At 56.3% G+C, this 230,686-nt stretch carries 187 protein-coding genes, 1 other RNA gene and 1 pseudogene (1 of these 189 running past the window's edge); 94 read left to right on the top strand and 95 right to left on the bottom strand.

All coding sequences use genetic code 11. The annotated features are described in order from the left end of the window. From LDN12_RS14450 to LDN12_RS14440, 3 genes are all read right to left on the bottom strand, one after another. A protein-coding gene (locus LDN12_RS14450) for an ammonium transporter (protein ID WP_223923364.1) crosses the window boundary here: on the bottom strand, positions 1-452 show its start. The gene continues 1,252 nt to the left of window position 1, outside the view; only the first 452 of its 1,704 coding nucleotides appear in the window; it begins with the start codon at positions 450-452; the stop codon falls past the left edge of the window. Positions 453-488: 36 nt separating this feature from the next. Continuing rightward, a complete protein-coding gene (locus LDN12_RS14445; RefSeq protein ID WP_223923363.1) occupies positions 489-827 on the bottom strand; it encodes a P-II family nitrogen regulator in 339 nt (112 codons plus the stop codon). Positions 828-916: 89 nt separating this feature from the next. Next, complete coding sequence (locus LDN12_RS14440) at positions 917-1,687, bottom strand: hypothetical protein (RefSeq protein WP_223923362.1); 771 nt, start codon at positions 1,685-1,687, stop codon at positions 917-919. Positions 1,688-2,119: 432 nt separating this feature from the next. Here LDN12_RS14440 and LDN12_RS14435 point away from each other — a divergent pair, with 432 nt between their 5' ends. From LDN12_RS14435 to LDN12_RS14340, 20 genes are all read left to right on the top strand, one after another. Continuing rightward, positions 2,120-2,419 carry a Rieske (2Fe-2S) protein gene (locus tag LDN12_RS14435; protein ID WP_223923361.1) on the top strand — a complete coding sequence of 100 codons (300 nt, stop codon included), beginning with the start codon at positions 2,120-2,122 and terminating at the stop codon, positions 2,417-2,419. Positions 2,420-2,427: 8 nt separating this feature from the next. After that, positions 2,428-3,861: a cardiolipin synthase gene (gene cls / locus LDN12_RS14430; protein WP_223923360.1), complete on the top strand. Its 1,434-nt coding sequence runs from the start codon at positions 2,428-2,430 to the stop codon at positions 3,859-3,861. A 181-nt stretch (positions 3,862-4,042) separates the two neighbouring features. Then, positions 4,043-5,092 (top strand): GDP-mannose 4,6-dehydratase, encoded by a 1,050-nt coding sequence (gene gmd, locus LDN12_RS14425; protein ID WP_223923359.1) that lies wholly within the window; start codon positions 4,043-4,045, stop codon positions 5,090-5,092. Between the two features lie 64 nt (positions 5,093-5,156). Further along, positions 5,157-6,173, top strand: a complete 1,017-nt coding sequence (locus LDN12_RS14420; protein WP_223923358.1) for an NAD-dependent epimerase — start codon at positions 5,157-5,159, stop codon at positions 6,171-6,173. Positions 6,174-6,348: 175 nt separating this feature from the next. Then, the gene (locus LDN12_RS14415; RefSeq protein ID WP_223923357.1) at positions 6,349-7,410 is read left to right on the top strand and encodes an EpsG family protein; all 1,062 of its coding nucleotides are present in this window, start codon (positions 6,349-6,351) and stop codon (positions 7,408-7,410) included. Between the two features lie 5 nt (positions 7,411-7,415). Continuing rightward, entirely contained in the window at positions 7,416-8,594 is a 1,179-nt protein-coding gene (locus LDN12_RS14410) for a glycosyltransferase (RefSeq protein WP_223923356.1), read from the top strand. Positions 8,595-8,678: 84 nt separating this feature from the next. Continuing rightward, the gene (locus LDN12_RS14405; RefSeq protein WP_223923355.1) at positions 8,679-9,332 is read left to right on the top strand and encodes a class I SAM-dependent methyltransferase; all 654 of its coding nucleotides are present in this window, start codon (positions 8,679-8,681) and stop codon (positions 9,330-9,332) included. Continuing rightward, the gene (locus LDN12_RS14400; RefSeq protein WP_223923354.1) at positions 9,329-10,255 is read left to right on the top strand and encodes a hypothetical protein; all 927 of its coding nucleotides are present in this window, start codon (positions 9,329-9,331) and stop codon (positions 10,253-10,255) included. The genes LDN12_RS14405 and LDN12_RS14400 overlap by 4 nt, the downstream gene beginning before the upstream one ends. Before the next feature lie 468 nt (positions 10,256-10,723). Next, entirely contained in the window at positions 10,724-11,470 is a 747-nt protein-coding gene (locus LDN12_RS14395; protein WP_223923353.1) for a bifunctional 2-polyprenyl-6-hydroxyphenol methylase/3-demethylubiquinol 3-O-methyltransferase UbiG, read from the top strand. Positions 11,471-11,594: 124 nt separating this feature from the next. After that, positions 11,595-12,656, top strand: a complete 1,062-nt coding sequence (locus LDN12_RS14390; RefSeq protein WP_223923352.1) for a hypothetical protein — start codon at positions 11,595-11,597, stop codon at positions 12,654-12,656. Between the two features lie 17 nt (positions 12,657-12,673). Then, entirely contained in the window at positions 12,674-13,489 is an 816-nt protein-coding gene (locus LDN12_RS14385) for a glycosyltransferase family 2 protein (RefSeq protein WP_223923351.1), read from the top strand. A gap of 159 nt (positions 13,490-13,648) precedes the next feature. Then, positions 13,649-14,779 (top strand): glycosyltransferase, encoded by a 1,131-nt coding sequence (locus LDN12_RS14380; RefSeq protein WP_223923350.1) that lies wholly within the window; start codon positions 13,649-13,651, stop codon positions 14,777-14,779. A 292-nt stretch (positions 14,780-15,071) separates the two neighbouring features. Beyond that, positions 15,072-16,733 carry an MraY family glycosyltransferase gene (locus LDN12_RS14375; protein ID WP_223923349.1) on the top strand — a complete coding sequence of 554 codons (1,662 nt, stop codon included), beginning with the start codon at positions 15,072-15,074 and terminating at the stop codon, positions 16,731-16,733. Positions 16,734-16,902: 169 nt separating this feature from the next. Further along, positions 16,903-18,531 (top strand): capsule assembly Wzi family protein, encoded by a 1,629-nt coding sequence (locus LDN12_RS14370; RefSeq protein ID WP_308464320.1) that lies wholly within the window; start codon positions 16,903-16,905, stop codon positions 18,529-18,531. Between the two features lie 178 nt (positions 18,532-18,709). Continuing rightward, positions 18,710-21,265: a DNA gyrase subunit A gene (gyrA, locus tag LDN12_RS14365; protein ID WP_223923348.1), complete on the top strand. Its 2,556-nt coding sequence runs from the start codon at positions 18,710-18,712 to the stop codon at positions 21,263-21,265. 55 nt (positions 21,266-21,320) lie between these two features. Next, positions 21,321-22,904: a HEAT repeat domain-containing protein gene (locus LDN12_RS14360; protein ID WP_223923347.1), complete on the top strand. Its 1,584-nt coding sequence runs from the start codon at positions 21,321-21,323 to the stop codon at positions 22,902-22,904. Continuing rightward, a complete protein-coding gene (locus tag LDN12_RS14355) occupies positions 22,894-23,904 on the top strand; it encodes an NAD(P)H-dependent glycerol-3-phosphate dehydrogenase (RefSeq protein ID WP_223923346.1) in 1,011 nt (336 codons plus the stop codon). The genes LDN12_RS14360 and LDN12_RS14355 overlap by 11 nt, the downstream gene beginning before the upstream one ends. Before the next feature lie 158 nt (positions 23,905-24,062). Then, a complete protein-coding gene (gene ispF / locus LDN12_RS14350; protein ID WP_223923345.1) occupies positions 24,063-24,539 on the top strand; it encodes a 2-C-methyl-D-erythritol 2,4-cyclodiphosphate synthase in 477 nt (158 codons plus the stop codon). Between the two features lie 254 nt (positions 24,540-24,793). Then, positions 24,794-25,873, top strand: coding sequence for an aminofutalosine synthase MqnE (mqnE, locus tag LDN12_RS14345; protein ID WP_223924072.1), 1,080 nt, complete (start codon positions 24,794-24,796; stop codon positions 25,871-25,873). Between the two features lie 158 nt (positions 25,874-26,031). Continuing rightward, the gene (locus tag LDN12_RS14340; RefSeq protein WP_223923344.1) at positions 26,032-27,108 is read left to right on the top strand and encodes a bifunctional 2-polyprenyl-6-hydroxyphenol methylase/3-demethylubiquinol 3-O-methyltransferase UbiG; all 1,077 of its coding nucleotides are present in this window, start codon (positions 26,032-26,034) and stop codon (positions 27,106-27,108) included. 1 nt (position 27,109) lies between these two features. Here LDN12_RS14340 and LDN12_RS14335 read toward each other — a convergent pair whose 3' ends face one another. From LDN12_RS14335 to LDN12_RS14310, 6 genes are all read right to left on the bottom strand, one after another. Next, positions 27,110-27,505 carry a hypothetical protein gene (locus tag LDN12_RS14335; protein ID WP_223923343.1) on the bottom strand — a complete coding sequence of 132 codons (396 nt, stop codon included), beginning with the start codon at positions 27,503-27,505 and terminating at the stop codon, positions 27,110-27,112. 1 nt (position 27,506) lies between these two features. Beyond that, positions 27,507-27,812, bottom strand: coding sequence for a hypothetical protein (locus tag LDN12_RS14330; protein ID WP_223923342.1), 306 nt, complete (start codon positions 27,810-27,812; stop codon positions 27,507-27,509). Then, positions 27,802-28,365, bottom strand: coding sequence for an RNA polymerase sigma factor (locus tag LDN12_RS14325; RefSeq protein WP_223923341.1), 564 nt, complete (start codon positions 28,363-28,365; stop codon positions 27,802-27,804). Before LDN12_RS14325 ends, LDN12_RS14330 begins: the two co-directional genes overlap by 11 nt. 190 nt (positions 28,366-28,555) lie before the next feature. After that, positions 28,556-29,536, bottom strand: coding sequence for a beta-ketoacyl-ACP synthase III (locus LDN12_RS14320; protein WP_223923340.1), 981 nt, complete (start codon positions 29,534-29,536; stop codon positions 28,556-28,558). Positions 29,537-29,664: 128 nt separating this feature from the next. Further along, complete coding sequence (locus LDN12_RS14315) at positions 29,665-29,988, bottom strand: hypothetical protein (RefSeq protein ID WP_223923339.1); 324 nt, start codon at positions 29,986-29,988, stop codon at positions 29,665-29,667. Beyond that, positions 29,985-30,791, bottom strand: a complete 807-nt coding sequence (locus LDN12_RS14310; protein WP_223923338.1) for an inositol monophosphatase family protein — start codon at positions 30,789-30,791, stop codon at positions 29,985-29,987. Before LDN12_RS14310 ends, LDN12_RS14315 begins: the two co-directional genes overlap by 4 nt. 192 nt (positions 30,792-30,983) lie before the next feature. Here LDN12_RS14310 and LDN12_RS14305 point away from each other — a divergent pair, with 192 nt between their 5' ends. The 4 genes from LDN12_RS14305 (at position 30,984) to LDN12_RS14290 (ending at position 32,640) form a co-directional block, all read left to right on the top strand. Beyond that, positions 30,984-31,310: a YggT family protein gene (locus LDN12_RS14305; RefSeq protein WP_223923337.1), complete on the top strand. Its 327-nt coding sequence runs from the start codon at positions 30,984-30,986 to the stop codon at positions 31,308-31,310. A gap of 6 nt (positions 31,311-31,316) precedes the next feature. Continuing rightward, on the top strand, positions 31,317-31,769 hold the full coding sequence (locus LDN12_RS14300; RefSeq protein WP_223923336.1) for a DivIVA domain-containing protein: 453 nt from the start codon (positions 31,317-31,319) through the stop codon (positions 31,767-31,769). Beyond that, complete coding sequence (locus LDN12_RS14295; protein ID WP_223923335.1) at positions 31,756-32,076, top strand: DUF167 domain-containing protein; 321 nt, start codon at positions 31,756-31,758, stop codon at positions 32,074-32,076. Before LDN12_RS14300 ends, LDN12_RS14295 begins: the two co-directional genes overlap by 14 nt. Positions 32,077-32,163: 87 nt before the next feature. Further along, on the top strand, positions 32,164-32,640 hold the full coding sequence (locus LDN12_RS14290) for a peptidylprolyl isomerase (protein ID WP_223923334.1): 477 nt from the start codon (positions 32,164-32,166) through the stop codon (positions 32,638-32,640). A gap of 113 nt (positions 32,641-32,753) precedes the next feature. Here LDN12_RS14290 and LDN12_RS14285 read toward each other — a convergent pair whose 3' ends face one another. Further along, positions 32,754-34,124 (bottom strand): DUF3426 domain-containing protein, encoded by a 1,371-nt coding sequence (locus tag LDN12_RS14285; protein ID WP_223923333.1) that lies wholly within the window; start codon positions 34,122-34,124, stop codon positions 32,754-32,756. A 290-nt stretch (positions 34,125-34,414) separates the two neighbouring features. On the opposite strand from LDN12_RS14285, the gene LDN12_RS14280 reads away from it, so the two are divergent. The 8 genes from LDN12_RS14280 (at position 34,415) to LDN12_RS14245 (ending at position 47,233) form a co-directional block, all read left to right on the top strand. Further along, on the top strand, positions 34,415-36,310 hold the full coding sequence (locus tag LDN12_RS14280; RefSeq protein ID WP_223923332.1) for an OmpA family protein: 1,896 nt from the start codon (positions 34,415-34,417) through the stop codon (positions 36,308-36,310). A gap of 115 nt (positions 36,311-36,425) precedes the next feature. After that, the gene (cysS, locus tag LDN12_RS14275; protein ID WP_223923331.1) at positions 36,426-37,907 is read left to right on the top strand and encodes a cysteine--tRNA ligase; all 1,482 of its coding nucleotides are present in this window, start codon (positions 36,426-36,428) and stop codon (positions 37,905-37,907) included. A 98-nt stretch (positions 37,908-38,005) separates the two neighbouring features. Further along, a complete protein-coding gene (locus LDN12_RS14270; protein ID WP_223923330.1) occupies positions 38,006-39,631 on the top strand; it encodes a sensor histidine kinase in 1,626 nt (541 codons plus the stop codon). Then, the gene (locus LDN12_RS14265) at positions 39,628-40,008 is read left to right on the top strand and encodes a response regulator (RefSeq protein WP_223923329.1); all 381 of its coding nucleotides are present in this window, start codon (positions 39,628-39,630) and stop codon (positions 40,006-40,008) included. The genes LDN12_RS14270 and LDN12_RS14265 overlap by 4 nt, the downstream gene beginning before the upstream one ends. Before the next feature lie 107 nt (positions 40,009-40,115). Beyond that, positions 40,116-42,623, top strand: a complete 2,508-nt coding sequence (locus LDN12_RS14260) for a mannose-1-phosphate guanyltransferase (protein ID WP_223923328.1) — start codon at positions 40,116-40,118, stop codon at positions 42,621-42,623. Between the two features lie 174 nt (positions 42,624-42,797). Continuing rightward, positions 42,798-44,987, top strand: coding sequence for a glycoside hydrolase family 57 protein (locus tag LDN12_RS14255; RefSeq protein ID WP_223923327.1), 2,190 nt, complete (start codon positions 42,798-42,800; stop codon positions 44,985-44,987). 196 nt (positions 44,988-45,183) lie between these two features. Next, positions 45,184-46,209 carry a galactose-1-phosphate uridylyltransferase gene (gene galT / locus LDN12_RS14250; RefSeq protein WP_223923326.1) on the top strand — a complete coding sequence of 342 codons (1,026 nt, stop codon included), beginning with the start codon at positions 45,184-45,186 and terminating at the stop codon, positions 46,207-46,209. A 151-nt stretch (positions 46,210-46,360) separates the two neighbouring features. After that, positions 46,361-47,233: a TIGR02757 family protein gene (locus tag LDN12_RS14245; RefSeq protein WP_223923325.1), complete on the top strand. Its 873-nt coding sequence runs from the start codon at positions 46,361-46,363 to the stop codon at positions 47,231-47,233. A gap of 318 nt (positions 47,234-47,551) precedes the next feature. Here the strand turns inward: LDN12_RS14245 and LDN12_RS14240 are convergent, their stop codons facing one another. The 12 genes from LDN12_RS14240 to LDN12_RS14185 form a co-directional block, all read right to left on the bottom strand. Continuing rightward, a complete protein-coding gene (locus tag LDN12_RS14240; protein WP_223923324.1) occupies positions 47,552-48,250 on the bottom strand; it encodes an endonuclease III domain-containing protein in 699 nt (232 codons plus the stop codon). Further along, positions 48,247-49,125, bottom strand: coding sequence for an SDR family oxidoreductase (locus LDN12_RS14235; RefSeq protein WP_223923323.1), 879 nt, complete (start codon positions 49,123-49,125; stop codon positions 48,247-48,249). The genes LDN12_RS14240 and LDN12_RS14235 overlap by 4 nt, the downstream gene beginning before the upstream one ends. 131 nt (positions 49,126-49,256) lie before the next feature. After that, positions 49,257-52,829 carry a pyruvate:ferredoxin (flavodoxin) oxidoreductase gene (nifJ, locus tag LDN12_RS14230; RefSeq protein WP_223923322.1) on the bottom strand — a complete coding sequence of 1,191 codons (3,573 nt, stop codon included), beginning with the start codon at positions 52,827-52,829 and terminating at the stop codon, positions 49,257-49,259. 191 nt (positions 52,830-53,020) lie between these two features. Then, positions 53,021-53,614 (bottom strand): recombination mediator RecR, encoded by a 594-nt coding sequence (gene recR / locus LDN12_RS14225; RefSeq protein WP_223923321.1) that lies wholly within the window; start codon positions 53,612-53,614, stop codon positions 53,021-53,023. A gap of 256 nt (positions 53,615-53,870) precedes the next feature. Beyond that, the gene (locus tag LDN12_RS14220; RefSeq protein WP_223923320.1) at positions 53,871-54,185 is read right to left on the bottom strand and encodes a YbaB/EbfC family nucleoid-associated protein; all 315 of its coding nucleotides are present in this window, start codon (positions 54,183-54,185) and stop codon (positions 53,871-53,873) included. A 200-nt stretch (positions 54,186-54,385) separates the two neighbouring features. Then, positions 54,386-56,086: a DNA polymerase III subunit gamma/tau gene (dnaX, locus tag LDN12_RS14215; protein WP_223923319.1), complete on the bottom strand. Its 1,701-nt coding sequence runs from the start codon at positions 56,084-56,086 to the stop codon at positions 54,386-54,388. Between the two features lie 127 nt (positions 56,087-56,213). Further along, an RNA gene (ffs, locus tag LDN12_RS14210) (signal recognition particle sRNA small type) lies at positions 56,214-56,312 on the bottom strand. Between the two features lie 169 nt (positions 56,313-56,481). Beyond that, complete coding sequence (locus LDN12_RS14205; protein WP_223923318.1) at positions 56,482-56,946, bottom strand: septal ring lytic transglycosylase RlpA family protein; 465 nt, start codon at positions 56,944-56,946, stop codon at positions 56,482-56,484. 88 nt (positions 56,947-57,034) lie between these two features. Further along, positions 57,035-57,916, bottom strand: coding sequence for a complex I NDUFA9 subunit family protein (locus LDN12_RS14200; RefSeq protein WP_223923317.1), 882 nt, complete (start codon positions 57,914-57,916; stop codon positions 57,035-57,037). Between the two features lie 120 nt (positions 57,917-58,036). Then, positions 58,037-59,782 (bottom strand): exodeoxyribonuclease V subunit alpha, encoded by a 1,746-nt coding sequence (recD, locus tag LDN12_RS14195; protein ID WP_223923316.1) that lies wholly within the window; start codon positions 59,780-59,782, stop codon positions 58,037-58,039. Then, the gene (locus LDN12_RS14190) at positions 59,779-60,876 is read right to left on the bottom strand and encodes a GGDEF domain-containing protein (protein WP_223923315.1); all 1,098 of its coding nucleotides are present in this window, start codon (positions 60,874-60,876) and stop codon (positions 59,779-59,781) included. Before LDN12_RS14190 ends, recD begins: the two co-directional genes overlap by 4 nt. Before the next feature lie 26 nt (positions 60,877-60,902). Further along, the gene (locus LDN12_RS14185; RefSeq protein WP_275951790.1) at positions 60,903-61,349 is read right to left on the bottom strand and encodes a YqaA family protein; all 447 of its coding nucleotides are present in this window, start codon (positions 61,347-61,349) and stop codon (positions 60,903-60,905) included. A 123-nt stretch (positions 61,350-61,472) separates the two neighbouring features. Between LDN12_RS14185 and LDN12_RS14180 the strand changes: the two genes are divergently transcribed. From LDN12_RS14180 to LDN12_RS14165, 4 genes are all read left to right on the top strand, one after another. Next, the gene (locus LDN12_RS14180; protein ID WP_223923313.1) at positions 61,473-62,474 is read left to right on the top strand and encodes a YafY family protein; all 1,002 of its coding nucleotides are present in this window, start codon (positions 61,473-61,475) and stop codon (positions 62,472-62,474) included. Between the two features lie 94 nt (positions 62,475-62,568). Then, positions 62,569-63,714, top strand: coding sequence for a class I SAM-dependent methyltransferase (locus tag LDN12_RS14175; protein WP_223923312.1), 1,146 nt, complete (start codon positions 62,569-62,571; stop codon positions 63,712-63,714). Continuing rightward, positions 63,715-64,353: an HAD family hydrolase gene (locus LDN12_RS14170; RefSeq protein WP_223923311.1), complete on the top strand. Its 639-nt coding sequence runs from the start codon at positions 63,715-63,717 to the stop codon at positions 64,351-64,353. 200 nt (positions 64,354-64,553) lie between these two features. Beyond that, positions 64,554-65,009, top strand: a complete 456-nt coding sequence (locus LDN12_RS14165) for a ferritin family protein (RefSeq protein ID WP_223923310.1) — start codon at positions 64,554-64,556, stop codon at positions 65,007-65,009. A 71-nt stretch (positions 65,010-65,080) separates the two neighbouring features. On the opposite strand, the gene LDN12_RS14160 is transcribed toward LDN12_RS14165, so the two are convergent. From LDN12_RS14160 to LDN12_RS14145, 4 genes are all read right to left on the bottom strand, one after another. Further along, positions 65,081-66,673 (bottom strand): methyl-accepting chemotaxis protein, encoded by a 1,593-nt coding sequence (locus tag LDN12_RS14160; RefSeq protein ID WP_223923309.1) that lies wholly within the window; start codon positions 66,671-66,673, stop codon positions 65,081-65,083. 229 nt (positions 66,674-66,902) lie between these two features. After that, on the bottom strand, positions 66,903-67,859 hold the full coding sequence (locus LDN12_RS14155; protein WP_223923308.1) for an RluA family pseudouridine synthase: 957 nt from the start codon (positions 67,857-67,859) through the stop codon (positions 66,903-66,905). A 90-nt stretch (positions 67,860-67,949) separates the two neighbouring features. Next, positions 67,950-68,213, bottom strand: coding sequence for a hypothetical protein (locus LDN12_RS14150; protein WP_223923307.1), 264 nt, complete (start codon positions 68,211-68,213; stop codon positions 67,950-67,952). Between the two features lie 103 nt (positions 68,214-68,316). Next, positions 68,317-69,756: a DegQ family serine endoprotease gene (locus LDN12_RS14145; RefSeq protein ID WP_223923306.1), complete on the bottom strand. Its 1,440-nt coding sequence runs from the start codon at positions 69,754-69,756 to the stop codon at positions 68,317-68,319. Between the two features lie 208 nt (positions 69,757-69,964). Here LDN12_RS14145 and LDN12_RS14140 point away from each other — a divergent pair, with 208 nt between their 5' ends. Further along, positions 69,965-70,567 (top strand): helix-turn-helix domain-containing protein, encoded by a 603-nt coding sequence (locus LDN12_RS14140; protein WP_223923305.1) that lies wholly within the window; start codon positions 69,965-69,967, stop codon positions 70,565-70,567. Positions 70,568-70,672: 105 nt separating this feature from the next. Here LDN12_RS14140 and LDN12_RS14135 read toward each other — a convergent pair whose 3' ends face one another. The 9 genes from LDN12_RS14135 to LDN12_RS14095 form a co-directional block, all read right to left on the bottom strand. Then, complete coding sequence (locus LDN12_RS14135; protein ID WP_223923304.1) at positions 70,673-72,421, bottom strand: phospholipid carrier-dependent glycosyltransferase; 1,749 nt, start codon at positions 72,419-72,421, stop codon at positions 70,673-70,675. A gap of 178 nt (positions 72,422-72,599) precedes the next feature. After that, a complete protein-coding gene (gene adeC, locus LDN12_RS14130; protein ID WP_223923303.1) occupies positions 72,600-74,030 on the bottom strand; it encodes an AdeC/AdeK/OprM family multidrug efflux complex outer membrane factor in 1,431 nt (476 codons plus the stop codon). A gap of 1 nt (position 74,031) precedes the next feature. Further along, positions 74,032-77,202, bottom strand: a complete 3,171-nt coding sequence (locus LDN12_RS14125) for an efflux RND transporter permease subunit (protein WP_223923302.1) — start codon at positions 77,200-77,202, stop codon at positions 74,032-74,034. Between the two features lie 12 nt (positions 77,203-77,214). Then, positions 77,215-78,411, bottom strand: coding sequence for an efflux RND transporter periplasmic adaptor subunit (locus LDN12_RS14120; RefSeq protein ID WP_223923301.1), 1,197 nt, complete (start codon positions 78,409-78,411; stop codon positions 77,215-77,217). Positions 78,412-78,547: 136 nt separating this feature from the next. Then, positions 78,548-79,117, bottom strand: a complete 570-nt coding sequence (locus LDN12_RS14115) for a TetR/AcrR family transcriptional regulator (RefSeq protein ID WP_223923300.1) — start codon at positions 79,115-79,117, stop codon at positions 78,548-78,550. A 112-nt stretch (positions 79,118-79,229) separates the two neighbouring features. Beyond that, positions 79,230-80,498, bottom strand: a complete 1,269-nt coding sequence (locus tag LDN12_RS14110; protein WP_223923299.1) for a M48 family metallopeptidase — start codon at positions 80,496-80,498, stop codon at positions 79,230-79,232. A gap of 124 nt (positions 80,499-80,622) precedes the next feature. Continuing rightward, entirely contained in the window at positions 80,623-81,276 is a 654-nt protein-coding gene (elbB, locus tag LDN12_RS14105) for an isoprenoid biosynthesis glyoxalase ElbB (protein WP_223923298.1), read from the bottom strand. Positions 81,277-81,394: 118 nt separating this feature from the next. After that, a complete protein-coding gene (locus LDN12_RS14100; protein ID WP_223923297.1) occupies positions 81,395-82,300 on the bottom strand; it encodes an NAD(P)H-binding protein in 906 nt (301 codons plus the stop codon). A 7-nt stretch (positions 82,301-82,307) separates the two neighbouring features. Next, positions 82,308-83,870, bottom strand: coding sequence for an MFS transporter (locus tag LDN12_RS14095; protein ID WP_223923296.1), 1,563 nt, complete (start codon positions 83,868-83,870; stop codon positions 82,308-82,310). 190 nt (positions 83,871-84,060) lie between these two features. Between LDN12_RS14095 and LDN12_RS14090 the strand changes: the two genes are divergently transcribed. From LDN12_RS14090 to flgM, 11 genes are all read left to right on the top strand, one after another. Then, positions 84,061-84,576, top strand: coding sequence for a cupin domain-containing protein (locus LDN12_RS14090; protein ID WP_223923295.1), 516 nt, complete (start codon positions 84,061-84,063; stop codon positions 84,574-84,576). A 3-nt stretch (positions 84,577-84,579) separates the two neighbouring features. Next, entirely contained in the window at positions 84,580-85,158 is a 579-nt protein-coding gene (locus LDN12_RS14085) for a hypothetical protein (RefSeq protein ID WP_223923294.1), read from the top strand. A gap of 181 nt (positions 85,159-85,339) precedes the next feature. Beyond that, a complete protein-coding gene (lon, locus tag LDN12_RS14080) occupies positions 85,340-87,655 on the top strand; it encodes an endopeptidase La (protein ID WP_223923293.1) in 2,316 nt (771 codons plus the stop codon). Positions 87,656-87,818: 163 nt separating this feature from the next. Next, complete coding sequence (locus LDN12_RS14075; RefSeq protein ID WP_223923292.1) at positions 87,819-88,592, top strand: ABC transporter permease; 774 nt, start codon at positions 87,819-87,821, stop codon at positions 88,590-88,592. Between the two features lie 8 nt (positions 88,593-88,600). Then, entirely contained in the window at positions 88,601-89,071 is a 471-nt protein-coding gene (locus tag LDN12_RS14070; protein ID WP_223923291.1) for an EVE domain-containing protein, read from the top strand. Next, on the top strand, positions 89,068-89,820 hold the full coding sequence (locus LDN12_RS14065) for an ABC transporter ATP-binding protein (protein ID WP_223923290.1): 753 nt from the start codon (positions 89,068-89,070) through the stop codon (positions 89,818-89,820). The genes LDN12_RS14070 and LDN12_RS14065 overlap by 4 nt, the downstream gene beginning before the upstream one ends. 186 nt (positions 89,821-90,006) lie before the next feature. Next, positions 90,007-91,089, top strand: a complete 1,083-nt coding sequence (locus tag LDN12_RS14060) for an MlaD family protein (protein WP_223923289.1) — start codon at positions 90,007-90,009, stop codon at positions 91,087-91,089. Positions 91,090-91,187: 98 nt separating this feature from the next. Next, positions 91,188-92,675: a pitrilysin family protein gene (locus tag LDN12_RS14055; RefSeq protein ID WP_223923288.1), complete on the top strand. Its 1,488-nt coding sequence runs from the start codon at positions 91,188-91,190 to the stop codon at positions 92,673-92,675. Continuing rightward, positions 92,672-94,096, top strand: coding sequence for a pitrilysin family protein (locus LDN12_RS14050; RefSeq protein WP_223923287.1), 1,425 nt, complete (start codon positions 92,672-92,674; stop codon positions 94,094-94,096). Before LDN12_RS14055 ends, LDN12_RS14050 begins: the two co-directional genes overlap by 4 nt. A gap of 10 nt (positions 94,097-94,106) precedes the next feature. Beyond that, positions 94,107-94,523: a bacteriohemerythrin gene (locus tag LDN12_RS14045; RefSeq protein WP_223923286.1), complete on the top strand. Its 417-nt coding sequence runs from the start codon at positions 94,107-94,109 to the stop codon at positions 94,521-94,523. Positions 94,524-94,626: 103 nt separating this feature from the next. After that, complete coding sequence (gene flgM / locus LDN12_RS14040; RefSeq protein ID WP_223923285.1) at positions 94,627-94,911, top strand: flagellar biosynthesis anti-sigma factor FlgM; 285 nt, start codon at positions 94,627-94,629, stop codon at positions 94,909-94,911. 55 nt (positions 94,912-94,966) lie between these two features. Here the strand turns inward: flgM and pdxA are convergent, their stop codons facing one another. Genes pdxA through cobM form a run of 3 tightly spaced genes read right to left on the bottom strand, consistent with a single transcriptional unit; the run spans position 94,967 to position 97,833 of the window. Continuing rightward, positions 94,967-95,983, bottom strand: a complete 1,017-nt coding sequence (gene pdxA, locus LDN12_RS14035; RefSeq protein ID WP_223923284.1) for a 4-hydroxythreonine-4-phosphate dehydrogenase PdxA — start codon at positions 95,981-95,983, stop codon at positions 94,967-94,969. Then, entirely contained in the window at positions 95,976-97,052 is a 1,077-nt protein-coding gene (locus LDN12_RS14030) for a cobalt-precorrin 5A hydrolase (protein ID WP_223923283.1), read from the bottom strand. Before LDN12_RS14030 ends, pdxA begins: the two co-directional genes overlap by 8 nt. Position 97,053: 1 nt before the next feature. Beyond that, positions 97,054-97,833 carry a precorrin-4 C(11)-methyltransferase gene (gene cobM / locus LDN12_RS14025; protein ID WP_223923282.1) on the bottom strand — a complete coding sequence of 260 codons (780 nt, stop codon included), beginning with the start codon at positions 97,831-97,833 and terminating at the stop codon, positions 97,054-97,056. Between the two features lie 463 nt (positions 97,834-98,296). On the opposite strand from cobM, the gene LDN12_RS14020 reads away from it, so the two are divergent. From LDN12_RS14020 to LDN12_RS14005, 4 genes are all read left to right on the top strand, one after another. Beyond that, positions 98,297-99,052 carry an acyl-[acyl-carrier-protein] thioesterase gene (locus tag LDN12_RS14020; protein WP_223923281.1) on the top strand — a complete coding sequence of 252 codons (756 nt, stop codon included), beginning with the start codon at positions 98,297-98,299 and terminating at the stop codon, positions 99,050-99,052. Between the two features lie 9 nt (positions 99,053-99,061). Continuing rightward, the gene (locus LDN12_RS14015) at positions 99,062-99,481 is read left to right on the top strand and encodes an HIT family protein (RefSeq protein ID WP_223923280.1); all 420 of its coding nucleotides are present in this window, start codon (positions 99,062-99,064) and stop codon (positions 99,479-99,481) included. After that, on the top strand, positions 99,478-100,803 hold the full coding sequence (locus LDN12_RS14010) for a pitrilysin family protein (RefSeq protein ID WP_223923279.1): 1,326 nt from the start codon (positions 99,478-99,480) through the stop codon (positions 100,801-100,803). Before LDN12_RS14015 ends, LDN12_RS14010 begins: the two co-directional genes overlap by 4 nt. A gap of 578 nt (positions 100,804-101,381) precedes the next feature. Further along, positions 101,382-101,873 carry a hypothetical protein gene (locus LDN12_RS14005; RefSeq protein WP_223923278.1) on the top strand — a complete coding sequence of 164 codons (492 nt, stop codon included), beginning with the start codon at positions 101,382-101,384 and terminating at the stop codon, positions 101,871-101,873. Between the two features lie 94 nt (positions 101,874-101,967). Here LDN12_RS14005 and LDN12_RS14000 read toward each other — a convergent pair whose 3' ends face one another. The 3 genes from LDN12_RS14000 to rplU form a co-directional block, all read right to left on the bottom strand. Then, positions 101,968-104,094, bottom strand: coding sequence for a methyl-accepting chemotaxis protein (locus LDN12_RS14000; protein WP_223923277.1), 2,127 nt, complete (start codon positions 104,092-104,094; stop codon positions 101,968-101,970). A gap of 202 nt (positions 104,095-104,296) precedes the next feature. After that, the gene (rpmA, locus tag LDN12_RS13995; protein WP_223923276.1) at positions 104,297-104,551 is read right to left on the bottom strand and encodes a 50S ribosomal protein L27; all 255 of its coding nucleotides are present in this window, start codon (positions 104,549-104,551) and stop codon (positions 104,297-104,299) included. A gap of 31 nt (positions 104,552-104,582) precedes the next feature. Beyond that, complete coding sequence (rplU, locus tag LDN12_RS13990; protein WP_149307682.1) at positions 104,583-104,891, bottom strand: 50S ribosomal protein L21; 309 nt, start codon at positions 104,889-104,891, stop codon at positions 104,583-104,585. Between the two features lie 291 nt (positions 104,892-105,182). Between rplU and LDN12_RS13985 the strand changes: the two genes are divergently transcribed. Both LDN12_RS13985 and LDN12_RS13980 read left to right on the top strand, forming a co-directional pair. Continuing rightward, positions 105,183-105,932, top strand: a complete 750-nt coding sequence (locus tag LDN12_RS13985) for a hypothetical protein (protein WP_223923275.1) — start codon at positions 105,183-105,185, stop codon at positions 105,930-105,932. A gap of 169 nt (positions 105,933-106,101) precedes the next feature. Further along, positions 106,102-106,887 carry a glycosyltransferase family 2 protein gene (locus LDN12_RS13980; RefSeq protein WP_223923274.1) on the top strand — a complete coding sequence of 262 codons (786 nt, stop codon included), beginning with the start codon at positions 106,102-106,104 and terminating at the stop codon, positions 106,885-106,887. Between the two features lie 132 nt (positions 106,888-107,019). Here the strand turns inward: LDN12_RS13980 and LDN12_RS13975 are convergent, their stop codons facing one another. The 5 genes from LDN12_RS13975 to LDN12_RS13955 all read right to left on the bottom strand — a co-directional run bounded on the left by LDN12_RS13975 (position 107,020) and on the right by LDN12_RS13955 (position 114,232). Then, positions 107,020-108,915 (bottom strand): tetratricopeptide repeat protein, encoded by a 1,896-nt coding sequence (locus tag LDN12_RS13975; RefSeq protein ID WP_223923273.1) that lies wholly within the window; start codon positions 108,913-108,915, stop codon positions 107,020-107,022. Between the two features lie 257 nt (positions 108,916-109,172). Next, positions 109,173-110,639 carry a B12-binding domain-containing radical SAM protein gene (locus tag LDN12_RS13970; RefSeq protein WP_223923272.1) on the bottom strand — a complete coding sequence of 489 codons (1,467 nt, stop codon included), beginning with the start codon at positions 110,637-110,639 and terminating at the stop codon, positions 109,173-109,175. Positions 110,640-110,958: 319 nt separating this feature from the next. Next, on the bottom strand, positions 110,959-112,026 hold the full coding sequence (locus LDN12_RS13965) for a cell wall metabolism sensor histidine kinase WalK (RefSeq protein ID WP_223923271.1): 1,068 nt from the start codon (positions 112,024-112,026) through the stop codon (positions 110,959-110,961). A 9-nt stretch (positions 112,027-112,035) separates the two neighbouring features. Beyond that, positions 112,036-112,749: a response regulator transcription factor gene (locus LDN12_RS13960; RefSeq protein ID WP_223923270.1), complete on the bottom strand. Its 714-nt coding sequence runs from the start codon at positions 112,747-112,749 to the stop codon at positions 112,036-112,038. Between the two features lie 67 nt (positions 112,750-112,816). Next, positions 112,817-114,232 carry a B12-binding domain-containing radical SAM protein gene (locus LDN12_RS13955; protein WP_223923269.1) on the bottom strand — a complete coding sequence of 472 codons (1,416 nt, stop codon included), beginning with the start codon at positions 114,230-114,232 and terminating at the stop codon, positions 112,817-112,819. A gap of 565 nt (positions 114,233-114,797) precedes the next feature. Between LDN12_RS13955 and LDN12_RS13950 the strand changes: the two genes are divergently transcribed. From LDN12_RS13950 to LDN12_RS13885, 14 genes are all read left to right on the top strand, one after another. Further along, the gene (locus LDN12_RS13950; protein WP_223923268.1) at positions 114,798-116,447 is read left to right on the top strand and encodes a glycosyltransferase family 39 protein; all 1,650 of its coding nucleotides are present in this window, start codon (positions 114,798-114,800) and stop codon (positions 116,445-116,447) included. Positions 116,448-116,580: 133 nt separating this feature from the next. Beyond that, a complete protein-coding gene (locus LDN12_RS13945; protein ID WP_223923267.1) occupies positions 116,581-117,528 on the top strand; it encodes a glycosyltransferase family 2 protein in 948 nt (315 codons plus the stop codon). Positions 117,529-117,577: 49 nt separating this feature from the next. Continuing rightward, positions 117,578-118,018 carry a hypothetical protein gene (locus tag LDN12_RS13940; RefSeq protein WP_223923266.1) on the top strand — a complete coding sequence of 147 codons (441 nt, stop codon included), beginning with the start codon at positions 117,578-117,580 and terminating at the stop codon, positions 118,016-118,018. A gap of 162 nt (positions 118,019-118,180) precedes the next feature. Further along, positions 118,181-119,587 carry a glycosyltransferase family 39 protein gene (locus tag LDN12_RS13935; RefSeq protein ID WP_223923265.1) on the top strand — a complete coding sequence of 469 codons (1,407 nt, stop codon included), beginning with the start codon at positions 118,181-118,183 and terminating at the stop codon, positions 119,585-119,587. A gap of 58 nt (positions 119,588-119,645) precedes the next feature. Continuing rightward, positions 119,646-121,274, top strand: a complete 1,629-nt coding sequence (locus LDN12_RS13930) for a glycosyltransferase family 39 protein (RefSeq protein ID WP_223923264.1) — start codon at positions 119,646-119,648, stop codon at positions 121,272-121,274. Positions 121,275-121,346: 72 nt separating this feature from the next. After that, positions 121,347-122,078: a dolichyl-phosphate beta-glucosyltransferase gene (locus tag LDN12_RS13925; RefSeq protein ID WP_223923263.1), complete on the top strand. Its 732-nt coding sequence runs from the start codon at positions 121,347-121,349 to the stop codon at positions 122,076-122,078. A 162-nt stretch (positions 122,079-122,240) separates the two neighbouring features. Further along, positions 122,241-123,677 (top strand): glycosyltransferase family 39 protein, encoded by a 1,437-nt coding sequence (locus LDN12_RS13920; RefSeq protein ID WP_223923262.1) that lies wholly within the window; start codon positions 122,241-122,243, stop codon positions 123,675-123,677. Positions 123,678-123,751: 74 nt separating this feature from the next. After that, a complete protein-coding gene (locus tag LDN12_RS13915; RefSeq protein WP_223923261.1) occupies positions 123,752-124,570 on the top strand; it encodes a transketolase in 819 nt (272 codons plus the stop codon). Beyond that, positions 124,563-125,504, top strand: a complete 942-nt coding sequence (locus LDN12_RS13910) for a transketolase family protein (protein ID WP_223923260.1) — start codon at positions 124,563-124,565, stop codon at positions 125,502-125,504. The genes LDN12_RS13915 and LDN12_RS13910 overlap by 8 nt, the downstream gene beginning before the upstream one ends. A gap of 26 nt (positions 125,505-125,530) precedes the next feature. Then, a complete protein-coding gene (locus LDN12_RS13905; protein ID WP_223923259.1) occupies positions 125,531-127,456 on the top strand; it encodes a hypothetical protein in 1,926 nt (641 codons plus the stop codon). Beyond that, positions 127,453-129,096: a hypothetical protein gene (locus LDN12_RS13900; protein ID WP_223923258.1), complete on the top strand. Its 1,644-nt coding sequence runs from the start codon at positions 127,453-127,455 to the stop codon at positions 129,094-129,096. The genes LDN12_RS13905 and LDN12_RS13900 overlap by 4 nt, the downstream gene beginning before the upstream one ends. A 131-nt stretch (positions 129,097-129,227) precedes the next feature. Beyond that, on the top strand, positions 129,228-131,192 hold the full coding sequence (locus LDN12_RS13895; protein ID WP_223923257.1) for an NAD-dependent epimerase/dehydratase family protein: 1,965 nt from the start codon (positions 129,228-129,230) through the stop codon (positions 131,190-131,192). A gap of 16 nt (positions 131,193-131,208) precedes the next feature. Beyond that, positions 131,209-132,162 (top strand): class I SAM-dependent methyltransferase, encoded by a 954-nt coding sequence (locus tag LDN12_RS13890; RefSeq protein ID WP_223923256.1) that lies wholly within the window; start codon positions 131,209-131,211, stop codon positions 132,160-132,162. Further along, positions 132,159-133,643 carry a glycosyltransferase family 39 protein gene (locus LDN12_RS13885; RefSeq protein ID WP_223923255.1) on the top strand — a complete coding sequence of 495 codons (1,485 nt, stop codon included), beginning with the start codon at positions 132,159-132,161 and terminating at the stop codon, positions 133,641-133,643. Before LDN12_RS13890 ends, LDN12_RS13885 begins: the two co-directional genes overlap by 4 nt. A gap of 9 nt (positions 133,644-133,652) precedes the next feature. Here LDN12_RS13885 and LDN12_RS13880 read toward each other — a convergent pair whose 3' ends face one another. The 4 genes from LDN12_RS13880 to LDN12_RS13865 all read right to left on the bottom strand — a co-directional run bounded on the left by LDN12_RS13880 (position 133,653) and on the right by LDN12_RS13865 (position 141,678). Then, complete coding sequence (locus tag LDN12_RS13880) at positions 133,653-135,386, bottom strand: tetratricopeptide repeat protein (protein WP_223923254.1); 1,734 nt, start codon at positions 135,384-135,386, stop codon at positions 133,653-133,655. Between the two features lie 546 nt (positions 135,387-135,932). Then, a complete protein-coding gene (locus tag LDN12_RS13875) occupies positions 135,933-137,474 on the bottom strand; it encodes a hypothetical protein (protein WP_223923253.1) in 1,542 nt (513 codons plus the stop codon). A 546-nt stretch (positions 137,475-138,020) separates the two neighbouring features. After that, positions 138,021-139,337, bottom strand: coding sequence for a sigma-54 dependent transcriptional regulator (locus tag LDN12_RS13870; RefSeq protein ID WP_238482107.1), 1,317 nt, complete (start codon positions 139,335-139,337; stop codon positions 138,021-138,023). Between the two features lie 25 nt (positions 139,338-139,362). Continuing rightward, entirely contained in the window at positions 139,363-141,678 is a 2,316-nt protein-coding gene (locus LDN12_RS13865) for an ATP-binding protein (RefSeq protein ID WP_223923251.1), read from the bottom strand. 749 nt (positions 141,679-142,427) lie between these two features. Here LDN12_RS13865 and LDN12_RS13860 point away from each other — a divergent pair. The 10 genes from LDN12_RS13860 (at position 142,428) to LDN12_RS13815 (ending at position 153,941) form a co-directional block, all read left to right on the top strand. Continuing rightward, complete coding sequence (locus tag LDN12_RS13860) at positions 142,428-143,864, top strand: B12-binding domain-containing radical SAM protein (RefSeq protein ID WP_223923250.1); 1,437 nt, start codon at positions 142,428-142,430, stop codon at positions 143,862-143,864. Between the two features lie 21 nt (positions 143,865-143,885). Beyond that, complete coding sequence (locus LDN12_RS13855; protein ID WP_223923249.1) at positions 143,886-144,944, top strand: glycosyltransferase; 1,059 nt, start codon at positions 143,886-143,888, stop codon at positions 144,942-144,944. An 876-nt stretch (positions 144,945-145,820) separates the two neighbouring features. After that, positions 145,821-147,155, top strand: coding sequence for a flippase (locus LDN12_RS13850; RefSeq protein ID WP_223923248.1), 1,335 nt, complete (start codon positions 145,821-145,823; stop codon positions 147,153-147,155). Positions 147,156-147,172: 17 nt separating this feature from the next. Continuing rightward, entirely contained in the window at positions 147,173-148,393 is a 1,221-nt protein-coding gene (locus LDN12_RS13845) for a class I SAM-dependent methyltransferase (protein WP_223923247.1), read from the top strand. A 19-nt stretch (positions 148,394-148,412) separates the two neighbouring features. Further along, positions 148,413-148,871: a dTDP-4-dehydrorhamnose 3,5-epimerase family protein gene (locus LDN12_RS13840; protein ID WP_223923246.1), complete on the top strand. Its 459-nt coding sequence runs from the start codon at positions 148,413-148,415 to the stop codon at positions 148,869-148,871. Between the two features lie 9 nt (positions 148,872-148,880). Beyond that, positions 148,881-149,852, top strand: a complete 972-nt coding sequence (locus LDN12_RS13835) for an NAD(P)-dependent oxidoreductase (RefSeq protein WP_223923245.1) — start codon at positions 148,881-148,883, stop codon at positions 149,850-149,852. Beyond that, positions 149,849-150,796 (top strand): NAD(P)-dependent oxidoreductase, encoded by a 948-nt coding sequence (locus LDN12_RS13830; RefSeq protein ID WP_223923244.1) that lies wholly within the window; start codon positions 149,849-149,851, stop codon positions 150,794-150,796. The genes LDN12_RS13835 and LDN12_RS13830 overlap by 4 nt, the downstream gene beginning before the upstream one ends. Then, a complete protein-coding gene (locus tag LDN12_RS13825) occupies positions 150,793-151,887 on the top strand; it encodes a DegT/DnrJ/EryC1/StrS aminotransferase family protein (RefSeq protein WP_223923243.1) in 1,095 nt (364 codons plus the stop codon). The genes LDN12_RS13830 and LDN12_RS13825 overlap by 4 nt, the downstream gene beginning before the upstream one ends. A 27-nt stretch (positions 151,888-151,914) precedes the next feature. Next, positions 151,915-152,853, top strand: coding sequence for an NAD(P)-dependent oxidoreductase (locus LDN12_RS13820; protein WP_223923242.1), 939 nt, complete (start codon positions 151,915-151,917; stop codon positions 152,851-152,853). Then, positions 152,847-153,941: a glycosyltransferase family 2 protein gene (locus tag LDN12_RS13815; protein WP_223923241.1), complete on the top strand. Its 1,095-nt coding sequence runs from the start codon at positions 152,847-152,849 to the stop codon at positions 153,939-153,941. Before LDN12_RS13820 ends, LDN12_RS13815 begins: the two co-directional genes overlap by 7 nt. Positions 153,942-154,007: 66 nt before the next feature. On the opposite strand, the gene LDN12_RS13810 is transcribed toward LDN12_RS13815, so the two are convergent. After that, on the bottom strand, positions 154,008-155,084 hold the full coding sequence (locus LDN12_RS13810; protein WP_223923240.1) for a glycosyltransferase family 2 protein: 1,077 nt from the start codon (positions 155,082-155,084) through the stop codon (positions 154,008-154,010). A gap of 796 nt (positions 155,085-155,880) precedes the next feature. Here LDN12_RS13810 and LDN12_RS13805 point away from each other — a divergent pair. The 5 genes from LDN12_RS13805 to LDN12_RS13785 all read left to right on the top strand — a co-directional run bounded on the left by LDN12_RS13805 (position 155,881) and on the right by LDN12_RS13785 (position 162,828). Then, the gene (locus LDN12_RS13805; RefSeq protein WP_223923239.1) at positions 155,881-156,219 is read left to right on the top strand and encodes a hypothetical protein; all 339 of its coding nucleotides are present in this window, start codon (positions 155,881-155,883) and stop codon (positions 156,217-156,219) included. A gap of 46 nt (positions 156,220-156,265) precedes the next feature. Then, positions 156,266-157,825, top strand: a complete 1,560-nt coding sequence (locus tag LDN12_RS13800) for a hypothetical protein (RefSeq protein ID WP_223923238.1) — start codon at positions 156,266-156,268, stop codon at positions 157,823-157,825. Next, on the top strand, positions 157,822-159,162 hold the full coding sequence (locus LDN12_RS13795) for a hypothetical protein (RefSeq protein ID WP_223923237.1): 1,341 nt from the start codon (positions 157,822-157,824) through the stop codon (positions 159,160-159,162). The genes LDN12_RS13800 and LDN12_RS13795 overlap by 4 nt, the downstream gene beginning before the upstream one ends. 167 nt (positions 159,163-159,329) lie before the next feature. After that, a complete protein-coding gene (locus LDN12_RS13790; RefSeq protein ID WP_223923236.1) occupies positions 159,330-161,060 on the top strand; it encodes a tetratricopeptide repeat protein in 1,731 nt (576 codons plus the stop codon). Between the two features lies 1 nt (position 161,061). Beyond that, positions 161,062-162,828 carry a hypothetical protein gene (locus LDN12_RS13785; protein WP_223923235.1) on the top strand — a complete coding sequence of 589 codons (1,767 nt, stop codon included), beginning with the start codon at positions 161,062-161,064 and terminating at the stop codon, positions 162,826-162,828. 128 nt (positions 162,829-162,956) lie between these two features. Here LDN12_RS13785 and LDN12_RS13780 read toward each other — a convergent pair whose 3' ends face one another. Then, complete coding sequence (locus LDN12_RS13780; RefSeq protein WP_223923234.1) at positions 162,957-164,459, bottom strand: glycosyltransferase family 39 protein; 1,503 nt, start codon at positions 164,457-164,459, stop codon at positions 162,957-162,959. A 116-nt stretch (positions 164,460-164,575) separates the two neighbouring features. On the opposite strand from LDN12_RS13780, the gene LDN12_RS13775 reads away from it, so the two are divergent. Both LDN12_RS13775 and LDN12_RS13770 read left to right on the top strand, forming a co-directional pair. Further along, a complete protein-coding gene (locus LDN12_RS13775) occupies positions 164,576-166,378 on the top strand; it encodes a tetratricopeptide repeat protein (RefSeq protein WP_223923233.1) in 1,803 nt (600 codons plus the stop codon). A 259-nt stretch (positions 166,379-166,637) separates the two neighbouring features. Beyond that, positions 166,638-166,919, top strand: coding sequence for a hypothetical protein (locus LDN12_RS13770; protein ID WP_223923232.1), 282 nt, complete (start codon positions 166,638-166,640; stop codon positions 166,917-166,919). 100 nt (positions 166,920-167,019) lie between these two features. Here the strand turns inward: LDN12_RS13770 and LDN12_RS13765 are convergent, their stop codons facing one another. From LDN12_RS13765 to LDN12_RS13630, 28 genes are all read right to left on the bottom strand, one after another. Next, positions 167,020-169,452, bottom strand: a complete 2,433-nt coding sequence (locus LDN12_RS13765) for a YfhO family protein (RefSeq protein ID WP_223923231.1) — start codon at positions 169,450-169,452, stop codon at positions 167,020-167,022. A gap of 94 nt (positions 169,453-169,546) precedes the next feature. Further along, a complete protein-coding gene (locus tag LDN12_RS13760; protein ID WP_223923230.1) occupies positions 169,547-170,620 on the bottom strand; it encodes a WG repeat-containing protein in 1,074 nt (357 codons plus the stop codon). After that, on the bottom strand, positions 170,617-171,978 hold the full coding sequence (locus tag LDN12_RS13755) for a cytochrome c biogenesis protein ResB (protein WP_223924071.1): 1,362 nt from the start codon (positions 171,976-171,978) through the stop codon (positions 170,617-170,619). The genes LDN12_RS13760 and LDN12_RS13755 overlap by 4 nt, the downstream gene beginning before the upstream one ends. 17 nt (positions 171,979-171,995) lie before the next feature. Next, positions 171,996-172,832 (bottom strand): cytochrome c biogenesis protein CcsA, encoded by an 837-nt coding sequence (gene ccsA / locus LDN12_RS13750; RefSeq protein ID WP_223923229.1) that lies wholly within the window; start codon positions 172,830-172,832, stop codon positions 171,996-171,998. An 81-nt stretch (positions 172,833-172,913) separates the two neighbouring features. Next, positions 172,914-174,074: a hypothetical protein gene (locus LDN12_RS13745; RefSeq protein ID WP_223923228.1), complete on the bottom strand. Its 1,161-nt coding sequence runs from the start codon at positions 174,072-174,074 to the stop codon at positions 172,914-172,916. Between the two features lie 341 nt (positions 174,075-174,415). Further along, positions 174,416-176,311 carry a tetratricopeptide repeat protein gene (locus tag LDN12_RS13740; protein WP_223923227.1) on the bottom strand — a complete coding sequence of 632 codons (1,896 nt, stop codon included), beginning with the start codon at positions 176,309-176,311 and terminating at the stop codon, positions 174,416-174,418. Next, the gene (locus LDN12_RS13735) at positions 176,308-177,564 is read right to left on the bottom strand and encodes a hypothetical protein (RefSeq protein ID WP_223923226.1); all 1,257 of its coding nucleotides are present in this window, start codon (positions 177,562-177,564) and stop codon (positions 176,308-176,310) included. The genes LDN12_RS13740 and LDN12_RS13735 overlap by 4 nt, the downstream gene beginning before the upstream one ends. Beyond that, a complete protein-coding gene (locus LDN12_RS13730; RefSeq protein WP_223923225.1) occupies positions 177,561-178,898 on the bottom strand; it encodes a DUF2318 domain-containing protein in 1,338 nt (445 codons plus the stop codon). The genes LDN12_RS13735 and LDN12_RS13730 overlap by 4 nt, the downstream gene beginning before the upstream one ends. Further along, complete coding sequence (locus tag LDN12_RS13725) at positions 178,898-179,578, bottom strand: ABC transporter ATP-binding protein (protein ID WP_223923224.1); 681 nt, start codon at positions 179,576-179,578, stop codon at positions 178,898-178,900. The genes LDN12_RS13730 and LDN12_RS13725 overlap by 1 nt, the downstream gene beginning before the upstream one ends. A gap of 24 nt (positions 179,579-179,602) precedes the next feature. After that, complete coding sequence (locus LDN12_RS13720; RefSeq protein ID WP_223923223.1) at positions 179,603-180,763, bottom strand: ABC transporter permease; 1,161 nt, start codon at positions 180,761-180,763, stop codon at positions 179,603-179,605. 65 nt (positions 180,764-180,828) lie between these two features. Beyond that, on the bottom strand, positions 180,829-181,407 hold the full coding sequence (locus LDN12_RS13715) for an FKBP-type peptidyl-prolyl cis-trans isomerase (protein ID WP_223923222.1): 579 nt from the start codon (positions 181,405-181,407) through the stop codon (positions 180,829-180,831). A 197-nt stretch (positions 181,408-181,604) separates the two neighbouring features. Continuing rightward, positions 181,605-182,834: an FtsX-like permease family protein gene (locus LDN12_RS13710; RefSeq protein WP_223923221.1), complete on the bottom strand. Its 1,230-nt coding sequence runs from the start codon at positions 182,832-182,834 to the stop codon at positions 181,605-181,607. A 94-nt stretch (positions 182,835-182,928) separates the two neighbouring features. Beyond that, complete coding sequence (locus LDN12_RS13705) at positions 182,929-183,342, bottom strand: hypothetical protein (RefSeq protein ID WP_223923220.1); 414 nt, start codon at positions 183,340-183,342, stop codon at positions 182,929-182,931. Between the two features lie 234 nt (positions 183,343-183,576). Next, positions 183,577-186,771 (bottom strand): hypothetical protein, encoded by a 3,195-nt coding sequence (locus LDN12_RS13700; protein WP_223923219.1) that lies wholly within the window; start codon positions 186,769-186,771, stop codon positions 183,577-183,579. A 70-nt stretch (positions 186,772-186,841) separates the two neighbouring features. Continuing rightward, positions 186,842-187,621: a cytochrome C gene (locus tag LDN12_RS13695; RefSeq protein WP_223923218.1), complete on the bottom strand. Its 780-nt coding sequence runs from the start codon at positions 187,619-187,621 to the stop codon at positions 186,842-186,844. A 406-nt stretch (positions 187,622-188,027) separates the two neighbouring features. After that, the gene (locus LDN12_RS13690; RefSeq protein ID WP_223923217.1) at positions 188,028-189,794 is read right to left on the bottom strand and encodes a cytochrome c3 family protein; all 1,767 of its coding nucleotides are present in this window, start codon (positions 189,792-189,794) and stop codon (positions 188,028-188,030) included. Positions 189,795-189,915: 121 nt separating this feature from the next. Next, positions 189,916-190,971: an SBBP repeat-containing protein gene (locus LDN12_RS13685; RefSeq protein ID WP_223923216.1), complete on the bottom strand. Its 1,056-nt coding sequence runs from the start codon at positions 190,969-190,971 to the stop codon at positions 189,916-189,918. A gap of 61 nt (positions 190,972-191,032) precedes the next feature. After that, positions 191,033-193,015, bottom strand: coding sequence for a hypothetical protein (locus LDN12_RS13680; RefSeq protein WP_223923215.1), 1,983 nt, complete (start codon positions 193,013-193,015; stop codon positions 191,033-191,035). A 6-nt stretch (positions 193,016-193,021) separates the two neighbouring features. Further along, positions 193,022-193,402: a cytochrome c3 family protein gene (locus LDN12_RS13675; protein ID WP_223923214.1), complete on the bottom strand. Its 381-nt coding sequence runs from the start codon at positions 193,400-193,402 to the stop codon at positions 193,022-193,024. A gap of 229 nt (positions 193,403-193,631) precedes the next feature. Next, a complete protein-coding gene (locus tag LDN12_RS13670) occupies positions 193,632-194,780 on the bottom strand; it encodes a hypothetical protein (RefSeq protein WP_223923213.1) in 1,149 nt (382 codons plus the stop codon). 35 nt (positions 194,781-194,815) lie between these two features. After that, entirely contained in the window at positions 194,816-196,153 is a 1,338-nt protein-coding gene (locus LDN12_RS13665; protein ID WP_223923212.1) for a cytochrome c3 family protein, read from the bottom strand. A 135-nt stretch (positions 196,154-196,288) separates the two neighbouring features. Then, on the bottom strand, positions 196,289-197,995 hold the full coding sequence (locus LDN12_RS13660; protein WP_223923211.1) for an Ig-like domain-containing protein: 1,707 nt from the start codon (positions 197,993-197,995) through the stop codon (positions 196,289-196,291). 80 nt (positions 197,996-198,075) lie between these two features. Continuing rightward, positions 198,076-200,133: an Ig-like domain-containing protein gene (locus LDN12_RS13655; RefSeq protein WP_223923210.1), complete on the bottom strand. Its 2,058-nt coding sequence runs from the start codon at positions 200,131-200,133 to the stop codon at positions 198,076-198,078. Positions 200,134-200,177: 44 nt separating this feature from the next. Then, positions 200,178-201,641, bottom strand: a complete 1,464-nt coding sequence (locus LDN12_RS13650) for a dockerin type I domain-containing protein (protein WP_223923209.1) — start codon at positions 201,639-201,641, stop codon at positions 200,178-200,180. A 99-nt stretch (positions 201,642-201,740) separates the two neighbouring features. Next, entirely contained in the window at positions 201,741-203,270 is a 1,530-nt protein-coding gene (locus LDN12_RS13645) for a YifB family Mg chelatase-like AAA ATPase (RefSeq protein WP_223923208.1), read from the bottom strand. Positions 203,271-203,325: 55 nt separating this feature from the next. After that, the gene (locus LDN12_RS13640) at positions 203,326-204,015 is read right to left on the bottom strand and encodes a hypothetical protein (RefSeq protein ID WP_223923207.1); all 690 of its coding nucleotides are present in this window, start codon (positions 204,013-204,015) and stop codon (positions 203,326-203,328) included. An 88-nt stretch (positions 204,016-204,103) separates the two neighbouring features. After that, positions 204,104-204,901, bottom strand: a complete 798-nt coding sequence (gene pgeF, locus LDN12_RS13635) for a peptidoglycan editing factor PgeF (protein ID WP_223923206.1) — start codon at positions 204,899-204,901, stop codon at positions 204,104-204,106. Positions 204,902-204,928: 27 nt separating this feature from the next. Further along, complete coding sequence (locus tag LDN12_RS13630; RefSeq protein ID WP_223923205.1) at positions 204,929-205,564, bottom strand: DedA family protein; 636 nt, start codon at positions 205,562-205,564, stop codon at positions 204,929-204,931. Positions 205,565-205,690: 126 nt separating this feature from the next. Between LDN12_RS13630 and LDN12_RS13625 the strand changes: the two genes are divergently transcribed. From LDN12_RS13625 to LDN12_RS13585, 8 genes and pseudogenes are all read left to right on the top strand, one after another. After that, complete coding sequence (locus tag LDN12_RS13625) at positions 205,691-207,520, top strand: bifunctional homocysteine S-methyltransferase/methylenetetrahydrofolate reductase (protein WP_223923204.1); 1,830 nt, start codon at positions 205,691-205,693, stop codon at positions 207,518-207,520. Further along, entirely contained in the window at positions 207,517-207,939 is a 423-nt protein-coding gene (locus LDN12_RS13620; protein ID WP_223923203.1) for a hypothetical protein, read from the top strand. Before LDN12_RS13625 ends, LDN12_RS13620 begins: the two co-directional genes overlap by 4 nt. After that, the gene (gene xerC, locus LDN12_RS13615) at positions 207,936-208,844 is read left to right on the top strand and encodes a tyrosine recombinase XerC (RefSeq protein WP_223923202.1); all 909 of its coding nucleotides are present in this window, start codon (positions 207,936-207,938) and stop codon (positions 208,842-208,844) included. Before LDN12_RS13620 ends, xerC begins: the two co-directional genes overlap by 4 nt. A 166-nt stretch (positions 208,845-209,010) precedes the next feature. Continuing rightward, positions 209,011-209,712 carry a LytTR family DNA-binding domain-containing protein gene (locus LDN12_RS13610; protein ID WP_223923201.1) on the top strand — a complete coding sequence of 234 codons (702 nt, stop codon included), beginning with the start codon at positions 209,011-209,013 and terminating at the stop codon, positions 209,710-209,712. Positions 209,713-209,853: 141 nt separating this feature from the next. Then, positions 209,854-211,763, top strand: a pseudogene (gene cooS / locus LDN12_RS13600) (anaerobic carbon-monoxide dehydrogenase catalytic subunit). Between the two features lie 12 nt (positions 211,764-211,775). Next, on the top strand, positions 211,776-212,657 hold the full coding sequence (locus LDN12_RS13595) for an AAA family ATPase (RefSeq protein WP_223923198.1): 882 nt from the start codon (positions 211,776-211,778) through the stop codon (positions 212,655-212,657). 83 nt (positions 212,658-212,740) lie between these two features. Beyond that, positions 212,741-213,334 carry a 4Fe-4S dicluster domain-containing protein gene (locus LDN12_RS13590; protein ID WP_223923197.1) on the top strand — a complete coding sequence of 198 codons (594 nt, stop codon included), beginning with the start codon at positions 212,741-212,743 and terminating at the stop codon, positions 213,332-213,334. Then, a complete protein-coding gene (locus LDN12_RS13585; protein ID WP_223923196.1) occupies positions 213,334-214,566 on the top strand; it encodes an NAD(P)/FAD-dependent oxidoreductase in 1,233 nt (410 codons plus the stop codon). Before LDN12_RS13590 ends, LDN12_RS13585 begins: the two co-directional genes overlap by 1 nt. Before the next feature lie 113 nt (positions 214,567-214,679). Here LDN12_RS13585 and LDN12_RS13580 read toward each other — a convergent pair whose 3' ends face one another. The 4 genes from LDN12_RS13580 to LDN12_RS13565 all read right to left on the bottom strand — a co-directional run bounded on the left by LDN12_RS13580 (position 214,680) and on the right by LDN12_RS13565 (position 218,416). Continuing rightward, a complete protein-coding gene (locus tag LDN12_RS13580) occupies positions 214,680-215,375 on the bottom strand; it encodes a roadblock/LC7 domain-containing protein (protein WP_223923195.1) in 696 nt (231 codons plus the stop codon). Between the two features lie 35 nt (positions 215,376-215,410). Beyond that, positions 215,411-216,115: a DUF4388 domain-containing protein gene (locus LDN12_RS13575; RefSeq protein WP_223923194.1), complete on the bottom strand. Its 705-nt coding sequence runs from the start codon at positions 216,113-216,115 to the stop codon at positions 215,411-215,413. Between the two features lie 161 nt (positions 216,116-216,276). After that, positions 216,277-217,872 (bottom strand): acetyl-CoA hydrolase/transferase C-terminal domain-containing protein, encoded by a 1,596-nt coding sequence (locus LDN12_RS13570; RefSeq protein ID WP_223923193.1) that lies wholly within the window; start codon positions 217,870-217,872, stop codon positions 216,277-216,279. A gap of 253 nt (positions 217,873-218,125) precedes the next feature. Then, positions 218,126-218,416 carry a Dabb family protein gene (locus LDN12_RS13565; protein ID WP_223923192.1) on the bottom strand — a complete coding sequence of 97 codons (291 nt, stop codon included), beginning with the start codon at positions 218,414-218,416 and terminating at the stop codon, positions 218,126-218,128. 177 nt (positions 218,417-218,593) lie between these two features. Between LDN12_RS13565 and LDN12_RS13560 the strand changes: the two genes are divergently transcribed. Further along, entirely contained in the window at positions 218,594-219,295 is a 702-nt protein-coding gene (locus LDN12_RS13560; protein ID WP_223923191.1) for an AAA family ATPase, read from the top strand. Positions 219,296-219,408: 113 nt separating this feature from the next. Here the strand turns inward: LDN12_RS13560 and LDN12_RS13555 are convergent, their stop codons facing one another. From LDN12_RS13555 to LDN12_RS13505, 11 genes are all read right to left on the bottom strand, one after another. Then, positions 219,409-220,251, bottom strand: coding sequence for a Smr/MutS family protein (locus tag LDN12_RS13555; protein ID WP_223923190.1), 843 nt, complete (start codon positions 220,249-220,251; stop codon positions 219,409-219,411). Continuing rightward, complete coding sequence (locus tag LDN12_RS13550; RefSeq protein ID WP_223923189.1) at positions 220,251-221,102, bottom strand: OmpA family protein; 852 nt, start codon at positions 221,100-221,102, stop codon at positions 220,251-220,253. Before LDN12_RS13550 ends, LDN12_RS13555 begins: the two co-directional genes overlap by 1 nt. Before the next feature lie 151 nt (positions 221,103-221,253). Continuing rightward, positions 221,254-221,640 (bottom strand): response regulator, encoded by a 387-nt coding sequence (locus LDN12_RS13545; protein WP_223923188.1) that lies wholly within the window; start codon positions 221,638-221,640, stop codon positions 221,254-221,256. A 65-nt stretch (positions 221,641-221,705) separates the two neighbouring features. Beyond that, on the bottom strand, positions 221,706-222,650 hold the full coding sequence (locus LDN12_RS13540; protein WP_223923187.1) for an ABC transporter substrate-binding protein: 945 nt from the start codon (positions 222,648-222,650) through the stop codon (positions 221,706-221,708). Between the two features lie 8 nt (positions 222,651-222,658). Continuing rightward, on the bottom strand, positions 222,659-224,713 hold the full coding sequence (locus LDN12_RS13535) for a hypothetical protein (protein WP_223923186.1): 2,055 nt from the start codon (positions 224,711-224,713) through the stop codon (positions 222,659-222,661). A gap of 3 nt (positions 224,714-224,716) precedes the next feature. Next, complete coding sequence (locus LDN12_RS13530; protein WP_374045060.1) at positions 224,717-225,733, bottom strand: DmsE family decaheme c-type cytochrome; 1,017 nt, start codon at positions 225,731-225,733, stop codon at positions 224,717-224,719. A gap of 30 nt (positions 225,734-225,763) precedes the next feature. Beyond that, positions 225,764-226,519, bottom strand: coding sequence for an ABC transporter ATP-binding protein (locus tag LDN12_RS13525; RefSeq protein ID WP_223923185.1), 756 nt, complete (start codon positions 226,517-226,519; stop codon positions 225,764-225,766). A gap of 47 nt (positions 226,520-226,566) precedes the next feature. Continuing rightward, the gene (locus tag LDN12_RS13520; RefSeq protein WP_223923184.1) at positions 226,567-227,013 is read right to left on the bottom strand and encodes a hypothetical protein; all 447 of its coding nucleotides are present in this window, start codon (positions 227,011-227,013) and stop codon (positions 226,567-226,569) included. A gap of 139 nt (positions 227,014-227,152) precedes the next feature. Further along, complete coding sequence (locus LDN12_RS13515; protein WP_223923183.1) at positions 227,153-228,061, bottom strand: hypothetical protein; 909 nt, start codon at positions 228,059-228,061, stop codon at positions 227,153-227,155. Next, positions 228,058-228,900 (bottom strand): hypothetical protein, encoded by an 843-nt coding sequence (locus LDN12_RS13510; RefSeq protein WP_223923182.1) that lies wholly within the window; start codon positions 228,898-228,900, stop codon positions 228,058-228,060. Before LDN12_RS13510 ends, LDN12_RS13515 begins: the two co-directional genes overlap by 4 nt. Next, positions 228,878-230,038, bottom strand: a complete 1,161-nt coding sequence (locus tag LDN12_RS13505) for an acetoin utilization protein AcuC (protein ID WP_223923181.1) — start codon at positions 230,036-230,038, stop codon at positions 228,878-228,880. The genes LDN12_RS13510 and LDN12_RS13505 overlap by 23 nt, the downstream gene beginning before the upstream one ends. Between the last annotated feature and the right edge of the window lie 648 nt (positions 230,039-230,686).

The following is a 230,686-nucleotide window of genomic DNA, read 5'->3' as shown; positions in this document are numbered from 1 at the left end:
ATGGCCATGGTATGGCCGGCGTTCTTGGCCCGGGTGAAGCCGGTCTCCGCCATGGCAAAGCCGGCCTGCATGAACATGACCAGGAAGCCGCAGACCAGGGTCCACACAAAGTTGATGGATATCTTGTTATGACCGACCACATCGGCCACCTTGGCGGCCAGCGGCTCGCTCTTGCCGAGCTTGTCGATCTCTTCCTGGGTGGGGGCATTGGCCGACCCGCCCACGATGTCGCTGGCGACACCGGTGTTGGCGCCGGAGGGGTCATTTTTGACCTCCGGGGCAGGAGCAGCGGGAGCTGCCGCCGCCGGGGCAGGCGTCGCGGCCGCGGGAGCAGACGAGGCGGCAGGGGCTGCCGGGGCCTCATCCTTCTTCTCCTCGGCCATGGCCGAGATCGAGAGGAGCCCGGTCAGGATAAAAATCATAACAGCTAGCAGACATATCTTCAGTTTCATTACCAACCTCCGTAATTAATGTGCAGGCCCATCCGCCTAGACCGCGTCGGTACCCTTTTCGCCGGTTCTGATCCTGACCGCGTCATCCAGTGACAGGATAAAAATCTTGCCATCGCCAATTCTTCCTGTTTTCGCAGTATTCTCGATGGTTTCAACAACCTTGCCGACCAAATCGTCGCTGACCGCGATCTCAAGCTTGATCTTCGGTATAAAATCAACGACATACTCGGCGCCACGGTAAAGTTCGGTATGCCCTTTCTGGCGGCCGAAGCCCTTGACCTCGCTGACGGTGATACCCTCGATGCCGATTTCATTGAGGGCATCTTTCACTTCGTCAAGCTTGAAGGGTTTTATGATTGCCTCGATAAGTTTCATTGCGCCGATCTCCTTGTCTGCATATCTGGGGCACTCCTCAAAAAGGCGGGGGCGCGGGCGGCCACCCCCGAATAGTAGAGGAGGGACAGCTAGAAGTTGAAGTCCACCTGGGTGGTAAACGTCGGTTTGCCACCGGGCAAAGAACCTCCCTGCGGGTTGTAGAAGGGGTTGTAGAAATTAGCGCCGACGAGAAGGGATACGGTGGGGGTAAACGCCCATGATCCGCCGACGCTGAGGGCGCCGAGGGCGTTGTTGCCGCTCTGGTAATCGACGGCCAGCCAGAGCTTGTCGGAAATTTCACTCATGGTGCGGTCCCATGACGCCAGCAAACCGTTGTTGGTCTTGGAGCCCAGGTTCTTTTCCGCGCCATTGTATCCGCCGACGGAAAGACGGCCGATAACGGGGAACGTCTTGGCGATCAGCCCGTAGGCCACGTTACCCATGGTATTGCCATTCGTACCGCGATCAAAGGTACCAATGCCGTACATACCTGCTGCGACGGCAGGCATGCCCTTGAAAAAAGCATCCTCGGGGACGCCGCCCTTGAAGTTGAAATATATCGGGTGCTGGGCGCCGTTGTCGCCTGAACCCAAATTATCGGTCATGTAGTCAACACCGACCTCAACCTTAAATTTTTCGAGCGGAAGCACACCGGTGGTCACCCCGATATCATAGGTGTTGGCACCAGCGTCAACGGCATCCGAAAAACGAATATAGTTGTCTACACTTAAATTTACTTCCTTGAAGCCCTTTACGTCGGTTGAAGGAATCCATATCTGACCGGAAAACGTTGCCATTGCCGAACCAGACGCCAATGCCACTACTGCAGCTGCCATTACTAAAACTTTGCCAAGCTTCATCTTTCCTCTCCTTTTCATCGTTGATTTTGAACGGTGATAGGATGAAAACGACGCTGGTTTCATCGTGCACGTTCTGTAGAGTAGATATGTGTTCATGGAAAATTTTGTTGTCGCTTCACCTCGTTTGACGAATGGTTAGCACGGATTATGCCATAAATTTTTCTTCATTTATGTCATATAGTTGTAACTTGTTTACGGGAAAAAGAGGCCATTCGGCTGATGAACATCCTCACAATTTTGCCTATTTATTAATCGTTTTTTTTGTCCCTTGGGTACTTTTAATGTATTACATCAAACAGTTTCAGGATGTTATGCCGCTCATGTTATTTTATCGGCACAATGCTTTTATTTTGTGCACAAAGTGAAACCATTTGACTTTCCTTGCTTTTTTCAGGTAAGATGCATCTCAATCTTCAATACGGAGGTGTTCCCATGATACCGGTGGCAAAAATTAACGAGGTCCCCAACTTCGGCAAAAAGGTGGTCTCCGTCTCAGGCCGGGAAATACTTCTGGTCAATATCAAAGGGGTTTTCTTTGCCTGTGAAAACGAATGCCCCCATCAGGCTTCGCCCCTGACCGCGGCCGTGGTGAAGGATGGCTCCATCTCCTGCCCGCGCCACGGTTATCGCTTTAACCTGGCCGACGGCAGATGCGCGGACCATCCCGAGTTAACCCTGCAGACCTTTCCCGTCCAAATCAGTGGAGAAGACATCCTCATCGACCCGGCCTGAACCTCTTCATGAACCATATCTTCATTATCCTGTTCGCCTTCTGTGCCGGCCTGCTCTCGTTGGCCACGGCCGGCCACGCCCTGCTCCACAAACGCGATTCCCGCTCGGCCCTGGGCTGGATGAGCATAAGCCTGACCCTACCGCTGCTCGGACCGTTCCTTTACTGGTGTCTCGGAGTGAACCGCATATCCCGCCGGGCGCGGCAATGGCAGGAAAGCGGCCGTAGACTCAGCGGAAGCGAGATAAACCCGTTCGCAGAGCCTGACGACGAAACCGTGCATCTCCCTCAGCCCGCGACGCATTTGAACGATCTACGCGTACTGGGGGACCGGGTGGCACGAACCAGGCTGAGGGAGGGAAACCGCATCACCCCCCTGGTTAATGGGGAAGAGGCTTATCCGGCCATGCTGGCGGCTATCGGGCGGGCAGAGGACAGTATCAATCTGAGCAGCTACATATTCGACGCCGACGGCATCGGTGCCGAATTCATAAGCGCCCTCCAGAATGCGGCGCGACGCGGCGTCGAGGTTCGGGTCATCATCGATGCCCTGGGGGAAAAGTACAGCCGCCGCTCCCCCCGCACGGCGCTGGCAGGCACCGAAGTGCATCTGGTCCGTTACCTCCCCCTGCGGCATGGCGCCTACATCAACCTGCGCAACCACCGCAAACTGCTCATCATCGACGGGCGCGAGGCCTTCACCGGCGGCATGAATATCCGCAGCCGCCATCAGCCGTCCTCTGTCGACATGGCGACCGCCATCCACGACCTGCACTTTTCCGTCCAGGGTCCGGTTGTGGCCGACCTGCAAAGTACCTTTCTGGAGGACTGGTATTTCGTGACCGGCGAGCGATTGGACGCACCCTCATTTTTCCCCAGTCTGGAGTCCTGGGGAAACGCCCTCGCCCGCTCCATAAGCGACGGCCCGGACAAAGAATTCCGCAAACTTGAGCACATCATAATGGGGGCGCTCTCCTGTGCCAAAAAGTCAGTACGCATCATGACCCCCTACTTCGTCCCCGACCGACCAATGATCGCAGCACTGATCACCACCGCCCTTCGAGGGGTGGACGTGCGCATCGTCCTGCCCGGCCTCAACAACCTGCCGTTTGTCCACTGGGCCACCCGGGGGCTCTTATGGGAACTTCTGGCTAACGGCATCAGGGTTTTCTACCAGCCGCCGCCGTTCGTCCATACCAAGCTGTTTCTGGTGGATGACGTCTGGTCGCTGCTCGGTTCGGCTAACCTCGACCCCCGCAGTCTGCGTCTCAATTTCGAACTTAACCTGAGCGTCTTCGATGAAGATTTTGCCGCCGGACTCAACCGGCACTTTGAGCAGGCGTTCGCCACGTCTTGCGAGGTCACACAGGAGGAACTCGACGGTCGCCCCCTGCCCGTCAGGTTGCGGGATAATTGCGCGCGGCTCTTCTCCCCCTACCTGTAGGTCGACTTCACCACAGAAGCGGAGCGAAGGCCCCTTTGCAGACAACCTGCTAAATCCGCGGCTCTTTATTTTATTTTGTATTCGTTGCAGCTGATATGGTATGTATAAAAATTACTGTGTATTTGAAATAGTATTTTGTTACTTGTGTATACACATGCTAATCTTACCTCAGGAGTCAAGAATGAAACGGGCACTCATCACCGGCATCACGGGCCAGGACGGTTCCTATCTGGCAGAATTACTCTTGGCGAAAGGCTACGAAGTCCACGGCATGATCCGGCGCTCCTCATCCTTCAACACCGGCCGCATCAACCACATCTACCGCGACCCGCACGAAAAGGATGTGCGTCTGTTCCTCCATTACGGCGACCTAAACGACGCCAGCTCCATCAACACCCTGCTGCGCACCATCCAGCCGGACGAGATCTACAATCTGGGCGCCCAAAGCCACGTGCGCGTCTCCTTTGACGTCCCCGAGTACACCGGCGAAGTGGACGCCCTGGGTGCGGTGCGTATTCTGGAAGGTATCCGCGAAACCGGCCTCAACACGAAATTCTACCAGGCATCGTCCTCGGAACTGTACGGCAAGGTGGTGGAGACCCCCCAGAGGGAAACCACGCCGTTCTATCCCCGCTCACCCTATGCCTGCGCCAAGGCCTATGCCTTCTACATCACGGTGAACTACCGCGAAAGCTACAACATGTACGCCTGCAACGGCATCCTGTTCAACCACGAATCCCCCCGCCGGGGCGAGACCTTCGTCACCCGCAAGATCACCCGCGCCGCAGCCCGCATCAAGCTGGGCATACAGGATTGCCTCTACCTGGGCAACCTGGACGCCAAGCGCGACTGGGGATTTGCCGGCGACTACGTGGAGGCCATGTGGCTGATGATGCAGCAGGACCAGGCCGACGACTACGTCATCGCCACCGGCGAGACCTGGTCGGTGCGCACCTTTGCCGAAAAAGTCTTCGAGCGTCTCGGCATGCCGCTGGCATGGCAGGGAAGCGGTGTCGATGAAACGGGAATCGACACGTCGAGCGGCCGGGTAGCAATCCGGATCGACCCCAAATACTTCCGTCCCGCCGAGGTGGACCTGCTCCTGGGAGACCCGGGCAAGGCACGGCGGCAACTGGGCTGGGAGCTGAAGACAAGCTTCGGCCAGCTCGTAAACATGATGACCGATGCCGACCTGGAACAGGCGGAGCGGGAAAAGCGGGCCGATGGTTAAACGGCCATTGGCCTGTCGTGCAGGAGGAGATTTGTGTTTGCCAGGCTCTTGAGAGGTTCGAACCATGTCTAAGATTCTCGTAACCGGTGCTGCGGGCTTTATCGGCTTTCACCTCACAAAGCGCCTGTTGGCGAGGGGCGACGAGGTCATTGGCCTCGACAACCTGAACGACTACTACGATGTCAAACTCAAGCACGACCGGCTCAAGCAACTGGAAGGGCAACCGGGCTTCCGGTTCGTCAAAGGCTCTCTTGAGGACCGCGGAGCCATCGAGAAGCTTTTTTCCGACGAACGTTTCGACACGGTTGTGAACCTGGCCGCCCAGGCCGGGGTACGCTACTCCCTCCAGAATCCCCACGCCTACATCGACAGCAACATCACAGGCTTCATGAACATCCTGGAGGGGTGCCGCCACAACAACGTCAAACACCTCGTCTATGCCTCGTCAAGCTCGGTCTACGGCGCCAACACCCGGATGCCCTTTTCCGTGCACCATAACGTGGACCACCCGGTTTCCCTGTACGCCGCCACCAAGAAGGCCAACGAGTTGATGGCCCATACCTATTCCAGCCTCTACGGCATCCCCACCACCGGCCTGCGCTTCTTTACCGTCTATGGCCCCTGGGGCAGGCCCGATATGGCCCTGTTCCTCTTCACCAAGGCGATCCTGGCGGGCAAACCGATCGACGTCTTCAACCACGGCAAGATGCAACGGGATTTTACCTTTATCGACGATATCGTAGAAGGTGTGATGCGGGTCACAGACACCACCCCGGTTCCCAGCCTATCATGGTGCGGCGACGAGCCTGACCCCGGCACCAGCTACGCCCCCTACAGGATCTACAACATCGGCAACAACAACCCGATAGAACTGATGCACTTTATCGAGGTGCTTGAGGAGTGCCTGGGCAAACAGGCGCAAAAGAACCTGCTGCCCATACAGGCCGGAGATGTACCGGCGACCTATGCCGATGTGGATGATCTGATGAAGGATGTGGGATTCAGGCCGGCCACCTCGCTCAAGGAAGGGATTAGTAGGTTTGTGGAGTGGTACCGGGGGTATTACCCGATTGCGACTTAAATTGCGCATATTGTTTCTCCCGAAATACCAATCAGCTATAATTGATTTAATAGCGAATATGAGAATTGATGTGGTTATAAACACAGTGTGTTTTCATAAACTTGCTCGCTATCGAATGCTAATTTACTTCTTTTAAAAATACTCTATATAGACTTTTGTATAATTTAAATTCAAAATGAAGACCATTTATATAGTCTCGCTGGTTCTAATAGCACTTACGTCGTTTGAACTGATTTCAAAAAATCATCGCACGGCGGTGAGTCAACGCTATGCCTGGAACGTAATTTGGTTGGCCTTTTCATTGACAGTGTTTGCGTTGGCCTCATTTCGCGTAGGTGGCAGTGACTGGGAGAACTATGAAATTGTTTTCAATCTCGCTGCATCATCTGACTCTTTGCCCATGGCGTTCGCCAAAAACCCGTTGTTGGAGCCCGGCTACGTTGCTCTTAACTATCTGGTTGCAAAGCTTGGAGGCGATCGTAGAGACTTGATCTACATCGAGTCCGGTATCACATCTCTGGGCACTTTCCTTGTCCTAACCAGAGTTCCTGGCGGGGCAATAATAGTAACTTGGTTGATTACTCTAACATTTATTGGACTCATGCCAGTTCGGCAAACCGTTGCAATCTCGTTAGTGATGATTGCATTCGCGGCAACATCCAGAAAGCTTCGGCTTATCTCTACACTGATAGCGCCAAGCATTCACATTTCTTCGATTCCGTTGTTGGTAGCGAAGCAGTTCGGAAAAAAACACTTAAGCAGATCTGCACTCACTGGTCTTGCATTAATGAGCGCTGTAGCCACTTATTTTACGACGAAGCTTTTGAGCGATAAGTTGGCTCTGTATCGCGATGAGGCCAGCGGGTTGACCGATCTTGCCCCAGGGACTGTCATCGGCGGCAAGATTGTCACGCTCTCGTTTATCGTCCTAGTTGGGTACTTTGCATCTAAAAAAAAGCAAACGGCACCTTGTCCAAGTTTTTTTGATTACAAGATTCTGCATCTTATAACTATCGTCTCACTCGCAATGGCAACTATCAATCCAGGATTTATCAGATTGACTTCTGTATTTGAGATTCTCTACATGTGGATAGCGGCGGAAAACATTTATTATTTGCAGAACAAAAAAATTAGATTTTTTTTATACTCAATGATCGCTTTTGTAGTAATCTGCAAACTTACTAAAATATCGCTGCAGTTTGAAGATATCTACAGCGTTCGCTTTTTTAGCGTTTAATTATTATGAAATTAGCATGCATCTCATATTTTTTACCTGGCAAAGAAAACAATCATGGCCCCAATAGTTTGATCTATCAGATTATTGCGCATAGGCGCAGGGATATTTCGATAGACTTATATTTGCCGCAGGAAATACTTAATAAGGCGGACAGCGAGAGAATTGCTACTATCGAGCAAGATCTCGCTGTAAAGATTCACCCACTATGTGGCGAACAACCGAACTTATTCCAACGACTTTTGTCGTCGTGGTGGCCAAGCGGAGCGAGGTTACATTACAGGATTGATGATCTTCTGAGCCGCGACTACGACCTAGTCTGGGGTTACCCATTTTGGACAGCCCCTTATGTCAATCGGGTCCCGGCAAGAAAGGTCATTTCTGGAATGGACTGCGCGACGTTACTCTACCTTAGGAAGGTAAAGGCCTGCGTAACAGATCACCCTTTGCAGATTTTCAGATACTCTCTAGCACTAGTTATGGCTTTCCTGTTTGAGAGTATATTCTTAAGGCACATAAAAGTACATGTAGTTGGCCGTAGCGATCAGATCACCTTGAAAATGTTGGGCGTCGATTCATTCTATATACCCCATCCCACAAATCCGATCGCAATGAGTGACCATGAGACTGTACGAATTCGTTCAGCGCGAACAGTTCGCATACTGGTTGCAAATTCACTGGACGTGTTCTACGGCAGCGATACCGTTCTCAAATGGTTAAAGGCTCTGTTCGCCATAGCCCCCAGATTTCCAGGTACTGAATTCGAAATCGTCTTTCACAAAGGAAATGCTGAACTAATCAAAAAATACCTGGCGAGAGAGAAGATCCCGAATCAGTTCAAGATGACGTTCGTTGGCTGGATCGATAACTATGAAGAGTTCCTCTTGGCTATCGACATTCAAATCTTTCCGCTAGATATCGGTGTAGGCACGAAAACCTCAGTACTCACTGCGCTATACATGAATGTGATATGCATCGGAACGAGTATTGCGTGTGAGAATATTGAGACTCAGTCCGCTCCGCAACACTTGCTAAGAGCCGACTCTCCCGATGAATTCGTGCGTCAGTTCCTGGAAGCTATGACTTGCCTCCAGGACCACACCAGTTATCCCCTCGGCTATGCTCTGTCTCCAATGCACAGCCCAACATCTAGTGCCGCCGACTTTTGGGAAAGGTCACTCAGCTAATTTTTGTATCAATTCAGGTCGCCCTTGGCCTGTGGTAGTGTGCAAGAAATACGTCCAATCTCATCTTTCAATAACGGAGTTCTCATGTTTTTCCCAAAACGTATCAAGAAAATCAGACCGGGGGATAGAGTCTTGGAGATAGGGCCGGGGTCAATGCCATTTCCACGTGCAAACGAGTTTCTTGAATATGACTTCGATGCTGGCGACATCATCCGTCAGCGTGGCGATGTCCATGAGGGGCCCGATTACGGGGGGAGAAAGGTGACTCGATACAAGGGGAATCGACTGCCCTTTCGAGATGGCGAATTTGATTACGTGATTGCATCCCATGTGATTGAACATGTGGACGATCCGGCTCTTTTTCTGGATGAAATTTGCCGAGTGGGGGGGGGAGGATATCTGGAGTTCCCACTGCCAACATATGAATATCTTTATGATTTTGATGTACATAAACATTTCATATGGTTCGATTCTGATGCAGATGTTATCAAATTTCTTCCGAAAAGCGAAACAGGACTGGATTCTTTTAGCGTTGTTACAAACAGCTTGAAACAAGGACTTACAGCAGGCTGGGATGACTTGGTTGCTTCGAATCTGGATAACTTTTTCGCCGGGATTGAGTTTTCCGAAGGACTCAAAGCTGTCAAAGCGCAAGGATTGGGTGAGTTCGATCCACTCGCGTTCCAGTCGTTAGGGGTTTTGAGCAAGGGTATCAAGAAAGTCTTGAGATTTTTATGAATCTAGCGATCAAAGAAATGAAAGAATACTCGTTTGATCATCACGTATTTCTCAGAGGTGGAATTGGAAACCAGTTTTTCCAGTGGGCATACGCTAAAAAGCTACAAAGCGAGGGCCTCTCCGTCAAGTTAAACACGGCTTTTTTAAAAACAAAGAAGCAAAATCAAGCGTCTGGAACACTAGAGTTGCTTAATTTGTTTTCATCGATAGACATTCCCGTATGCGCTTGGAAGCACCTAAGGCCACTTGAGTTTGTTGTCAAACGACTTGGAAAGTTAGTCGGGGTGCTCGAAGACGACCATCTAACTGACAAACCGCAATCTTCCAGGTGTTTGCATTACGGGTATTACCAGATGGGCGAAGTTTTGAATACGTTAGTTCTTGCCAAGGCGAAAGAGCTTATACATCCCAACTTGATACAGAGTGAGATCCCTGGCAACTATTGTGTACTGCATGTTAGGGCTGGTGATTACATGTCTAATGCATACAATTTTGCGCATATGGGGTTGTTATCCATCGAATATCAAGTCCGTGCTGCGAACCTGTTGCTAGACAGGTATCCGCGCAATGATTTGATTATAGTTTCCGACAATGAGCAATTTTCTAGTTTAGTACTAAACGAGTTGAAAACAACAAATAGGAACCGTGTAAGTCTTCTGTCTAAGGTACTGCATAGAAACGAATCGCAAAGCGATGCCATAACGGCTATGCTCTCCGCCGAAGCTATTTCTTTGTCAAATAGCTCTTTCAGTGCAATGTGTGCGCTACTTGGAAAGTCCGGTGAAGTCCTCTATCCGAAGCCATGGTTCATATCACCTGACCTTCAATATATCTCACCCGTCTTAAACCATTGGACTGCGCTACCCTCTGACTTTGCGGGACAAGGTTGGGCAGCAAGTAAACATTTATATGCTGGTCTATAGCCGCAGTTTAATCGTTAAAGTTAAACCTAGATTAGCAGCAATCTTCTGCCGATTAGCAAAAAGACACTTTGGGTCTCGTGTATGTGTTAGATTTCATGGCTACTTTTTGGAGGTATTGTCATAAAAATGAATCAGATACAGTTTCGACTGGCTCGTGCCTGATCAATTACCTTAGCAATACGGTTCCAGAAACAATGCGAATCGGTCAGACCGCTGGCTCATGGCTTTACGATTGTAAAACAACAATATGGAATGCTTTAGTTGGATCAACATTACAATAAACACGCCTTTTGCTTTAGGAAACACGCTAGTAGATACCTTGACTAATTTCAATATCAATTTAGCCGTCGCCCTTACCTTAAAAGCTTGCTACGTTAGTTTTTAGTGGCAACAGTCAAAACAATCAAGCGACCATAAGCTAAATTACGATTAGCGGAAGATTAGCATTTCAGATTAGGAAGTAAAATTATGGCCGACACCTTTGAAGACTATCATTTGATTAAAGGTTGGAATAAGGATGAGTTTGCGTCATCCAGCAATTCATCACTACTCGAGGCGTATGCGAGCTTGCTCAAGGCGTACATCCCTGGTTCGATACCAGCCGCGCTTGACTTCGGATTCGGCAATGGAGAAATGCTTCAGACCTTTAAAAAATTGCACGTTGAGGAGATTTACGGCATCGAGGCGAACACAGTTTTGATTGAACTAGCAAGGCAATCAGGAATCAGGGCCTATAATTCTGTTTCAGAAATTGCTGTTAGTCTTGAGGGAAAACTCGATGTAATAACAGCCATGCATGTAATGGAACATATAGAATTCGGGGCATTGGAAAATCTATTTGATCAGTTTAGCAAGTTTATCAGGCCTGGCGGCTACTTAATTGCCGCATTCCCGAACGGTGAATCACCGTTCTCCAGCTATTCTTTTCACAGCGATCCCACGCATACAACCTTTCTAACTCGAGAAAAATGCCGAATTCTTGCGTTAAATAAACCACTCGCATTAGTGGCCTACAAAGCATTTCCCTCGATTGGTCGACATTCAAAAAAAATTCGTACACAACTTTTGTCTGCTTTCAGAGAGATTGGAGAAAATTTTATCTATTTTGTACTGTCTAAATTTATCTTTGGAAATGATAACATTCTAATGAATCCGATCGCCGTCGCGGTCTGGAAAAACACGACTACTACATGCACAAGCATAAATCATAATTAATACTGCCGTTAAAGGTGGGAGCAGACGCTCGGCAATGATCAATTTATTAAAAAACAATTCATATGTGCTTACGGGCCCTTTATCCGGATTCCTTATAATACTTATAATTGCACGGCTATCACATTTGGAAGCTGACAAGGCTTACTTCCTTGTTCTTGCTCTCTTGGCGTACTCGTCTCTGGCTGATGGTGGACTACCCTATAAGTTGAAATTTGAAAGTAGTAATAAGGAAGTAGTTGAAACTATAAAAAAAATCATCGGGAACTTACTCGTATTAAGCCCGTTGCTCTCTATTTGCCTTGCTTTAATGATTTTCAATTCCGCGGGGTCGCATGATTCGCTCGGTGAACTCATAGCTTTGCTGGCAGTCTCCGGTATGGCGGCGTTCTTTAAAACGATTGCGGACTCTCTGAGAGTTGTTGGGATGAAGAGTCAGCATAGGAACACCGTTGACAGGGCAAGTTCTCTGCTAGCGTTGATGAAGGTACTTTTTGCTTATCTCTTAGTAAACCGCCTACCATTCTTACACACCTATACGATCATGCTGATGCTAGAGTTTTTTGCATTGGCCTATTTGCTCCGAAACAAATTTTCGTTTATATTTCGAGATAACCTGGTGATCCAATTTAAACCGAAGCTGTATTTTAACCCTGCATATATACTGGCAAACATTGGATATATAACTGGATTCAACATCGACCGCATTGTATCGTTTCATATACTTAATAGCTCAAGCTACAAGCAGCTTATAATTACACTATCTCTTTTAAGCATGTCGATACTACCTAACAAGCTCGTGGAAAACACTCGCACATTTCCATCCAACACTTCAAGCGAGGCCGTATTGCATAAAAATCTTGCACTTATCTTCCCTGCGCTCGGTATCATCGCTTTTATCATCGGTCTCTGGCTCTTCAATGCACAGCTTGATGCTAACACAAAAATATATCTCTCCGCACTTTCAATTGCCTGGGTCCCCCTTACCATCTATTATAATAATATTTGGGCCACGTATCTTAAGGAGGGAGGAAGCATGGGGATTGCCAAAATGACACTCTGGTCCGGTCTAATCTCCGGTATTCTTTCAATTTCCCTTTCTCATTTTTATGTTTGGATTATACCGATCGGTCTGTTTTCCTATTCATTATTTAATGCGGCATTTGCTTATCAGTTGCACAAAAAATAGTACCACATCGTATTGCCATGTATAATATACCAAGATTTAGAGATGATGTTTCGGTGATTGTTCCTGTATACAATGCAGGAGTAGCTTTGATTGATGCTTTGGATTCAATCCGAAAACAGACGCTTCAGCCTGCTGTTGTACATATAGTCGACGATCAGTCACCATCAGATGATGCTGACCTTGCCCGCACTTATATCGCCGAGCACCAAATTAAAGGGTGGTATGTACATAAGCTACATAAAAACTTGGGTGCAGGCGGTGCGCGTGACTTTGGGATTCGTAACAGCACGACCGAGTACATTGCACTTTTAGATGCCGACGACTTATGGCTGCCTGATCATCTCGCTAGCGCGTTCGGCGTTATTGATAAGTTCGATCTAGCATTATTCGGTGGTCGGACGCACAAACTGAGTCGCGGCGAACATGTTCCTTCCAAAACAGAGGAAGAGCACATCACCCAAATCTGTCTCAATATCCTTCTTCTGAAGTGCTACTTCCTTACATCAACGGTAGTTCTGAAGCGAGCAAGCTATCTGGATTGTGGTGGCTTCTTGCCAGGCCTTAGGCTTTCGGAGGATTACTCGCTTTGGCTTCGATTTGCGGCAAACTTAAATAATCGCTGTGCTGTTAGTAATTTGGTGCATGCACTATACAGGGACAGCGACACTACCACCACCAGACGTTTGTCGAGGAATCACTGGGCACACGAATGTGCCGAACTTGCGAATTTCAGATATTTGCACAATAAGGAAATCATCAGTTCTGCTCAACTGATGCTGTCCTCGGGGTTTTCGTTTTTGAAGTACATTAGGAGACTGCTCACGCATCATTAGGATATGCGGCTTTATCTTTACGACGAGTCCAGGGATTGCAAAACCAAGGAACTCTAGGCCATGCTCGGGACGGTTCTCCTCTAGACTTGGACAGGAATTACAACGCAATGCTTACTCTGGTCTCAACTAACATACGGCCAGTATTGAGAAAATGCCCTAATGAAAATTCTTCACCTAACGCCTGACCTCAACTTTGCGATTAAATTCGTGCTTCCGATTGCGGAGATTCAATCCGTAGACGGCAACCAAGTGACTATTTGCACGCACAGTAACGAATATCAGACATCCGCGCAGGCTCTCGAATCTATTCAGTTAGAGTATCACCAGATTCGGTTCATTAAACTGAACCTTAAGTTCCAGTTAAACGCCTTCGCTTATTTTCGGTTAGTAATCAGCCTAGTTCGAGAACTGAAACTAATCGAGCCGGATGTAATTATTTCGCATACATCTTTGGACTCGTTCATTCCACTGATCGTTTCTCGCTTTGCCACAAACGCAAAGTTGGTGTATTTTAATCATGGGGTACCATTTCTCGGATACGACTTTCCATTGCGCATGGTTTTCAAGCTTATTGAGTTCATCAATTTGCGGATAGCCCATCTCACGCTTACGATTGGTGAATCAATGAGGGCATGCTTAGCGCCTCTGGCGTCAAATAACAAAAGAGTTGTTTTTGTCCCCCCCGGATCTGCATGCGGTATTCGATTAATTGCTTCTGACTACGAACAGATCGTCAAGATGCGCAGAGAAACTCGTCACGCACGTGGAATAACGAATGATGAGAGAGTTGTTGTTTACGTAGGGCGACCGGTTAAAAGAAAAGGTTACTTCGACCTACTCGAAGCATGGGATGCATTTAAGGATAAAAGTAATTATCGACTAATACTAGTAGGTCCAGCTGAAGCTGACATGATTAGATTGAATAAACGTCCATCTTCAAATGTTTATTTTCTAGGATACCAATCTGACCCAACGCCATTCTATTTGATAGCTGATGTGCTATGTATTCCGTCCCATCATGAGGGATTGGGATATTGTTACATTGAGGCTTCTGCCGCGGGTTGCGTTCCGATTTGTTCCAAAATACCAGGGCCCACTGACTTCGTTAAACATGGCGAAACCGGAATGACTTGTAGAACAGGTGACCTACAGTCAATTGCAGACTCGATATTTGTAGTGCTCGCTGACAAGCAACTTCGGGAGCGTCTGGCCCGAAATGCTTTTTTGCATGCCCTCAGCTACGAGAGAACCTCGCTTGCACCGAAAATTAGTTCCGCTATTCAACAATAGCCGAGAAATGCTGATAAAAATGAAGAGATGATCCTTCAGAACGAATGCTTTTGGAGAGATATAGACAACATTAAAATTGTATTGTTTCTCCCTAAATACCAGTTAGCTCGTTGCCCACGAAAAAGTCTGAATTCTATTTTCGACTGGTCGAAATTGGCTTTCCAATAACCAGGGGCAATGAGGCCATACATCAGTAGATGCAGTGTTGTGCAGAAGCGGACACCTTGGTGCGAGTCGCGATAACGTATTAAACCCGCTTATAGAATGTATGGGAATCGAAGGGATATTACTGATGGCCAACATCACCCTGTTTTATATATTCTTTTCCGCCCTTATGACCTCCGTCCTTCTGACCCCTTCCCTCTCTCATTTAGCGATTCATGTCGGCGGTATCGACACACCGGACGAACGAAAAATTCATTGTAACGAAACCCCTCGTTTGGGCGGCATTGCCATCTTCTGTGCATTTCTTTTCTCTGTTCTATTTTTTACTGATATCGACCGTCAAATCAAGGCGTTTCTGGTAGGGGCCGTGGTGATTTTTCTGACCGGGCTTGCTGATGACATTACCGGCTTAAGACCTCGCAACAAGCTGATTGGCGAGATACTTGCCGCCACCATGGCAATCGTTTCAGGTGGCATACACTTGTCGACACTTGGCAACCCTCTTGGCATTGGTGAAATTCTGTTGGGCCCTCTTGCTACCCCCTTCACGATTTTTGCCGTAGTTGGAGTTATGAACGCCATCAACCTCATAGATGGCCTAGATGGTCTGGCAGGGGGGACTTCCGCTGTCGCCTGCCTTGCGTTTGGTATGCTGGCCTGGAAGGTGGGGAACTACAACCTTTTGCTATTACTGGTTGCCTTGCTCGGAGCTATTATTGGCTTTCTGCGCTACAACACCTATCCTGCCAACATTTTCATGGGTGATGCAGGGAGTCTTTTTTTAGGCTATTGCATGGGTTTTTTCCCTGTTATGCTATTGAATGCGTCAGGAGGCGCCGTTTCTCCTGTCGCCCCTCTCATGATCCTGGGCGTACCCATTCTGGATACATTGGTTGTCATGTGTGGCCGCAAACTACACGGAAAGAGTATTTCCTGCCCAGACAAGACCCATATTCATCACCGTTTGCTGAAGCTTGGGTTTGGTCATCGTTTCTCCGTGCTGTTTATTTATGGATTATCCTACCTGCTGGCTGCCTGCGCCCTCTTGATGCATGGTGTTCGTGATTCTATCCAGTTTTCTGTTCTGGTTGTTTTTTGTATCGTTTTGTACCCTGCACTGAGGGGCTTAGCCAAACTGGAATCGACACAACTATTTTTAAACCTGAAGAAAGACAAATCACTACGGAATACGGAAACATGCCGTACCATAGTAAAATACAGCCATGCTCTTTTGGTGGTTGTGAAATACCTCTTACTTTTGATACTTTTACTGGTCATTTTTGTTAAACCAAACTATCCGGCAAAAATTGCGTGGGGGGCAGGCCTACTCGTACTATGTATGTCGCTAGTTTGGATGCCCAACAGCGGTTGGGGCAATTCTTTGCTGAAATCGGTCATTTATTGCAGTGGGCTGGTCAGTATATTTATTATCGAAAACTATGGCCGACAGAGTACTTTTGCCGGGCTTAACCTCCTCTGGGTTTCTCATGGTTTGTTCGCCATTCTGTTTGTTACTGTGGGAATAAAAATTGTTTTACGCAACCTGGCAGGAGAGCTGATAACGAGCCCTTTTGAATACCTTATTTTATTTATTGTGGTAGCCGTACCATTGTTGCCTTCTGATTTTACCGCCAGATTTCATTTGATGAGTGTTGCCGCCAAGTCGGTGATCATGTTTGTCGCCTATTTGCTGATTCTCATACGGCAGGCTCGACATAACCGCAAAATTCTGGTGGCAACCTTTATAAGCTTGCTAATTTTGGTGGTGCGGCAGGCTTTTGGGTTATAGCCTGCTGGTGCCCACCCGGTTGTATTATGCGTAGACAGTATTCTAACTTGATAATTTTGCTCATGCTCCTCCTTTGACGATGAGACACCTTTCCCGGATGTGCCGGAGGGGAAGTGGAAAGGGGGAAAATGTGCGGCGGTGCGGCATCCAACATTTCCATGAGGCTCTGATGCTCAAGTGCTATTCGGTCTTGTCCTTATGCATGCTTATACTCTTCTGCCCCCAGGTCTTCTGTCCCCAGGCATCCGCCGCTACACTCTCCTCCGCCAACATCCCTCTGGATAGCCCGGTCTACCTCTACCTGGAGAAACTTGCCGGATTCGGCCTGATTACCAGTGATGTGAAAGGACTGAAACCTTTCAGCAAGGTCGAGGCGGCCCGACTGGCATTGGAGGCGGAGACGAACCTGGAATCCGGCACGGCCGGGGCGCCGGCCTTTGCACGGGAACTGATTGACCGCACCCGTGATCTGCTCCCCCGCGAGGTTTCCCTGCAAAAGGATCCCACCCGCAGACCGCAAGTTATCGACTTCAACCCGATGGCATCGTTCAGGATCCGCTACCTGTACTTGGACGGGGCACCGCGAGACTACGTACGACTTGTGCACGATCCGGGTAACGATGGCGTGTTCGGCATTGGGTCGGGCCTGCGTCCGGCAACGCCCACCTCCGTTGTGACACAGGTGGGCTACGAAGGTACGCCGTTGTCCGAGAACAACGATGGGGTCGTTTACCATCGAGGACATAATGGCGAGCTGCGGTGGGCTGCCGAGGGATATGTCAGCGACAAGGCGACTGCGCTGATCGAACCGATGTTGCTTGCTTCGGGAACGGGTACCGGCATACGGCTCAACAGGGGCTATCTCAAGGTCGGAGGAGGTGCTCTCGAACTGGAACTCGGCAAGGACGAGAACTGGTTGGGACTGGGCTATCGCGGCAGCATAACCCTAACCAACAATGCGGAGAACCTGACCATGGCCAAACTCTCCAGCCCGGAACCGTTCCGTGTCGGCTGGCTTTCCTGGCTCGGCAACCTGAAATATGCCTTGATTCTCTCCCAATTGGACAAGACCGTCACCGATGGTCAGGAACGCCAGCCCTGGTTCTATGCCGTAAAACTGAGTTCCAAGCCGACCGAAAATCTCGAAATCGGCTTCAACCTTGGGCGGCAACAGGGGGGAACGGGGGTGAGCAACAGCTTTGGCGATAACCTTCGAGGTTTAATCGGCGGGACCGGCGCCGACAATTCCAACGGATTGGCCGGTTTCGAGATGCGCTACCGCATACCGTGGCTGCGCAACACAGAACTGTACGGCGAATTTTCCGGCGAAGATACCGCCAGCTTCTGGCCTATCGTGGAAAGCTATCTTGCGGGTTTTTTTGTACCTAATCTGACGGCTGATGGCAAAAACGATTTTCGTTTCGAATTTTTCCAAGGTAACCAGATACTCTACACGAACGGCACTTTCCCTGAAGGTTTTCTCTACAAGGGACTGCCGCTGGGCCATTCCCAGGGTGGCGCCACCCAGGATTTTTTTACCCGTTATAGCCACTGGTTCGGGGTACGCAACAATCTGGCCCTGGAGTATTTTTACACCAACCGCGGCATGGTCGGCCGCGTATCCGGCCAAGCTATCGAACGTAAGCATGCCGGTCGCATCTTCTGGACCGTGCCGGTCTACGGAGATGTGGATGCCCAGATGGAATATGGGGTTGAAAAGATCAACAACCTGAACCTGGTGGATGGTGCAGAACGGACGAACCAGTTGTTCAAGATGGAGCTGCGCTATCGCTATTGACGCAACCTGTGATCCCGCCGCACGAAAATCTCCCCGTTCCCGAATCCATCAGAACTAGAGACAAATCACGAATAATGTGATAGGATTCCGCTCCGGTCGAAAAAGCGCCCCCATGCCGGAAAGCACCGTTTGCTTGCGGGGCGTTACGTAAATAGAGATGCCACTGAAAGAGGAATCAATGCTCAACGCTCCCACCACGCCGCAAAACCAGATATCCGTCAACATCGAAGACGAAATGAAGCGCTCCTACATGGACTATGCCATGTCGGTCATTATCGGCCGCGCCCTCCCGGACGTGCGCGACGGGCTCAAGCCGGTGCACCGGCGCTGCCTGTACGCCATGTACGACATGGGCAACGAATACAATAAACCTTACAAAAAATCGGCCCGCGTGGTCGGCGACGTGATCGGCAAGTACCACCCCCACGGCGATACGGCTGCTTACGACACCATCGTGCGCATGGCCCAGGACTTCTCGCTGCGCTACATGCTGGTGGACGGCCAGGGGAACTTCGGTTCGGTGGACGGCGATTCGCCCGCCGCCATGCGGTATACCGAGATCCGCATGCGCCAGCTCACCCACGAGCTCTTGGCCGACCTGGACAAAGAAACCGTCAACATGGCGCCCAACTACAACGACGAGTTGCTGGAGCCGACGGTCCTCCCCTCCAAGTTTCCCAACCTGCTGGTCAACGGCTCCACCGGCATCGCCGTCGGCATGGCCACCAACATACCGCCCCACAACCTGACGGAGGTGATCGACGGCATCATCGCCGTGATCCACAACCCCGAGATAAGTTTCGAGGAGTTGCTGGCCCTGGTGCCCGGCCCGGACTTCCCCACCGGCGCCACCATCTACGGCCGCCAGGGGATCAGGGATGCCTACGCCACCGGCCGCGGCATCATCCAGATCCGCGCCAAGGCCCATGTGGAGGTTCAGAAGAAATCGGAGCGCCAGTCGATCGTCATCACCGAGATCCCCTATCAGGTCAACAAGTCCAAGCTGGTCACCAGCATCGCCGACCTGGCCAAGGAGAAGAAGATCGAAGGGATCACCGACCTCCGCGACGAATCGGACCGCGAGGGGATGCGGATCGTCATCGAGGTCAAGCGGGACGAAAACGCCGAGGTGCTGCTCAACCAACTCTACAAGCACACCCAGTTGCAGACCTCCTTCGGCATCATCATGATCGCCATCGTCCACAACCGCCCCCGCGTTCTGACCCTGCGGGAGATGATGGACTGCTTCGTCGATCACCGCCGCGAGGTGGTGACCCGCCGCACCAACTTCGAACTGAAGAAGGCCCTGGCCCGGGCCCATATCCTGGAAGGCCTCAAGATCGCCCTGGACTGGCTGGATGCGGTTATCGAGCTGATCCGCGAGTCCAAGACCCCGCCCGAAGCCAAGCAGGGGCTGATGGAGGGACGGTTCGCCGACCCGGAATACTTAAAGCGCCTCGACCTGCCCCGGCCTGCCGGTTACGAGGAGGCGGTGCAGTTGACCGATATCCAGGCCCAGGCCATCCTGGAGATGCGCCTGCAACGCCTGACCGGTCTGGAGCGGGACAAGATCGTGTCCGAATACGAAGAGGTGCTGGCCTTCATCGCCCGCCTGCGGGAGATCCTGGCTTCCGACGCCGAGATCCTCAAGATCATCGTGGCCGAGTTGACCGAGATCCGCGACAAGTTCGGCGACAAGCGCCGTTCCGAGATCGTGGACAAGACCGCCGACATCACCCTGGAGGACACCATCGAGGATGAGGATATGGTGGTGACCATCTCCCATACCGGGTATATCAAGCGCAGCGCCGTGGACCTGTACCGCTCCCAGCGGCGCGGCGGCAAGGGCAAGACCGGCATGAAGACCAAGGAAGAGGATTTCGTCGAACAGCTCTTCATCGCCTCCACCAAGGACTACCTGCTCTGCTTTACCGATGCCGGCCGCATGTACTGGCTCAAGGTCTACGAGATTCCCGAGGGGAGTCGCACCACCAAGGGCAAGGCGGTGGTCAACCTGGTCAACGTGGCCATGGACGAAAAGATCACCACCATCCTGCCGGTCAAGGAATTCAGCGAAGACACCTTCCTGTTCATGGCCACCCGAAACGGCGTGGTCAAGAAGACGCCGCTGGTGGAGTATTCCAACGTGCGCAGCGGCGGCATCATCGCCGTCAAACTGGACGAGGGCGACCGCCTGATCTCCGTAGCCCTGACCGACGGCAGCAAGGACGTGTTCCTGGCCTCCAAGAACGGCAAGGCCATCCGCTTCAACGAGGGAGACGCCCGTTCCATGGGACGCGTGACCCGCGGCGTGCGCGGCATGAACCTGTCCGACGACGACCAGGTCATCGGCATGGAGATCGTGGACAATACCGCCGTCGGTTCCACCATCTTCACGGTCTGCGAGAACGGCTACGGCAAGCGCACCGACCTGGACGAATACCGCGACCAGAGCCGCGGCGGCAAGGGAATCATCACCATCAAGACCACCGAGCGCAACGGCAGCGTGGTCAACGTCATGCAGGTGGCCGACGACAACGACCTCATGGTGATCACCGATAACGGCAAGATCCTGCGGGTGCCGGTCTCCGGTTTCTCGGTGATCGGCCGCAACACCCAGGGCGTGCGCCTGATCACCACCGAAGAGAAGGAAAAGGTGGTGGCCGTGGCCAAACTTGCCGAGAAGGAAGAGGACGAGTTCGAGGATGAGGGTGAAAACCATAGCGAGGGGTGAGGAGACCTTTTGAATTCCTGATTCAGAAGCTAAAATCCGAATTTCAGAAACCATTATGCCCAGAGCCTTGAAAATTGACAAATCCCTGAGGGAACGGCGGCGGATCATGCGCCTGCTGGATTTCCTCAAGCGGGACGACCTGACCGGCGACCAGATGGAGCGCATCGGCCGGCGCCTGCAGAAATCGGGCAAACGGGCGCTCAACCCGCTGGTCCGCAAGCTGTGGCAGGAGCATAACGGCACCGCCATCTACCGTTACACCTGCATGCTGGACTTCTTCGACACCTCCGCCTGGATGGACCAATTGATCCAGATCACCCTGCAACGCAAGGACCTGGAGGAGGACGGCAAGCTGGCGCTCCTGGACTTGTTGCATGACAGCGGCATTGACGTCACGGCCCCTCCCTTTGCGTCGTTGACCGGATATGGCGCCGCATCCCTGGACGGATTCATCGACGATTGCCTCAAGGACGGCGAGCGGGGCCTGGTACGCTTCATCGACAATTTCCTGGACGTTACCGATGATTTCCGCGAACGCATGATCCACCGGCTGGCCGAGCTCAATTCCCCCGACGCCGTAGCCCTGCTGGAGATCCTGCTTTCCTTCGAGCGCCCCGAGATCGTCAAAGAGGCCATCCTGGCACTGGGACGGATCAAGAACGGTTGCGCTCTGGATGTGCTGACCAGGGCCGAACGCCACCACGAGGGCGATGTGGCCGACCTGATCCGGCGCAGCATCCGGCGGCTCTCCTTCATGGGCATCAGGGAACCGGTGGAACTGCCCCAAACATTCCCCATGCCGCTCCCCTTTCACGAAGTCCAGGCCGGCCCCATCGACTTCTATGGCGCACGTTCCCTCTGGTTTTCCTGGAAGCTGGACGATTCGGCCTTCGCCGCCCTGTTGATCCTGACGGGGGAGTCGGACGGCCTCCTGAATGCGGTCAGTTACCGCATGCGGGACGAGAAGGAGTACAACCTCGTCTTCAAGGATCTGATCAACGGCGAGATGTTACTCCCGGTCAGTCCCGGCTATGCCATGTCCGCCCTGCGGGAAGCCCTCCACCGCAGCCGCGAGCAGGGATTCTACCTGCCGCCCGACTTCTATGTGGACATGCGCCTGTTCCGCCCCGATTCGCTCAAACCCGAGGCCTACATCCCCCGTTTCAGCCTGAACCACCTGGACGGCATCGTCGAAAAGATCCCCGGCTACGTCACCGCCAGCAACGAACTGCTGGACGACCCGAGCCTGGAAGGGTGGATCCTGTCCGAGCCTGCCGTCTATGATGCCGCCGAGCGTTTTATCGCTCTGGAAGAGAAGGACGGTGTTGAAGGTGTGACGGCAGAAGCGCTGGAGGCCGAGATCAACCGCTTCTGCGACGAGATGATCATCCCGCGCCGCGCCGAGATCATCAAGCGGCTGCTTCTGACGGCAGACTACATGCAGCAGACCGGTAGCGAGGATCAGGCGGTCCAACGCGCCCTGGCCACTGCCCTCAGCCTGGTGGGAGGCTTCCTGCCCGAGTGCCGCCATCCCTTCATCCGGCGCCTGGTGCTGGACAGCGTGGATACCGCCCGCCAGGCGCTGGCGGAAGGGTACGACCTGCGGCTGGAGGAGGGCTATTCCAACGATGAAGAGTAAAAACGAACGGATAGCCGTCATCGGCGCGGGAAGCTGGGGAACGGCACTGGCCAACCGCCTGGCGGCCAACGGCCATCAGGTACTCTTGTGGGCCTACGAACAGGAACTGGTTCGCGAGATCAACACCGCCCACACCAATTCCCTGTTTCTCCCCGGCCTCCCGTTGCAGCCGGGACTGGTCGCAACCGGCGACCTTGGCGAAGCCATCGACGGCTGCGGCATCGTCCTGCTGGTGACCCCGGTCCAGGTCATGCGGGGGGTTCTGAAACAGATCGCCCCCGCCATCGGCGGCGGCACGGTCATTGCCAACGCCTCCAAGGGGATCGAACTGGGGACCCTCCAGACCGTCTCCCAGATCTGCGGCCAATTGCTGCCGCCCGAGGTGACCAATGGGTATGTGACCCTGTCGGGGCCGACCTTTGCCCGCGAAGTGGCCCAGGAACTCCCCTCGCTGATCGTGGCCGCCTCCCGCGTTGAGGCAAACGCCCGGCGCGTGCAGGCGGCCTTCAGCAGCCCCTGCTTCCGGGTCTACACCAACAGCGACGTGATCGGCGTGGAGCTGGGAGGGGCGGTAAAAAACGTGATCGCCATTGCCGCAGGCATCTGCGACGGCCTCGGATTCGGCCATAACGCCCGTGCCGCCCTGATCACCCGCGGCCTGGCCGAAATGAACCGGCTGGGCAACGCCATGGGTGCGCAACCGGCAACCTTCGCCGGGCTGGCCGGCATGGGCGACCTGGTCCTGACCTGCACCGGCGACCTCTCCCGCAACCGCACCGTCGGCTTCAAACTCGGCCAGGGGATGCTGTTGGCCGACATCCTGGGGGAAATGCGCATGGTGGCGGAAGGGGTCAAGACGGCGGAATCGGTCCATCAACTTGCCCTCCGCCTGGGCGTGGAGATGCCGATCGTCGAGAAGACCTACCAGATTCTCCACGAGGATAAACCCGCCCGCCAGGCGGTTACTGAACTGATGGGGCGGGATCTGAAGGCTGAATGAACAGGTTGTTGAAAAACAGCCATCTCGCCGCCGTCCTCGAAAGCCCTCTCGTGCGGCGTAGCGCTGCTACGCCTCCTCAGGGCCTGTCTGGCGGGTGCGACGATCTGACTATTTTTGAACAACCTGAATTTTTAAATATCTGTTAAAGGCTGGGATTCATGCGTATAGGGCACGGTTACGACGTCCACCGGCTGGTGGAAGGAAGAAAACTGATCATGGGTGGGGTGGAGATCCCCTGGGAAAAGGGTCTTCTGGGGCATTCCGACGCCGACGTCCTCTTGCACGCCATCTCCGACGCCATCCTGGGCGCCATCGGCGAAGGCGACATCGGCAAGCACTTCCCCGATACCGACCCCACCTTCAAGGGAGCCGACAGCCTCAAACTCCTGGAACAGGTCATGGTCATCGCCGACAACCGCGGCTACCGGCTCGGCAATCTGGACGCCACCATCATCGCCCAGCGTCCCAAGATGGCGCCCCATATCTCTGCAATGCGGGAGAATATTGCCCGGGTGCTCCATGCCGCCCCGGAACAGGTCAACGTAAAGGCCACCACCGAGGAAGGCCTCGGATTCACCGGCACCGGCGAGGGGATCTCCGCCCACGCCGTGGTACTGTTGGAACAGAATAGGTAATGCACCGCATTCCACAAGCTGTTGAAAAATTCAGGTTGCTCAAAAATAGTCAGATCGTCGCACCCGCAGTATAATCGTCTCCGGCGATTATCGGTGACGAAGCGCAGCGAAGTTCATCCCGCAGGGACAGAACCGGAACGGTTCTGCTAAATGCCCTGCGGAGGCGTAGCAGCGCTACGCCGCACAAAAGGGACTTCGAGGACGGCGGCGAGATGGCTGTTTTTCAACAACCTGTCAACGAACAAGGTTTCCCCATGACCACCTTTGAGAACATAGCCGCCAAGGTCCGCGCCAACGAGCGCATCAGCGCCGACGAGGCGCTTTTCCTGTTCACCTCCAACGACCTCCTGGCCATCGGCGAACTGGCCGCCCTGGCCAACGGGCGCAAGAACGGCAAGAACGTCTTCTTTAACGTCAACCGCCACATCAACCCGACCAACATCTGCGTCAACCGCTGTGCCTTCTGCGCCTTCTCCCGCACGCCGGGGGACGACGGGGCCTACACCCTGGCGCTGGAAGAGGTGTGCCGCAAGGCGAAGCAGGCAGCAGAGGAAGGCGCCACCGAGGTGCACATCGTCGGCGGACTCCACCCCGACCTCCCCTTCGAATACTACGAGAAGGCGCTGGGTTCCATCCGCCAAGTTGCTCCGGGGCTGCACATCAAGGCCTTTACCGCTGTGGAGATCGACTATTTTGGACGCATCTCCGGCCTGAGCATCGAACAGGTTTTCGAGCGGCTCAAGGCCGCCGGACTCGGTTCCATGCCGGGCGGCGGGGCGGAGATACTGGTGGAGGAGGTCCGTCAAAAGATCTGCCCGGAGAAGATCTCCGGAGCCCGCTGGCTGGAGATCATCCGCCTGGCCCACCTGGCCGGCCTGAAGACCAACGCCACCATTCTCTACGGCCATGTGGAAGGACCGGCCGACCGGGTCAGGCACATGGAGATGCTTCGGGAGTTGCAGGACGAAACCGGCGGTTTCCAGGCCTTCATTCCCCTGGCCTTCCAGCCGGAGAACTCCGACCTGAAGCTGAACATCCGGGGGACCTCCGGCCTGGACGACCTCAAAACCCTGGCGATTGCCCGCATCTTCCTGGACAACTTCAACCACATCAAGGCCTATTGGGTCATGCTGGGGGAAAAGATCGCCCAGGTTTCCCTGGCCTTCGGGGTCAACGATCTGGACGGCACCGTGGTGGAGGAAAAGATCGGCCACGACGCCGGAGCCCGTAGTCCCCAGTCCCTGACCAAGGAGGGCATCATCCGCCTGATCGGCAAGGCCGGCCGGACCCCGGTGGAGCGTGATACCCTGTACCGGCCGATCAACAGCTATTGAAAATCCCAAAAACGGCGGTTTGGCCACAGAGACGCAGAGACACAGAGGGAATCACAGAGTTTTTTCAAATATTCTCAAATCCTTAAATGGTGAAGAGAAATTAGGCCGAAATGTTGTCTAACCCTTTTAAATGTTTATCTCCGTGTCTCTGTGGCTCTGTGGCAAATACTTTTTCCGGGATGATTCGCTTCACCCCGTCCCTCGACCCCGGAGATGCCCGTTGCCGTCTCGAAAGGCTCATCCCGTCACACCTCGACCCTTCCCCTTTTCAACCCGACCTCCGGCGACTCCGGCGCATGTCGGCCGCCTTTGCCGCCTTTTGTCCGCCCCCCTGGCCTGCCCCAGGCCTCTGCCTGACCCCCGAGATCCACTACCAGAGCGAACTCTGGCTCCCCTTGGCCGAACTGAAACCGGTCTTCAGCCGCTTCCACCGGGCAGCCCTCGGCTGCGCATCGCCCCTTGGCGGCGCACCTTGCGACGCCGCGGCCAGTTGGGCCGACGTGGCGTCCGCCTTGCCGCCGCCCTTGTCGTCATGTACCACTCCGTCCCGCCTGCTGCACCGGCTCGTGACCGACAATGAAGCGCGCAGGATATACCTCTTCCGGTCCAGCATGCCGAAACGTTTCTACGGCGGGGCCATGGACCGCTACCCGCACCAGACGGCTGCTGTCCGGCTCTGGCTGGAACGGCGGAACGTGGGAGAACAGCCGTTGCGCTGCCTTGACGCCGCCTGCGGGGACGGCGCCATTACCTATGGCTTGGTGCGGCTGCTGCTCGACCTCGGCCGGGCGCCCCAGGACTTTCTGGTGGAAGGGTGGACCATCGACCCGTTGGAGGTGTGGGCCGCCGCCCATTGCGCCTTTCCCCATGATCCTTCGCGGCAGGAGGCCTTCAGGCGCTGGGCGCTGCCGGTTTTTTCAACCGGCGCAGAGCGGTCCCTGTCATTCCGGCAGGCCGACCTCCTGACCGTGGCCCCGGACCGGCAGCGCTTCGATCTCATCCTCTGCAACGGACTGCTGGGGGGGCCGATCATCAACAAAGGCGAGGAGATCCGGCGGGTCGTGGAGAGCCTTGCGGCACTCCTGGCGCCAAGGGGATTGGTGCTGGCTGCGGACAGCTTCCACGGAGGGTGGAAACAGAAATGCCCGCACCATGAAGTGCAGGCATTGTTTGCTTCGGCCGGGCTCGCCGTATTCGAGGCCGGCGAGGGGGTCGGCGGTCTGAAACAGGGCTAAATCAATCGCGCCTGCCCCCGCCCTGCAGGGATTTGCGTTGCTTCCGCTCGGCGATGATCCTGTCGAATTTTTCGCGCTGGTCCGGCCGCAACACCGCTTTGATGCGTTCCTGGCTCGCGGTGAGCAGGGCCTCGATCTGGGGATGAATCTGGTTTTTCAGCCTGACGATGCCCTCGTGGGCTTCATGGGTAATGGCCTTGACCTGCCCCTTCTGGAGGCTGTCCAGATTAAGCTCCCTGGTGAGCCGCTCCACAATGACATCCTCCCGCATCTTGTGTCCGCCACTGATGAAATGCTCTAAACGGGCTTGATAGATCATGTAGGTGGCCAGAGCCCCGCCGGCGGCGCCCAGGAAAAATACCAGCAGGATGCCCGCTATCGCCTTGAAGTTCTTCATATCATTCCCCCGTCAGGACGTTCCCCGCCACATAATCTTCCTGGCCTGAACTGATGGCCGCAAACAGGTCGCCGGATGGTGCCGGCCGGTAGCTGGCGCTGTACACCGCGATGAGGACCACCAGGACGGCAAACACCGGCACCATGCGCCAGATCAGCGCATACCAGGGAAGTCCCTCTGCCCGGCGTTCCCGCAACCTGGCCATCACCCTGGTTTCGAAATGCTCTTCCAGCGCAGAGGTGTCCATCCTGGCATCGCGCGCCGCCGCGAAGAGCCGATCCAACCTTTCATCCGCGTTATTGTTCATCGTTTTCCTCCAGCACCCGTTTCAACGCCTGCCGCGCCCGATGGGCCCGCACTTTCACGTTTGCTTCGCTCCACCCCGTCAACCCTGAAATCTCCCGCACCGAGTACCCCTCCAGCTCCAGGAGGGTAATGACGACCCGCTCGTCCGCCTTCAAACGGGACAGCGCCCACTTCAAAAGTTCACGAGCCTGACCGGCCTCATGGCGCGCTTCGGCGGCATAGTCGCGCACTTCGAAGACGTAGTCGTCAAACCCGCTTTGCCCCTTTTCGCGCCGCCGGCGGCGGAGAGCGTCGTGGCTTGCCCGGACGGCGATCCGCGTCAGCCAGTGCTCAAAGGGGGCGTCGTGCCGGAACGCCGCCAGGTTTTCAAAAGCCTTGATGAAGACCTCCTGGCAGATGTCTTCCACCTCGTCGCTGTCCCGCGCAAAACGGGAGGCCAGCCCGAAGATGCGCCGCTTGTAGCGGGTCACCAGCAGGGAAAAGGCGCCTTCATCACCCGCAAGGACGGCGCTGATCAGGCTTTCGTCGGAAGTCTGCTCTGGCACACTGGTCACGGTCGTTGAATGGTCTCCGGTCATTGCACGCGGTCTTGGAAAGCTGCCGCACCCCGCTCTACCTGCTCAATATTCCTGCAAGAAAGACGATGGGCACGACTGAAAGGTTACACGATGGACACAAATAAGCAAAGCCACCGGAAGAGGTGGCTTTGCCTGAAACGAGAGTGGTGTCGCCACATGGCCGCACTCAGAACCTGATCAGCAGGCCGCCCCAGGAGAGTCCGCCGCCAAAACCCATGGTCAGGACGAGGTTGCCCGGCTTGATGGTGCCGTTGCGCAGGTTCTCGTCGAGCACCAGCGCCACCGAGGCGGCCGAGGTATTGCCGCAGCGGTCCAGATTCAACAGGAACCGTTCCTTGGGATAACCGAACTTCTTGGCGATGAAATCGATCATGCGCACATTGGCCTGGTGCGGGATGATGTAATCCAGGTCGGAGGTTTGGATACCGCCCTTCCGGCAGATTTCCATGATGATCTCGGGGATTACGTCGGTGGCAAAGACGTAGACCTGTTTGCCGGCCATCTTGAAGGTGTTCTCACGGGCGGCGATGGTCTCGGCGGTGACCGGCTTGCGCGACCCGGAGGAGGGTACCTGGATCAGCGGCCAACCGCTGCCGTCGCTGCGCATGTAGGTGCAGATCACCCCTTTGTCCTCCTCGGTCGCCCTGAGGATAGCGGCTCCGGCACCGTCGCCGAACAGCGGGCAGGTGGACTTGTCCTCGAAATCGAGGATCTTGGAGTAGGTGTCCGCGCCGATTGCCATCACCGTCTTGTACTTGCCGCACTTGATGAAGTTGTCAGCCACCTCCATGGCATACACGAAACTGCTGCACACCGAGTTGACATCGAAGGCAAAGGCGTTAGCGGCGCCGATGTTGTGCTGGACAATGCAGGCTGTTGCCGGCAGGATCATATCAGGCGTCGAGGTGCCGACCACAAGGCAATCGATCTCGGAAGCATCAATACCCGCAGCCTCCAGAGCCTGCTTTGCGGCGATGGTCGCCAGATCGGAGGTTGCCTGATCCTCGCGGGCAAACCTGCGCTCACGGATGCCGGTACGGGAAAACACCCACTCGTCGGCGTTTTCCACCAAACCTTCGAAAAATTCGTTTTTGACAATCCGTTCCGGTGAATATGCCCCGCTGCCGATGATCTGCGAATGAATCATGATATCCCCGATGTTGCACATGTCGTGCAATTGTTTTCCGCATTACTAAAGATTCTCGAATCTCTCATAAAATAACACTGTTTGTCAATCGCAATGTTGTATAAACGACACAGCTTGCGGCAATCCCTTTACCCCTCGTCCCGGTGCCGCAGAAGATCGGCAACGGAAAAGGCCCACACCAGGGCAAACGCGGCCAGAAGCCCCTTCCCGAAGCCGGAGACCCCTTTCAGGGCCGCCATGACCTCACCGGAAGAGACCGTAACCGTACCGCCGGCCACCTGGGCGGCGATCACCGGTCCGAGCCCCTTCAACACCACGAACAGCGCCAAAAGGAGGAGCAGGTTAAGCACCATGATGATGGCGATCCCCGCCACCTTGCGGCCGAGATAGAGCTGGCCCAGGCCGGGCAGGACGAGGGCCGAGAGCAACAGAGCGGTGCGCTTTCGCGTCATGGGGAGGCTCCGGCGGACGATGCGGATGCGGCGAGCAGGGCCGTCATGTCGTCGTGGATCAGGCCGTTTGAGGCCAGGATACGGTCATTGAACACGTCATAAGCGGAACCGTCGAAGGTCGTAACGATCCCGCCCGCTTCACGGACAAGCAAGACGCCGGCGGCCACATCCCACGGTTTGAGCTTCAACTCCCAGAAACCGTCCAGGCGGCCGGCGGCCACAAAGGCCAGGTCCAGGGCGGCGGCGCCGGCCCGGCGGATGCCGCGGGCCGCCTTCTGGAAGGCGATGAAGCTGGCGAAGTTGTTGGCCGGGTCGGTGGCGCAGTCATAAGGGAAACCGGTACCCAGCACGGTATTGCCGAGGGGAAAATGCGTGGAGACCCGCAAACGGCGCCCGTTCATGTATGCGCCGCCCCCTCTGGTGGCGGTGAAGAGCTCATCGGACAGGGGATTATAGATCACGCCCACTGCCAGTTCACCCTCCGCCTCCATGGCGATGGAGACGCAGAACCAGGGGAATCCGTGGGCGTAATTGGTCGTGCCGTCCAAGGGGTCGATGATCCAGCGGAACGGGGAGTCGCCCGACGGATACTCCCCTTCTTCCGCGATGACGGTGTGACCGGGGAAGCAGGCCAGGAGGTGTTCCACGATGAGCCGCTCGGATTCCCGGTCCACCTCGGTCACCAGGTTCTTGTCGCCCTTCAGGTCAATCTCCAAAAGCGAGGCAAAACGGTGGCGCTGATAGCTCCCCGCCGCCATGGCCGCCGTCACGGCGCTATCGAGGTATTTTTGGTAATCGTTCATCGCTACACCTCGCAAAAAAGAAGGCGGCCGGATACGCCGCCTTTGCAGAATTCTGTTTATACCAGACTCGTTGCCCCCTGACAAGCATCCGTCTTTCTGCTTTGACATTACACCTACTTTAAGGCATATTCTAGCGCGTTTATCGTATAATCTTACTATCCCTGACGGGACGGCATACGGAGCGATCAAACCGTGGTACTCTTTTCTAACATACTCCTGGCTCTGGCCAAGATCGTGGAACTGGGCGATGGTCTTTTAACCATCTACAAGTATATCCTGCTGGCCAGCGTGATCATCTCATGGGTGAATGCCGACCCGTATAACCCGATAGTCAACTTCATCTACCGCGTAACCGACCCTCTCTTGCGCAGGATCAGGCGCCACATGCCCGACACCGGCATGCTCGACCTCTCCCCCATTGTCGCCTTTGCCCTGATCTACGTGCTCCAGATCGTCGTATTCAACACCGCCTATCAGTACCTCATGACGGCCAGTATGTCACTCAAACTGAGAGGTTAACCAACGATGAAGATCACCCCGATTGATATCCAGCAGCAGCAGTTCAAAGGCAAGATGCTGGGGGGCCTGGACCCCGAGGATGTGGATGCCTTCCTGCAGTCCGTGGCCTCTGAAATGGAAGGCCTGATCCGGGAAAACAATGAGCTGAAAGAGCAGCAGGGCCGCCACAACCGCGAAATGACCGAGATGTCCGAGAAGGAGAAAGATCTTCGCGAAACCATGCTGGCTGCCCAGCGGATCTCCGAGGAAATGAAGGCCAATGCCCAGAAAGAGGCGTCACTGATCGTTTCCGAAGCCGAACTCAAGGCCGAGCGGATCGTGGCGGACGCCGAACGCCAACTGGGCGATCTCAAGGCCCGTATCGAAGAGGCCCGCCGCCTGAAGATCCAGTTCGAGATGAGCCTCAAAGCCCTTCTGGACAGCTACGCCCGCCAACTCTCCGGCGATGAGCAGGCCTGACCAGCCCCTCTGTTCCGATACGGATGGGGGCATTATCCTGACCCTTCACATCCAGCCCCGGGCATCGAAGAACCAGGTGTGCGGCATTCAGGACAACGCCCTGAAGATCCGCCTGACCTCGCCACCGGTGGATGGCGCCGCCAACAAGCTCTGCCGCGAATTCCTGGCGGAATTGTTCAACGTATCCAAATCAGAGGTTGAGATCCTATCGGGGGAGACCTCACGTCACAAGCGAGTCAGGATTTGCGGCAGGGATTCCGCGCACCTCCGGCGGATGCTGGAAGAACTGATCCCGCAGCAGCGGTAAACAAACAACACGCAGCAGCCCTTACGGATTATGCCTGTTCCCCACCTATCTGTCAGTCGGCTGAATTAACCACGAAAGGAAACACACATGGCACAGGCAAAAAACGGCGACAAGGTTCGCGTGCACTACACCGGCACGCTTGAGGACGGCTCCATATTCGACAGCTCGGAAGTGGGCGCAGACGAATGTAGCGACGATTCGTGCGGTTGTGGCGGCCAAACCGGCGGACCGCTGGAGTTCGTCATCGGCGAAGGCACCCTGATCCCCAAATTCGAAGCGGCGGTGGTCGGCCTTGAACCGGGCCAGAAGGTGCAGGTCAAGATCGCCTCCGATGAAGCCTACGGCCCCCGGGCCGAGGAGATGGTGGCTGTCATCGAACGCAGCGAAATCCCGGGCGATATCAATCCTGAGCCCGGCCAACATATGGAGGTGATTCTTCAGGATGGCACGGCAATGCCGGTCATGGTAACCGAGGTGTCCGAAACCACCGTCACCCTCGACGCCAACCACCCGCTGGCGGGGCAGGATCTGACCTTCGACATCACGCTGGTGGAGATACTCTAACGGCTTTCGGAAAAGGGGGCCTGCAAATCGCACTTCCCCCAACGTCTCTCCAAAACAGAAGGGCCGTGGAATTCATTCCACGGCCCTTTGTCGCTTTTATCCAGCTTTGAATATCAGTGTTGCGGCTGTTTCTCCGTAGCTACCGTTGAGCCGGCCGGCTCAACCCCATAATCCTTGGCATCTGCGGGCGGCCCGGCAATCACGATCACAAAGGGAATCGCTTTCCCCGGCGGCACCTCCAGATTGTCCAGCGAATCGCCGAACTGGTTGGCCATGGCAGCCTCTATCTTTTCCAGCGGCATGGCGGCAAGCTGTTCCTTGGTCAACGGGTTCCCGCAAAAAGCATTCTTGCTTGCCAGCACCTGACCGGCCGGACCGTAGATCATCCCCTTGACCTGGATGGCGGCCCGCGGACCGGAAAATTCGTTTACCGCCTCCCCGCTGATCGCAACAAGCTCGCCGGCAACACGGTTCTTGACGAAAACGGCATTTACGCCACGGACCGAAATCCGCCCGCTGTCCTTTGCCACCTTCTCTGCACCCAACATCGAGTAGCCCACATAGCCCACGACCGCCACGACGAGCACCACAAGAACGGTGACCAGCCCCATGAGAAGCGGGCTCTGCCTGCGGCGCGAGATTATGGAAAGCGGCGGCAATTCTTCTTGCGGTACGGAAAGGGGGGGTGTGGCGGCCTCCTCGGCGGCGCCTTCCCCCTTCTGCGGCTCTACCGGCGGGGCGAAAAACAATTCCTGGGCAGGCTTGAGTTCCTCGGGGTTGACCTGCTGTACGGCCACCGAGGTCAGCTCGTCGCCAAAATCGATTTCACCAAGACTGAAGGGTTCATCGGCCTTATCTGCTTCGATACCGCCGAGATCAGCTTTTCCACCCGATGTCTTTTCGGCAGCCCCCATGGAATCGGCAAACGCCTCCACCGGGAAATCAAAGGCAATCGGCTCCGCGGGTTCTTCGTGTACCGGCGTGGCAACAGCATCGCCAAACAGGTTTTCAGCACCAAAATCGAAACCTGCGGCGTCCGGGACGGAAACATCTGCGGCAGGATGAAGGCTGTCTCCACCGAGATCATTGGCCATTGACTCCGTGGCGCCGCTCCCACTCTCGGCAGTGCCGCCGAAATCGAAATCGGAAAAGTCCGGCTCGCTTGATGGCGTCGCAGCTTTATCATGCCCGGCGGTCGCATCCTCCATGCTCTCCGAAAAGGAGAAATCGAAATCCCCGTCCCCTGCCGGAGCAAAGGACTGCTCCGCCGCAGGTGGCGCAAACGAAGGCTCGTCACCCGGCCCGGGAGCGACCGGTCGTTCAAAGCCGGTCTCGGCATCAGGCTGGGGTTCCTGCTCCTGCTGTTGCTTCGTGACGGTAAATACGTGGCGGCACTTGGCGCAGCGAACCTTGACGCCCTTATCCTTGATCTTGGCGTCATCGAGCCTGAACTTCGTGGAGCACTGTTCACACTGGATAATCATCTGCGACTCCCCGCTGAGAAGTGGTGGCAAACCACCTAAATACTTGAACCTTCTATGGTCTATATCAAAAAGGGGTAACAGTGTCAAATTCTTAAAATCAGGCATCGCTTCGCCTGCAGTGGCGCCGGAGCAGCCTGAATCCCTCGCAATGGCCGGAATGTGACCCGCATGGTGCTTTTTCCCCTAACATTGACGGTCTCCCTGCAGGAAACAGTGGTTTTGGTTGAAAGTGGGTAGCCATACGTAGTATATGGTAACAGTTCAAATCTTTAATCCGGGCGGAGAGACCGTTGCGCAGGTTCATCGTATCCATAATCCTCGGCACCGTGATTCTGTCCGCACACAGGGGTCTGGCGGCCGGGGATTCACGCACACCGCGCCCGTCTGCCGCTGTCACCCCCTCTATTTCCCTCACCCCGACCGCCGGTCTGTTCCTGTTTGATGGCCACAGAAATCTGGAAGCAAGCCCCACCTACGGTATTCGCCTCGGTTACGATATCATTGGCCGAAACGCCATCGACAGCCTGGGGATCGAGGCCGGACTCGATGTGGCCATGACCCGCTTGAAATCGGATAAAAGTTCCGCCACCGCTTATATCCTGCGCACTGAGGCGCTTTATTCCGTTCTGCCCAGGGGACGCTTCGTCCCTTCTTTTGCCGTCGGTGTCGGCGGCATATATGTCGACAACAGCGGCAGTTCTTCTACAAACGCATTCATGGATTACGGCGCCAGCGCCAAATATTTCCTCAAGGATTATCTGGCGCTACGGTTCGACGTTCGCCATATCTTCGTCTACGAGGACATGGCCGCCCGCAGCAACCTCGAATCAACCCTTGGCCTGTCATTCTTCCCGAGCTATGACAAGGAACTGAAACGGGTGCCACCGGTTGATTCCGACAGCGACGGCGTACCCGACTACCTGGACAAATGCCCGGAGACACCAAAAGGTACCAAGGTGGACCGGGACGGCTGCCCGGTGGATAGTGACGGCGACGGCGTGCCCAACTATCTGGATAAATGCCCCGGAACGCCGCTGGGAGTAAAGGTTGATAACGGTGGCTGTCCGCTTGACAGCGACGGCGACGGCGTGCCCGACTATCTGGACAAATGCCCCGGTACCCTGGAAGGGGCCAAGGTCGACAGGGCCGGCTGCCCGGCAAAAAGCACGGAGCCCGCTGCAACCGCTACGACCCCTCCGACAACGGCGGCGCCTGAGACGGGAGAACCGGCCAAGGCAGCGGCCCCGGCACCGGCAGCAGCCATTGCCGCACCGGCTCCCAAAGAGGCACCACCGGCCGCTCCTCCGGCCGCCCCTTCCGGTACTGCCAAAGCCCCCGCGGTCATGGTGGATTGCGTCGTCAAACTCGACGGAGTGAGCCTGCTGGATTCCGACTGCGACACGGTCCCCGACTATCTCGACAGGTGCCCCGGAACACCCTGGGGAACAGTGGTGGACAAGGAAGGTTGCCCAACGGGGAATACTGCTCCCGTGCCCGTGCCCGTGCCCGTTCCTGCACCAGTTCCTGCACCAGTTCCCGTTCCTGCACCAGCTCCTGCACCAGCTCCTGCACCAGTTCCAGTTCCAGTTCCTGCACCTGCTCCAGCACCTGCACCCGAGCCTGCACCAACTCCAGCTCCTGCACCGATGCCTGCTCCTGAAAAACCGGCGCTCGAAAAAGCGGAGCCGGAGCCGATACTGATCGAGGTGCCGATAAAGAACCTCCTGCCGCGGAAAGGCATGTCCAGCACGGGTTATTTTACCGCCGCGGTGGACCGATGCCCCCAGAAGCCGGAAAGCAGCGTCGTTTACGACGAAAAGCCGTTGATGAAGCTCGTCATCAACTTCAGGGTGGACAAGGCCGACATCGATCCGAAATATTTCGGGAAGATCAAGAAAATCTACGACTTCATGAAGAAGAATCCCCAGGTATTCGCCCATGTGGAAGGGCACGCGGATTATAACGGGCCGTTCGATTACAATATTACCCTTTCCCGCGTCAGGGCCATCAATATCAAGAACCAGATTCTGCACTACGGCGACGTCGCCCCTGAGAGGATCAGCATCAATGCCTATGGCTGCTCCATCCCCGTCGCCAACAACAGGACGGCGGAGGGGCGGCGCAAGAACCGGCGCGGCGTGACGGTAATAACCCTTACGGTTGCCGGACCCTCGGTGGAGAAATAATCCCTCCTGAGAGACGGATCGTCGCCCTTGCGGCGGCATACACCATGCTTTCCCCGCTTGCCTTGCAGATCAAAACAATGCAAAATACAGTAAATTTCTCCATGGGAGCCGTATCATGGCACTGCGCGTCTACAACACCCTTTCCGGGGAAAAGGAAGTCTTCGTACCGCTTATACCCGGCAGGGCCGGAATGTACGTCTGCGGGGTAACGGTCTACGATTACTGCCACATCGGCCACGCAAGGGCCAACGTGGTTTTCGACGTGATCTATCGCTACCTGAAGTACGCCGGTTACGATGTCACCTATGTCCGCAACTATACCGACATCGACGACAAGATCATCAATCGCGCCAATCAGGAAGGGGTGGACTATCGTACCATCAGCGACCGTTATATCCAGGCCTTCGACGAAGACATGGCGCGCCTGGGCCTGGCCAAGCCGACGGTGGAGCCCAAGGCCACCGATCACATCGGCGGCATCATCGCGATCATCGAAGCCCTGATCGCCAAGGGGCATGCCTATGAGTCGGAGGGGGACGTTTATTATGCCGTGGAGACCTTCCCCAACTATCTCAGGCTTTCCAAGCGCAACCTGGACGAGATGAAAGCCGGCGCGCGGGTCGAGGTGGGCGACAAAAAGCGCCACCCCATGGACTTTGCCCTCTGGAAGGGTTCCAAACCGGGCGAACCGTGGTGGGAATCGCCGTGGGGAAAGGGACGCCCCGGCTGGCATATCGAGTGTTCGGCCATGAGCATGGAATTCCTGGGCGCCACCTTCGATTTCCATGGCGGAGGCAAAGACCTGATCTTCCCCCATCACGAAAACGAGATCGCCCAATCCGAAGCCGCCAATGGGTGCCAGTTCGTCCGCTATTGGCTGCACAACGGCTTTGTCAACATCAACTCGGAGAAGATGAGCAAATCCCTGGGCAATTTTTTCACCATCCGGCAGGTTCTGGAGAAATTCGACCCGGAAACGTTGCGTTTCTTCATCCTCTCTGCCCATTACCGCTCGCCGATCGACTTTTCCGACCAGAACCTGGACGAGGCCCAGGCAGGCCTGGAGCGGATCTACTCCTGCCTGGCGGCCCTGGACGAGATCCTGCTTGAGAATCCCGGAATCCCCGAGCTGCCGGTAGCGGAAGCGCTGGCCGGAGCGGGACCGGATCTGCAGGACAAGCTGGAAGACCTCATCCCCCGTTTCCGTGAGGCCATGGATGACGATTTCAACACTGCCCAGGCTCTGGGGGTGCTGTTCGATGCCGTGCGCGCCAGCAACCGTTTCCTTGCGGAAGCAAACGAAATCAGCTCGGCCGGCCTGTCGCTCATTGCCCGGGCCCGACGCAGTTTTACCGAGATCGGCCAGGTGCTGGGCCTGTTCGGCAACGGTCCGGCAGCATGGTTGGAGCAGATCAAGAGTTCCAAGGCAGGCCGGATAGACCTCTCACCGGCGGAGATCGAGGCCCTGATCGCAGAGCGAGCCGAAGCGCGCAAGGCCAAGGACTTCAAGCGAAGCGACGAGATACGCGACATGTTGCTGGAGCGGGGCATACAATTACTCGACTCGGCCCAGGGCACCACCTGGAACGTCCGATAATAGCTACGAATTCGTCCGTCCTTACTTGAAAACAGCTCATCTCCGGGTATACTTAATTACCTCTTGTCTTGAATGATCTGGTATGAACGAGGAGCCGCGTGGATTGGGAGTGCTGCTGGGATAGAGATGTCGTTGCACAGGGTGATTGCCCAAACATCCGCGAGGGCGATGAAGACCTGCTGGAATCCCCGCGGCGACGCATCCTGGAAAAGTGCTGCGACTGCCCCAATTTCAAACGTGATCTGGAACGCTTTCAGGCCAGCGGACACCCCTTGGGTCCGGTCTTTTCCCTGTTTCACGACGAATACCGCCGCCAGAAGGTCCAAATCCAGTCCCTGCTCAGCTTCCTGGACAACAAAAGCCTCGAGATCCGCTTCCTCCACGAACTGGGTTCCGTCCTGCAGAGTTCCGTAGACCTGGAAGAGGTGCTGTCGGTGGCCCTGACAGCCATCACCGCCGGACGGGGTTTCGGCATGAACCGGGCGTTCCTGCTGATGGTCGACCACAAGCGCGAGCACCTCCAGGGATACCTGGCCATCGGCCCGCGCAACTATGAAGAGGCCCATCAGGCTTGGGACGAGATCTCCCACAATGACATGGACCTGCAGACCCTGGCCCAAAGTTTCCGCAAGAACAAGCTCACCGCCGAACGGGCCAAATTTCACGACATCCTGGAACAGATATCGGTTCCTCTTTCCGCCACCACCCATATCCTCATCCGGGCCCTGGACGGAAAACAACCGATGCTGATCGAAGACGCCTTCCATCACCCCGACGTGGACCCCCAGTTCGCCAGGTTGTTGGGGGTGGATACCTTTCTGCTGATGCCGCTCGTTTCCCGAAACCGGAGGGTTGGCGTAATCATCGCCGACAACTGCATCACCCATCGCCGCATCACTCCGGAGGACATGCACTCCCTGGAGACCTTCACCTTTCCCGTGGCGTTTGCCATAGAACGGGCATCCCTCTACGAACGGCTCCAGGAGGAGCTCAATCGGGCCACGGAAGCCCATACCAAGCTGAAGGAACAACAACAACTGATCGTCAGGATGGAGAAGATGGCCCTCGTCGGCCGGATCACCTCAAGCATAGCCCACTCCATCCGCAACCCCCTGATGATCATCGGCGGATTTGCCCGATCCATGCTGAAAAACACCCCGGTCGGCGATCCCAAGCGTAATTTCATCGAATCCATCGTCGGCGAGGCCCGCCAGTTGGAGGGGGTTCTGGATGAAATCCTCAACTACTCCGACTCCCTCTACCCGACCAAGGATTTCTGGGACGTGAACCAGTTGGTGGAGGCCGCGCTCCGCGATTCGGCCGATGCGTTGAACACCAGAGGGTACCGGATCGCGTTCTCGGCGGGAAGCGAGCTGCCGCCGGCCTATATCGATTTCAAGCAAGTGTCCTACTGCCTGCGTACCATTTTACTCTGCGACCTGAATGCCACCGACCACGAGCGGGTTGTGGATATCGGTACCAGCCGGGAAGACGACAACATCATGATCCGTATCCAGGATCACGGCCGGTATATCTCCCAAGAACAGTTGGATACCATCATGGTGCCCTTTTCGTCCACGCGGGAGATGGGGGCCGGCCTGGGACTGGCCCTGTGCAAGACCATTCTGGAGAAGCAGGGGATACCCCTGAATGCCCAATCAGCGCCCGAAAAGGGCATTATTTTCACAATCGCACTTCCCATCCGGAAGGAGGAACAGCAATGAGCAGGTTACTTGTTGTCGATGATGAAGCCAATATCCGGCTTTTGTATGCCGAGGAGTTGGCGGACGAGGGGTATGAAGTGGTGACGGCGGCCGGAATCTCCGAGGCGGTGGAAAAACTCCAGGAGGGTCCCTTCGACCTGGCGGTGTTGGACATAAAGCTCAAGAACGAGAGTGGCATAGAGCTGTTGCAGAAGTTGGTCAAGGAGCGCCACGACATGCCGGTCATCCTCTGTTCGGCCTTCTCCTGCTACAAGGACGACTTCTCCGCCTGGCTGGCGGACGGCTACGTGGTCAAATCCGGCAACCTGGCCGAACTGAAGCAGGAGATCGCCCGGGTTCTCGCCAAAAAAGCCCAACGGCTGAAAGCGGACCTGTAATCCCCCCTTGCCCCGGAGGACCGGCCTGGCTTGCCGGTGAACCCTTCCTCCCGGCCATCTGCGACAAAAGGGTACGAGATCATTATTCCACGCAAGGAGCCCACCATATGAAAGCCGTCATCATGGCCGGCGGATTCGGAACCCGCATCCAGCCGCTCACCAGCAGCATCCCCAAACCGATGATCCCCCTCTTCAACCGCCCGATCATGCTTCATATCGTGGAATTGCTCAAAAAGCACGATATCACCGACCTGGTGATGCTGCTCTACCATCAGCCGTTCGTCATCAAGAACTTCTTCCGCGACGGCGCCGATTTTGGGGTCAAGATCACCTACGTGACCCCCTTGCAGGACATGGGCACCGCCGGAGCGGTCAAGGCGGCTGAGAAGTATCTGGACGAGCGTTTCCTGGTGATCAGCGGCGACCTGCTGACGGACTTCAACCTCAAGAAGATCATCGATTTCCATGTCGACAACAAGGCCAGTGCCACCATCACCCTCACCTCGGTCAAAGACCCACTCCAGTTCGGGGTGGTGATCACCGACAAGGAAAAACGCATCACCCAGTTCCTGGAAAAGCCCGGCTGGGGCGAGGTCATCTCGGACACCATCAATACCGGTATTTACGTGCTGGAGCCCGAGATCCTGGCGGCCATCCCCGACGGGGAAAACTTCGATTTTTCCCAGGACCTTTTCCCGGCCATGCTGAAGAACAAGGATGCCCTGTTCGGCTGTACGGCCAAAGGGTACTGGCGCGACATCGGCAACACCGACTCCTACCGGGAGGCCTACCACGACATCTTCAAGGGCAGGATCAACCTGAAGATCGACGAGCCCAAACAGGATTTCCTGGGCAAGGACCTGCGCATCGGCGCCGACGTGACCCTGGAAAATCGCACCGGCCTCGAAGGAACGGTGGTCATCGGCGATAACAGCCAGATTCTCGGCGACGTGCGTATCAAGGATTCCGTCGTCGGGCGCAACTGCACCATTGAAACCGGGGTCAAACTCAACCGTTGCGTGATCTGGGATAACTCCTACGTCAAGAAGGGGGCCAAGATCAGCGACAGCGTGATCTGTTCCAATGTGCGCGTCGGCCAGGGGGCGGTGCTGGAGGAGGGTGTCATTGTTGCCGATGAAACCTCCATCGGCGACGAGGCCGTCATCAAGAGCGAGGTCAAGATCTGGCCGCGCAAGATGATCGAGGCCGGCGCCATCGTCACCGCCAACCTGATCTGGGGTGAGAAGTGGAAAAAGGCGCTCTTCGAGGGCGCCATCATCAAAGGCCTCTCCAATGTGGAACTGACACCCGAATTCGTGGCGAAACTGGGCTGCGCCTACGGTACGACCCTTCCCAAGGGGAGTTTCGTCCTGGGCGGCCGCGACTGCCACCTCTCCTCGCGCATGCTCAAACGCTGCTTCGTGGGCGGCATCCTCTCGGCAGGGGTCAATGTACGCGACATGAAGATGACCCCTCTGCCGGTCCTGCGCTACAAGCTGAAGACCTTCGGCGAGGTGGGCGGTTTCTACCTTCGTCAGGCGTTTGACGACCCGGCGGCGCTGGAGATCGTCTTTCTGGACGGCGACGGGCTGGATTTTTCCAGCGGCATGGCCAAGAACGTGGAACGCATCTATTACAAAGAAAACTTCCGCCGCGCCCACCACAGCGAGCCGGGCGCCATCAGCGAAATCAACAATGTGGTCGAGTTCTACCGCGAAGGATTCCTGCGGGCCATCGACAAGGAAATGGTCAAAAAGGCGGCCTGGACCGTGGTGGTTGACTTCAATTTCTCGCCGGCCAGCCAGATTCTGCCACTGATCCTCAACGAACTGGGCTGCAACGTGATCGCCCTGAACGCCTATGTGGATGAGGGACGGGGCAGCAAAAACGCCATGGACAAGCAGGCGGGACTGGAGCAACTCTCCAAGATCGTTGCCTCGCTGGGCGCCCAGGCCGGTTTCTGGCTCGACCCCACCGCCGAAGCCATCGCTCTCCTGGACGAGAATGGCCGCATCTTAAGCGGCGTGGAGTTGCTCTCCCTGGCGACGGCGCTCTTCTTAAGGACCGGTCAGAAGGGGGTCATCGCCGTACCGGTGCAAACCCCCTCTACCATCGAGCAGGTGGCCAATCAGAAGCGCTGCCAGGTCACACGCACCAAAAGCAGCGACCGCGCCATGCTGGAGGCGGCCAACTCCTCCGAAGTCATCCTGGCCGGCACCATTGACGGCCGTTTCGCTTTTCCCCGTTTCCAGGCATCTTTCGACGGCATGTTCGCCATCGCCAAGCTGGTGGAACTGGGTGCCGCCAGCGCCACGCCCTTTTCCGTTGCGCTTGCGGAAACGCCGTCGAGTTCGTTTCTTCAGACCAGCGTCCCCTGCCCCTGGGAGATGAAGGGGGGCATCATGCGCAAGATGAGTGAGGACAGCCTGGACAAGGAGGCCACCTTTATCGACGGCATAAAGGTGCATTTCGGCGACGACTGGGTGCTGGTGCTGCCGGACCAGCATACCCCCCATGCCCACATCGTAGCCGAGTCCAAGGACCCGAAGACGGCCCAGAGGCTGCTGTCGGAGTATCAGAAAAAGGTGGAAGGGTGGAAGAAGGAGCTGGAATGACATCCTTCCAGGCTGTTGAAAAAAACCCAGGTTGTTCAAAAATAGTCAAATCGTCGCACCCGCAGAAAAGCCCCGCGGAGGCGTAGCAGCGCTACGCCGCACAAGGGGTTTTCGAGGACGGCGGCGAGATGGCTGTTTTTCAACAACCTCATAAGAGACAAGGAGCCGCCTGAGATGCCGACCCCGCTCGATGTGGTCATACTATGGCACATGCACCAGCCGTACTACAGGGACCCGCTCAAGAACGAGTATGAGCTCCCCTGGACCTACCTCCACGGCATCAAGGATTATTTCGACATGCCGGCGATCGTGGAAGACACTCCGGGCGCAAAGGCGGTCTTCAACCTGGTCCCGTCCCTGATAGAGCAGATCCTGGATTACGCCTCCGGCACCGCCGTTGACCCCTTCCTGGAAAAAGGCAAGGCTTCTCCGGCCGATCTGGCGGAGGCTGATCGCATCTTCCTGTTGGAGAATTTCTTTTCCGCCAACCGGCAGCGCATGATCGAACCGTCACGCCGCTACCTGGAACTGCTCTACATGGCCGGCGAGGGGAAACCGGGCAGCGCCCGTGACCGGGTACGGCACTTCAACGACCAGGATCTGCTGGACCTCCAGGTTTTGTTCTTCCTGGCCTGGACCGGAGAGGCTTCCCGCAGGCGCTATCCGGTCTTTGCCGAACTGGCGGCCAAAGGGGAGGAATTCACCGCCGCGGACAAGGCACTGCTCTTTGCCACGCAGCGGGAACTGTTGCAGGCCATCATCCCGTGCTACAAGCGCCTGCATCAGGAGGGGCGCGTTGAGTTGGCCGTCTCCCCCTACTACCATCCCATCCTGCCGCTTCTGTGCGACACCCGTAGCGCCCAGACCGCCATGCCGCGGGTCACGCTGCCCACGGCTGTTTTCCGCCACCCTGAAGATGCCCGCGCCCAGATCCGGCGCGGTATCGACTATTTCGAGCAGGTCTTCGGTTTCACCCCCACCGGCATGTGGCCGTCGGAAGGTTCGGTCAGCAACGAGACGCTGGAGATCATCGCCGAAAGCGGCATCGGCTGGATCGCGACGGATGAAGACATTCTGGTCAAAAGCCTTGAGGGGGGCCTGGGGGATCATAAGGAGCGTCTCTACCGTCCCTGGCGCTTCGTCTGCCGACAGGGGGAGATCGGCGCCTTTTTCCGCGACCACCAACTCTCCGACCTGGTTGGCTTCACCTACTCCCAATGGGATGCAAGCCGGGCCGTGGCGGATTTCTGCGGACGGCTGCACGCCATCAAGGGGCGTAGCGGCGGCGAGGGAAAGGTGATCCCGATCTGCCTGGACGGCGAGAACGCCTGGGAGTATTACCCAAACAACGCCTACGACTTTTTGCAGGGCTTGTACCGCGGCATTGCCGACTCACCCTCCCTCAACCTGACCCTCTGCTCCGACGTCCTGGCCCGCAGCACCTTTGACGGGCGGCTGCACGGCATCCACCCCGGTTCATGGATCAACGCCAATTACGGTATCTGGATCGGGCACCCGGAGGAGAACCTGGCTTGGGACCTCTTGGCCGCAACACGGGACGCCGCCGTCTCCCACAGCCCGGCCGTGGCCGAGGCCCTGGCAAGCGGCACCGTCGCAGCGGATGCCGATGTGGAGACGATCTGCCGTTCGCTGTATGCCGCCGAGGGGAGCGACTGGTTCTGGTGGTACGGCGACGACCATTTTTCGCCCCACAGCGACCGCTTCGACCGGCTTTTCCGCCAGCACCTGATGAACGTCTACCGGCTGCTGGGCATCGACACGCCGCGCGCACTGCTGGAAGCGATCAAGAAGAAGAGTCCGGCCGGATTGATCCGGGAACCGGCCGGCTTCATCGATCCCGAGATCAACGGCAGGATCAGCGACTACTTCGAATGGCTGGCCGCCGGCCTCTACGACCTGACCCGCCAGGGTTCGGCCATGCACTCCTCGGACCGCATGCTGCAAAGCTTCTACTACGGTTATAACAAGAGCCATCTCTTCTTCCGCATCGACGGCATTCAGGAGCTTTCCCGGATGTTGCGGGAGATCGACGTGCTCAACCTGCACCTCATCTATGACCGGGAATACCGGCTGCCCCTGCAGATGCGCACCGACGAGGGGCTTTTACAGGTCCGGGAAAACAACGCCTGGGTTCCGACCAGCGGCCATTGCCGTTGGAAGATCGCCAAGACCTGCGAGGTCTGCATCCCGCTGGAGGCCATCAAGCTTGCCTCCAAAAGCAAACTGTTCGCTTCGGTGACCCTGGTGCGCGACAATGAAGAGATCGGCCGCTGGCCGACGGATGCGCCTTTGATGTTGTATTATGCGGGGCCGGAGATCGAGCTGGACAACTGGCTCATATAGCCGCAACGCCATATTTGAGCGCTGAGGGCGTTGGCTCGTCGGAAGCTTGTCGGCATAGCGCTGCTATGCCTCCGGCGCCTCCTCCTCGCCGCCACCCTCATCATCTCAAATCTGACGTTGCTGAACGTGGCAGACAGTGTGACCTTCGGGGCCACTTTGGTGGAATTTATACGATACGCGTATCAAGGAGCTTACCATGTCAGAACTTCGCTGGGACCCCATAAAGCTGCACTGGGTTATCATCGCCACCGAGCGTGGCCGGCGGCCGCGGGATTTCCAAGTCGAGCCGGAGGGGGACGGCATGACCGCCTGCCCCTTCTGTTACGGCAATGAGGACAAGACGCCGCCCGAGATATTCGCTATCCGCCCCAGTGGCATGCCCAACGCCGCCAACTGGCGGGTGAGAGTAATCCCCAACAAATACCCGGCGCTACGGGTGGAAGGGGAGCTGAACAACCGCGGCTACGGACTGTACGACGTGATGAACGGCATCGGCGCCCACGAGGTCATCATTGAAACCCCCGACCACAACCGCAGCCTGGCCGATCTCACCGCCCACGAGATCACCGACGTCCTGACCGCCTACCGGGCACGTTATCTGGACCTGCGCAGGGATTTCCGCTTCCGCTACATGGTGCTCTTCAAGAATCACGGGCTCCGGGCCGGGGCAACCCTGCACCACTCCCACAGCCAGTTGATCGCCGTACCGCTTCTGCCGCCGGTGGCCGCAACCCAGCTCAAGGTGGCCCGCAACTATTTCAACACCAAGGAGCGTTGCATCTTTTGCGACATTATTGATTTCGAGCTGAAATGCGGCGAGCGGGTGGTGCGGGAATTCTCCAACTTCGTCACCCTGGCCCCCTACGCCTCCAGTTCGCCCTTTGAAGTTCGGCTCTATCCCAAGCGCCACAGCCACGACTTTGCCCTGATGAACGATGCCCAACTGGCCGAACTGGCCGTGGCCATGAAGGACATGCTGCTCAGGGTCAAGAACGTGCTGCGCGATGCGCCCTACAACTTCATCCTCCACACCGCGCCCCCCATGCATAGGCGACCCGGCAAGCCGACCCACTGGAACTCGCTGGAGCAGGACTATCACTGGCATATCGAGTTGGTGCCGCGCCTGACCCAGGTGGCGGGCTTCGAATGGGGTACCGGCTTCTACATCAATCCGACCTCGCCGGAGGATGCGGCAAGCTTCCTGCGGGAAGCGGAGGTATGAAACAGGTTGTTGAAAAACAGCCATCTCGCCGCGTCCTCAAAAGCCTTCTTGTGCGGCGTAGCGCTGCTACGCCTCCGCGGGGCTTTTTGCGGGTGCGACGATCTGACTATTTCTGAACAACCTGAACTTTTCAACAGACTGCCGAGACTCAATGCCCAAAAAAAACGACCTGAAAACCGTCCTTGACGCCCTGTACGCAACCCGTTCCGCCGCCCATCTGGCCAACGATCCGCTCTCTTTCTGCCACCGCTACCGGGAGCCGGCCGACCGGGAGGTGGCGGCCGTCATCGCCTCTGCCTTCGCCTACGGCGGCATCAAGATCATCCTGCGCACCCTGGAACGGATCTTCACCGAGCTGGGACCGTCGCCGCGCCGGTTCGTGGAGCGATTCGATGCCAAGAAGGGATTACGGACCTTCAGCGGCTTCAAACACCGCTTCAATGACGGCCGCGACCTGTGCGCCCTCCTGTGGGCCTGCCGGCTGATGATCGAGGACGCGGGCAGCGTCAACGGCTTCTTCGTGCGTTTCCACGACAGCGGGGCCGAGGACGTGACAGCCGCCCTGGACGGCTATACGGCTGCGGTACGAGGCCTGGATTACCGGCCGGTCTTCGGGAAGGCTGACATCCCCGCCGGCTCCTACTTCTCCTTTCTCTTCCCCGCACCCGCCTCGGGCAGCGCCTGCAAACGCCTCTGCATGTTCCTGCGCTGGGTGGTGCGTCCGGCCGACGGCATCGACCTGGGACTCTGGCAGGGGGTTTCACCCGCCCAACTGGTCATCCCGGTGGACACCCACATCAGCCGTATCTGCTCCTACCTTGGCTTTACCCACAGGAAGAACGCCGATTGGCGCATGGCCCGGGAAATCACCGACGGCCTGCGGTCATTCGATCCCGCGGACCCGGTCAAATACGACTTTTCCCTGGCCCACCTGGGCATCAGTGAAGGATGCACCGGCAACGATCCCTTGCGCTGCCTGAACTGCGCCATTGCCGGGGTCTGCCCTCAGGCAACTGCGGACTGACTACAGTTCACCTAAAAACCGTTCAAGCCGTGATGAAGTGGATAAACGACAATCAATCCGAACGGAGGGGCGCGCTGCTTTGTCCCGTTTTTCAGCCGTGGCTCTCTGCTGCGTGGGTGGAATTCTAAGCGGCCGGCAAAAAACACCCCGGCAACTAGGAGGGAAAGTCGCCAGGGCAAATGAGGGTTCTTAGGGAACCCTCGCAATGTTTTCTGTATCTTTATTCTACCAGACAGCTTATACCCTGGCAAGCAGGAACGGGCCTAACATTTTGGTTTCATACACAAAGAGCTGAAAAGCCTAGTTAATTGGTCGGGGTTACGGATTGCAGCCGGAATGGAAGACGGGGCATTGCAGCGCCAGGGGGCAGCCGTCGCACAACGGCCGGGTACGGCAGAAAATCTTGCACTGTTCCACGATCAGGGCGTGGTATTCGTTGAACAGCTGGGCATCGCCGGGCAGGTGCTCCATGAACAGTCGGCGGGTCTCGTCGTAGCCCGCATCGGCCGGTAGCAGGCCCAGGCGGTGGAACAGGCGCCGGGTGTAGGCATCGACCACAAAGGTCGGCTTGTTCCCGGCGTACAGCATGATCGCATCGCAGGTTTCCGGGCCGATGCCGGGCACCTTCAGCAACTCCGTGCGCAACTCGCGCCACTCCCCGTTGAACATGGCGTCCAGCGAGCCGTTGTGACGCTCCCGGAGCCACCCCACAAACCCTTTGATCCTGACGCTCTTGACGTTGTAGTAGCCGGATGGACGGATCAACTCCGCCAGACGACCAGCCTGAATGTCCTCAATCCCCTCGATGGTCAGCACGTTGGCTGCCTTCAGGGCTCCGATGGCCTTTTCCACATTGGTCCAGGCGGTGTTCTGGGTCAGGATCGCCCCGATGCAGACCTCGAAGGGGGTTTCGGCCGGCCACCAGAAACGTGGGCCGTAGTGCTCCAGCAGGCGGGCAAAGACGGCCCGGAGCCGTTCTCCGGTGACGCTGAGGTGTACCGTGGCCGGGCCGCTCATGCCACCTCGACCGAGGCAGACAGCCCCTGGACCATGGAGGGGTAACGCAACCTGACGCCCAACCTCTCCAGCATGCGGGAATTGTCCACCACCCGCGACTCGCTCACGTAGGAGAACATCAGGGGGGACATGGTCTGGCGCGCCTCCTCCAGGGGCACCTGGGGCTGGCGGGGCATGCCCAGGACATCGGCGGCGGCGTTGAAGTAACTGGTCATACTGGCGGGATGGCCGTCGCTGACGTTGAAGATGTCACCGTCCTTTCCCTTTTCAACCGCCGCAAGGCAAATCTGCGCCAGATCGTCGGCGTGGATGCGGTTACTTGGCCCGGACTCCTCTTCCTTGAGAAGCGGCTGTCCCTGGCTGATCTGCATCAGGGGCAGGCGGCCGGGGCCGTAAATACCGCTGATGCGCAGGATCACCACCCCCGCGCCGTGGGCCGCTCCGAACTCCCGGAAGGCTGCTTCGGCATCGAGACGCCGCTTGCCCATGGACGATGCCGGTGCGGTGGGGGAATCTTCCGTTACCGTACCGCCGCGGGTCTCGCTATAGACCGAGGTGGCGCTCAGGTAGACGATCTTCGCAGGCGGCGCAGATAGAGCCAAGGCGGCGCAGAAGTTCCTGGCCCGGGTGTCGAACAGCCCACCGCCCGGTGGCGGTACGCAGTACAGCACCGCCCCTCCGGCCGCCCCTTCCAGCGACGGCATCCCCGCCGCGTCGTCCAGGGAACCCACGACTGTCCCGAAGCCGTCCTTCTCCAAAGCGGTGCCCTGCTCCGCCGACCTGACCAGGCAGGTCGTCCCATATCCCGCATCGCTCGCCAAACGGGCGACACGCCTGCCTATGTAGCCGCAACCGGCTATGAATATCTTCTTCATGATCCCTCGCCGAATAACTGATCATCAATGCCCTCGTGGCAGCACTATAGCAGGTCGCCGACGCCGGAAAAAGGAAAAAGGCCCCGTGTATGCCACGGGGCCTTCGTTATGAAACGACCTGGTTCCGACGGTTACTTCTGATCGTCGTAGGTAAGCGCCGCCAGCTTCTGGAAATAGGCGAAACGGTTGGCGGTGAAGGCACTTGCCTGCTTCATCAGTTTGGCCGCGGCGTCGGGGTTGCTCTTCTGGAGCACCTTCCAGCGGTTCTCCCCGTAGGCGTACTCTTCCAGGGTGATGGTCGGCGCCTTGCTGTCCAGTTGCAGGGGGTTCTTGCTTTCGGCGGCCAGGGCCGGGTTGTAGCGGTAGAGCGGCCAGTAGCCGGATTGCACCGCTTTTTTCTGCTCATCCACGGCGGTGGTCATATTGATGCCGTGGGCGATACAGTGGGCATACGCGATAATCAGGGACGGACCATCGTAGGCCTCGGCCTCCAGCATGGCCTTGACGCACTGGGACGGGTTGGAGAGGGACACCGTGGCCACATAGACCGAGCCGTAGGCCATGGCCATCATGCCCAGATCCTTCTTGGCCACCGACTTGCCGCCGGCCGCGAACTGGGCCACAGCGCCCATGGGGGTGGACTTGGAGGCCTGGCCTCCGGTGTTGGAGTAGACCTCCGTATCGAGCACGATCAGGTTGATGTTCTTGCCCGAAGCGATGACGTGGTCCAGGCCGCCGTAACCGATATCGTAAGCCCAGCCGTCACCGCCGACGCACCACACCGACTTTTTAACCAGGTAGTCGGCGATGGGCACCAGGAGCCGTGCGGTCTGGTCCTTGCTCCCCTTCAGGGCCGCTTTCAGTTTGTCGACGCGGCCGCGCTGCGCCTCGATACCGGCCTGGGTGGACTGGTCCGCCCCGATGATATCCTTGATCAACTTGGCGCTGGAAGCGAACGCCTTGCTGCCGGCAAGCTCGTTCAGGTACTCCAGGGCCGACGAGTTGAACTGGTCCACGGTCAGGCGCATGCCGAAACCGAACTCGGCGTTGTCCTCGAACAGCGAGTTGGACCAAGCCGGGCCACGGCCGTCGGCCCGCTGGGCCCAGGGGGTGGTGGGGAGGTTGCCGCCGTAGATGGAGGTACAACCGGTGGCGTTGGCGATCAGCATCCGGTCGCCGAACAGCTGGGAGAGCAGCTTCAGATAGGGGGTTTCGCCGCAGCCGGCGCAAGCGCCGGAGAACTCGAACAACGGACGTACCAACTGGTTGCTGCGCAGGGTTTCCAGCTTGACCTGGGTCGGGTCCACATCGGGCAGTTTGAGGAAGAACTCGAAGTTTTCGGCTTCCTGGGCGCGCAGGGGGGGCTGGAAGTGCATGTCCAGCGCCTTGTGGTCCGGGTTCTGTTTATCCTTGGCCGGGCAGTTGTGGGCGCAGGCGCCGCAACCGGTGCAATCCTCCGGCGCCACCTGAACGGTGAGCTTCTTACCGGCCATCTCGGGGATCTTGCAATCCGCCGACTTGAAGCTTGCCGGAGCGCCCTTGAGCAGCTTGGCGTCATAGGCTTTCATGCGCACCACGGCGTGGGGGCAGACGAACGAGCAGATGCCGCACTGGATACAGAGTTTCTCGTCCCACACCGGGATGTCGATGGCGATGTTGCGTTTCTCGTACTGGGACGTAGCGGTGGGGAAGGTGCCGTCGGCCGGCATCTTGGATACCGGCAGGTCGTCGCCCAGACCGGCCACGATCACCCCGGTAACCTCCTTGACGAACTTGGGGGCCTTGGCGGATACGGCGGCGGCCATCCTCAGCTTGCTGGTGGCCTTGGAGGGCACCTTGACCTCGTACAGGTTGTTCAGGCCCGCGTCCACAGCCTTGTAGTTCATCTCCAACACCTTCTCGCCGGCCTTGCCGTAGGACTTCTTGATGGCGTTCTTGATGGAAGCCACGGCGGTCTTGAGCGGAATGATATTGGAGATCTTGAAGAAGGAGGTCTGCATGATCACGTTGATGCGGGGTCCCAGGCCGATCTCGTTGCCCAGCTTGACGCCGTCGATCACGTAGAACTTGAGCTTCTTGTCGATGATCTGCTGCTGCACCTCTTTCGGGATGCGGTCCCACACCTCGTCGTGCTCGAAGGGGGCGTTGAGCAGGAAGGTGGCCCCTTTCTTGGCCTTGGAGAGCATGTCGTACTTCTCCAGGAAGGAGAAGTTGTGGCAGGCCACGAAATCGGCCTCCTGGACCAGGTAGGGGGCGCGGATCGGCTTCTTGCCGAAGCGCAGGTGCGACGTGGTCATGGAGCCGGCCTTCTTGGAGTCGTAGACGAAGTAGGCCTGGGCGTTGTTCTTGGTCTCCTCGCCGATGATCTTGATGGAGTTCTTGTTGGCGCCCACGGTGCCGTCCGAGCCCAAGCCGTAGAACATGGCCTGGTAGACACCGTCCATGGGGTTCTTGTAGCTCGTGTCCACCTTCAAGCTGCAGTTGGTGACGTCCTCCTCGATCCCGACCACGTAATGGTTTCTGGGGGACTTGGCCTTGAGGTTGTCGAGCACGGCCTTGGCCATGGCGGGGTTGAATTCCTTGGAACCGAGCCCGTAACGGCCGCCGACGATGATCGGGTATCCCTTGAAGGAGAACTTCTTCTCGGCCATGGCCTCGCCGATGGCGGTGCGCACATCCAGGTAGAGCGGCTCGCCCAGGGCGCCCGGCTCCTTGGTGCGGTCGAGCACGGCAATCTTCTTCACGGTCTTGGGCAGGGCCTTGATGAAGGCGTCCAACGGGAAGGGGCGATAGAGATGGATCTTGACCACGCCGACCTTTTCACCCTTCTTGACCAGGTTCTCCACGGTTTCCTGAACCACGTCGGCACCCGAGCCCATCACGACCACCACGCGCTCAGCATCCTTGGCCCCCACGTAATCGACCAGCTTGTACTTGCGGCCGGTCAGCTTGGCGAACTTGGCCATTTCGTCCACGACGATGTCGATGCATTTGGGATAGTAGGGGTTGACCGTTTCGCGCCCCTGGAAGTAGACGTCGGGATTCTGGGCCGTGCCGCGCATCACCGGGCGGTCGGGGCAGAGCCCGCGCCCCTTGTGCTCTGCGATCAGTTTGTCGTCCAGCATGGCCCGCATATCGTCGAAGGTAAGCTCCTCAACCTTGAGGACCTCATGGGAGGTGCGGAAACCGTCGAAGAAGTGCAGGAACGGCACCCTGGAGCGCAGGGTGGCGGACTGGGCGATCATGGCGAAGTCCATGGTCTCCTGGACGTTGTTGGAACAGAGCATGGCCCAGCCGGTGGAACGGCAGGACATGACGTCGGAGTGGTCGCCGAAGATCGACAGGGCCTGGGCGGCGATGGCGCGCGCCGAGACGTGGAACACGGTGGAGGTCAACTCGCCGGCGATCTTGAACATGTTGGGGATCATCAGCAAAAGCCCCTGGCTGGCGGTGAAGGTGGTGGTCAACGCCCCGGCCTGCAACGCGCCGTGGACCGCACCGGCGGCGCCGCCCTCGGACTGCATTTCCACCACGCTGGGAACGTTGCCCCAGATGTTCCTCTCGCCGGCGGCGCTCTTGGCGTCGGATATCTCACCCATCACCGATGACGGGGTGATCGGATAGATGGCAATGACCTCGTTGGTGGCGTGAGCCACGTGGGCAGCAGCGGTATTGCCGTCGATGGTTACCATTTTTCTGCTCATGCGTTCCTCCTGTTTGTGATTATCCTGGCTATTTGTTCAATTCGAGGTGTTATCTATATATTTTACCACAGGTTGTTCAAAAACAGTCAGATCGTCGCACCCGCAGGAAGCCCCGAGGAGGCGTAGCAGCGCTACGCCGCACGAAGGGGCTTTCGAGGACGGCGGCGATATGGCTGTTTTTCAACAACCTACTACAGCTCGTTTCGCCCCTGGAGCGCCCACTGCACCGTAGCCGCATCGACGAATTCAATATCGCTTCCCAGCGGGATGCCGTGGGCCAGTCGGGTGACCTTCACACCGTGCGGCTTGAGCGCCTTGGTCAGGTAGAGAGCCGTTGCCTCGCCTTCCACCGTGAAATTGGTGGCGATGACCACTTCGTTCACCCCACCCCGGGCGACCCGCTCCAACAGTTCGGCGATCCGCAGGTTCGAGGGGCCGATGCCCCCCAGCGGCGAGATCGCCCCCTCAAGGACATGGTACACGCCCTGGTAGGCGTTGCTCCGTTCCAGCGCCATCAGGTCCTGGGAGTTCTCCACCACGCAGATCGTTCCGGCATCGCGGTTGCCGGAGCAGATGGCACAGGGGTCGTCCTCGGTGACGGCAAAGCAGGTGGAACAGGCGTGCACCCGGTCGCGGACCTCCTGAAGGGACTCCGCCAGCGCCGTCAGGTTGTGGGGAGACTTGAGGAGATGGAACGCCAGCCGCAGGGCAGTGCGTTCGCCTATACCCGGCAGTTTCTTCAACTCTCCGACCAGACGCATCAACGAGGAGGATTTTGTTAGCATATTTCCCAACACAAATAAAACATTTTTTTAAAATTATAGCATGGATAAAAAATATGCTCCCCCGTCACGGAACGGGCCGGCAGACAACCGAACACCCTGGAGGAGCACATAATAAAGACCTTTATACCCGCAGTGGCATGGCAACGGAGTTTGCCCGTATACACCACCACTATTAGCCGAACTAAAACTTTTAGTCAAACTAAAACTCATGACAACCGGCATAATCGCCGTTACCATGGACAATGCCGCAGAAAGACTAGAAGAGACCCGGGATACTCATACCGCCGGTGATCTTGGACATTTCTTCGGAGATCTCACCGTGAACCTTCTTCATCGCCTCGTTGACCGCAGTAATGATAAGGTCTTGCAGCATTTCCACATCACTCGGATCAACGGCTTCTTTTTTTATCGAAAGTGAAATAATTTCGTTCTTGCCGTTGACCTGTACGCTTACCGCTCCGCCGCCCGAGGACGCTTCGGCCGTCCGCTGGCTCGCCTCTTCCTGGAGCTTCGCCATTTTCTGCTGAATCATCTGGGCCTGTTTCATGATGCTTGCCAAACCTTTTGACATCTGTCCCTCCCTGAGTATGAAATACGTCTAGAGGTTGTTGAAAAACAGCCATCTCGCCGCCGTCCTCGAAAGCCCCCTTGTGCGGCGTAGCCCTGCTACGCCGCACAAGGGGCTCCCTGCGGGTGCGACGATCTGACTATTTTTGAACAACCTGAGTTATTCAACAGACTGCTAAAACCTGGTTATATGTCGCAGGGTCGTTACGCTTTGCGGATCTCCGTAACGGTACCGCCGAATATCCGCGCCGCTTCATTGATCACCGGATGTTCGGCGACCTCACGTTTCAGGTCCTCCATCAGCCGTTCGTTATCGCTCTTTTTTTTTTCCGCCAGTGATTGGGGCGGCTCGCCGGTTTCGGGCGTGATGGCCTTGATCCTGATCGTCGTTTCATGCCCGGTAAACTCCTGTGCCAGCGTCCGGATCTCGGCGATGAAGTCCGCATCCTGGGCCATATTCAGATAGTAACCGACCGGGAAACCGATCTCCATCTGCCCCTGTTCCAGCTTGAGCGGGCTGCCGTGTTCCAGCACCGAACCGTTGGCCGGGCGCTTTTCCACACAGAAATCCACAAAACGCTCCCAGTCGGCGTAACCTCCACGCGATTGCGGGCGCGGAGACGGCGACGGCTGTTGCGGAGGCTCAGCAGCCGGGCGCGGCGGCTGTTCGCCGCGGGACGGCTCCGGGCGTTGCGCCGGGGCAGCGGCAGATGCCGGGGCGGCAGGCCGTGAGGCATCCCAGGGAAGTGTGGGGGTATGGACCGCCCCGCTTTCAAGCCCCTTGAGTTTCTCCAGCAACTCCTGAATCGGAATGACCGGCACCAGCGTGGCCGCCTTGAGCAGCGCGATCTCCAGAATCAAACGGGGGAACGTGGCGTAGGCCATCTCGGTTTCCGCCTTCAGAAGGAGGGTCAGGCGGCGCTGGATCTCCTGAGGTGAAAAACCGTCCCCCTGGCGGCGCAGTTCTTCGAGTTCCGCCTCGGCCAGGTCAAGTATCTCTCCGGGGTTTTTCACCGAGCGAATCACCAGGAGATTGCGGAAGTGCTCGATCAACTCCTGGCAAAACTGGCGCATATTGTAGCCGACCCCGTCCACCCGCTTGACGCCCGCCAGCACCCCCTGGGTGTCGCCGCTGAAGACCGCCCCGGAGATATCGGCCAGCAGGCGTCGATCGACGGCCCCGATCATGGTGGCCACATCCTCGTCGCTGACGCTGTTGCCGCAAAAGGCCAACACCTGGTCGAAGACCGACAGGGAGTCGCGCATGCTGCCGTCCCCCTTGCGGGCAATCATGGCCAGGGCGGCGTCACTGATGGAGATGCCCTCCTCCCCGGCGATGAAGCGCAGGCGCTCGATCAGCTTCGGCAGAAGGATGCGCTTGAAATCGAAACGCTGGCAGCGGGAGAGGATGGTGACCGGGACCTTGTGGGGTTCGGTGGTGGCAAAGATAAACTTCACATGGGCCGGCGGCTCCTCAAGGGTCTTCAGCAGGGCGTTGAAGGCGCTGGTGGAGAGCATGTGGACTTCGTCGATGATGAAGATCTTGTAGCGGCTGTGGGAGGGGAGGTACTTGATGTTGTCGCGCAGGTCGCGCACATCGTCCACGCCGGTATTGGACGCGCCATCGATCTCGAAGACATCGGTGGAGGTGCCGTCGGTGATCTCCTTGCAGATCGGGCAGGCGTTGCACGGCTCGGTGGTCATCCCCTGCTCGCAATTGAGCGCCTTGGCCAGAATGCGCGCCGAACTGGTCTTGCCGACGCCCCGGGCGCCGGTGAACAGGAAGGCATGGGCCACCCGGCCAGTGTCGATGGCGTTTTGCAGCGTACGACTGACATGCTCCTGGCCGGTCAGTTCTGAGAAGGTCTGGGGGCGATATTTACGGGCGAGAACAACGTAGGACAAAGGGGCGTTACCTCACAGGGGCTGCGTTCGGAGGTCATGAACCGTACTGATTAGCGCCGGCGGGCAGTTCACACCGCGTCCCTGACCGGGGACTCAAGCCCCGTACAACCTGTTTGCAGGCGGATATGATAGCCGGGCTTACCCACGGCACACGACGGGAGCCGCTGCCGTTGCTTCCTTCCGGACCTGGCGGAGTTCACGGCGTGCCGTTGCGTGGGGCCCGGCTATCATATCCGCCTGCAAACGAAAAACTGGCAGAGCAGGGTGCTTTCCGGCTGCAAAAGGAATATTAGCGTATCATGTCGTCCCGGCTTTGTCAAAACGATTTCAGCGGCACGGCAGGGCGGACTGCTTGGGAGAAAAGTGCCGCAGGGGTGAAAAGAGAGGCATTGTATCTAGGTGGGTTTTTCCAGCTTTTCCTGTAGCAGGGGGATGATCACGACCTTGATCTTGCCCTTACCCCACAAACCGATTTTCTTGGCTGCCGCACGGGACAGGTCGATAAAGTGGAAGGCCTTTTTGGCGCAACGGTCGGTGATCGTAACATGGACCTCCTGGTGGGTGGCCGGGTTGACGACCCGCACAACCGTACCCAAGGGCAGGCTTTCATGGGCAGCGGTTAGCTTATCGGGATGATAGCGGTAGCCCGACGTGGTCCTGCGCCCTTCGAAACGCTTGGCGTAGTAGGAGGCGAAACCTTCCATGGGCTCCAACGGGCTGCTTTTCAGGATGAGCCCTTCGAGGGCCTCCTCGAGTTTCGCAGAATCCGCGTCGGCGGCGATAGAAGGGGTGACAACGGCAACCATCAGCAGCAGCGCGATCCCGGCAGCAATAATATATGTCGTTGGGCGTCCTGTCATAACAAATCTCCGTACGATGTTTTATACAATAAAACAATCGCCGTGTCAAGTTCAGGGCAAACCTGCTGATTTATTTCACATTTGTGGTCTATCTGGTCAGATATTCGCCAATCCCTTCCTTGAAACCCTTCGGTTCAAAGCCAAAGGTCTGTTTCCAGCGGCCGTCACAGATATTCTCCTCCACCAGCATCTGCAACTGGTCCATGGTGATGGGGAACCGGGGGATGTTTTGCAGGGCCGGGATGGCCAGTTTCATCACCCCCAACGGCAGCCGGGGCTTGAACGGCGCAGATCTGCCCATGACAGCGGCAACGGCGTCCAGCAGGTCCACGTACCTCAGGCGGTCATTGCCGCACAGCTCATAGCACTGGCCGATGGTCACGGGCATCTCCAGCGCCAGGGCGAAACAACGGGCCACATCTGCAGCATGGATCGGCTGGAGGCGGTATGCCCCGCTGCCGATGACCGGCATCACCGGCGCCAGCCGCAACTGGCGGGCAAGCATGGCAACGAAGGCATCCTTGGGCCCAAAGATCAGGGAAGGGCGCAGGATGGTCCATTCGAGGCCGCTGTTTCGCACCAGTTCCTCGGCTCGGAACTTGGTCTTGTGGTAACCCGAAACGGCATTCGGCCTCGTCCCCAGGGCCGACATCTGCACATAGCGCCGGACACCGGCCTTCTTGGCAACGGCAAGCATGTTGGCCGTGGCCTGCACGTGCAGCCGCTCGAAGGTCACACCCTTCGCGGGAAACTCGCGGATGATCCCCACCAGGTTGATCATTGCACTACAGCCGTCAGCCCCCTGCTCGAAGCTTTCCGGGCGAGTGACATCACCCTCGATCTGCTCGACCCCCTCGGCGGCCGCAGACCGGCGATGCACCAGCAGGCGCACCTGATGCCCCCGCCGGAGCAGTTCATGGGTCACATGCTCACCGACAAAACCGGTTCCTCCTGCGATGAATATCCTCATGTCGCCCTCCTGGGCCTTCCGGCAGCCCGCCCCATTCGTAGGCGGCCGGCGGCGAAACTGTTACAAGCTGACTGCACACCGGAGCAAAAAAGGCGCGCCGCCCAGCAGACACGTAAGCCGTTATCGGGACGCGCCCCCGCCCCAGAGCCGTTCCCGAAGCCCCGAACCACGCGCGGTTCGCCGCTCCACCGCGCGGCGGAAGACCTCTTCGGTTCCCCATATCTCCACATGTGCCCGAGCCCTCGTAAGCGCAGTGTAGAGCAACTCGCGGCTGAACGCTTCCGACAGGCGTTCCGGCAGAATCAGGAGAACCTTGTCGAACTCCGAGCCCTGGCTCTTGTGGACGGTCAGGGCGAAAGCGTTTTCGTGGGGCGGCAGGCGCAGAGGGGAAAGCCGGCGAAGCCCGGTGTCCGGATCGTCGAACCAGGCGGCCAGGCGGCCGGCAGCCGGGTCGGCCATCAGTACGCCGGTGTCGCCGTTGAACAGCCCCAGTTCATAGTTATTGCCCGTCACCATGACCGGCATCGGGCAGCCGCCCTGGCGGTCATCCCGATCATGCAGCCCCAGGGCCTCCTTGCAGAGCCGATTCAACTCCTCTGCGCCCCCGGCCCCAGTGCGGTGCGGGGTGAGAACCCGGAAACGCTCAAGTTCGTCCAAGGCCTCCGACGGGGTACCGGCACGGCTGTAGGCGCCGTAGCCGGCCTGCACGCGCTGCATGAAGGCGCCGGCAAAGGCACGGCCGGGGGGCAATGGCCGCCAGGCCACATCGTCGTGCCTGCCGGAGGCGAGCAGGTCCAGGGCCGCCTCGCTGTCGCCGGCATTCACGAGGCGGCTCAGGTTGCCGATGCCGCTGTCGTTGCTGAAACGGTAGCTCCTGGTCAGGTGGACCACTGCGGGGCGGTTCGGCTCCCCACCGCAGGGAGCGGCCGGTCCCGCACAGATGTCGGCCAGTACGGCGCCGGCCTCTACCGAGGCAAGCTGGTCGCGGTCGCCCAGGAGGATCACGCGGGCATTGTCGGGCAGGGCCTCCAATAGTCGCGCCATGAGCGGCAGATCGACCATGGAAGCCTCGTCCACCACCAGCAGGTCGCAGGCCAGCCGGTTTTCCCGGTTGTGGCGGCAGGAGGCCTTTCCCGGCACAACGCCCAGCAGGCGATGAATGGTGGTAACCTCCGTCGGCAGAGCCTGCCGAAGGCTCTCATGGATCGGCAGGCGTTCCGTGGCCTGCATGATGGAGCGCCTCAAGCGCATGGCGGCCTTGCCGGTGGGGGTCGCCAAAGCGACCCGCGGCGGCTCGTCGGCCAACTCGACGATCAGGGCGAGAATACGGGCTACAGTGGCGGTCTTGCCGGTGCCGGGGCCGCCGGACACGACGGTGAACCCCCGGGTCAGGGCCGACCGGGCCGCCTCCCGCTGGTAATCGGGCTCGGCACCGTTAGAGGAGGGGAAATAGCGTTCCAGGGCAGCCTCTAGGAGCCCATCGTCCACGGTCCGCACTGCGCTGCGCAGCAGGATGCCCTCCGTCACCTGGCGCTCGTAATCCCAGCAGCGATGGAGGTAGAGACGACCGTCGCCATCCAGTACCAACGGTGCATAGTCGCCCGGCCGGCCGACCGTTCCGCATGGTTCGAGCGCCTGCAGCCACCGGTGTTGGTCGGGTATTCGTGTTTGACGCTCCGAGGCGTTCGGTAATGAGATGTCGGCTCCGCGCAGAGCGGTCAGGTCGAGGCAGATATGGCCCCGGCCGGTGGCATTGCTCACCAGGGCGGCAGCCAACCAGAGTTCCTCGCAGGGGTGGGGGTCTATGCGGAGGATAAAGTCGGCAAAGTGTTCGTCCAGATAGCTCAGTTGAAGGCTCTCGGTCATCGGAGCGCTTGTCCTTCGTCGTGTTTTCCGAAGGAATTTTCATACATGGCGTTGTTGAAAACGGTGAGACGGTTCTTGCCGGTACGCTTGCTGATGTACATGGCCTCATCGGCGTTGGCCATGACCGTGCGTACGTCGGCGCCATCCTCGGGATAACCGGCCAGACCGGCCGAAAGGGTGGTGGAGAGCGTCACCCCATCGAAAGCGAACGGCGTCGTCGCCATGTTGGAGACGATGCGTTCGACGACCGCGATCACGTCCTGCTTGGAGGTTTCACTGAACATGATAACGTACTCGTCACCGCCGTAGCGGGCGCAGATGTCGGAGCTGCGGACTGTTGAGGTAATCATGGCCGCCACTTGGCGGATCAGTTCGGTCCCCGCCAGATGGCCGTGCTGGTCGTTGATCTTTTTGAGGTTATCGGCGTCGATCATGCAGATGGCATAAGGCCGTATGTAGCGTTTGGCGACTCTTTCCTGGGCGTTGGCCAGGAGGAAAAAATTGCGCATATTGTTGATGCCGGTCACTTCGTCGGTTAACGAAAGCCGCTCCACCTCGCGACGGGCGCTCTCCGTCTCGCCGGCCAGCATGGCCCCCAGGTGGGCAATCAGCATGAACGGAAACAATTCCAGGGTATGGGTCAAAAAATCGTTGATCCCCTTAAATTCTTCCGAAGCCAGCAAGATGTAGGAACTGACGGCCAGAATGGCCATGAAATAGGTGACCCGCTTGCCCTGGGTCAGGGAGGTGGCCATCAGGATCAGGTAGATGAGCGACATGAACGGACTGGTGATGCGTCCGGTATACCAGCATACCGCCACAATGAAGGCCAGAAAGACCATGAGGTCCACAAAGGTCTTGAAGGGGCTGTACTTGCGGGAGAGAATACCGTAGCGGGCGTTGATGTTGTAGAAGAACAGCAAAACGCAAAAGGCGGCCAGAAAGATCAGGCTGGCGTGCTCGGTGGGCATGAGCTTGATGTCGAGCGTCACCAGGGCGATCAACAACCATGATATGTTGCCCATGATGCGGTCATACCCGGCATAGCGCTGCTGAAAACTGGGGTAGTGCTCTGCCTCTTGCGTTTCGTCCATAAACGACCCTCCGGCCTTAATTCCCGTCAGCTTGATATCTTTAAGGTTATCCAGGCGGTCACTGCATAGCGCAACAGTTTGCCCGACGCCACAAGGGCCGAAAAAAGCCCGAAATTGATACCCATCATTCCTCCCACCATACAGAGGGGGTCGCCGACGACCGGCAACCAGGAAAAGAGAAGGGAAAAGGCTCCGTACCGGCGGTAGTGGCTACGGGCACGTTCCTCCTGCTCCGGCGAGACACGCAGAACCTTCTCGATCAGCCAGCGGCCGCCGTACATACCGATAAGCCAGGTTGTGACCGCCCCCAGATAATTGCCGGTGGTGGCCGTCGCCACGGCCGCCACCGGATCGTAACCGTTGGCAAGCATCAGCACCAGCAACCACTCCGAGCCAAGCGGCAACAAGGTCGAGGCCAGAAAGCTGAGGACGAAGAGAGCCCCATACCCCGGTTGGTTGAGCCAATCATGCACCACGACAGTATACGTCAGAAATGTATTGTCAAAATGGCTCAATCGTCTACAATATTCCCCGTTTTATTCCTCGCACCCGTGGTCACATTGTAACGATAATTCAAAATTCGGCAAGGGGGAAGCATGCAGAAAGGAAAACCGGCCAAAAAGTATTCCCAGGCGGGGCGGTTGCACAGCATTATCCGGTTGTTCGAAGCCCGGAGAGGCATGACGCTGGACGACCTGGCCGAGGAGTGCGGCGTCGACCGGCGGACCATCCACCGCGACTTGAACGCCGTGGAGGAGGCCGGCTACACACTCACCTCCGAGTGGCAGGAGGGGAAAAAGGTCTACAGCTTCCTGACCAAGTCCCGCAACATCCCGCCCATCACCTTTACCCTTCCCCAGTTAATGTCGCTCTATCTGCTGCGCTCCTTGGGCGTATACCTGGCAGGCACCCCCTTCCAGGCCGAAATCGAGGAATTGTTCCGCGCCGTCACCTCGGTCCTGCCGGACCGCTACGCGGCCCACCTGGAACGGATCGCGCGGGTATCCCTGCCGATCCTGCACGGCGCCCGGGACTACTCCGCCGCGGCCGGCTATATCGAGGGACTGCAACGCGCTCTGCTGCACCAGTACCGCGTCCGCCTGAGCTATGCCAAAAAAGGCAGGGACGAGCGCGAGGAATACGAAATCGATCCCTATACCCTGATCTTCCACAAGGGGGGCATCTACCTGCTGGGCTATGCCCACAACCGCAAGGCCATGCGCCTGTTCGCCCTGGAGCGGGTCCGCGGGATCGAGGTGACCCGGCAGCGGTTCGAAATCCCCGAGGGATATCAGCCGGAAGCCCATTTCAGAAGTGCCTTCGGCCTGGTCAGCGACACGCCCATGAAGGTACGGGTCCGCTTCTCGCCGGATGTCGCCCATGCCGTGAAGGAGCGCATCTGGATGCCGGGGCAGAAGATCAGGACCGACAAGGATGGCCGGGTGACGGTCGAATTCGAGGCTGCAGGCGAGATGGAACTGGTCTCCTGGATACTTTCATACGGCATGCACGCAGAGGTGCTCGGCCCGCCCGAGTTGCGGCGTGAGGTGAAACGCCAGGTGCGCGAGATGCGCCAGTATTACCGCAGCAAGGAGTAGAAGACGGAACAGACCGGCCAACGGCCTGTTTGACTTTGCCGGTTGCGTGAATTATAACCAGATACCTATTTATCCAGAGACACGGGCGGAGCCGATGACAGACGACACCCAGCTTCACGACATCCTGATCAAACGTATTGCCGCGGCGGGCAGGATCACCTTTGCCGCCTTCATGGAGGCCTGCCTGTACGAACCGGGGCTGGGCTATTATACCTCGCCGGGCCGCAAGGTCGGCGCGGAGGGGGATTTCTACACCAGCATCTCGGTGCATGCCGCCTTCGGCCGGGTTATTGCGCGGGAGATCGCCCAGATGTGGCGCTGCCTGGGTTCACCCACCTCGTTCACCCTGGTGGAGTGCGGCGCCGGCAACGGCCGCCTGGCGTGCGACATCATGGACTATCTGGCTGGACGGGAACCGGGGATGTACACCGGCCTGGACCTGGTGCTGGTGGAGCGGGAACCCTCACTGCAAGCCGCCCAGGCGGAGCTTCTGGCCAGCCACAGGGAACGCCTCCGCTGGCTCCCGCCCGAGGCGATGGGAACGGACGACTTCAGCTTCAGCGGTTGCCTTTATTCCAACGAACTGATCGATGCCCTGCCGGTGCATCGGGTCATGATGACAACCGAGGGGCTGCGGGAGATCTATGTCACGCTCGGGGACGGCGGGTTCGCCGAAGAGGCGGGCGAGCTGTCCACGCCGGCCATCGCCGCTCACCTGGAGCGGATCGGCGCAACGCTCCTCCCCGGCCAGCAGGCCGAGGTCAATCTGGCCGCGCCGGAGTGGCTGGCTGCGGCCGCCCGGTCGCTGCAACGCGGCTTCGTCCTGACCGTCGACTACGGCTACCCGGCTGAGGAGCTCTATGCCCCGCATCGCAAGCAGGGAACGCTTCTGTGTTATTACCGCCACCAGGTTGAGGATGATCCTTACATCCGCCTGGGCAAACAGGACATCACCTCCCATGTGGACTTCACCAGCCTGATGCGCTGTGGAGAGGGGCTGGGGATGCCGCCGGTCTGGTTCGGGGAACAGTACCGCTTTCTCCTTTCGGCCGGCATTGTGGAGGAGATCGAGGAATTCGAGCGCTCGGCGGCGTCCGAAGAGCAGAAACTCAAGCTGCGGCTGGCCTTGAAGAAACTGATCATGCCCGAAGGCGGCATGGGTGATACCTTCCGGGTCCTGATCCAGTCAAAAGAGATCGAGAGCCCCCGCCTGCTCTGTCAACGCCGCATAGGAGGCTGAATGCCGGAACCAGCTCTTTCCGCCATCCGCGGCATCGTCTTCGACCTGGACGGCACCCTGTACGTGTCGGACCCGTTTGCGGCAACGATCCAGGAGGTCGCCACCGGTTATATCGCCTCCCTCAAAGGAGTGAGCGGCGACGAGGCGTGCTCGCTGATGGCCGCCACCCGGTCGCGGCTCTGCGAGACGCATGGCATCACCCCCACCCTCTCGACGGTCTGCACGGAGTTGGGTGGAAACATCCGGGAACTGCATGCCGTCTTTGAGTCCCGGTTACGTCCCGAGTCGTACCTGGTACGGGATGAGCGGGTTATCATCCTGCTGGAGCGGCTGTCGCAACGCTTCGAGCTCTCCCTCTTCACCAACAACAACCGCGCCCTGACGACCCGCATTATCGGCTACCTGGGTCTGGACGTTTTTTTCAGACACATCTTCGCCATCGACGACCAGTGGCTTGCCAAACCGGACGAGAGCATGCTGGAGCAGGTGCTGACCCGGCTCGGCCTGACTCCGGCCGAGGCGCTTTTCGTCGGGGACCGGTACGACGTGGATCTGCGGCTGCCCGAACAGCGGGGGTGCCCGGTCTATCTCAGCCAGAGCGTCGAACAACTCCTGCGGCTGGAGGAGTTGCTGAACTGATACAAGGGGTTTGCAAGGACGAAGGCCTGATGGCTGTTTTTCAACAACCCGCTAAAACCCCAGGTTGTTCAAAAATAGTCAGATCGTCGCACCCGCAGAAGGCCCTGAGGAGGCGTAGCAGCGCTACGCCGCACGAAAGGGCTTTCGAGGATGGCGGCGAGATGGCTGTTTTTCAACAACCTGTAAAAGGAGAGTGACCCATGACCCAAAGCAAGGAGATGCTCGACGCCATCATGCGCGCCATCGAGCTTGAAAAAGAGACCTTCGACCTGTACGTCAAGGCAGAACACAAAACCTTCAACCCGGCTGGAAAGAGGATTTTCAAGTGGCTGGCCAAGACCGAAGAGGGCCACTACATGAAACTGACCGAACTGTACAACTCGCTGCACGAAAGCGGCCGCTGGGTGTTTTACGGCGGCTCAAGCTTCGAGCTGGAACCGGCAGGCAGCGATGAGCAGCAGGTCGGCTTCGACACCGACGATATCGCGGCCTTGAAGATCGCCCGGAAGATCGAGGAACGCGGCATGGTCTATTATGATGAACTGATCGCCAAGACCTCCGACCCGGACGGCAAGGCAATGCTGGAAACCCTCAGAAACGAGGAGGTCGAGCACCTGCGGGTGATCGCTGAAAAGCTGGAGGAGTTGAACGGATAAGCGTAAAGGACTTGACAAAAAGGCCCGCTTTTGGCGGGCCTTTTTTGATAACCTCATTTTGCTACGCACGTTTATGCGAGACGAAACCTCCGCACCTCTTCCTGTAGGTTAGCGGCCAAACGGGCGAGGTCGGAGGCGGCCCGAGCCGAGTCCTGGGCTCCGTGGGCGGTGTCGTCCACCACCTGACTCATCTGCTGGATATTGCTGGTGATCTCATGGGTTGTGGCAGTCTGCTGTTCGGCCGCCGTGGCGATCTGGTTGACTTCCATGGCAACCTCGTTGATCTTGCCGAGGATATTCTCTAGGGCCTGACCGGAACTCGCCGCCCCCTCACTTCCCCGCTCGACCTCACGCACACCCTCTTCCATTGTGGCTACGGCACCGCGGGTCTCCGTCTGAATGGCCTTGATCATCTCGCCAATCTCACGGGTAGCCTTGGTGGTGCGTTCGGCAAGTGCCCGCACCTCGTCGGCCACAACTGCAAAACCGCGTCCCTGCTCGCCGGCGCGAGCGGCCTCGATGGCGGCATTCAGCGCCAGCAGGTTGGTCTGATCGGCGATATCCTCGATGGTGCTGACAATTTCGCCAATCTGGTCGGAACGCCGCCCCAGGGCCTCCACGGTACGAGCCGATTCCGATACCCTTTCGCTGATGCGGGTCATGCCGATAATGGTTGATTCGACTACTTCGGCGCCATCCCGCGCAGAATCGCTCGCCTGGCGGGCGCCACCCGCCACACGCCCGCAGTTCCGGGCAATCTCTTCGCTGGTGGCAGTCATCTCTTCGCTGGCGGTCGCCACGGTGTTTGCCTGTGCCGCGACCTCTTCGGCGCCCGTGGCGATCCGCACGGAGCTTGCAGAAAGTTGGGACGAGGCGGCGGAGACCTGCAAGGCGCTCTCATTCATGGACCGGATGATCCTTCGCAGGCTGTCGAGCATGGCATTCAACCGTATCCCCATCATGGCGAATTCGTCACGACCGCCCACAGCCACCTGCACCGTAAGATCGTTATCGGCAACCCGGTCTATGACATCCGAAAAGTCGGCAATGCTCCTGCGGATCCCCCGGCCCAGCAACGCGCTGAATACCAGGAGGACAACGGCCGCACCGAATGCACATGACATCTGTATATAGAGCCGGTGCTGCGCTCGCGTCCGGACATCCATGCGCGTCTTCTCCATGGCCTTTTTATTGGTTTCCGCCAAAACCACCAACGCCTTTCGCACCTGCATGTCGAAGCCATGCCCCAGTTGCGTGTCAACCTCGGTGGCGTTTGCGTTTGCCTCACGGAGGCTGACCAACCTGTCCATACTGCCGCGATAACTGGCGAGGATCTGGAGCGCCTGTTCCGCAGCCTTGCGATCGCCTTCATCCGCAAGCGTCATGAATTCCTTGAGATTGTCCTCAATAGCTGCGGTTTCCTTCCGGAATTCCTCCACATGTTTCACGTTCCCGCGAATCAGATAGTTCTTGTAAGCCCGCATGGCCATCCCCATGCGGTCCAGCGATTCCATGGAGAGTTGGGCCTGGCGATAATCGCTGCGAAACATCTCGTCATAGCTCCCCACGATGTATCCGGCCGTTGACCAGGAAAGTGCCGCGACAAAAATCAATACCGCCAGGCTGATCACCATCAAAGAAAAGAGCTTTTTTGCTACCGACATGAAATCCTCCTGATATTTATGCCTGTTTCTACCCCGTACCAAGCTAATCCAATCAGGGCATCCTCATAATAAAAAAAAGCCGAATGGCTGAATGAGATGCCTGAATGGCATCTTTTCAGCCGTGAATGGTTGTCGACATTCTGTATGGCGGGGAATCCTCCGGATGGGAGGTCTGATAATGCTGATGAGCAGCAAAACGCGTGCGCCCGGAGGGCCACACGCCTCTTCATCAGATGACGCTCTTTCGCAGGTACTCTATGACGGCCGCCATGTCCTCCGGCGGCTCGGTGGTGAACTCCATGAATTCGCCCGTGGCGGGGTGGATGAAGCCCAGGGTGCGGGCATGCAGTGCCTGGCGTCCCAGGGTCGTAATCAGCTTTCGGAGTTGCGGATCGGTGAGGTTGTTGAACCGGCCGCCGTCGGGGTAGAGCGGGTCTCCCAGGAGCGGAAAGCCGGCCTCGGAGAGGTGTACCCTGATCTGGTGAGTGCGTCCGGTCTCCAGGCGCAGTTCCACCAGGGACATGCGACCGTAACGCTCCTTCACCCGCCAGCGGGTTACTGCGTGCTTGCCGCTTTTGGCCTTGCCCGACAGGCGCACCCGCTCGGTGGGATGACGGCCGATGATCCCCTCTATCTTGCCCGTATCCTCCTTGGGGCTCCCGTAGACCAGGGCCTGGTAGATGCGCTTGACGGAATGTACGCTGAACTGGCTGGAAAGCGATTGGTGAGCGCGGTCGTTCTTGGCCGCCACCAGCACGCCCGAGGTATCTTTGTCCAGGCGATGGACGATGCCGGGACGCAGTTCGCCGCCAATGCCCGACAAGTCGCTACAGTGGGCCAGGAGAGCATTCACCAGGGTCCCGGTGCTGTTGCCCGCCCCCGGATGCACCACCATGCCGGCCTGTTTATTGATGACGATCAGGTCGCCGTCCTCATACAGCACCTCCAGCGGAATCGCTTCGGGCTGCGGCTCGGCGGCCTGGGGCGGCGGTATCTCCACCTGGATGCATTCGCCCCCCTTGAGCTTCAGAGACGGGCGGGCCGTCTTGCCGTCGACCAGCACATTGCCCGCTTCGATCAGGCGCTGGACCGTGGCGCGGGTTTCCCCCGCCATCTCACGGCAGATGAACAGATCGAGCCGCATGGGCTCGGTGTCCGGCGAAAAACTGAGAATCGTCTGGTTCATGGGCGTTCAAACTCCGTATGTATCAAAAAAGCAGAGGCGCATCCCCGTTCAGGGGCGCGCCTCTGGAAAAACCGCTGCCGGGCGGAAAATCTACCAGATATTCGACTCGATCTTGCCGGCACGCTTGATGAGCACATCCACCACCGCGATGTCATAGATAGTTTCAGGTTTGAGTTCGGGAGCCACCCGGGAAAAGAAATGCTGGCGGCCCTCTTCCAACTCCTCATGGAGAACATCGAAGATATTGTCGTTCTTGATGCCGCTCTCCACCTTTTCGGTGTTGTACATGGCCACATCGGAGATAATGGCCCGCGCCAGCCGCTTTGCCTGATCGGGATTATCAATCATGTTCATGAGCGCTCTTTCCCCGTCTGTCGAAATTTATATGCACATACTTGCATAAATTTGAACAAAACTCCAGAAACAAGGCGTGCACATCCAGACGATATCAGCAATCCTATCGGGGCCGCAAGGCAAAGTAGATGTTTGCGTCGCCGCGCCGCACCAGGATGGTCAGAGCGCTGCCCGGACGCACCTGCCGGATGGCGCGCTGGTAATCGGCGCTGCCGGCAACCCTCATGCGGTTGACGGAAACGATCACGTCGCCGCGCCGGATGCCTGCCTCGGCGGCCGCGCCGCCTCGGGACACGTCAGCGACAACCGCGCCGTCCCCCTCTTCGGAGTCCTCCACCACCAAACCGATCTGGTCGGCTCGTCCCTGAGACTCGCCGCCTGCTCCCTTACGCTGTTTGGATGCCATATCGGAACTGGTGAGCGTCATGCTCAACTCCAATGCCTTGCCATCCCGGAAGACGGTGACCTTGACCGGCTTGCCGATCCCGGTCTCGGCCACCAGACGCTGAAGCTGCGACGGGTCCTTCACGTCGGTGCCGTTAAAGGCGATGATAACGTCCCCCTGGCGGACGCCGGCCTTTTCGGCCGGGCTCCCCTTCATGATATCATTGATCAGGGCGCCCCTTGCCTCTTTCAGCCCGAAGGACTTGGCCAGTTCTTCAGTAACCGGTTGGATGGTTACGCCCATCCAGCCGCGGCTGACACTCCCCTTCTGGATGAGTTGGGTAAAGACCGGCTTGGCCATATTCGCGGGGATGGCAAAACCGATGCCCTGTCCGGCGGCCACAATGGCGGTGTTGATGCCGATGACCTCGCCGTAGATGTTCAAGAGCGGACCGCCCGAGTTGCCCGGATTGATGGAGGCGTCGGTCTGGATGAAGTTCTCATAGGTTTCGATACCCATGTTGGAACGGCCTGTGGCCGAGATGACACCCACCGTCACGGTCCGGTCCAGGCCGAAGGGGTTGCCGATGGCAATAGCCCACTGGCCGACTTCCAGCTTATCCGAATCGCCCAGAACCGCGGTCGGCAGGTCGGAAGCATTGATCTTGATCACGGCGATGTCGGACTTCTGGTCGCCGCCTACGACCTTCGCGTCATAGACCTTGTCGTTGGAGAGCTTAACCTGAACCGTCTCGGCGTCGCGCACCACATGATCATTGGTCACGATATAGCCGTCCTTGCTGATGATGAACCCCGACCCCAGGCTCTTGTCGCGGCGGTATTGCGGTTGGCCGCCACCGAAAAAATCATCGAAAAAGGGCGACGTTTCAAAGAATGGCTGCACCATCTTCTTCTTGCTGACGGTGGAGATGTTGACGACACAGGGGGTGACCTTCTTGGCCACCGTGCTGAAGGCCTTCTGGGTGGAGAGGAGATCGGATGGGACGTCCTTGACCGGCGCTTCCGCCTCTCCTCCCTTGCGTTTCGATTCAAAAAACAGGGGGGATTCGTTCTTGCTGCTGCATGCCGCCAGCCCGCCAAGAAACAGAGCGCAGATAACCGTACACAGCAGCGCACGTGAATAAGTTCTTATTTTCATATGGTTCTCGTTAGCCACTCGCCTTGGTTGGATTCACCTGCGAAACTATTGTCCAAATATATCCCGGATGTCAACGGAATTCAAGAAAAGCAGGCCTTGGACCGCCTTTGTTTTATCTGCTATAATAATGTTATTGTAAACCGTATGCACATTGTGTAAAAATAATTTCATGTACCCAAACATCCGAATTTATGTACGGGAGGGACCAATGACCGACATCAAGGCGCAAATCAAGGAATTCCGCATCGGCCAGAAGATCAGGGGGCTCCGCCAGCAGAAACGGCTGACCCTCCAGGAGTTGTCCGACCTGACGACCCTGTCCAAGCCTCTCCTGTCGCAGATCGAGAATGAGCAGGTCGTCCCCCCCTTGGCAACGTTGCTTAAAATCGCCAAGGGACTCAAGGTCGGCATCCACTTCTTTTTCGAGGATGAGAGCAATCGCCAGAAGTACGTGGTGACCAAGCGGGAGACGGTCCGGGAGTTCGAAGCGGTCCAGCGGCCGGTGATCAATGACGTTTCGCGCCCGTATGTCTACCATTCGCTTGCCCAGGGGATGCGGCACAAACACATGGAGCCGTTTCTGGTGGAGTTCGACAAGTGCCCCTGGGATGAAAGACTCTTCTTCAAGCATGAGGGTGACGAGGAGTTCCTCTACATCGTGGAGGGCGAACTGGATCTCCACTATAATAACGAGATCATCCGCCTGTGCGCCGGTGACAGCATCTACTATGACTCCAGCCAGCCCCATGGATGGGTTTCCACGGGAGAAAACGTGGCAAAGGCCGTGGCGGTACTGTACACAAAGGATTGATGCAGGCCGTTACCTCCGGGTGCGGAGAGGGCCGGCTCTTCACCGGGCGGACAGACTGTTTTATTCGCCGGACCGCCGCCTTTGCTCCGAGGTCCGTTGTGCTCCCTACGGTAGCGGGAGATTCGTTGTGCTCCCGTTGCAGATCAGTATCTTTTTGCCTTTGGAGCCCAAGACCGAGGCCTCGGGGACAAGTCGGGGGGCAATCCGCTCGTAGTCGGCTCTTTTAAGCAGCACGACAACCGGCCGTGTTCCCTGCCACAGTCGCATGAAATCGGCTTCGTCAACAAACCAGGACGCCTGATTGCCCTGCTTGCTCCCGAACTCCAGCTCACCCATGTCTCCCACCACCACGACCCGCTTCCCGGTGTAGAACGGCAGCGATTGTTCATAACCGAACGAGACGAGGCAACCGCCGCGCGATGTGGTCTGTTGCGCCAGAAGCGCAAGTTCTTTTGAAGATTTCTTGAACTCGATCCCCTCCATGAATACCTGAAGCCCTATGGTTTCCAGAAAGTATGAGCTGAGACAGAGGCCGGCAAACAGGATCAGCACTTCCTTTCTCCGTCCGGCCAGCCAAATCGCCGCACCCATGGAAAACGATAGACAGGCCATGACGACGCCACCTGCCGGTGACAGGATCGGCTGCTTCGTCAAAAGCGAGCTGCCGGGCCGGACCAGGCCCGTCCCCGTGAGAAATGGGGCAAGCTCCCGCACATGGGGATAGAGGACCGCAAGGGCTGCCGTCACGAGCATGAGCGTACCCAGCACCGCGCTTTCCGGGGCGAAATTCCTCTGCTGTTCCCGGTCCATCAGATCGGAGAACAGCTTGCCCGTCAGGAGGGCCAACGGGGGGAACACGGGGAGGATATACGGGATCAGCTTGGAATCGGATGCGGAAAAAAAGATGAAGATGAATGCAGCCCAGGCAAGCAGGAACACCAGGCGGTCCCCGTTCTGTTGCCGCCGCTCGCCCCATGCCCGGACAACGGCACGCACGGCGTAGAACGACCAGGGGAGCATGGTCAGGAGCAGAATGGGGGCAAAGAACCAGAACGGTTGATACCGGCCGTGGACCTTGGTGAGGAAGCGCTCCAGGTGTTCATGGATGAAAAAGAAACGGGCGAACTCGGGATTGCGCTGCGATACCAGCACGAACCAGGGGACCGCCACGACCAGGAAAAGCCCGACGCCGCCGACCAGGTGCATCTCTTTCAGCAGATGCCAGCGGCGGGTCGTTGCAAGATAGATGACAATGATGCCAGCAGGAAAGACAATCCCGATCAACCCCTTGGTGAGCACCGCCAGGGCCGAAAACAGAAAAAACGAATAATAGTAGCGCCCTTTGTGCCGTTCGTCGGCTCCGGCAGCGATAATGAAGCAGCACAGGGCCGCCGACAGACAAAAAGTCAATGTCATGTCGGTCAGGTTGATGCGGGACTGGGCGAGGAATCCGGTGGAGGTGCCCAGGATGAAGGCCGAGAATAGCCCCTCGCGCCTGCCGAACAGTTTGCGGCCGGTATGGTAGACAAGAAGTACGGTCAGAAGCCCCGCCAGCGTGCCGGCAAACCGGGCGGCAAATTCATTCAGCCCGAAGAGCTTGAAGGAGAGGGCATTCAGCCAGTAGTGCAGGGGTGGTTTTTCGAAGTAGTGGACATAGTTCAGCGTTGGAGTGACGAAATCCCCTTTTTCCAGCATCTCGCGGGGGATTTCCGAATAACGCCCTTCGTCCGGCTCAATCAGTCCGGCATGCCCCAGGAAGAGGAAGAAGGCCCCGCCGAACAGGAACAACAGTATCGAGATATCCCGCAGTGCCGGATAGTGGCGGGGGGAGAAATAGGCCTTAAGGTCGTTCATGACTGACATCCCTATTACCACAAACAGTGTCCGGCACGTGCGAACTGCTTCTCTGCAATTACCGGCCGGACACTGTCGATTTTACACCAAAACAATTTAAAAACAACGGACTGACCCACGTCTCGCCGCATTTCGGCCGTATTTCAGACCTGATGCGGGCGGAAGGCCATCGGAAAATCTATATTCCGCCGCCGCCAAGCACCTTGTAGAGCGTTACCATATTCGTGAGCCGCGAGAGGCTGACGCTGATCAGATTTTGCTGGGCCGAGTACTGGGCACGCTGGGAATCAAGGACGCTCAGATAGCTGTCGATCCCGTTTTTATAACGGGCCTCGGACAGGTTGTAACTCACGGAGGTAGCCTCGACCAACGACTGCTGGGCTGCCAACTGGTCGCCCAGGGTCCCGCGCTCCGCAAGGGCGTCGGCCACCTCTCTGAATGCGGTCTGGATCGCCTTTTCATACTGGGCCACGTAAATCGCCTTATCTACCTTTGCCACCTCCAGATTGGCGCGATTTGCTCCCGCGTCAAAGATCGGCAGGGATATCTGGGGAGCAAAGGCCCAAGCCGCCGAACCGGCTGTAAAGAGATTGGCAAGCTGGTCGCTGGTGGTGCCGGCGGAGGCGGTCAGGGAAATGCGCGGAAAAAAGGCGGCGCGGGCGGCGCCAATATTGGCGTTGGCCCCCTTGAGCTGACTCTCGGCCTGGAGGATGTCGGGACGCCGTTGCAACACCTCTGACGGTACCCCTGGGCCGATATCCTTCAGCATGGCAGCCGTGCCGAGCTTGGACGGGAGCAACCCCGCCGGAACCGGCGAACCAACCAGCAACGTCAAACCGTTCTCATCCTGAGCAACCAGGGCGGTGTACTTTGCCATATCCGCCCGCGCCGTATCGACGCTGGTCTGGGCTTGGCGCAGGTCGAGTTCCGAGGAAGCACCCAGTTCAAAGCGGCGCTTGATCAGATCGTAGGAGGCCTGCTGGCTGGCAAGCGTGTCCTTCACGAGTTGCAGATGTTCACGGTCTGCGGCGAGGGTCAGATAACTGCCGGCGACTTCGGCCACCAAACTGATCTGGGTGCTGGTCCGCGCCTGCTCCGTGGCCAGGAATTGCTCCAACGCCTGATCCTTGAGGCTTCGCACGCGGCCGAAGAAGTCCAGCTCATAGGAGCTGAAGCCGAGGTTGACACTATATGAGCGGGCAATATAGGCGTTTCCGGAACTCGAAACACTTGCCGGGTAGCGCTGGACCGTGGCGCTGCCGGAGGCGTTGACCGTCGGGAACAGTTCGGCCCGCTGAATCTGGTACATGGCCTGATATTTCTCGATGGTAAGCGCGGCAACCCGAAGATCGCGGTTATTGGCAAGCGCCAGGTCGATGACCTTCCTAAGGTTATCGTCCTGGAAGAAATCCCGCCAGGGAATCTCGGCGGCCGCTTGGCCGCCCGGCTTGGCTTCGCCGTTTTTGTAGGCCGGGCCGCTCGGCCAGGCGGCCGGGGCGGGAGATTCGGGGCGTGCATAGGTAGGAGCCATGGTCGTACAGCCGGTGAGGTAAAGCAACGCACCCAGAGGGAGGCAGAGAGCTGCCGTACTACGCTTTACAGGTTTCATGTCAATGCACCTCCGGGGGGGTGGTCACAACGTCAGGTTCTACAGGCGCAAGTTGGCGCTGCTTCTTCGCGAACAGACGGGAGACCAGGACAAAGAAAAACGGAATAAAGATCAAGTCAATGAAGGTGGACGACAAGAGCCCGCCGGTAACGGCGGTACCTATGGCGTTCTGGGCTCCGGCCCCGGCGCCGCGGGTTAAGGCCAGCGGCAATGTGCCGAAGAAGAACGCCAGTGACGTCATGATGACCGGCCTAAGCCGGATCTTTACCGCCGCCAGGGTGGCATCGACCAGTTCATGCCCCTGGTGCATCTGATCCTTGATGAACTGGATGATCAGAATGGCATTCTTGGTGGAAAGTCCTACGGTGGTAAGCAAACCGATCTGGAGGTAGACGTCGTTGGGCAGCGCCCGCAACGTAACCGCCGTAACCGCCCCCACAAGACCGAGCGGCAGCATCAGCAGGTTGACGAAGGGGATGGTCCAGCTCTCGTACAACGCCGCCACGGCGAGAAACACTACCAGAAGCGAGATGGCGTAGAGCGCCGGTGCCTGGGCGCCGGCATTTTTTTCCTCGTAGGAGAGACCGGTCCATTCGTAGCCGATCCCGGTCGGCAGTTGAGCCGCCATCTTCTCCATCTCGGACATGGCTTCGCCGGTGCTTATCCCCGGGGCGGCCTGTCCCTGGATTTCCACGGACGGAATGCCGTTATACCGTTCCAGCCTGGGTGAACCGTACTGCCAGCGAGCGGTGGCAAAGGCGGAAAAGGGCACCATATCACCGTTCTTATTGCTGACATACCATCTGTTGATATCCTCCGGCACCATGCGATACCGGGCATCCGACTGGAGGTAGACCTTCTTGACGCGGCCGTTTTCGATGAAGTCGTTAACGTAGGTACTCCCCCAGGCGGTGGCCAGCACGTTGTTGATGTCCGCCAGCGACACCCCTTGGGCGCCGGCCCGCACATCATCGATATCCAGCTTGAACTGGGGAGAATCATCCTGGCCGTTGGGGCGCACCGCAACCAGTTTCGGATTCTTCCCGCCCATGCCCAGCAACTGGTTGCGGGCCTCCATCAGCTTTTCATGCCCCAGGCCGCCACGATCCTGCAACTGGAAGTCGAAGCCGTTCGCCACACCCAGTTCCAGAACCGCCGGTGGGGCAAAGGCGAATGCCATGCCATCGCGGAATTGAGAGAACGCCTTCATGGCGCGGCCGGCAATGGCCGGCGCCTTCAGGTCCGTGCTCTTGCGCACCTTCCAGTCCTTGAGCTTCACAAAGGCCAGCCCCATGTTCTGGCCGCGGCCGGCAAAACTGAACCCGGTGATGGAGATGACACCTTCCACGGTCTTGGCCTCATCCTGGAGGAAATGCCGCTCCACCTGCCGCATCATCTGCTCGGTCCGCGCCTGGGTAGCCCCGGCGGGCAGTTGAACCTGGCAGATGAGGAATCCCTGATCCTCATCGGGAAGGAACGACGTGGGAAGCCGCATAAAAAAGAACACCATGCCGGCGACGATGGTTCCGTATACCAGCAGGTAGCGCACCGGCTTGCCGAAGGAACGGCCGACGATCCCTTCATACTTGCTCCGGCAGAATTCAAACGTCCGATTGAAGTGGCGGAAGAACCAGGCAAACCAACCGGTCTCACCGGCATGATGCCCCTTTGCCACCGGCTTAAGCAGGGTGGCGCAGAGAGCCGGGGTCAGGATCATGGCCACCATGACCGAGAGGATCATGGCGGAGATGATGGTGATGGAGAATTGGCGGTAGATGACACCGGTGGAACCGCCGAAGAAGGCCATGGGGAGAAAGACCGCCGTCAGAACGGTGGCGATGCCCCACAGGGCGCTGGTGATCTGCCCCATGGACTTGATGGTCGCCTCCTTGGGAGGCAACCCTTCCTCGGTCATGATCCGTTCCACGTTCTCCACGACAACAATCGCGTCGTCAACCAACAGGCCTATGACAATGACCAAGGCAAACATGGTCAGGGTGTTGATGGAGAAGCCGCAGGCCGCCAGTACCCCCATGGTGCCCAACAACACCACCGGCACGGCAATGGTGGGAATCAGGGTGGCCCGGATGTTCTGCAAGAAAAGGAACATGATGATAAAGACCAGGCAAACCGCCTCAAACAGGGTACGGACCACCTCTTCGATGGAGATCTTGACAAACGGGGTGGTGTCGTAGGGATAGACCACCTTCATGCCGGCAGGGAAATATTTGGACAGCTCTGCCATCTTGGCCTTGACCCGGTTGCCGGTATCCAGGGCGTTGGCGCCTGCCGCCAGCCGTATTGCCATGCCTCCCATCGGTTTTCCGTTGTAGTAGGACGTGATGTCATAGCTTTCTGTGCCGATCTTGGTTTCGGCCACATCCTTGAGCTTGACCGTGGAGCCGTCGCTATTGGTGCGCAGGACGATGGCGTCGAACTGCTCCGGAGTCCGGAGCAGCGTGCGCGCGGTGATGGTGGCGTTCAACTGCTGCCCCTGCACGGCCGGGGTTCCGCCGAACTGTCCGGCAGAGACCTGGACGTTCTGGGCCTGAAGTGCTGCTGACACCTCGTTGGAGGTCAGATGATAGTTATTCAGCTTGGTCGGATTCAACCAGATCCGCATGGCGTTCTGGGTGCCGAAGAGCTGCAATTCCCCCACGCCTTCCAAGCGGCTGATGATATCCTGAAGATTGGACACCATGTAGTCGGTCAGGGCGTTGCGGTCCATGGAGCCGTCTTCCGATGCCAGCCCGATGATCAGCAGGAAGTTCCGGGTGGATTTTACGACCGCTATGCCTTGCTTCTGAACGATCTGTGGCAGGAGCGGCGTAGCCAGTTGCAGTTTGTTCTGCACCTGGACCTGGGCGATGTTCGGGTCGGTACCGGCCTTGAAGGTCAGGGTGATGGACACGGCCCCTGCCGAGTCGCTGGTGGACGCCATATAGATCAGGTTATCGATACCGTTCAGCTTCTGTTCAATGACCTGGGTGACCGTATCCTGTACCGTCTGGGCCGAGGCCCCCGGATAGGTGGCGTTGATGGCGATCTGCGGCGGCGCGATCGCCGGATATTGGGAAACCGGCAGACTCTTGATCGACAGGAGGCCCGCCAGCATGACCAGAATGGCGATCACCCAGGCAAAGATCGGGCGATTGATGAAAAAACGAGGCATGGATGGGCTCCTTTATTTTTTGGCGGCAGCGGGTTGGGGCGTTCCGGCGGGAGCCGCGGCAGGCTTGCTGTCGAATGGAACAGCCTTGACCGGCGTTCCCGGGCGGGCCTTCTGTGTCCCTTCCAGAATGACGCGGTCTCCTGCCTTGAGTCCGCCGCTGACCAGCCAGTTGTCGCCGATAGTCCGGGCAACCGTGATGATCCGTGGCTCCACCTTTTCCTCCGCCCCGACCACCATTACCGTGGCGTCGCCTTTCTGATTACGGCTCACGCCGCGCTGCGGGACCAGGATGGCGCTCTCATTGACCCCCTCTTCCAGAATCGCACGGACGAACATGCCCGGCAGCAGGGTTTGTTTCGGGTTCGGGAACACCGCCCGCAGGGTAACGGAACCGGTGCTCTGATCCACGGTGACCTCTGAAAATTTCAAGGTGCCCGGCAACGGATAGGCGCTGCCGTCCTCCAATACCAGTTTGACCCGGGCCTGGGTCGTCGCGCTGTTTTTCAGCAGGCCGCTGGCCAGACTCTGTTTAAGGCGCAACAGATCGGCGCTGGACTGAGTGACATCCACATACATGGAACCAAGTTGCTGAATCGTGGCCAGCGCCGTGGCCTGGTTGCCGGTCACCAGTGCACCGTCGGTTACGGTCGAACGGCCGATGCGCCCGGAGATGGGAGCGGTTACCTTGGTATAAGCCAGATTGATGCGGGCGGTTTCCACTGCGGCCTTATTGGAGGCCACATCAGCCTCGCCTTGCTTGAGCGCGGCATAGGCGTCGTCATAGTCCTGCTGGCTGACCGCCTTGATCTTCACCAACTCCTTGTAACGTTCGGCCTTCAGCCGGACGCTTGCGAGACTGGCTTCCGCCTTGGCAAGGGCCGCCTTGGCGCTGGCGTAGGCCGCCTGATAGCTCGCCGGGTCAATCTGGTAGAGCACTTGGCCGGCCTTGACATCGCTTCCTTCGGTGAAGACCCGCTTCTGGATGATCCCACTGACTTGGGGACGTACCTCGGCGATCAGGTGGGCTGAGGTGCGTCCCGGCAATTCCGTCGTCAGGGAGACGCGTTGAGGTTGGATGACCACCACACCCACTTCGGGGGGACCGGCTTTCGGTGCTGCTGCCTGCTTTTTCCCGCAGCCCGTAAGCAGCAGCCCGCCAACAAACGCTCCCATAGCGCTTACCAGTAGAATTCTGAACTTGCTTTGCATAACCACCTCTATGTTGTCTGATGAATTTCCGGCCCGACCGCGGACCGGCCCTTATCGAGCTATCTATTTAAAATTACGAATGAACAGTCATTCTTAACTCAACTCAAAAAAAACTTACTCCTACGGCGAATCCAGCTTACCGCTTTATGGAATCCCAACTGGCGACAACAACCTCTTCCAGAAGATGATCGTCCAGCGTGATGAACCCCAGAATATGATCGCGGGCCACCGCGAGCAAAGGACCAAACGCCAGGGAGTCGATGACGAAAAACGGAAGATTCCGTAATACCTGCTGGCTGACCCCCTGTTCGAACAGCTCGTTATACACGGTATGCTTGCCCGGTTCGCCCATAATCCTGTCCCTGCGAAAGGCCACGCCATAAGGAGAGTAGTAAAATTGCTCCACATAGCGGAAATCGAGGGGATTGGCGATGAAGTAGGTGAGAAGCCGCGTCCCGAGATGAATGAACCGCTCCCGGATGGGACCTGTCCCTGGGTACCCATTGAGAATGAAGGCCGACACCCGCTTTTCGATATCCTGATACAGCTCGTTGATGAGAACGTCTTTACTCTTGAAATAGAGATAGATCGTACCTGCCCCGACCCCTGCCCGCTCGGCGATCATGGCTACGGAGGCCCCATGGAAACCGCACTCGGCGATGAGTTTACGTGCTGCATTAAAAATATCGTCACGCTTGCAAGACATTCATTGTCTCCTATTCTGAATGATCACTCATTCAGAATAGGGTTCCGAACCCGCCCTGTCAAGATTTTTTTTACGGATCGTCAACGACCGATAAATCCTTGCACCTGTTGCATCAAGAGGGCAGTTCCCGGCTCCCGGTTTCGGAGACCAGTTCACGCAGTGACCGCACCCTCTCCACAGCCGGCGGATGGGAATAGTAGAAACCGGCATACCAGGGATGAGGAAAAAGATTGGAGAGGTTCTCGACCGACAGTTTGACCAGGGCCGAGGCAAGGTCCTGCGGGCGGCCGGTCAGGTCGGAAGCGAAACGGTCGGCTTCCCGTTCGTGACAACGTGAACGCCATGCCGAAAGCGGGGTCAGGGGGAACATAACCAATGAACCGATAAAGCCAAGGATGACCATGCGCGCCGGGAGCGACAGATTCCCCGGCAGCCCGAGAAGGGCGGGCAGGCCGGGCCAGGCGAGCAGCCTGAAACTGAGCCATGCCCCGCCAAATGCAAGCAGCTCGGCTGTCAGCAACCTTTTCCAGATATGACCCTTCTTCCAGTGGCCTATTTCGTGGGCCAGCACCGCCACGATCTCGCCGTGGCTCATCTGCCTGATGAGCGTGTCGAACAGCACGATGCGCTTGACCTTGCCGATACCGGTGAAATAGGCGTTGGAATGCCTGCTGCGCCGGGAGGCGTCCATCTGCATCACCCGCCCTACCCTCAGGCCGGCCTTCTCCATCATGACACGGATCTCCGCCTCCAGCCCCTCCTCGGTTACCGGCTCGAACTTGTTGAAAAGCGGCTCGATCACATAGGGGGAGATAAACATCATGAACAGGCTGAACAGGGCCATGAAGGCCCACACCCAGAGCCACCAACGCTGCGGGCTCCATTGGATGAGCCAGAAGGCCACACCGACCAGGAAGGCCAATAGCAGCGTACCAATGGTTTGGGACTTGAGAAAATCCATGAGCCACAACCTGGGCGTGGTCGTATTGAAACCGTAGCGCGTCTCAATGCGAAAGGTCCCGTACAGATCGAAGGGGATGCCCAGAAGGGTCTGCGCCCAGGTCAGAATGAGAAAATAGAGGATGGCCGAGGCGATGAATCCACTGCCGAGCCCCATGACAAAATGGTCATAGAGCCCTATCAGGCCGCAGAACAGGAACAGGATCAAAAGCCCGTTGTCGAAGAGCGACTCCCACAGCCCGAGCCGGCTGCTGTCGAAGGTGTAGGCGGTGCTCGTGCGAAGCTTCTCTTCGTCGATGCTCCCCTCGAACCCCGCAGGCACGGCCGAGCCGTAGCGCTTCAGGTGGCGCAGGTTGATATGGCGTAACCAGTAGGTAAAGGCGGTGACCAGGGCGAACAGGATGAGCAGGATCAGTTTCATCAGGACATTTCCCTTTTTGGGTTTTCAGGCCGAAAAGAAGGCACGAAGATTACCCCGTGCCTTCTTTTCGGTGCGGCAAATCGTACACCCGGCTGTTTCAGAGGAAGAAAAACATATCACATCATCAAATCAATGCAATCACTTCCTTCACGCATTTGTCGATCCCCTGGTACGCTTCGGAGATACGGTGCGCCAGCATGTAGGCCGGGGTGGAAACGATTTTGTTCGTGCGGTCCACGACGAATTCGGTGACCGGGCACTCCTGATGCCTGGCGCCGGTCTTTTCTATCTCCGCCGCCGTGCTCGGATCGTTGCCGATGGTCAGGGTCGGCCCTTTATCTTTGCCCAGTACCGTCGCCACGACAGCCGGGGCAATGCAGATGGCGCCGATAGGCTTGCCGGCCGCCGACATCTCCCTGAGCAGGCGGGCCACCTCGGGATGCACCGCGGCGCCGGCCCCCTTGGCGGCAAAATCGCACAGATTCTTGACAGCACCGAATCCGCCGGGAAAGACAACGGCATCCAGGTCGGCCGCCTTTACCTCCGCGATGTCGCGGATGTTGCCCCGGGCAATACGGGCGGCTTCAACCAGTGCATTACGCTTGTTTCCCGTTTCCTGCATGGTCAGGTGATTGGTTTCGGGAAAATCGGCATTGGGCGCCATGCAGACCGCCTCGGCCCCGTTCCGGTCAATGGCCAAAAGCGCAAAGACCGCCTCATGAATCTCGCTGCCATCCCGCACACCGCAGCCCGAAAGCACCACGCCGATCTTTTTCATAGTCCTTCCTCCTTCTTTGATTATGGTTTCGATGGTTTGAGCGGCTGATACCGATATATCCGGCATGCCGCCGCAAGCCCGGAGAAGACGAACACTCCTGTCCTGCGGGAGGCTACCCTTACGGCCCGGTTCCGGCCAACGCCCGGCGTACCGCCTCGTCGTAGGGGGTGAGCCGCAGTGGAATCAGTTCGCGAATGGCGTGTTCGCGGCAGACCACCTCGTTGCTCAGCCCTTCGATGAGCGGCATGGAAACCGACGGCCGCACCGGCGTAATCAGTCCGACCCAGTAGGACGAAAGCTTGGGGGTCAACACCGGCACCGGCAGGATATGGAGGGTTTTCCCCTCAATGCGGGCAAAACGCTCCATCATCTCCCGGTAGGTCAGTACCTCGGGGCCGCCGATGTCGAAGATCCTTCCTGCAGTGCGTTCATCCGCCAGACAGCCGGTCAGGTAGGCGATCACGTCGTCCACGGCGATGGGCTGACAGCGGGTCGAAACCCACCGCGGGGTAATCATCACCGGCAAGCGTTCCACCAGGGCCCGGACCATTTCGAATGAGGCGCCGCCCGCCCCGATGATTACGGCGGCCCGCAGAACGGTCGTGGCAAAATGCCCGGAGGTGAGGATCCCGGCTACCTCCCGCCGGCTCTTGAGGTGTTCCGACAGGTTATCGCCGGTTTCCCCCAACCCGCCCAGATAGATCACCCGCCGCACACCGGCCTTTTCGGCAGCCCGCACCAAATTACCCGCCGCTTCCCGGTCGCGCTGTTCGAAACCGGCTCGGCCGCCCGCCATGGAGTGCACCAGGTAATAGACGCTGTCGACCCCTTCCAGAGCCCGTGCCAGTGACGACGGCACCAGCATATCGGCCCGCACGACCTCGGCGGCCCCGGGAATTCCCGTGCCCGCCCCCCGTACCATGCAGCGCACGTTGAGCCCCTGAGCCAGCAGCTCCTTGACAAGCCGACGGCCGATGAACCCGGTCGCACCGGTAATGAGGATGACGTTTTTCTTCCTGGCCATGAGAAGGTTATTGTGCCACAACTTCACCGGATGGCAAGGGGGGTGACCTTCGTCCCCGTTCCAGCAGCGCGAAGGCTAACGCCATCACGGCATAACCGGCTGCCAGATGCCAGACAATCGGCGTCGGGGGCGACAGTGGCGAAAAGAGCGCCCCCGAAGGGAGCGGAGAGTGGATCACCCCGCACAGGGAAAACAGGGCGCAGATCAGGAGATAGAGCGCCGCCCGCCCCGGCCGGTGGTCGAGGACATGGGAAAAGGCTGCGCCCCAGAGCAGTGACGTGACAATGAAGCCGTTCCCCAGAAGGGTCGTGGCATTGTAGGTTGCCAGCAATTCTCCCGAGAGGTCGGCGCTGCTCTTGCCCAGTCCGCCCAGCATCTGGCCGAACTGGATCGACACCAGACAGGCGATTGCCGGGACAAAGGAGATGGCAATGGCCCGGTAATGCTTGTGGGGGGTGGCTTCAAAGGCCTGTGCGGTGATTTCGATCCCGATGAAAATCAGGATCGGCGCCACCGCGGCCTCGGGCAGAAGATTGACGAAGAACGAGAGATAGCCGAGCATCCCCCCCAGGCCTATGAACAGGGCCGTGGCGATGGTGTAGCCGGACCGCCCCCCCATCTCCTTGTAGGCCGGATGGCCGATGTAGGGACAGGATTGGATCACGCCGCCGCATATGCCGGCCACCAGGGTGGCAAACCCCTCCACCAGGAGGACATCGCGGGTGTTGTAATCGTCGCCGGCCACGGCCGCGCTTTCGGTGACATCCACGCCGCCGACCACCGTAGCCAGGGCAAAGGGGATCGCCAGCGGCAGATAAGCCAGGGCTTTCGTCAGGCCGGGCACGAATTCCAGGGTCGGCAGCGGCAGATGCAAGGACACCTCGAATGGCCGGAACACGGCATGTCCTGCGCCGGGTAACAGATCGAAGGCGGACAGCAGGTAATAGGCGACGGTGCCGCACAGCATGCCGGCCAATGCGCCCGGCATCCCCAGAGGGAGCCGGAAACGGGCCAGAAGCGAAATAAAAACGATACCCAGGGAGAGGAAGCCGACCACCGGCGAGGCGAAGAGCTTAAGAAACGGCAGGTAGGCGATCAGGAGCAGCGCCACTGCAGCAATGCTCCCCAAGAGGGCGGCCCGCGGGACGGCACGACGCAGGGCCGGCCCGCAAAAGGAAACGGCGATCTTGAAGACCCCCATCAGGATGATGACCCCCATGGCCACCTGCCAGGTGAAATAGGCATCCTTGCTCGCCAGGTAACAGGGGCCGATCACGCCGAAGGCCAGGCCGAAGGTGGAAGGGGTATCCAACCCCAATGGCATGGCGGTCACATCCGTCCGTCCGGTGCGTCTGGCCAGGCGCCAAGCCATCCAGGAGTACAGCAGGTCGCCCACCAACACCCCCATGGCGCTGCCGGGCAACATGCGGTACAGTACGATCTCGCGCGGCATGCCAAAAGCGCCGGTAAGAATGGCGGCCATGATGACCAGGCCGGACACATTGTCCAGCATGAGACCGAAAAAGGCGTTGATATCGCCGACAGCGAACAGGCGTGGTTTGTGGGGCATCCCTGCAACCTCCCGATAAAGGTCTGCAAAAGGTGCCATATCCTAAAAATGATTGCAATATCTCATACCAATGGCAGAATGGGATACATTCGACGGCGCTCCCCGCCCGGAGCATGGAGGCCTGCTTCCGTTGCCTACGGGCAACTACCTTCGTTACGATTAAAAGCCCCTGCAAAGGGGGAGGCACATCATGCCCATCTGCACCCATACCGCGGCTTACTGGATCGAAAGACTGCACCTTGCCCGCCATCCCGAAGGCGGTTGGTTCCGCGAAACCTATCGCGCCGCCGAGGCCATCCCCGAGGCCGGCCTGCCGAGCCGTTTTCAAGGTGAACGGGCTTTTTCCACCGCGATCCACTTTCTTTTGGAGCGGGATGACTTCTCGGCCCTGCACCGCCTCAAATCAGACGAGATGTGGCACTTCTACGACGGCGCGCCCCTGACGGTGCACCTTGTCGCCCCGGACGGCGGGCACCGACCCTTCCTGCTCGGCCGAGATCCGGAAAAGGGGGAACTGTTCCAGGCCGTGGCGCCGGCCGGCTGCTGGTTTGGGGCCGAGGTGGCCGGCTCCGGCGATTTTACCCTGGTGGGCTGTACCGTGTCGCCCGGCTTTGATTTCAGTGATTTCGAGATGGGTAGCCGGAGCAACCTGGCAGAACGTTTCCCGCAACACGAGGCGCTTATCAGGCGCCTGACCAGGAGCTAGACAATGTCATTACCCCGCCATCAGGAAATCGCCTGCCAGCAGGTTCTGGTGGAGGATTCATCGGTATTCTCCATTCAGTGGAGTGTCTTTCCGGCCCATCTTGCGCTGCAACTCACGCCCGACATACTTCTGAAACGCTACCTGGCCTACATCCGAAGGTGCACCGCCACCATCATCCGCCCCCATTGCTCGGCCTCGGAGATCCAGTTCCGCTTGTTCGGCAGCCGCTGGAGCCTGATCAGCTTTCTGCCGCCGGTTCTCGAGCAACAGGCCGTCGTGCTGCGCATCTGCGGCGGCATACTGGTGCAGCCGGGCCAATGCGGGCGTGGCGAACTGCGCTTCAGCGTCAAGGAACAGCCGGACGGCATCCGGGTCTCGCTGGAACTCTCCGAGTATTGCCCGCTGATCCTCGGCAGCCCCACACCCTCCACCTTCCGCCGTCTGCTCTATCGCCTTTCCCAGGCAGCCATCCACCGTCTGGTGACGGTACGTTTCCTGGCCCTGCTCTATCGGGAACTGGCCGGACCGGGTGCCCGCGTTCGCGTGGTGGGTGTCAAGGTGCGTGAGGGAGAGCCGGTTTAGCGGGCTGTTGTAAATCCGCCGCGGGCAAGTGGCTTTTCACATAACAGCCTTACATCACTAAAACCAAATATTCGCTCCGGCAGTATTGATCGTTTTTAGATTGAGATTTTTGAATAAGCCTTCAAAATATGTTACAAGATAAAATACGGTTATCATTCCCGCAGACAAGGAACCATCTTCCATGCCTCATACCAACATTGAAATACCTGAAAGGCTGCCACTCTACCCCCAGAAGGAGATGGTGCCATTCCCCTACATGATCTTCCCGCTCTACGTGGACGAACGCGAATTGCAGGTATTCTCCGAAGCCGACAACTACGAGAAATACGTGGCGATCGTGCTGTTCCGCCCGGATGCCCCCGGCAACAGCACCATGGAGGACATCAGCGAGATCGGGACCCTCTGCCGGGTCAACCAGATCAAAAAACTGGGTGACGGCAGATTCAAGGTGACCCTGGAGGGAATGGCCCGGTTGCGCATCCTGAGCATCGAGCAAACCGCTCCGGTCATGCTGGCCCATTGCGAACTGGTGCGGGAGTTCGTGGAGAAAAGCCTGGTATCCGAAGCTCTGGTACAGAGCCTGAACGCCCTGTTGAAGATCTCCCTTTCCCATGGCAAGCCGTTGCCGGATGACGTCATGAAGATGATCGACTACATCGACAACCCGGCACGCCTGTCCGACCTGGTGGCGCTGTACGTCAACCTGCCGGCCGCCGACCTGCAGGAACTGCTGGAAACGGTCGATCCCCTGGACCGCCTCAAAAAGGTCTACGTTCACCTGACCAACGAAGTCCAGCGCATGCAGATCAAGAACGAGGTCTCCAGCGAGGTTACCCGCAGGGTCGGTAAGAATCAGAAGGAATATATTCTGCGCGAGCAGATGAAGCACATCCAGGAGGAGTTGGGGGATGAGGACCCCCGCGCCTCGGACATGAACGAGTTGCGACGGCTGATCGAGGAGGCCGGCCTGCCGGAAGAGGTCCAGAAGATCGCTGACAAGGAGCTCAAACGGCTGGAACGGATCAACCCGGCCTCCCCCGAGTACACCGTATCCCGCACCTACCTGGACTATCTGGCCGGCATGCCCTGGAACAAATCCTCCTCCGACAGCCTCGACATGGTCAGGGCCGAAGAGATCCTCAACGAGGATCACTACAACCTGAAAAAGGTCAAGGAACGCATTCTGGAATTCCTGGCGGTACGCTCTCTCAGGGAGAACATGAAAGGGCCGGTGCTCTGTTTCGTCGGCCCCCCCGGCGTGGGCAAGACCAGCCTGGGCAAATCCATCGCCCGGTCCCTTGGCCGCAAGTTCGTGCGCATCTCCCTGGGCGGGGTACGGGACGAAGCCGAAATCCGCGGCCATCGCCGCACCTACATCGGAGCCCTGCCCGGCCGGGTCATCAAGGAACTCTTCCGTTGCGGCAGCAACAACCCGGTCTTCATGCTGGACGAGATCGACAAACTGGGGCTGGACTTCCGCGGTGATCCGGCTTCAGCGCTTTTGGAGGTGCTGGACCCGGAGCAGAACTTCTCGTTCAACGACCATTACCTGGATGTCCCTTTTGATCTGTCCAAGGTCATGTTCATCACCACCGCCAACCAGCTCGATCCGATCCCCGGCCCGCTCAAGGACCGCATGGAGGTCATCCGCCTGGCCGGCTACAGCACCGAGGAAAAGCTGCACATCGCCCGCAACTTCATCATCCGTCGCGAAATCGAGGATAACGGCCTCACCAACACCCCTCCGGAATTCCACGACGAGGCGATCCTGAAAGTGATCAGCGACTATACCCGCGAGGCAGGCGTACGCAACCTGCAACGTACCATCGGCTCCATCTGCCGTAAGATAGCCAAGGAGATCACCCAGAAGAAGGACCCGCGCAAGGAGATCACCCCCGAGGTGGTGACTGAACTGCTCGGACCGCGTAAATTTCACAACGAGGTGGCGGCCGAGGATGATCGGATCGGCGTGGTTACCGGCATGGCCTGGACCGAGACCGGCGGCGACATCCTGTTCGTGGAAGCGACCAGCATGCCGGGCAAGCCGGAATTGATCCTGACCGGTTCCCTGGGGGACGTGATGAAGGAATCGGCCCGGGCCGCGCTCTCTTACGTGGAGGCCCACTACAGCGATTTCGGCATCGCCCCGGACGCTTTCGAAAACCGCGCCATCCACATTCATGTCCCATCGGGCGCCATCCCAAAGGATGGCCCGTCCGCCGGCGTGACCATGGTCACGGCCCTGGTGTCGCTCCTGACGAACAGACCCGCCAAGCGCAATGTGTCCATGACGGGCGAGATTACCCTGACCGGCAGGGTGCTGGCCATCGGCGGCCTCAAGGAAAAGGTGCTGGCCGCCCACCGGGCCGGTGTCAGGAAGATCATCGCCCCGGACCGCAACCGCGATGACCTGGAGGATATCCCCGAGAACGTGCGCAAGGAACTGGAGTTCACCTTTATCCACGAAGCCGCCGAGGCTGTGGCCGTGGCGCTGTAGGGGGGTTGTTGAAAAACAGCCATCTCGCCGCCATCCTCGAATACCCTTTCGTGCGGCGTAGCGCTGCTACGCCTCCTCGGTGTATTCTGCGGGTGCGACGATCTGACTGTTTTTGAACAACCTGTTTTTTCAACAGCTTTTTAAGGCGTTTAAAAGGTACTGAATGAACATCACCTTCATCGACAGGGTCATGCTGCGTTTCTTCGCCGAACTCCAGGGGTGGTTTGCCCTGGCGGCCAAGACCTTCGTCCGCATATTCCGGCGCCCCTACTACTACCGCGAATTCGCCGTACAGTTCGACAAGCTCGGTTTTTCCTCCCTGTTCATCTGCATGCTGACCGGCCTGTTCACCGGCATGGTCATGGCCCTACAGGCCCTGGTCCAACTCAAGCCCTTTGCCGCCACCAGCTACGTAGGCGGCATGGTGGCCGTAACCATGATCAAGGAGTTGGGTCCGGTACTGGCCTCCCTGATGGTGGCCGGCCGGGTCGGGTCCGCCATCACCGCCGAGCTGGGCACCATGGTGGTCACCGAACAGGTTGACGCCATGCGGGTAGAGGGGACCGATGTCGTCAAGCGTTTGGTGGCTCCGCGGCTGAAAGCCATGCTGCTGGCCCTGCCGCTGCTGACCGCGGTGGCCGATGCCATCTCGCTCCTGGGTGGGTATATCATGTCTTCGGGCTACGGTATCAACCCCACCATGTACCTCAAGGGCATTCCCCAGTTCATGGTCTTTCAGGACCTGATCGAGGGGTTGGTCAAACCGACCGTATTCGGCTTCCTGATCGCCATGACCGGCTGCTACGTGGGGCTTAACACCCGCGGCGGTGCCGAAGGGGTGGGCAACGCAGCCAAACAGGCGGTGGTGATCTCGTCGGTGCTGATCCTGATGTTCGATTTTTTCCTGACCAAGGTCTTCGTGGCCTTCAGGGGATAGGCAAAACCATGGCATTCTGGCTTTTCAAAACCGAACCGGGCTGTTTTTCCTTCGACGACCTGAAGGCCCTCCCGGACATGACCGAGCACTGGGACGGGGTGCGCAATTACCAGGCCCGCAATTTCCTGCGCGATCAGATCAAACCGGGCGACGGCGTGCTGTTTTACCACAGTAATATCCCCGAGCCTGCCGTTGTCGGCATTGCGGAGGTAGTGCGGGAGGGATATCCCGATTTCACGGCCCTTAACCCGGAGAGCGATCATTTCGATCCCAAGGCGTCGCCCGACAACCCGATCTGGTATATGGTGGACGTGCGCTATGGCGCGCCGCTGCCCCGGCCGGTTTCCCTTGAACAGATCAAGGCCAACCCCCTCCTGGCCGGAATGCCGCTGGTCAAACGCAGCCGCCTCTCGATTCAGCCGGTTTCGGCCGATGAATGGCGGATCATCCTGCTCATGGGCGGAGCGGAGTCCTCATGAGCGGCAGCGATTCCATCCGCATGGAGAAGCTCTGCTACTCGGTTGGCGGCCGCAAAATCCTGGAAGATTTCGACTTCTGCCTGGAGCGGGGCGTCAACCGTACCATCCTGGGGGTGAGCGGCGCCGGCAAGACCACCATCCTCAAGCTGCTCCTGGGGCTTTTACCCCCCCAATCCGGGCGGGTTTGCATCGGCGATGTCTGCATCACCGGCCAGCCGGAGTCGGCATTCAGCGAGCAACGCAAACGGATCGCCATCGTCTTCCAGGGGGGGGCACTGTTCGACTCCATGACCGTGGGCGAGAACGTGGGCTACCGTCTGTTTGAGGAGGGAAGGCTTTCGGAGGGGGAAATCGAACGGATCGTGCGGGAAAAGCTCTCCTTCGTGGGCGTGGAGCAAGCGGTCGATCTCTATCCGGCCGAGCTGTCGGGCGGCATGAAGAAACGGGTGGCCATCGCCCGAGCCCTGGCCGCCAACCCGGATTACATCTTCTTCGACGAGCCGACCACCGGCCTCGACCCCATCGGGGTCTATAACATCTGCAACCTGATGCAGCGCCTGCAGGCCGAGGGAAAGACCACCCTGATGGTCACCCACGATCTGGCGACAGCCTTCGCAACCTCGGAACGCTTCACCTTCCTGCACCAGGCGCGGATGATCTTCGAGGGGACCGAGGTGGAGATGCGGGCCAGTACGATCCCGGAAGTGCGGGAGTTCTTGCTGCCGACGAAAGAGTCGCTGTTTGTATGAACACCGCATTATTACCGAAAAAATCATAAAGCGAGAAAGGCTGACGTCCGCCACAGAGACACAGAGGTTCACAGAGAAAAGCACAAGGCTCCATTATCTGGAATCATTGTTTTTTATCTTACTCCTGATTTTCTCTGCATCTCTGTGGCAGATTGTGATTTCAAACCTGAACAGGTGGGAATGAATATGGAACGAAGTAATAAGATAGGCTGGGCCCAGGTACGTGCCGGCGTGTTCATTTTCATCGCCCTGATATTCGTTGCCGGCGGGGTGCTGCTGATGGGGCAGAAGAACAAGATGTTCGTCCCCAAGGGAAGGCTGCAGGTGGTAATGGACGATGTGGCCGGCCTCAAGGAAGGCGCTCCGGTCTGGCTGTCCGGCGTGGATGTGGGAGTCGTGACCGATATCCGCTTCGCCAATCCAAAGCAGAACAACGAGGTGGACATCCGCCTGGAGATCGATAGCGAAGCGCTGAAGAAGATCGGTACGGATTCGAAGATAACCATCAAGACCCGGGGGCTCATGGGGGAAAAATATGTGGACATCACCCCGTCGCAGCAGTACTCCGAGACACCCGCCACGGTCCTGCGCGGCACACCGGTCGTGAAACTGGATGACGTCATGGCGAAGGCCGGAACCACCTTCGACCGCCTGAACACCATCGTGGACAACATCACCCAGGGCAAGGGAACCCTGGGCAAGCTGACCACCGACGCCAGCCTCTACACCAACATCGTCAACCTGACCGGAGAACTCCACGCGCTGGCAATCACCATCAACCGCGGCGAAGGGACCTTGGGCAAATTGAACCGCAACCCCGAGCCCTACAACAAACTGGTCAGCATCCTTAACCGGGCCGACAAGACGCTCCGGGACATCCAGGAGTCAAACGGCACCCTGAACAAACTGATCTACGATAAAGCGCTCTACGACAAGTTGGTGACCCTTGCGGAAAAGAGCAATGAGGCTGCGGACTACGTGCGCGAATTGAACAAGAAGATCACGTCCAAGGACAGCACCCTCGGCCTGTTGATCAACGACCGGGAGTTCTACGACAAGGGTTTGTCGCTCCTGAACCGGGCCGACAACTCGGTCAAGTCCATCGAGGAGGTCACCGCCAAGATCAAGAGCGGCGAGGGGACGGCCGGCAAACTGGTGACCGACAAGGAATTATACGAGCGCATGAACCACATGGTGGACAACCTGGACGCCCTGGTAAAGGATTTCAAGGAGCATCCCCGCAAATACATAAAATTCTCGTTGTTTTAAATTGCCCATCATCTTACCATTAATAAACACGGTGCCCGGCATCCGGGCAGGGTGCGGGCACCGTGTCTAATTCAAAGAAAAACCAGAGGTAAAAACCTATGAAACGGATGTGGTTGTTTATCATAGCGCTCTGCCTGTGCTCAACCAACCTCTTCGCCTCGGGGCTGGAAGACAAGGTCGTCGAGCATACCATGAAGAACGGCATGAAACTCCTTCTGGTGGAGCGTCATACATCTCCGACCGTGGCGGCCTGGATCCGCTTCCGGGTGGGGAGCGTGGACGAGCGCAGCGACGAGCAGGGTATTGCCCACATGCTGGAGCATATGCTGTTCAAGGGCACCACCACCCTGGGGACAAAGAACTATGCTGCCGAAAAGCCGCTTCTGGACAAGATCGAACAGACCGCCCAGGCCATGATCGCCGAGAAGGCCAAACGGGACCAAGGGGACAAAATCAGGATTGCCGCATTGGAGAAACAACTGGCGGCGCTGGAGGCCGAGGCGTCCCAGTACGTCATAAAGGATGAGTTCTTCGAACTCTACGCCAAAAACGGCGGTGTCGGATACAATGCGTTCACCAGCCGCGACGGCACCACCTATCTGATCAATCTGCCCGCCAACAAGCTGGAATTGTGGGCAGCCATCGAGTCCGACCGCATGCAGAACGCCGTACTGCGCGAATTCTACTCGGAACGCGCCGTGGTGATGGAAGAGCGCCGACGCTCCACCGACGCCGACCCGGAAAGCAAATTGTGGGAGACCTTCATTGCCTCCGGCTTTCTGGCCCATCCCTACGGCCACCCCACCATCGGCTGGATGCCGGATATCGAGAACCTGACCCGCACCAAGGCGGAACGGTTCTTCCACTCCTACTACGGCCCTCAGAGCGCCATCGTGGCCATCGTGGGGGACATTGACACCAAGGCGACCATCGCCCTGGTGGAGCGTTATTTCGGTGACATACCTCCCGGAAAGAAACCTGCGCCCGTCACGGCCGAAGAACCGAAGCAGGAAGGGGAGCGGCGCATCGAACTGGTGGCCGAGGCCGAACCGACCTTGATGATCGGGTTCCACAAACCTGCCATCAATGCCCCCGATGACTACGTCTTTGACGTGATCAACATGATCCTGGGTAACGGCCGGACCTCCCGTCTGTATAAAGATCTGGTCATCGAAAAACAGATCGCGACCGAGGTAGGGGTCTTCGACGCCCCCGGCAGCCGTTATCCCAACCTCTTCATTGTCAATGCCAATCCCCGCGCTCCCCATACGACCAGGGAGGTGGAGGAGGCCATCCTCCATGAACTGGAACTGCTCAAAACGGAGCCGGTGGCCGAACGGGACCTCCAGCGCGTCCTTAACAAGATCGAGTATGAGGAGGCCCGCCGGATGGGCACCAACGGCGGTCTGGCCCGCAACCTGACTGAGTACGAGGCGGTCGCCGGCACGTGGCGCTACATGACCGAATACCGCCGTAAGGTGGCATCGGTCACCGCCGCCGATATCCAGCGGGTCGCCCGGAAATATTTCACCAGGGAAAACCGCATGATTGGGTCCATCACCAAAAAGGGGGAGGAAGGCACATGAAACGACTGATCATCTCCCTCTTGTTCCTTTTCGCGGCAGGTGCGACCGCAGGTGCCGCCGGCGGGAAGGCCGACCCCCGCACCATGAGCTTCCCCGAGCTGCGTTTCGAGATACCCAGGGCCGAACGGGTGATGCTGGAATGCGGCATGCCGGTCTACCTGCTGCGGGACACGGAACTGCCCATTGTCAACGTCACGGCCCTGGTCCACACCGGATCGGTCTATGAACCGGCCGCCAAGGCCGGCCTGGCTTCCCTGACCGGCAGCGTCATGCGTAGCGGCGGCGCCGGCGGGCTCTCGCCGGAAAAGATGGACGACGAACTGGAGTTCATGGCCTCTGCTGTGGAAAGCGGCATTGGCCCCGATATGGGCACGGTCTCCCTGACGTCGCTCACGAAGAACTTCAGCCGTACCCTGCGCATCTTCAGCGATGTGCTTTTGCGGCCCGACTTCAGCCAGAAACGGGTAGATATCGCCCGCAAACACCTGATCGAAGGGTTGCGGAGACAGAACGACGACCCCAAGGGGATTGCCGAGCGGGAGCTTGGTCGTGCCATCTATGCCGGCCATCCCCTGGGGGTTGTCCCTACGTTTGCTTCGGCCAACGCCATCACGCGCCAGGATATGGTCGATTTCCACCGCCGTTTCTTCCGGCCGGATTCCATGATCCTGGCTGTGTCGGGCGATTTCGACCGCACGGCACTGCTCAAGGAGTTGAACGCCGTTTTCGGTAAACCGAGCCCGACGGCATCGCCGGCCCTACCGGACATCCCGCAGCCGGTGACCGACTTCCGGCCAGAGGTGATCTACGGCAAAAAAGAGGTCAACCAGACCGTGATCCGTCTGGGGCACCTGGGGATAACCAAAGACGATCCCGATATCTACGCCCTGCGCATTCTGGATTACATCCTGGGAGGCAGTTTCACTTCGCGCCTGACCATGGAGATCCGTACCAACCAAGGATTGGCCTACAATGTGGACAGCCGTTTCGACGTCGGCCGGCGTTTTACCGGTACCTTCCTCGCCGAAACCGAGACCAAGGCTGAATCCACCGGCAAGGCTATCTCCCTGATGGAGGGGATCATCGCCGGCATGACCAGGGAGCCGGTCAGCGACCAGGAGTTGAAAGCCGCCAAGGAATATATCATCAACTCCTTCATGTTCGGTTTCACCAGCCCGGCCTCGATCGTGACCCAGCGGGCGCGGCTGGAGTTCTACGGTTATCCTTCCGGCTACCTGGAGGGCTACCGCGACAATATCGCCCGGGTAACGAAAGAGGACGTGCTCGCCGCCGCCCGAAGGCATCTGAAGCCCGAGGCCTTCAAACTGGTGGTGGTGGGCGATGCCGCCAAATTCGACAAACCGCTCACGGCCTTCGGCGCTGTGCGCGAACTGGACCTCAGGCAGCAACCCGAAAGGTAAAGGAGGGACTATGGCATTTCCCGAATGGGATGAAAGCATGGCACTGGGCCTTCCCGTCGTCGACGCTCAGCACAGGGAGTTGATCGACTGGATCAAGGTGCTCAACGACGCGGTGCAGAAGGGGGAAGGTGCCCGGATCATCGACGATGTGCTCCAGAAACTGATCGGCTACGTACAACATCACTTCTCCGATGAGGAGCACTTGATGCTCTCCCATAATTTTTCCGGATTTTCGAGCCACCGTCAGGAACACGATTTTTTCGTTACCAGGCTCATGAATATGCACACCAATATCGAAAACGGCGAAGAGTTGAGCGCCAAGACCCTGGACTTTCTGATCGAATGGCTGATCCACCATATCAAGGGGACCGACCAGGACTACGGCCGCTTTATCCGGATGCCGCGGGGAGTTCCAAATTCAATTTAGAACTTGTCCGTAAATAATCTTGTTCGGATAAGTTCTAAAGCTTTAACCCCGCTTTGCCGATAAATAGTAAAGATGGATGAATAAGATCGGAGAGGAGGCCGCCATGAAAATCGATACCGGGATTAGATCCCTGACAGGGACACAGGATAAAACAATCAAAGGTTCGACTGCGCGGAAGAGCTCCGAGTCCCAATCGACGCAGGAGGAGGGCGACGCATTCAGCGTAAAACTCTCATCGACTACGGAAAAGCTTTTGTCAAGCGCCCCCGCGGAAGACACCATTCGCTGGGAGAAGGTAACCTCCATCAGGGACCAGTTGGCCGCGGGTACCTACAATATCAGCGGCAAGGACGTCGCGACCAAGATGCTTAACGCCCTTATGGGCTGAAACAAAAAAGCCCCGCCGTTACCGGCGGGGCTTTTTTGTCGGGCGTTTCCCCTCCCTATATCGATCCATCCTTTGCCACTGCCGCCATCCCCACGGCCATCCTGATGGCCGCTACAAGACTCTTCTCCGAGGCCCTACCGGTACCCGCCAGATCATAAGCCGTGCCATGATCCACCGAGGTGCGGATGATCGGTAATCCGAGGGTGACGTTGACGCCATCGTCGAAATGAAGCATCTTGAGCGGTATCAATCCCTGGTCGTGGTACATGGCCACCACCCCATCGTAGGCGCCCTGCTGGGCGAAATAAAAGAGGGTGTCCGCCGAGAGCGGCCCCTGGGCGTCGATCCCCTCGTGCCTGGCCGCTTCGATAGCCGGTACGATGGCCACCTGTTCCTCGTTGCCGAACATCCCCCCCTCGCCGCAATGGGGGTTGAGGGCCAGCACCGCCAAGCGGGGACGGTCCTTGCCGGTCAGGCGACGCACCCCGTCCTCCGTAACCCGGATCGTGGTCAGAACCCGTTCCCGGCTGATCAGGCCGGGGACATCGCGAAGCGCCTCGTGGATCGTCACCAAGCTGACCCTGAGCAGGTCACCGGCCAGCATCATCACATAATCGTCGACCCCGCACAGTTCCGCCAAAAGCTCGGTGTGTCCGTGATAATCATGGCCGGCCCGGTTCATGGCCTCCTTATTGATGGGAGCCGTGGCCATGGCCGCTACCCGGCCTGCAAGGCAGAGTCGGGCAGCCGTGCAGATATAGCGATAAACGGCATCACCTGCGGCCAGCGTCGGCCTGCCGTACTGCACGTCACCTTCGGACAAGCGGGAGAGCGGCAAGAGCGCCATGGTGCCGTCCGGAACCTGGTGCGCCTCCTCGGGTTCCGTGATTTCAGCAATCTCCAGCCGCGAACCGCAGACCTGCACCGCCCGCTCAAGCGCCGTCCTGTCGCCTACGACCAGGGGTGTGCATCCCGCGACGGCCTGGGGATTGCCCAACGCCTTGACGATGATCTCCGGACCGACGGCACAGGGGTCTCCCATGGTAACGGCCAGCAGCGGCTTTTCAGGCATGGGGTTCCTCCTCTTTCAACTCTGCCACCGCCAGGGTGACGTTCTCCGACTTGACCTTCTTCAGCAGCAGCCGGCCGCCGCCCGCTCCCAGTATGGCAGACGGCTCCGCCACGCCCGAGACGCCGACAGCCGCCAGAGCATGCTGCGACGGCGGAGACGGGACCGCCACCGCATTCAATTCATCGGCCCCGAAGCATGCCAGTGGAACGCCGAGCCGCTCCGCAAAGGCGATCAAACCCATTTCGTCCCGCTTGACCGTTACCGTGGCAACCAGCCGCACGCTCTTGCGGGAGAGGAATATGCGCTTGAGCTGGGCCGTGACGAAATCATCGATTTCGTCCACCGTCGTACCGCGATTGCAGCCGATGCCCAACACCAGATTACAGGGGCGCAGGATCAGCAGGTTATCGGGCTGGGTCTGGGGGGGGAGATGGCGGTTGGTCACGAACAGGAAGCCGCGGGCCGGACTGTCCATCGCCTCGGCGAAGGTCTCGTGGAAAGAGGTCCGGCCCCGCCCGCACAGCCAGCAACGCGTCTTCCCCGTGGGATCGACGATGGCAATCTCCTCGTCATCCAGAAGCAGCCTGTTGAGGAGCTTGACCCGGCTGATGTCGTCGATAACCCACCCCTGCTCCTTGGCCAGGAGGTCGAACGAAGGGAGCCCGTTTGCATCCGTGGCCGTAGTGATCACCGGCCGGGCCCCGCAGATGAAGGCGCAGCGCTCGGCCAGTTCGTTGGCGCCACCCAGATGGCCCGCGATGAGGGAGATGGAGAATTTGCCGGCATCGTCCATCACCACCACGGCCGGGTCGGTCTCCTTGGATTCCAGAAACGGTGCAATCATGCGCACTACAATGCCGGCGGCCATGATGAAGACGAGACCGTCGTATTCCTTCCAGAGTGAGGCGACCAGCGCCTTCAGGCCGGCAGGGTCGAAGAGGCGCCTGGTCGTCCCGGCCTGCCCGGCATAGCGGCTGGAAGCGTACAACTCTGCTTCGGGGAGCCCTCCCCGCAACCGTTGTCCCAACTGCACCCCGTTGCGGGTTATGGCGATCACGGCGACGCGCATGTCACCCTATGGCGCTGCCGCGAAAACCGTGGGAGAAACTGTCATCGTAAAGCAACGACCGCGCCTTGAGCCCTTCACGGCGTGCCGCCAACACATCCCCCACGATGATCAGAGCCTGGCGCTCGATGCCGGCCTCGCGAACCTTGGCGGCGATATCGGCCAGGGTCCCTTCGATGATCAGTTCGTCCTCCCAGGAGGCACGGCAGACCACGGCGGCGGCGGTCTCCGGGGAGTAGGCCCCGGCCAGGAGTTCTGCCACCACCCGGTCGATCATACCCACCGAAAGATAGATCACCAGGGTGGCGCCGATACCGGCGATCCGGCTGAGACTTTCCCGCTCCGGTACCGGTGTGCGCCCCTCCATGCGGGTAAAGATCACCGATTGTGACACTTCCGGCAGGGTCAGTTCCTGTTTGAGGGCGGCGGCGGCGGCAAAGGCGCTGGTTACGCCGGGCACCACCTGGTATGTCACCCCCAGTCGGTCAAGGGCTTCCATCTGCTCCTGGATGGCGCCGTAAATCGACGGATCCCCGGTATGAAGCCGCACCACGCTCCTGCCCGCAGAGACTGCATCCATGATGACGCCCATGACTTCGTCAAGGGTCATGCCGGCCGAATCGTACACATCCGCCGTGGCAGCGTAGCGGCGCACCAACTCCCGGTCCACCAGGCTGCCGGCATATATGACCACATCGGCGTGACGTAAAAGTCGGGCGCCCCGGATAGTGATGAGGTCTGATGCCCCCGGTCCCGCACCGACGAAAGAAACCTGCTGTGACATATGAACCTGCTCCTTGTTTTCTTTAACAAAACGGGATGATGGCGGTGCCTGCCTGAACTTGTAGTCCGAAACCGGCCCGGTGTCAAGTTGGAGCACGGAAACGGGCTACCCCTGCCGCTGTTTTTCAATTGACATTTTTCTGGAAAGTATTAGGATAATTTTTATCCTGTTAGGAGTTTTATACGTAAACCGCGAAAGGAGAACCCGATTATGTGGACTGCAAGATTCAGAATTCGTCCGGTATCCCACTGCAAAGAGGGTTGCCCTAGTCGGCCCGCTGTATGACCTGCGGCGGGCGTTCCCCCCAAAAGCCTCCTGCCCCATGGCAGGGGGCTTTTTTTTTGGAGGCAATCTGCTATGATGCCGGTTCGGGAAGACATGGAACCCCACCCCACGGTGAATCGTAATTAAGCCTTTACCATTCACCGTTTCACCATTCACCACTGACAAAATCAAGGCTCCTATGGAACAGAGAATCTTCACGAAGGATTTCCCGGTTCGCTACCACGAACTGGACAGTTGCGGCAATCTGAGGGTGGCGACCCTGCTCAACTATCTGCAGGACACGGCGGGGATGCATGCCACCACTCTGGGCGTAGCCATGGCCGACCTGAGAAAACTGGGGTTGACCTGGGTACTGTCACGCATCCACTTGGTGGCCGCACGCTATCCCCGCGCCGGGGAGACCGTGACGGTCCGCACCTGGCCGGCAACCCGCCAGGAGATATTTACCTGCCGCGAATTCGAATTGTACGATGATCATGGTGCCTGCGTGGCGAGGGCGACCAGTTCGTGGGCGGTAGTAAACGTTGCCACCCGCCGCCCGGTCAGACTGGAGGGGAATCTCCCCCCCTATCCGCTGACGCCGCAGCGGGCGGTGGACGACGACTTCTCCCCGCTGCCGCCCTTCCCCGAGGCCGCCACAACAGAGATGGGCTTCCGGGTACTACGCAGCGATCTCGATATGAACCATCATGTGAACAATACCATTTATGCGGGATGGGCACTGGAAGCTGTCCCGGACGCCGTAGCATCGGACAGCCTGCAGGAACTGGAAATCGTCTTCCGGGCCGAGGCCCGCCGCGGCGATAACGTGGTATCACGCTGCGCAATTGCGGAAACCGGGCCGCCGACCTGCTGCCTGCACCAGATCACAAACCGGGAGGACGGCAAGGAATTGGCACGCCTGCGGACCCGCTGGAAAAATGAGAGAATATAGGAGCCATACATGACCCTGTCACCCTGCCCCATGTGCAGCCGTTGGGAGAGCGACGCCGACTTGCGTATCGCCGAACTCGACCATTCCTATGTCATCCTTAACCGCGACCAGTTCTTCCCCGGCTATACGCTGCTGTTCAGCAAGACCCACGTGACCGAACTCTTCCACCTCGACCGCCGGGTGCGGAGCGAACTCACGGAAGAGATCAGCCGGGTGGCCAAGGCGCTGTTCGACGTCTTCCAGCCCGACAAGATCAACTACGAACTCCTGGGCAACATGGTCCCGCACATGCACTGGCACCTGGTACCCCGTTTTACCTCGGAAAAAGCCTGGCCGCGCCCGATCTGGACCGAGCCGCATGACGAACGGGTCCTTACGCCGGAAGAGTACCGTCACTCTATTGCACGGATACGGGAGGCGCTGACATGATCAAGCCGTTTTTCCACACCCTGGCCAACGGCCTGCGGGTCGTTTGTGTCGAGATGCCCCACCTGCACGCGGCCGAACTGGCGATCTACGTCAAAGTTGGCGGGCGAAACGACCCTCCCGGCAGAGAGGGTCTTTCCCACTTTTTGGAGCATATCCTTTTTCGCGGTACGGCCGATTATACCTCGTCGCTTGAGATCGAAACCGCCTTCGAGGCCGTCGGCGGAGCCCCAAATGCCGCCACCGACGCCGAATCCACCTGCTACTACTCCCGTGTCCACCCGGCCCATGTGCGGCAGGGCATGGATATCTTCGCCTCCATGCTGTTACGACCGCTTCTGGAGGGGATTGAGGTAGAGCAGCGCATCATCACGGAAGAGGCGCGGGAAGACCTGAACGAGCAGGGCGACGAGATCAACCCCGATACCATAGCCAGCCGCCTGCTCTGGCCGCGACATCCCTTGGGCATGCCGACCATAGGCTCCCTGGAGAGTATTGCCGCCATTGGCCGGACAGATCTTGAGGCGCACCTGCAACGGTACTATGTCCCAAGCGCAACGGTGGTTGTGGTCGCCGGCCCGGTGTGCAACCACGAGGTATTTGTTGCGGCGGGTGAGGTTTTCAACGGTTGGCAGGGGAGCGCCCCCCCTGCAACTCGGCTGGTTAACCGACGCAATACCGCCCCACAGATTCGTTTCGTTCGGGACTCGGACAGTCAGATGAACCTGCAGTTGGCTTTTCTGGGGTTTCCCCGTGGCGACCGTCGCTTCATGGCCGTTCGGCTCTTGCGCCGCATCCTGGCGGGTGGGGGCAGTTCGCGCCTGCACTTGCGGCTGCGGGAGGAGTTGGGGATCATCTATTCCGTGGAGGGGGCCATTGGGGCCTATGACGAAACCGGCTGTCTGACCTTTGATCTCTCCACCGCCCCAAACAACCTGCATCAGGCGGTAGAGGTATCCCTCGGTGAAATCGGGCGCATTGCCAGCGAGCCGGTCACTGCGGCGGAACTGGAACGGGTCCGGCATTCCTACATCTTTGACCTGGAATATAGTCGAGATTCGGCATATGAGATGGGTGTGCGCTACGGATGGGGTGAACTCATCGGGATTAAACGGAGTATCGAAGAAGACCAGGAGGAGGCGCGGCGCATCACGGTTGATGTGCTGCAAGAGGCCGCCCGCGACCTCTTTGCGCCGCAGAACCTGAACCTTGTTGTCGTGGGACCCAACAAAATGGGCATGAAGAAGACGATACGGGAACTGGTCGCGCGCTACGCAGAGGGCTTTAATTCCTATCCGGGGCCGGCCGGTCAATTCACAAGATAATCTGCGCGCCCTTACGCGATATGACTGAATGAGGGGTGGAGATGGGCAGAATTGCCGCGCCGTTTCTGACACACCCCATATACTATTTTGCCCCATGTTATTATATTTGCACTAATTTACGGTTCTTCACCAATTTGTAACCTTGCTACCCTCATATTCGGCACAGCGAGTGCTTCTAGTAAAAACTCGTCCTCCCCATATATCTTTTTTGCCCCCCATGCAGATAAGAGCTGATGGGACCATTTAACCTTCTCCTCACGCACGTTGTGAGTTGCAGAGAAAGTATTTCTTTTCTTATGCTTTACGCTAAAACACGGTTCGTAACCTTTTTACTGTTTGCCGTGATGGCAAGCACTGTTGGCACCTCTTGGGGAGGAATGCTTCCGGGGACCTGCTCGGCCGGCTCTGTTCACGACATGAGGGTATTCGCCGCCCTTGTCGAAGACCCCTTAGGCAGGGGGTCCTGCCTTTACTGCCATACTCCCCATAATTCGGACAACTCTGGCGGTCCTCTGTGGAACCATACAGCTAACGACTCGGATTCAAGCGGTTGGCAGAGTTATCAGTGGGCAGCGCCAATGAATCAGACCTTATCGATTTATGACCCCCTGACGGGATCAAGCCGTCTTTGCATGAGCTGCCATGATGGCGTTACCGCCATTGACCAACATGGCAGCGTGTTTTCGACCACCGGATCCGTATCCATGAGCAATGACGCTGCTGTCGGGAGGAACGGCGACCTGACCAATGATCATCCGATCGGGTTCAGCTATTCCGAAGCGCTGAGCATTCAGAACAACGGCAACGTCCAGGGTTTGGCTGAACTCGACGATGCCTTTGCCACATCGCTGGTCCCGAGTAACGTTGCAGGTATTTACAACACCATCACCCGTGATGGGAAAAGAAAAATCCGCGATGTCCTGTACGCGGGAGATATCGTGACGTGCTCAAGTTGCCATGATGTGCATAATTGCAACAACGCCACCCCCGATCCGGGAAATAGCTACAACTATTTTTTATGGGCAAAAGAGGAACGGTCGTTGATATGTATATCATGCCATCTTAGATAGCTCGTCCTGGTACCGGTGATGTCCCACCAGCACAACAAAAAGCCCTGTACGAGGTTGTACAGGGCTTTTACGTACAGACGGCCTTACGCCCGGATCACGCGCCTTTTGTCTTGTTGTCGAGCTTGATGACCAACTCGCAGGGGGACAGGTAGCCGATGCGGATACCGCCCCAATGCCTGCCGTTGATCAAAAGCGGCCGCGACATGTCGTTGAGGATCTCTCCGGTATCGCGGCGGTAGGTCTGAAGCAGGAAACCGTCCGTGTTGCGGGCGCAACGGATACCGGTGCGGTCGTTGAAGATCCGTTTGGTGCGGTTATTGTTCTTGTCCACCTCCGGGTTTCCGGTCAGCGGCTTGGTGTAGCGCAGGTTATGGCACGGGCAATAACCGTTGTTGTCAACACAGATGGCGTACAAAAGCTTGCTATCCTTGGCGACGATCTTCTCCTGATAGGAAGACACCACGCGGTCGAAGAAGGCATCGAACTTGGTCGTAAACTTTTGCGGATCGGTATTGGGAACGGGAACATAGTTCCTGTCGAAGAGAGCCTCCAATGTAATCGTCCGGTCGCGCAAGGCTGCTTCGATCGTTCCCAGTACCTGCCCCTCCATCTCGCGAATATATGATTTGACATCATCGTGATAATTCCCCACCGAGAACTTGCCCACCGTACCGTAGATCTGCTCGACCAGGTCAGAAAACGTTGCAAACGCCTCATTGGTCAACTGCGTCAATTCAAACGTTTCGTTCGCTGTGGCAGAAACCCCCTGAATTTTTTCCGAAATCTCCTGGGTGGTGGCGCTTTGCTGTTCGGAAGCGGTCGCGATCTGCTCAATCATGGTACGTGATTCCGCCGAGTGGTTTTTGATGTTCTCAAGCCGCTGACGGGCGTCCTCAGCCCTGGTCAGCCCGGTCTGGACGAGGCTGGTTTCGGTCACGATCATCGTGGCCGCCTTACGGCTGGCCTGTTGGATATTGGCAACGATGCGCTCTATCTCCCGGGTGGATCTTGTTGTCTTCTCAGCCAGTCCTTTGACCTCGCTGGCTACCACGGCAAAACCCTTCCCTGCGTCACCGGCGCGGGCAGCCTCGATGGAAGCGTTCAACGCCAACAGGTTGGTCTGATCGGCGATATCCTCGATCAGCACCACCATCTCGCCGATACTTGCGGATGAAGCCTCCAACTGGCGGATGGTATCTAACGTACTGTTCACGCTCTCGCTGATCTGCCGCATGCAGTCCCAGGTTTCTTCCACTACCGTCAATCCCTCGCTGGCAGCGAGGTCCACATCGGACGAAAGTGCCGCCGCGCGATGGGTGTTGCCGGCCACCTCGTTGATGGTCATGGACATCTCCTCAGATGCCACGGCCACCGCAGAAGCCTGTTCTTTCTGTTCCTGGCTCATGTTCAGGGTGCGGTCCGTACCAAACGAAAGTTCACAGACACCGCTGCCGATCACGCAGGCCTGTTGGTACAGCAGCAAGATGGTTTCCCGGATCTTTGTCGTCAGCCGGTTGACCTCCGTCCCAAGATTGCCCAACTCATCGTCGGAACGGACACGCACGACCTTGGTCAGGTCTCCCTCACCACTGGCCATCTCGGCCAATTGTTCATGCAACTCCCTGACCTGCAGTACCAGGGTCCGGTTGATAAAGAGGTACAAAGCGGCCAGGATTGCGAAAAAGAAACAAAACCCTATCGCCGACAGCACGAACGTCAGCTTGTAAGCACTTGTATAACCTTCTTCCAGGGAGGTTGTAACAATCAGCCCCCCCCTATACTTGGCCGAGGCGTCATGGCAGCCGCGGCAGCGCTGCTCATTTTCCAGCGGCAGCGCCAGGCTGAGCAAATGTTTGCCATCCTTCTTGTCCAGGACCTCCACACTGCTGCCCGACTTCAAGGCATTACGCACCTCATCGCTCGTTGCACCGCCCCCACCCCACTCCCGGCCCTCGGGACCGAACAGCCTGATGTCCAGAATACTGCCTTTGGCCTTGATGTCCTTGACATAAGCGCTGAAGTTCTTCATGTCGCCAATGGTCATCAGGTTGAGGATATCGTGGCTCACGGTTGCCGCAATCTGGCGGGCATTACGCTTTTCCAGATCCATCGTGGCGCTGTATTCAAGATAAATGGCAAGAACTCCCAATCCGGCAAAACCGATGCAGAGTATACCGCCGATAATGGTTAGGATCTTGCGGGTCAGTTTTGATTTAAACATGGGTTCCTCTGAAGTCTGGGGGGTGATTTGTATCGAATGGCTGAGCGCCGAATCAGAACAAGGATTCAATAGCGTTTGAATATATCGTAAACGGAAATCAAGCGCAAACAATATGTTTAAACATCGTTCTATCTATCCAAAAGAACGTAAAAAAGCCCGGAAGATAATTCTTCCGGGCTTTGAGGACTTTTGCTACGGACGCCTAGTTGGGATATACGGAGACCTTTTTCCGGTCTTTTCCCATGCGCTCAAAGGTTACGATTCCGTCAATCAGGGCAAACAGGGTATAATCCTTGCCGCAACCCACATTGTTGCCCGGATGAATCTGGGTGCCGTGCTGGCGGTAGATGATATTGCCGGCCTTGACAACCTCGCCGCCGAATTTTTTACAACCCAGCCTTTGGCCGTCCGAATCCCTGCCGTTACGTGAACTGCCTACACCTTTCTTATGTGCCATTTCCGTTTCTCCTGGGAAAAATAATCGTGATTTATGCGCTGATCTTTTCTATCTTGAGGACCGTGCGCTCCTGGCGATGGCCGCGAAGCTTGCGGGAATCCTTACGGCGCTTGGACTTGAACACCAGAATCTTCTTGTCCTTGCCTTGGGCCGCAATCTTGGCAGTCACCGTGGCGCCGGCAACCAGCGGAGCACCGATGGCAACCTTTTCGCCGCCAACCATGAGGACTTCGGCGAACTCAATGCTGTCCCCGATGTTTCCATCAAGTTTTTCAACCTTGAGAAACTCCCCCTCGCTTACCTTATACTGCTTACCGCCTGTCTTGATAACCGCATACATATGACGTCTCCATCTGATTCAATTTTAAAGAGTTATGGACTATAGACAAACGAGAGATGTAAGTCAAGATAAATTTACAACCCCCCGCCCTGTTGCACTCACGGGCCTTTCTCCACAACGACGGGTTGCGAATGGCGGCATCCGTACACAACTCTTTTCTTTCACGCCCAATAAGTTACGGCTTCCAAAACTGTTTGAAATAGTGTACTAAAAGAGTTAACGTAGTCAACGCGTCACAAGCTTTGTTCAGCAGCGCTCGCAGCACATTACCCATGAAGTCAGGAGCCAAAAATGAATGTACGCAGCAAAACAGTTGCCGTAGGATGCTCACTTGCCCTCGCAGCAGCCCTCCAGGCCGGCTGTGCAACCACACAGACAACAACGGTTCCAGCGCCAAAGGCGACCGCCCCCATTACTACCCATGCCACACAGCAGTCCGAGCCACAACTCCTGACCGGCAAGGTAGTGGAGACCATGAACAGCAGCGGCTATACCTATGTCAATCTCGAAAAGGACGGAAAGAACACCTGGGTAGCCATTCCCCTTCTCAAAGTCCAGGTCGGGCAAGAGCTGAAACTCTGGCCGGGCATGGCGATGGGCAAATTCACCAGCAGCACCCTGAAACGCACCTTTGATAACATCATCTTCTCCCCTGGAGTAGCAACCAATGCCGCTGCCACGAAATCAGAAGTTCCTACCAACTCCGGACCACACAACATACTGCCTGCGGGGCACCCCTCGATAGACCAGCAGACACAACCGGCGCACGAACATCTTCCGGCTATGCCCCAGAACGCGCCGAGCGGCTCTACGATTTCCGGCAAAGTTGTGGAGACCATGAACAGTGGCGGCTATACGTACGTAAATCTTGAAAAAGACGGCAAAAAGACTTGGGTAGCGGCACCGACCATGAAGGTATCCGTAGGGCAGGAACTGGAACTCCGGAATGGGGCTGAAATGACGAATTTCCCGAGCAAAAGCCTCAACAGGACATTTGACAGCATTATCTTCTCTGCCGGCCCTGTTCCACAACATAAATAGCAATCGCGCTTAAAGAATAACTCAAAAGGCGGGGAGCTTTTCCTGCCTTTACTTTTTGCAGTAATTCCTCGACACGATATGCAACCCCATGCTCCCTGACCCGGGGCAAAAACTGTAATAATCGAAGAGAGCTAGCTACTCCATCCTTTTTGTACGGGAAAACAAAGACATGCTGAACGGGAAAAAAATTGTAGCGGTACTCCCTGCTTACAATGCCGCCAAGACCCTTGAAATAACCTATCGGGAAATCCCCCTTGATGTCGTGGACGAAGTAATCCTCGTGGACGACGCCAGTCGCGATCAAACTGCGGATGTGGCGCGGCGCCTCGGCATACACACCATCATACATGCGGAGAACAAGGGGTATGGCGGCAACCAGAAGACCTGTTACCGTACGGCACTGGATAGAGGGGCCGACATCGTGATCATGCTGCACCCAGACTATCAGTACACTCCACTGCTACTGCCAGCCATGGCGGCCATGATCGCATGGGGAGAGTTCGATGCGGTGCTTGCTTCGCGCATTCTCGGCACCGGCGCGCTAAAAGGCGGGATGCCGCTTTACAAATACATTGCCAACCGTTTCCTCACTTTTGTTGAAAACATCCTGCTCGGCCAGAAGCTCTCCGAGTACCATACCGGATACCGGGCCTTTTCGCGCGAAGTACTGGAGGACCTCCCCCTGGATCTTAACTCGGATGATTTTGTGTTCGACAACCAGATGCTGGCCCAGATCGCCTGGTTCGACTTTCGGATCGGCGAGCTCTCGTGCCCCACCAAATACTTCAGTGACGCATCATCGATCAGTTTCCGCCGTAGCGTAACCTATGGGTTGGGGGTGCTGAGAACTGCCTTGACATTCAGGCTGTGCAAATTGAAGCTTCTGGATTCCGCAAGAGCATTCGGAAAGACGCGGGAAAACGAGATATCTTCCGGCAAGGCCAAGGGGTTATGATAGTTGGCCCTTAAAGCGGCTTTAACGCATTTTGAAAATCAATGTTTCAAAACAGTTGCTACCCATGGGACATCCCGCCCCCCCTGGATAGACCTTATCTCTGCGTGGCATGGGAAGTTCTTCCCCGCAATATCAGTCTTTCCCCCCAAAATAGTTGGAGATCAGACGAGCGAAGGAAGGGAGTTGCCGGATAGAGGCTAGATCCGTATTACTGGTGATGGCGTCAAGATCACGGTAACCGAGCCTGAGCGCTTCTGCGAGGTACTGTAGTGATTTCTCATGGTGTTGGGCACGCGCTTCAACACCGGCAAGAAGATACTGAAGATACGGGCCGTTGCCACCCTTTTCGTAAGCCGTAAGAAAATAGGTCCGCGCTTCATCCACCTTCCCCGTTTTCATGCAGATGTTTCCAAGGGCAATCAGTGTCGGCAATGAATCAGGGGCAAGGGCCAAAGCCCTGTGATAGGCTTTCTCGGCCTCCGGAAGATTCCGGAGGCGGTCATGATAGTCCCCGAGCTTCTGGAATCCCCAGGCATACCCGGGAAACTTTGTCGTGAGGGCGCTCAGAAACGGCAAGGCCTTTTCGGATGCTCCCGCATCCATGTATAGGGTTGCTGTTTGAAGCAACGCCTTTTGTTCTGCCAGTGGATCAGAAAAATTCCGTTTCAGAGCAAAAAGTTCTTCGTAGGTTTCGAGAGCTTTTGTTTTCTGACCGGCATAGAGGTAGGCTGCCGCCAGGGCCGCGCGTTGGTCTTTGAGTGTTGGCAGTTTCTTTACCACATCGCTCCACAGGGTTATGGCGTTTTTCCAGACTGCCGTCCGTTCGCGGGAAACTAGCGTGCACGGGATAAGGATGCAAGCAATGAGCACCAATGCGGGATTTATTTTGTTTTGTGTGAACGCGTCGTTGCAGCGTGACAACAATCCGCCGAGAATCCACGCGGCACCGAGCATGGGGAAGTAAAGATAGCGGTCGTTCATCAGGGTCGCGAGCGGGACAATCTGGGAGACAGGAACAAGTCCCAAGAAAAAGAGGGAGAAACCGAAGAATAAGCGCCGGTCTCGGCGCAAAAGGTATATGCCGGCGATGGAGAGTGTGAGAACAAGAAGGAGAGCGACGACAACATCCCGGTCAATGCGGTATTTTATATAAAATATGTAGACTGAGTTCAAATCCAGATTTGAAGGCCAGACCAGTGTCTGCATGTAGCGGGTCAGGACGGGAAGCATGGTAAAAATTTTGGCGGTACTGTTCCCATCAAAGAAATCGACGCTTCCTCCACCCATTTCCACAGACTGAGTGACCAGGGTAATGCCCGCTGCGACAGCAGCGACGACAACGTAGAAAATTTTGTCAACAAACAAGTTTTTTCTGCGGACAGGAGTTTCAAGAAAAACATCGTGAAGCAAAAAAACGAACGGCATGATGACCGCGATCGACTTCGCAAGGAGTGCCAGTATCAGAAAAATCGTGGAGAATACGTACGCGGCGTGCCTCCTCTCCCCGGTTTGCCGACGATACGCGATATATGAAAGAAAGGAGCAGAGTGAAAAAAACATGGCAAGGAGATTCTTGCGTTCGGATACCCATGCCACCGACTCGACCTGGGCGGGATGGAGAAGAAAAACTGAGGACGACACGAATGCCCAGAAGGGTTTCCCCGTCAAACGATAGACAAGCAGGTAGAACAGCAATCCATTTGCTATATGTACTACCAGATTGACCCCATGGAACCATGCCGGGTTCAACCCTGCCACCTGATAGTCGAACATGTAGGAAAGGAGATGAATCGGTGCGTAGTTCCCTAGGTAATGTGAGGAAAAAACAGCTATCAGGTTTTTTGCGGTAACCCCCCGGATATCAGGATTATTCGTCACATACTGATAGTCGTCCCAATTGGAGAGAAAATCGAACCCAAAGGTCTGGCCATACACGAAAAGTGTCAGGAAGATCAGGCCTATTGTAAAAACGAGATGGGGTTTAATTTTTGCGAGAGTGACTTGCATCATTTTCTCTTTATCAGCCATTAAAACCGGCAAATCCTGCTGGATTCGGCAGATCCCGTGCAGCGTCATCCGAGGGCAAGTTGACTTACCCATCCATCGGCGAAACAGGAAGCCTTAGTAACAGATAACCTGAATTGTAAGAATTGGGAAGAGAAATGAGATTTTAAACAGGCCGGGAGAACATATCTCCCGGCCTGTTTTTGTGCTCTTTCATCAGCAATTATCTATATCAGCCCATCCGTCTCCACCCCACCTGACACAGATGTCGTCTCACGCTTCTACAGCGCGGGCATACCGCCCGTGTTAAAATGCATCGGCATGTCGGAGCCGGCAAAATCGAAATGCTCGCCGTGGTCTTTCATCATTTCACGAAAAGCGCTAAGCATGTACTTCCTCTTGAAGCCATCTTCCAGTTCCACAATTTCCTGCACCTTATTGCCGTAGAACTTCATGTAGCAGGTTCCGAGCGCCTGGGTTATCTCTTCCATGGTCATTTCGTACGGCTCGACAATTGGCGTTACCAGGTTGTATTTGGAATAATCCCATACCCTGATGCGGTCCTTCATCTCCTTGTGTAACGGCGTGAACGGCATTGGGGTGACCACGGGGAACACGGCAATGTCAGGATTGAGATATTTGGCGGATTCGATGGTGTTTTCTATGGTTTCCCAGGTTTCGTTCGGGAAACCGACCATGAACGATGCTTCCGTAATGATTTCTGCCTCACGCAGCAGATCAAGGGCCTGCTTGTTCTGCTCGAAGCTGGTCCCCTTATTCAGACTGTTCAAGGTATCCTTGTCGGCGCTTTCCGCTCCCAGATAGACATGGATGATACCGGCATCGCGGTACTTGTGCAGGATGTCCGCGTCGCGAATGATATCCTCTACGCGGGTCTCGATCAGGAAGTACACTCCGAAATTGCGTTCGATCAGCCTGTCGAGCAGTAATTCCCACCGGTCACGGTGCTTGGTGGGGTACGGGTCGATCAAGGTGATGAATTTGATGTCGTAGGTGGTAACCAGGAGTTCGATCTCATCAATTACGTTCTCCGGGGTACGGCAGCGCCAGTCCTCGCGCCAGAACATCCGTTGGCTACAGAAGGCGCACCCCATATCGCAGCCCCGAGAAGTCAGGATGGAGGCCATCCTGCCGCCGGGTTCGACCTTGTACTGGTAGTCGTCCCAGTCGAGAAGGTGCCAGGCTGGCTTGAGGTCATCGAGCTTGGCGATGTGGTGGTGCCGCTTGTTAGCCACGATCTTATCGCCGTCGCGAAACGCGATGCCGGCGACATTCTTGGCTTCGCCCTTTGGAATTGCGGCGACCAGATCCTTCAGGGTTTGCTCCGGCTCGCCACAAAGGATATAGTCAACCAGATTTTCCTGATCTTCGTAGATCTCCTCGTACATAAAGCTCGGATGCGGGCCACCCAGGAGAGTGACGATGTTCGGGTTCACCTCCTTGGCAATATTGAGAATTTTGAGCGCGGCGGGCACCGTTGCGGTACTGATGGCCCCGGTGACCGGAAGGTAGTCCAGGGTCATGACGTAATCGGGCTGGTAACGCTGTATCTCCGCCCGGATATCCTCGAACGAATGCTTCTTGTTCATGGCATCATAGATTCTGGCCTCGTCCCCGGCATCGAGTGCGGCGCCGGCGAGATAGGCCAGATGAAGCGGCGGCCAGGTGCCGACGACCTGTACCCCCCAACAGAAATATGGTGCCGTTACAAAAAGTATCTTGCTCATGTGTTTCTCCCGTCCAGAGTGATATTTTCGGTTGATTTCACCCAATGCTGCTACGCATCAGTCATCAGTCTATCGCGCAGGGATCATGTACAGCCGAATATACCGTACCAAAGGAACGTAAAGGGGTAATAAGGGAAATGTAAAGTTTTGGTAAAGATGGCGGCTAGTGTCCCGTGCGGCTAATCGTGGGAAGTACAGGGTGTTTGGCTGGTGCCGAGGTGCGGCGACACAGGTGTAGCATGGCCTACATCAAGGAACTGCAACGAAGGCGGCGGCTAAAAGAGCCGGCGTCACGAGTACGGACTAACCGCACGGGACACTAAACCGGAAGGGTGAACCATACCCGCGTGCCGCTCGCGTCGCTTTCAGCACCGACCGTACCGCCGTGCGCCTCGATCAACTCCTTAACGATTGCCAAACCGATGCCTGCACCGCCCGCGTCGCGGGAACGGGAGCGATCCGCCCGGAAGAACCGCTCGAAGAGATAGTGGATATCCTGCTCGGCAATCACCGCACCACTGTTGGCGAACACGGTCTTGATCTCGTCCGCAATTCGCAGGGTCGAGATCGTAACATTTCCCCCGCGCGGTGTGTATTTCCAAGCATTATCGGCCAGATTTCGGATCGCCTGCAACAGTTTGTCACTGTCACCCACAACCCTATCCGTGCCCGGCTCCAGGCACCACTGCACGTCAATCTCTTTCTCCTGAAAATTGGGCCGGTACAGGTTCATGATCTGTTCGAGCAGTTCATGGAGGGAGAGTTCCTGGCGATCGAGAAAGGCCTTGGCCGCATCGGCCCGCGCCAATTGCTGGAGGTCCTCGACCAGATTTACCAGGCGCAAAACCTCTTGCTCAAGCATCCGGAAGGTCTCCGGAGAGGGAGGTATGACGGAGTCGCTCAGCCCCTCCAGATAACCACGCAGGTTGGTCAATGGTGTGCGCAATTCATGGGAGATGTCGGCCACCATGTTTTTCCGCAGATGTTCGATCTTCTCCAGGTTATCGGCCATGTGATTAAAGGCGTCGGCCAGTTGCCCAACCTCGTAGCGGGACACAACCTTCACGCGCTCGGAATAATTGCCGTCGGCAACTTTTCTGGTAATGGCGGTTATGCGGGAGAGGGGGCGCAATACCCAGTGGGTCAGCATATAGGTCAGAAGCAGGGTCAGCGCCAAGGCCGTGAGGGCCCCCCAAAGCAGATCACGATGGACTGCGCTGAGGAACAGGTGGTGTGATTCGGCCGGCATGACGCGGTAACGCTCGACAAGTACCGAATAATAGTCAGCCGCTCGCCGGTCAATGGCACGCCAGACCAACAGAGCTATAATAGCAAAAACAGGAACAATATGACCTATCAGCAACTTCCAGAGCAGGCGCTGCCTCATCCGTCCCTCCTAATCGCCACTCTCGTCGCTGAAACGATAGCCGTGCCCCCGCACCGTCTGAATGTACCGGGGACGGGAGGGGTCATCCTCGATCTTTTGCCGCAGCTTGCCGATGTGGACATCGATGACCCGGTCGATGACCACCTCGCCCTGGGGGTAGCACTGACTCAGAAGCTCTTCACGGGAAAATGCCTTACCAGGGGAACTCATCAGCGCTTGCAGGATCTTGTATTCCGACGAAGTCAGCTCAATGGGCCGCCCGTCACGGGCTACCCTATGCTTCTCTATATCCAGTTCGAGACCGGCAAAAGAGAGGACCATAACAGGCTGGGGGGATACCGGCCTGCTACGACGCAGGATCGCCCTGACCCGCTCCACCAATTCACGCGGGCTGAAAGGCTTGACCACATAATCGTCGGCCCCCATTGCCAATCCCGCAACCCGGTCGAGTTCCTCTTCCCGAGCCGTAAGCATCAGCACCGGGACATCGGACGTCTTGCGAAGCGTTCGGCAGATTTCCCAGCCGTCCATGCCCGGCAGCATGACGTCCAGGATCACGAACACGGGGCTGCAGGAACCAGCCGCCTGAATGGCCTGCCCGCCGTCATGGACGACCACCGTCGCGAACCCCTCACGCTCGAGATAGGCTGCCACCAGCGCGGCAGTGTTGCGGTCGTCTTCAACGATCAGTACCGTGCCTTGACTACTGATGGATTGGGACATGTATTCTCCGTCACCTTACGGTGCCTTACCCATCATCGTTTTGCCAGTTCGCCGGGTTTCACGGCGATCACCCTTCTTTACGTTTTGCTCTGAGTTCCGCCATTTTTGCCGGGATCTTACCCAAAATTCCAACGCCCAGTTTTCTGATAACAAACGCACTGCTCATGAACAGTTTTGTCGCCCGCAGCAGGTATCCCCGTTTGAAGTCGTCCTTCATGGTCATGACGTCCAGTATCTTACCCATGTAGAATCTGCGGTAACAGTCCGCCAGTGCCACATCGACCTGCAAGAGGTTCATGTTCCGCGGCTCGACGACCGGATCCACCAGGTTGTATTTGGAATAGTCCCATTGGCGGATATACGGCTTGACCTCTTCGTACCTGTCTGCATACGGCCAGGGGGTCAGGGCCAGGAAGTTGGCGTTATCCGGATTGCACTGCTGGACCAGTTGCATGGTTTTTTTTATGCTGTCGGGGGTCTCCTCGGGAAAACCGAGCACGAATGACACATCAGACACGATCCCCTGTTCGTGAATCAGTGCCAGGGCTTGTTTGACCACGGCAATGCCTGTCTCCCTTCCGACCGCATCCAGAGGGCTTTGGCTGGCAGCCTCGAAACCCACGAAGATGTGTATGATGCCGGCTTTCCGGTATTTCCAGATGATTTCCCGGTCACGGATGATGTCGGAAGCCCTGGTCTCCAGTAAAAGGTGAAGCGGTAGCTCACGTGCGATGAGCAGGTCGAGAAGGGTTTCCCATCGTTCCCGATCCCTGGTGGGATGCTCGTCGGTAATCAGGAGGACGTTGACCTGATAGGTTTTGTACAGATACTCCATCTCTGCCACGACGCTGCGGGGATCGCGGGCCCGCCACGACTTTTCCCAGAACCGCTGCTGAGAGCCAAAGCCATTGTCCTGGTCGCAGCCGCGCGAGGTGCTGATCGCCCCCAGCCGTGAGTTGGGAATGACAAAATAGGTATACTCTTTCCATTCCAGCAGATCCCATGCTACCGGCAGATCGTCCAGGTCATCGATGAAGGCACGCGTGGCGGTCCTGATCACCGCACCATTCTGCCGAAAGGCGATTCCGGGGACCGTTGCCGGGTTGCCGCCCTCCTCCAAAACCGAAAGCAGATGCCGCAACGTGGCCTCACCCTCGCCGATGACGATATAGTCGACGGCAGGGGAGGCGGCGAAGACCTCATCGTACATGAAGGTGGGATGAACCCCGCCAAGGATGGTGACGGAGTTGGGATCGATGTCTTTAACCAGCTCGAGGGTTTTGATGGCGTCGTTGATGGTGGCGGTAATGGCGGTGGTGGCGACATACTCCGCTCCATTCTCCCGCAGGTAAGCCCCCATCTCGGGATAGCCGTGTTCCTTGGCGGCAGCATCGTAGATTTCGGCAACCAGCCCGGCCTGGCGGGCAACGCCAGCCAGATAGACGAAGTTGAGCGGTATCCAGCGACCGATGACCTCCGCCACGCCGCAGTGATACGGCGGGGTAACAAAGAGGATTTTATTGGGGCTTGCTACAGGCTTAATATATTCTCCCTGGGCACATCAGAATTAATGACACCTTTATATAAATCGGATGCACATACCTTCACATCCTTTACAAAAACATCTGAAGATTATTTTCTAATTACCATATTTTATCATTATTTGCATTCAGTGTCAGCCAATTCTATCCGAGCATGCCACGTCACCTCGGCATTATTCCGACAGAGATGGCCTCAGTAATAACGTTATCAAAATGACATGGGGAGCGGTGCCTTGCATTACGGGCAAGCAGGTGAAAAATATCACTTGGAATGATCTGCCGTCAATACAATTGGGGATTTTGACAGGCATTCGAGGCAAATCGGGAACTCTTACCCTGCTGACAACCTTGATTGCTATTTAAATCAATAAATGTTATAAAATCGAATTATGGAAAAAAGCGCCGAGTCAGCCAAGACGAGTATCCATCAGCCTGCCGCACTCCCTACCCGCTCAGATTGGCGCCGCTTTACCTCCGGACAGCACAAGGGTGAGAACTGTTCCCGTCATGACCAACCGTAACCCCCACATATCCACTCATACTGTACCAATACTTATCCTGATCACTTTAACCGTCGCATGCCTTATCCCTTTTGCCAACAAGGCGTTCAACATTGATGAACCGCTTTTCATCTGGGTAGCCAAGCAGATCCAGGCCCATCCGCTTGACTTCTACGGATTCAAGATCAACTGGTATGGGACGGAGATGGACGCGGCCAGGATCATAAAGAACCCTCCATTCGCATCATATTACGCCTCATTCGCGGGGACCCTTGCAGGCTGGAACGAAACATCCCTTCACCTTGCTTTTCTGCTCCCCGCAGTCAGTACGGCAGCGGGAACCTATTTTCTGGCCCAAGAGTTTACGCAACATCCATTGACTGCAACACTTATCGGTATACTGAACCCGGTTTTTCTTTTGTCGAGCACGACAGTGATGTGTGACACCATGATGCTGGCTTTTTATGTCTGGGCGATTTACTTTTGGATGCGCGGCATAAAAAGCGACAGATGGCAAGACCTTTCAATCGCAGCCTTGCTGATAACACTCTGCAGCCTTACAAAATACTTCGGGGTAAGCCTGATCCCGCTCCTTCTCCTGTTTACCCTGGCAACCAAAGGTGGCAAAAGGCACCGGTCGCTGTTTCTCCTGATCCCCGTTACTTTCCTCTGTTTGTACCAATGGGACACCTACGTCCTCTACGGCAGGGGGCTTTTATCGGATGCAGCCAATTACGCCAGCAAAGAAAAGGGCATAAATATCTCCGCCGTCTTTCCCAGTCTGGTTACCGGCCTGAGCTTTACGGGCGGCTGCCTCATTTCCACCCTGTTCTTTGCCGCGAAAGCGTTGAATAAGCGGAGCATCGTTGCGTCGGCGCTCGCAATCCCTCTCTTCGCCCTGGCTTTGAGCCAGACCAATTTCCCCCATGTGGCAGAGAGTGCCTCGTGGGGATATTATCTGCAACTCGCTTTCCTCGTGGTCGCTGGAATCAACATTCTGATTCTAGCCGGTTTTGACTATTGGCGGCGGCAATGCCCGGAATCCCTTCTGCTTTTCTTTTGGATGCTGGGGACTTTTGTTTTCGCTTCCATCGTAAATTGGTCTGTAAATGGCCGGAGCATACTCCCGATGGCTCCTGTCACAGGGATTATTGTCATGCGTTTCCTGGAAAATCAGATGGGGCAGACCTGGCAACCAGACTTCAAACGGGTGGTGGTGCCCTTAACGTGCGCATGGCTGGTTTCCATGCTTGTCACGTGGGCAGACTTCAGACTGGCGGAATCGGCGCGCACGGCGGCACGGGTTATTGGCCGGACTTACGGCGGCTCTGCAAAGCCCCTCTGGTTCCAGGGGCATTGGGGTTTCCAGTACTACATGGAAAAAAACGGGGGCACCGCGTACGACAGGAAACATTCGACCATCCAGCCGGGAGATCTCATGGTGGTCGCGGAAAACAACACCAACGCGTTTCCGGAAATCATAGCGCAGGCCTCTCCTCTACAGGTCTTGCAATTCACGCCATTAAGTTTTCTTACCACCATGAACTACAATGCGGGGGCCGGATATTACTCCAGCGGTTTTGGGCCATTGCCATTCCTGCTCGACAAGGGACTGGATGAAAGATATCATATTGTTTCTTTCCCGCCGGCTCATTAGACGTACCGTTCGGGAACCGGCAACGCAGGCTTCACTCGTGACAGAGCAACCACGCAGCTTGACATCTCTGTGTGCAACGAATGCCGGCGGCCCGGGATATCGTTAACAAAACCAGCGGGGTGATGGCAAAACCATGAAACTCGTCATTCAAATACCTTGCTACAATGAGGCTGAGACATTGCCCATTGCCATCAAGGACCTGCCCCGCGAAGTAGCGGGATTCAGCGACGTTGAATGGCTCGTCATCAATGACGGCAGCACCGACGACACCGTTGAGATCGCAAAAAAATGCGGCGTCGACCACATTATCAGTTTTACCAAGAATCAGGGCCTTGCAAGCGCATTCCTCGCAGGGCTGGATGCCTGTATCAGGTTGGGTGCGGATGTCATCGTGAACACCGATGCGGACAACCAGTATGTGGCCGCCGACATTCCGGCCCTTGTTTCCCCGATCCTCGCCCAAAAGGCGGATATCGTCATCGGTATCAGGCCAATTGACAATATTGAATCTTTTTCTTTGGTAAAGAAGGTATTGCAGAAACTCGGCAGCGCAGTTGTGCGCTTTGTCAGCAAAACGGACATTCCGGATGCTCCGAGCGGTTTCAGGGCGATGAGCCGGGAAGCAGCGATGAGGATCAACGTATTTAATAATTATACCTACACGCTGGAAACAATAATTCAGGCCGGACAGAAGAATATTGCCATCATTTCCGTACCGGTGAAGGTAAACGGGTATCTGCGCCCATCACGCCTGGTGAAAAGTCTCTGCTCGTACATAAGCAGATCGTTTGTTACCATTGTGAGAATATTTGTCGTCTATAAGCCATTCAGGTTTTTCATGTCGGTAGGGATATTTCTTTTCAGTTTGGGATTGATGGGGGGGCTCCGATATTTGTATTACTACATCACCGTCAGCGGCGCGGGGCATGTTCAGTCCTTGATTTTATCGTCGATCCTTCTGGGTATCGGTTTTCAAACCATACTGACAGCTTTTCTGGCGGACCTTTTGGCAGTTAACCGGAGGCTCATGGAGGATGTGCAGTACCGCGTGAAAAAACTAAACTATCCGGACAAAGATTAGGCTTACCACAGCTGTACAAAATACAATAAAAACAGGCGAAGGAGCAAGTATGTTGAACTTATCGAGAATATTTGTGCTGTGTCTATTCCTGGCAACATCGTTGTTATTCATTTCCTGTTCGAACAAAAACGACCCTGCCATCGCCGTCTGTAAGGAATTCATAAAAAAAGCGGCAACTGGTGACAAAACGTTAAAAGATATTATCGATTTTGACACAGCGGCCCAGAAATATGGATCCACCCAACAAGAGATCATTAAAAAAGCGGGCACAGAGAAATGGAATGCGATGAAAGATGATATGGTCGCTACCATTATATCGACGTTTGCCCCCCTGAAGAATAATTACGGCAGCGCTTTCAAGGATTTCAAGGTTGAGGAAAAAGGCGTTGATTACTGGATAGTTTCATATATTAATCCGGTAAAAGAACGTAAAATGATGATGGTGAAACAGCGGGACGGCAAGCTCAAAGCATATTTCTATAAGCGTTAACCGGAAGTTGGCGTTCCGCCGGAACTTGCGAAGCACCAGGGGAAATAATTGACTCTTGACTCGGATGATAAAGCACACGCAGCAGGGCAAGCCTCCATCAATGGCCCAGGGGAGGAGGCTTTCCCGTCTCGCCGTGTGCTGATATGGTCGATTGTTACACTCATGCTTTATTTTGGGCTGCGGCTGCTCTTTCTGGCAACCACCATTTCTCCTTTCATACCACCTGACGAGGTGACGCACTTCGGAATCTGCACGATATTTTCCACGGTCCCCTTTTTACCGAAGAACTCTCCCGAATCCTATCAGTACGGTCTGGTTACCAATATCCCGTGGCTCTACTACTGGATCATGGGCAAACTCCTGACAGTGAATTTCTTCGGCGTCTCCGACCTGGTTTTTTTGCGCCTGCTCAACATCCCGCTTGCCTTTGCCTTTGTATTCTACGTCTGGCGAACGCTTCGCCTGGTGACGGATCACCGACTTACCCAGATTCTGCTGGTCGTTGCCACGACCAATACGATGATGCTGACCTTTCTTTCGGCGTTCGTCTCCTATGACAATCTGGCAAACCTTCTGGCGGCCATGGCCGTCTATTATCTTCTGGCTTTCTTTAAGAACCGCTCTCCTGGCGCGCTTGTCGCTTCATTTGTTTGCCAGCTTGCCGGGTGTCTCACCAAAATCACCTTCCTGCCACTGATACCGGTTCTGAATGCCGTACTGATCATCCACGAGATCAAAAAAATTCCGGGGCTCCCCTCGGCGCTCGTGGCATTTTATCGTGCTTCCGGACTGCGCGGCACTATCGTAACGCTGGTACTACTGCTCGGCCTGGCCCTTAACATTCAGCTTTACGCCGGCAATTACCTGCACTATGGGGCTATTACCGTTGAGATGACCACGGTACTCCCCCTGGAAGACGCCATGCAGTACAGGCTCGCTGCCCGCAGCTACGTTTTCGATGCTTTCAAGGAAGGGCGTGTCTCCAAAGCGCAGGCTCTGGCAATGACCTCCCTGATCAAACATCCCGGCGACCGTGCCGATGCGGTCTTTATGATCGAAAACTATGAACGCTTCAAGAATGGTGAGATACCCAAAATGGGGCTGTCGGCGTACATACCGTTGTGGGTGGGCCGGATGGCGGCCGGCACCTTCGGGGTGTTTGCCCACCTCCAGATACTCAACCGCTGGCCGACGATTGCACCCATCGCCTTTCTGGCAGCGATAACGCTGATCGCTTTTTTGACCCGATGGCGACCTCGGGATGCAGAATGGCTTCCCACCAGCCTTCTGGTTATTGCAGGATTTTACACTTATTTTCTCATGTACCAGTTCAATTACCACGAGTACCTCAGTAACGGCGCGCCATTTGTCGCACTGCACGGGCGCTACATTTTCCCGGTCCTAGGCCCGATTTACATTCTGTCGAGCTTTTACCTGTTGCGGCTTTTCAAAGGCAGGGGCGCGCAACTGGCCGTTTTCGGGCTGGCTGCTTTTATCTTCATCATATCCGACTTTCCTTTGTTTTGCGCCCGCATCACCCCCGACTGGAGCTATTGGCCACCGAACTGACAGCCACGCCGGCTTCCATACGCTTTACACATTCCCCATATATTGCAGGGCACAGGATATGAAATTAAGCGATACCGAATCCTCAAAGCGAGTGACATATCTACAGTACATCCTGCTGGCCCTCGTTCTGGGCACGGTTGCCTATGTTCGCATCCGTCTGCTCCAGGTTCCCCTTGAGCGCGACGAGGGTGAATACGCCTACATGGGGCAACAGTTGCTTAACGGCATACCCCCCTATGCCCATGCCTATTCCATGAAACTCCCCGGCGTCAGCATTGTTTACGCTCTCTGTATGGCACTGTTTGGCCAGACCCCGTTCGGCATCCATCTGGGGCTTTTGATCGCCAACGGCATATGCATTATGTTCGTCTATTTACTGGCATCGAGGCTGTTCGACCGGGATGCCGCATTCGCTGCCTGCGCGAGCTACGCTGTTTTGTCTCTCAGCAAAACAGTATATGGTTTTTTTGCCCATGCGACCCACTTTATCGTGCTGTTTGCATTGGCGGGCTGTCTCCTGCTGCTGCGTCACTTTGATGGAGGCCGTTCCCGGCTTTTGTTCATAAGCGGGCTCTGTTTCGGATTGGCATTCACCATGAAACAGCATGCGGCGCTGTTTATCGTCTTCGCATTCCTCTATCTCGCCTGGCGCATGTACAAACATGAGGCTGCGGGCGGCAAAACGTCCCTGACCGGTATAGCCCTTTTTCTGCTTGGCGCGATAATCCCCTACACCCTCATTATCCTCTGGGTACTCAAGGCCGGGACGTTTGAAACCTTCTGGTTCTGGACGGTAACCTATGCCCGGGAATACGCCTCCAGCCTTTCGATCAGCCAGGGTATCGAGGCATTGGTCCACAACTTTTCCGTCATTTATTACCCCAATATTCCGCTCTGGCTTCTGGCATGCACAGGCGCGCTCCTCCTCTCCGCAAACCGGGTGCGGTGCAAGGACAGGCTGTTTGTTGCGGGATTGTTTTTTACCTCGTTTCTTGCAATCTGTCCCGGCTTCTATTTCAGGTGGCACTACTTCATCGTGATCCTGCCGGCAACCGCCCTGCTGATCGGTGCCGCCAGTACGGGGATCGGTGATTTTCTCGCTACGGTAAAAAGTGGTAATGAATGGCTGCGGCGAATGGCGCCCGCTTTTCTGATCATGGCGGCCATCGTGTACGGCCTCTATCGCGAGAAGAGCTGTTTTTTCTTTCTTACCCCCCAGGAAGTGAGCTATTCGACCTATGGAGCAAGCGCCTTTCCGGCAGCAGCGGAGTTAGGCCGCTACCTGAAGGATCACACCACCGACGCCGATCGGATCGCGGTCCTTGGCTCCGAGCCGGAGATCTATTTTTACACCGGAAGACTTCCGGCCACCGGCTATATTTACATGTACAGCCTGATGGAAGACCAACCCCATGCCGAGCAGATGCAGCGTGAATTGATTCGCGAGATCGAACAGTCGCAACCGAAATATTGTGTCTTTACCAATATGCAATTCTCGTGGCTGCGGGGGCCTTTTTCACCGGATGTTATCTTCAAGTGGTTCGATGCGTATGTAAAAAAATACTATGAACGGGTTGGAATCGTTGACCTTTACAATGGCGCCTCTCTTTTTGTCTGGGAGCCCGACGCCGCAAAATACACCCCCGGTTCCGATGCAAATCTGGTCATCTACAAACGCAAGCAATAAGGGTCCCACCGGTGCTCCTCGCAGGAATGCGAAGACGTTCGTGACCCTCCATTTCCCAAATCGGGGCTAACGTTGAATTCTGTCTCACTGTCCATAATCATTCCGGCATATAATGAGGAAAAACGTCTTCCGCCGTATCTGGCAAGCGTTCTGGAATACCTCGAACATGGGGATCGCCCCTATGAGGTAATCATCGTCGACGATGGAAGCCATGACGCCACCGCGGAGGTTGTCGCCCGCTTTATGCAGGAAAACACCAGGGTAAAACTGATCCGCCTCCCCGGTAACCGGGGCAAGGGATATGCGGTAAAGACGGGAATGCTCCGCGCGTCCGGCAACCTTCGGTTATTTACCGACGCCGACGGCGCCACTCCCATCACGGAACTGGAACGTCTGCAAAAAGCCATAGCCGACGGCGCGGATGTAGCGATAGCTTCACGCGCCATGAAGGATGATTCATGCCTGGTAAATGCCCATTTGCATCGCAAGGTGATCGGGAGGATCTTCCATTTTATCGTGACCGCACTTATGGTACAAGGAATCCGGGATACCCAGTGTGGTTTCAAACTATTTACCGCCGACGCGGCAGAGACGGTTTTTTCTCTCCAACGGATCGATGATTTCGGGTTCGATGTCGAAGCATTGTATCTATGCAAGCATAACGACTATCGTATTGCGGAAGTGCCGGTCAACTGGACCGATATAGCAGGCTCAAAAGTCAGTCTGGTCCGCGATTCACTGCGTATGTTCACGGATATCTTCAGAATACGGTTTTTTGACCTGACGGGAGCGTATCGTCACTGAAGGGGACGAGACAAGTTTATGAAGCGGATAACGTTACTCGCAATAATTTTTCTGGGGCTTTCCCTCAGGGTCATCGGGTCCGATTGGGGATTTCCCTTTCTTCTCCACCCGGATGAGCCAGTTGTTGCGGATGTCCCGTTCGATATGGCCAAGCGATCTTCGTTGGACCCTGGCGAATACAACCACCCCGATCATTTCGACATCTATGCCAATGCGGTACTTTACCATGCGGCGAGTCATCTCGTGTACAAACAACCTCTCACGAAAACCTTTGATGACCACAAATTGCTATTTTATCGGATATCACGGATTTTTGTCGCTCTGCTGGGAACCGCCTGTATTGTCGCAGCATACCTTATCGGGAAAGAGTTCAATGCGAATACCGGCCTGATTGCAGCGCTTCTCGTGGCGATATTTCCCTCCTATGTGGATCATTCTCACTATATTACCGCGGACATGCCTCTGGCTCTGTTCATTTTGTCCGTAATCCTGTTTGCCGTCAGATATTTGAAACACCCTTCCCACAGAAACTTGTTGGCAGGCGCCTTATTTTGCGCACTCTCCCTTAGTGTAAAATATCCGGGCGGGTTGACTCTGCTGCTCATGGTATCAGTCATCATCAGTAAACACTTTAGGGAAAGAACCGTTTTGTTGAAAAGGCTTTCAGAGACCGTTTCGGCTTTTTTGCTGTTTCTTTTCCTGGCCTCGCCATATCTTTTCCTCAACTATGACAAAGCGATAAAAGCGGTATTGGTGAACGCCTACCCGATCCATCTGGGAGCGGACGGCCTGGGCTGGCCGGGGAACATGGCCTTCTATGCCACGTCATATCTGGATTTTTCCGGCGTGATCATGTTGCTCTTTTTCTTTCTGGGAGGGGTTTACATCGTTCGGAAGGAAAAACCGTACGCCCTGCCGGTTTTTTTTGGTTTATTCTACTGGATGGTGCTCAGCAAGGTCGGCCTGCACTGGGAGCGGTGGGCATTGCCCATGTATACCTGTCCCCTGCTTGTTTCGGCATACGGGATCAATGTCGCCCATGAGAAAGCGGTGCAACTATCCAGAAGGTACCTCTTCCCCTTCTGGTGTGTGGCGCTTTTCCTCATCGTATGCAAGCTGCTGATTGCCAGTTCAGTCATGACGGCGCAATTCACCCTGAAAGATACCCGATTTGCTTCATACCTGTTCACTCAAAAGGCAGGCATTGCGGAAGAAAATACCCTCTATGAAGGCTTCACCCCCTTTTATCCCAGCAATATGCGCGACGGAAGCGTTCTTAACGCCTACAATACGCTGGACAAAAACAAGACGATCCGCTATGTAATTGTTTCGTCGGGCTTATATGACCGATACTTGGGCGAGATCGGAAAATACCATGCAGAAGCAGAATTTTATGGCAAGGTTTTTTCGCTGCCCCTGGTCAGGAAGTTCGCCCCGAGAGAATATTTTTCAGACGGGTCATACCCTTTCTATCTCAATAATGACTTGGCAAGAGGGTTGGCGTTCCTCCTGGATTATACGCGGGACAGGGAACAACTGTTCACGGGTCCGACGATAGGGATATACAGATACGTCCCCCCCGGTTTTCTCGATCGCTAGGAGATAGTCCCGCCAATACTGTTATTTTGGCCTTATCCCCTGCGTGACTACTCAGTGAAGGTTGCACAATTACCATGACAGATCATTCGGTTAATCAAAAAACTGCGGACCTCCTGAACGGCCTGCGCCGCGATATCATCAAGATGGCGGAACACTCAGGGCATGTGGGCGTGGCGTTATCATGCATCGACATACTCGCGGCACTTTATGCAGAGGTCATGAACTGTACCCCCGCCGCCGTGGAGAGCCCTGGGCGGGACCGTTTTGTCCTCTCCAAAGGACACGGTTGCATGGCGCTCTACGCGGTCCTTGCCCAGATGGGATTTATCGACCGCCAGGTGCTGGCAACCTACGGCCACAACGGTTCCATCCTTGCCGAACACCCCATCGCGGGAAAGGTCACCGGGGTGGAGTGTGCCACCGGCACTCTCGGACATGGTCTTGCGATAGGCGCGGGCATGGCCGCCGGAATCAAACTCCAGGGGCTTGGAGCCAGAGTTTTCGTCCTACTGGGCGATGGCGAGTGTAATGAAGGAAGCGTCTGGGAGGCGGCGGCATTGGCCAGCACGGACAAGTTGGATAACCTGGTGGCGATTGTCGACTGCAACGGTCTTCAGGCCTGCGGCGCCTGCGACGAGGTTTCCCCGGCCGTCAGACTGGCCGACTGTTGGAAGGGTTTCGGTTGGGAGGTCGAGGAGGCCGACGGCCACGACTACCGGGAGCTTGTTAGAACCCTGGGCCGCCCCGCCACTGTTGGAAAACCGCGGGTTGTGCTCTGCCGCACCGTCAAGGGGAGAGGGGTCAATTTCATGGAAGGCGATCTTGAGTGGCATTACCGTCCCGTCCAGGGCGATGACCGCGAAGAAGCGCTGAAGGGGCTTGCCGATGCGTGACGCCTTCTTTTCCGAGCTTTATACCCTTTTCCGCCATGACCGCCGGGTGGTCTTCCTGACCGGCGACCTGGGCTACAAGCTCTTCGACCAACTCCGGGAACATGACCCGGCCAGGGTCATAAACTGCGGCATCCGCGAGGCCGGCATGGTCGGCTACGCGGCGGGTCTGGCAAAGACCGGCCTTTTGCCGTTCGTCTACTCGATCACCCCTTTTGTGACGCTACGCTGCCTTGAACAAATCAAGATCGATCTCTGCTATAACAAGGCAAATGTCGTGGTAGTGGGTGTCGGAGGAGGATTTGCTTATGGCCCGAACGGTTCGACCCACCACGGGGTTGACGACATCGGCGTATTGAGCTGTCTTCCGCAGATAAAAATCTGGACCCCCGCCGATCCTCACGAGGTTCGCCTGTGCGTCCGGGAGGCAGCCTCCCTCGACAGCCCTGCCTATCTGCGTCTGGGGCGCAACAAAGAGCCCCATGTCTTCAAATCCCTCGACAGCACCCCGGACATCTCCAAACCAGCCCTTGTGCGGGAAGGGACAGACGGCACTCTCGTAACCTGCGGCTTCATTCTCCACGAAACGCTGAAGGCCGCCGCCATGCTCAACCAGGTCGGCATTCACCCTGCCATCGTCCGTGTCGCGACCCTCCGACCATTCCCCGAAGAATACCTTCGTACCATTGTCGCCGGAGGCGGACCGCTCCTGACCGTGGAAGAGCACGTCGCTACCGGAGGAATGGGGCAGGAAATCGCCAGGATTATTGCGGAAACTGGCAGTGGCAACCGTTTTCGGATGCTTGCCATACCGATGCAATTTCCAGACGCCTGTTATGATCGCGATACCTTGCTCTCCCGATCGGGGCTCGATGCCCAAGGCATCGCCACCGCTTACCGGCAGCTCTGGTCTGCTGCCTGCTGCAAGGCCAAATAATGGAACACATGCATCATGAGGTACACATGAGCCGTAACCCGATTTCGGAACTCCTGGAAACCGTGCTGCTGGCTCTGTCCGCCACCGGCCTCTGGTACTATTGCTACTATCTGCTGGCGCCTTGGATATGGGCACAGAACATCCCCTTCAAAGCGGAAGACATCACCCCATGGATTCTCAGTGCCACCGGGGAGCATGACGGCGTCGAGATCTATGCGCTCTACATCCTGGTATTCGTCAACATCGTCAGCGCCTTCACGCTCTCCTTTTTTCTCAGGCATATCACCGGCAGTAATGCCCGACGCGCGCTATTGTGCCTGGGAGTGGCAGCCTCAGCCTCCTATTGCCTGACCATCGGCTTTATCCCTCCCTGGAACAGCATGGAGGTCCCAACACTATCGGACATGATCTTCCAGTCTCTTCTGATCATCCTGGTTGTATCTCCACCGACCGCACTGCTCTATTACCTTAACCGGCGTTTTACCCGGTGGGAGCCCCTGCTGGCGGCACTGCTGCTGGTCCCTCCCTGTTTTCTGGCAGCCTCCGCATTCGGCTGGAGGGATTATACCTACGTTTTCGCGCCTGCTCTCCGACTGTTGCATGGCGCTGCCCTGTCCGACATCTACTTCCAGTACGACCTGCTTCCCTCCCTGCTGGCGGCGGGCTGGATGAAAATGGGGCTGGACCTCGCCCAATTTCGGGTTCTCGGCCAAGCAGCCTATTATCTGGCCTTTCTGTGCGTCTACCTCCTGTCCCGCAGGCTTTTTCTGAAAAAGGAGCTTTCCGTATTCCTTCTGGTGGCCTTGGTCCTGGGGCGTATCTACGCCACCCCCTTCGACGCGACCCTGACCTTTCAGACCACACCCATCAGGCTCGACCTCTGGATTTCCTTGCTGCTGGTGGTCTACCGCCTGGGGCCCTATCACTGGGCAGCCGGTCTGGTATGCGGGCTGCTGATGCTTCTGCTGAAAAACTTCGGCATCATTTATAGCGCCGCCTACATCCAACTTATCATCTCCTTATGGCTGGTCGGCTATCTGGGCAGCGAGCAAAGACCCCCGTTCCTGAAGAGCCTTCTGGAACAGTTGAAGCGCGCTATGCTTCCGCTTTCGATCCTCATCCTCTTCGGTATCACAAGCTATTTCCTGTTCCGAAATACGGAGTATGGCAATTACGCCGGCTACTACCAAAAAATTGGCATCGGATTCATTCAGATCGCCCGAGACTCCTTTTACTGGTATGTGCCCGCCCTCTTCAGCGTCTCCGTGATACTGCTATTCAGGTTGCGCAATCAGGTGACCCCCGCCTACCTTGCCAGCGGCTTTATGCTGACGTACTGCGCCATAGGCGATTCTATTTACTTTTTCGGCAGAAGCCATGAGCACAACATCCTCAATATCGCCATCGTGCTGCTGTTTCACTTCTTTCTGGTACTCGATCTCACAATGCGTGTACTGGACAATGACCAGACGGACAACGTACCCCTTTCCGTGAAAAAATACGGCGGTTCCGGCATTGCGATCGCCCTGATCCTGGTGATCATCGTGTCCTATTCGGACAACATCGTGCGGAAGGGGCAGATCCAGTTCATAAACGTTAAAAACACCAAGATCACCTATAAATCCATCGGATTACCGGGGCAGTTTTACGGTTTTATGGGAAAAATCAGGGAGGTCACCAACAACAGCAACAAACTCTTTTTCGTGGACAAGTCGGATTTTGCCTTTTACTACTACGGAGGCTATGCCCCGGTGGGGTACTGCAACCCCTTCGAGACCTGGATATTCACCAAGGACCTCACCAGATATATGCAGAAACTGCTCGACAGCGGCTATTACCTTGTCTGCAGCCCGGACCTCACCTGGCTGCTCAAGGGTCTGAAGTACGATAACAAAACCGTCGTCGGCGAGACGGTGGTACTAGGCACGTTGAAAAATGGAACGAAACCATGACGTTTCGTGATATCTGCCAGAAGATACCACAAACTTTTAAACAACTCTCCACTGAACGATTTTCTACCATCCTCGGCGGTACATCCGAACGAGCTTATTCTCGCGCTCAGACATCATTGCTGGCTTTGACGGTCCTTTCAATTGTAGCTCAGTGGGCGGTCGCCCCTGTCCCTCTGGTGGCTTCACCGCCAGATGTCATGGGATTTATTGATGCCGGATATCGTGTAACATCAGGACAGGTACCGCACAATGATTTCTCTTCTCAGCTTGGCCCGGTATTCAGCTATGTATATGCAATTGGCGTAAGTCTTTTCGGACCGACTATTCCGGCAGTCGTAAGCTCAAACCTTCTTGTGATGACGCTCACCACATCGCTGGCTTGGCTTTTATCGCGCAAACGCCTGAACCCTCTTCTTGCTCTCATATTTTCGGCGACAGTGATGACGACAACTTCCGGAGTCGTACCCCTCGGATGGGGCGCCCATGAAACCGACTATGCAATGTCATACAACCGGCATGCCTTCGGGATTCTAATGTGCATTTGCGTAGTATCTTTCTTTCAAAAACAAGGCAGTAGCTCGATGATTGTTGAGCGGGTCGAGAATCTCATTATTGGGGCACTTGTTTCTCTTTTGCTTTTATTGAAACTCAACTTTTTTGTCATAGGCGTTTGTGCCTTACTAATAGGGCAATTCTTTGCCGGTTTGAATTTTAAAAAATCAGCCTGGATATTCTCCGGGTTCCTGATACCCATAGTCTTCTTCTGGTTCGTGCTCGGCGTAAAACCTGGAGCCTTTTTCGATGACATGTTACTGTTATACAATGTGGTGAAGGAAACTCGGCCATCATTATTTGGACCAGTCTGGAAGTTGATCTCGCAACTGACTGTGCCGATATCGATGGTGCTTTTCACGATAGTTGCCACAGGATGGCTTTGTCTCACTTCTCAGAAGGGAGATACCAATTCGCTGGTTAGAGCATTTATTTCAGCCGTTTTCTTACTGGCTGCGGATCTTGTTCTCGGCGTTTCAAATACCCAACTGCCGATACTGGTCTTTCCACCGTTTATAGCTCTCATTGCTCTTCGCGAACTCCTGCTGGTCGATAACTATAGATCCATATACCTTTCAGCTCTGATCATATTTACGTTTTCATTTAGTATTCTTACTATAGTTCGCGAGACGTCGTATATTGTATGCGCCTTGAGTAGCGAACTGTCTGCAGACCCAAACGATGTTGAAGCCCAGCGTTTTGATTCTCCATTATTGAAAAATGTCTATGTGCCTTCAGGCTTGAACGTTTGGTCTGATTATCCGCAGCGTTTGAATGATGGACTGAAACTTCTTAGAAAACATGTCACTCCAAGCACCAAACTCGTTACCCTTAACATTGTAAATCCGTTCAATTTTGCTCTTGGGCTCAAACCTACCACCGGGACTCAACTCTACTGGTGGCCAGGGGCGAGCTATACTGAAAAGAATCATCTGCATGCTGAACAAGTTTTTTCTAACGCAGACATGGTCATCATTGATAAGTATAATTTCGTAGTGTTGACAAGTTACAAAAGCTATCTTAATAAACAATTCAAGTTACTCGAACAAACCCCATATTGGTTTCTATTGAGGAGGGACAACCACTAACCGCGTTGCAAGCGGGAGGTGGGGAACCGGCAATCAAACAGACTCAAAGCAGAATCGACAAACTGATAAAAATTATGACAAGCTGCAAGGATTGAAATAACTATGTCCCTATTTTCGGAGCACACAACCTTATGACCATCGCCCACAAGATAAAAAACCTCCAGGGACCGATCCTCGTCCTCGGCGGCAGCGGTTTCATCGGCGCCAATTTGGTGCGCGCTCTCCTGGCACACCGGGATGACGTGTACGGAACTACCTCCACCTTCGACGCCTGGCGCCTGGAAGATCTGCCGGAACGAAACAAGGTCGTGGTGGATCTGCTGGTGGACGCCGACCTGGAGAGCCTCTTTGCCGAGATCGCCCCCCGGACCGTTTTCAACTGCGTCTCTTATGGCGGCTATTCCTTTGAAACCGATTTCCAGCTTATCTACCGGACGAACTTCAACCTGACCACGAGGCTGCTACACCTGATGGAGAGACTCTCGATCTCCTGTTACGTCCATTCGGGCAGTTCTTCCGAGTACGGAGACAACAGCTCCGGCCCGGAAGAGTCCGCTCCCTTTGAACCCAACAGCGACTACGCGGTATCCAAGGTTTCCAGCGCCGCCCTCATCAACTACTTTGGCCGCAAGAAGCGGTTCCCCTGCGCCAACCTCCGGCTCTATTCGGTTTATGGTCCGCAGGAGGACTCCTCGCGCCTGATCCCCACCGTCATCCGCCACGGCGTGGCAGGAGACTACCCGGACTTCGTCCATCCCGACATCTCCCGCGACTTCATCTATATCGACGACGTGGTCGAAGCCTTCGTGGCCACCGCCCTCAACCTCCGGGAGGAGGACTACGGCGCGTCCTTCAACATAGGCAGCGGCTGCAAGACGACCATCGCCGACATCGCTGCGACGGCCAAGGACCTGTTCGGGATCGATCACGAACCACAGTTTTCCTCCATGCCCGACCGCATCTGGGATGTCAGCGACTGGTTCGCCAACCCCGACAAAGCCGCACGGCGACTGGATTGGCGGCCACGGACCGGGCTGCGCGAAGGCCTCGGCAAGATGGTCGGCTGGTATCGTTCCCTCCCCGACCCGGAGAAATACCACCTTTCTTCGAAACAGTTCAGCCTCGACACCACCCACAGCGTGACAGCCGTTATTGCCTGCTACAAGGACAACCAGGCCATCCCGATCATGTACCAACGCCTGAAGGATACCTTTGCCAAGCTCAAGATCGACTACGAGATCATCTTTGTCAACGACAACAGCCCGGACGACAGCGAAGAGGTCATCCGCGCCATTACGCGGCGGGACAAACGGGTCACCGGTATCTCCCATTCCCGCAATTTCGGTTCCCAGGCAGCCTTCCGCAGCGGTATGGAGATCGCGTCCAAGAATGCCTGCGTGCTGCTGGACGGCGATCTGCAGGACCCGCCCGAACTTATCGAACAATTCGTGGCCAAATGGCGCGAAGGCTACGACGTGGTCTATGGCTGCCGGGTCAAACGGGAGGCAACCCTGTTCATGCGGGTGGCATACAAGCTGTTCTACCGGGTTTTCGACGCCTTTTCCTATCTCACCATACCCCACGACGCCGGCGATTTCTCGCTGATCGACAAGAAGGTCGTGCAGTGCCTGCTGCAATTCCCCGAACGCGACCTGTTCCTGCGAGGGATCCGGGCCTTCGTCGGCTTCCGGCAGACCGGCGTCGACTATGTCCGGCCGGAACGGATGTTCGGCGTCACCACCAACAGCCTCTTCAAGAATATCGGCTGGGCCAAGAAGGGTATCCTCTCCTTCAGCAATACCCCGCTGAACATCCTGAGCTTTGCCGGTACGATCCTCTTTATCATCTCGATCATGCTGGGGCTCGGACAGATAGCGAGCCGCCTCCTGTTCCCCGGGCTTGCCCCCAAAGGCGTAACCACCATGCTGCTCCTGATCCTTTTCTTCGGCTCGATCAATCTCTTTGCCGTAGGAATCATCGGCGAATACATCGCCAAGATATTCGAAGAGGTCAAACAGAGACCGCTGTTCATCCGTAAAAACCTGGTCCGGGACGGGGAAGTGCGAAACTTCTCCGTTGGCCGGCGCCAAAACTAACCGGAGACAACCACGCATGGAGATGATTTCACGGTCCTGCCCGCTATGCGGTTCATCGGACACCGGCAGCGTCTTTGCCGAGGCTGATTTTGAACTGAAACAACTGGACAGCTTTGCCTTCGCTTCTCGCAAGATGCCGGAATACATGCATTACCGGTTGATCGACTGTCCTACCTGCGACCTGTTGTATGCCAACCCCCTGCCGTGCGAGGACGACCTGGCGGAGGGCTACAGTGAAGCGGCCTATGACAGCGGGGTTGAGGCACACTATGCTGCCGCGACCTATGCCGCGACACTTTCAAAATTTGTCGGGCGATTGCCGGACCGCCATGGCGCCCTGGACATCGGCACGGGCGACGGGGCTTTTCTTGAATGTTTGCTGGAGCAAGGCTTTGACGGGGTGGCTGGAGTCGAACCGTCTCGGGCTCCCATAGCGGCTGCCCGTGAAGATGTACGGCCACTCATCAGGGAAGGGATCTTTCGCGGTGGCGATTTTGCCCCCGAAACCCTCAGTCTGGTGACCTGCTTTCAGACCCTGGAACATCTCGCCGATCCGCTGGAGATGGCCCGGGCGGTGCGGAAACTTCTCAAGCCCGGAGGGGCGGCCTATTTCATTTGCCATAACCGGCGCGCCCTGTCGGCGCGGCTGCTCGGTAAAAAATCACCGATTTTCGACATCGAGCACCTCCAGCTTTTCTCTCCCAAAAGTGCCCGCTATCTTCTGGAACAAGCCGGTTTTACCGATGTTGCGGTATTGGATATCGTAAACCGCTACCCCCTGCGGTACTGGCTCAGGCTGCTGCCGCTCCCCCAGGACATGAAACGCACGTTGATCGCAACCCTCGACCGGGCAGGCGTGGGAGCCTGGTCCCTGTCGGTTCCGGTCGGCAACATCGCCGTTGTCGGTTTCAAACCGGTTCATGCCGGCACCGCGTCCGATTCCGGGCGGATGCCCGGCGCAGAACCATGAAATATGCACTGAATTACCTGAAGGAACACCCTGAAACCCTGTGGCTGATTGTCATCCTGGCACTCTCCACGCTCCTCAGGCTGGCCTTCATCCATGAACCTTTCGACAGGGACGAGGGGCAGTACGCCACCATTGCCCAGGAAATCCTCCGGGGAGGGCTTCCTTACCGGGACGCCATCGAGATCAAGCCGCCCGGCACCTTCTACCTCTATGCCCTGGCAATCGGCATGTTTGGCGCCACCATCGAGGCGGTGCGCATGTTCGCCGCTCTCTACTCCATGCTGACGGCACTTGCAATCTACGGCGTCGCCCGCCATATCGGAGGAACCAGAGCCGGACTCTGTTCGGCCTTGTTGTATGGCGTCTTTTCCACCATCCCCCGGTTGCAGGGAAACAGCAACACGGAGGTCTTTCTCGTCCTGCCGATGACCGCGGGGGTCTGGTGTCTTCTCCTGGCGATGGACACCCAAAAGCGCTCGTACCTCTACGGGGTCGGCCTCTGCGCGGCCCTTGCCATGCTGGTCAAGCCGGTGGCCCTTCCGGTGGTGGTTTTGGAATGTATGCTGATTCCCTTCTCCAGGTCAGGGACAGTGTTTTCGAAAGATTCCGCGCTTGACCTGGCCGCCTTTCTGTTTCCGATCACAGCATGCGCCGTGGCGGCAATCGCTTACTTCCACCTCCACGGCGCCCTCGGCGATTTCCTCTACTGGACGGTCGAGTTCCCCCGTCGCTATAAGGATCTCGTATTATTTCAGGATGTGCCGCTGGGCGCCGTCCTGCGGTATCTCCGCTCAACGCTGGTGGTTCCCGCCCTTCTGGGAATCCCGGCGGCCGTGTGGCTAGCGATGACAAAACGGACCGTAGCGGGCAGCCTGCCGCTTCTGTTGATCCTGGCCGTGAGCTTGGCGATTGCCCTCCCCGGAAAAAACTTTCCCCATTATTATTTCATGATCATCCCCTTCCTGGCTATTCCCGGGGGCGTCGGCCTAGTGCTCATCACAAAGATGCCGAGAGTCCCTGCATGCTTGGCATCCGTAGCTGTGCTCGGGGCGTTTGTCTATTCGGCAGAGAGAAATTTCAGGTTCTATACCTCCTATTCGCCTGAGCAGGTGATGGTCGCAAGCTACAGCTCAACCACTTTCGTTGACTCCATAAGGGTGGCACGTTACCTTCGGGAACATACTCGGCCGGATGACTACATATTCCAATGGGGTTTCGAACCCGAACTCTATTTTCTGGCTGGCCGACGCTGTCCAAACCCTTTTCTTGTCAGTTTTCTTCCTGGCTGGTCGAAAGACCCGCAGCAGGCCATCGGAAAAATGAAGCAGACCCTTGCTGACAAAAAACCGGCGTATATCGTTTTGCAACCCGAGTGGGCGGATTATGAAGGCATTTTTGAGGTCAACGATTACCTGAAGAGGAATTGTTCCGAAGAAATGAAGATGGGCTTTGCCGTTATCTTCCGATGCTCCGCACACTAGGCTTCTAGCCTATTGCGGGCCCGGAATCCGTCTCCCCGTCAGGGTGAGGGCGCGTTCCAGATTTTTATACGCTTCCATGTTATCGGGGCTTGTCCGAAGCGCCTCCCGAAATTCCCCTATCGCCGCATCCAGATCCCCTTTGCGGGCAAGAGCCACCCCAAGGTTGTTATGCGCTTCGACGTAATCGGGATTTATGCGTAGCGCCTCATGGTACTCCCCAATTGCCGCATCCAGATTTCCTTTGCGGGCAAGAGCGAGGCCCAGGTTGTTATGCACCACGTTGTAATTGGGGTTTATCTGAAGCGCCTCCTGGTACTTTCCGATTGCCGCATCCAGGTTCCCTTTACGGGCAAGAGCAAGGCCCAGGTTGGCAAGGGACCGCTGGTAAAAGGGGTTAATCCGCAATGCTTCCTCATATTCCCGGATCGCTGCATCCAGATTTCCTGCACGTTCGAGAGAGAGCCCCAGATTGTCATGAATGATATAATTGTCGGTAGTGACCTGAAGGGTGTGCCGGTAGAGGGTAATGCTGTCCCGCCAGAAACCGATCTGATGAAACGTTACCGCGGCTGATGCGATAATAACCGTTGCAGCAAGCAGGGCAAGTACACCCTCGCGGTGCGGCAGGCTTTTTGTGCTCTCCCGAACTCCCCAGGCAACCATGATACCTATGCCGGTCAAGGGGATGTACATGTAGCGATCCGCCATTGCCTGCAATCCGACCTGAACCAGACCAATAACAGGCACAAGGGTAACGAGGAACCAGAACCATCCTACCGCGAGGTAGGGATATGTGCGCGCGGCACGAATCGTTACCCCCGACACGAGGAGCAGAAAGAACAGTGAACTGATGACGTGCCATAGCGGGATCGACTGGGGGAGGGGGTATAGCATTGCCAGGTTGTGGGGCCAGAATATTTTCCCGATGTACGTTACATATGCGATTGGCACATTTTCAATGCGAAGCTGAAAGGGGACCTCTGTAAGGCCTTTCACCGCCCCACCCTTGCTCTGGGCGTAGATAGTCACGGCAGCCGAAAGAAATGAACAGATAAAGAAGGGGATTTTTTCTTTTACAAGGGCCAGTACCCGGCCTGAAAGGAGACGCAGCCCTGGTTCCCCCTCCCTGTGCAGACGGTTGAGAGGCCAGAAATCCAGCAACAGCATGACAACGGGAAGGGTTACGAGCATCGGCTTGGACATGAGACCGAGTATGAATGTAAAAAGAGCAAGAAAATAGAGCCCGAGTTTTCGCTTTGCCGCGAATTCACCATATATGAGGAGAGTGAGAAACCAGAAAAAGGCGCTCAGGACATCCTTCCGTTCCGCAACCCAGGCAACCGACTCCACATGCAAAGGATGCAGCGCGAACAGTACCGCGACGAATGCGCTCGGCCAAAGCGCGCCGGTCGAACGGAGCAGAAGTAAGAGGACCAGTAGTGTCGAAATGGCGTGGATGATGACGTTGGTAAGATGGTGGCCCCGGGGATTCATACCGTACAGTTCGACGTCCGCCATGTGCGACAACCAGGTGACGGGGTGCCAATTGGCCGCATCAACGGAAGTAAAGGCCCACGCGATGCTTGTGCCGGTGATCCCACTTGCTACATGGGGATTATCCGTAACGTATGCATCATCGTCATAGTTCAGGAACCCGTAATCGCCCACCCGCATATATACGGCCAGGCTAATAACAAGTAACGCAACGCAGATTAAAACCAGATTTCGCATCTTGCTGCCCATATAACATCCGTATGTGAACATCTTGGTATCATTTCAGAATAATCGCGTTCAGCATCATACAAACTCAATAAAACCAGTTGTGAAAAAACGCCGGGCGGGACCAGCCCGAAGCCCCAGATTATCACTAAAACGTCCAATCTCCAACCAAGATTGAGTTATTATGCTCTGAATATCAGGGTCATCTCTTGGTAAGCATGATGCGACCTCTCGGAAGTCGCAAACGTGTGACGCTTACGGCGGCTGTTAAAAAGAAATGCTCCGTCGGGAGGCGGGTCGGGGTTGGGTGAAATTGGACGAGGCGATGCGGTCTGATCTTCTTAATATGGCAAAAAAATATAAACGTCAGCAGTTTGGCACAGCTTTCCTTCTCCTGTGGCTGATTCAAAACGAGGGGGGTAAGTGGGCGGCACTGATAGCCAGAAACTACCACCTTCATGCCTGCTGTCAGGGGTGGAAACGGAACGCGACATTGTTGTATTAATTTTCAAAGCTGTTTTTTTACGCACCTGCCAATGTATCTCCCGGCTTTACCCGGCCAACCAGACTTCATTGCAAGGAAAAGGTGAACCAATCCGGAGTGACGTTGGAGAGGAAAAACGGGAAATCGCAAGCGATGAAAGTGATTACGGCCACAACTGAAATTACGAATCGTGCGTTCCTTCCCCTGAAGAGCCGTAGCAGGTAATAGCTGAAGAGCACATAGATCGGGCCGAGAACAGGGAACAGGTAACGTCCTGCAACGGTCATGACAAAATCATTATATTCAAGGTACGCAGGATAATTAACTTTGTATAAAATGAAAAAACCATATGAGAGGGCTACCGCCGCCAGTAATGACGGAAGCCAGGAATTCTCCCATGGCCGCCACCGAACCAGAAAGGCAAAGCCTGCCAGCAGGATCAGGAGTGCTAGCGGTATAAACGATAGACCGCTATTTGCCACACCGAGATGAGCCTTGATACCGAAGGTGCTTTCCAGCATGTTGCGAGCCCATAAGGCCGTATAAAAGAGAAACCCGACCGGTTTGGCCCCGTCCTGCTGCATCTGCGCATAGTGTTTCACGAGGTTGATCGTATCCGACCGGTCACCGGGGTGATTAATCTTCGCGGCCATCTCGTTCGCCTGCCCTGCCGTAATACGCCCTTCCTTGAAGAGGTTGAAAATATAGTTTCGTGCCGCAAGCCGGTATTGCATTGCGTTCTCCAGGGGCAGGACATCGTATGCTTCCGGTTCCACAACGCGATAACGAATATAATTGCCGCCATAAAGCTGAATATTCAGTACCAGGCCCAAAACAACAGCGAGCGTCAGGCCAAGTCCGCGCTTGCCCGAAGAATGCACCCAAGCTTTCAGGGCGGAAGGCAACAGATGAAAATTCCTGAGTTCATGGATTGCGAGCACAATGCCCATGATGAGAACCAGCGGCAAGAACGTGATCTTGGTAAGGCAGCCCGCCAACTGGCAGAGGATCGAAGTCGCCAGCATGGTAGCGGACCGTTCCTTGAAAAAGGCAAAGAGGTAGTAAAGTGCCATGGCAGCCAGAAGATTTGTCAAGTTGTCATATGATACCGAGGCAGAGAGAAAGGAGAACATCATGGTATTCGTCATGAGCACAACCAACAGAATCTCGGTGAGCCGGTCATCCGTCAGGAGTCGGAGCATGCGCCGGACAAAATAGATAGTGCCAAAGGCAAAGGGAATATTGAGTAGGCGCAGAAACACAAGATCGGGTATCCCAAGGAAATTCAGGGCCAGCAGTTTTCCCATGAGCCAGTAATAGACCCAGGGGCTGTTGGTAACAAGCCCGTACTGGTATGATTCTGGAGTGTTGCCGGGCAGCAGAAATACTTTGGAGAATATTTCACATTTCCCAAAATGGGTTACCTCGTCCGGTGGGACTTGGGGGGAGATGTTGATGGCAAAAAAGAGGAGCCGCAATCCGAAATAAACAAGAAGGGCAATTGTAGGCCAATTCCGGCTGGAGGAAAGAATATACTCCATATACGAAGTCGGCCGTAAACCGTCAGAAATTTCGGATGACACTTGCTCTCTGGTCGATCTTGAAGTCAACAACGGCTCTCCTTTCAAACGTTCCTACCTCAAAACCGTCATTCATCATTCCAGTTGTCCTGCTCGGTCTTGCTGCGATACACCGGGCATAATTTAAACTCCCCGGCACATAACCTAATAATTTTATTAATTTTAATCGCCGTAATATTCATGCAGTAACATTCCTGGAAAGGACTGAGCAAAAATTTGCATTTTTGGGACAAGCCGGGACCAGTGAGATTTATATTGTTCGCAATTGTCATCATGCCGCGCCATTCGCCATTGGGGACACCTCAAACCATGCAAATAGCAGCAACAATCACACGGCTGAGTCATCTCGGTTCGCAAAGGATAGAGGTGAAGACCATTCATCGTATGACCCAAAGTCCCATCCAGCCCTTTTGGGCGAAGGCGAACTTCGGCACAGCCCGTTCTTCTTTGCAGTTGCGACAGGTCATTACAACAGCAAGACCAATACCGTCATTTCAACATGCTGTAATTATTAATTTTATTTGTTTTATGGGTTAAGCTGGGGTGGGCAAAATGATGAGTAAAAACGACAGCAGGTAGGCAAAATGATGAGTCTCAGAGGTTGTATTTATCCAGCATACGTTTAAAACTGCTGTAGTCGACATCAAGCAAGCGGGCCGCCTCCATTTTCTTACCGCCGGTAGCGGCTAAAGCCTGTTTGACGGCATCGCGTTTCATTTCTTCGAGAGTACCCAGGTGGACGGTACTCTTTTCGGTAGTCGCCTGGTCCGTAACGGTCATAACACTTTCCAACACTTCACGGGTGAGAGTTTCTCCGGCAAAAAGGGCGGCACGCTTCATGACACTCTTCAGTTCCCGGACATTACCGGGCCATGGATGACGGTTCAACAAGACAATCGCTTCAGGAGCTATGCGTGGAGGAGTTCGGTTCAATTCCAGGGAAATTTCCGCAAGAAACTTGTGGGAGAGGGAAATGATATCGACACCTCTTTCACGCAACGGCGGCAAAGTGATCATAATTTCCCCAAGGCGGTAGTAGAGATCTTCCCTGAAACTCCCCTGCTGCACCTCAAAGAGAAGATCGCGGTTGCTGGCCGCGATGATCCGTGTGTCAACCTTGACCAGTTTCGTCCCACCCACAGGGAAAAACTGCTTTTGTTCGACGGCATGAAGGATTTTGGCCTGAACGGCCGGCGATGCGCAATCCACATCGTCGAGAAAGAGTGTCCCCCCATGAGCTTCTTCAAAGAGCCCTCTCTTTGCTGAAACGGCACCGGAGAAGGCCCCCTTGAGATGCCCGAAGAGTTGACTTTCCACCAATGTCTCGGGCAAGGAGCTGACGTTCACCGTCACGAGCGGCTGCTGTTTGCGTTGGCTCAAACCGTGGATAAGTGACGCGAGATATGACTTGCCCACGCCGGTTTCACCTTGGATGACTATGGAAAAATCGGTCCCGGCAATCCGCTGCGCCTGATTAATGACGCCCTGCATCGCCAGACTTTCGCCAAAGAGCAGCTCAAACGAAGCTTTTTCGTGTTGCTTCGCCTCTTCCAGCTCTTTTTTCTGCAGGATCGGAACCGTGGTCCGGTTGATTGTTTCAACAAGCTGCCAGCAATCGAGCGGTTTACGTACATACGCGGAAACACCCAGCTCGATCGTTTTGAGCAGATAAGTCGTGTCGGTGAACGCAGTACAGATGATGACCGGCGTCTCCGGCGACCTCTCCCGTATGCGCTTCGTCATCTCAAGACCGTCCATGATCGGCATTCTTATGTCGCAAACAACAATGTCGGGAGCCTCGCGTATAAATAGCTCCAACCCTTCCCTCCCGTTGGCGGCGGGTAAAACTCTTTCGAAATGCATGGCAAGCACGATATGAATACGCTCTCGCAGATCCGTATCATCCTCCACATAGAGGATGGTTATCTTTGCCTTGTCAGCCATTGCTGCCCCCCTCAACAGAGTCATCCAGAGCAAGTTCCACCTTGAATTTCGTTCCGTCCGGACTACTTGTGAAGCTGAGGCTCCCTCCCATGCTTTCCTCGATGATGAGTTTCGTCATATAGAGCCCTATACCGGTTCCCTTCTCCGCTGATTTGGTTGTAAAATAGGGGTCGAACACCTTGTCGGCATATTCATCCGGAATTCCGCAGCCATTATCCTGAACCTCAATGACGGCTTTGTTGCCTTCGCCTGCTATGGAGACGATAACCTGTCCTTCAGCCGCAAGCCCCTTACCAAGCTGATGGTTATGGGCGGCTTTATCCATTATGGCGTCAAAAGCATTGCTGACAAGGTTGATAAGAGATTGTTTGAACTCGTTTTGATATCCCTTGATATTCAAGCGACAATCCGGTGAATTGTCGACTACGTTCAACCTGACGCCGGAATTGGCAAACTGGGAGGAGACAAGCAAAACGACTTCTTCTATTTTTTCTTTGAGATCAAAGATCTCGATCATTTTTTCGGGAAGAAAAAAATTCCGAAAGTCCTCGATAGTATCTGACATATGATAAAGCTGTTTTTGCGCGTCCGCTTCGGCCCTCTCCAGAAATGATCTGTCGATGCAATTACGCTCCCAGGCCATCCGGATACTTTGGATTGTTGCCCCAATTGTGGCCAGCGGTTGCCGCCACTGATGGGCAATAGCTCCGATCATCTCCCCCATTGCAGCCAGGCGGGCGTGGCGCGCCAACAGTCGTTCATGTTGTACGCGCCGCTCCGTTTCCTCCTCGATTCTCTTTGTCAGGTTATTATTCAGCTCGTTGAGCTCTCGTTCAACCTGCTTGCGTTCGGCGATATCATACACCGTGCTTATAATCACCAGCAAGGAGCCATCAGGGGCGTGGAGAGCGGTCGCATTCAAGAGCACGGGTAGCGTCGATCCATCTTTGCGGACCAGCTCAAACTCAAGGCCACGGACCCAGCCCAGTTCTTTGAGGAGATGAAAGCTTTTCTCAAGAATCTCCACCCCATCAGGCGTTATGATGTCGCCAAACTTCATGTGACCTATCAATTCATCCCGTTCATACCCGAGCCAATTGAGCTCAGTATCGTTTATTCGTACGAAAAACCCTTCCTTGTTGAGCGAATGATACCCGCATGGTGCATTATTGTAGAGGTCGGCAAACTCACGTTCGCTCTCAAGAAGTGCCCGCTCCCTCGACGCAAGTTTTTCAGCCATTTCGTCGAATGCCTGTCCCAAGCGCCCAAATTCACCACCCGCGACCTCGTCGGTTACCCTGAACTTAAGATCGCCCCCCGCCAGCCGTAGCACCGCTTTTTGGAGTTTATCGATACGCTTCAGGATGAAAATATTGCCGAGGCGCATGACGAAGAAGAGAGCAAAAAGCAAGAGCGGAGCCAGGAATATTACCTTCTTTGCGAGAGCCGATACCGCCTTTTTCTGGGTTTCCTTGTGCGGTATGCTTGCCCGTATATAAAGATAGGGAGATTGTTCGTTCTTCAACCTCAATTTGCGGTAGCAGACAATATATTTTCCGCCATTTGCATCATAAGCCACTTCATTACTTGCTTCGGGGCCGTCTACCATTTTCATAAAAGTGTCATGTTCAATCCTCTTCCCGATTAAATGGCTGGGATTCGGATTTCTGTGCACTATTATGCCGTTTCTGTCCAGAATGCTATATGATGATCCCCTAGGCAAGCCGCCCATGTTTAACAACATATTAAATTGGACAAAATTTATATTAGCCAAGATGACATCGGTTAATTTGCCGCTGGCGGTGATTACCGGATAACCAAAGCCAATTGTCGGCCGCGCCGAAATTCTGCCGATACCGTAATCACCGGAGGAGAACTGCCGACTTTTGACCGCACTCTGGAAAGTTAATCTGTCATGCACGGAAAATGGTGCCTTCATAGGCAAGCCGGATGCCCAGACGGTTCCAGCAGGGTCCGCGATAATGATATTTCCGTACTGAGGGTTCTTTTCCAGAATATCGGTCAGGATCGTATTTGCTGTCTTCACATCATGTGTTTTTATCTCCGGGATTTGCGCTAATGCTGTCAGCAACTGTTCGATATTACCCGCAAGGTTGTATTGTTCGGTTGCTATGCTGTAAACAAGCATTCGACCATCATCGATGCCCTCGCGTATGGCATCTTCGCTCTGAAGATATCCTGAATAGAAGATCAGGATGATTGACGGCAAGGCAAGCGCGAACGTCATCAGCAACAGAAGTGTCCGTAACGACAGGGAATGGAAACGCTGGAGGAAATGATTTTTCATGTGAATTTCAGGGTGCTCTCTACTTACTCACGAATGATAACATTGAACTTTATAAATGGTCTTCGAAGCTACTCTATCCCCGTAACAGGCACGGAATAATTATTGATTCGGGTCAGAATGACGCGGCAGATAATTCAACAATATCCTTTTACCTTGCCAATGCCTGAAAGTACTTACTAGAAGAATACCCGCATATGCTATTTAACAGTAAGTTGATCGGATGTAGTCCTAAACATTGCAGCAGCAATCTCTATGCTACCCACCACATCTATTCGCTGCCGATAGTAACAGATTATTGATAAAAAGTCATTTTGATTTGACAAAACGGATTCTTATGGTGCTTTGTCAGGCATGTCAAGTTGGATTTTCGGGATCAATCATGCGAAGACTTGTGAGTAAAATGAGAACTCTTGACATAACCGGAAAGGGCGGGCCAGCCACTTTTCTTGCTTCAAAATTTCTTCAATGATGTTATAAATCAGTTGTCAAACGGCATACTCGCGTCGCATTTTCAGCAGCCTCCGGGGAAATTGAGCAGTTTCTATCAGGGGGTTTTCTTCAGGAATTTATGCGGGCATGTGCCGAGAGCCTTATTTGCAATAGTGTTCATGTCAAGACAAGCAGACTCCTTCTGAATCTTTTCAGCGTAACCGGTTGAAATAAGTAAAACCACCCTGTTATTGTTTCCAGGTAAGAAAAAATGCTTTCAAAAACGCGCCGGATGCCGAAACATCTCTCTGGAGGGAATAATGATACTATTACTTGTTAATCCACCCTACGACATCAACAGATACATGGGGGGATTGGCAAAGGTCGGCTGGGTATTTCCCCCGGTCGGCCTCCTCTACATTGCCGCGTATCTGCAAAAACACCAGCCAACGTGGAAAATCAGAATTTATGACGCGCAGGTGGAAGAAAGAAATTTCGAAGAAGTTCTTGATGAGCTTAAACCTGACATCGTCGGCATCACCTGTCAATCCGCACTCGTGTACAGCACCCTGGATACCGCACGGGTCGTCAAGCAGAAAAAACACGAGACTCTTGTTATTGTGGGGGGGGTACACGCCAGCCTGCGACCGCAGGACCTCTTGAACAGCGAAAATGTCGATCTGGTAGTCAGGGGGGAGGGGGAAGAAACATTCCTTGAAGTCTGTTCCGCTTTCCAGAACCAGGAGCCTTTTGCCGCTATTGCCGGTGTATCCTTCAAAGATGGAGCAGCGGCTATAAGCCATAATCCGGATCGGATCATAAGCGCGGACCTGGACAGTTATCCCATGCCGGCACTCGACCTGGTTCCCATAGAAAAATATCGGATAAGCCCCGACATGCGAACGGGCAGCCGCCTCGGGTTGATCATAACGTCGCGCGGATGCCCTTATGACTGCATGTTCTGCGCGAACAAACTTCTGACAAAGCGAACCTATCGCCTTCGTTCGATACCATGCGTGATCGAGGAGATTGAATATTACCTTGAGCATCACCGGATCAATCAACTGATGATCTTTGACGACAATTTCGCCGTCGACAAAAAGAGAACCCTGGCGCTTTGCGACGAATTCGTCAGAAGGGGATATCCCGCTAAATTCAACTGGTGGGCAGAAGCACGGGTGGATGTGCTTGACGAAGAAATACTGACCGCAATGAAGCGGGCGGGTTGCTCCATCATCTCTCTGGGATTGGAGTCTGGCAACCAGCGACTTCTTGATCTGATCAAGAAAAATATCACCCTCGAACAGACTCGAAAAACGGTCGAGATTATTCACAAAGTGGGGATAAAATCCCGGGCATCCTTTATCCTCGGGCTGCCCACCGAGACCCGTAAAGAGTCGCTGCAAACCATACGATTCGCCTACAGCCTGCCGCTGGATCAAGTACGTTTCTCCATTGCCACGCCATTTCCCGGGACCGAACTCTGGGATATTGCCATACAGGAAGGGTGTCTTGACCCAGATTCCATAGACTGGACAAAACTCAGCCTGATGGGGGGGTATACCGATTTTTTACCTGTTTATCATCCTGCCGGCAGGTCGGGTCGGGAATTGAAACAGTTACAAAGGAGAGCTAATCTGTTCTTTTTTCTCCGGCCGAAAATTGTCTGGGGGTACATCAACCGGATTAAATCTGTGGATGATCTTTTCAGCATCTGTAAGGGGTTTTTCCACTTGGTCAGGGCAACGCTCAAATAGGCAGGCGAAGGAATTGTAACCATGAAGCTTCTCTACGTCTGCGGCAAAGAACGATCATACGTAAGAAACGAGATGATCCTGGCAGGACTTCGAAACTGCGGTTGCGATATTATTGATTGCTCCGACGAATCAGGCACGTACGTCTGGAGATTTGTCAAATCCGTTTTAAAGGTTCTTGCAGCGAGAAAAATGGACTTCGACTTTGTGTTTATAGGATGCCTGGGACATTATTTCGTTCCGTTGGCAAAAAAAGCGACTGCAAAACCGATAATCTTCGACCCCTTTGTTTCCATGTATGACACCATGTGTCTCGATCGGAAAAAATTCAGGCCCGATTCCCCGGCGGGAAGGATTCTCTACCGTTTGGACAAGGCGGCCTGTGATCGGGCGGACAGGATTATCCTGGATACGTATGCACACATCAACTATTTCACGAAAGCCTTCGATCAGCCACCGGATAAGTTCCACAGGGTGCTTGTCGGGGCTGATGAATCCCTCTTTTACCCCCGGGAGACCCCGCGGGATGACGATAAATTCAAGGTTTTCTATTATTCTTCCTTTCTACCACTGCACGGAACTGAATACATTGTCGAAGCTGCCGGCAAATTACAGAATGCTACTGATATAGAATTCGTAGTGATTGGAAATGGGCTGGAAAAGAAAAGGATTATGAATCTGGCCAAAGCAAAAGGTGTGTCGAATATCCATTTTATTGATTGGATTCCATACGGACGATTACCGGGGGAAATTGCAAAATCAGACGTGTGTCTTGGCGGCCATTTTTCTGATATCAAGAAGGCGCGACGAGTGATCGCAGGAAAAACGTTCCAGTTTCTGGCTATGAAAAAGCCTGTTATCGTTGGCGATTGTGAGGCGAATCGTGAATTACTGGTTGACGGAGAAAGTGCCTTCTTTGTCCCTATGGCTGACGCGGAGGCGCTGGCAGATGCCATACTCAAGCTGAAATCAGATGGAGCTTTAAGAGATCGTCTGGCTGAGAAGGGCCATGATATATTTACAAAAAGATGTAGTAACTCTGAAATCAGCAAAGAGTTGGCAAAACTGCTCCATTCACTTTAAAAACCGCCAGCGGCATCTGCCGCTGGCGGTATGATCTTTATAATAACGTGCCGAAATGGCGTCAGGGATGAATCTGATCTTATTTTGGCAAAAGCGTACAGGATCTGGCGAATGCTGTTCGTTTATTTGCCATGTTCAATCAATTCATTATTAAGTTGATACAACATCTCCCCCATCTTCTCCCGCGAAAATATTTTGGCCTTTTTAATCGTTTTTTCTCCAAATTGCCTGAGCAAATCCTGAATCAGCCCGTTGAGCCGCTTGTGTGCCCGACCAATTCCTTGCCCAAATTTTCCTTAACCAGCAAATCATAAACCGTGACTCCAATATCCGCTCTGTCGCATTCGGCAAGTGCACGGGAACAAGCGGGTTCGGAGATAGTGTCCTTCCTCCCTGCAAAGCTGCAGACCACCCGCAAGTTCGGAGCGTTCAGGAAGCATTTCTTAAGGATCTGCTCTGCTGGTAATTCAAGACTGCCTTGGCAACAAACGCTTGGGGCCATCACTTCGTGCTCTTTGAGCGGCCGTCCCAACCATTGCCAACTGGCAGCGACTGAAACGAACTTCCCAGTCTGAATCAACTCAAGGACCTTGACAAGGTGCTGCTCCCGCTCCGCAAGATAAACTGAGAGGCGCTGTCAAGATGGGGAACAGACTCTTCTGTACTGTCCCCATTAACCATGATATTCTTTCCTCAAGCCTCACCGGTAGCGCCCTGGCCTGTTGCGCCTGACGACCTAACAATATCAGGTTGTTAACCTTGAATCTCGACTTTCATGACCTTTTGGATGATATTTAAAATTTACTGCATACACTTTTGCAAGGGGCTTACCTGGTCAGATAGCTATCTGATAGCCCTTGAAGAGACAGAAAAATCATGAATGCCTGGTGGACAACAAATTTGCTGGACATTATCCGCAAACGCCTCGATGAACACCCCCAGTTCCGAATAATTATCGGCAATACCGGTTGGCAGATGGTGGACAAAATCATGCGTATGGCCGTAGGCCTGGCCATCAGCATCTGGATCGCACGTTACCTGGGACCGGACAAACTTGGAACACTCAGCTATGCCATGGCCTTTGTCGCCCTGTTTGCACCGTTGGCCACGCTCGGACTTGAGGACATTATTGTCCGGGATATCGCCAGAGACCCCTCTTGTGCTGCAGAGACAATGGGAAGCTCATTCATTTTGCGGTTGGCAGGTGGAATTGCATCACTTGTGATTGCAATTTCCACCATACTGTATCTGCGTCCATCCGACAGCCTCGTACACGGGCTGGTCGCCATCCTGGCATTCGGCAATTTATTCCTGGTAACCGGTGTCATCGAAAGCTGGTTCATCTCCCAAGTGCGGGCCAAGTACACGGTGTATGCCAAGAGCCCCGCATTTTTTATCGGCTCGATCATACGAATCATACTCATCATCCGTAAGGCTCCCCTTATAGCCTTCGCTTGGGCCGGCACCATCGAAATGGGACTCTGTTCACTCGGTTTAGTAATCTCCTATGTAGCTAAAGGCCACAGATTAGGAGAATGGACCGCATCCATGAGGCGGGGAGGCAGGCTGATACGGGACAGTTGGCCATTGGCATTGTCAATCATTGCAATGTCTGTTTACCAACGAATCGACCAGATTATGCTTGGCGATATTCTTGGAAACAAAGAGGTTGGGATTTATTCTGTCGCCGTGCGGATGGCTGAACCGTGGAACTTCATAGCCACAGCAATCTACTGGTCCGTTTACCCAAGTATAGTTAAGGCTAGGACAATTAGTGACAGCTACTTCTTTGCTCAATTGCAGAAATACTACAACCTGATGGCTTTTCTGGGATATGCCGTTGCCATTCCCGTGTCACTCAGCGCACACTGGCTGATAATAAACCTGTTTGGTGCGGCTTATACCAAGGCGGGCATCATGGCGATAGTTCTGACCTGGGCCAACATTTTTACTTTTATGGAACTTGCCCGCAGTGCCTTTCTGGCTACCATGAATTGGACGAAAATATATTTTGTGACCGTTATGATGGGGGCAATCATAAACGTTGCACTAAATGCTGTACTCATACCTAGATATGGTGGTTTGGGCGCGTCTTTTGCTTCACTTATTGCTTATTGGTTTGCAGTGCACGGCGTCTGTTTTTTATTTAAACAACTCTCCAGAACCGGTATTATGATGACCAAGGCTATGCTGTACCCAAAATTCTGGTAAAAAAGGAACTCACATATATGATCAACTGCCTGATTTGCAATTCCCCCATTGAGCCGTTTATCGACTTCGGCAGCATGCCGCTTGGCAATGGTTTTCTTCTTCCCGAGCAGTTCAACGAGGAATACCGATTCCCTATGCAAGTTAGTTTTTGCCCGGCATGCGGCATGGTCCAACTGCTCGACCAGCCCGACCGGGAGCAAATGTTCCATGAAAACTACGCCTTTTTCTCCGGAACCTCTCGCTATATGGCGCAACACTTCAAAGAGTTCGCCGACCATGTCATCGCCGATTACCTTACCGATGACGACCCCTTCGTGGTCGAGATGGGAAGCAATGACGGGATCATGCTGCAGAATTTTGTCACGGCCGGAATCCGGCATCTGGGTATCGAACCGTCGAAAAATGTTGCCCAAGTGGCAATTGACAAGGGGATAACCACCGTTACCGAATTCTTCGACGCCCCTCTGGCGCGCCGCATAATTACGGAGTACGGCCAGGCAGACGCCTTTCTGGCCGCCAATGTCATGTGCCACATCCCGTACATCCACTCCATCGTGGAGGGAATCTCGATCCTGCTCAAACCAGGAGGGGTAGTAATGTTTGAAGACCCCTACCTGGGCGACGTCATCGAAAAAATTTCCTACGATCAGATTTACGACGAGCACACCTTTCTCTTTTCCGTGGCCTCCATCGGCCATCTTTTTGAGCGCTACGGCATGGAGATCATCGACGTCGAGCCCCAGGGTACGCACGGAGGCTCCATGCGCTATGTCATTGCCCACAAGGGCACCAGGGCAGTTTCCGCCAATGTGGCGGCGCAGCGCGACATTGAGTACAGGCTCGGGTTGCACCTGACTGAGACATACGACAAATTCCGTCGTAATTGTGAAAACTCACGGGACCAGCTCATGAAACTCCTGTGTGAGTTACGAGCCCAAGGAAAGCGGGTGGTCGGCTATGGCGCAACCTCCAAGAGCACAACCATCACCAATTACTGTGGCATCACACCCGATCTGGTGGAGTTCATCAGCGACACTACCCCCATTAAGCAGGGAAAATTTAGCCCAGGAGCCCATATTCCTGTCCGCCCTTACGAATCCTTCGTGCAGGACTACCCCGATTATGCGCTTCTGTTCGCCTGGAACCACAAGCGGGAAATCATGAAAAAGGAAGAGGCCTTCCGAGCCGCAGGAGGGAAGTGGATAGTGTATGTACCCCAGGTAGAAATACTGGACTGAAAGGACGGAAAAACCTGCCATGATTGACGGCATCATACTGAATGAGCTGACGACTCACTGTGACGAGCGGGGCTTCTTCCGGGAAGTCATCCGGGCCAGCGATGACTTCTTCGCTGAAGGCTTCGGTCAATGGAGCCACTCCCTGATGTTCGACAACGTCATCAAAGCCTGGCATTTCCATAACATCCAGACCGACTGGTGGTACGTGGTCAGCGGAGTTCTGCGGGTCGGCCTGTGTGACCTGCGCCCCGCATCTCCAACATACCGTTGCACCATGGATTTCTTCATGGGTGACTTCCAGCCAGCGCACACGCTGAAAATTCCTCCCGGCATTGCCCATGGCTGCAAGACGGTCCAGGGGCCGGTCAACCTGCTCTATGTCACGTCGCACACCTATGATCCGGCAGATGAGATACGAATCCCGTATAATGACCCGGAAATCCGGTTCGATTGGCTGCGCGGGCCGGAGATTCGGTAAACCGGGAATATGAATCTTGAAGCCTTCCAAAATAAGAGCATCCTCATCACGGGCGGCTGCGGCTATGTTGCATCAGCCATCATCAGGCTGCTGAGGGGGATAGACTGCCGCATTGTCCGGCTGGACCGTCCGGAAAGTGCCTGGGAGCAGCCGGAGGGGTGCTGCCGGCTCGAAAACCTGCCGGCTGACGTACGTGACCCACAGGTATGGGAGCAGGCCATCGACGGTATTGACGTGGTTTTTCACTTGGCAGCCCAGACCAGTACCTATCGCGCCAACAGCAATCCGCTATCTGACCATGCGATCAATGTCATGCCGATGCTGCATCTGTTGGAGGGATGCCGCCTACGGAAGTGCTGCCCGATAATCTGCTTTTCCAGCACCGTCACGGTGGCCGGCATACCACGGCGGCTTCCGGTGGATGAATCACACCCCGACACCCCGTTGACGGTCTATGATCTGCACAAACTGATGGCTGAACAGTACCTGAGATGGTACAGCGAACAAGGATTCGTGCGGGGGGCGGCGCTCCGGCTCTCCAATGTCTATGGACCCGGGCCAGCCAGCAGCCAGAGCGACCGGGGCGTGCTCAACCGGATGATCCGGAGTGCGCTGCAGGGGGAAACGCTGACCGTCTACGGCGCCGGTGACTATATCCGGGATTATATCTATGTTGAAGATGCTGCCAGGGCATTTCTGGCGGCGGCGCTCAATGGGGAAGAACTGAGCGGTAGCCACTATATTATCGGCAGCGGCGTAGGGTACAGTATCGCCGAAGCGATGAACCTGGTCGCCGAACGGGCCATGCACCGCACCGGCGGCAAGGTGACGGTGGAACATGTTGCGCCTCCCGCGGGCCTCTCACCCATTGAGGAGCGCCATTTCGTCGCTGACACGAGGCGCTTTGTCCAGGCTACTGGCTGGCGGCCGGAAGTCACATTCGATCAGGGGATAGACCTGACTCTGGAGGCATATTCATGAATGTTCTGATAATCGGTGGTGCGGGTTTTTTGGGCGCCAACCTCGTGCGGCGCTGCCTGGCGGAGCCGGATGTGCAGGTAACTGTCATGGATTCGCTGGAGCCGCACCTGCACGCCACCACCAACAATCTCAGACCGGTGTGGCCGCGAATTCGCTTCGTGCGCGGCGACCTGCGCGATGAGACCCTGCTGGCCGATATCGTGCAGGACAAGGATATCATATTCAACTGCGCCGCCCAGACCTCCCACCCACTGTCGATTCAGTACCCCCTGTTGGACGCTGAGATTAACTGTCTGGGTAATCTGAAACTACTGGAAAGTGTTCGGCTTCTGAACAAAAAGGCGCGGATCGTCTACACCTCCAGCAGTACCGTCATCGGCAAGGCCGTGACGGAAGTGGTGGATGAAGACCACTGGGAGCGACCGCTGGAAATATATTCCGCCAATAAGGGAGTGGCGGAAAAATACTACCGTATTTATCACACCATTCATGATCTCCATACGGTGGTACTCCGTTTTGCCAACCTGTACGGGCCATATGGTAAAGGTTATCCGGAATTCGGGTTTATCAACTACTTTATTCACCAGGCCTTGAATAATCAGGAGATAACCATATTCGGAACGGGGAACCAGTCACGGAATGTACTCTATATCGAGGATGCCACTGACATCCTGTGGCGCGCCGCCTTTGAACCCCGTCTCGTGGGCGAGAGCTGGTTCGCCACCAGCGATCAGCATCTAACTGTGGCTGAAATCGCCGAAACAATCGTCCGGATATTCGAGCAAGGCAAGGTGACGCATATAGCATGGCCGGAAGAACGGAAAAAGATTGAAATTGATCATGTAGAATTTTCTTCCCGTCGCCTTCGCTCCATTGTCAACTGGCAGCCTGCCTTTTCCTTTATAGATGGTTTGCGGCAAATCAAGGCGGTGGTGGGGGCATGATTCCTTATGAAGATCTGCATAAGGTAAACGTATCATTCTTTGCCGAATTACGTGAGACATTCCGCGAAGTACTGGAAAGCGGATGGTATATCCTCGGCCCTCAAGTTGAACGATTCGAACGTGAATTTGCTCGGTTCTGTGGAATGCCTCACTGCATCGGAGTGGCTTCCGGTATGGATGCTCTGACCCTCTCGCTGAAAGCATTCGGGTTTGCGCCGGGGAGTGAGGTGATTGTTCCATCAAACACCTACATTGCCACCGTACTTTCCATTATCCAGGCAGATCTGAAGCCGGTGCTGGCTGAACCGGACATTGCCAGCTACACTATCGACCCGGATGCCATCGAAGCGTGTATCACGGCAAAGACCGCGGCAATAATGGTCGTACACCTGTATGGTAAGATGTGCCGGATGGACCGGATCATATCGATAGCCGACAGGCACGGACTCAAGGTGTTCGAAGACTGCGCCCAAGCCCATGGCGCAAGATTCCGGGGGCAGATTGCCGGTAGCTTTGGCGATGCCGCCGCCTTCAGCTTTTATCCCACCAAAAACCTGGGCGCCTTCGGGGATGCCGGAGCCGTCACAACACGAGACGCTGCGGTGGCTGAGTCTATTCGCATGCTACGTAACTACGGTTCTACCCGGAAGTATTACAACGACCGTATTGGTATGAATTCGCGTTTGGATGAACTGCAGGCGGCCTTCCTGTCGGTAAAGCTGCAGGCCCTCGACCGCATCAATGATCACAAGCGCCGCCTTGCAGCCATGTATCAGAGCGGTCTGAGAAATGAATTCGTAAAACCGAGCGTGCATGAGGATTTTTTCGATGTTTACCATATTTTCAACATCCGCCATCCACGTCGTGACGACCTGAAAGCGTACCTTGCGGATCAGGGGATCATGACCGAGATCCACTACCCCGTTCCCCCCCACCGCCAGAAGGCCCTTGCGGGCATGTTCAGCGAACAGGCGTATCCGGTTGCCGACGAGATTCATGCAACAACCCTGAGCCTGCCCATATCCTTCTGCCATACCGAAGACGACATCGATCAGGTAATCAATGCGGCCAACCGCTTCCAGGGGATTTGATCCGAGAAATGTGAAGGAGCTTCCACAATGAAAATCGTTGTAACCGGAGCCTTGGGACATATCGGCTCACAGCTGATCCGCAGCCTGCCGGAAACGTTCCCTGGGGCAGAGATCATAATGTTGGACAACCTTTCCACGCAACGCTTCTGTTCATTGTTCAACCTCCCCGCTCAGGGGCGCTACCGGTTCCGCGAAGCCGACATCCTCACCGCCGATTTGGAGGAACTGTTTGCAGGAGCTTTAACGGTAGTCCACTTGGCTGCCATCACCAATGCTGAAGGGAGCTTCGACATCCAGGAAAAAGTCGAGCAAACCAATTTCATTGGTACGGAGCGGGTGGCCCGGGCCTGCGCCAGCGTCGGCGCGCCGCTTTTGTTCCTGTCCACCACCAGCGTCTACGGTACCCAGGCCGCTGTGGTTGACGAGCAATGCGCCCCCCATGAGCTGAAGCCCCAAAGCCCCTATGCCGAGTCGAAGCTGCGCGCCGAGCAGCTGTTGGCGCAGGTCGGTCAAGAACAACGTTTGCGCTTCATCATTTGCCGTTTCGGGACAATCTTCGGTGCGTCCGTCGGAATGCGCTTCCACACGGCGGTGAATAAGTTTATCTGGCAGGCCTGCATGGGCATTCCGCTCACGGTTTGGACATCAGCCCTGGACCAGCAGCGGCCCTACCTGGATTTAAGTGATGCTGTACGAGCCATTGAATTCATCATCGGCAATGACCTTTTTGATGGAAACATCTATAATGTCCTCACCATCAACGCCACTGTCCGCCAGGTAATCGACACGGTCCGCGAGTTTATTCCTGATGCGCGGGTGAAGTTGGTGGACCATCGGATCATGAACCAGCTTTCCTATGCCGTTGCCTGCGAAAAGTTCCGTTCATTAGGCTTCACCTTTAAAGGAGACCTGCATAAACGGGTTGCCGAGTCGATAGACATCCTGCGGGGAGCATGCTCGTGGTAGCAAATGAAACGGGGAACAGGCCGTTTTTCACCATTGCCGTGCCGACCTACAACCGCCATGACTTGTTGCGCGAAACCCTTCAGTCAGTGCTATCCCAGTCTTTCGGCGACTTCGAGATCATTGTCGGCAATGACTACCAAGCTGAAACCCTCACCGTCGAAATGCTTGGCATAATCGACCCGCGAGTCCGGATTATCAATCATTCGGTCAATCTCCGTGAGGTGGGCAACATGAATGCCCTGCTGGCTTTAGCGCGAGGACGTTATTTCACCTGGCTGTTTGATGACGATCTGTACGAACCGGAATTTTTAAGCACGGCACATACGTTTATCAGCCGGTACGATTTCCCGCCAGCGCTCTTTTCCTCTTTTAGCCTGTTGCGGGGTTCAAACACATTTTCGCCGAAAACGGTGCACGTACGCTCCTTCCAGCAGTATTCAGGCCAGAGCTTTCTTAAAACCTATTTTAAGGGCCGGGCCAAAATCATTTCAACAGCGGGACTTTTTGATACGGCAGCCTTGAGAATAAAGACAGGCGGCGTCGAAGAGTTATGTGATTCGGCGGTTGGCGTGTACTGCGAATACCTGTTTCTCGTCCGTTGCGCTCTTCTGGGGAGAATTCTGTTTATTGATGCGCCATTTGTGGTAATGCGGACGCATAATGAGTCTTGGAGTCAAAGCAATCTGCATTTGCAGAAGTTCAAGGATGCCGGGCTGCCTTTAATCCGGCGTTGCGCAGAAGTTTTTCGAAATCCGGCGCTTGTAGAGGACTTTAAAACAAATCTTTCTGGAATCTGCAAATTGCATCTATATTCATTTGCCTACAAATCCTCAAAACATGAGATCGGGGAATACCGGTTCGGCGTGGCGGCAACAGCCAGGGCAATATCGCACCTTTTCGATGAGAACACCGCTGTCAAGTCGCTGTTTTTAGAGGAAACCGGTGGGGGGAGATTCTCTACGGAGGTACGCTTTCTCTGGCTGCTTGGCAAGTTCTCGAGCCTGATAATCGTGTGGTTTATTGTTTTCTGGATCAGAAAATTTTTCCCCGGCTTCCTCCAACTAAGACGTTCTTTCACTCCCAAATGATCTTTCTCGGACTCATCGTGCCCGAGTGTGCTGATCCGGCATTCTAAGCATGTGTGCTTCCAGGCCTCATTTCTCTTTTCCTTTAGAGGGCCGGTAAAGCAAACGCTTCAACATCGGTAACAGTAAAAGCTGTATGTAGAGCAAAATCGTCAAGGGATTGTTCTGCGATTTCAGTCTCCAGCCGATTGCCAGGCCCAACCGCTCAAGTACATTCATCTCGGCCAGTTGCCCCCAAACTTCTACAGCATACACTGCCGCCGCTTCGGTAGGACTCAACACACCGGCTGAATCGCCCCTTGTATGTAGTCGCTGGCTGAGACTTTCAGATTGGGACACCGAACATAAAAAAATCCAGTTCAGCTTTTGCCAGAGAGTTCCCCAGCCGCTCAGGCTAAAAAGACGCCTGATACCACCAGCGCCAGCACTGTTGCCACCATGCTGCCGATATTTAACCGTAGGTTCATCCAGAAAAGACACGATTCCCCGTACGCGCGCACAGATTGCCACCCACCAGTCATGCATATAAGCCTGCTCCGGCACCGGAGTCGCCATCTCCAGCAGCGAACGGTTGAACATCATGCTGCAACCGACAATATGGTTTTGCACCAACAGCGTGTGAAATGGGGGCTCTTCGCCGGTACGAATCCCTTGGTACGCGTAGAATGATGGTGAGATTTCTACAAGGTCTTTTGTCACCACTTGCAGATCGCTGTAAACGAGAACCGGGACATCTGCCCCCGTATCAGCCTCGATTTTTTTGAGGCGCTCCAGTGATGACGCTATTTTGTCAGAATGCCACACATCGTCTTGATCAGCAAAACAGTAGTAATGTGCGTGCATATCCTGAGCACGCTCCATCAAGGCGCCAAAACTGGCTTTCGGCCCCAGTCGGGATGGTCTGTTATCGGTTACAATCTGTATCCTTTCATCATCTGCTGCAAAATTTTTCACAATATCAAGCGTTTCATCCGTCGAACCATCATCGCGAACGATCATAACCCAGTTGGTGAATGTCTGGCACTGGATGCTCCTGATCTGGTCAGCGATGAATGAAGAGCCATTAAAAGTCGACATCAACACCACAACCTCAGAGCAGCCAGAGGGGGAGAAGATTATGTCTTGAGGCTGGTCCGGTGGGTTCATAAGTTCGTCGCTGCTTCATTCACTGTTGGGCTCCTCTGGCAGGCGCCAAGAGTTTTGAGTGCTTAACTACGCTGAAGATTATGATGGGCGACGGCAGCAATTTAACGTCAGTGTTTTTTCAATCATCTTGATTCCTTACCAACAGATGGTTTTGAGTCGGAACATCCAATTTCCCCATAAGAACAGTGTTGATGCATTCATTCGGATATCCTTTTTCGTTGCCGTACGGAAGTGGCTCCCCATAGGGCACCTCTTCGTACGCCGAACATCGTTTTCTCCCTGGCGCCTGTATATGGCCCCATACCGACACTCTAATTTATTTAGAGCTTTCAAGGCCTTGACCGCCCCGGCCACGGGGAGAATAGCGTCCGCCCAAGGTGACTTTATCGAATAAATCGGTAGGGATGTCAATGTCATTAACTTGCCCGCCGGCTTTATCGCAAACCAGAGTTCATCAATATCTCCACTGGCGGCTCATTTCCCGAATGAGTTCCGGCTACTCCGCCCATACGTCATGCTAGGCCCGGAATGACACCCATCCGCATTCGGAATTCAGCCCCCTTCAAATGAGCAACCCGGCCTGATTACATTATCAGGACAAGGGGAAGAAGATCTTCTCCACGAGAACTGATCAGATGGCATGAAAGGCCATCTGGGCATAAATTTTTCGTTTAAAATTTTGAGAAAATAATATATCATTAAAGACTATCATCGCTTTTAGCGACTGATTCCCCCGGTTTGCCGGATGGCACACAAACAGATGATTAACCAGCACTTCTATTTTGAGGAGACAACCATGAAAAGATCACTATGTTTATTATCGATTTTTATATTGATTGCTATGGGCTGCAGTAAACCGGAAACAAAGCTTGTCGGAAAATGGAAAAATGATGAGGTCAAAGGCTTTATAGCTGAATTCAAAAAAGATCATACAGGAACCACCTTCACTCCTATTCCAGGTCACGCGGGAATGGCAACGACAGAAACGGCAAAAACACCATTTAAATGGACTATTTCTGCTGACGGCACGATTAAAATCAATGAAGCTAAAGATGCTTACTCTGGGAAACTAGACGGGAACAAGTTGGAAATAGAAGTTAACGGCGCAAAAACCATTTTGGAAAAGGTAAAATAATGCTCTTTTTTTCCCCCTGTGCCTAATGATTGCGGATGAGAAAATCGTGCAAGACCGGACCGAGGTTGTAACTTCATCTCTCCGGCCAAACAGGAAAACCTTGTTTGCCCTCTCTGTGACCTTGCTCTTTCTCATTTATGCAGGTTTCACTTCATTTCACCACGAGATGTGGCGGGATGAAATGGGCCCGTGGCTCATCGCCAGAGATAGCCAAACGCTGCTCGATATCTTCCATAACATCCGTTACGATGGCCATCCCGCTCTCTGGTATATTTTGATTTGGCCCCTCACACGCATTACCACCAATCCGGAATCCATACTGTTGTTAAACCTCGCCGTCTCCGGGGGTACCGTTTTTCTTATCACCAAGGCGGCACCTGCTCCGTGGTGGATCCGCCTCGTAGCCGTTCTCGGTTACTATCCGGTTTATGAGTACGGGACCATCGCCAGGAACTATTCTCTTGGGCTACTTGCCCTGTTCGCATTTTGCGCCGTATTCCCGTTCCGGCGTGATCACCCCTTTGTGCTCGGCACCTTGCTGCTGCTGCTGGCCAATACGAGCATGCTCGCCTGCCTGCTTGCAATAGCGGCCCTTATCATGCTGACAATCGAAACCGCAACGCACCAGCCCGTACCAGGGAGAAAAAACATCTGGCGCGGGCTGACCATCGCTGCAGTGGGGATACTATTCTCGGTCTACAACATGATCCCCCCCCCGGATACCGGATATGCAATGGGGTGGCACTTCGGATTCGATCCGGCCAAGCTGGCGCAGGTGATGAAAAACATGACGGCGGCATATCTGCCGCTACCGAAACCCGGGCCTGGTTTCTGGGAAAGTGAACTCCTTGCGGTATTTCCAATATACCGCGAATTTTCCTGGATCGGCGCCCCCCTGATCCTTATCCTTGTTTCGCTTGCCCTCCTTCGGCGCCCTCTGGCCCTCCTCTATTACCTAACCGGCAGCCTGGGGTTGCTGGCCTTCTTTTATGTGAAGCACATGGGCTATCTGCGCCACCATGGTTTTCTTTTTATCTGTTTTGGAACGGCCTTGTGGCTTGCCGAAACCATGTCGCCCGTATCCCTGCCAGGGTCTCTCAACCCGATGTCGCGGTATGCGGAACGGGCGGTTGCCGTCCTGCTGCCTATAATCCTGGTGATCCATATGGCAGGGGCCGCTATTGCGGCTACCGGCGAGTACAAATACACCTTCTCTGCGGCCAAAGCCACTGCCGAGTTGATCCGCGAACGCGGACTCGACAAACTGCCGCTGCTGGCCGACCTCGACGTCACCGGCATGCCGGTGGTCGGCTACCTTGACAAGCCCTCGGCTTATTATCCCTGCGGCGACCGTTTCGGATCTTACGTCATTTGGGATACCGCTCGCATGCTGCACTCCGTCGTTTGGGACCGGATTCTGCCGCTTGCGACGCGATCCGCTTCACCCGTGGTTGTTGTTGTCGATGAGTTCGTCATGAGGAAATTCCCGCTACCTGGGGAGTGGCAACCGAAATTGCGCCTCATCGGATGTCGCAATGCCGATGTTGTCAACGATGAGAGCTACTGCGCTTATCTTTTCGACCCCGCCGGGCAAGCGAACAAATGAAGAGAGAGATGAAGCAGGCGCTCCTGAAACACCCGCTACGGCTCTTCCTCGCGGCTGAAGCCATTCTGGGAATCATCGGCATCATCGCGGTCTATGCACTGCGGCTGAATTACCCGCCGATCCGTAGCGACGGCCTCGGTTATTATCTCTACCTCCCCGCCGCGTTCATTTACCACGATATCGGTCTACAGAGCATCGCCGCGGTCTTTAACGCCGGGCATATCCCTGGCGCGCCCCCATCCTTGTGGCACTATTCGGGCCCGCTCTTGTGGGATAATTCCTCGAACTACCTGATAAAATATCCCATGGGCACCGCGCTGTTGATGATGCCGTTCTTTTTCCTGGCCTGCATCGCGGCATTTGTGACCAATACCCCGGTCGATGGGTTCTCACCTCTGTTTCAATACATGGCCGCATTTTCAGGGTTGTTCTACGCCACATTGGGCATAGGGATTCTCTGGAAAGTTCTGGAAAGAAATTTCAAGCAAGAGTCGATACTCGTAGCAATGATCGGGATGGTGTTCGGCACAAACCTCTTTCACTATGCCACCTATGACAGTGTTTTCAGCCATGTTTACTCGTTTTTTCTCTTTTCCGCCTTTCTTTTCATGGTTCAGCGTATCTATGCGGAGGGGCGCGTCTGGTATTTTCTGCCCAGTGGTGTGCTGGCCGGCCTCATAATCATAACGCGACCTACAAACGGACTTTGGCTGCTGTTTGGAATCCTGTACGGAGTGGATTCCTTCCGGGCTCTGGCGGACCGGCTTGCCTTCTGGAGAAACAATGCAATCAAGATGACATATGGGGCCCTGCTGTGTGCCTGCGTTATTTCCTTGCAATTACTGTACTGGAAGGTCATCACCGGGCATCTGGTCATATTTTCATATCGCGGCGAGTATTTTAATTTTGCAAAACCTGAAGTGTTGAACGTATTGTTCAGCGTTCGCAAGGGCTTGTTCTTCTGGTCACCAATCCTGTTAACTGTCATCCCCGGCCTGTTTTATATACGAAAGAATGCCAGGGAATATTTCACACCGATCCTGGTGTTCCTGCCGTTGAATATCTATGTCATATCCTCCTGGCATAGTTGGTTCTATGGCGGCTCTTTTGGCCACAGGGCATTCATAGAATCGATTCCACTTTTTGCGATATGCTTCTGTTCCCTCTACGAGGGGTTGTCGTCTCTCTTCCTGAAGCGAGTAATGATTTTTGTAACGGCCATTTGCGTGATGCTGACGACGTGGTTGATGCTCAAGTATTGGACAGGCGTCATTCCCTTTGACGAAACGACCTGGGACTATTTCGTCGAAACATTTTTCATATTGTCGCCCCAGTAATGTGCTGTTGCCACAGGGCCTATTTCAGAAAAAGTGTTACTCATGGTTTTAAACATCGTCCCGGTCTTTAATGAAGTAACAACTATTGGTGAATGTTGATCGGTTGGCGGGACGGAGTTAAAACCGTCTCGTGCGTATTCGAATACGGGACCAAAAACAAGGGCATCATGAATCGGTCGATCCGAACAAAAGCAAGCTTTTGTTTCTTCCTCAGCGTGCTGACGATAACCGTCTACTGGGGAGTGCTCCGCAATGGCTTTTTGAACTACGACGACTTTCAGTACGTTACCAACAACAGGCATGTAACCTCCGGCATTTCCATGGAGAATGTTGTCTGGGCCTTCACGTCGGGCTATGCCGCCAACTGGCATCCCATCACCTGGCTTTCCCATATGCTGGATGTCGAGCTGTTTGGCATGGACCCTCGTGGGCACCACCTCGTCAACCTCCTCTTTCATAGCGCCAACACGTGCCTGCTTTTCCTTATTCTCACCAGAATCACGGGAACAGTCTGGCGAAGCCTGCTCGTAGCGACGCTCTTTGCCGTTCACCCACTACACGTGGAATCGGTTGCCTGGATTGCGGAACGAAAGGACGTCCTTTCGACGTTCTTCGGAATGCTGGCGATCATAGCGTACTCCTGGTATGTACGAAAACGCACTGCGTGGCCGTACCTGGTGCTGTGCGGATGTTTCCTGCTGTCCTTGATGAGTAAGCCGATGATGGTTACCCTGCCGTTTGTCATGCTTCTCCTGGATTACTGGCCGTTACAACGTTTTGGAACCCGTGATGCCGACATACCGGTTGAACAGCGCCAAGCAGGCAAAAAGCTGCCGTTTTCCCGTTTGATCATCGAAAAGCTCCCCCTGTTCATTTTTGCGGTGCTCTCCTGTTACATCACCATCTCTGTGCAAAAGGTTGAGGCGATGCACACCCTGCAAGTGACACCCCTGTCATTTCGCATCGGCAATGCCCTCGTTGCATACCTGAGTTACCTGGGTAAAACGGTCTGGCCGCACGACCTGGCTGTCCTTTACCCCCTCCCCAAGACCATTCCGTTGCTCGAAAGTTCGGGCGCCGGCCTGCTACTGCTGTTGATTTCATATGCCGTATATGCGTTGTCACATAAACGCGCCTATCTTCTCGTCGGCTGGCTGTGGTTTCTCGGCACACTCGTGCCGGTTATCGGCATAGTACAGGTGGGTCTGCAATCCATGGCGGATCGCTACACCTATTTCCCCTCGATCGGGATATATATCATGTCCGTATGGGGAATCTCGGAGTTGGCAATACGGTGGCCATCCTGGAGGGTTCCGCTTGCCGTGGCGGCGGGGGGAATCATTGTCATGTATAGCTTTATAACCTGGAGATACGAGCAATCCTGGGTGGACAGCACAGCACTGTTCAGCCATGCAATCGATGTGACTGCCGACAATTATTATGCCCATTATATGCTTGGTAATGCCCTCTATGAAGAAAACCGGTTTGAGGACGCTCTTGACCAATTTGCCATAGTGCGGCAGTTGGAACCGCGGTTTGCCGATGCCTATACCAATATGGGGATAATTTATGCGAAGATGGGACAGCCGACCGAGGCCATAAAATATTTTACAACGGCACTCTCATTGAAACCGGAATCGAAGGATGTCCACTACAACATTGCGGTCGCCCTTCAAGCTCAAGGAAAAGCTGAAGAGGCCATAGCCCATTACAACGAGGTCCTGCGCCTTGACCCGGAAAATGTCGGTGCCCATTATAATCTGGGCATTGTTCTTATGGGACTTGAAAGATGGGATGAGGCAATAAGCCATTTTGCCGAGGCGGTACGATTGAAGCCCGGATTTGAGGACGCACGCCGGGGTCTGCAGTGGTGCATTCAAAAGAAGGCGGGCACATAGCATGGCTGATGCGAGAAAACGGCTTATTCTCAGCCTGGGACTCATTACCGTACTGATACTTCTGGTATACGGCACGACCCTTCGTCATGACTTTGTCTGGGACGATAACGATATTATCGTCAATAATCCCCTGCTGAATACACTCGGCAACATACCCCGATTTTTCCTCACGGAAGACAAGGTTGTTACCGCAACCGGCTATTACCGACCCTTGACGTATGTCTCCTTTGCCCTGGACCGGGCCCTGTGGGGATTGAATCCGCTTGGGTTCAAAATTACCAACCTGGTTCTCCAGATTCTGGTGGCAATGCTCTTCTACGCAGTAACATTGGCGTTGTTCAAAAAGGAACGACTTGCCTTGGTTGCCGCCGTGCTCTTCGCCGTACACCCGCTTGCCGGGGAAACCGTAAACTTTCTTGCAGGCGGGCGGAATACCCTTCTTGCCGCCTGCTTTACCTTGCTGTCGCTGCTTATGTACATAAAAGGAAAAACTGTACCGGCAGTCATTTGTTTCACCCTGGCAATTTTTTCGAAGGAGTTCGCCCTGCTCTTGCCAATGGTTTTCCTCCTGTACGATTATCGATTACAACGGGAAAAAATTCGTTTTGCCTCCTTCATACCCTACATGATTCCGGTTGTTGGTTATCTGACTCTTCGGTCATTTGCCGTCCAAAAGGCCAACTTTCTCGACAAAATTCACCTTTCCGGTCAGTTGTGGTTATCTCCGTATCTCGCAGTTCGATACTTGCTCAACATGATATTCCCTTTCCGGCTCAAGGTCATGTATGACGAAAGTACTACTATTTATGTATGTATAGCCTGCCTGATCGTGGTAATTGTTCTACTGTGTGCTATTTTTCTCCGTAAGAAGTATGATACGTATAATGTATTCATATTCTCGGACTACTGGTTTCTCCTTTTCCTGCTGCCCGTCATCAACATAATACCGATTCCCGCAAACTCCCTGATAGCCGACCGGTATGCCTATTTTTCGTTGATGGGGTTTTCGCTGGCCCTGGCTGCACTCATTTGCAAAGCCAATACGCGGGTCATGGTCATTGCCGTTGTGCTCGTATGTTCTGCATATTCGCTTGCCGATTACCGGCAAAACCGTATATGGAAGAATGACGCAACGTTTTTCGCCCAAATGGCAAAAGATGCTCCAGAAATGTTCATCGGTTACCGTAATCTTGCCCTTTATTATTACGACAAGGGCGACATTACAAACACTGAGCATTTTCTCGGAATAGCCTGTTCCAAGCCGGACATACCTCCCTCTTATCTGGTCGGCGCCGCCACCATCTTCATGGAGTCGAACAAGGCTGACAAAGCCAGTGCCCTCCTGCTCAAATCCCTGGAGCAGGACCCTGCCAACCCGGAAACGTATCTGCTTTTAAAAATGATTTACGAACGGGAGGGGAATAAAGCCTTGGCCGACTCATACCTTGCCAAGGCCCGGAAAGCTATTCCCCATCTTGAGATAGAGTTGGGTAGAATGGCCGAGGACTTTTGCCACGAAGGGGAAAGGTTTATAGCGGAACGCAAGTACGCCCATGCGGCGAATATTTTGCGGCGGGCGCTGCTGGTGAAGCCTGACTTTGTTCCGGCAATCGTTGCCTTGGGGCGCGTAAAATACGAGCAGGGAGACTTCTTGAACGCAACAAAATACCTTGAAAGGGCCATAACCCTTGATCCTGCGAATGCCTCTGCCCAGCGCAGTCTCTCGTTGTTACGCCAAAAACAGGGAGAGACGAAGGGGACGCCGTAAGAATCGACGCATCCCAAGGTGAGACCCCCAGGGGAAAACGGAAGAATACGTGCAGCGCGTTTTGGCGTCGATAGCATTCCAACAAGGGTTCTTATGAATCTTGCGGGTCGAAACCGGGGAGAACCTACTCACTCTTTGCCACGAAAACGGTATAAGGTTACGGAACCGAAACTGGCATCCTTGACATACATTGTGTTGATAATATTCACTACTTCGCTTTTCCCCGGGAAGTTTCCGCATTCCTGGTCGTATGACAGGTAGTGCGGCGGATTCGCGGCGAGTTTTGCGAGCATTGTCGTGACGGCGCGCTGAGGGTCCCGCATAAAGACGGTCGAGATACTCATGGCAAAAGGCAACGGCGCACGGGTTCCCGAGAGAAAATACAACTCCGGGTTGAAGCCAAACTGGTAAAAAACTTCACCCTTCTTAGTGTGACTACGTAGATATTCTGCCATTTTTTCTGATTGGATGAATGTTGACCCATATTTGTAGTCCGACAGTTCATGGGGGGTCATAACGAAATAGAGAGGGTAAGCCATCTTGCCACACCAGACGAAGACCACGGCGAGTACCCCATAGGCAGCAAGCCTCAACGGATATTCCACCTGCTTGAGTCTTGCCAGGCCGATGCCGGTCATAATGGCCAGAAAGGGCATGAGAACGACGAAATAATGAGGAAAATGCTTTCCCGGCAGCAAGACGGCAAGCCAGGCGGCAGGGAGCAGGAGGGCACCTAATAGCAGGCCGCGACTTTGTCGGCGCAACAAGAAGAAAAGCGCCGCCGGCATGGCCACAATACTTCCCAGGACCAGCTCCGGAGCGAGCCTGTCCAATACCAGACCAAGCGGGGGGCCGGAAAAATCATTTTTTGAAACATACCGATAGGGCACGGTAAAATTGTAATGGAGAAAATCAGCCAGTATGCCTTGGTAGGCCATCCAGGCAACCGCGAACCCGCTCACGGCAATAACCCCCGTGGCATACCATGCCAGTGAACGGAGCTGACGGCTCAACCTCCTTTCCGGTACGGCATAAAAGGAAAAGAGCGCCAGCAACAGGGCGAACGGAACTGCGACCTGTTTGATGAACAGGGCACTGCCGATGCATACGCCTGAGAGGAAAAGCCCGAGCCGTCCGGGAGGGGTTTCACCCGAGTGGAACCAGACTGCCGCGAGAAGTGGCGGAATAAGGAAAACCTCCAGATTGGTGCTTCCACCGAGCATCAGGGGACTCGCCGAAAGCATGGCCAAGCAGAATGCCCCCCATAAGCCGGCTGTTATACCGGCCATTCTTCGGGCAACAAAGTATACCCCTATGATACTTATCATGGAAATGATCAGAGAATACAGTCTGACACCAACAGCGGTCGGGCCGAAGAGAGCAATCCCGGCCGCGTACAGATAAAAACCGCCGGGGGGTTTCATCTCGGGCAGGTCACGGTATGGCAAGGAACCGCGAAGTATTTCCTGCCCCATGTAGGCATACCAGCCTTCATCGCAATCAAACGGCTCGGCCAGGAATCTGAGGCGCACGATAAGCGAAAGAGCGACAATCATCATCAGGAGCAGAATCACCCATAAAGTTCTCTTGGTATTTGACGTGGGGAGAATGGCTCCCGGGGATTGTTTCAAGGGTGTGCTCCTGAGTGGCGGGCTGTGGTGGCAGCCTTTCGAAATCATTAATCTGATTGTTGTTACCTGTCAATATTCCGACGACGTATCACACAAACATTCGCTATGGAAATGCTATGATAGACATACAAAAATCTCTCTTATACCGCTACCTTTTTATAACGATCATTCTCCTGCTCGTATATGGGAACACTCTCAATCATGAATTTGTATGGGATGATAACGATTTAATCGTTTATAACCCTCTTCTGGAGAAGCTAAGCAACATTCCTCAGTTCTTCTTTCTCGAAGACAAGTTTGAAACACCCACGGGCTATTATCGCCCCATGACGTATGTTTCATTTTCCTTGGACCGGGCGGTGTGGGGTGTAAATCCCGTCGGCTTTAACATCACCAATCTCTTTCTCCATATTCTGGTTGCCATAACCTTCTACCGGGTCGTCGTCGCACTCTTCAACAGAGAAAACCTTGGATTTGTAGCGGCACTGGTGTTCTCATTACATCCTCTTGCCGTTGAAACGGTAAATTTTCACGCCGGCGGCAGAAACACCCTTCTTTCCGCCTGTTTTTCGCTGTTGTCACTACTCTTCTATATAAAGAAAAAACATATCCCCGCTGCCGCATGCTTCACTCTTGCACTTTTTTCAAAAGAATTTGCCTTGTTGATGCCGGTAATATTCATATTGTACGATTATCGCATCCGGTTGGAAAAGCCAAAACTTCGCATTTACAAACTATACCTGATCCCGCTCATCTGTTATCTGGCCCTCCGGTCGCTTGCCGTCTCGAAAGCGAATTTTCTTGCAACAATACATTTTTCCGAACGGTTGTTGCTGGCGCCATTATTCGTGATTCGCTATCTCGTCAACATGGTAGTGCCTTTCCAGCTTAAAGTCTATTACTCGGGACAGGTGAATTTCTACATTGCAATCCTGTGCTTGATAGGAGTGATCCTGCTGATAAGCATGCTTTATGTTGTCAGGAAAAATTCCGAACTCTTTATAGCCATCTGCTGGTTTCTTTTATTTTTACTTCCGGTTATGAATGTAATCCCGTTACCTTCTTCGGCCTTAATGGCCGACCGCTATGCCTATTTTGCCTTAATGGGTTTTGCTCTTGCTGTGGCGAGCTTCCTGTGCAAATGGAAACTTCGGGTTATGGTGAGCAGTACCGTTTTACTTTGTACGCTCTATTCCGTAATGGACATCAAACAAAACAACATCTGGAAAAATGATTTTACCCTATTTACCCAAATGACAAAAGATGCCCCAGAGACGTACTTTGGCTATGGGGCTCTCGGCCTCTATTATTATGACAAGGGCGATCTGAAAAACGCTGAACGCTATTTAACCATTTCCTGCTCTAAACCCGATTTTCCAATCTCTCACATGTTTTTTGTCGCAACCGTCTTCTGCGAAGCCAACAGATTCGATAAGGCTGAGCCACTGCTACTCAAATCGGTTGAATCGCGGCCATCGTATATAGAGCCATATGCGATTCTGGAAATGATCTATACAAAACGGGGAGATTTGATGCGGGCCAAAATCTGGCATGACAAAGCCGTTGCGAATATACCTGATGAGGAAAAAACTCGAATTCAATTGGCTGGTTCACTTTGCCGCTCCGGGGAGCAATTCATTAACAACCGGAATTATATACGGGCGGGAAATAGCCTGTGGCGCTCTCTACTGGTTAAACCGGACTTTGTGCCGGCGATGGTCGCCATGGGGCGCCTGGACTACGAACGGGGCGATTATGTGAACGCGGCGGGATACCTAGTAAAGGCGATTACCCTTGAGCCGTCAAACGCCTCCGCACATTATAATCTTTCATTGGTATATCGAAAACAGGGTGAAACAACGAAAGCACAGGATGAAATGAATAAATTCAACGAGGCCGAAACCCTCCAAAAACCATAGTGAGACACCTCTGCGTATAAACGGTATCTGCCATAACAAGGCCTGCCCAACAGCTAACTAAAGGTTTAAACAATGCTACCCCAGTGATTGCCGCCGATTTTTTAAAAAAGCCTTGATAGAAAACCGGCACCGCGATTATACTTGATTCTAGCGATATGGTTCCCGTGTTGCCTGCTTTCCGGATGGGAAGTAGTCAGAAGAGGTCAAACCGCTTCCGGGTTGATCTTTTGTTGCCTCATCATTATTGGGAATAGATACCATGGCAAGAATGTTCTTCCTACTCGTATTGTTCTTCGTTATTGCTGTGCCCTGCTTTGCCGGACAAGGGACTATCCGGGAGACAGACTCGCAGATCATTATCGAGTACTGGGGTGGAGAAGATGACGCAAAAACCGCCGAGGCTCGCAGAGCAGAACTGAAAATGCAGGCACTGGAGGAAAAAAGAAATGAGGAGGAACGAAAAAAACAAGAGGAAGCAAGAATAAAACATGAACAACAGATGGAACTTGCTGAGCGCAGGGCAAAAGCACGAGGTTACTAGAAACGATGTGGTGATTATTGCTTACTGCGGTCATCGCTGCGGACATCACTCCCGCGCTCTTATCAAAATTGGCGCCTAACCCACTCAAACAATCAAAGCCCTATGCGGCCTTATCTGTTCGTCGCCTGCGCAACCCCACCCCACAAGCAATAAGAAATACTGCCACCCCACACATGGTCATGGCCACCCCGATCACATATGACTTGGGTAAATAACGAAAGGAAACCGTATGTTGGCCCGCAGGGACCAAAACGGCCCTGTAGGCGTAATTCGCGCGGTACAATTTTACCTCGTTGCCATCTACCCGCGCATGCCAGTCCGGGGTATACAGGTCGCTCATGACGAGGATGCCGGGCCTGTCGCTGCTGACCGTAAGATCGACTTCATCGGTGGTATTCCTTGCCTGTTTTACGGAATATTTGGCCGGAGCCCCCGGCACGGCCACGAGCCGGGCTTGCGGAGGCTCATCGAGAAAAACCTTCCCCCGGAAATCTATTTTTTGGGTAAGCATTTTATCCAGCATGGCCGTGCGGTCAGAGACTACCTCGCTGTCATAGACCATGAATACTCTCGGCAGGACATGTAGGTTTTCGTAAATGGCGAAGTATCTATTCTCAAAAAGCAGCTTGAATTTATCCGGGGGGAGGTCACGCGGAGAAATGACGTACTTGACATTGAGAAAATTGACCAGGGGCCAGCTTGGGTCCCACTGCTGCCTGGAATCTATCTGTTCTCCGAAGCTCCGGCCACCCTGGGCAAGGTACAGGTCCGAAAAACTTTGATAGACCGGTGCATCGTAACCCGCCACGTCGGCAATCCCATAGGCGGCGCCATAGTTAGGGTAAAAATAACCATCCGTTGTCAAAATCCGGTAAGGCTCCCTATCCCACTTTTTTAACAATTCAACGGCGGGGGCAGCCGGCAGGATATCGGCTTCTTTAACCACGGGGTTGTAGTCCCAACCAAGCGCACATAACTCGAATGCTGTCAGAGCAATCAAAGCACCGGGAAAAAGACGGGAAACTCTCACGAAATGCTGGCTGAAGAGATATCCAAGGCTCAGGGCGACTGCAATGGCGAGAGGGAGGTACGTCCTCCATTGCCGAAATGCGAAAACAGAGTCGAGAATTTTTTGGCCAAAAGTCCCAGGAGGGATGTCGTTTGCCACCGAGACTTTCAAGGCAATGATCAAGATGAAAAACAATATTGTCGCAAAAGGGATGGCAAGGGGGGAGTAGGATTGTTTTTTTTCACCCTGCCCTGATCTCATACGGTTTAGGAGAATATCATACCCAAAACCGGCCATGACGGCGGCTAGAAAAACGAAGGGGAGCCTAAACCTCTTGCTGGGCGCCATTGAGAACACCGGTAGATGACTGATGGCCTCGAAACAGGGGAGGTGCCAGGCGACCCCTATGCAGAATATGGACAGAACGGTGATAATGAGTAACGGTAAACGTTTCGAATCGGTGAAGAGGGCTCCACCGGCCAGCGCCAGGGGTACCAGCCCGAAGTATACGGATTGCTCATTATAATTTTGGAAGTTCGTGAAGGGCCAGATGTAGCTATGATCGAGAGGATTCCCGAAGAAATTTGGGCAGATAAACGTGATGGCCGTTGTAAGGTTCGCCACCCATTCTGGCGAGTAAAAGAGATTCCCCGCCATGCCCCCGCCTCGTCCCCCCCGGGCAAAGGTCGAACTTTGTCGCATAAAATCGAGAAACGGCAGCAATTGAATCCCGCTAATGACTGCTCCGAGCATGACAGCCAGAAGGAAGGAACCAAGCAATCCACCTTTTATTTGCAGACTTGATTTTAGAAATACAACCCTTGCCAGAAAGTAGAGCGAAAATATCGCCAGGATCTGGAATGTTGTCTCCGGATGTCCGCCCAGTAAAGCCAATCCCATGCCTGCTCCGAGCATGGCGGTACGGAAGAGGCTTCTATGCAAGAGTATTTTTTCGCCCGCCCACATCAGAAAAGGAAGACAAACAAGGACGTTTGCCAGCGGAAAACCTACCCAAACGATCGTCGGCCCGGAAAATGCGAACGTTATGGCGGAAACCAGGGACCCTTTGTTGGAAATATTCAGCGCTCGGCAAAAAAGGAAGGTGAAAAACCCTGCAAAGAGCAAATTAAAAATGACCCGGATGGTTGCCACCTTCCCCGGCGAGAGGATGCGAAGCAACAGGTTGGGGGGATAGAACAGTGACGATTGGGCGTTTGCGACCAGAGGCTGTCCGGTAAAAATATATGGATTCCAGAGGGGGATATGTCCTTCAACCTGCAAAGTTTCCGCGGCAATTCTGTGCCAAACATAAAACTGTTCAATTTCGTCGCTTAACAGGGTGTTCTGTGGAGGAGGGGGCGGAGTATTGCCAATAAACAGAAAGGGATTACTATTGGGAAAATCTCCGGGGACAATTACCTTTCCCTGAAAGAAAACCGGCCAGAAGAGCACTGCTGTGGTCAGGCAGAGACAAAAAAAGGCTGCGGTCTTCTTTGACTTGACTAACAGGAACAGGGCGTCCACAAACTGATCACCTTCTTTGCAGTAGCTTCATTCACCTGCCCCCCTTGGTACCGACCAGTGCCACAAAGACCGTATCAAGGGGGGCTGTGTTCTTTCAGCGTCCAATGGTTGTATAATATGCAGTGTATTGGTCAATCGAACGTTGGTCCCAATCGTATTCCGGCTTGATCACCATCTTCCCTTTGGTGTCTATGTAGCCGCACTTTTCTCCAACTTTCACCGGTGCGAGGCCTTGGACGAAGATTGAACCTGCATCATATTTCGGCTCAATTACCATATTCCCTTGCTTGTCCATATAACCAACCTTCTTGTTCTCCATGATTGGCGCCAGCCCCTCGGTGAAGATCGTCGGTGAGTCAAACGTACGGTTCGTTACCTGGTTGCCCTTGGTGTCTATCAGCCACCACTTGTCGCCTTTTTTAACTGCCGCAATCCCTTCATTGAAGTTAGTCGCGTTTTCGTACTGAGCGGGGATGGCCATGGTTCCTTTTTTATCGACGAACCCTACTATGCCGTACTTTCCGTTTACTTTTACCCGGGCAAGCCCATCCTTAAAAGGCCCTGCCTCGTAAAATTGAGGCGCGATGATCATCTGCCCCGATTTATCGATATAGCCGTGCTGTTTACCCATCCTAACCGCAGCCATACCCTCGGAAAAAAAGGAGGCGTCGTAAAATCTGGGGGTTATGACGAAATTGCCATCAGGTCCGATATATCCTGCCTTGTATCCGTCCTTTTCGACCACAACCACCGAAGACAAACCTTCCGTAAAGGCTAACGTGAAGAGAAAGCGCGACTCGGTGAGCTGCTTACCGTTTCGGTCTATGTAGCTCCAGCGGTTGCCGTTCAGTACCGCTGCTTTTCCCTCCCTGAAAACGGAAGCCGCGTCGAAGTGGGGCGCAATGGCCATGTTCCCATTCTGGTCAACGTACCCGTCCTTGCCATTCTGGCGCACTGCTGCAAGACCTTCGGAGAACAATGAGGCGTGCTCGTACTGGATAGGAGTCACCAATGTTCCATTACGGTCGCAGTATCCATACTTACCTTGGCTTTTGACCAACAGGATATATTTATACTGTCCCTTTTTTTCAGCAACCTTCTTTTCCTGCCGCTGGCATGCGCTGCAAAGTGTCAGCACAACCAATACAAGGCCAAGTATGCGTTTCATGTTGTTTTACTCCTGCTCTCTTTGGTTAAATTATTGAATAAAGCCATAAACTCATCTTCTGCAAGGCTCTTATAAAACTCGGAACGGCCGGCAACATCAAGGAACTGCTCACCATCCTTCTCCCGCACGGCCCCTATGATCTCACGCCGGTAGAAAAGAAACCGCCAGACAATCGCCAACGAAGCAATGGCAAAACCGGTAAATATTACTGGGACCCCATGCTCCTTGAAGACCGAAAAGCTCACCCAGTAGGGCAGATCTTTCAGCACCAGTTGGTAGTCGGCAAAAGCCAAGGCGCCGTTTGGAGAAACAGTACCCTGTGTTATGATTCTACCTTGCCGCTCTACGTCAATTGTGAAAACCGGGTTTTTAAATTCCTGGGAGCGGGTTGCCGGAACACCATCCTTGAGAAAATAGTTGGGATAGAAATGGGCTCGAAACTGAAAACCGGCCAGTGAGAAGACATCTGTCTTCCCACCCATGACGTGAAGCTTCATGTATGCCCCGTCAATTTCCTTCCCCGACCGGTCCTTTACCACGAACAGGGGCGCCGGACCCACATTGGTGACAAGGAAACTCGAGCTGTCCACCTTGTACGGGCGGTTGACATCGGCTTCGTGTGTTTCTCCATGCCCATCGACGAGCCCCACCTTGAGTCCCGTCGGGGTCCCATTGGTCATCTGGGGAGCAATACTGGTAACCGTGAATGCAGCCTGGGGAGGCGTTCCGATTTTCGGCAGTTGCGGCGTCGGGACATAACTCAAAACATCACCTTGGAACGTCTCTCCCTGGGCAAGTTCGAGCACCCCGGCAAATTTGGTGTAGAGACTTGTCAGTCCCCCAAGCAGAACAAGAAAAAAACTGAGGTGAAAGAGTCCGAAAGCGATCGGGGACAAGCGGTTCTTTACCCCATAAAAGCCGTTCGCGTCACCTACAATGGTGTATTTGCGTGAACGAAGTCGGCTAATGACGGCCGCACCATCCTGCCCCGGTGACAGGCGGAACGATGCATGAAACGGGTATCCCGAGGCGTTTCCCGGATCAAATGCACGATTTTCCGGCAAGGCGATCCGTTTTTTGATGAGCGGCAATCGCTGCCACATGACCAATGCCAAGTTGATAAAAAAGAGAGACCACAGGGTCAGCATGAGCGGTGAGGTGTAGATCGCGGTCAGCCCGAGAAACTCGAATACCCCCACGACAATGGGGAGGTGAAGTTTCCACTGATTGTACAGTGCCGCAGACACCATGCTCTTCTGGGGAATCCAGAGACCTGCCAGGAACATTGCACCGAGCAGGCAGATGAGCAGCAGAGTGAAACGGAGGGACTTGAGGTACTTTATCACTTTGTCAATCATGTCGATAAAGTGATGTTTCAACGGACTTGAAATGTATGCAGGCTTGTGTCGATAACAAAGGTGACTCCAAAAAACGAGATAATGACCGTGCTCAAAGCGAGAATGGCAATCCAGGCAAACCGGGAATTCCGCCAGCCGAACGTGACCCGCAGGTGGATGGCAATCCCATAGACAATCCATGAGACGAGCGACCAGGTTTCCACCGGGTCCCAACTCCAGTAGCTTCCCCAGAGATCCTTGGCCCAGATGGCGCCGGCGCAGATCATGATGGTATCGGTGATAAAGCCGAAAACGACATAACGGAAGATAAGCTCATCCAATCGGTCAAGTGTAGGGAACCGTTCATAGGACGGATTAACCACTCCGCGCAGCTCACTCTTGTGCTTCAGCACGTAGAGAACGCCAGCGGCCATCGCCAGGGCATACCCTCCGAAGGCAAGCCACGCAAAGTAGACATGGATATAAAGCCAGTAATTTTTCAAACTTGCCGCCATGGGTGTCAGTACGGGGTTGCGCATGACCCCGAAACCCATCATGATAACGACCAAGGGAGCGGTAGCGGTAGCCAGGGCCTGTAGAGGCTTATTCCGCCAGCCCACAAAGAGTGTGCCGGCGATAATGAACCACCCGCCCATCATTGCACTTTCATAATCGCCGGACCAGGGGAGATGGCCCTGAGCAAGGTAACGGGCGCCAATTGCAATCGTGTGGGCAATAAATCCGACGGAGATGAGGGCTGTCACTTTCGACATGAAACGAGGGTTCTTGAAAACGAATGAATAGATGTACCCACCGCTCGCCAAGGAGTAAATAACCAGCGTCGTCCAGAAAAATAGAGTTTCCAAATTCGACATTAGAGTGTCCTGTTCTTTTCGTCATTGTTTCGGGAGCGCCGGCAACAAGGCTTCCCGGTTTAGCAGAATACCCACAGAATGTTATTGTTTCCCTGCTTGTTCAACCAGTTGTAAGGTTTTTCTACCGGCAGTCCTCACACGGCTGCCTTCCTCCGTGTCTTCCAGCCAGACACGCTGCGGCCGGATTATAAGCCTCAAGAGCCCGCCCAAAAGGACGAGGGCCGCCCCGAGCATCAACGTGCGACGATGCCTTCCGCGTGCCACGCGGATTTCCGACCACTGGGCAAGTCCCTCTAATGAGCCAAGGTACTCTCCCTGTGTTATCTTATTCTTACCCCAAAGCTCCAAGACGCCGTCAAATGCCTTTTTCCCAGATAATTTCGCCTCGACATGCACCGCCTTCTTTTCAGGGTTAAGCCAGGCGACACCCCGCACATTTTCGAACTTGTCGGTCTTGAGCGAACCATAGTAGCTGTATTCCCCCTTTTTTGCGGCGAGGGGTAATAATTTGACAAATGACTCGTAGGCGATGGAGGGCCCCTGTCTTAACACAAATAAAGCGTCGAAAACAAACCTGGTCATGTAGAAATCGAGGCCTTGGCTGCTGAAGGGCTTCCCGGGAGCTATGGTGCCTTTGGCCAACTCTTTACGATCTTTGGAGAGCAGGGCAATCTCCGTTGCTCCTTTAGGCCATTGGGCATTCGGCAGAATCTGCTTTCTGACCTGAAGCAGCGGTAATTCCGTCGTCCCAGCCCAAAAACCCGCTTCATATTGCCCGAGCAGGCCCGTGCTATCAAGCGGCATCGGCTCGCCAACCCCCAGGCGGCCCATAACGGAGTATTCATGCGTATAGTCATATGAGCCGGCCAGAAGCAAAAGCAGCAAGCCACCGTACAGCAATGTCGTCCCCAAAAAGCCAAGGTCCTTTTTTTCTCCGTAGTGGCCATCGGAATCGAAATGGTAGCCGGCATCCTTCAAATCAGTCTGCAACTGCGAGGATGATCGGCCCAGCTCTATAGTATTGCTTGGCGGACGGTATCCGGCGCCATAGCGGATATTACCCCTCAGCCTCAGCGCATACCGAACGAGTCGCGCCCCAATGCATAAGGCAAAAGCGATGTTGTTGGCCAGCAGCAGGTCCCCGGAGACGTGAAAATGCAATTTCAGGCCGAGTACGGTATAGGCAGGAACAATGAGAAAAACCAGTAAAAAGTACGGAGAGGTGAAAAACAGTCCAGCCACCACTGATAACCTAGTATTCTTTTGCATAGCGCCTGTCGGTCCCTCACATAGAGTATATTTAGTGGCACAGCCTGCCGCTGCCCGGACATACTTACCGTGACTTCCGGCAGTTCACATCCAATGACGAGAAGATGGCAACGCCACACCTAACAAAGTTTTAGCATGTTAGCATTTTTCTGCAGCTAAAGGCAACTGTTTCGCCAATTCCTGAATTGCACCGGGAGGGCGGATTGGGCGGGCCTGTGCAGATTTTATCAAGCTCTCCATGTCTTGGGCCATCCGGGTTAATTCAGATGTGGTTCGGACTCCTTAGACCCTTCGAGTCATTGACTTTTTTTGCTTCATTGTTTTTGAAGTGGTTGGCGCCTCGCGCCCTCAAGGCTAGTGGGCGTTTCCCCGTTGGCAGCCCCTTCAACCGCCTTCCCTTGCTGCCTGGAAACAGCGTCAAGTCCCTGGTAGAGTTTCATTTCAGCCCGTGCTTCAGAAGATTTCCCCATCAGATCATACGCCATGGACAAGTTATAGTGCGCCGAAGCGTTGCCCGGCTCCAGAGTAACCGCTTTACGAAAATATTCCACTGCCCCCGCCAGATTTCCCTTTTCGGCGGCGAGGCCTCCCATGTCGATCAACGCGGGAACGAAGCCTGGTTTCATCATCAATGCTTCCTTGAACTTTCTCTCCGCCTCCAGGAGCCTGCCTTCGGCCATCAGTTTCTCGCCTTCATGGCAAAGGGTTATGGCTCTATTACCCATCATTTGTTCGATCTGTGGAAACATTGCCGTAACTTTTGTGTAGTACTTTTGGGCCATGGCCTTATCGCCCTTGCTCTCGTAAATCCTGCTCGCCATTATGTAGGGTTGCGGATTGCCGGGTTCAAGGGTCATCAGCTTATCCAGCACCGACAACGCCTCATCCAACTTGTTGTTTTCCCAATAGACCGCAGACAGGTATTGGTATGCATCCCGGATTACAATCCCTTTTTTGGAACACGACTCTTTCAGATACTTTTCTGCATTGGCCAAATCCCCGTGTTCATAATAATACATACCGAGATTCGTGAAACCGATGCTTTTCCCCGGGGCATCTATCGTCATCTGTCTATACAGGGATGGCATATCTTTCCACAGGGCGTTCCGCTGAACGTCAATCGTGGCGAAAGCGATACAAAGTACTGCCGTGATGGGGAGCACCGCCTGCTTATTTGCCTGACAGATCGCATAGGCCAGTGCCAGGCTGAATCCCATTAACGAGAAATAGGCATACCTGTCTGCCATCAAGGCAGACCCAAGCGGCACAATGCCGATAACGGGGAGCAAAAAAAGGAAAAACCAGCCTGCCGAGAATACAATCTCGTTCTTTTTTCTGAAGACAAACACTCCGCCAACAATGGCGGACAAACCGGCTGCATACATCAGAAACGATGATGCCGTGATATCCGTGGGGACATCATACATAATTTTCAGATTGACCGGAAACACCATGTTTACAAAGTAACGCACCACAATCTTGGGGATTAACAGCAGGTTACCCGATAGTTGAATCGTTTTGAGCAAATTCCCCTGGGCGACGGCAAACGACCTCAGGGCCAGATAGCACAGGATCGACACAAGATAGGGCAGATAGGCTGACCAGCGTCTTTTTTCCGAACTGATGCCTCTGTCGTACAAGATGAAAATGATCGGTAAAAGAAGTGCGAACTCTTTTGAGAAAATTGCTGCCGTAAAACACACTATCGCCGCCAGATGCCTTTTTTTGATGTACAAAAGCAGCGACAGCAGCGCAAAAAAGGCGCTGAGGAGCGTGTTCCTTCCCCCCGCATGAAAGTTTACGGTCTCAACAGCCACCGGATGCAGCGCAAAGATCAGCGCGGCAATGAATGCCAAACGATCCCTTTTGAATAGTGTGCATACCACCGCATAAAAAAGAAGTACCGTGGCGATATGCAGAAAAATGTTTGTAATATTGAACCCAACGGGATTCAGGCCCCAGATGGACCGATCGAGCAAAAAAGAGATATACGTCATGGGCCGGTAATAACCGGTGAACCCATCGCCTGTTCTGTCTTCATAAAAGAAAAACTTTGGCAGGTTTCTGAAGTTTTCAAGAAGGGGGTTTTTTACGATTACGTCGAGGTCGTCCCACACGAAACGGTTTCCGAAGGTGCTGTGGTACACCGCAACGACAAGAACAGCGATAAACGCAACTCGTAGTATGTGGTTTCTTTGCTCGGCCGTCACGGAGCTTTATCCATTTTACTTCTCCCCGACTCGAGATAGTCAAGAGCTTCGTGGAATATGCCCCCATGCTTTCTTCTTCCCCCTTCCGCACGGGAGTTCGCCTGTAGAGCATCCTGGGCAAACGTGAAACGCATCTCGCGGCGAGGGGCGAAAACCCTTACGGGCAGCCAGATACAGCCTGATACAAGATAAAGGATGCTTGCCGTCCAAACCAACAGAACCCCATAGTCGCGAATGAAATCGGTTATCACCATCCGTCGGCAATCGGGGATTGCCAAACGATAGCCATCATGGACAAATTCCCCGCCAACCGGCGCGCTCCCCGCAAAAAGAACATCTTTCCCCTTCAGCAGTCTAAACAGAAAGGTCACGCGTCCCGTTATGAAGGGGTCGCTCCCATCTGGCGGTTGCGCCATGCTGAATTCCATCAGGTACGGAGAACCGGGGATTTTCACCCTGTCCTCTCTTCCCGGGGGGTAGATATTCAGAGTGCCTTGCGTCTCATAATTCTGTGCGTCAGGGGTTGAAAGGCGAATGACGGGGGCAAACCCCAGGTAACGGGGATACACAAAATAGCCGCGGTAGGTAGAGGGAGGGTAGAGCCCGAATACTTTTTTTGCATCCCCTGAATCCGATTGGGCTACTTCTATGGATAATACCCTGGCAAGAACCGAACCGGATGCGGTCCTCATGGTGATCCTCTCCACCAACCCGCCTCCTCCGGTTGCAGTGGGGATTGGCTGCCCCTCGATGACCGCCATCCTGTGCGAGGTCCGGGTGGTGAGGCTGACGAGGATGCCGGCAAAAATGCAAAAAGACGCGGCGAGAAAGAGTATTCGGGCGGGAAAGATGCTGAGCCCCCGCCATGCCACGAGCGCGTTATCCGACTGGCGGGCCGAGTATCCGGAGGCCTTCAGGCGGGCCTGTAATTCGCCGAAAGACGGTGACACACTCATCTCAACAGTTTCATCGAACAGCGTCGCCGGCACGTCCGTCGTTTCCACACGTAGCGCACGCCTTCTTTTAATATACCTCTTCGCTTCTGCCAGAATCCGGCAGGCGCTGTTCATCGGGATCAGGGCAAGGAGAACCGTGAGAACAACGCTCGATCTCGTGTATTCCATCAAAGCGATCAAGGCATCATCGGTACTAAAGGCAATCCCGATATAGGTCAGAAGGAAGATGCCGCACACCAGGGGAAGCAGTGCCTGTGACGACATTACCGCCCAGGCGATACTCAGCAGGCGTTTCACTTGCCTCCCTCCTTAACCCGTGCGGTTTCCTGGACAGTGCTGCTCCATTTATTGATAAGCGACATGCCGTCGATATGCACTCCGTCTTCCTTGAGCGTGAAATCAATGGGAACCGGGTTGCACCCGCCGGGTTTTCCGACGGTTTCCAGTGGGATCAGCGTCTTGCAATAGTAGCATATCACGGTTCCCTCGGCCTGCCCGTAGCCGTCCGGTTTGCAGATAGCGCATGCGTCCAGGTCCACCGTCAAACGTCCCGCGGGGGTTAACAGCACGAAGAATCGAGCTTCCTTTCCCCCTTTTTTGTAAAGGTACTTGTGCAGCTTGCCGTCCTCCAGGCTGATCTCCCCTTTTTTCGGGATAAAGATCTCCCCGGAAGCGTCTGCCGAGACGGGCACCGGTTTCGGGTCCCAGTATTCCACACTTGGGAAACTACTCCGGTAGGCTGCTGTTCCAAAGACAATCAAGGCGAGCACAGGAGGAATAAGCCGGTAGCGCCGCGCCATAATGGCGGCAGCAAGCTGTCTGCGCCGCTGGGCTCCTTGGCGAATATGGGCAACCGACGGCAGCAATTCGAAGCGGATGGCCAGGAGGACAAGGACCACCGGGGTGAACCAGATGATCAGCGCCCCCCATAAACCGACCTCCTTGCTGAACAGGAGGCCTATATACCCCCAAAGGTAGGTACGAATGAAGAGGTGGTCCGGGATCAGCATGGATTCGAAGAACTGGTGGACGAAGTCGTGTGAAAACTTCATCACTTTCATGCTCAAGGGAGAAAAGAGGTCAAGACGGATGACCGAAGAGGAACTGAAGAACAGGAGGGCCACTATTGCCGCCCAAAGCCCTGACCATGATACCGTGAAAGAAGCAGGCAGCAGCCGATCCAGCACCAGGGCGACGAAAACCAGGGCTCCGGCCGCCAGAACGACGAACAACACCGTCATGGCATTGCCGTTCGTTGCGAGGAAACTGCTGGCACATACCGCTCCCGACAACATACCGGTAATAACTGCCCCGGCGCCCGCGCAAAGCGGCGATTTGACAAACCGTGTTCCCGGCAAGAACGAAAGATCACGCACGTTATTGCTGTAGACGGCCGCAACGGCTACGCCCCAGAGAAGGAGAAAAACAGCCCCGACCGCGCCCTTGATTATTTCGAAAGAAAGTTCCCCGCTCAAGGAGCGGAAGAGGATAAAGGCCCCAGCCGTCCCGAGCACAAATCCGGCGATGCTCGCAGCCGCCAGGGTTGAGCGGCGTTGCGGAAATCCTCTCAGCAGGACCAGAACGATGCCGGCCCAGGAGAGCAGATGAGGAATAAGCTTTACAACAGCCATCAGGATCCCATCCGTTCTTCGCGTACCAAAACCCCGTCATCGAGGTAGATGGTCCGGTCTCCCCAGGTAGCCACTTCCTGGTTATGCGTTACCAGGATAACCGTGAATTTCTCTTCAGCCCGCAATTCCTTGAGGAGTTCCATCACCATCACCGTGCTCTGGTGGTCCAGGTTGCCGGTCGGCTCATCGCCCAAAAGGAGCTTTGGGCTGTTTATGATTGCACGGGCAATGCAGACCCGCTGCTGTTCCCCCCCCGAAAGCTCACCGGGCCGGTTATTCAGGCGATGTCCGAGCCCCACCCGCTCAAGGGCCGACATTGCTTCAGCCTCATCGGGAACGCTGTGGAAGTACTGGGCCAACATCACGTTCTCCACAGCCGTCAGGTAAGGGACCAAGTGATGCTGCTGAAAGATTATCCCGACAAACTCCCGCCGGAAACGGGCCAGGCCGTCCTCGCTGAGGAGCAGCATATCTTCCCCGCCAATCCGCAACGAACCTCCGCTGGGACGGTCAAGGCCTCCCACCAGGTTCAGCAGGGTACTCTTGCCGGAACCGGAATGCCCCATGACCGACAGCCACTCCCCCTCCGGCACCTGCAGGTCAAGCGGCTTCAGGGCACAGATATCGCCGTAACTGCGTGTCAGCCCAAGCGTTTCAATTATGCTAGCAGTTCCTTTCACCTTTCACCTTTCACCTTTCAGTGCCTATTCGCCCCTGAGGCTTCTCACCGGATCGAGTTTGAACAACGATATCATCGGCCCCAGGCTCCCCAGCAGGGCCAGGAAGAGGCTGACTCCAACGGAGATACCCAGAAACCAGGGGATGATCTCCGACGATGCGGCAAAGACCGTCTTTGTGATGAACTGGGCAATGACGCTTCCCAACAGATAACCCACTACACCGCCGAGTATCCCCAGCAGCGCCGCCTCGGCAGAAAAGATCAGCAGAACCTCCCAGCGGGTCCCCCCCATGGCCTTCATCAGTCCGATCTCCTTGCTTCTTTCCAGCACCGTGGTGCTCATGGTTCCGGTCACGCTGCTTCCGGCCGAAATCAATACGACCGTTGTCACCAGGACCATCAACAGCTTGACCTTGGCCAGCAGCCCCTCGCTGGTACGGGCGATCTGCCGGACCTCGGAGACCTTTGCGTCGGGCAGCAGCGGTTGCAACGCAGCTGCTTTCTTCTTGAGGCTATCCCCTTCGGCGGTGATCAGCAGTCGCACGACGCTGACCTTGCCGTCAAGACCCAACGCCCGCTGAAGTTCGGGTAATGCCAGAAAGAGAAGACCGTCCTCCTCGCCGCCGGTCGCAACGGTCCCGGAGATGCGGAGCCGCACGGGCTGTTCAGGCCCGCCAAGCTCCATCGTATCGCCAGTTTTCAGACCATAACGCGTTGCCAGGTCACTGCCCACCACCGCTTCGCCGGCTGTCGGCCAGGCTCCCCTGATCTGCCACCAGGGGAACAGGCGGCGAACCTCGGCGAAGTCCACCCCTTCCACCATGATGTCGCCCTTCCTGAAACGCAGGACGCCTTGCAGATGAAACGAGCGATCGGCTTTCAGACCACTTTTGTCCAAAGCCTCCTCGACCTTGTGCTGCTCCAGATAGACCGGCTCGCTGATCTCGCCGAAATTGAGCCCCCCGCTCCCCACGTTCATCTTGGCTGTTTCGGGGATAATGACCAGATTCGCGCCGTATTTCCGCACCTCCTCGGCCACCCGTTTCTTCATGGAGAACGACACGATGCCCAACGCCGTTGCAAGGCTTGAAGCCATGGCCAGAACAGCCAGGAGCAGCACCGTGCGCCCCCTTCGATGGGCAAGGGCGCGGATCACGAGATGTATCAACCAGAGACGTTTTTGCATGGTAATAGGCCGGGATCCGGTATTCAGACGTTTGAATTCAAAATTGTTCGATGCTCGGCAACCTCTTACTTCTTCACTCCGAGCAACTCGATTTCATAGATCACGATGGCGTTTTTGGGAACGAGATTCGGCACTCCCCTGCCAGCGAAAGCAAGCTCAGGCGGACATACCAGTTGTGCTTTTCCGCCGACCTTCATTTTTAACAGCCCTTCCTGCCAGCACCTGAAGACGTTATTCATTCTGTGCTTTTCCGGGGACTTGCGCTTGTACGAGCTGTTAAACTCCTTACCGTTCGTGAGCGTGGCGCGGTAGTTCACCGTGACGGTGCTGAGTATGCCCGGTGTCGCTCCGGTCCCTTCCTTGAGCGACTTGTACAGCAATCCGGAGCTGGTTTTAACCACTCCTTTTTCCGCCGCGGCCTTGTCATAATACTCTTTATTCACTTCCGCGATGGTTTTGGGAGCCTTCTTGGCCTTCACGGCCTTGTGGTCCTTTTTGGCGTCCATGGTCTTTTGACCTTCGCCAGCCCCAGTCGCCTCAGTTGCCTCGGACGCTTTCGTTTTTTCGGCAGTCGGGGCATCGGCGGCGAACGCCGCGGATGCAAGCAGGGTGATCAACGAGGTAACGATGAGTAGTCTGGACATGATTCTTTCCTCCTTCAGGGATAGATTGCTTTGTTTACCGCAAAGACACAAAAAAATTCATCTGTTGATGAAGTGAAAGACTCGACCGGTCGGGTGAAAGGCTTCGACAGGATGTCAGCCTGATTTTACTTTGCCTCCGCGCGCCTTTGTGATTCGGATGCTTTTTGCCGGTTTATTCCCGATAGCGGATTCCCGGCTCATCCCTTCAATACCCTCACCGGTTCGATCAGCAGCGCACGGCGCAGCGGCGCGACGCTTCCGGCAATGGCCACCACAAGCGCCGATATGATGGCGGTCGGAAAGAGCCAAAGCGGGGATATTATGGTCGAGTTAAAAACCGAACGACTGATGAGCCCGGCAAGCTGATCGCCGAGCAGATATCCGACCACCCCCCCAATGCCTGATATGATCAGGATCTCACCGATGAAAATGGCGGTTATCTGGATGCGATCGGCGCCGATGGCCTTCATCAGGGCGATTTCCGGGCTACGCTCCGCCATGGAGGCCATGAGGCTGGTAGACACGGCCGTGGCGGATGCACCGAGGGCCAGCACCGTCAGGAAGATCATCACGCTATTCAGCTTTTTCAGCAGGGCGCCCTCGGCGCTGGCGATCTGCCAGATCGGCTTGGCGCGGCTGCCGGCCATGACCTCCGCCACATTCTTGGCGACCGAGGTCACGTATGCCGTACAGTACCACTTCTCGTATTCATCCTTGGTCATCAGCGCCGGGTCTTTTTTCCCGAAGTCGTCCATCGGCACCGTCAAGGCGCTCACCAGGACGCGGGAAACCTTTCCCGGCTGTTGCAGGAGTTCCTGGACCGTGACCAAGGGGGCAAAAAGCTGCTCCTCCTCGTAACCGCCGGTGGTGACGACGCCGGCCACCCGGAAATGCCGGGTCCGCCCATGCACGGTTGTTGCTATGTCGCTCCCGACACCAACCCCCAGCCGCTTGGCCAGGGAGGCCCCCACAATGGCGCCGTCCGCGGTGGATGGCCACGCGCCTTGCAGTTCCCACCAGGGCGCAATTTCCTTTATGCCCTGGACGGTCGGGTCCTCTCCCGGGACATCGAGAAGCTTCTCGAACCAGGTGCCGGACACAATGCCCTTTTCCCGTTTCGTGCCGGCGCTGAACTCGGCGACGCCGAACAGATACGGGGTAAAACCGGTGATATTGTACTTCCAGAAAACCGTCTTGATTTTCGGCAGGTCCTCTTCGCGCAGAAAACCGCCCCCCTCCACGGCAGACGGCTCCAGCAGGATGTTGGCGCCGTAGCTGCGGAGTTCCAGGGCCATCTTGTGGGAGACCTCGCCGGCTATGCCGAGAAATGCGGTGGCTACCGCAGCACCCATGGCAATCGACAGGAACACCAGAAAAATAGACTTCGGGCGTTTGAGGAAGGAGTTTTTGAGAATACGGAAGAGCACGTTTTAACCTGTAGTTAACTGCGAATCGCGAATGGCCTGAGATAACCCCTTCTCTTCCATTCGCTCTTATTTCACCTTGTCACCGTTCGCGGTTTCACACTTCTTCTTGCAGTTCGGCGGGCAGCGACTCGCGCAGAAGAGCCACTTTCGCCTGCATCCGCCGCCACGCGTAAATACCCCAGACCACCGCCGTAAACATCATGACATGTTTCACCGCCAGGGCCGGCACCTGGAGCTTGTCGGCCGCGTTGGCCCATTCAAAGCTGGTATAGAAGATGGTGCGCGGGATGCCGCCGAGGATGACCCACCAGAGGGCAAACCTGAACAGCTTCACCATCCGGCGGTTCGTTTTCAGGAAAAAGAGGGTGGCCTGCGGCGTATTCATGGAGGCCTGGATGCGCAGAATAGCGTGCAGGGCGAAACCGCTCCCCACCAACAACCCGGTGGCCATGTCGTGGAAATAGTTGTTCATCATGATGGCAACGCCGAGTCCCGGGCCTATGTGCATGCTATACGTATCCTTTCAACTTGTTTCGAAGACAGCGCCCGACAGGGTTTGCAAAATTTTGCAGGTCGCGTCGCAGACGCCATTTTCAGTAAAATTCGCTATCCATTTATCGTGGTTATTCTACCAAATGCCGCCCTTAATTGGAATAAAAAAAGCCGGCGCGAGGCCGGCATTTATTGCATAGCAGGGCAGAAGAAGGGGGACCGTGAGGTCCCCCTCCCCTACAGCAGAGGCCTAGTACTTCAGAGGCCGTGTTACCAGCGAGGTGCCGGAAGTCGCTTCGCGAACAGTCGGCTCGTAGGTGGTCGGGTTACCGGTAGTGCCGCCGCCATAGGTGGTGCGGAAGTACGCGGTGACGCCCGACTGGGTTACGGTGCCAGCGGGGTTGTAGTTCGACTGTGCAGCCGAGCTGGTGCCGTGGTGGCTACAGGTGCTGTAACCGGGGTTGGTATCGGCAGCGCCGTTGGTGTAGCAACCACCCATCGGTTTTCCGGATGCGCCGGGGAAGCCTGCCGAGCCGGAGCCGTAAGCAGGTCCATTATCCGCAATCGGATTGTTAACCGTCAGCAGGGTGTTATCAGAAACATCCTGACCATCCCAGCCGCCCGGAGGTGCATAGCGGTAGTTGCCCATACCAGGCATGAAGCGGTAGGTGGTCTGCGTACGGCCGAGACCATCGGTATAGGTGTTGTTGCCGCCGTGGATGCCGCCCCAGCTGTTACGCAGGCCGCTGTTGTGGCAGTTGATGCAGGCGATGCCGGTGATGTTACCGGAGTTGGCGTTGCTGCCGGCTACGAACGGCTCGGTGGAACCGGCGCTCGGAGAAGTTGCTGTTGCACCGGCTGCGGGAACGTAGTCATAGATACCGACTTTGTCAGGCTCCCAAGAGGCAACCAGACGGGTAGCGCCGACGGCATTGGCCGAGTCGGCCTGGCACTGGCCGTGCATTGCGGATACGGCGTGGGCTACGTAGTAACCGGTGAGCTGACCCATAACTACGGTCGGATGGAGAGCATTCCAACCGGCTTTCCAGGTAGGTACAGCAGTTGCCGGCTTGTTGACGGAAACCGTAACACCGGCGCCGCCGACACAAGCTGTCTTGCTGGCATCGGTGTAACCACCGAAGTCGGCGCAGTTAAGGTACGTGCCCGTTACAGCGGCCGAACCCGTAATCTTGCCTTCTGCTACCAATTCATCCCACAGAGTCTGGGTGGCTGCTTCTTCCCCTGCTTTGTGGCAGTTGAAGCAGACATAGGTCAGGTTGTTGTGGATCTCGTCGGTACCGAGGCTGTTACGCAGCAGGTACTCGTTCACCGAACCGTGGGCGCCGATGGCGACGGAGGTGGTGGTGCCGTCAGCGTTGGTGGAGGAACCGACTTTCCACTGGCCGACGGTGTGGCAGTCGCCGCAATGGAGGGTGGAGTTATCGGCAACGTTCTTCGTATCGCCGAGCGGGATGTAGGTGGCAACGAACTTGCCGCCTTCGTACAGGGTTGCTTCGCCGCCCTCTTCGGGGCCGGCCGGGTCATAGGTCAGGCCGGTCCAGGAGATCGGATTCCCGTCAAGGTCGGTGTGACCTTCAGCAACTTCACTTGCAGCGGGAACCGGATTGCCGGTACGGGCTGCCCAAGCTGCGGCATTGGCGGTGGTGGAGAAACGGTACTTGTAACGCTGGCCACTTACGGCGTGGTGCGAAGCGTTGGTGGTGGTGAATGCGGTTTTTACGTCAACAACGCCGGTACGGGCAACCTGGTCGTAACCGTTGGTCAGGGTGTCGCCGAAGGGGTTGGTGGAGGTGCCGGTGAAACCGGTAACTCCCTGCAGCCCGGAAGCGGCAAGACCAGTAGCGCCGTCACTGTCATGGCAGGAGAAGCAGAAGTTGTCCATGGTGGTGTGGTTGGTGCCGTCCCATGCCATGTCGCTGTTGTCATCGGCATTACGCAGATGGACGTTGGCGTCAGCCATGTGATAGGTTTTGTCGATCAGGATGGCAGTGCCGGAGGCTTTACCTTCCAAGTGGCAAACAACGCACTGTGCATTGGTCGGGGTTCCACCGGTGATGTGGTGGGACCGTTTGGTGAACTCAGGCATAATGGCGCGAACGCCGTTGTTGTCGTTTACGCCGCCAGCTTTGGCCGGGTTGGCAACTGCGTGGCAATCGACGCAACCGGAGACCTTGGCGTATACGGCATCAATGTCCGTGATGCTGTGGGCATCGCCGTTGCTGGCGGTGTGGCAGCTGGAGCAGGTTACCGGCAGGCCGACGGTGGCATGCGGGATCGGGTAAGAACCGGTGTGGCAGAAGGTACAGAAAACCGCACCCTGAGCCAGGGTACCGTTAACATTGGCAACCTTGGTGGTGAAGTTGACGCTGTCAACCGTGGAGGTGCTGACGGTGCCCGGATGTGCGCCGGTGTTGGTGCCCACGTGGCAGGCCTGGCAGGAGCTGTGTGCGCTGCCGCTGTGAACGGAAGTAGACCAGTTGGCATAGATGCCGGCGCCAACGCCTACCTGGCTGTGGCACTTGATGCAGGTTACGTAGCTGGCTTGCGTCAGCGAAGAAGAGGCGGTTACGGTGGTGGTGGCCGAGTCGGAATATGCGCCGCTGGTTACGGTCACTTTGAACGTGTACACACCTGCGGTGCCCGGGGTAAAGGTCGGTTTCTGGGCAGAGGTGCTGCTCAGCGTTACGATCTCGGGGCCGCCAAGTTGCAGCCAGCTGTAAGAGCTGGCGGTGCCTGCGGCCAGGGTCACGGTCGTACCCACAACAGCGGTCTGGGGAGCGCCGGCGCTGGCGGTCACACCCTTGAAGCTGGGGGTGAAGGTTGCGCCTGCCTGGATGTTGGAAACAGACATCAGAACTGCAACGTCGGTAGCGGCCGGGAGGGTAACCACCGCGCCGGTGCTGGCGTTGTAATACGTAACGGTGCTGCCGGAAGTACCGCTGACGCTGACCAGGTTTTTACCGCTGGCGGGGGTCAGGGTGTAGGTCACGTTGGAGCCGGGCTTGTACTTGAGGCTGCCGGCCGGGCTGACATAACCGCCGTCGGCGGTGTTCATGGCAACCGTGTAAAGGACCTTGGTGAAGTTAACGATAAGGCTGTGCTGCGATGCGGCCGTCGGTGCGAAGGCGGCGATCGTGAAAGCCAACGACGAGTTAGACGGGAACTGCGGGGCGCCGTCGAAAATCACGCTCGCAATCTTGTAGCCGGCCTCGGGGGTAACCGTAGCCGCATACTGGGTGGTCCCTGTCGTGGTATAGGTCTTAAATGCCATACCGTACGTATTTACTTCCCCTGTCGGCACCATGGTGATCGAACCGCCTGCGCTCATCACCTGGGTTTTCATCTGCCAGTTGGAGCTGGCGAAAACGACCAAGGGGAGTGCGAGACACAGCAGGGTGATAAGTCCAAGTACTTTCTTGTGCATCTGCTTCTCCTTTCGAAGCGTTCTTATAAATTTAGTTTCTTGCAAAGCAAAGCCGTATTAAGTTGCACTCTTACTTAATGTGGCACGAGAGGCAGATGAGAGAGTCCTTCTCTTTCGCCCAAAGGAAGTAATTGTACTGGATGCCGTTGGAAGCCACGGCGTCAACCGCGTTGTCCTTGTTGTGGACATCGTGGCAGCTGGCGCACGTCATGATGCTGCCGCCGTACAGAACGTCACCGATGGCGCGTTTGCCGGAGGTACGGTCAACCGTATTGTAGGTGCCGGCTGTGGGGCTCAGGGTAACGTTGGTGGCGAAACGGTCGGTCGTCAGGGCAAGTTCCTGAGAGTTCGTGTTACGGGCATTGACGGCATCCACATAGCTGAAGCCGATTGGGTGGTCGTCGGTCAGGTCTTTGTTGCGGCCAACCGCTCTGTCGCCGGAGAGAGCCCTGCCGCCGGCCTGAGCCAGAGCCGGACCGTGCTCGTCGATAGCGGTTACGCCGTCATGACAGCTCATGCACAGACGGCTCGGTCCCTGCAGGGGGTCATAAATGGTAAGGGCGTTGTTGGCCGGGGTTGCCCACTGATAGGACTGCCAGCCTGTTGTATCCACCAAGGTGTGGTTCCAAAGCGGATAGTTGTCACCATTAGCCTGGTCGTCTTTGGTGGCGTTGTGCGGCGTGTGGCAGAACACGCAAACGCGCTGCAAGGTGTCCTGCTGGGCGCCACTGATCATGTTCATGTCATGCATGGAGCCATTGACACCTGTGGCAGGTAGTTGTCCACCGAAGGCAACGCTTGCGGCTGCAGTTAACGCTGCGAAAGCCAGTACAACTGCGAGTTGCTTCATCTCTGCTTCTCCTTTACTAGATTGATATGCTACGTGGTTCACTTCATTGTCCAGGGCGTTTCCGCCTCAGGCGACGTCCCGCCTTTACGGCAAGACGTCAATACTCGGTTTACTCCTCAGCGTTTTACGTCCTCCTTTCCGCCATTACAATGTGTGAACAGGATCATGGCAGCATTCGCATGCGCAGCTATAAACAGTTTTCATCGTATTTTGCAAATTCGGTGCCACAGCAATGGATTGGGAAGCGCTCCCGTCCCATTGCCCATGAATGGCGGGACGAGAGCGGGTGAGGCGAAAAATGTCGTGGGGGTTTACCGAGGGGGATTTGTGTTTTGCCGTTATTACACGAGAGGCGATTCCGTTCTTTCACCGCCTCCCCGGCCGAGGCTCCGGCATGGCCCGGCCATTACCATTTTCTCAGCAGGCTCTTTTGCGCCGCGCCCGTGGGAGAGTACCCGTGGGTGTACCCGGAGTCGCTGCTGTGGCAGCTTACCATGCATTGTCCCGTTTTACTGGTAGGGTCGGGCGTTGTGTAGGAGGGGACGGGAGCGGCGGCGCTGACATAGTCGGTGCTGAAGTTGATGAGATGGTAATTACCGGCGATGCCGTGGGGGTCGTGACAGACGAAGCAGGCGATCATGCGATTGACCACATGGCGGACATGCTCGTTGCTGGTCATGTTGGAAAAGCCGGAAGAGGTCCCAAGTATATACGATTCGTTATGGCAGCGGTAGCAGAGATCGTACTTGGCGGCGCTGTACGAACCGGCGCTGTAGGGCGGTCCGGCCAAGGCGGGGATCGGCATGTCGTACTGGGCCATGAGGATATGCTCGTACTTGCTCCCGTGGGGGCCGTTGGCGCCGGTGCCGGAACCGAGGGCCTTGGAGGACTGGTCGCTGTTGTGGCAATCGGAACAGTAGATCATGGTCATGCTGCTCTGGAGCGCGGTCAGCAGACTGGAACCGTCCGACCGGCGGGCGGTCATGACCGGATGATAGGAGCCGCTCAGGCTCGTTTGGTTGAAACGGATATTTTCGTCCGGCTGGGTCACGACCCGCCGCGTCTGGCTGTCGATGAAGCTGCCGGGATTCGTACCGGCATGGCAGCGATAACAGATTTCGTATTCCTTGGCGGCGGTGGCCGCCGAACTGATCTTTACCCCGGTCAGGGGACCGTTGACGTAGGGGGCATTGAGGTAGGAGAGGGGCCGGTTCGTCTCGTTTGCCGCATGGGGGGCGTGGCAGTCCGCACAGACCACGTGGCGCGGGAAAGAAGAGAACGACAGTTCGCTCGATTCACCGTGGATACCGCCGTTTGTACCCGTATAGGCAGCTATGTCGTGGCGATAGGGCTGCTGAAAGGACGTTTTGACGTCCAGAGATTCGGTGAGGTCGGTGGGGCTGCCGTTGTGGCAGGAAAGGTAGCACGTGTCGTCTTTAAGCAACCGCTTCGCCACCGGGGCGTTGTGCGGGGTGTGGCAGAGCTGGCAACCGGCGTCCAGGGTGGGGCTCTTCAGGACATTATAGATTGGGTTGTGTGAAGCGCTCGACCAGCCGTTGTTTTTGTGGCAGGAGGTGCACAGCGGCGATCCGGGGGCGTAGGAGGCGGAGTCGCTGGAATCGCTGCCGTTCTTCATGACCAGGAATTTGCCGTATTCATTGTCATGGGCATCATGGCAGGAGGTACACTGGAGATAGCCGTCCGTGAGCTTGATCTGCTCCGGCAGGGTCTCGGGAGACGCCAATTCGGATTGTTGAGCCAGCGCGGCGCTGTATTCGAAGGAGATGGGGTGGTCGTTGGACAGGTCCGTCGTCAGGTTCGCGCTGCCGGAGATGGTTGTTGCGGGGCTTGAAACAAGGGACCCCTTGAATTGGCCCAGGGCGATAGTTCCGTCGTGGCAGCTGAGGCAAAGGCGCGAGGCTCCGGTAGGGGCCGCGCTGACGCTGGCCTTCAGGGAGGGCGACTGGTACATCTTGTTGAGATAGTTGCTGTCCGGCGACAGATTGCGACTCCAGATCGGAAGGTCCCGATCCCAGAGGGACGTGTTCTTGACGGCATTATGGGGGACATGGCAGAAGACGCATACCCGGTCTTCCTTGGAAAGCTCCCCGTACGTGGCCGTTTTGCCGAGGCCGCTGGCGGAAAGATTGTGCGGGGAGTTGAGAACACTCATTTTGCCCGCGTGCGCACCACGAGCATATCCCCAAAGAGCGGCAAAACAACATGCAGCAGCGGTCATGCGCGTTACCACGCGCCATGCCGGCGGATTGACGAACAATGGGGATATCATCCTGTTACCTCGCACTGTTTTGCTCATCTTCCTGATCGTCGCCGTTTTCCGGTTCTTCACCGGAGATGTACCTGAAGACCTGTATCCGGCGATTATAGGTGTCCGACACGTAGATCCGGTTGCGATAGTCGATGGAGATGCCGGACGGCATCCAGAATTCACCGTCCCTCTCTCCCTGGGAACCGAAGGTCATGAGGAGATGCCCCTGCCGATCGAATATCTGAACGGCATCCTGAAGCGCGTCGCAGACATAGACGTTCCCGGCGCTGTCGACGGCGATCCCTTTAGGCTTGTTCAGGTCTCCGGGAGCGTCCCCCGCAACGCCGAACTGGCTGACAAAAACCCCCTCCGGCGCAAACATCTTGATACGGTAGTTCAGTGGATCGGTAACGTAGACCTGCCCCTTGGCATCCACCATGATGTCGGTGGGCCGGTTGAATTGGGCTAAAGTTTCTCCCTGGCTGCCAAAGTGGAACCGTTCGACACCGTCCTGGTCGAAAGCCGTAACCCGGCACGCCGTTGTTTCCACGACATACAGCAGCTTGTTGACCTTGTTGTAGGCAATCCCCGTAGGGCGCGACAGGCTCCGGTGTACGAACGGCGTCAATGTCTCCCGGTCGATGTCGTAGCGATAGACCATGTCGTTGGTGGAATCGCTGATATACAGGTAACCGCGTTCATCCTGCGCCAGTCCGATGGGGGTTTTCAAGCGCGTATCCTTGTCGCCGATGACGACATAGCGCCCTTTCTTCCGGTCCATCATGTGGACGACACCGGCGCCGGGGTCGGCGATAAAGAGGCGGTCCTGCCCGTCGCAAAGCACGCCGTAGGGCCTGACGATGCGACGGGTGTCCGGCCCGGTGAAGAACTCCGCCACCTTTTTCCAGAACCCCTTTGCAATGCCGGCATCATTATAATCGGCAATGCTTTGCACCCATTTGATCCGGGCCTGGTACGGCTTGGGGGGCCACTGCAAATCGGTCACCCGCGCAGGGCGGGTGGAGACGATGCCGCTACAGGCTGTCAACAGGCAGACAACCAATAGACAGACAAGAAGCACAGCCCGTCTCCGAAGTGACAGTTTGTAGCCGTCGAACCGAATCGCGTTTTTCGTACACATATTAAAAATACCTTTTTACTTCAACACGCACATAGTCGTCCCGTGTCGATTGGGAGCCATAGATACGCAGGACGCTCTGACCGGTAAGGCTCAAAAACAGCTTGCTGATGCGTCCCTGGAGGCCAGCCTTGACGTAGAAATATTGGCGGTCGAGGTCGCTTCTGTGAGTGTCCACATAATTCAACGACATCGACGCCTGCATCCACGAGAAGAGCAGCCGGCTATACCCGGAACCTGCCTCGAACATATTTTCGTCGTAGCGGGGCGTAAGTCCGACATTATCGTACATGGTATAGCGGTCGCGCAATGTGAACGTAACCGAAGAGATGGCGAACTGGCGGTCATAGCGCCAACCCCCTTCCACATAGGTGTATTGGGTCGTATTTGCCGCATATTTGGCAAAGGTGGCCGTGAACGTATTGCTCGGGTACAGCGCTTCCACCTGGAGTTGATCGCTTCTGGTGTTGACCAGGCTGATGTTTATGGCGGGCCCGGAGATCCGGTGCTGGTCCTGGCGCAGCATGGATCCCTTGATGCGATAGTGATTTTTGAACAGCGAGAGGACACCGTTCAGGGTTACCGTATCCGTGGAATATTTGACCGACGGATCGATTTCGGCGGTGTAGGACACCAAGAGTGTCGAACCCGAAACGATCTGTCCTCCGGTGACTATTTCAATCCGCCCCAGGGTCTCGAAGACCGTATAGTCCCGACCCACCACATAGGTGATGGTTTGATCGCTGTTCGTGATGCTGACCACCGCATAACTTTTTGCGACCGTCTTAAGACTGATAATATCCCCCTGCTGGACATTGGCGAATCGTTCATCCCGGACCGAAACGGTCGATTCGGTCACCTGTCGGTCGGTCACCTGGTGATCCCCGGACAGGGAGACGGTGAGGTCGCTCGTGGCAGGCAATGTCTTCCGGTACGTCAGCATCCCCCCTCCGGAATATGACGATTCGTGGCCGCCCAGCGTCTGGTAATTGGCGACCTTGCCGGTCAAACGGGTCTCCAGGCTGGAAAAGAGGCGGTGCGTGACCATGGCGCCGATACCGTTGGACGAGGTGGTCTGTCTTTCATTGTTGAAGTTGAGCGTTTTGTAATACGAGTAAAAGTAGTTGAGGGCCGCCTGCAGGGACTTGCCGAAGCGGGCGTTGAACGACTCTGTCAGGTTGAGGGCTGTTTGGGGGACCGTCGTCCCCGTCGTACTCTGCAACTGTAGTTGCGAGTCCAGAACGTATTTTTTGAGCGGATCGAAGGCAACATTATTGGCAAGAGTGAGCGAATACCCCTTTGCCGAGACCTGGTCCTGCCCCTCCACCTTGCGCTGCTCATCGGTTACCGATAGGTCGAACCCCGTGCTGCTGATATCCTTATATGCATGCTGGGCGGTAAATTGGAATGCATTGGTCGTGGTGCTGTAGTCCTGCGTCAGACCGCTCGATTCGAGGGTCCGCCGTTCCAGCCTGACGTGCAGGGGGACCATCAGGTGCTGGTAGGAGAGGGTGAGCCCGTTGACGCTCGAATCGATGGTATAGCTTGGGGTATAGGAGTTCGTTATCGTGTTTATTTCCCGGACACTGGTTACGATGACCGGAAATGACGACCGGTCGAACGCGGAGCCGATGAGGCTGTACTGGTATTGTACACCGTTGGCTTCACGCGCGCCGACGTTGCTGTACGAGGCGTAATTCTGGTCGAACATGATATCGCCGTCGAGTTGGATATTAAGCAGATGGGGGTCGGTGACGGAGATGTTTGTACCGATGTGATATTTTTCCCACAGGTGTTCACTGCTTGACGACGATGAGTTCGAGGTGGTGCCGGCATGCTCATAGACGAGAGAAACCGACTGGTTGATACCACTCAGGAGAAACAGGCCCCTTGGCTCGACGACCTCTTCCAGGCGCGCCGCAAAGGCCGGGGCCTGGAAGAGTACCGTCAAAAAGCTGAAACAGATGATGAGCCGAAGTGTCCTCATGCGGTGTCATTTAAGAAAGTATTGTACGGCGCCGGCATGGGGATCGTGACAATCCGTACAGAGCAAACCCCTCGCGGCGACCCTGGCATGCAGTGCCTGCGCCGCCCTCTTTTCCCGATGGCAGGTAGCGCATATCAATGCCTTATCGGTCTTAAGCAGCGAGGGATAGGGCGACGAATGGGGATCATGGCATTCCAGGCAACTGCCGACCGAAGCCGGACCATGCACAAACGGCGATTTGATAATCGTGGGATGGCAGACGAAACAAATCTCGTTGCGCGGCTTGATCAGACCGGACGCGGTACTTTTGTCATGACAGCCGTCACATCTCTTCTCAGCATACGGTGGATGGATCGACGACTGCTGTTTTGAGTTCGCGGCGGCCATTTTGCTTGCCGCCTCCTGGTCCTCCTTCACCTTGTTTTGATGAAAATCCTGGCAATACTGGTCTGCCGGGGGCAAATCCGGAACCCCGTCAAAGATTGTTGACGTAACCTTATGCACGGTCAGTGGATCACAGCCGGAAACCGTGCACGCGATGCATGCAATAAAAATAAAAAGTCGTATCGTCCCCATCGGGTCTCATTTCATCGCCGGCATAGATGACATCGCTCCGTTACTTTTCCGATTTCGGATCTTTGGTCCCGGCAGAGCTGCCTTTCTTCCCCTCCATGGCACCGTAACCAAACACCGATATGGAAGGCTTGCCATATTGGCACACGACGAATATGACATTTTCCAGGCGGAATCCCGGCGCGGCAAATTTCTGGAAATACTCCAGATTATCCTTTGTCACCGCAATCCCTGCCGGAAGGTTCAACGACCCTGCCGGGAGACCGGGGTTGCCGAAAAACGTCAATATACGACCTTCCTTGTTGAAAATCTGCACGTTCTGGTGCCCCGCATCTACCACGTATATCAACCCGGAGCCATCCACGGCAATTCCCCGGGGGCGGGCGAACTCGCCGAAGCTGTCGCCGAATTTACCGAACGCGCTGAGCAGATGCCCGTCACGGTCATACTTGAGAATCTTGCCGCTCCCGATGTTTGTGGTATAGAGGTTGCCGTCGGCATCGGCAGCGATGTACGATGGGAGGGACATGGCGTTAGCATCCTCGCTCTTGCCGAAGGTGGTGACCAATTCCCTGGTTTTCCGGTCGAAGACCTTGATTTCATTTGCCCGATTGTCGATGGCGTACAGATTAGGCCCGGAAGCGACAATGCCGACGAGTTTCGATTTCTCGCTTTCCTTGCCGAACGATTTGACAAAATTGCCGGCGGCGTTGTAGACGACAATTTCCTTTCTACCCGTATCAGCGACATAGATATTGTCATCATCGTCAAGTGCCACGCTGACCGGCTTTTTCAAGGCGCCCGGCCCTATCGCCCCTTTAAGGTATTCAAAGGTTTTATTGGCGATATCAATGACGATGACCTGGCCGGAGGTGGTGGCGGCAATGTAAATCTTGCCTTTATGCGTCGTGATCCCGAAGGCCTTGCCGACACCCCTGATCACATCGGCCTTTTCTCCGCCGGTCAGGACAAGTGAAAAATTGCTTTGCAATCCCGTGATATCGCTTGAATCGGAAATACCCGTCAGGTATTGAATACGCGGATCATCGGGTGGTGGTGGAAAGAAAACCGGCTCTCCCGATACTACGCCCTTGTTCCCGGCACACCCCGACACCAGCCCCATCAGGAAACATGCCGCCAGCAACATCCGGCAGAACCTGCCGGTACTACGCGTACGATCATTTTGGTTCATATTTCTCTCCCTGTCTGCTTGTACTCTGTGATTCATCATTTGTCTTCCTTCAAATCAACCGGCTTGTCACGATCATAACGGAATTTTCGATGGCACCCCGGCGCACAGCTCCCCCCGGTCGGGGTAATCTGGAAATTGATCGGAATTTTCCAGTCACCGAACTTTATCCCTTCCTTGGTGATCAGCTTTTCTCCGTTACTGGCGTGCGGCTCGTGGCAGATGCGGCACGTGCGGCCTTTACGCGAATTGACGACATGGACGTAGTGCAGGTTACGATTACCGTTGCGAAACTTGGTATAGATCGTTGTGTCGGCAAAACGGAGCATATTCTTTTCGTGGCACTTGAGACAGATTTCGTAAGTACCATCCTTGTAGGGGACATAAATATCCGGCGGGTAGCTTCCCCGGAGCAACCGGAAATTGTCGCTGCCGTGCGGGTCGTGGCAGGCATTGCATTCGCCCTTTGCAACGGGGCCGTGCAAATATTTCTTTCCCTCGATTTCTTTCTTTATATTGTGCAAGGGAGGATTTCCGAGTTTGTCGGTGCCGTGACAGCCGAGACACAGGTTTTTCTCCTGATCCGCCAGCAGATGGGGAGCTTTTGAAAAATGGGGAGAATGGCAGGTACTACATCCACCCGACTGCAACAGTGGCTTGTGGACGATCTTGGCCTTTAGCTTCTTGCCCAGGTTTTTATGGCATCCCACGCAGAGATCGGGCGTTTTTTTCTTGAGCAACTGGGGTACCGCGCTTCCGTGGGGGTTGTGGCAGGCGGTGCAGGGTCCGCCCTTCACGGGATTGTGTATGAATGTTGCTTCTTGGAGTGTTTTGAGGAAATCCGTATGGCACTTGATGCATGTCTCCCAGACGGCCCCCTTGAGGAGCGCTTTTTCCTTTGACTCATGGGGATCATGGCATTTCGTGCACTCTCCGACAGCCACCGGTCCGTGGGCGAACGGCTGTTTGAAAGGCGCTGGATCGTGGCACCCCATGCAGAGCTGGGTCTGGTCGCTGCCAACCCCCAACAGGAAGCGTTCGACACCGCCGTGAGGATTATGGCAGTAGGCGCATTCGCCGTCCTTTACCGGGGGGTGGACCACCTTCTTCTTGCCAAAGGTGTCATGACACTGATAGCAGAGCGCTGCTCCTTCCGATGTCAGGACAAAACTTTTGGCCCCTTTCAGCGGATGAGCGGGATTAGTCTGTTTGTGGCAGGCGACACAGTCTTCATCTTTAACCGGAGCATGAAAATTCTGTGTTCCGCCGACCCTTGAATGGCATTCTGCGGTCTTGCAGGAAGCTTCAGCTGCATATGCACTGCCGCCGGATGCCATTGCAAAAAAGAGAATAAAAACAAACTGCATAACATTCATGAATAGGATCACCATCGGCAGAATATCTTACTGATTCTTCGTCGGAAATCAATATTTACTATAATCCTGCCCGTTTGTCAGTAGAATATTTGGCGCCGACGAAGCACCCGAAAACGTGAAAGTTGCCACGAGCGGTTATGGTGCTGTGAAATTGACGGAAGCGCTACCGCTTTTCCCGCCGGCGGTTGCAGTGACCGTTACCGAGTTGACCGTGCTGCTGGTGAGCGCAACCGTGGCAGAGCCGTTGCTGTCGGTTGTGGCCGAAGTGGCGCTCAGAGTGCCGTTGCCGCTGGTGACCGCAAAGGTGACCGTGATGTTTGGCAGAAGCGTCCCATTATAATTCCGCACAATTGCTCCAATTATTGACGAGGCAGTGCCGTCGGCCGCCAGGGTGCTCGGCGTGGTGGTAATGGCCACCGTCGCCGGTGCGGCCGGATCGGGCGTAAAAATGACGGGAATGCTTTTCGTGACGGTGCCGGCTGTGGCGGAAATCGTCACCGAACCGGCCGTACCGCTGGTGACGGTTATGGAGGCGACGCCGCTGCTATTGGTCGTGGCGGAGGAAGCGCTCAACGTGCCGATGCCGCTGGTCACGGCAAACGTGACGGGAACCCCGGCAAGATCTGCCCCGAGGTAATTCAGGACCGTCGCGCTCACGGTGATGGCGGTGCTGCTATCGGCATAAACAGACGTTGGGCTGGCAGACAGATTCATGGTTGCCGGGCTGGCCGGGTCATGGCCGAAGACGACGGCTGTGCTGGTCTTGATCGCTCCGGCTGTTGCGGTGACGGTCACTCCGGGGTTCGTCTGCACCACCGAGCTCTTGAGGGCCACCGTAGTGCTGGGAGTACCGGCGGTATCGACCGTAACCGTCTGCGTCGTCGAACCATTGGCAAAGGTCGCCGTGCCGCTGGTCACGGCAAAGGTCACCGAAGTGCCGGAAAGAGCAATGTCGTACAGCCCCTTGACTGCGGCGGTAAAGGTGATGGTATCGGCATTGTTGGCGATAACGCCGCTTGTCGAGGGAGTCAGGGTGACCTTCATCGGGGTCTCGGCAATCCCCGATTGCAGGTAGGTGGACGCCGGCAGCACCGCCATGGCATTCAGGACGTTCGCGTCAGTCAAGGTCCCCTGGAGAGGATAGATGGCGTTCGCCGGGTACGGATTGATATCACCCATGATCGTGAGAACCTGTTCCAGGGAGTAGCCAAGGGAATTCATCAAATCGGAAACCGTCGCCAGGGCGAGGCCGTAGCCTATCCGGGCCGGGTCGGTGGCTGTGGTTCCCGGCAGCACATCGGCCGGAAGGGTGCTGATGATTGAGGAACCGGCCGGCAGCCCCTTTAGGTAGAGGGTACTGATCAGCGTATTGGCGCTGTCGATGTTGTTCTGTCCCATGTCGGTGGGACGCAATTGCATGCGGCGCCACGCCAGTTCGGTCAGAGGGGTAATCGCCAGATTGATCGCCTTTGGTGTCGCAATATAGGTCGCGGCGTGGAGTTTTTGGGACAGGGCGGTGGTTTGCCCGGTCGCCTCATCGGTATAGGTGCCCCCCGACATTGTCGCGAAGATGGCCCCCTTGTAAGAGCCCACATTGGCCGTGAAAGAACCGTTGACAACCGGGATGCCGGCGCCGTTTTGCGAACCGTCGAGCTGTCTGCCGATATGGGCCGATGTGGTGATCTCGAAAATTTTGACCGTACCGCCGTTGATCGGCCCTTTCGAGACCGCGCCGGTTATGGCGGTCGTGGCCGTCTGGCCGCCACCGCTGCTCCCGCCGCCGCAACCATGCACGATCAACGGCAGAAGCGCCAATACTGCCCATAGAATTACCTTTTTCATGATGCCTTCCTACTGATTCAAGGGACAAAAGGGCAACCGTTTATGGCTGCCCTTTTGTCGCAGGCTGGGTTCGTATGGCGTTACTGGAAGGTCACACTCAGGATGTTGACACTGATGCCCGACTGTACACTCCCCGAGGTATTGGTGACCTCACTGCCCGACGCAACGGCAAAGTCGCCCGTCACCGGCAGCGTGGTACCCGATGGTATGGTAAAGGTTACCGTTGCAAATTGGCCAAGCGGGAAACCTACCGTGGTGCTTCCTGAAAGATTTGCCTGCAGGGCGAGCGACAAGTCCCCGGCAGTGGCCACATTGGACACCAATGTCGGGGTGGGGCTGACGCTCGTGGTCCCCCCGGATAATACGGCAGTACTCAGAGTCAATCCCTTGGCATTCGGGAATGTCACATCGCAGTTGATTGTGCCGATGGCCGTGCCCGAGGTAAAGGTTCCGCTGGTGCTGAGGATGACGACCGCCTTGGTCGGACGGGTGGTAAAGGTCACCTGGGTGCTGCCGCTCTTGCCGCCTGCCGTGGCGGTAACGGTCACTGAGCCGGTGGCTGTACCGGTCAGGGTCACCGTTGCATTGCCGCTGCCGTCGGTGGTGGCTGAAGTCGCACTTAAGGTGCCACCGGTCGTGGAAAATGAAACCGTCTGGCCCGAAAGCACCGTCCCGGCAAAATTCTTCACATTTGCAGTGATGGTAGATGTCGTGTTGCCGTCGGCCGGGACACTGGACGGCGAGGCGCTGACCGTGATCGTGGCCGGCACTGTCGGGTCGGGGGTGAAAGTTACTGTCACCGGACTGCTCGTGACAACCGGATCGGTGCCGGCGGAGGCGGTAACTGTGACCGTGTTGGCGGTGGCGCTGGTCAAGGTGACGGTGGCAACGCCACTGGTATCGGTGGTGGCCGTGACGGAGCTCAAGGTGCCCGTGCCGCTGGTGATTTTGAAGGTTACGGTCGCAGCGGGATTCGGTGCACTGCCGGGGGTCACATTGTTGGGTCCGCCGCCTGCCACACCGACCGTGGCGGACAGGGTCACGCTTTGACCGACCTGAGCCGTAGAAGACGATGAGGCAAGCGTAACCGAGCCGGGATCATTGGGATCGCGGACGACCGACACCACGGCCGCTGTCTTGGTGGTTACGGTAACGCCGGAAGCGGAGGCGGTGGCAGTGACCTTCACTGTCCCGACCGCGGAAGGGGTCAGGACAACGGTTGCATTGCCGCTGGCATCGGTTGTGGTGGTGGGAGTGCCGAGGCTACCGCCGCTGGAGGTGAAGGTAACCTTGGTGCCGGCAGGGACGGCCGTCCCGTCGAATTTGGTGACATTTGCGGTTATGGTTACCGCCTGGTTGATGATCGCCGAATAGGTGGGCGAGGAGAAGACGATGCTGACCGGAGCGGTTAAAAGCCCCGACTGGAAATTCGTAGTAAATGTCGTATTGGATGCAAGGCTGCCGACCGCCGAACTCCAGACGGAAGAGACCGTGCCATCCGTAATGGCTGCACTCAGTTGGGCTATACCGTCATCAATGGACGTGCCGCCGCTGATCAGTTGGGAAAATGTCGCCAGGGCAAGGCTGTATTTGATCTTGTCGGGATCGGTCACCGCCGGGGCCGTGCTCTGAATATTCGCCGGCAGGGTGGAGATAATGTCGCTACCCGCCAGGAACTGGTTGCTGATGAGCGTGTTGGCGGTGGTGATATCAGCCGGCTTCAATGTGGCGGCCTTTTGATAGGCAAGTTCCGTAAAAGGTGTGATGGCGAGATTGAACGGCCCCGGCGTGGCAACGACCGCTGCGGCATGCAGCCTCGTTGACCCAAGCGTCTGTGTCGTATTCGTCGCCTCATCGGTATAAGAGGCGCTGGAACCGGACATGGTCGCGAATATGGCGCCGGTATAGCCGCCAAGATCGGCCGAGAAAGCTCCGCTCGCGGATGTGGTTCCCGTGGCGAGCTGCTTGCCGATATGGGCTGACGTCGTCACGCTGAAGATAGCTACCTTCCCTCCACTGACCGGACCCTTCGCTCCCATTCCGCTGACGGTTGTGCCTGACGAGAAATCACCGCTGCCGCAGCCGTACAGAGCAAACGTCAAGAGTGCCAACAGGGTAAATACAACAGCTTTTTTCATATTATCGCCTACCTCCAAGCTAGTAGTAATCTGTCATGAAACCGCTAATAGGAATTGATGCCGACGGACTTTTGCAGGATCAGCAAAGCGTCGGCAGCCGTCACCTTGCCGCTGCTGTTCACATCACCCCGCGCGAGGGCTTCGGCGCTGGTCAGGCTCAAGGTGTTGATCCCCACGGAATACTGAAGCGCCAACAGGGCATCGGCAGCCGTTATCTTACCGCTGCTGTTCATGTCGCCAAGGAGGGTGCTGGTGCTGCCGAGGCTGAAACTTATGCTTGCCGGTGCGTACACATTAACTCCAATTGGACCGCCGTTGCCAAGCTGGCCGCTTCCGTTCTCCCCCCAGGTCCAGACATTGCCGCTGCCATCAATGGCGACGGAGAAAAACTCGCCGGCGGAAATGGCGCTCACGCCGGTAAAGCTTGTGGCCGTTACTTGTTGCGGGGTAGTGGTTTGGTCGACGCCACTCCCTAATCCCAACTGTCCTGCTGCCCCGCCACCCCACGCGTAGACCGTGCCGCTACTTGTGAGGGCCATGCTGTGGGCACGCCCGGCAGCAACGGCCTTCACGCCGGAAAGGCCGGCTACCTGTACCGCGACGGAATTGGCAGTATCAATGCCAAAATTGGTGCTGTTCCCCAACTGCCCCGAAAAATTCCAACCCCACGCCCAGACCGTACCGTCGTTCTTCACGGCCAAGGCATGCCCCCATCCGGCGGCAATGGCCGTAACATTGGAAAGAGAGGTTACTTGCACCGGTGTGGAACTGTTGGTTGTCGAACTGTTCCCTAGTTGGCCATAGTTATTATGGCCCCAGGCCCACACATTGCCGCTGCTGTCGAGCGCCAGGGTAAAATCCGAACCGGCGGCGACGGCCGTGATGGTCGGGCTACCGGTTATGGCCACCGCCGTCGGGATGCTATTTGCAGTATGGGTACCCACATTGGTGCTGGACCCCAATTGACCATAAAAATTGTCTCCCCAAGTGTACACCGTACCGCCGACGATGGCGACACTGTGGTCAGAGCCGGCGGAAATGGCGGTGGCGTTGGAGATCGCGGTTTCGGAACTGTCCACCACTGATACCGGCGTGGCCTGAATTGCGGTGATGGTGGAATTGCCCAACTGCCCGCTGGTATAATTGCCCCACGCCACCATGGTGGTATTGCTCTTGAGAGCCATGCTGTGAGTCTCTCCGGCAGCAACGGCAGTGGCGCTGGAGAGGGTCCCGAATGTGGCGCTGACTGCTCGTGGGGAAAGTTCGTCCGTAGTACTGCCGACGCCTAGCTGCCCCATCATATTGTTGCCCCAGGACCAGACACTGCCGTTGCTTTTCAGCGCAATAACATGAGCGGCGCCGGCGGCTACCCGTGGGGTGGTGGTTGCCTGAACGACGATGGGAGCGAAAGCCAAAAGGGAAAGGCAGATAAAAATATAAAGAGAGGGTCCTCTGGCGGCTTTTTTCTGATGTCCGGTAGAGAGATTACTGCCCATGCTCAACTTCATTCGATAAATCTCCTTTATGCGACAGAAAATCCTGTAAAACCGGTTTTGGTAATTATGTTGAAATTTGGTCAAACCTGTCAAGATATATAAATTTTTCGTTTAGGGAGCCCTCCGGTCCAGGCTGCGGTACTGGATCGCCTCGGCAATATGCTCTTCGAGGATGTGTTCGCTTCCCCCCAGGTCGGCTATGGTGCGGGCGACCTTGAGAATACGGTTGTAGGTGCGGGCCGAGAAGCCCAGGCGGTCGGTGACCAATTCCAGCATGCGGTTGCCGGCGGTGTCCAGTTCGCAATATTTCTTGATGAAGCGGGGCGGCATCTGGGCGTTGCAGTGGATTTTCGTGCCGCGGTAGCGCTCAAGCTGCAGCCGGCGGGAGTTTCCCACGCGGCGGGCGATCTCCAGGGAGCTCTCCGCCTCCCCCCGGTCGGACAGGTCGCGATAGGTGACCGCCGGTACCTCGATATGGATATCGATCCGGTCCAGGAGCGGGCCGGAGATACGCGAGCGGTAACGGTGAATACCGATGGGGGTGCAGACACAGGGGTGGGTGGGATCGGCGAGATAGCCGCAGGGACAGGGGTTCATGGCCGCCACCAGCATCATTCGCGACGGGTAGGTGAGGGTCAGGAGCGAACGCGAGATAGTGACGCGGCCATCCTCTAGCGGCTGGCGCAGCACCTCCAGGACATTCTTTTTAAATTCGGGCAATTCGTCCAGGAACAGGACGCCGTTGTGGGCCAGGGAGACCTCGCCCGGTTTCGGGGTCGTGCCCCCTCCGATCAACCCCACATCGGAAATGGTGTGGTGGGGGCTGCGGAACGGCCGCACGGCCATGAGCGCCCGGCCGTTTTCCAGCAGCCCGCTGATGCTGAAGACCTTGGTGGTTTCGATGGCCTCCTCGAAGGACATGCGCGGCAGGATGGTCGGTATGCGCCGGGCCAGCATGGTCTTGCCGGAACCGGGTGGGCCGATCATCAGGATGTTGTGCCCGCCGCTGGCAGCCACCTCCAGGGCGCGCTTGGCGTGTTCCTGCCCTTTGACCTCGCTGAAATCCTCGCCATAGTCGCAGCCGCTGCTGAAGAGTTCCTGCAGATCGATCCGGCACGGGTCGATGCCCTCCCGACCGCTCAAGAATTCAACCACCTGTGACAGGCTGGTGGCGCCGATGATGTCGATCCCTTCCACCACCGCGGCTTCGGGTGCGTTCTCGGCCGGGAGGATGATGCCCGCCAGCCCGGCCCGCTTGGCGGCGACCGCGATGGAGAGCGCGCCCCGAACCGCCTTGAGGCCGCCGTCCAGGGAAAGTTCGCCCAGCAGGATGTAGTCCCGTAGCCGCCCCCCCTTGAGTACGCCGGTTGCGGCCAGGATGCCGATGGAGATGGGGAGGTCGAAGGCCGCCCCCTCCTTCTTGATATCGGCCGGCGCCAGGTTGGCGGTGATGCGCCGGGCCGGGAAGTCATAGCCCGAGTTCTTCAGAGCCGCCTTGACCCGGTCCTTGCTCTCCTTGACGGCGCCATCGGGCAGCCCGACCGTGGCAAACGAGGGAAGGCCGGGGGCGAGATCAACCTCCACGTCCACCAGGATGGCGTCGATTCCAATGAGGGCGCTGCTTAGGACCTTGGCAAGCATGGGGGCAGGAAACTCCCTTCACCGCCCCGGTTCCGGGGAACCGGGGCAGCGCCGATCAGGGGTTGGTAACCGCAACGATCTTCCAGAATGAAATATTTTCGAAATCCGTCTTGAGCATCTCGCCGCTGGCGACCGGAACAGTGGCCTGGGTTCCCGAATAATCGACCACTACGGGCGAAGAGGAATCGGTCATGAACTGGCTCCCGAGCCCACCTGTGTTCAAGACGGGCTGGCAGGTCACCAGAATGTTCCTTGTGTCGGTGGCCGTACTGGTAATTGTGGCATAAATATTAACAGCTACTTTCGTGTTATCGCTGCCCGTGCCTGACGTTGCCGACAAACTGGAAACCGTTACCGTTCCAAGGGTCACGGAACCGTCAGTTGTTCCCGTGGTGGTGGTAAAGGTCGTAGTGTAGCCGCCGACCGTAACCGTCGTAACCTTTGATGCCGAAGAGTCACTCGACGATTTTTGCCTCACCTGCAGGTATTGCCCTATCTTGATGGTGACATTGGAAGTGTTAGAGGAGAACGACCCACCATCTATGGAATATTCGCCATTCGTGATAGACAGGCTGGCCGGAAACTGGTTGCCCAGGATCTGGACCTTGTTGGATAGGATATAGGTGTTTTTCGGGACATCCGTCTGGCTCGCAAAGGTAAAACTCATCGGCTCCGACAAATTTCCGCACCCGGCAGGCAACAGCATCATGAGCAGCAAGAAACATCCGATTATTCCGAATTTCATCCATGATCTCCTTTGTGCCTGCACGGTCTTCGCCGCCTGCATGGCGGGTGTTTCCCTTATGATCGTCGTAGCCACTTGGTTCAAGCACCTACGGTTTCAGCATGATGAAGCCCATCTGCCGGCCGGTATCGCCGTTATCCCTCCGATAGGAGAAGAACAGGTCCTTCCGGCAGCAGACGCACAGGTCGGAAACCTGTATCGCGGAGGCCGGCACGCCGGCGGTCAGCAGCAGGTCCCGGTTGGCGGCGGCCATGTCGAGCCGCCACTTGCCCTCGCCGTGAGCTTCCGTAAACGATTCCCAGGGCAACCCGTTCTGGAGAAAGGCCTGCCGGACCGGAGCATCGACTTCATAGCAACACTTTCCGATACCGGGTCCGATGGCGGCCTGCAACTCCTTTGGCTCGCAGCCGAAGAGCGATTTCATCCCGGCGACTGTTTTGGCAACCACCTTGGCGGCGGTTCCCTGCCAGCCGGCATGGACTGCGGCCACCACGCCCCGCGCCGGGTCGCAGAGCAGGATCGGCAGGCAGTCCGCCACGCAGATGCCGATCATGACGCCGGGCTGGTTGGTTATGATGGCGTCGCTCTCAACACTGGAAAAATGGCTGTAATCCTCGTTGGGTTCGTCGATTACCAGGATGTCGCTGCCGTGCACCTGCCGCACGCTGACCAGGGCCTCCTGATTGACGCCGAAGGCGCGCGCGAGGAGGCTGCGGTTCCCCTCGACGTTAAATCCCTGATCCAGGGTGTTAAGCCCCAGATTGAGCGAGTTGTATGGGGGACGCGACACCCCTTCGTGCCGGGTGGTAAAGCCCTGGACGGACCGGTCCGCGCCATCGAAATCGACGGCCAGGTAATGGATGCGCCCCGAGCGCTTCATCTGCATGCTGACTCCTCCAAAAATCCTTTTGCGTTATGCGGCTCTTTGCGCTTTAATAGGCGTGCGGCTATCGTTCTGCCGACGGCGCTGCACCTTGATATAGATGGCGATTATGACGGCACTCGCCAGCACGACCCAGGCCAGGGCCTTGTGGGAATACTGCAAGATCAACTGTTGGTTCTCGCCGATGAAATAGCCGATGCCGGCCAGTATGCTGCACCAGACGCCCGCCCCCGCCAGGGTGTAGAACGAGAACTTGAGATGGTTCATGCCGGACAATCCGGCCGGAATGGAAATCAGGTGCCGGACCACCGGCAAAAGCCGGCCGATGAAGGTCGATATCTCGCCGTGCCGCAAAAAGAACCGTTCCACCTTTTCAAACTTCTCCGGCGTAATCAGAACGTATTTGCCATATTTGACGACCAGCGGCCGTCCCAGGTAATGGGAAACCAGATAATTGGCATAGGCGCCCACAAGGCTTCCCAAGGTACCGCACAGAATGGCAACCCCCAGGTTCATGCTCCCCTGGAAAGCCAGGTAGCCGGCCGGCGGCATGACCAGTTCGCTCGGCACCGGAATCACCGAACTTTCCATGGCCATCAGCAGAAAGATGCCGGGATAGCCCATGGAGCCGATGGTATCGAGAAGCCACTGGATTACGGTATGCATGAAGAAACTCCGTTCCTGAACCGGGTAACGTCACAGATTCGCATTCAAAATTTATATACTACTCTTTTATAACGATTCGGGCAACAGCAGATACATATCAGCCTGCGCAGCCCAGAAAAGCCGGCCATGAATATCCTCGACAGACTGAAAACCGAGATCCTTACCGGAGACGGGGCCGTCGGCACCATGCTCTACGCAAAGGGGATCGGGCTCGACAGCAATTTCGAGCACTTGAACCTTGTGCGCCCGGCGCTGGTCCTGGAGTTGGCTCGCGAATACGCCGCCGCCGGGGCCCAGGTGATCGAGACCAATACCTTCGGCGCCAACTACACCAAACTGTCGGCCATCGGATTGGGGCACAAGGTCGGCGAGATCAACCGGGCCGGAGCCCGCATCGCCCGCGAGGCGGCAGGGAAGACCGTGCTGGTGGCCGGCTCGGTGGGCCCCCTGGTGCGCATGAAGGGCGAAGAGCAGGTGTTGACCGCCGACGTCATGGAAGACCATTTCCGGATGCAGTGCGCCGCTCTGGCCGAGGGGGGGGTGGACCTGCTCCTGCTGGAGACCTTTGCCTCGCTGGAACAGTTGGTCGCCGCGACGCGGGCGGCCCGTGAAACCGGCCTGCCGGTCTGCTCCTCCATGGCCTTCATGGAGGGGGGGCGGAGCGGAGACGGCACGACGGTAGAGTCCTTCTGTACCGCCGTGGAAGCGGCCGGAGCGGATATGCTGGGCGCCAACTGCGGCGCCGGTCCCCTGGAACTGGTCAAGGTCGTGCGCCGGTTGGCGGCCCTGACCGCAAAACCGATCTCCGCCTATGCCAACAGCGGCTTTCCCGAGTACCACGAGGGGCGCTACATCTACCGCGCCACCCCCGATTATTTCGCCGCCATGGCTGAAGAGATGGCCGCCGCCGGGGCCAACCTGATCGGCGGCTGCTGCGGGACCACACCGGAACACATCGCCTCCCTCGCCCGCACCCTGGCGGGCCGGGCGCCTGCCCCGCGCACTCCCGCCGCTTCCCGCGCCTCCGCCGGGCCGCAGGAAGGCGCCCGGCCCGGCGGAGCATCATTCCTGGACCCGTGGGGAACCCGCAAGGTCATCACCGTCGAGTTGGACCCACCCAAGGGGATGGACTGTCGCCGGATCGTGGAGAACAGCAGACGCCTTAAGGAGGCCGGGGTCGATGCCATCAACCTAGCCGAAAACCCGCTGGCCCGCCCCCGTATGGGGAACATCGCCCTGGGCAGTATCATACGGCGCGAGGTCGGCATCGAAGTCATCATCCACGTCACCGGCCGGGACCGCAACCTGATCGGGATGCAATCCGACATGATGGGCGCCAGCCTCCTGGGCTTGCGCACAATCCTGGCGGTGACCGGCGACCCGGCCGCCATGGGGGACCATGCCGGCGCCACCTCGGTCTTCGACCTGCACTCTTTCACCCTGATCAAGCTGCTGTCCGACATGAACCGCGGCGTGAACGCCATCGGCAATCCCATTGGCGGCGGGACCGGCTTCACCATCGGGGCAGCCTTCAATCCCAACACCAAGAACATGGCGGTCCAGGCCGAACGGCTGCGCAAGAAGGTGGCAAACGGCGCCCGCTTTGCCCAGACCCAGCCGGTCTACGACCCTGCCCTGTTCCTCGAGGCGCTTGAACAGACCCGCGATTGCGGCATCCCGCTCCTGCCGGGGGTCATGCCGCTCGTCAGCGAACGCAATGCCGAGTATCTGCACAACGAGGTGCCGGGCATCACCGTGCCGGACGCGATCCGCGCCCGCATGAAGGGGCTGGAAAAGGAGGCCGGTGCACGGGAAGGGCTGGCCATTGCCAAGGAATTCATCGACGCCACCTTCACCGCCGCCGGAGGCTACTACCTGATCCCACCCTTCGGCAAGTGCGAACTGGCCCTTGAATTGATCGATCACATCCATGCACGGGAAAGGGAACAGCGATGACACGAACGATCATAGGGGGCTTCCTCCTGATGTGCTGCCTGATGACGGCGGCATGCAGCGTACCGAATTCGACCATCCGCGATGAGTTCGAAAAAAGCACGAAAGCCTACAACAAGTTGCTGCGCTGGCATGAGATCGAGGGAGCCGGCATGATCTATGTGGAACCGGAGTTGCGCGACGGGTTCATGAAAGCCGCCGCCGACATCAAAAAGCGTGAGGTCACCATCACCGATTTCCGCATCCTGACCTCCGAATGCCTGCCGGACAAGGGGACCGGCGAGGTCATGGCCGAGTTCGACTATTACGTTCTTCCCTCCAACCGCATCAAGACCCAGAGCTACCATCAGGATTGGGTCTATCGCGACATCGACGAACATAAGAGCTGGAAGATAAAGAGCGGCCTGCCCCCCTTCGAATGAGCATCGTGAGACCCTTTGCCGGACAGATAGCCGCCTTTTGCACCTACCTGGAGACGGAGCGCAACGTTTCGCCCCATACCCTTTCAGCCTATCGTCGCGATCTGGAACAGTTGGCGGCCTTTGCGGCCAAGGAACGGGGCGATAGCGTCTCCGCCGGGGAAGTGGATCATCTGCTGCTGCGGCGCTACCTGGCCCAGCTCGGCAAAACAGCCAAGAAGAGTTCCATCGGCCGGAAGCTTGCCGCTGTGCGGACTTTTTTCCGCTTCCTGCTGCGTCGGGGTGAAATCGACAAAAACCCGGCGGAATTGACCGCCACGCCCAAGAGGGAGCAACGTCTGCCCTTCCACCTGGATATCGATCAGGCCACCGCCCTGATGGAAGCGCCTACGGCAGACGAAAAGTACGTCCTTCGGGATCGGGCCGTCCTGGAGCTGCTCTATTCCAGCGGTTTGCGCGTTTCCGAGCTGACCGGCCTGGACATCGGCGATATCGATCTGGCCGGCGGCATGGTGCGGGTGATGGGTAAGGGGGGCAAGGAGCGCATCGTACCGGTGGGAAGCCGCGCAACCCTTGCCGTTCGGGAATATCTGGCCCAGCGCGGGGAACCGGCCGGGAGCGGAGCGCTCTTCCTCAATACCCGCGGCCAGCGCATCAACCGCCGGAGCGTGGCGCGCATCGTGGATGCCCACGTTCTGAGGGTCGCCGCCTTCAAGCATATCTCGCCCCACACCCTGCGGCACACCTTCGCCACCCACATGCTGGAGGGAGGGGCCGACCTCAGGTCGATCCAGGAGCTTTTGGGCCATGCATCCCTCTCCACCACCCAGAAATACACCCACGTCGGAATCGACCGCCTGATGGAAGTCTACGACAAGGCACATCCCAAGGCAAAGAACCCGGCATAAACAGTTTGTTGAGAAACGTCCGGAGGTGGGCCGGACGCCAGGCGCCCGAAACGGAGCGGCCGAGGCATAAAACAAGTAGCCAGGCCTACGTCGCGAGTACCGCACAACGCCGCAGACGGCTCTCCGCAATAGCTTTACAACAGCCTGTAAAAGGAGAATTGCATCCATGAGCCGCACCCTCATCAGCATGATCGAGCAGATGGAACCGGGCGTTGTAGTCCTCAACGGCGACCTGACCGTTTCCTCCATCAGCAGCATGATCTTTCTGATTTTCGGGAACGTTCCCCGGGAGCGGCTCTTCGAGGGAGACCTGCTCGGCCTGCACCGTGAGGACGTTCGTACAAAGGTGGCCGAAACATTGCGTCTGGCCCATCAGGCCCGACGGCATATCCCGCTCTCCCTGAAAATCATCTCCACCGAGGGTCAGGACCGCTACCTGGTGGTCAAACTCTTTTCCCTCGCTGAGCGGGAGCCTGCCGACGATAAGATCTGCGCCCTGTTTTATGACATCACCCCCCTTATCCTGGCCGAGCGAAAGCTGATCAGGCTGCCGGTAACCCTGCGGGGAGAGATCCACCTCCTGAAACCGGAGGAGATTGTCTTCCTCAAGGCGGACAACATCTATGCCTCGATCTGCACGGAATCGGGCGAGTATCACTGCGACATGTCCCTGGGCGCCATCGAAAAACGCCTTTCCGGCGAGATGTTCTTCCGTATCCATCGCAGCTACCTGGTCAATATCGCCAAGGTTCGCAAGGTACACCGCGAGCGCCATGAATGCTCCGTCGAGGTGGGGTCGGGCGAAGTGCGCCTGCCGGTCAGCCGCGACAAGCTGCAAGACTTCCTGGTGGAGATCGGCCTCAAATAGGTTGGTTTACCATTCACCCTCTGTTTCCTGCCTTTCACAAGCCCGGAATACCTCCGGCAAGATCCCGCTGTTTCGCCTCCCGACGACTGGCGTATTCTGAGCGCAAATACTTGATCAGAATGCTTTTTCTAAGGGGGATGTATGGACGTGGCACACAATGGTCATGACAAGCGAAGCGTCGATCCGGCGGCCGTGGAGATGCTGCGGATCGCCGACCGGGAAGGGTACGCCACCATCTGGGAACGTTATGAAAAGCAACAACCCCAATGCAGCTACGGCCAACTGGGAACCTGCTGCCGGATTTGCTCCATGGGGCCCTGCCGGATCGATCCCTTCGGAGAAGGACCTACCCATGGCGTGCCGACACCATCGTAGCCCGCAACCTGGCCCGCATGGCTGCCGTCGGCTCTTCCTCCCACTCAGACCACGGCCGCAAGGTTGCCTTGCTGCTCAAGGCCGTGGCCGATGGCAGCAATACCGATTATGGCATCAGCGACCCGGAGAAACTCCTGGCCGTGGCCGGGCGGCTCGACATCGCCACCAGCGGCCGTTCGCTGCCGGATGTGGCGGCCGAGGTGGCGGCCATGGCCCTCGACTGTTTCGGCAACCAGGGCGAAGAGCCGATCGTCTTCATGGAAAAGTACATGCCGAAGAAACGTTTCCAGCGCTTGAAAGATCTGGAAGAATCGCTCTACGAATCCACGGGCGCCAAAACCGGTTTCCTGCCGCGGGCCGTCGACCGCGAAGCGGTGGATATCCTGCACCGTACCCACTTCGGATGCGACCACGACCCGCTCTCCATGGTGGCCCAATCGGTGCGCTGCTCCCTGTCCGACGGCTGGGGCGGTTCGCTGATCGCCACCGAACTGCAGGACATCCTGCTGGGAACGCCGACCATCAAGTCGGTCAAAGCCAATTTGGGGGTATTGGAAGAGGAGAGCGTCAATGTGATCGTCCATGGCCACGAACCGATCCTCTCGGCCAAGGTGGTGGAAATGGCCCAATCGGAAGAATGCCGGAAAGCGGCCGAGGCGGTGGGCGCCAAGCGGGTTAACGTGGTTGGGTTGTGCTGTACCGGCAACGAGGTGCTGTTGCGCCAGGGAGTCGGCATGGCGGGCAATGAATCCCACAGTGAACTGGCGATCATGACCGGGGCGGTGGATGCCATGGTGGTGGACGTGCAGTGTATCTACCCGGCCCTGGCCGACCTCTCCTCCTGTTTCCACACCAGGTTCATCACTACCAGCGAGCAGGCCAAAATCCCCGGTGCACTGCACATCCAGTTCGAGGAACAGCATGCCGACGCCATCGCCACCCGCATCATCAAAACCGCCATCGACGCCTTTCCCAACCGCAACAAGGCGCGGGTCTACATCCCCCAGCACAGTTCCACCGCAATTGTCGGCTTCACGGTAGAGGAGATCGTCAAAGCCTTGGGCGGCACGCCCCAACCGCTGATCGACCTGATCGTGAACGGCACCATCAAGGGGGTGGCGGGGATCGTCGGCTGCAACAACGTCAAGGTGCAGCAGGATTTTTTCCACAAGACCCTGACTACCGAGTTGATCAAACGCGACATCCTGGTGATCGGCACCGGCTGCTGGGCCATCGCCGCCGCCAAGGCGGGCCTGATGGATTTGCCGGCCCAGGAACTGGCCGGCCCGGGGCTAAAGGCGGTCTGCAAGCAGTTGGGCATCCCGCCGGTGCTGCATATGGGGTCGTGCGTCGATTGTTCCCGCATGCTCAACCTGGCCGGCGCCCTTGCCGACCACCTCAAGATCGATATCTCCGACCTGCCGCTGGTCGGTTCTGCTCCGGAGTGGACCACGGAAAAAGCGGTGGCCATCGGCACCTATTTCGTCGGTTCCGGCATCCCGGTGCACCTGTGGCCACTGCCGCCGATCCTGGGGGGCCCGCAGGTGACCAAGATCCTCACCGAGGATGCCAAGGACGTGCTGGGGGGCTGGTTCTTCGTCGAGGAGGACCCGAGCAAAACTGCCGACCGCATGGAGCAGATCATCATGGAACGGCGCGCCGCGCTGGGTATCTGAAAGGGGGCCCGCATGTGTCAATCGCAATCATCAGGATCTCGTGTAGTCATCACCGGCAAGGGGGGGGTGGGCAAGACCACCCTCACTTCCTGCCTGGCAACGGTGCTGGCCAAAAATGGCATCAATGTCCTGGCGGTGGACGAGGATCCGCAGATGAATCTGCCCCAAGCCTTGGGAGTTGGATTCGAGGCCGCCGCCCACATCGTACCGCTCAATCGGCATGCCGACTATATCGAGGAAAAAACCGGCATCCGCCCCGGCAGAAGCGGCTGGGGGGCATTGTTCAAGCTGAACCCCGACGTAGAGGACGTGGTGAGCCGTTTCGGCCTGAAGGTAGCCGAGAACCTCAACCTGCTGGTGATGGGTACGGTACGGCAGGCAGGCGGTGGCTGCCTGTGCGCGGAAAACGTCCTTCTGGACGCCACTATCCGGCATCTGGCGCTCCGCAGCAACGAGGCCATCCTTCTGGACACCCAGGCCGGGGTGGAGCATTTTGGCCGCGCACTGGCCAAGGGCTTCGGCCAATGCCTGGTGGTGGCCGACACCTCCTTCAACGCCCTGAGCGTGGCCTGCCATTCGGCCAGCCTGGCCCGCCAGAGCGGCATCCCGCTGGTCTACCTCGTGGTGAACAAGATCCCGGCAGGCGGGGCGACCAGATTGCAGCAATTCAAAGAGGAGAGCGGCCAGAATCCGGATGCCCTCTTCGACGCCGTGATCGAGTTGCCGGCCGAGGTACAACTGCAAGCCCTTGACCCCGATGTAACCAGGATCATGGATGATCGTCACAGCGCCTACGCCACCGCCGTGACCGTTCTGGCCTCACGCCTGAACACACCGCCCTGTACCTGTAGCAGCGACCATAATCATGTGCACGGGCATCACCACGCACATTGATGAACACGTTCGAAGACATTTTTTGCAGCAAATAACGTCCTTAACATACGCTGCCCGCTTATCGGGACCAGGGAGAACCAGCCATGAAACGGATATTCGTCGATTACAAGAAGTGCCTGGCCTGCAAGGCCTGCGAAACCGCCTGCGCCGTGGAGCATCACCCCGCCCGCAGCCTGCCGGCGGCCCTGGGGGACCGGAAGACCCAGATCAATGTGCGGGTGTTGGGGATCGAGCATGAGTCATTCCCCCTGTCGTGCCGTCACTGCGACCCGGCCGATTGCCTCAACGCCTGTCCCTCCGGCGCTATCAGCCGGGATGCCGAGAGTGGCGCGATTCTGCTGGACGCGGCCATGTGCAAGGCGTGCGCCATGTGCGCCATGGTCTGCCCCTTCGATGCCATCTCGTTCAAGGTGACCCACCGTTCCTGCTATGGCCGGGATGTGGCCTACAAGTGCGATCTGTGCAACGAGCGGGTCAAGGTCGGCGGGAAACCGGCCTGTGTGGAGGCCTGCCATTCCGGCGCCTTGGTATATACCGACTATGACGCAAACCGCTCCAAGCGGGCCTCTAAAAGCCTGCGCACCTATCTGTTGGGGGCTGAAGGTCTTCCCGCCCAGCTTGAGTTGTTCAGGGAACTGCGCAGAAAAGAGTTCTCCCGACGCCGGGGAGGTGAGTGATGAAGGTGGTGACGGTCGGAACCGGCATGGCGGCGGCTGAGTTCGTCCAGCGGCTCAGGCTGGACGGATTCGGGGGGGAGATCGTCATGTGCAGTGACGAAGGTTTTGCCCCCTATTCTCCCTGCGTGATCCCCTTCTACCTTGCCGGAGAACCGCTGGACACGGTTTACTGGAAGGGCAAGGATTTCTACGAGCGTTACCGGGTTGGGGCGCGCCTCTCCGACCCGGTGGTCGAGGTGGATGCGGAGCAACACGTGGTCAGAACTGCCGCCGGACGGAGCGAATCCTATGACCGGCTGTTCTACGCCACCGGCGCCCGCAGCTGGTATCCCCGCCCGGAATGGCTGGAGACGCAGGGCGTGTTCGGCTTCAAGACCCTGAGCGACATGGTGGCCATCGACAGCTACATCAGGGAACACAATATCAGGAAGGCGGTGGTCTTCGGCGGCGGTTTCATCGGCGTCGATGCCGCTCTGGCCTTGTGGCACCGGGGTCTGGATATCACCCTGGTGCATCGCAACACGCGCGTACTGTCCCAGATGATCGACGAAGAGGGAGGGCAATTCGCTACTCGCAAACTGGCGGAGAAGACCGGTATCCACATCCGCCTGAAGAGCACGGTCAGCGAGATCGTCGCCAATAATGGCCAACTTGCGTCGGTGCAGCTCTCTGACGGCAGTACGGTGGAAACCGCCTTGTTGATTGTCTCCATCGGCGTTTCCCCCAACTCCGAGCCGCTGCGGGGGGATGACAAGGGGGTGCCCGGCGACCCGCAGATGCTGACGGAGGCCGGCATCTACACCGCCGGGGATGTGGCCGTCACCTGGCACGCCGTTACCGGGGCGACCGGTATCTACGCCACCTACCCCAACGCCATGCAACAGGCCCGTATTGCGGCCCGGCACCTGCTGCACGGAGACGGCACCTTCAATGGATCAATTAATACCAACGTGCTCAAAAAACATATCGACTTTCCCATTGTATCGGCCGGAAACTTTTCCGGCGAGGCGGTGACCTGGCAACAGGGAGACGTCTGGCGCAGGGTCTACCTACAGGACGGCATGATCAACGGCTACATCATCATCGGCGACACCCGCCTCTCCGGCTATATCTACCAGCTCTATCTGTCACGCAAATATGTGGATAGGACTATCAGAGAAATCTTGTCAGCGTCGCGACATGACAGTTACTACCGCAGTATGCTGGGGTTGGCCGTGCCGCTTGCAGCCTAGTGTCCCCCATGCATTTTAATTCCTTCGTCTTGAATCCGCCCTTCCTCGGTAGCGCATAAAAAACGGGAGGTGAAATCTCACCCCCCGTTGTCTTCCAAGCTGTTTAGCCGCGTCTAGCCCAACGCGACCACAATCCTGTCCCCTTCGCCGACCTTGAGCTTCTTTTCGATGCCCGGTCCGACAATGATCGCGCCGTCGTACTGCTGGCTCATGTCGTTCATGACCATGACCGGAAATGTCCCGCTCGTACCCACAGCCTCGTTGACCAGCTTCAGTTTTTTAAACGGGGCCTTGTAGTAGTCGGTGATATATTTGGACGTCGGCTGACTGACGGCGATCATGCCGAGCGAGTCGAAACTGCTGCCGGCCTCCTTGTTTGCCAAGTGGCTGACGCGCAGCCTGAGAGTACCGGCGGCGCCATCCTGAGCCGCGGGAACCTCGGCCCGCTGCCCCGAGGCCGCAGGCACTCCCGGTTTCGGCAGAAGCGATTCCAGTTTTTTGACCGCAAGGTTAAGGGTAATGAACAGGACCTGGAGATTGATGTTCTTGGCGCACAGAAGACAGAGCATGGCGCCGGGGAAGGCCTTAACCAGTATACGACCTTCGGCGTAGCGCAGATCAAGGATATCGAGGGTCTGCCCGATCTGTAGCCCGTAGAGGCCCTCCTGCGTCAGGGCCGCGGCTTTTTTGAGGGTCGGGACATCGATCAACGACGGAAAAGCGTGCGCCAGAACCTCTCCCTTGTCGCTGAAAACCGCGCTGCCGATGACACCTTCAACGCTGTTTATATGCTGCAAGATTGCCTGCATGATGCCAGTCTCCTACTTAGGTTTCCGGATGGAAACTACTTGCCGGGGATCAATACCGCCTTGATTTCCCTTTCGACGCTGTCCAGATTGGCTTCCGGTTTGACGGCGATACCGAGATAGTGTTGTTTGGAGTCGTACATCAGCAGGTGATACGTCTTCGTCTGTACGGCCGATGCCTTGAGATCCCCCAAACCCATCAATTCACCGAAGCGGTTGCCGGTGGTGGCCAGGAAGAGCCCCTTGGCGGCCAGGGCCGCGGCCTCGACACTGTTATCCTGGATCGGCCGGCCTTCCTTGTCCAGTAATACCGCGTACGACACGGCCTGAATATCCTGAAGCCGCGCTGCCAGCTTGCTCATGGTCCGCCGCGGCGTCACGGCCGGGGCCGCCGCGGTGCTCGCCGCAGGCGTTCCGGCATTTTCCTCATCCATACGGCGAAGCGCCTCGAGCAGCAGGAAATCAGTACGATAATGGATCGTGCAAACGTTGGAGGTCATTTCAGGGTGGATGTCGAAGACGCCGCCGGGCCACTTGATGATCCGGTAGATGGCCTCCTCACCGATCTCCGCGCCCAGCTCGGCATGAATGATCTCGCCATCGACAAAATAGATGGCGCCTTTTTGCTCGCCGTACTCGACGGTGATGCAGCCCGTGTACTTGTTGTGTCCCTTGAGCTGGATGACGTCCGTGAGGGAAAGACCCGCCACGGCGCCTTGGAAACCGCTTATCTCATCAGCCATCGCTACCGCCCCGGGAGTAAAATGATCATATGGTGACAGGCAGGCAAACCGCGTTATTTAAAGCACAACTGCATGACAAGTTCAAGCAGTAAATAGCCGGGAAAAATGAAAAAACCCCGCCGGAGAGACCGGCGGGGTTGGGGCAAAAACGATATCGGCTGTTATTCACACAGGTCGACTTTGACGTCCCAGTTTTTGATCTTCATGGTGCCGTTCTTCTCCAGATTGAGATGCATCTTGAAGGCGCGGTCCCACAGCTGCGGTTCATGACCGACCTTACGCCTGAGGCAGTCGGCTTTGGCCATCTCGAAGTACTCGCTGAGGATCGGCTTGTAATCCGGATGGGCGCACTTGTCGATGATGACCTTGGCGCGGTCGCGCGGGCAGAGGCCGCGCAGGTCGGCCAGGCCCTGCTCGGTAATCACGCAGTCCAGGTCATGTTCGGTATGGTCGATGTGGGAGCAGTGCGGCACCACACACGAAATGCCGGTCGGGTCGGTCTTGCTCGGGCGGCTCGACGGGGTGTGCATCATCTTGAGGAAACCGTTACGCAGGAAGTCGCCGGAGCCGCCCAGGCCGTTGATCATGCGGGTACCGCCGACCAGGGTCGAGTTTGCATGGGCGTAGATGTCGATCTCTACCGGGGTGTTCATGGCGATGACCCCCAGGCGGCGGATCGGCTCCGGTGCGTTGGAGATGGAAAGCGGCCGCAGGGTAATCTTGTCGAAATACTTGTCCATATTTTCGAAAAATTTAGGGAAACCCGGTGTTGCCGAAAGCGAGAGCGAACAGGAGGAGGCGGCGTCGAGTTTGCCCGAGTCGAACAGGTCGAGCATGGTGTCCTGAAGCACCTCGGTGTAGACGGACAGGTTGTAGAAGGGGCCCTTGGCCAAACCGCCGATAACGGCGTTGGCGATGGAGCCGACACCCGACTGGATCGGCAGCAGGTTGTCCGGCAGTCGTCCCATCTTTACTTCATGGCTGAAGAAATCAATGATGTGGTTTGCAATGGCTTCGGAGGTATCGTCCTGCTCGGCAAATGCGCGTCCTTGGTCACGAAGCTTGGATTCGACCACAGCCACGATCTTGTTCGGATTGCAGGGGATGGAGGTCGATCCGATACGGGAGTTTGCCTTGGTGATATTGAGAACCTGACGGTTCGGCGGAGTACCGCAGGAGACCAGGTCGTGAATCCCTTCGAATGAGGGCTGGCCGGTGTTGACCTCGACGATGATCTTGTCGCAGATCATCAGAATCTCGGGGATGACGCCGCAGGAGGAGGTGGGAACCAGGCCGCCGTCCTCGGTGATGGCGGAAACCTCGATGATGGCCAGATCAAGCTTGCCGGTCTCGCTGTCCTTTGTGTAGAAACCATAGCCCAGATCCTGGGCGAACAGGGACAGGTGCTTGTCGCCCATGCGGATGCGACCCTCATTGATGCCGGCGGCGATGTTCTTGCCGGTCTGATAGGGCCAGCGGCGATCAATCATGTCGAGGGTAGCCCAGCGGTCTTCGGTTTCGGCCCCGACCGACGCGCCGATGAACAGGTTGAATTTCCATTTGCCCTGAAGATTGTTCTTTTCCACATGATCAGCCAAGGCAATGGGCACCACCTTCGGGTAACCGGCGGGAGTAAAACCGGACCAGCCCAGGTTCATACCCGGCTTGAAGAACTGAATGGTTTCTTCGGCCGTCATGACCTTGCTCAAAAGTGACTTGTGGCGTACGCGATCTTGCAAAGTACCGTAATCGGACATCTTCTACCTCCTGTTTGCATTTAGTGTCTACAGGCTCATACCGTCCTGAAAATCCCAGTGGCAATGCGATACGGCAATACTAAAAAAATGCAGTAGTTACAGGTAATTATGCCATAAATAGCAGTGTTAGCCTGAGTAGAACTGAATTTTACTATCGCAAGAAAGTTTAGTCAAGTTAAAATGTATACAGTTTTAGCGTCACCTCCGTGCGATCACTACGCAATCACGGCAAGACACAGGGTTTTGAAAGCGGTCAGTCTTGATAATCGACGGCAACGATAGAGGAGCATACCGACTTCATGTGGGGCAGGATCTCTCCGGCATGGTAGGGGTGAACCTGGTAAGCCTGGAGATCGTCCAGGGAGTCGAACTTCGTCACCAGAGCGAGATCATAGGAGCGCTCCGAACGGATGACATCGATACCGGCCTCCAGGTGGCGCAACTGGGGGACCTTGCCCTGCATGCCGAGCAATTTCCCACGGGTAGCGGCAAGATTCTCGGCACTGGCATCGGACAGCTTGAAAAAGACGATATGGGTGATCATGGCACGGTAACTCCTTGGTTGATGGCTTGCGGTGGCCCCGAAAGATGGCTATCGGTATACCGCGCCACGCCGTCGGTGTCAATGACGCCGTCCCGCTCCTCATGCGTGCTTGCGGATCGCCATTGCTGTGCTACAGTTTTGACACAGGCAAACAAATTCGCGGATACGGAGGTCGCCATGCCGGAAAAACTCTTGATACCATCCGTTGAGATGAGGCTCAGTTCCCTACTGGAATTCAGCCGCAGGCGGGAACAGGGCGCTTCGTCCCCCCACAAGCACAAAGCGAGGCAGACCATCACCATCTCCCGCGAGTTCGGCTGCGAGGCATATACTGTGGCGGAATGCCTGCGGGAGCTCATGGAGAAGAAGCGCGGCGAACCATGGATGCTCATGGACAAGGGGCTTCTTGAGGAGATTGCCCACAATCACGACCTGTCCGCAAACGTCATGAACAGTCTGGGGGAAAAAAGCCGTTTTCTGGACGAGATACTGGCGACGTTCTCTTCACGCTGGAAAAGCGAAAAGGATTATTTCCGGGTGCTGTGCCGCCATGTGCTTTCCCTGGCGGAAGAAGGCAATATGATCATCCTCGGCCGGGGCAGTTCCATTGTTACCCAACCCTTGAAGAACTGCTTCCATTTTCGCATGTACGCCTCGCCGGGGTTCAAGGTGCGCTCCATTGCCAACCGACTGGGTATTGAGGCCGAGGAGGCCGAAAAGATCATCGCCAGGAAGCAGAAACAGCGGGACAACTTCATCCGCGACTTTCTGGATCGGGATGCCCACGACCTGAGCTTTTATCACCTGGTCTTCAACAACGACAAGAATAGCGTAGAAACCATCGCCCGCACCATTGCGGAGTATGTGACGGCCCATTAAGCCACGATGCCCCAAAATGGCTGATGGACGAAAGACAAAAGGGGCGCCGGAAGGCGTCCCTTTTGTTTGGCAAAACCTGAGTCACACCGCCGGCTTTTCGGGCCGGATACGGTTCAGGCAGCGGCGGGGGATTGCGGCAGGGGCCGGAGAAAGACCACATAGGCTCCCCCTCCGCCCATCTCCCGCGGGGCCGGTGCGAATTCAAGCACCATCTCACGGCCGGCGTCCCGCAGCCAGGAGGCCACCGCCTGTTGCAGCACCGGCTCACCCGGAGAATTGATCCCCTTGCCGGTAATCACCAGGGCGGCCTTCTGCCCCCTGTGCCGCGCCGCGTCCAGGAAACGGGGAAGCGCGGCCAGCGCCTCTTCCCGGGTAAGACCGTGCAGGTCGAGTTGATGGGAAACGGAAATAATGCCCCGCCTCACCTGCCGCAGACGATTGCCCGACAACGGTTTCAACTCTTCATCGGCGGAGGGAGAATCGACGAATTTCGTTTCCAGTTTCAAGCGGCCGATCTCCTGCAGAAACAACTCTGCGGATTCCCGGTCGTCGTCGGGAGGAGAAGAAGATCGTGCCTGCCTACCGGCGGCGGAGGAAGCCGTTTTGCCCTTATCCGCCCCCCCCGGCGGAGCGCCCAGCGATCTTACGCCGGCCATCGCCTGCAGGAACAGGTCACTGTCGCCCTCCTCAACTGGTGCCGGCCGGTCCGCCCGCTTACCATCAACGCCCCTGCGCCCGCTCTGCTGCGTGCGCGACACCGTCACGCCGGCCATGGCCCGCAGGAACAGCTCACTGTCCTCCTCAACCGGCTGCACCTCATGGGCGAGAGGCCGGGAAGGAGGCGGCACGGCATCCGGCTCTTTCCGGGAGAGGTCCATCCCCTTCAAGGCGGCAAAAGGGGTCGCACGATATTGGCCGACCGCCGCCGATTTTTCCTGGTGTCTCTTTTTAGCCATCAGTCCTTGGCCACCAGGGTGATCTCAATACGCCGGTTCTTGGCACGCCCCTCCTTGGTGGCATTGTCGGCCACCGGCTTGTATTCGGAAAAGGCAGCGGCCGAGAGGTTCGCCGGATCGATCCCCTGCTGTTGCAGGTATTTGGCTACGTTGATGGCGCGGGCTGCGGAAAGTTCCCAATTCGAGGGAAACTGGGCCGACCTGATCGGTACGTCATCGGTGTGCCCCTCAATGCGGATCGACTTATCCCTGACCTCTTTCAGGGTCGGGACCATCTTGAGCAGGATGGCGATACCGTCCGGCTTGACATCGGCCCTGCCGGAATCAAACAGGATGGCGGCTTCCATGTTGACGGTCAATTTTCCCTTCAACTCCGAGATGGTCACCTGCCCTTGGGCGATCTCGCTCTTCATGTTCTCCAGCAGGTGTTCGTAGGTACTGCTGACCTCCTTGACCTTCTCTTCCTTGGCCTTCTGGAGAGCGGCAATCTCGCCCCTGAGCTGCCCGTTCTCCCCCTCCAGATCGGCAACCTTCTGGCGCAGATCGCTGATATTCTTCGAAAGGGTGTCGGCTTTAGCCTTAAGCACCTGCTCCAGTTCGTTCTTATCCTTGGTGAGTGCCTGCTTGTCCTTGGCCAAACCGGCGGCCTCGGCCTTCAGCTTGTCAAACTCGTCCTTCAACGCGCTATTGTCGGCGCTCAGCTTCCCGTATCGCTGTTTAAGGTCGCCAAGCTCGCTCGATAGCCCTTTGGCCTCATCCTCCTTCATCTGGTACTTGCTCTGGGAGACGCAACCGTTCAACACGAGGGCCATCAGGGCTGCCACCACCAGATATATGGTTCGTCTCTGCACTCTCGACCTCCTTGGGATTTTTCAATGGGGATGAAAGAAGCTGCCCGCCATCGTGGCGGACGATACGATTTTATACCTCTCAGCAGGTTTTGCAATTATGATTTTTGGGGGGGATGGCGCTACGGACCGTGATATAAAGCGGTTCTCGGTATTACCTGCCTGCGGTCTTTTTACTGAGGGAACTGAAGATCATGTCCAGCACCGTTTGCTGCCTCGCCTCGAACTTGTTGAGCACCGCCAGACAGGTACCCATGGGGCAGAGGTCATGCAGAAAGTCGGCATCCCGCCCGGAAAGTATCACCACCCGGTTTTTGTCCATCCCGGCCTGGGTAGCGAACGAAAGCAATTTCAAACCATCCATGGCCGGCATTTCCAAGTCGATCAGCAACAGGTCATACCCACCGGCCTTGATCGAATTTAAAGCCGTTACCGGGCTGTTGCAGATATCCACCTGCAACAGAGGATAGGCGTCATGTATGTACCCGGCCAGGAACTTGGTGAAGGCCTGGTCGTCATCGATCAATAATATTCTACCCATGGGGTGATAGTATAGTCGATTACGCGGCGGCCATGAAACAAAAAAAACAGAGGACCGGCGGAACGCTACTTGATGACGCGCGTGGCATTGCTCAGGACCGTGAAGGGAAGGTTGATCCCTAACTCCTGGGCGGCGCGCAAATTGATGACCAACTCGATACGACGGGGTGAGAGCAACGAAAGATGGCTCTGCCGGGCTCCTTCAAGAATGCGGGTGGCCAGGTCGGCAGCCAGATGCCCCTGCTCTTCGGGATTGATTTCAAGCGAGATGAGTGCGCCCTTTTCGGCGGCGCCTGGCATGGTGGAGAGCACCGGGATGTTGCGGGCCTTGGCACGGGCGACGATCTTGCCGAATTGCCGGGACACAATACCGCTTTCCGTAGCCACGATGACATCGGAATGGTCGAGCAGGGCGGGAAGAGCCGATTCCAGCGCAGAGGACGAGCTTACATTCGCCTCCGTCACGATCATGTCGTACTGGGGTGCGACCTTTCTGATTTCCTCGAGCTGTTTTAGCGACCCGATTTCACGGGAGTTGTAGGCGACACCGATGCGACGGTACGGTTTGATGTGCTCCCGGCTGTCCTTGAGGGTCTTGATCAGTGTGACCAGCGGCACCCGCGAGCTGACGCCGCACATGCCCCGGTGCGGTCCGTCGGATACGAACACGTCAACGGAGACCACCGGAATCCCGTCAGATTCCCTCATGGCCACGAACGCCACAGGCGCCCCGTAGGCGACGATCAGGTCGGGGCGGTAGGCATTGAATTTCCTGATCGTATTGGACCAGGAGAGCGAATCGGGATTCGGTACCTGCAGAATGATCTCCACATTGGCCGAGGTGTAGCCCAAAGCGGCCAGGGACTTGATAAAGGCCTGGTGCGCCTCGCGGTAACGCGGCTGGTCGCTGCTCATGACGGCGGCTATGACCTTGTCGGCGGCGCGACAATCCAGCGGCCGGCACGCCAGGGAAAAGATCATCAGCACTATGAAGAGGATTCGTTGACGCATACCATCCACTACCACCGCGAAGTTAACGACACCATGGTCTTGTGAACCGAGCCGTCGTAGAGTGCATCACCGGAGTTGTAATTGCGGAAACTGTAGTCCACCGAGCAACCGACATGTTTGTTGATGCGCCAGTCGGCTCGCGCCGTCACACCGGTTTCAACCGTATCCAGCCGGGTCAGGGTGGTGATGCCGGTGGTATCGAAGCTTCCCGTTGTTCCAGCAAGGGTAAACACCCTCACAGGCACGTCGAATCGGGACGTCGAACGTACCTGCTGGACGCCGAGGGAGATGTCCAGAGGCTCTGCAACGGCATACACGGCATCGATGCCGTAGACATGGGCCGTGGACCGATAGGTGGTCCCAACGAGAGGGTCCGGATCGACAATGATATTGGAAAACAATATCGACTGGTCCGTCACCGCCTCCAGATATGAATAGTTGGTAGTGATCGTTAACCGCTCGACAGGGCTGAACCACAGGCTCCCGTTTGCCGAATATGAGCGATTCTCCCGGGGCAGTGTATAGGCGGCAACAGGCGCCGGGTCGACGGTGGAGGCCGTGCTCCGACTCTGCTCATAAGAGGTGATGAAGCTGGCGGTGCCCCCCCACCCCCCGTTTTTGGCGTAGGTCACGAACAGTTCGCCTTTGTGGCTTTCCGACGCCGAGGTTTTCCATTCCGGGTTATCCGTTGTGCGATAAGTATAACCGGCATTCACCCTGAAACCGGGGATCGGCCTCCAGGAGACCTTCGCCAGGCCGGTATGGGTCCTGCGGTATTCGCTATGGAGCGCCGCCGGGTCGGCGGGTAAAAGGTCACTGTTGGGAACGTTGTCGCGGGACTCCATGATGGCGCGGTATTCCAGGCGATAGGTCACCAGCTTGCTGGGACGGAAGGTGCCGGAAAGTGCGATGGTATCCTTGGCCGTCTCAATGCCGGGGCGCACCACCAGCGCTCCCGATGTGGTTGAGTAGGGGTTGGAAATCGTCGAGGGCGATTCCCGGTCGTTTTGTAGCCGTCGGTATTTAAGGGCAAACGAGAGCTCCTTGAACGGCGTATAGGTCAGATCTCCCGCCACCGAATGCAGTGTCTGCTCCGGTTTGGAGGAAGGGCGGGCATCTCCGCCGTCGGCGTCGTTTTCCCTCTTGGTAAGGACATAGGCGGCGGTCCCCACCAAGCCACCGCTCATGTCGGTGTAAAGCCTGACCGTATGGGACGTAACCCGACTGTCGGAGACGGCGTTGGTCGCCTGGTTGCCCGGAATGATCGCCCCGTTGCCGGTTACGGCGAAAGAATAGCGGGTATCCGGAGCTTGGTTTGAAAAGTCGCGGATACGGAATCCGTAGGCGATGTCGAAGAATCCCAGATGAGCGTCGGCCCCGATGCTTCCTTCCCGCGTGATCTGGTCAACCCGACGGTTGACGGAAACGATCCTGTTCTGAGTATCGCCAAAGTAGTAGTCGCCGAACCTGAGTTGGTCGGTTCCCCGGCGGCTCAGTTCCCAGTACCCCAGGTTGATGTGGATGGGGTTGTTGCCCAGCTTGATGCGGTTCTCCACTTGGGAAATGCCGGTGCGAATGCCGTAGCCGTCCTGGGGAGGGGTTGATTGCGTCGTTGCATATTGGCCGGCGGATGCCTGCGGAAGCTGTTCCGTAAGCAGGTTATGCCAGAAGGCCTCGCTTTCCAGATGCAGACGGTAATAGCCGCCATAATCGAAAAACAGGTTGGCGTGATAATCGTCATCATGGAGCATGAGGGCTTCGCCCGACAACTTGAGGCAGGAACCGAGCGTGCCGGCGGAGAGCCCCCCCGCTACGCCGGATTTCAGGCGCGAATAGGGGTCAGCGGCAGCGGTTGCGCCGTCGGGCGTAATAAACCGGTATCCGGCCTGGGCATGGGCAAAACGGTAGGCTTCGGTCTCCTGCTCCACTGGGGATTCATGACTTTCCGCCCCCATATCGAAGAAATTGCAGTCGGCGGCGAGGGCCGGCATCGTCAGAAGCATCAAGCCCGAGCAGACGACCAGCGGTGCAAACAGCTTTGTTTGTCGAGAGCGTCTTGGCATGGCTTACTTCCTTAATGTCCCGTACCCGCGGTTGTCGGGGGTATCGGAGCCGTGGATAGCGGAGTGGCAGTCGGTGCACCGGTTGGAAAAGAGCGCCTTCATGGATGTGTCGCCGTTTACTACGCTGCGGTGACCCGGGTTGTGGCACTGAATGCAGAGAAACGGCATCGCCGCCGAGAGCAGACGGCGATTGACCGAACCGTGCGGCATGTGGCAGTTGGTACAGGTTTCGGTAACGTCGCCGTGCTCGTAGACGAACGGCCCGCTTTTATCCATATGGCAGCGGGTGCAAAGGTCGCGTTGCGTGCTCCCCTTCAACAGCTTGGGCTGGCTTGAGCCGTGGGGGTCATGGCAGTCGAAACAGCCCATCTTCTTTTCCCGCACCGGGTGATGGGAAAACAGGCTGAATTGGGCCTTGACGTCGGGATGGCAGCCGTAACAGAGTTCGGCCATTTGATCGTGGCTGACCTTCTGCTGTGGCCCTTCGTGCAACTTATGGCAGGAGAAGCAACTCAAGTCGTTCAGGGCGTGAGTACTGGAGTGCCAGTGGGCCAGGGCCGGGGTCGAGGCCGCGGAGTGGCATTTCAGGCAGATCAGAGACTGGGCCTGTGGTGGGAGTTTCTTCAGGTCGAGCAATTTGGAAACATCGCATTTGCCGCCCTCTTCGCCATGGAGCTTTTTATTTTCCTCAATCTTGGCGATGGCCAGACTTCCCGGCCCGTGGCATGACTCGCAGTTGACCAGCGGCAATCCGGTTTCAGGCTTGATCTGCTCGCCGTGAACGCTCCGCTTGAAGTCGCTGGTGATCTTGTCGTGCTTGTGGCACTTGGCGACGCAGTTATCCGTCCCCACGTAGTCGGCATCCAGGCGGCCGACAATCATCTTTTCATACTCGGCGACCGGCAAAAGCGGATGGGACTGCTTCATCCCGGCGCATCCCGCACCCAGGAATGCCACAAAGATCAGCGCCGCCGGGAAAATGGCCGCAAGCACCATGGCCCTGCCAGTGCCCTTATTCATTACAATCTCCTTCAGCCCCCCGGGCAGCGATCAGCTCCCCTGGATACCCTTGGTGGTAGTACGGATGAAACGCTGCACGATCGGGTTACTGCTGTTACGTATCTGGTCCGGCATGCCTATTTCGATGATCTCGCCCTGGTGCATCATGGCGATGCGGTCGGACAGGTACAGGGCAAAATTCAGATCGTGGGTGACGATGATTGTCGTCGTTCCGGCCTTCTTTTTCAGGGAGAGGATCGTCTCCGCCAACTCATCGGTGGTCACCGGGTCCAATTCGGCGGTCGGTTCGTCGTAGAGGACCAAGTCCGGCTCCATCGCCAGGGAGCGGGCGATGGCGACCCTCTTCCGCATGCCGCCCGACAACTCCGAGGTATTCAGTTCCTCCTTGCCTTCCAGCCCCACAATGGCGAGTTTTTCCGCAATAAGCTCACGAATGCGGGCCTCAGGGCAGATACGATGTTCCCGCAGCCAGAGCCCCACGTTATCGGCAACGGTCAGCGAGTTGAACAAGGCCGACGATTGGAACACCATGCTGCTGCGAAACTCTTGAGGCAGCGGCCGGCCATTGTCGAACACCGGCTGGCCGTTAAAGTAGATCTGGCCGCTATCGGGCGTTTCCAAACGAATGATATGCCTCAGCAGGATACTCTTCCCGGTGCCGGAGGGACCGATAATCGAGAAAGTCTCTCCGGGCGCGATATCGAGATCGATATCCTTGAGGACGTGGTTGCTGCCAAAGGACTTGTTCAGTTTTTCAATTCGAACGGCGATGCCGTGAACGGACATTGAGGACTCTCTAATAAAATTTAAATGCAGTATACATGCCTAATAATTCAGAACAGGTACTTGGACCGGTTGGTAAAATAGTGCCGGTGCCGATAAACAAAGGCGGTCAGCAATATAATGGCCACCATGACCGACAAGTTATTCATCGTCAACTCACGGGTATCGACCGGTTGGCCGACCACATTTTCCAGTTCTCCCGCGGAAATATACACCAGATTGGTCAGCGTATTCACCACTTCAAAAGCGTTGTAACCCATCAGCAGGTACCAGGTGAGGGTCTGCCGTTTCATCAAACCGAGGAACAGATAGAGACAGATCAGACTATCTACGAATACCAGCATCTCCGCCACCCGCCCTTGGTAAATCCTCCCCAACAAGGGGAAGGGATGCCCGAAGGTGGACATGGTCAGCATGAAGAAGAACAGATACAGCCCCCCCAAAAGGACGATACCCAAAGGCCGCCGCTCCTCGTTATCGTTATCGAGTTCTTCCATGAGCACCTCAAGGGGGAATGCCGTTACTTTGCCTTGTCCGGCCTATTGCTGCGCCGCATGTCACTCAAGGCGACGCAGACAAAGATGACGACCAGGATAAAACCTATGAAAATCCAATCGGCGGTGCTGAATCCGAACATTACCGGCTCCTCCTGAAGGCCTCTCCTGCCTCTTTTACCATGCCCATCTCCTGATAACAGGTCCCCAGCAGGTAATAGACCTCGCCCATGGGGAACTGCTCCACAAAGAAGGGATCGGCCAAAACATCCTCAATGATGGCGGCGGCTTCGTCGTTGCGCCCGGCATGGCGCTCCTCCAGTGCCACCGACAGGGCGATCAGGTAGTCCAGGGGCGGGACCAGCGGAAGCTTGCCGGCAAGGATCGCGGCGATTCGGGCTTCAAGCCTCGCCCTTTCACCCGCCGCCAAGTCGGACAACGCCTCGGTCCAGACCTCGGCCGCCCGATCATAGCGCCCCACAACGTACAGCGCCTCGCCGTATTCATAGGCAACATGGCCGTCGGTCGAATCCATATCCACGGCCTTCTTCAAATGTTTTTCCGCCCCGTACCAGCTCTCTACGGCCTGATGCAGCGCCGCGAGGCGCGACCCCTTGTCGGCGAAGGTCCGGCCAATCTCCGCCTGCAGGCCGACGTTGGCGGGATCGAGCAGGGCGAGGATCTTGAGAAAGTTGATCTTGCGATCCAGATAGGGGGTATCGACATCTTTGGCATCCAGCATGATGATCTGCCCGCCCAACTCGGAAACTATATGGGGATAGGCGTCCTTCAACACGGCGGCATACTCGGCGGCATGGGCGCATTCAGGATCGAGGCGCAACGCCTGGTAGATGCCGCGCCCCACCATGTCATAGCCGGGTGCCCCATCCTGAACGGAGGCAAGGTCCTCATCCAGGAGCGGGATGGGAGGCTTGCCGTCCCAGGGGATGACGACCCGGCCGTCGCGGCCGCTGAGGATATAACCGGTGGGCGGCGTAAAGTAGCTGATGCCGTTGAGTGGCGTGGGTGTCGAAGCGTCCGCGGTGTTCATCTGATCTCCTGCTCCCTCCCGGGGAAGGTGTCTATACCGGCATGCACGCCGATCATCTTGTAGATCTGCACTTCATCCCACGGTTCATCCAGAACGCCGTCGTGGATGGCCCAGCTTCGCCCGCGTACGGTGCGCTCCATACCCGGCACGCGAAAGGGGGTGGAACCGTCCAGCCGGCCATGATAGCGGCCGCCCGGCTGGAACTCCCGGTCAATCTCCATCATCAGGCGCTTGCCACGCAGATAGTCGAAGCCGTATCGCTCATAACGAATGGCGTTGTCGTAGCTGAGCGGCTCGGCCACGATCATCTCCATCCCCAAGGCATCGGTAAATCGCTCCAGGAGCGGAAAGAACTCTGCGAACAGGCGCAATCCACGGCGGGTCTGGTTGGGGAACAGGCCGTCCTGCATGGCGCGCAACTCTTCGGGAAGGTTGCGTCCGCGTGAGGCAAACCAGTTCCTACGGCCGCTTTCGTCCACGTCCACATCATGACGGGGCGCGGCCGGATCGCAGATGATGCAGAAGGAAAGCTCCATCTGATGGTACTGGGTATCGGCCAGCTCGAGAAAGAATACCGTATCGGCATCATCGGGCCGGGCGCGCACCTCGATGCGGAGAAGCGCAAGCCCGGAGGGCGCAATGACGGTGGTCAAACGCTCCCCGGCCGCGTTGTGGAGACCATCGGCGGCCACCCCCAACAGTTCGCGCAAACGCAGCGGCAGCAACGAAGCGTATAGCATATTTTTTTCCGGGTCACCCAGCCGGTTGATGGCTAACAGCGACCGTAGCGGCCGGCCGGCTGCATCCAGCAGTTGACTATTTCCCGGAAGTTTTGCCATAGGTTCCAATTATACCAGGAAAAATGGCCGACCTGATCCGCGCAATACTCTTTTCCACCGCATCGAGGGCGAGGTTGCGCTCATACTCTTCGGACCAGTGCATGGCGTCCAACAAGGCCCGGTGCGGATAACCCAACGACTCGATCTTTTTGACAAAGGCTGCCGGCAGTCGGGGGTTGAGTTCAACGCCGTTCATAACCGCCCAGGCGATGGTCCAGGCCCGGGCCGTGTTCATGAGGTCGTAGCCGCCCCCGCCCAGGGCAACCCAAGGGATCTTGAGCGCCTTGACCTTGCGCATGATATAGCCGTAACTGTGGGTCGTGATCTCAAGCCTGGTCAGCGGGTCGGTACGAAACGCATCGGCGCCGATCTGCGTGACGATGACATCCGGGTCATAGGCCGCTATCAGCGGATAGGCCACCTCGTCGAACGCCTTCATGTAGAGGGCGTCGTCGGTGTGGGCGAGTAGCGGCACATTCACCGAATAGCCCCGGCCCCGACCGTGGCCGGTCTCGTTCTCAAAGCCGGTTCCGGGGAAGAAATAGATGCCGCTTTCGTGCAGCGAGATCGTCAGAACCCGGTCGCTGTCGTAGAAGCCCTCCTGCACTCCGTCGCCGTGGTGGGCATCGATATCAAGGTAGACCACCCGGCGTCCTCGCGCCACCAGCCAATTGATGGCAAGAACGGCATCGTTTATGTAGGAAAACCCCGAGGCCCTGGCCCGGTGGGCATGATGCCAGCCGCCGGCCAGGTTGAAAGCGATATCGAACCCCTCCTCTTCCACCAGACGGGCCGCCTCGAAGGTCGCGCCGGCCCCCAGTGCCGCGCAATCGTACAGTCCTTTGAATACGGGGCAGTCGGCATCGCCCAGGCCAAAACGAAAATCGGCCCGCGGCTCGTCCGAGGCACTGAACTCTTTGAGGCGCGCCACATATTCCGGGGCATGGAAGCTCAGCACCAGGTCGTCGTCGATCGGCCCGCAGCCGCGAATTTCCATCCCTGGCAGCTTCAGCAGTCCATAGGCCTCCATCAGGTCCCGCACGAGACGATAGCGCTGCAACTTGAACGGATGGTCATCCCCGTAGCTGAAATTCCCGAACAGCGGCGAGTATATCAGGGCAGTGCGTCTGGCCGGCACAACGACTCCTCTGTAACATGGCGCGCAAGGCGTTGGTATAATGCCTTATTTTTTAGCGTTCGTCTATGGGGAAAACCGAATGAATCCGGCCTGATTTGCATGGCAACGTGGCGCGGCACAGGACACGAGGGTGGAGATTGTTACGGGGACTTGCGGGAAGGGGGGGTCCGGGCGTCTAAAAATGAAATGCTATCTTGGTTTTGGGGACCACTCCACGTTCACGTTTGAACATGCAGGCCGGGGAGCAATAGTGTAACGTATCGGGAAGAATCTCCCCATCCATTATTTCCACCAAATAGCCCTTGCTGTCAACACGGACGGAATAAATGCCGTTGCTCTCGGCTTTGACCGTATTTCCGCAATGGCTGCACTGTTCTTTCGCTAGTGCCATAATGGACTAATTATGCCACCAATCAGAACCCGGCGTCAAGCACGTCTGCATAGTCTCCGAATCGTTACCCGCCCACCAGTAAAATAGAAGAAGGGACAACCTGCCCCGAAATATGAAGAGAATCCACCGTTTACCGTGAACATCTGGTTTGTCATCCGGCAATAGAGTTCATTGTCCTGCCGGACCAGGTTTTGGCATTGACCATAAAGAGCGCCACGGCGCCCAACCCCATGATCCCCGCGGTATAGAAGACCGCC

The sequence above is a fragment of the Geobacter sp. AOG2 genome (assembly GCF_019972295.1).
Taxonomy (GTDB): domain Bacteria; phylum Desulfobacterota; class Desulfuromonadia; order Geobacterales; family Pseudopelobacteraceae; genus Oryzomonas.
This window is presented reverse-complemented; position numbering and strand designations above follow the sequence as displayed.

Excerpts from the sequence above, each read along its gene's own strand:
- LDN12_RS14445 (WP_223923363.1), bottom strand. The coding sequence starts at position 827 with ATGAAACTTATCGAGGCAATCATAAAACCCTTCAAGCTTGACGAAGTG.
- LDN12_RS14440 (WP_223923362.1), bottom strand. The coding sequence starts at position 1,687 with ATGAAGCTTGGCAAAGTTTTAGTAATGGCAGCTGCAGTAGTGGCATTG.
- LDN12_RS14435 (WP_223923361.1), top strand. The coding sequence starts at position 2,120 with ATGATACCGGTGGCAAAAATTAACGAGGTCCCCAACTTCGGCAAAAAG.
- cls (WP_223923360.1), top strand. The coding sequence starts at position 2,428 with ATGAACCATATCTTCATTATCCTGTTCGCCTTCTGTGCCGGCCTGCTC.
- gmd (WP_223923359.1), top strand. The coding sequence starts at position 4,043 with ATGAAACGGGCACTCATCACCGGCATCACGGGCCAGGACGGTTCCTAT.
- LDN12_RS14420 (WP_223923358.1), top strand. The coding sequence starts at position 5,157 with ATGTCTAAGATTCTCGTAACCGGTGCTGCGGGCTTTATCGGCTTTCAC.
- LDN12_RS14415 (WP_223923357.1), top strand. The coding sequence starts at position 6,349 with ATGAAGACCATTTATATAGTCTCGCTGGTTCTAATAGCACTTACGTCG.
- LDN12_RS14410 (WP_223923356.1), top strand. The coding sequence starts at position 7,416 with ATGAAATTAGCATGCATCTCATATTTTTTACCTGGCAAAGAAAACAAT.
- LDN12_RS14405 (WP_223923355.1), top strand. The coding sequence starts at position 8,679 with ATGTTTTTCCCAAAACGTATCAAGAAAATCAGACCGGGGGATAGAGTC.
- LDN12_RS14400 (WP_223923354.1), top strand. The coding sequence starts at position 9,329 with ATGAATCTAGCGATCAAAGAAATGAAAGAATACTCGTTTGATCATCAC.
- LDN12_RS14395 (WP_223923353.1), top strand. The coding sequence starts at position 10,724 with ATGGCCGACACCTTTGAAGACTATCATTTGATTAAAGGTTGGAATAAG.
- LDN12_RS14385 (WP_223923351.1), top strand. The coding sequence starts at position 12,674 with ATGTATAATATACCAAGATTTAGAGATGATGTTTCGGTGATTGTTCCT.
- LDN12_RS14380 (WP_223923350.1), top strand. The coding sequence starts at position 13,649 with ATGAAAATTCTTCACCTAACGCCTGACCTCAACTTTGCGATTAAATTC.
- LDN12_RS14375 (WP_223923349.1), top strand. The coding sequence starts at position 15,072 with ATGGCCAACATCACCCTGTTTTATATATTCTTTTCCGCCCTTATGACC.
- LDN12_RS14370 (WP_308464320.1), top strand. The coding sequence starts at position 16,903 with ATGCTCAAGTGCTATTCGGTCTTGTCCTTATGCATGCTTATACTCTTC.
- gyrA (WP_223923348.1), top strand. The coding sequence starts at position 18,710 with ATGCTCAACGCTCCCACCACGCCGCAAAACCAGATATCCGTCAACATC.
- LDN12_RS14360 (WP_223923347.1), top strand. The coding sequence starts at position 21,321 with ATGCCCAGAGCCTTGAAAATTGACAAATCCCTGAGGGAACGGCGGCGG.
- LDN12_RS14355 (WP_223923346.1), top strand. The coding sequence starts at position 22,894 with ATGAAGAGTAAAAACGAACGGATAGCCGTCATCGGCGCGGGAAGCTGG.
- ispF (WP_223923345.1), top strand. The coding sequence starts at position 24,063 with ATGCGTATAGGGCACGGTTACGACGTCCACCGGCTGGTGGAAGGAAGA.
- mqnE (WP_223924072.1), top strand. The coding sequence starts at position 24,794 with ATGACCACCTTTGAGAACATAGCCGCCAAGGTCCGCGCCAACGAGCGC.
- LDN12_RS14335 (WP_223923343.1), bottom strand. The coding sequence starts at position 27,505 with ATGAAGAACTTCAAGGCGATAGCGGGCATCCTGCTGGTATTTTTCCTG.
- LDN12_RS14330 (WP_223923342.1), bottom strand. The coding sequence starts at position 27,812 with ATGAACAATAACGCGGATGAAAGGTTGGATCGGCTCTTCGCGGCGGCG.
- LDN12_RS14320 (WP_223923340.1), bottom strand. The coding sequence starts at position 29,536 with ATGATTCATTCGCAGATCATCGGCAGCGGGGCATATTCACCGGAACGG.
- LDN12_RS14315 (WP_223923339.1), bottom strand. The coding sequence starts at position 29,988 with ATGACGCGAAAGCGCACCGCTCTGTTGCTCTCGGCCCTCGTCCTGCCC.
- LDN12_RS14310 (WP_223923338.1), bottom strand. The coding sequence starts at position 30,791 with ATGAACGATTACCAAAAATACCTCGATAGCGCCGTGACGGCGGCCATG.
- LDN12_RS14300 (WP_223923336.1), top strand. The coding sequence starts at position 31,317 with ATGAAGATCACCCCGATTGATATCCAGCAGCAGCAGTTCAAAGGCAAG.
- LDN12_RS14295 (WP_223923335.1), top strand. The coding sequence starts at position 31,756 with ATGAGCAGGCCTGACCAGCCCCTCTGTTCCGATACGGATGGGGGCATT.
- LDN12_RS14290 (WP_223923334.1), top strand. The coding sequence starts at position 32,164 with ATGGCACAGGCAAAAAACGGCGACAAGGTTCGCGTGCACTACACCGGC.
- LDN12_RS14285 (WP_223923333.1), bottom strand. The coding sequence starts at position 34,124 with ATGATTATCCAGTGTGAACAGTGCTCCACGAAGTTCAGGCTCGATGAC.
- cysS (WP_223923331.1), top strand. The coding sequence starts at position 36,426 with ATGGCACTGCGCGTCTACAACACCCTTTCCGGGGAAAAGGAAGTCTTC.
- LDN12_RS14265 (WP_223923329.1), top strand. The coding sequence starts at position 39,628 with ATGAGCAGGTTACTTGTTGTCGATGATGAAGCCAATATCCGGCTTTTG.
- LDN12_RS14260 (WP_223923328.1), top strand. The coding sequence starts at position 40,116 with ATGAAAGCCGTCATCATGGCCGGCGGATTCGGAACCCGCATCCAGCCG.
- LDN12_RS14255 (WP_223923327.1), top strand. The coding sequence starts at position 42,798 with ATGCCGACCCCGCTCGATGTGGTCATACTATGGCACATGCACCAGCCG.
- galT (WP_223923326.1), top strand. The coding sequence starts at position 45,184 with ATGTCAGAACTTCGCTGGGACCCCATAAAGCTGCACTGGGTTATCATC.
- LDN12_RS14245 (WP_223923325.1), top strand. The coding sequence starts at position 46,361 with ATGCCCAAAAAAAACGACCTGAAAACCGTCCTTGACGCCCTGTACGCA.
- LDN12_RS14240 (WP_223923324.1), bottom strand. The coding sequence starts at position 48,250 with ATGAGCGGCCCGGCCACGGTACACCTCAGCGTCACCGGAGAACGGCTC.
- LDN12_RS14235 (WP_223923323.1), bottom strand. The coding sequence starts at position 49,125 with ATGAAGAAGATATTCATAGCCGGTTGCGGCTACATAGGCAGGCGTGTC.
- nifJ (WP_223923322.1), bottom strand. The coding sequence starts at position 52,829 with ATGAGCAGAAAAATGGTAACCATCGACGGCAATACCGCTGCTGCCCAC.
- recR (WP_223923321.1), bottom strand. The coding sequence starts at position 53,614 with ATGCTAACAAAATCCTCCTCGTTGATGCGTCTGGTCGGAGAGTTGAAG.
- LDN12_RS14220 (WP_223923320.1), bottom strand. The coding sequence starts at position 54,185 with ATGTCAAAAGGTTTGGCAAGCATCATGAAACAGGCCCAGATGATTCAG.
- LDN12_RS14205 (WP_223923318.1), bottom strand. The coding sequence starts at position 56,946 with ATGACAGGACGCCCAACGACATATATTATTGCTGCCGGGATCGCGCTG.
- LDN12_RS14200 (WP_223923317.1), bottom strand. The coding sequence starts at position 57,916 with ATGAGGATATTCATCGCAGGAGGAACCGGTTTTGTCGGTGAGCATGTG.
- recD (WP_223923316.1), bottom strand. The coding sequence starts at position 59,782 with ATGACCGAGAGCCTTCAACTGAGCTATCTGGACGAACACTTTGCCGAC.
- LDN12_RS14190 (WP_223923315.1), bottom strand. The coding sequence starts at position 60,876 with ATGGACGAAACGCAAGAGGCAGAGCACTACCCCAGTTTTCAGCAGCGC.
- LDN12_RS14180 (WP_223923313.1), top strand. The coding sequence starts at position 61,473 with ATGCAGAAAGGAAAACCGGCCAAAAAGTATTCCCAGGCGGGGCGGTTG.
- LDN12_RS14175 (WP_223923312.1), top strand. The coding sequence starts at position 62,569 with ATGACAGACGACACCCAGCTTCACGACATCCTGATCAAACGTATTGCC.
- LDN12_RS14170 (WP_223923311.1), top strand. The coding sequence starts at position 63,715 with ATGCCGGAACCAGCTCTTTCCGCCATCCGCGGCATCGTCTTCGACCTG.
- LDN12_RS14165 (WP_223923310.1), top strand. The coding sequence starts at position 64,554 with ATGACCCAAAGCAAGGAGATGCTCGACGCCATCATGCGCGCCATCGAG.
- LDN12_RS14160 (WP_223923309.1), bottom strand. The coding sequence starts at position 66,673 with ATGTCGGTAGCAAAAAAGCTCTTTTCTTTGATGGTGATCAGCCTGGCG.
- LDN12_RS14155 (WP_223923308.1), bottom strand. The coding sequence starts at position 67,859 with ATGAACCAGACGATTCTCAGTTTTTCGCCGGACACCGAGCCCATGCGG.
- LDN12_RS14150 (WP_223923307.1), bottom strand. The coding sequence starts at position 68,213 with ATGAACATGATTGATAATCCCGATCAGGCAAAGCGGCTGGCGCGGGCC.
- LDN12_RS14145 (WP_223923306.1), bottom strand. The coding sequence starts at position 69,756 with ATGAAAATAAGAACTTATTCACGTGCGCTGCTGTGTACGGTTATCTGC.
- LDN12_RS14140 (WP_223923305.1), top strand. The coding sequence starts at position 69,965 with ATGACCGACATCAAGGCGCAAATCAAGGAATTCCGCATCGGCCAGAAG.
- LDN12_RS14135 (WP_223923304.1), bottom strand. The coding sequence starts at position 72,421 with ATGAACGACCTTAAGGCCTATTTCTCCCCCCGCCACTATCCGGCACTG.
- adeC (WP_223923303.1), bottom strand. The coding sequence starts at position 74,030 with ATGAAACCTGTAAAGCGTAGTACGGCAGCTCTCTGCCTCCCTCTGGGT.
- LDN12_RS14125 (WP_223923302.1), bottom strand. The coding sequence starts at position 77,202 with ATGCCTCGTTTTTTCATCAATCGCCCGATCTTTGCCTGGGTGATCGCC.
- LDN12_RS14120 (WP_223923301.1), bottom strand. The coding sequence starts at position 78,411 with ATGCAAAGCAAGTTCAGAATTCTACTGGTAAGCGCTATGGGAGCGTTT.
- LDN12_RS14115 (WP_223923300.1), bottom strand. The coding sequence starts at position 79,117 with ATGTCTTGCAAGCGTGACGATATTTTTAATGCAGCACGTAAACTCATC.
- LDN12_RS14110 (WP_223923299.1), bottom strand. The coding sequence starts at position 80,498 with ATGAAACTGATCCTGCTCATCCTGTTCGCCCTGGTCACCGCCTTTACC.
- elbB (WP_223923298.1), bottom strand. The coding sequence starts at position 81,276 with ATGAAAAAGATCGGCGTGGTGCTTTCGGGCTGCGGTGTGCGGGATGGC.
- LDN12_RS14100 (WP_223923297.1), bottom strand. The coding sequence starts at position 82,300 with ATGGCCAGGAAGAAAAACGTCATCCTCATTACCGGTGCGACCGGGTTC.
- LDN12_RS14095 (WP_223923296.1), bottom strand. The coding sequence starts at position 83,870 with ATGCCCCACAAACCACGCCTGTTCGCTGTCGGCGATATCAACGCCTTT.
- LDN12_RS14090 (WP_223923295.1), top strand. The coding sequence starts at position 84,061 with ATGCCCATCTGCACCCATACCGCGGCTTACTGGATCGAAAGACTGCAC.
- LDN12_RS14085 (WP_223923294.1), top strand. The coding sequence starts at position 84,580 with ATGTCATTACCCCGCCATCAGGAAATCGCCTGCCAGCAGGTTCTGGTG.
- lon (WP_223923293.1), top strand. The coding sequence starts at position 85,340 with ATGCCTCATACCAACATTGAAATACCTGAAAGGCTGCCACTCTACCCC.
- LDN12_RS14075 (WP_223923292.1), top strand. The coding sequence starts at position 87,819 with ATGAACATCACCTTCATCGACAGGGTCATGCTGCGTTTCTTCGCCGAA.
- LDN12_RS14070 (WP_223923291.1), top strand. The coding sequence starts at position 88,601 with ATGGCATTCTGGCTTTTCAAAACCGAACCGGGCTGTTTTTCCTTCGAC.
- LDN12_RS14065 (WP_223923290.1), top strand. The coding sequence starts at position 89,068 with ATGAGCGGCAGCGATTCCATCCGCATGGAGAAGCTCTGCTACTCGGTT.
- LDN12_RS14060 (WP_223923289.1), top strand. The coding sequence starts at position 90,007 with ATGGAACGAAGTAATAAGATAGGCTGGGCCCAGGTACGTGCCGGCGTG.
- LDN12_RS14055 (WP_223923288.1), top strand. The coding sequence starts at position 91,188 with ATGAAACGGATGTGGTTGTTTATCATAGCGCTCTGCCTGTGCTCAACC.
- LDN12_RS14050 (WP_223923287.1), top strand. The coding sequence starts at position 92,672 with ATGAAACGACTGATCATCTCCCTCTTGTTCCTTTTCGCGGCAGGTGCG.
- LDN12_RS14045 (WP_223923286.1), top strand. The coding sequence starts at position 94,107 with ATGGCATTTCCCGAATGGGATGAAAGCATGGCACTGGGCCTTCCCGTC.
- flgM (WP_223923285.1), top strand. The coding sequence starts at position 94,627 with ATGAAAATCGATACCGGGATTAGATCCCTGACAGGGACACAGGATAAA.
- pdxA (WP_223923284.1), bottom strand. The coding sequence starts at position 95,983 with ATGCCTGAAAAGCCGCTGCTGGCCGTTACCATGGGAGACCCCTGTGCC.
- LDN12_RS14030 (WP_223923283.1), bottom strand. The coding sequence starts at position 97,052 with ATGCGCGTCGCCGTGATCGCCATAACCCGCAACGGGGTGCAGTTGGGA.
- cobM (WP_223923282.1), bottom strand. The coding sequence starts at position 97,833 with ATGTCACAGCAGGTTTCTTTCGTCGGTGCGGGACCGGGGGCATCAGAC.
- LDN12_RS14020 (WP_223923281.1), top strand. The coding sequence starts at position 98,297 with ATGGAACAGAGAATCTTCACGAAGGATTTCCCGGTTCGCTACCACGAA.
- LDN12_RS14015 (WP_223923280.1), top strand. The coding sequence starts at position 99,062 with ATGACCCTGTCACCCTGCCCCATGTGCAGCCGTTGGGAGAGCGACGCC.
- LDN12_RS14010 (WP_223923279.1), top strand. The coding sequence starts at position 99,478 with ATGATCAAGCCGTTTTTCCACACCCTGGCCAACGGCCTGCGGGTCGTT.
- LDN12_RS14005 (WP_223923278.1), top strand. The coding sequence starts at position 101,382 with ATGAATCAGACCTTATCGATTTATGACCCCCTGACGGGATCAAGCCGT.
- LDN12_RS14000 (WP_223923277.1), bottom strand. The coding sequence starts at position 104,094 with ATGTTTAAATCAAAACTGACCCGCAAGATCCTAACCATTATCGGCGGT.
- rpmA (WP_223923276.1), bottom strand. The coding sequence starts at position 104,551 with ATGGCACATAAGAAAGGTGTAGGCAGTTCACGTAACGGCAGGGATTCG.
- rplU (WP_149307682.1), bottom strand. The coding sequence starts at position 104,891 with ATGTATGCGGTTATCAAGACAGGCGGTAAGCAGTATAAGGTAAGCGAG.
- LDN12_RS13985 (WP_223923275.1), top strand. The coding sequence starts at position 105,183 with ATGAATGTACGCAGCAAAACAGTTGCCGTAGGATGCTCACTTGCCCTC.
- LDN12_RS13980 (WP_223923274.1), top strand. The coding sequence starts at position 106,102 with ATGCTGAACGGGAAAAAAATTGTAGCGGTACTCCCTGCTTACAATGCC.
- LDN12_RS13975 (WP_223923273.1), bottom strand. The coding sequence starts at position 108,915 with ATGGCTGATAAAGAGAAAATGATGCAAGTCACTCTCGCAAAAATTAAA.
- LDN12_RS13970 (WP_223923272.1), bottom strand. The coding sequence starts at position 110,639 with ATGAGCAAGATACTTTTTGTAACGGCACCATATTTCTGTTGGGGGGTA.
- LDN12_RS13965 (WP_223923271.1), bottom strand. The coding sequence starts at position 112,026 with ATGAGGCAGCGCCTGCTCTGGAAGTTGCTGATAGGTCATATTGTTCCT.
- LDN12_RS13960 (WP_223923270.1), bottom strand. The coding sequence starts at position 112,749 with ATGTCCCAATCCATCAGTAGTCAAGGCACGGTACTGATCGTTGAAGAC.
- LDN12_RS13950 (WP_223923268.1), top strand. The coding sequence starts at position 114,798 with ATGACCAACCGTAACCCCCACATATCCACTCATACTGTACCAATACTT.
- LDN12_RS13945 (WP_223923267.1), top strand. The coding sequence starts at position 116,581 with ATGAAACTCGTCATTCAAATACCTTGCTACAATGAGGCTGAGACATTG.
- LDN12_RS13940 (WP_223923266.1), top strand. The coding sequence starts at position 117,578 with ATGTTGAACTTATCGAGAATATTTGTGCTGTGTCTATTCCTGGCAACA.
- LDN12_RS13935 (WP_223923265.1), top strand. The coding sequence starts at position 118,181 with ATGCTTTATTTTGGGCTGCGGCTGCTCTTTCTGGCAACCACCATTTCT.
- LDN12_RS13930 (WP_223923264.1), top strand. The coding sequence starts at position 119,646 with ATGAAATTAAGCGATACCGAATCCTCAAAGCGAGTGACATATCTACAG.
- LDN12_RS13915 (WP_223923261.1), top strand. The coding sequence starts at position 123,752 with ATGACAGATCATTCGGTTAATCAAAAAACTGCGGACCTCCTGAACGGC.
- LDN12_RS13910 (WP_223923260.1), top strand. The coding sequence starts at position 124,563 with ATGCGTGACGCCTTCTTTTCCGAGCTTTATACCCTTTTCCGCCATGAC.
- LDN12_RS13905 (WP_223923259.1), top strand. The coding sequence starts at position 125,531 with ATGAGCCGTAACCCGATTTCGGAACTCCTGGAAACCGTGCTGCTGGCT.
- LDN12_RS13900 (WP_223923258.1), top strand. The coding sequence starts at position 127,453 with ATGACGTTTCGTGATATCTGCCAGAAGATACCACAAACTTTTAAACAA.
- LDN12_RS13895 (WP_223923257.1), top strand. The coding sequence starts at position 129,228 with ATGACCATCGCCCACAAGATAAAAAACCTCCAGGGACCGATCCTCGTC.
- LDN12_RS13890 (WP_223923256.1), top strand. The coding sequence starts at position 131,209 with ATGGAGATGATTTCACGGTCCTGCCCGCTATGCGGTTCATCGGACACC.
- LDN12_RS13885 (WP_223923255.1), top strand. The coding sequence starts at position 132,159 with ATGAAATATGCACTGAATTACCTGAAGGAACACCCTGAAACCCTGTGG.
- LDN12_RS13880 (WP_223923254.1), bottom strand. The coding sequence starts at position 135,386 with ATGGGCAGCAAGATGCGAAATCTGGTTTTAATCTGCGTTGCGTTACTT.
- LDN12_RS13865 (WP_223923251.1), bottom strand. The coding sequence starts at position 141,678 with ATGAAAAATCATTTCCTCCAGCGTTTCCATTCCCTGTCGTTACGGACA.
- LDN12_RS13860 (WP_223923250.1), top strand. The coding sequence starts at position 142,428 with ATGATACTATTACTTGTTAATCCACCCTACGACATCAACAGATACATG.
- LDN12_RS13855 (WP_223923249.1), top strand. The coding sequence starts at position 143,886 with ATGAAGCTTCTCTACGTCTGCGGCAAAGAACGATCATACGTAAGAAAC.
- LDN12_RS13850 (WP_223923248.1), top strand. The coding sequence starts at position 145,821 with ATGAATGCCTGGTGGACAACAAATTTGCTGGACATTATCCGCAAACGC.
- LDN12_RS13845 (WP_223923247.1), top strand. The coding sequence starts at position 147,173 with ATGATCAACTGCCTGATTTGCAATTCCCCCATTGAGCCGTTTATCGAC.
- LDN12_RS13840 (WP_223923246.1), top strand. The coding sequence starts at position 148,413 with ATGATTGACGGCATCATACTGAATGAGCTGACGACTCACTGTGACGAG.
- LDN12_RS13835 (WP_223923245.1), top strand. The coding sequence starts at position 148,881 with ATGAATCTTGAAGCCTTCCAAAATAAGAGCATCCTCATCACGGGCGGC.
- LDN12_RS13830 (WP_223923244.1), top strand. The coding sequence starts at position 149,849 with ATGAATGTTCTGATAATCGGTGGTGCGGGTTTTTTGGGCGCCAACCTC.
- LDN12_RS13825 (WP_223923243.1), top strand. The coding sequence starts at position 150,793 with ATGATTCCTTATGAAGATCTGCATAAGGTAAACGTATCATTCTTTGCC.
- LDN12_RS13820 (WP_223923242.1), top strand. The coding sequence starts at position 151,915 with ATGAAAATCGTTGTAACCGGAGCCTTGGGACATATCGGCTCACAGCTG.
- LDN12_RS13810 (WP_223923240.1), bottom strand. The coding sequence starts at position 155,084 with ATGAACCCACCGGACCAGCCTCAAGACATAATCTTCTCCCCCTCTGGC.
- LDN12_RS13805 (WP_223923239.1), top strand. The coding sequence starts at position 155,881 with ATGAAAAGATCACTATGTTTATTATCGATTTTTATATTGATTGCTATG.
- LDN12_RS13795 (WP_223923237.1), top strand. The coding sequence starts at position 157,822 with ATGAAGAGAGAGATGAAGCAGGCGCTCCTGAAACACCCGCTACGGCTC.
- LDN12_RS13790 (WP_223923236.1), top strand. The coding sequence starts at position 159,330 with ATGAATCGGTCGATCCGAACAAAAGCAAGCTTTTGTTTCTTCCTCAGC.
- LDN12_RS13785 (WP_223923235.1), top strand. The coding sequence starts at position 161,062 with ATGGCTGATGCGAGAAAACGGCTTATTCTCAGCCTGGGACTCATTACC.
- LDN12_RS13775 (WP_223923233.1), top strand. The coding sequence starts at position 164,576 with ATGATAGACATACAAAAATCTCTCTTATACCGCTACCTTTTTATAACG.
- LDN12_RS13770 (WP_223923232.1), top strand. The coding sequence starts at position 166,638 with ATGGCAAGAATGTTCTTCCTACTCGTATTGTTCTTCGTTATTGCTGTG.
- LDN12_RS13760 (WP_223923230.1), bottom strand. The coding sequence starts at position 170,620 with ATGAAACGCATACTTGGCCTTGTATTGGTTGTGCTGACACTTTGCAGC.
- LDN12_RS13755 (WP_223924071.1), bottom strand. The coding sequence starts at position 171,978 with ATGATTGACAAAGTGATAAAGTACCTCAAGTCCCTCCGTTTCACTCTG.
- ccsA (WP_223923229.1), bottom strand. The coding sequence starts at position 172,832 with ATGTCGAATTTGGAAACTCTATTTTTCTGGACGACGCTGGTTATTTAC.
- LDN12_RS13730 (WP_223923225.1), bottom strand. The coding sequence starts at position 178,898 with ATGGCTGTTGTAAAGCTTATTCCTCATCTGCTCTCCTGGGCCGGCATC.
- LDN12_RS13720 (WP_223923223.1), bottom strand. The coding sequence starts at position 180,763 with ATGCAAAAACGTCTCTGGTTGATACATCTCGTGATCCGCGCCCTTGCC.
- LDN12_RS13715 (WP_223923222.1), bottom strand. The coding sequence starts at position 181,407 with ATGTCCAGACTACTCATCGTTACCTCGTTGATCACCCTGCTTGCATCC.
- LDN12_RS13705 (WP_223923220.1), bottom strand. The coding sequence starts at position 183,342 with ATGCACATAGGCCCGGGACTCGGCGTTGCCATCATGATGAACAACTAT.
- LDN12_RS13700 (WP_223923219.1), bottom strand. The coding sequence starts at position 186,771 with ATGCACAAGAAAGTACTTGGACTTATCACCCTGCTGTGTCTCGCACTC.
- LDN12_RS13695 (WP_223923218.1), bottom strand. The coding sequence starts at position 187,621 with ATGAAGCAACTCGCAGTTGTACTGGCTTTCGCAGCGTTAACTGCAGCC.
- LDN12_RS13690 (WP_223923217.1), bottom strand. The coding sequence starts at position 189,794 with ATGAGTGTTCTCAACTCCCCGCACAATCTTTCCGCCAGCGGCCTCGGC.
- LDN12_RS13680 (WP_223923215.1), bottom strand. The coding sequence starts at position 193,015 with ATGAGGACACTTCGGCTCATCATCTGTTTCAGCTTTTTGACGGTACTC.
- LDN12_RS13675 (WP_223923214.1), bottom strand. The coding sequence starts at position 193,402 with ATGGCCGCCGCGAACTCAAAACAGCAGTCGTCGATCCATCCACCGTAT.
- LDN12_RS13670 (WP_223923213.1), bottom strand. The coding sequence starts at position 194,780 with ATGAACCAAAATGATCGTACGCGTAGTACCGGCAGGTTCTGCCGGATG.
- LDN12_RS13665 (WP_223923212.1), bottom strand. The coding sequence starts at position 196,153 with ATGAATGTTATGCAGTTTGTTTTTATTCTCTTTTTTGCAATGGCATCC.
- LDN12_RS13660 (WP_223923211.1), bottom strand. The coding sequence starts at position 197,995 with ATGAAAAAGGTAATTCTATGGGCAGTATTGGCGCTTCTGCCGTTGATC.
- LDN12_RS13655 (WP_223923210.1), bottom strand. The coding sequence starts at position 200,133 with ATGAAAAAAGCTGTTGTATTTACCCTGTTGGCACTCTTGACGTTTGCT.
- LDN12_RS13650 (WP_223923209.1), bottom strand. The coding sequence starts at position 201,641 with ATGAAGTTGAGCATGGGCAGTAATCTCTCTACCGGACATCAGAAAAAA.
- LDN12_RS13645 (WP_223923208.1), bottom strand. The coding sequence starts at position 203,270 with ATGCTTGCCAAGGTCCTAAGCAGCGCCCTCATTGGAATCGACGCCATC.
- LDN12_RS13640 (WP_223923207.1), bottom strand. The coding sequence starts at position 204,015 with ATGAAATTCGGAATAATCGGATGTTTCTTGCTGCTCATGATGCTGTTG.
- pgeF (WP_223923206.1), bottom strand. The coding sequence starts at position 204,901 with ATGCAGATGAAGCGCTCGGGGCGCATCCATTACCTGGCCGTCGATTTC.
- LDN12_RS13630 (WP_223923205.1), bottom strand. The coding sequence starts at position 205,564 with ATGCATACCGTAATCCAGTGGCTTCTCGATACCATCGGCTCCATGGGC.
- LDN12_RS13625 (WP_223923204.1), top strand. The coding sequence starts at position 205,691 with ATGAATATCCTCGACAGACTGAAAACCGAGATCCTTACCGGAGACGGG.
- LDN12_RS13620 (WP_223923203.1), top strand. The coding sequence starts at position 207,517 with ATGACACGAACGATCATAGGGGGCTTCCTCCTGATGTGCTGCCTGATG.
- xerC (WP_223923202.1), top strand. The coding sequence starts at position 207,936 with ATGAGCATCGTGAGACCCTTTGCCGGACAGATAGCCGCCTTTTGCACC.
- LDN12_RS13610 (WP_223923201.1), top strand. The coding sequence starts at position 209,011 with ATGAGCCGCACCCTCATCAGCATGATCGAGCAGATGGAACCGGGCGTT.
- LDN12_RS13595 (WP_223923198.1), top strand. The coding sequence starts at position 211,776 with ATGTGTCAATCGCAATCATCAGGATCTCGTGTAGTCATCACCGGCAAG.
- LDN12_RS13590 (WP_223923197.1), top strand. The coding sequence starts at position 212,741 with ATGAAACGGATATTCGTCGATTACAAGAAGTGCCTGGCCTGCAAGGCC.
- LDN12_RS13585 (WP_223923196.1), top strand. The coding sequence starts at position 213,334 with ATGAAGGTGGTGACGGTCGGAACCGGCATGGCGGCGGCTGAGTTCGTC.
- LDN12_RS13580 (WP_223923195.1), bottom strand. The coding sequence starts at position 215,375 with ATGCAGGCAATCTTGCAGCATATAAACAGCGTTGAAGGTGTCATCGGC.
- LDN12_RS13575 (WP_223923194.1), bottom strand. The coding sequence starts at position 216,115 with ATGGCTGATGAGATAAGCGGTTTCCAAGGCGCCGTGGCGGGTCTTTCC.
- LDN12_RS13570 (WP_223923193.1), bottom strand. The coding sequence starts at position 217,872 with ATGTCCGATTACGGTACTTTGCAAGATCGCGTACGCCACAAGTCACTT.
- LDN12_RS13565 (WP_223923192.1), bottom strand. The coding sequence starts at position 218,416 with ATGATCACCCATATCGTCTTTTTCAAGCTGTCCGATGCCAGTGCCGAG.
- LDN12_RS13560 (WP_223923191.1), top strand. The coding sequence starts at position 218,594 with ATGCCGGAAAAACTCTTGATACCATCCGTTGAGATGAGGCTCAGTTCC.
- LDN12_RS13555 (WP_223923190.1), bottom strand. The coding sequence starts at position 220,251 with ATGGCTAAAAAGAGACACCAGGAAAAATCGGCGGCGGTCGGCCAATAT.
- LDN12_RS13545 (WP_223923188.1), bottom strand. The coding sequence starts at position 221,640 with ATGGGTAGAATATTATTGATCGATGACGACCAGGCCTTCACCAAGTTC.
- LDN12_RS13540 (WP_223923187.1), bottom strand. The coding sequence starts at position 222,650 with ATGCGTCAACGAATCCTCTTCATAGTGCTGATGATCTTTTCCCTGGCG.
- LDN12_RS13535 (WP_223923186.1), bottom strand. The coding sequence starts at position 224,713 with ATGCCAAGACGCTCTCGACAAACAAAGCTGTTTGCACCGCTGGTCGTC.
- LDN12_RS13530 (WP_374045060.1), bottom strand. The coding sequence starts at position 225,733 with ATGAATAAGGGCACTGGCAGGGCCATGGTGCTTGCGGCCATTTTCCCG.
- LDN12_RS13525 (WP_223923185.1), bottom strand. The coding sequence starts at position 226,519 with ATGTCCGTTCACGGCATCGCCGTTCGAATTGAAAAACTGAACAAGTCC.
- LDN12_RS13520 (WP_223923184.1), bottom strand. The coding sequence starts at position 227,013 with ATGGAAGAACTCGATAACGATAACGAGGAGCGGCGGCCTTTGGGTATC.
- LDN12_RS13515 (WP_223923183.1), bottom strand. The coding sequence starts at position 228,061 with ATGAACACCGCGGACGCTTCGACACCCACGCCACTCAACGGCATCAGC.
- LDN12_RS13510 (WP_223923182.1), bottom strand. The coding sequence starts at position 228,900 with ATGGCAAAACTTCCGGGAAATAGTCAACTGCTGGATGCAGCCGGCCGG.